Below are 193,702 nucleotides of genomic sequence, written 5' to 3' on the forward strand. Positions count from 1 at the left end.
GGCTGGCGATTCGGGCTGAAACACATCGATCAGGGTGAATGCCTCGATGTCCTTGCCGTTCAGCCTTCCTTCGCGAACGAGCCTTTCGGTCAGCTTGCGCCCTACCATTCCGGCTGCGCCGATAATCGCTACATGCATCTGGTTTCTCCTCCACCGCATCACAAAATTTGACTTGTAAGGTTGTCTGATAACCTTATATGACTGGCTTGAAAACAGTATTTTGAAAAACCGAAAAATTTAAGAGCGGAGACGCCAAAGAAGCGTCACCGCCTGGGTGGAGGCGAGGGGGCAGATGCTCAAGGGTCATGCGCAATCACGCGAAGAGCTGCAGGCTTCTTTGAAGGCTGGTCTTAGCGAGGGGCTGGTTCTGACGGATGCGGCAGAAATGGTCCGCTACTGCCGCGACTGGCATGGCGATGTCTCAAGCAGTGCCGTTGCCGTCATTCGCCCACGTAATGTTGAAGACGTTGCCGCGACCGTGCGGCTCTGCGCAGAGCTTGGCCTCGCCATTGTCCCCCAGGGCGGCAATACCGGTCTCGTTCTTGGTGGCGTGCCCGATGCGCCGGATCACCAGATCGTTCTCAGCCTTGAGCGCATGAATGCCATTCGCGCCATCGATACGGATGATTTTTCCGCCGTGGTGGAGGCTGGCTGCATCCTGTCGGAATTCAAGGATGCGGTGCAGGAAAAGGGCATGTTCTTTCCGCTGTCTCTCGGCGCGCAAGGATCCTGCCGCATCGGCGGCAACGTTTCGACCAATGCCGGCGGCATCAATGTGCTGCGTTATGGCATGACGCGCGAATTGGTGCTCGGTCTCGAAGTTGTTCTTGCGGATGGGACGATCTGGAACGGGCTGTCGACGCTTCGCAAGGACAATCGCGGCATCGATCTCAAGCAGCTTTTCATCGGCGCGGAAGGAACGCTTGGCATCATCACCGCCGTCTCGGTCAAGCTCTATCCCAACCCCGAGCATGTCGAGACCGCGCTTCTCGGATTGAACTCGCTCGATGATGCGATCAAGCTCTATCGCCGCGCCCGTCGTGAGTGCTGCGATCTGATGTCGGCTTTCGAGTTCATGCCGCCGGTCGCCTTCACGCTTGCCATGGAAGCCATTCCGGATCTGAAAATGCCGATCGCCGGCGATTATGCCGCCTATGTGCTGATGGAGATTTCAGGCTCTGGTCTGGTCGATACCAGCGATCTGATGAGCCGCTTTCTCGAAGGTGTGATGGAAGACGGGCTGGTGCTCGATGGCGTCATCGCCTCTTCGCGCGCTCAGGCGCAATCACTCTGGATGTTCCGCGAAGGCATGAATGAGGGCCAGGCGCTGCGCGGTGCCCATATGCGCACCGATATCTCCGTGCCGCTGTCGCGCCTTGCCGAATTCGTTGCAGAAGCGGAGGCGGAATTGGCCAAGGATCTGCCGGAATGCCTGGCGGTATCCTACGGTCATGTGGGAGACGGCAATGTGCATCTCAACGTGCTTCCGCCCAACGGCAGCACGCGTGAGGAGCGGGACCGTGACATCTACAAGGCGAAGGTCATCGTCAACGCCGTGCTAGACCGTTACGCCGGCAGCATCAGTGCCGAGCACGGGATCGGCCGCTTGAAGCGCGGGGATTTCGAAAGCCGTCTCGCGCCCGTCCAGCGGGAGATGATCGAGCGGCTGAAAGCCGCCTTCGATCCGGAGCTTCGCATGAATCCCGGTTGCCAGCTTGCCCTACAAGCGGCTAGCTAGAAGAATGAAAGTGCGCCGTCCTTCGGCGTTCATGTCCACCAGGAGCCATCATGACGCTGGAGTTCAGCCAGATTCACCGCACCGATCATCTTCCTGGCCGGATCGCCGCGGAGATCGCGCGTGAGATCAATGATGGAAAGCTGAAAGCCGGCGACAAGCTGCCGACCGAGCATGCGCTGTCCAAGACGTTCGGCGTCAGCCGTTCGGTCGTGCGCGAAGCCATCGCCCAGCTTCGCAATGAGGGCGCGGTCGAAACACGTCAGGGGGTCGGGGCCTTCGTCAGCGATCCGCGTCATCGCGTATCGATCCGTATCGAGCGCTCCAAGCTGACTGATCCCGACAAATTCCGCGATCTCTTCCAATTGCGTTTGCCGTTGGAGATCGAGGCTGCCGGTCTTGCCGCCGTCAACCGCACGCCGGAACAGTTGAGCCGGCTGGAGGCGGCGCTCAACAATATGCGCAATGCGCCGGATTGGGACAAGGACGGTATTCCTGCCGATCTCGATTTTCATCGCACCTTGGCAGAGGCGACGCAGAACGACTATTTCTCGATGTTTCTCGGCTTTATCGCCGAGCGGATCAGCTCGGCGATAAAGGTCGCCTTTTCACGCGCGGTCTTCGGCGAAATCCTGGAAACGACCATCCAGGAGCATGTGCCGATCTATGAGGCCATTGCTGCGTCCGATGCGGCGGCCGCGCGCGCCGCCATGCGCGCCCATCTGGTGGGTGCCGCGAAACGCTTGAATCTTGAGATGGAAATCTACGAATAGGCCTTTCGCGCCGGCGCGATTGGTCCTGCCCGCCACGGGCTGTGAATTTCCTCAAAAATTCGGCGTCTGGCAGGCTGGACTAAGGCCTTTTCTCATACTAAGAAGATTGACGTATTCAGGTTGTCAGACATCCAGACAATATAATTGCTGTGGAGGCAGTGGTCGGATGGGCTGAAAGTGGGAGGGATCAAGCTTGGTCGAAATCAGGACTGTCGATGCTGCTGCAATTTTGCCGGAAGATCATCGGGATGCGATCCTGATTGGTCGCGTCTGGTCCAAGAGCGAAGACGGCCCATGTCCGGTCCTGTTGAAGGATGGCGTTCTCTACGATCTCTCCAAGCTAGCGCCGACCGTCTCGGAACTGCTCGAAAAGCACGATCTCGTCGATCGTCTCTCCGACACGCTGCAGTTTGCAGCGCTCGGTGCCTTTGAAGCCTTTCTTGATGGCTCCGCCGGACAGTTGCTTTCGCCAAACGATATTCAGGCCGTGAAGGCGGCTGGCGTCACCTTCGCCGACAGCATGCTGGAACGTGTCATCGAAGAACAGGCCAAGGGCGATCCGCAGCGTGCGCAGGACATTCGCGGCCGTCTGGCTCCAGTGCTTGGCGATAGCCTCAAGGGTGTCGAGGCGGGCTCCGAAAAGGCTGCCGAGGTCAAGCGCCTGCTGCAGGAAATGGGCCTCTGGTCGCAATATCTGGAAGTCGGTATCGGCCCTGATGCGGAGATTTTCTCCAAGGCGCAGCCCATGTCATCCGTCGGCTGCGGCTCGCTGATTGGCGTTCATCCCAAGTCGCAGTGGAACAATCCTGAACCGGAAGTGGTGCTTGCCGTCACCTCCGATGGCCGCATCGTCGGCGCGGCCCTTGGCAATGACGTCAACCTGCGCGATTTCGAAGGGCGCTCCGCCCTGCTGCTGAGCAAGGCGAAGGACAACAACGCGTCCTGCTCCATCGGCCCGTTCATCCGTCTTTTCGACGGCAAGTTCACACTGGACGACGTGAAGCAGGCGCAGATTTCGCTGCTCGTTGAAGGCGAAGACGGGTTCACCATGACGGGCGTCAGCCCGATGCAGGCAATCAGCCGCACGCCCGAAAATCTGGTGTCGCAGCTTTTGAACCGCGATCACCAGTATCCGGATGGTGCGGTTTTCTTTCTCGGCACGATGTTTGCTCCGGTCAAGGATCGTCATGGTCCAGGTCTCGGCTTCACCCATGCCAAGGGCGACCGCGTGGAAATCTCAAGCCCGAAATTGGGCAAGCTGATCAACTGGGTGGCCAGCACATCCGATTGTCCGGAATGGACCTTCGGCACGACGGCATTGATGCGCAATCTCGCAAAGCGCGGGCTTCTATAACGTCCGTCGCGGGCGAGCGATCTCGCTGACGCGACACGCATATCCACAGGCTTAAAACGTTGCGCGCGCGCCTCTTTGTGTTCGCGCCGCTTCGGATCATTCTCGGGAGGGGAAAGATGCAGAAAGTCATCAATCTTTTTTACCGCATCCTCGAGACCATTCTCGTCGCGCTTCTTGCAGGCATGGCAATCATGGTCTTCGTCAATGTGGTCATGCGCTACACCATGAATTCCGGCATCAACGTCTCGGAAGAACTGGCGCGCTATTTCTTCGTCTGGATCACCTTCATCGGTGCGGTCGTCACCTTCCGCGAAAACAGCCATATGGGCATCGAAACGCTGGTGATGTTCCTGTCGCGGCGCTGGCGCATTTTCTGCATGATCCTGTCCAACATCATCATTCTTCTGTGCTCGGCGATCTTCTTCTGGGGAACGTGGAAGCAGTCCGCCATCAATGCCAGCATGCATGCGCCGGTCACCGGCCTGTCGATGATCTGGGTCTATGGTGTTGGCATGTTCACCGGCGGAATCATGTTCATCATCGCGCTCGAACGGCTGTACCGGTTTCTGACCGGCAAGGTTCGCGAAGACGAGATTGCCGCCTTTGCCGGTGAAAATCTCACCATCGAACAGCTGTCGGAGCGCTGACACATGACACTTCTCGTTTTTGTCGGCTCGCTTCTCGGCGCCATGGCCATCGGCGTTCCCGTTGCCTTCTCGCTGATGTTCTGCGGCGTCGTGCTGATGTGGTACATGGGCATGTTCAATACGGCGATCATCGCCCAGAACATGATCTCCGGTGCCGATACCTTCACGCTGCTTGCCATTCCCTTCTTCATCCTGGCCGGTGAATTGATGAATTCCGGCGGTCTGTCGCGCCGCATCATCGACTTTGCGATTGCGCTGGTCGGCCATATTCGCGGCGGTCTCGGCATCGTTGCCATCGTCGCCGCCATCATCATGGCGTCGATCTCCGGTTCGGCGGCGGCGGATACCGCCGCACTCGCGGCGATCCTGATCCCGATGATGGCGAAGGCCGGTTACAATATTCCGCGTTCCGGTGGTCTGATCGCGGCAGGTGGCATCATCGCCCCCGTCATTCCGCCGTCGATGGCCTTTATCGTCTTCGGTGTTGCGGCAAACGTGTCGATCACCCAGCTCTTCCTCGCTGGTATCGTGCCCGGCATCCTGATGGGCGCATCCTTGATCATCGCCTGGCTCATTGTCGTGCGCAAGGACAACGTCCAGCCGCTGCCGAAAACGACGGCAAAGGAACGCCTGGTCGCGACGGGCCGTGCGGGATGGGCGCTCGGCATGCCGGTCATCATTCTCGGCGGCATCAAGGCCGGTATCATGACGCCGACGGAAGCCGCCGTCATTGCTGCGGCTTACGCACTCTTTGTCGGCATGGTCATCTACCGCGAATTGAAGCCTGCCGATCTGTGGCATGTGCTGCTTCGGGCTGCCAAGAGCACATCGATCATCATGTTCCTGGTTGCCGCAGCACTTGTTTCTGCCTGGCTGATCACCGCTGCCAATATCCCGGCGGAGGTTGCCGGCTTCATCGAACCGCTGATCGACCGTCCGATGCTCTTGATGGCGGTGATCATGGTGCTGGTCTTCATCGTCGGCACTGCGCTCGATCTGACGCCCACCATCCTGATCCTGACGCCTGTCCTGATGCCGATCGTCAAGCAGGCGGGCATCGATCCGGTCTATTTCGGCGTGCTCTTCATCATCAACAATGCCATCGGCCTCATCACGCCGCCAGTCGGTGTTGTCCTCAATGTGGTTTCGGGTGTCGGGCGCATCCCGCTCGGCAAGGTCACGGTCGGCGTCTGGCCGTTCCTGGTCGCCGAAACCATCGTGCTGGCCCTTCTGGTGATCTTTCCGCAGATCGTCATGGTGCCGCTGCAATATCTACGGTGAGGGGTATCCCTTCACCCGATCACTTTTGCGGTCGTAAAGCCGCATACATCTTGACTGGAAATGCTCAATTCCAAGGGAGGAAACCATGAGAAAGCTACTTCTACTCACGACAGCCATCGCCTTCACCGCCGGTGCCGCCGCACCCGCTTTTGCCGAATACAACAGTCGGATGATCCGCGTGTCGAACGGCATCAACCAGGATCACCCGGTCGGCAACGGCATCAAGGCCATGCAGTCCTGCCTCGACGAGAAGACCGGCGGCAAGCTGAAGATGACCGCATTCTGGGGCGGCGCTCTCGGTGGTGACTTGCAGGCCACCCAGGCTCTGCGTTCTGGCGTTCAGGAAGCGGTCGTCACATCGTCCTCACCACTCGTCGGCCTGATTCCGGCACTCGGCGTGTTCGATCTGCCCTTCCTTTTCTCCAACACGAAGGAAGTCGATGCCGTTCTGGACGGCGAGTTCGGCGACATGATGAACAAGAAGCTGGAAGAGCAGGGCCTCGTCAATCTGGCCTACTGGGAAAACGGCTTCCGCAATCTCTCCAACTCCAAGCGCGCGGTTGACAAGTGGGAAGACTTCTCCGGCTTGAAGGTCCGGGTGATGCAGAACAACATCTTCCTCGACACCTTCCAGAACCTCGGCGCCAATGCAACGCCGATGGCCTTTGGTGAAGTGTTCTCCGCACTTGAGACCAACGCGATCGACGCACAGGAAAACCCCTATGTGACGATCGATACCTCGAAGTTCTACGAAGTGCAGAAGTTCGTCACCGAGACGAACCACGCCTACACGCCGTTCCTCTTCCTCTTCTCCAAGCCGATCTTCGACAGCTACACGCCCGAAGAGCAGACAGCTCTGCGCGAATGCGCGATCGTTGGTCGTGACGAAGAGCGCAAGGTCATCCGCGCGCTTAACCAGAAGTCGCTCGACAAGATCAAGGAAGCTGGTCTCAAGGTGAACGTTCTGTCTGCCGAAGAGCAGGCGCGTATCCGCGAAAAGTCCGCGGTCGTCTACGAAAAGCACAAGGCTGAAATTGGTGCGGATGTCGTTGACGGCATTCAGGCCAAGCTCAAGGAAGTGCGCGCTCAGTAATTTGCGCTAAGATAAATACCGAAACGCCCGGTGACAGATCGTCGCCGGGCGTTTTTGTTTCTCAGGACATGTCAGGCGCTCATAAAGGCCTCAAGCCGCTGCAGGCCTGTTCTGGCGGTTCTCGATCAGATCATCGACGACCGCGGGATCGGCGAGCGTCGAGGTGTCGCCAAGGGCACCGAAATCGTCTTCGGCGATCTTGCGCAGGATGCGGCGCATGATCTTGCCGGAGCGGGTTTTCGGCAGGCCGGGAGCGAACTGGATCTTGTCCGGCGTTGCCACAGGGCCGATCTCATCGCGCACATGCTTGACGAGTTCGGCGCGCAGCGCTTCGTCGCCGGTCTTGCCCGCCATCAACGTCACATAGCAATAGATGCCCTGTCCCTTGATATGGTGCGGATAGCCGACCACGGCCGCCTCCGAAACGGCGCTGTGCGAGACGAGCGCCGATTCCACCTCTGCGGTTCCAAGACGATGGCCGGAGACGTTCAGCACGTCATCGACGCGGCCGGTGATCCAGTAATAGCCATCCTCGTCACGACGGCAGCCATCGCCGGTGAAGTACTTTCCCTTATAGGTGGAGAAGTAGGTCTCGATGAAGCGCTGATGATCGCCATAGACGGTGCGCGCCTGGCCTGGCCAGCTGTCGGTGATGCAAAGATTGCCGTCGGCCGGACCTTCCAGCACCTTGCCCTCGGCATCCACCAGTTCCGGCTTGACGCCGAAGAAGGGGCGGGTGGCCGAGCCGGGCTTCAGATCGGTGGCACCGGGCAGCGGTGAAATCAGAATGCCGCCGGTTTCCGTCTGCCACCATGTGTCGACGATCGGGCTCTTGTCCTCGCCAACGACATGATAATACCACTCCCAGGCTTCCGGGTTGATCGGCTCGCCGACCGTGCCGAGAAGGCGGATGCTGGAACGCTCGGACCGTTTGACGAACTCGTCGCCGGCGCCCATCAACGACCGAAGCGCGGTGGGTGCCGTGTAGAAGATGTTGACCTTGTGCTTATCGATAACTTCCCAGAAACGTCCCTGGTCGGGGAAGTTCGGGACACCTTCGAACATCAGCGTCGTGGCACAGTTGGCAAGCGGTCCATAGACGATATAGGAGTGGCCCGTTACCCAGCCGACATCGGCCGTACACCAGTAGATGTCGCCATCCTTGTAGTCGAAGACATATTCATGCGTCATCGACACATAGACGAGATAGCCGCCAGTCGTGTGCAGCACACCCTTCGGCTTGCCGGTGGAGCCCGATGTATAGAGAATGAAGAGCGGGTCTTCCGCCCTCATCTTCACCGGCTCGCAATGGGGTTTCACGTTTGCGGTTTCCTGGTGGTACCAAAGGTCGCGACCGGGCGCCCAGTTGGTCTTGCCGCCCGTGCGGCGCACGACCAGAACCTTGTTGACGATGACGTGCTGGCGCGCGGCGATATGGATCGCCTTGTCGGTGTTTTCCTTGAGCGGAATGGGCTTGCCGCCACGAACGCCTTCATCGCAGGTGATGACGAAGGTGGACTGGCAGTCGACGATTCGGCCGGCCAGCGCTTCGGGAGAGAAACCGCCAAAGACGACGGAATGGATGGCACCGATGCGGGCGCAGGCGAGCATCGCATAGGCCGCTTCCGGGATCATCGGCATATAGATGGTGACGCGGTCGCCCTTCTTGACGCCGTGCTTTTTCAGCACATTGGCGAGGCGGCAGACGGCGTCATAGAGCTGGTTGTAGGTGATCTTCTTGTCGATATAGGGATTGTCACCTTCCCAGATGATCGCGGTGCGTTCGCCATGCGTCTTCAGGTGGCGGTCGATACAGTTGTAGGAGACGTTGGTCAGGCCGTCCTCGAACCATTTGATCGGCACCTTGCCCTTGAAGGAGGTGTTCTTGACCTTGGTGTATGGCTTGAACCAGTCGATCCGCTTACCGTGCTTGCCCCAGAATTTCTCCGGATCTTCCACGCTGTCCTGATACCATTTCAGATAGCGGTCATTGTCGATCAGAGTGCCGGTTTTGGCCGATTTGAGAACCGGGTAGATCTTCGCAGACATGAACTCCTCCTCATGCAGATTGTCTTTTTAAGTCTGGAGACTCCTGTCCTCCAGTCATGTGTCCAATTCATAACAGGTTGGTGACATCCGGCAATTAGACAAAGGTCATTTGTTTCTCGAACAATTGCAATTCTGATGCAATCCGGTTATAGAGCGGTCATATTCCCGGAAATCAGTGGTTTCATTCCACGCCCGCGACACCGGCGCGGACGCTCAGAAGGATTGTATCTATGGCTCAAACACTGCTCATGCCGAAAGCGACGGCCGTCTGGCTGGTCGACAACACGGCGCTGTCGTTCGATCAGATTGCCACGTTCTGCAAGCTTCATCCGCTTGAGGTCAAGGCAATCGCCGATGGTGAAGCAGCGCAGGGCATCAAAGGTCTCGATCCGATCGCAACAGGTCAGCTTTCCCGCGACGAAATCCAACGCGCCGAAGGCAACCCGAACCACAAGCTGAAGCTTTCCGAGCCGAAGGTTCGCGTTCCAGAATCCAAGCGCCGTGGCCCGCGTTACACGCCGGTGTCCAAGCGTCAGGACCGTCCGAATGCCATTCTCTGGCTGGTGCGCAACCACCCAGAACTGAAGGACGCGCAGATTTCGCGTCTCGTCGGCACCACCAAGTCGACCATCGAGCAGATCCGTGACCGTACCCACTGGAACGCCGCAAACCTGACACCGATGGACCCGGTCACGCTTGGCCTCTGCAGCCAGATCGACCTCGACCTCGAAGTCGAACGCGCATCGCGCGGTCGCCCGCTTCCCACCCAGGAAGAACTGGATGCGACCTTGCAGCCTGCAAGCACCACCGAAAAGCTCGGCTTCAACTATGAGCGCGAAGAAGAAAAAGAAATCGACGCCAACGCCGTTTTCGCCAAGCTCTCCTCGCTCAAGTCTACCCGGAAGGATGAAGACGAGGACGACAACTACTAACAGTCTATCCAATAATCGCCGTTGGCCGCCTGCAAATGGCAATTTCTGTGCTTCCGGTGCTCACGTACTTTAAGTACGCTGCGCTCCGGTTCTCGAAATCACCATTTTCGTCAGACCAACAGCAATTCTTGAACAGACTGTAAGGCGTCTGGTCGGTCCTGATACTGCCCGCATCCAGAATGCACCTATTGAAGCCCCGGTTTGCGCCGGGGCTTTTTGCTTTCTGCCGTTCGAGCAAACTGCACAAAGAAAAACCTCCGCAGCGCAGGGCTGCGGAGGTCAATCTGAAATCATCACGTCTTTTTTGTCTTATGCGTGGTTCATCTGTCGCTGCGGCATGTTGATAGATGGCACACCGGTCTTTTCGTCGTCGTTGACAAGGCCACTTGCTCTGAGCAGCGAGGTGAAGCGGCCACCGCGCAGACTGAGTTCATCGAAGGTACCCTTCTCGATGATCCGGCCATTGTCCATGAACAGCACCAGATCGGCGTCGCGGACAGTCGACAGACGGTGCGCAATGATGAAGGTGGTGCGATCCTTGCGCAGCGCATCGACGGCGTCCTTCACACGCGCTTCGGTTTCCACGTCGAGCGCACTCGTCGCTTCGTCCAGAACCAGGATCGGCGCATTCTTCAGAACCGCACGGGCAATGGCGATACGCTGGCGCTCACCACCGGAGAGACGGTTGCCGCGCTCACCCACCTGCGTCATGTAGCCGTTCAGTCTGCTGTCGATGAAGTCGGTCGCAGCCGCCGCAGTTGCGGCCTGGACGATTTCATCGTCGGTTGCCGAATCGCGACCCAGACGGATGTTGTCGCGGATCGAGCGGTTCAGAAGGCCGGCATCCTGGAACACGGTTGCAATCGAGCTTCTGAGCGACTGGCGCGTCACCGTCGAGATGTCGATGCCGTCCACGAGGATCTGGCCGGAGCTTGGGTCATAAACACGCTGCAATAGATTGATGAGCGTGGTCTTGCCTGCACCCGTCGGACCGACGATAGCCACCGTCTCGCCGGCATTGGCGACGAAGGAGACGTCGTGCACGCCCTGCTTGGTGTTGGCAAAGCCGAAATTGACGTTGCGGAATTCGACCGTGCCTTCGACGTGACCAAGTTCGCGAGCCGAATTCGGTTCTTCACGCTCCTGGACGGAATCTTCCAACTTGAAGAAGTCCTCGAGCTTGGCGCGGGCTTCGAAAATCTGGCTGACGAAGGCGCGCATCTGGTCGAGGCGGCCGATCAGCAGGTTGGCGAAGCCGATAAAGGCAATGACGTCGCCGACACGAAGCTCGCCATTCTTCACCAGGATCGTACCGATGACGAGGATGATCATCATCGACAGCGTCGAGGCCGTGCGGTTCAGCGCGCTGGCGAAAGCCCACCAGTCGAGAACCGGGTACTGGGCGCTCAGCAGGCGCTCGGTGAAGGACTTCAGAGCCTTGGTTTCCGCTTCGATGCGGTTGTAGCTGTGCAGCACCGAGACGTTGCTGATGGAGTCGCTCACATGGGCAAAAACGGTGTGATAGTGCTCCTCGACCGAGGCCTGGCCTTCCTTCGTGCGGTTCATCACCCACTTGCCGATAAACCAGTAGAAAATACCAAGGCCCACCAGCACGAAGCTCAGGCGAACGTCCATCGAGAAGGCAGTCGGGATCAGCAGCGCGACGGCAACGAAAGTTGCCAAATGCGTGCGCATGAATTCGAGCCAGAGGCCGAACAGCGTTTCGCTGGCGCGCAGCAGTGTGTGCAGCGCGTTGGAGGTGCCGCGCTGATGATGCCACGAAAGCGGCATGGAAATGATGCGGCCGAAGGCTTCTGTCAGAAGCGAGGCGCGGCGCCCATGGGCAAGCCGGTCCGCCTCACGCGCCACGGCAACGTAAGCCACTGTATTGAAGAGGCCGAACGCACCCCAAAGAATGAGGATGTTGGTTGGAACGGACCCTGTCGACAGCGCATCGATGATCTTGCCGAACAAAACCGGCTCAGCGATGGTGATTGCCGCAAGAATAACGTTTGCAACAACGACGATCGTGACCCGCCATTTGTTGGTTGCAAGGTAGCGCAGGGCGCGCGTGTAAACTTGAAACAGTGTCAATTTCCAAATCCCGTCTTCATGTCAGTCCTGCCCTTTGGGGCGAAACCCTTACCTTCAACGACAAGGGCGATTGCGGGCTATGCAAGCAGTTGTTTTATCGCTCTTTCTACATGAATGGGCGCTTAACGCCGGGGCTTTTGAAGCGAGACTCGAAAAAAATCGCGTTCTGCACGATCTGAATATTTTGGATTGTCAAATCGGTCTATTTCGCGGAAAAGTTTTAGTGCATGACACGTTGCTTGATTACAAATTTGCCGCGTTCGAACCTGGCTGCTAAGGGGTGCGAAAGACATACCCCCTGCAAGGTTCGTGGTCTTTTTTATTGCCAGGATCTATTTTGAGATGCAGACCCTATTTACGTTCCTGGATACCCATGCAGAGCCAATGGGTCTGGATGAATTTCTCTCTTCTTTCCAGCAGGTTATAAGCCAGTACGGGTTTGACTATTATCGTATTTTCCGACGCGCCGTCCGGCGGGCCGCGGTCAAGGATGTGGTGCTGGCGCAGCAGCAGCCCGAGGGTTGGTCGGCGATTTACGACGCGAAGAAGTATAGGGAGGTCGATCCCATCGAGCGATCGCTCTGTCTGTTGCAAAAGCCGGTGAGGTGGCGGGATGCAGTGTGCCTTCTTCCGCAGGCGACGCATCGCAAACGTGCGGCGAAACTTTTTCAGGATGCGGCTCGGCATGGATTGCGGGAAGGCTATGCTTTTCCAATTCACGGGCGCAACGGCATGCTGGGTGGCGTTGTTATCAGCGGCCTTGGCTGCCATCTGACGGAACGTGAACTGGCGATCTTCGATGCGGTCATGCGTGTCACGTTCTGGCGTGTTGCGGATTTGACCGGACACTCGGAAGATTTGCTTTCCTCTCCGGATCTTTCGGTGGCGCAGCTGACGCGCCGGGAGCGCGATGTGCTGACGCTACTGGCGCTCGGCAACACATCGCCGGAGATCGGCAAGGCCCTTTCGATCACCAGTCATACGGTGGATTGGTACCTCAGCGGTATCCAGCGCAAGCTTGGTGCGCGAAACCGCCAGCATGTCGTGGCGCTTGCGTTTCGCTGCGGCTTGATTGGTTGACGCATTCAGACGCGCGGACCAGAACCGGGATGATGAAAATCGTCCTTTCCAACATGCGGTTTTGCTGCTTAATTCCGCGGTGCAGCATGTTGGAGTGCTCATAAGGTTCTTGGGAGGCCGTTTTGAAGATATCGAAAATTCTCGTTGCCAATCGTTCGGAGATCGCAATCCGCGTATTTCGCGCCGCCAACGAGCTCGGTATAAAAACGGTCGCCATCTGGGCGGAAGAGGACAAGTTGTCCCTCCATCGCTTCAAGGCGGATGAAAGCTACCAGGTCGGACGCGGTCCGCATCTTGCCAAGGATATGGGTCCGATCGAGAGCTATCTGTCGATCGAGGAAGTGATCCGCGTCGCTAAGCTCTCGGGCGCTGACGCCATCCACCCAGGCTATGGCCTGCTGTCGGAAAGCCCTGAATTTGTCGACGCCTGCGATGCCGCCGGCATTACCTTCATCGGCCCGCGCCCGGCAACCATGCGCCAGCTAGGCAACAAGGTGGCCGCCCGCAATCTGGCGATTTCGGTTGGTGTGCCGGTTGTTCCGGCGACCGAGCCTCTGCCAGATGATCTTGCGCAAGTGGAACGCATGGCCGAGGAGATCGGCTACCCGGTGATGCTGAAAGCCTCCTGGGGCGGCGGCGGTCGCGGCATGCGCGCCATTCGCAAAAAGGAAGATCTGGCGCGCGAAGTCACCGAAGCCAAGCGCGAAGCCAAGGCGGCCTTCGGCAAGGACGAAGTCTATCTGGAAAAGCTGGTGGAACGCGCCCGCCACGTGGAAAGCCAGATCCTTGGCGACACGCATGGCAATGTCGTCCATCTCTTCGAGCGTGACTGCTCCATCCAGCGGCGTAACCAGAAGGTGGTTGAGCGCGCGCCAGCGCCCTACCTGTCGGAATCGCAGCGCCAGGAGCTTGCCAATTATTCGCTGAAGATCGCAGCCGCGACGAATTACATCGGCGCCGGCACGGTCGAGTATCTGATGGACGCCGATACCGGCAAGTTCTACTTCATCGAGGTCAATCCGCGCATCCAGGTGGAGCACACGGTAACCGAAGTCGTCACCGGCATCGATATCGTCAAGGCGCAAATCCACATTCTCGAGGGTGCAGCCATCGGCACGCCCGAATCCGGCGTGCCTGAGCAGAAGGACATCCGTCTCAACGGTCACGCGCTTCAGTGCCGCATCACCACGGAAGATCCCGAGCACAATTTCATTCCCGATTACGGTCGCATCACGGCCTATCGTTCGGCCTCGGGCTTCGGCATTCGTCTGGATGGCGGCACGTCCTATAGCGGCGCCGTCATCACCCGCTATTACGATCCGCTGCTCGTCAAGGTTACTGCATGGGCGCCAAAGCCGGATGAGGCGATCAGCCGTATGGACCGCGCGCTGCGCGAATTCCGCATCCGCGGCGTGGCGACCAACCTCACCTTCCTGGAAGCGATCATCGGTCATGAAAGCTTCCGCAACAACACCTACACGACACGCTTCATCGACTCGACGCCGGAGCTCTTCGCCCAGGTAAAGCGTCAGGACCGCGCCACCAAGCTTCTGACCTATCTCGCCGACGTCACCGTCAACGGTCACCCGGAAACCAAGGGTCGCGCCACGCCGTCCGACAAGGCCGTCAAGCCTGTCGTGCCCTATATCGAAGCACCGACGCCGGACGGTACGAAGCAGTTGCTGGACAGTTTGGGTCCGAAGGGTTTTGCCGACTGGATGCGCAACGAAAAGCGCGTCCTCGTCACCGACACCACCATGCGCGATGGTCACCAGTCGCTTCTGGCGACGCGCGTTCGCACCCATGACATCGCCCGCGTGGCAAGCGTCTATGCCAAGGCGCTGCCGCAGCTTCTGTCGCTGGAGTGCTGGGGCGGTGCGACCTTCGACGTCTCCATGCGCTTCCTGACCGAAGACCCGTGGGAGCGTCTGGCGCTGATCCGCGAAGGCGCGCCGAATCTGCTTCTGCAGATGCTTCTGCGCGGCGCCAATGGCGTCGGCTACAAGAACTACCCGGACAACGTCGTCAAATATTTCGTCCGTCAGGCGGCAAAGGGTGGGGTCGATCTCTTCCGCGTCTTCGACTGCCTGAACTGGGTCGAAAACATGCGCGTCTCGATGGATGCGATCGCCGAGGAGAACAAGCTTTGCGAGGCGACGATCTGCTACACGGGCGACCTGCTGAATTCGGCGCGGCCGAAATACGATCTCAAATATTACACCAATCTTGCGGCTGAGCTTGAAAAGGCCGGCGCCCATATCATCGCCGTCAAGGACATGGCGGGTCTTCTGAAGCCTGCCGCCGCGAAGGTTCTGTTCAAGGCCCTGCGTGAAGCAACCGGCCTTCCGATCCATTTCCACACGCATGATACGTCGGGCATTGCTGCCGCCACCGTGCTCGCCGCAGTCGACGCGGGCGTGGATGCCGTGGATGCGGCGATGGATGCCTTCTCCGGCACCACCTCTCAGCCCTGCCTTGGTTCGATCGTCGAGGCGTTGTCCGGTTCGGAACGCGACACCGGTCTCGATGCGGAGTGGATCCGTCGCATCTCCTTCTACTGGGAAGCGGTGCGCAACCAGTATGTGGCCTTCGAAAGCGATCTCAAGGGCCCGGCATCCGAAGTCTATCTGCACGAAATGCCAGGCGGCCAGTTCACCAACCTCAAGGAACAGGCGCGGTCCCTCGGTCTTGAAAGCCGTTGGCATGAGGTGGCGCAGGCCTATGCCGATGCCAACAAGATGTTCGGCGATATCGTCAAGGTCACGCCATCCTCCAAGGTGGTCGGCGACATGGCGCTGATGATGGTCAGCCAGGATCTGACGGTGGCCGATGTCGAAAACCCGGAAAGGGAAGTTTCCTTCCCGGACTCGGTCGTCTCCATGCTCAAGGGCGATCTCGGCCAATCGCCGGGCGGCTGGCCTGAAGCGCTGCAGAAGAAGGCCTTGAAGGGCGAGAAGCCGTATACGGTTCGTCCCGGCTCGCTTCTGGAAGATGCCGACCTCGATGCGGAGCGCAAGGCGATCGAAACCAAGCTGGAGCGTCCGGTCGATGATTTCGAGTTTGCCTCCTATCTGATGTATCCGAAGGTCTTTACCGATTTCGCGCTCGCTTCGGAAACCTACGGGCCGGTCTCGGTGCTGCCGACCCATGCTTACTTCTACGGCATGGAAGACGGCGAGGAGTTGTTTGCCGATATCGAACGCGGCAAGACCCTCGTCATCGTCAACCAGGCGTCTTCGGGTGTCGACGACAAGGGCATGGTCACCATCTTCTTTGAGATCAACGGCCAGCCGCGCCGCATCAAGGTGCCGAACCGTGCCCATGGTGCCAGTGGCTCGGCTGCCCGCCGCAAGGCAGAGCCGGGGAACGCCGCCCATGTCGGCGCGCCGATGCCGGGCGTTATCTCCCGCGTCTTCGCCAATGCCGGCCAGGATGTGAAGGCGGGCGACGTTCTGGTCTCCATCGAAGCGATGAAGATGGAAACGGCACTGCATGCCGAGCGGGACGGCAAAATCGCCGAAGTCCTCGTACGGCCAAGTGACCAGATCGACGCCAAGGATCTGCTGGTCGTCTACGCCGAGTAACGAAGCGACATCAAGTGTTACGAGAATGCCCGCCACCGTGCGGGCATTTCCGCTTGTGGATAAGCCCTTTGGCATATATGCGTGTTTGTGCACGATTTCACATGTTGGTGCCGAATGTCCAAAATCGACCACTTCGTCAGCGAGCGTCAGACGCTGATCTTCGCCGAGTTGCAGAGCAAGGGCCGCGTTCTTGCGCAGGATCTCGCCCAGGCTTTCGATGTCTCGGAAGACACGATCCGGCGCGATCTTCGCGATATGGCAGGGCGTGGCCTTTGCGAGCGCGTCTATGGCGGGGCCCTGATATCCGGTGGCAAGACGGTGCCGCTCAGCCACCGCGTGACGGATATGCAGGACCGCAAGGATGTGCTCGGCCGGGCGGCGGCGGCGTGCATCGCATCGAAAATGACGATCTTTCTCGACGCCGGCTCCACCAATCTTGCCATCGCCCGTCACCTGCCGAAGGGCGCGGGGCTGACCGTCATCACCAATACGCCGGTGATCGCGGCGGAACTGTCCGGCCGCGCCGATCTGGAGCTGATCGTGGTCGGCGGGCGAATTGATCCCGCCGTCGGTGCCGCCATCGATACAATGGCGATCTCTCAGCTGGAGGATATGCGACCCGACCTCTGCATCCTCGGTGTCTGCGGCATGACGGCTGATGGCGGGCTGTCCGCCGATATCTATCAGGACGCGACCTTCAAGCGGCTGGCCTGCAAGGCGAGTGCGAGAACCTTGGCGGCGATCACCACCGAGAAGCTTGGTATGGGCGCGGCCTTCCATGTGGCGGCGCTCAGCCCCGATCTCACCCTTGTTCTGGAAGGCGATGCGGATGAGGCTTTCGTTCGCGATCTCCGGAGACAAAATCTCGACATTCATCTTGCCGGGCGTGACGCCCGTGCCTCATCCCATCCGCATTCACCGAAGGACCAGCTCGCATGACCGGCTCCCCGATGTCCGTCTCCACCGCCCGCACCCCCTATATGACGAAAAACCGCTTCGGCGTCTCTTTGCTGTTCCTGATGAACGGCTTCATGATGGGCTCCTGGGCGCCGATGATTCCCGAATTTGCCAAGCGCCTTTCGCTGAGTGAGGCTGAGCTTGGGCTTGTCATTCTCGTCTTTGGTCTTGGCTCGCTGTCCTGCATGCCGGTTGCCGGTTCGCAGATCGCCCGCATCGGGTCGCGCTCCGTGACGCTCTTCTGCGCCGCCATCTTCGTGCCGACACTGCTTCTCATCACTCTCTCCAACACCGTCTGGGCGGGCGTCATCACTGTCTTTCTTTTCGGCGGTCTGACGGGCGCCATGGATGTGGCGATGAATGCCAATGCCGTTGCGGTGGAGCGCGGCATGCTGCGTGCCATCATGTCGTCATGCCACGCCTTCTGGAGCCTTGGCGGACTGATTGGCGCGGGCCTTGGCGGTCTGCTCATCACCAAGATCGGCATTTATGGCCATGCCGTTGCGCTCACCATCATCGCTGCAGCCCTTCTTGCGGTTGCCTGGCCGCGCGTCATGGTGGATCGTCCGCACCCTGAAGAAGAACGGCCAAAGGGTGGCTTGCCGCTTACACCGCTGCCCTGGATCATCGGCCTCATGGCGCTGTTTTCCATGGTGCCAGAGGGTGCGGTCCTCGATTGGGGGGCGCTCTATCTGCGCAACGAGCTTGGCGCATCGGTTGCCGTTTCGGGCTTTGCTTTCGCGGCCTTCTCGCTGACCATGGCGGTCATGCGCTTTGCGGGCGACCTGGTGCGCGAGCGTCTCGGCGCCGTGCGCACCTTGCAAGTCTGCTCGGCCCTGTCGATCATCGGTCTTCTGATTGCGGGTGCTGCCGGAAACGCCTTCATTGCCATTATCGGCTTTGCCATTGCCGGTATCGGCATCTCCAACATGGTGCCGATTGCTTTTTCCGCTGCCGGCAACATGCCGGGGCTGGCGCCTGGCATCGGCCTCTCCGTTGTGACAACCATGGGCTATTCCGGCATTCTGGTCGCGCCCTCGGCCATTGGCTTCATTGCCGAACATACCGGGCTTGCGACCGTGTTCCTCTTCATTCCGCTTCTGCACGTGGTCGTGCTGCTGCTCTCCAGGCTTGCTCGTCATGCCGACGGGGCTAGCGGTCACTGAGCCACGCCAATCATTCCGGCCGTCCGGAGCGCTTGCAATCGCTAAGGAAGCGCTCTCGTTTTGGGTCGGGTGTGAGACGGGCTCGAATTTCGCCACGATTGCGGTAAAATAAAGCAGGGCGCGCAAAAGTGTGAAGCGGTTTTGCGATAACGCCATGCGAACAAGAAGACCGTAAAGTGTGAGAGCGAAGCGACACGCTTTGACAGTTGACTGCTTCGATGTTGACAAGGCGCCCGCCTTGATCCACCTGAATGATGACCCTCACCGCAGTTGCAGAGACCATGATGAACGCACACGCCGATTACGATCCGAAGCCCCGCCGCGCCTCCGTTGCCGTCGATGTCGGTGGCGTGATCGTCGGTGGCGGTGCGCCGGTCGTGGTGCAATCCATGACCAATACGGACACGGCCGATATCGATGCGACGGTCCAGCAGGTTGCAGCCCTTCATCGCGCGGGCTCGGAGATCGTCCGCATCACCGTGGATCGGGATGAGAGCGCTGCCGCCGTTCCGAAAATCCGCGACCGCCTGTTGCGGCTTGGCATGGATGTGCCGCTCGTCGGTGACTTTCACTATATCGGCCACAAGTTGCTCGCCGATCATCCGGCCTGTGCCGAGGCTCTGGCGAAATACCGCATCAATCCCGGCAATGTCGGCTTCAAGGACAAGAAGGACAAGCAGTTCGGCGACATCATCGAGATGGCGATCCGCTACGACAAGCCGGTGCGCATCGGCGTCAACTGGGGTTCGCTCGATCAGGAACTGCTGACGAGCCTCATGGACAAGAACAAGGATGCCGGTTTTCCGCTATCCGCCCGTCAGGTCACGCGCGAAGCCATCGTCCAGTCGGCGCTGATTTCCGCCGAGCTTGCCGAAGAGATCGGCCTGCCGCGCAACCGTATCATTCTTTCCGCCAAGGTCAGCCAGGTTCAGGATCTGATCGCGGTCTATTCGATGCTGTCGGAGCGCTCCGACCACGCGCTGCATCTCGGCCTTACCGAAGCCGGCATGGGTTCCAAGGGCATCGTCGCCTCGTCGGCTGCCATGGGTTATGTGCTGCAGCAGGGCATTGGCGATACGATCCGGGTGTCGCTGACACCAGAGCCGAATGGCGATCGCACCCGCGAAGTGCAGGTGGCGCAGGAACTGTTGCAGGTCATGGGCTTTCGCCAGTTTATTCCCGTGGTTGCCGCCTGTCCGGGATGCGGGCGCACGACGTCGACCGTCTTCCAGGAACTGGCGCAGAACATCCAGAACGATATTCGCAAGAACATGCCGGTCTGGCGTGAGAAATATCCAGGCGTCGAAGCGCTGAACGTTGCCGTCATGGGCTGCATCGTCAACGGACCGGGCGAAAGCAAGCATGCCGATATCGGCATTTCGCTGCCGGGAACCGGCGAGAGCCCTTCCGCACCCGTCTTTATCGATGGCGAAAAGGCGTTGACCTTGCGCGGTCCGAACATCGCCTCGGACTTCGAGGCGCTTGTCATCGACTATATCGAAAAACGTTTTGGCCAAAAGGACGCGGCGGAGTGAGTCTCGACCGTGAAAATGCCCGAATCGCTGTGTCTTACCTCCCGAAACTCACGGAGCAATGATTTCCAATGATCAAGAAGTTTGCTGTTCTTGCGCTTGCCGCAACTTACCTTTCCGCCTGCACCACGACCGACCCCTACACGGGTGAGCAGAAGGTCTCCAACATGGCGGGCGGTGCAGGGCTTGGCGCGCTGGCCGGTGCGGTTGGCGGTCTGGCGATCGGCGGCGGCAACAAGGGCCGCAACGCGCTGATCGGTGCTGGTATCGGCGCGCTCGCCGGCGGGGCGATCGGCGGCTATATGGACAATCAGGAAGCCGAGCTTCGCCAGCAGTTGCAGGGTACCGGCGTCTCTGTCACGCGCCGTGGCGACAGCATCGTGCTCAACATGCCGTCCAACATCACCTTTGCGACGGACCAGGATCAGGTGATCCCTCCATTCTACCCGACGCTGAATTCGGTCGCGATCGTTCTGAACAAGTTCAACAAGACCTATATCGACGTCAACGGCTTCACCGACTCCACCGGCAGCCTGAACCACAATCAGCTCCTGTCGCAGCGCCGCGCCGCCTCGGTTGCCAACTACCTCGCAAGCCAGGGTGTCGATCAGCGCCGCATGTCCACCATGGGCTTCGGCCCGTCGCAGCCGGTGGCATCCAACGCCACGCCGGATGGCCGCGCCCAGAACCGCCGCGTGGAAGTGCTGATCTCGCCGCTGACACAGAACGGCTAAGACGCAATCGCGCCTATCGAATTTTAGAAAAGGGCTGCTTTGGCGGCCCTTTTTGTTGTCGGGGTGAAGATGTGGGGCAGGCGTGATAGACGCTTACGTCTTCAGCTCTTTCGCTCGGCAATAAAGCGTGCTGCTTCTACGAGGATCTCTGCCTTGTCGCCATAGGGGGCAAGCAGGTTTGCGGCATCGCGCACCTGCTCCTGCAGCTTGGCGCGTGCCCAGTCTTCGCCACGCAGTGCCACGAGCGTGCCTTTGCCGCGGGCAGCATCCTTGCCGGTCGCCTTGCCCATCGTGGCGGCGTCGGAGGTGAGATCGAGGAGATCGTCGGCAAGCTGGAAGGCGAGGCCGATCTTTTCTCCGAAGCTGCGAAGCGTCTGGCGGTGAGAGGCATCGTTTCCGGCAATGATGGCGCCGGCCTCACAGGCAAAGCGCAGCAGCGCACCGGTCTTCATCGCCTGCAATGTCACGATGCCCGGTTCGTCCGGTGCCTGTTTTTCTGCCGCCAGATCGAGCGCCTGACCGCCGGCCATGCCGCCAATGCCTGCGGCGCGTGCCAGTGCGAGCACGAGGGCTGTCTTTTGATCGCCTGTCAGCGGCGTTTCCGGGCTTGCGATGATGTCGAAGGCAAGGGTGAGCAGGCTATCGCCCGCAAGGATCGCGGTCGCCTCGTCGAACTTCTTGTGCACTGTCGGCTGGCCGCGACGCAGGTCGTCATCATCCATGGCGGGAAGATCATCATGCACCAGCGAATAGCAGTGGAGGCATTCGAGTGCGGCGCCCACACGCTGGGCCGCAGCCTCGTTGCCGCCGAGCAGCCGTGCCGTCTCAATCACGAGGAAAGGCCGCAGGCGCTTGCCGCCATTCAGCACGCCATGGCGCATGGCGTCCAGCAGGTTTGCGGGCCGTGCGATCTCGTCGTCGCCGACTGCGCCCGTCAGAAGCTCTGCCAGCAGTTTTTCCGTGCTCGCCGCGTTGTCTCGCAGCCGTGTCTCGAATGTCATGGCGCCGCTTCCTTCCATCTCGCGGCTGTTTGGCATGGGGGAAAAGGGCTGGCAAATGTTTTGTTGAAGGGGTGCGGAACTTCACCATCGTGAGTAGCCTTGATGGTGCGAGCGGAATATGAAAGGCTTGATCTGAACGAGCGGGGACGGGATGTGAGCAGTACGCCGGAAAGCGAGAGGGAGTACGAAGCGCTTCCCGAGGAGGAAAGCAGGCCGAAGTTGGATATCAAGAACCTCGCCAAACGCGTCGGCATGTTCGTGCTGGCGCTGTTGATCCTGCCGTATCTGCTGATCCCTCTCTATGCGCTTCCCTTCATTCGTCCCGTCTCGACGCTGATGCTTGCCGATCTGGTGACCTTCCAGGGCTACGATCGGCAATGGGTGCCGCTGGAGGATATTTCTCCCCGCCTCATCCAGTCGGTGATGATGTCGGAAGACGGCCAGTTCTGTTTCCACCATGGCGTCGACTGGAACCAGATGCAGGATGTCGTCAACGACGCGCTGGAAGGCGAGGCGACACGTGGCGCCAGCACCATTCCTATGCAGACGGCCAAGAACCTGTTTCTGTGGAATGGGCGATCGCTCATCCGCAAGGGAATGGAGCTTCCGCTTGCGCTGGTCTCCGACTTCGTCTGGTCGAAAAAGCGGATGATGGAGATCTATCTCAATATCGCAGAATGGGGACCGGGCATCTACGGCATCGAGGCTGCCGCGCAATACCATTTCAAGGTACCAGCCTCCAAGCTCACCTCCCGCCAGGCTGCACTTCTGGCCGTATCCTTGCCAAACCCGATCGATCGCAATGCCAGCAAGCCCGGCCGCGGCATGCAGCGTCTTGCGGGGTTGATCGAGCGCCGGGCCAGAGGCTCCGGCGCTTATGTGGGCTGCGTGCTGGACTGACCTGCTTCAGCCCTTCGTGAAGATGTAATCCGTTTCCTGCCGCAGCGTTTCGCCGGGGCGAAGGATCGCCTTGGGGAAGCCTTCGTGATTGACGGCGTCCGGCCAGATCTGGGTTTCCAGGCAGAAGCCGGCAAAGGGGCCATAGTGGCGGCCATCGTGGCCGGGAACGGCGGTGTTCAGCTTGAAGCCGGAATAGAACTGCACGCCGGGTTCTGTGGTGTGGACTTCCAGCGAGATGCCGGAGGCCGGTGCGCGCACATGCGCCACCTTGCGCTTGGCCACACGCTCTGCCGAAAGGCAGAAATTGTGGTCGTAAAGCACCTGTTCGCCCTTGTCATCCTTCAGGCTCATCGGCGTCGGCTGGCACAGATCGAACACCGTTCCCGATACAGGGCGAATGTCGCCGGTCGGGATCTGGCGCTCATCGGTCGGCAGATAGTGATCGGCGGCGATTTCGATCTCGTGGTCGAGCGCGGTTTCGGCGCCGTCGAGATTGAAATAGGAATGCTGGCAGACGTTGGCGATGGTCGGCAGATCGGTCGTCGTTTCATAGAGAACCGAAAGAACGCCGCCTTCGCGGATGGTGTAGGTTGCCGTCATCGTGCAGTTGCCGGGATAGCCGGCGCGACCGTTCGGATCGATGATCTGCAGAATGACATGGCTTGGCCCGTGTTCCATGATCAGCCAGTTGCGCTTGCCCGTGCCGTCGCTGCCGCCATGAAGATGGCTGACGCCCTTTTCGTTGAGCTCCAGCTGATAGTCCTTGCCGTCGATCGAGAATGTGCCGCCGCCGATGCGGTTGGCGTTTCGGCCAGGCGTCGCACCAAAGTAGGAAGAGTATTTAGGGTAGTCATCAAAGGCGTCGAAGCCGAGCACCAGCGGCGGCTGATGACCCTCAAGGCGCAGATCCTGAATGACCGCACCCCAGGTCATCACCTTGGCCGTCAGGCCGCCGGCGGAAATCGTCACCCGCTCGACCTTCTCGCCGGTGGCCGTAATGCCGAAATTCTCCCGTGCGCCTGCTTCGCTCATCCCGAATTCTCCCTGTCGCTTGCGATTTGCGCCGGACGTTGCGTCATTTTGGCGTCTGGCGCAACGCCGGAATGTCAAATTCTTGGAGGCTCCTGATCAGCGGGTTGTCGTGCCGATCTCGGCCAGTTCGTAAGGTGTGGTCTGGTAGATCTCGTTGATCCAGTTGCCGAAGAACAGATGGGCATGGCTGCGCCAGCGGTTGAGCGGGGTAAGCGCCGGGTCGTTATGCGGGAAGTAGTCATGCGGCAGCTTGATCGGCACGCCGGAATTCACGTCGCGGAAATATTCGTCTCCCAGCGAGGTGGAGTCATATTCCACGTGGTTGAACATGTAGAGCCGCTTGCCGCGCTTCTCATGCACCAGGCACACGCCCATCTCCTCGGACTCCATCAGGATTTCGAGGTCGGGATGCTTCTCGATATCGGCGCGGCGCACTTCCGTCCAGCGGGACACCGGCACCTGGAAGTCGTCGGAAAAACCATTGAGGTAGATGGAGGCCGGGCAGAGATTGCGGTGGCGATAGACGCCGAAGGCCTTCTCCTTCAATTCGTGCTTCGGCACGCCGTGGAAGTGATAGATCGCCGCCATCGCACCCCAGCAAACATTCAGCGTCGAATGGACATTGGTCTCCGTCCAGTCGAAGATTTTCTGCATTTCGTCCCAATACGTCACGTCTTCATAAGCCAGCGTTTCCACCGGCGCGCCGGTAATGATGAAGCCGTCGAACTTGCGGTGACGCACCTCTTCCCACGTCTCGTAGAAGGAGAGCAGATGTTCTTCCGGCGTGTTCTTGGCGCGGTGTCCGCCGATGCGCACCAGCGACAGCTCCACCTGCAGCGGCGAAGCGCCGACGAGCCGGGCCATCTGGATTTCGGTCTTGATCTTGTTCGGCATGAGATTGAGAAGCCCGATCTGGAGCGGGCGGATATCCTGACGGATCGCCATGGTCTCGGTCATCACCCGCACGCCCTCATTCACGAGGGTTTCGAAGGCGGGCAGCGTATCGGGAATCTTGATGGGCATCGCGAACTCTCACGTCCAAAAACAAAAAAACCGGCAGCGAAATCGCGACCGGTCCTCGGAAATTGCCTGTTTCCTCGACCCTTTAGCGACTTCTTTAAAGTGGCTGCAAGCCGGTCGGCAAATCACCACTGGGGGCTGTCATAATCCCGTCCGGCCGAAAAATCAATATCGCCGCCCTCTGCAGCGTTTCCGCCTTTCCTTGGGACAAGGTTTCGCGATAAGGCAGGGCATGAGATCGGATCATTTCACCATTCTGCTGGGCGGCGATATCGCGGTTACGGATCGCCTGCAAAAGGCGGTCGCCGGATCGCGCGTGATTGCCGCCGATAGCGGTATGAAACATGCTGGGCCGCTCGGGCTCACCCCTGAGCTCTGGGTGGGCGATTTCGATTCCGCCGATGCGGCGCTTGTCGACGAATGGCCGGATGTGCCGCAACAGCCCTTTCCCGCTGCCAAGGGCGAAACGGATGGCGAGATCGCCGTTTCCGAGGCTTTGGCGCGTGGCGCGAAGCTTCTGACGCTGGTCGGCGCGCTTGCCGGCGAACGTTCCGACCATGCGCAGTTTCATTTGCTCTATGCTGTGGCGCTGGCCGAACGCGGGTTTGAGGTGGTGCTGACGTCTGGTGAGGAAGAAGCTTATCCGCTGCTTGCCGGCGCGTTGGCGCTCGATCTGCCGCGCGGCTCGCTGTTTTCGGTTGCCGGTTTTACTGCCCTTTCGGGCCTCGATATCGAGAATGCCCGTTATCCCCTCAATGATTTTGCGCTTGCCTTCGGCTCGTCGCGCACTATGTCCAACGTGGCTGAGGGCGAAATTCGCCTTCGCCTCAAAAGCGGCAAGGCGATCGTGCTTGCCCGTCCCTACGATCTGACCGGAGCCTGATGCCTTGGCACCCCCCATTCTGAAACTCGACGATATCAAGCTGACATTTGGCGTGACGCCACTTCTGGATGGCGCCAACCTGCAGGTGGAGCCGGGCGATCGTATCTGCCTCGTCGGTCGAAACGGGTCGGGCAAATCGACGCTGATGAAGATCGCCGCCGGTCTTGTCGAAGCGCAGTCCGGCGAGGTCTTTCGTCATCCCTCCGCGACAATCCGCTACCTGGAGCAGGCGCCGGATTTTGGCGCCTATGACACCGTGCAGGCCTATGCCGAATCCGGTCTTGGACCCGGCGACGATCCCTATCGGGTCAGCTATCTGCTGGAACATCTGGGTCTGACCGGCCAGGAAAATCCATCGAGCCTTTCCGGTGGCGAAGCGCGTCGTGCGGCACTTGCCCGCGTCATGGCGCCTGAGCCGGACATCCTGATGCTGGACGAGCCGACCAACCATCTGGATCTTCCGACCATCGAATGGCTGGAAAGCGAATTGCAGCAGACGCGAAGCGCGCTTGTGCTCATCTCGCACGACCGTCGCTTCCTGGAGAAGGTTTCGACCGCCACCGTCTGGCTCGATCGCGGCCAGTCGCGTCGTCTCAGCCGTGGCTTTGGCTACTTCGAGGAATGGCGCGACAAGGTGCTGGAAGAGGAAGAACTGGAGCAGCACAAGCTCGGCAAGGCGATCGAGCGCGAAGAGCACTGGATGCGCTATGGCGTGACGGCACGCCGCAAGCGCAACATGCGCCGCGTGGGAGAATTGCGTGACATGCGTGCGGCTTATCGCGGCCACAAGGGTCCGCAGGGCTCCGTGCAGGCAACGGCCGTGGAGGCGCGCGAATCCGGCAAGCTGGTGATCGAGGCCGAGGCCATCACCAAGTCCTATGGCGATCGCACCATCATCGCGCCCTTTTCGCTGCGTGTGCATCGCGGCGATTGCATCGGTCTCGTCGGGCCGAATGGTGCAGGCAAGACCACGCTTCTCAAGATGCTGACCGGTGAGTTGGCGCCCGACAGCGGCACGGTGAAACTCGGCACCAATCTGGAAATCGCGACACTCGATCAGAAGCGCGAGGACCTCAATCCTAACGATACGCTGGCGCATTACCTGACCGATGGCCGGGGCGAGAGCCTGCTGGTCAATGGCGAGCAGAAGCATGTGACCGGCTATATGAAGGACTTTCTGTTCCAGCCGGAACAGGCCCGCACGCCGATCCGCAATCTGTCTGGTGGTGAGCGCGCGCGTCTCATTCTGGCGCGAATCCTGGCAAGACCGACCAACCTTCTCATCCTTGATGAGCCGACGAACGATCTCGATATCGAGACCCTGGATCTGCTTCAGGAAATCGTCGCTGGCTTTTCCGGCACCGTCATTCTCGTCAGCCATGACCGTGACTTCCTCGATCGCACGGTCACGTCGACCATCGCGCCCGCCAACCCGGATGCGCCGGATGGCCGCTGGATCGAATATGCTGGCGGCTATTCCGACATGATGGCGCAGCGCAAGGGCGCGGCCGAAGACAAGAAGCGTTCCGAAAAGCAGGAAAAGGCGAAGGCCTCTGCAAGCGCAGCGACCAGTGCCGAGCCTTCCAAGGCCAAGGGCAAACTCTCCTTCAAGCAGAAGTTTGCGCTGGAAAACCTGCCGAAAGAAATGGAAAAGCTGCAGGACGAGATCGCCAAGCGCGAAGAGCGCATGGCCGATCCGCAGCTCTTCGCCAAGGACCCGGCTGCTTTCAACAAGCTGGCAGACGAAATGGCGAAGCTTCGCGAGAAGCTGGAGGCCATGGAGGAAGAATGGCTTGAGCTTGAGATGCTGCGCGAAGAGATGGAAGGCTAGTCCAAACCATCTTTGACAGGTCGTGAAATATGCGGTTCTCTATCCAAAACGGAGGAGCCCCACCATGCGCATGATCTTCGTCAATCTGCCGGTGAAGAATATCGAGACATCGAAAGCCTTCTTCACCGCGCTCGGCTTCAGCTTCAATCCGGAATATTCCGATGAGCGAACGCTGTGCATGATCGTCGAAAAGAACATCTTCGTCATGCTGCTTCAGGAAGAACGCTTCCGCGATTTCATCAATGGCGAGATCGCCGATGCCAATCGCGGCACGGAGGTGCTGACCTGCCTTTCGGCGTCCAGCCGCGAGGAGATCGACAGCATGCTGAAGACAGCGCTGTCTTGCGGTGGGCGAGAGTGGAAGCCGGTGCAGGATCACGGCTTCATGTATGCCGCAAGCTTTCAGGACCCCGATGGCCATGTCTGGGAACTGGTTTACATGACGGAGCAGGCATAGGCGCGCGGCGTCACGTCTTGCCAATAACCGATTGTGTCATTACATCTTTTCTCGCTCTAACGGGGTGCTTTGTCGAAAAGACAAGGCTGAGAGGCTTTGGCCAACCCGAAGAACCTGATCCGGTTAACACCGGCGGAGGGATTAGACGGCTTCCATCCAGACGCCTATTCCCGTAACCCATTCGAGAAGGTGTCTGATGTATCGTCGTTTTCTGCTGTCCGGCCTCGTCGCCGCATCCTTCCTCCTGCCGAGCCTTGGTGCTGCGCAAGATAAAAAGGTTCTCACCGTCTACACCTATGAAAGCTTCGTTTCCGAATGGGGTCCCGGTCCCAAGGTGAAGGCGGCGTTCGAGAAGACCTGTGATTGCACCGTCAATTTCGTCGGCGTTGCCGATGGTGTGGCGCTGCTCAATCGCCTGAAGCTGGAAGGTGCCAGCTCCAAGGCGGATGTCGTGGTCGGCCTCGATACCAACCTCATTGCCGAAGCCAAGGAAACCGGGCTCTTCGAAGCATCGGGCATCGACGCCTCCGCGGCAAAGGTGCCGGGCGGCTTCAAGGACGATGTCTTCGTTCCCTATGATTACGGCCACTTTGCCGTCGTCTATGACACCCAGACGCTGAAGAACCCGCCAAAAAGCCTGAAGGAACTGGTCGAGGGCGACCCGTCGCAGAAGATCGCCATTCAGGATCCGCGGACGTCGACGCCGGGTCTTGGCCTGCTGCTCTGGGTCAAGTCGGTCTATGGCGACAAGGCGCCGGAAGCCTGGGCAAAGCTCAAGGATCGCGTGCTGACGGTTACGCCGGGCTGGTCGGAGTCCTACGGCCTCTTCACCAAGGGCGAAGTGCCGATGGTGCTTTCGTATACCACGTCGCCCGCCTATCACATGGTGGCCGAACACAGCGAGCGCTATCAGGCCGCAAGCTTCGAGGAAGGCCATTACATTCAGATCGAAGTCGCCGGTCTGTTGAAGAACGCACCGGAGAAGGAGCTTGGCAAGACGTTCCTTTCCTTCATCCTGACGCCTGGCTTCCAGGATGCCATTCCGGAAAACAACTGGATGATGCCGGTCACCACCACGTCGCAGCCGCTGCCGGATGCCTTCAACAAGCTGGTCCAGCCGACAAAGACGTTCCTGATGTCGCCGGAAGAGGTGGCGAAGAACCGCAAGGCCTGGATTGATGAGTGGCTGACCGCGATGAGCGTGAAGTAATCTCACGCGGACCCCGCCCGTGATTGCGCGCAGCGACAGAAGACGGTTCCTGATCAGTGGCATGGCGGCCTTCACCGCCGTGTTGCTCTTCATCGGGCTTGCGGTCGCAGCGCTGCTTTCCTTCGATACACAGGCGGCGTCGAACGCCCTCTTCGATACCTACACGCTGCGCATTCTCCGCTTCACGCTCTGGCAGGCGATACTCTCCACCGTCCTTTCGGTGACGCTCGGCCTACCGGTCGCACTGGCGCTGGCACGCCAGCGGGATTTTCCTGGCCGTGTCTGGATTATCCGTTTGATGGCGGTGCCGATGGGTCTGCCGGTGATCGTCGGCGCGCTTGGGCTGATTGCCATCTGGGGCAGGCAAGGGCTGCTCAATGCAGCACTTCTCTCTGCGGGCGTGGAACAGCCTTTCAGCATCTATGGCCTATCCGGCATTCTCATTGCCCATGTCTTCTTCAACCTGCCGCTTGCCGTGCGCTTCTTCCTGGCGGGGCTGGAAAGAATGCCCGGCGAATATTGGCGCATGAGTGCCGTGCTCGGTATGAATTCCCTCTCCACGTTCCTCTTCATCGAATGGCCGGTGGTACGGAGGCTCGTGCCGGGTGTGGCGGGCCTGATCTTCATGCTCTGCGCCACGAGCTTCACGCTTGTCCTGCTGCTGGGCGGCGGTCCGGCTGCGACGACCATCGAGGTCGCGATCTATCAGGCGCTCCGCTTCGATTTCGATCCGCCACGTGCCATTGCCCTGTCGCTGATGCAGATTGTGATGACCGGCCTGCTTCTGGTGCTGCTCTCGTTTCTGCCGGGCGTGGAAGCGGAGGGTCAGACGCAGGGCGAGAGGGTTCGTCGTTTCGATGCCGCTCGCCCATTGGCGCGTCTTTGGGATGGGCTTGTCATTGTTCTTGCGATGCTGCTGGTCGGGTTGCCCCTCGTTGCCGTCGCGGCCTACGGATTGACTGCCGATCTGTGGCGTCTTTTGAGCGCCGAGATATTTCGACGTGCGGCCATCACCAGTCTGTCGATCGCGCTTTTCTCGGCCACGCTCTCTGTTCTCGTCTCCGTGGCGCTCATCCGGGCGCGCCAGGTGGTTGCGGACAACAATGCACCGGCGTGGGGTGCAAGGCTTCTTGCGGCGACTTTGGGCGGCGGCGCTTCGATGGTGCTTCTGGTGCCACCCGTCGTGCTGGGCAGTGGCTGGTTTCTGCTGTTGCGCCCCTTTGGTGATGTGTCCGTCTTCGCGCCATTCCTCGTGGCGCTCATCAACATGCTGATGGCCTTGCCCTTTGCCATGCGCGTTCTCGAACCCGCCTTTGCCACTCATCAGGCAAGAACCGGCAGACTGGTTGCCAGCCTCGGGCTCACGGGCTTTTCCCGCTTTCGCCTGATCGATCTTCCCGTCCTGTGGAGAGCCTTCGCCATGGCCTTTTCCTTTGCCATGGCACTGTCGCTTGGCGATCTCGGAGCAGTTGCTCTCTTCGGCTCGGAACGCTTCGTCACCTTGCCGTGGCTCGTCTACAGTAATATGGGCAGCTACCGCACCAATGATGCGGCGGGCTATGCCTTCATCCTCGGCGTCATTTGCCTCATCCTTGCAGCAGGTGGCGTGTCGCGCCAATCCGAGAGAGCGAAAGCAGCAGCATGAAAAGCGATCGGGCAAAGGTTACGCTGGAACAGGTCTCGCTGCAGCTTGGACAGCAGCACTTCTTCTTCGACACGTCCGTCAAGGAAGCGAAGGTGACCGCGGTTGTTGGTCCTTCCGGTTCGGGCAAGTCGACGCTTCTCAACCTCGTCGCAGGTTTTGAAAGGCCGACAGGTGGTCGCGTGCTGATCGGGTCTGACGACATGGGTGGACGCGATCCGGCGGCAAGGCCGATCTCGCTGATCTTCCAGGACAACAACCTCTTCGCCCATCTCGATATCGCCACAAATATCGGCCTCGGGATCAGCCCGTCGCTCCGCCTGACACAGGACGACAAGGCAAAAATTGCGTCAGCTCTTGAACGGGTCGGGCTTGCACATTTCGAAAAGCGGCTGCCCTCCAGCATGTCCGGTGGTGAACGCCAGCGTGCAGCACTTGCGCGCGCACTGGTTCGTCAGCGCGCCGTCATGCTGTTGGACGAACCCTTTGCAGCGCTTGATCCCGGCTTGCGCGCCGGAATGGCGGGGCTGTTGAAAGAGCTGCAATCGGAAAACGGCAACACGGTTCTCCTCGTCTCCCATCACCCGGACGACATTCGCCGTCTTGCAGACGCGGTGGTGTTTCTGTCGGATGGCAAGATCCTGTTTCAGGGTGCGACGGAGGCCTTCTTTTCCGCCACAGACATTCCCGAGGTCGGAGCCTTCCTCCAGAAGTAGTGCGGGACCGTGCCACAATTTGGACGCGGCGCAATGTCAATCCTGCAAATAGACAGTGAAGGTGCGTATTTTTTGCACTTGCCAATCAGGCTCAACTATTTGAGACATATATAGAGAACGTCTTTTGTCAGGGTCTTTCCGCAGCATAGATCGTTTTTGGGATCGTTTTGGATGTTCAGGCATTCTGGTGCCTGTGGGGTTTAAGCTGATATTCTGGTCTGCATATAACGGATGATCAGGAACGTTTGGAGCGGACTGGCAGGATGATGACGCGTGTGAAGGCCGTAAATGGCCGCTCCGGTCACGATATGGAAAAGCGGTCGATATCGCGGCGAGGCATCATAAGCCTCGGGGCTGCGGCATTGATGCTGTCTTCATGCCAGTCGCTGTTCAGCCCTGCCTATCAGTCCTCGCTGAAGCCTTCCGACAATCCGCAGACGGTGGAAGAGGTGCAGAAGAACGATCCGCGCGCACAGATGGGTGCGCGTGAGCATCCGCGCATCGTCGCGAGCTATGGCGGCGAATATCACGACGAGAAGACCGAGCGTCTGGTTGCCCGCATCACCGGCGCGCTGACGGCGGTGTCGGAAAATCCGCAGCAGTCCTATCGTATCACCATTCTGAACTCACCGGCCATCAACGCTTTCGCGCTGCCAGGCGGCTATCTCTATGTGACGCGCGGTCTTCTGGCGCTTGCCAACGATGCCTCGGAAGTGGCGGCGGTACTGTCGCACGAAATGGGCCACGTCACAGCCAATCACGGCATCGAGCGTCAACGCCGCGAAGAAGCGGAAGTGATTGCCAGCCGCGTCGTGGCGGAGGTTTTGTCCAGCGATCTCGCCGGAAAACAGGCGCTCGCGCGCGGCAAGCTTCGTCTTGCGGCCTTTTCGCGCCAGCAGGAATTGCAGGCGGACGTAATCGGCGTGCGGATGCTGGGTGAGGCGGGCTACGATCCTTACGCCTCGCCACGCTTCCTCGATTCCATGGCGGCCTATGCGCGCTTTACCTCGGCCGATCCCGATAGCGATCAGAGCCTCGACTTTCTATCGAGCCACCCGAATACGCCGCAGCGTATCGAACTGGCCAAGCGCCATGCGCGTGCCTTCGGCCAGGAAGGCCAAGTCGGCGACAAGGGCCGCGACTGGTTCCTCACCGGCATCGATGGGCTGCTTTATGGCGACAGCCCGCAGGAGGGTTATGTCCGTGGCAACACCTTCTTGCATGGAAATCTCGGCATTCGTTTCGATGTGCCGGAAGGGTTCCAGATCGACAACAAGGTCGAGGCGGTTCTGGCAACCGGCCCCGGTGATATGGCAATCCGCTTCGATGGCGTTGCCGATCCGAAGCAGACCAGCCTGCCCAACTACCTGACCAGCGGCTGGGTGGCCGGCCTGTTGCCGGACACGGTGCGGGAAATACAGGTGAACGGCCTGCCGGCTGCAACGGCGCGCGCCAGCGCCGACAAGTGGGATTTCGATGTCACCGTCATTCGTGTCGGCGATCAGATTTTCCGTTTCCTCACCGCCGTGCCGAAGGGCAGCGCGCAGTTGGAGACGGTCGCGAACCTCCTGCGCTCCAGCTTCCGCAAGATGACGCCTGCGGAAATCTCCGCGCTGAAGCCGCTTCGCGTGCGCGTCGTTACCGTTAAGCCGGGCGAAACGGTCGCTTCGCTTGCCGCACGGATGATGGGCACCGATCGCAAGCTGGAACTCTTCCGCGTCTTAAATGCGCTGAGCACCACCGCCGCGATCGAGCCGGGGCAGCGGGTCAAGATCATTTCGGAATAAGCAGGGCGCTGTCCGACAACGCCCCTCATTTACCCACTTCCGTTCAAACCATCGGAACGTCGAACACTTCGCCAGGACGCATCGGGCGAAAGTTTTCACGCGCGACGTTTTGATCCTTCAGGGCCGCTTCGAGCGCGATGATCGGTGCGTCGATCGCTTCATCGGTCAGTTGCACCGTGCCCCAATGGTGGCCGCAGGCATAAGCGGCGTTGCAAATCTTCATGCCTTCCACCGCCTCCGCCGGATTTTGGTGCTGGCCCTTCATGAACCAGCGCGGCTCATAGGCGCCGAAGGGCAGGTTGGCGAGGCGGAAGCTGCCATGTTTCTTGGCGGCAGCGTGGTAGTTCAGCCCACTGTGAAAGCCGGTGTCGCCGATATGGTAGATCTTGCCGCCGGGCGTCTCGATGACGAAGGCGGCCCAGAGCGCCATGCGCCTGTCGTTCAACCCGCGTGCCGACCAGTGGTGGCAGGGCTCGAAATGGACTTTGACGTCGGGGCTGACGGCAATCGCATCGCCCCAGTCTCCGACCGAAATCTTCGCAGCCTGCACCTTGGTGCGGATGATCGCGTCATTGCCAAGCGGCGTGACGAAAAGCGGCTTGTGCTCGACATGCAGCCGATGCAGCGTTTCGAGATCGAGATGGTCGTAGTGGTTATGGGTGACGAGAACGAGATCGATCGGCGGCAGGTCCTCGAAGCGGATGCCGGGCGGATTGACGCGCTTTGGTCCCACAAAGCTGAACGGACTTGTGCGCTCCGACCAGACCGGATCGACCAGAATATTCAGCCCCGCCGTCTGAATGAGGAACGAGGCGTGGCCAACAAAGGTGACGCGCAGATCTTTTCCTTCGACGCGGGCGTCTGGTTTCGCGGTCGGATAGGGGCTTGGATAGTTCTCCGGCCACTGAGCTCTCTGGCCGTTGAAGCGCCATTTCATCAGGTCGCTAAAACCATTCGGCTGCTCCCCATTGGGATTGAAGAACCGCGTGCCGTCAAAATGATCGGAGGCAGGGCCCTTATAATAAGCGCTGGCATAGGAACGGCTGGCAAAAATGCCGCCGCTTGCAAGCAGCAGGCCACCAATGGCGGAGAGGCGAAAGAAGTTTCGACGGTTCATAATATTAGCTATAGGAAGTGCACCGGTAAACAACAAGCGTCTGACCCGTAGAAGAAGCGCCTCGAAGTCGACAAATTGACGGCGCTTCGGCCAAAACTGCGGACTTGCCTTGACTTTGGCGCGCATTTCCTGTTTATCCCGCCGCATCAGCTGGCAGTTTCAAGACTCCAAGCCACCGACCGGGACCCGTCAAGGTATAAAGAGATCCCGGAGGTCAACACCCGACAGCGCGACGCGCCCTCGGGTGCTTTTTGGCTTTGCCCATTTCCGGGCGTCTTGTTTTTGCCGGCAAAAGCACCGACGTTTCGGGAAACCGAAACGAAGAAGGATGAAACGATGTTTGAAAACCTCCAGGACCGCCTTGGCTCCATTTTGAATGGACTGACCGGCCGTGGCTCGCTTTCGGAAGCCGATGTTTCCGCAGCGCTGCGTGAGGTTCGCCGTGCGCTTCTGGAAGCGGACGTGGCGCTGGAAGTCGTTCGTACCTTCACCGAAAAGGTGCGTGAAAAGGCGGTTGGCGCTTCTGTCCTGAAATCCATCAAGCCCGGCCAGATGGTCGTCAAGATCGTCCATGACGAGCTAGTCGAAATGCTGGGTTCGGAAGGTGTTTCGGTCGATCTGCATGCGCCGGCACCCGTCGTCATCATGATGGTGGGTCTGCAGGGTTCGGGTAAGACCACCACCACCGGCAAGATTGCCAAGCGTCTGACGGATCGCGAGAAGAAGAAGGTGCTGATGGCATCTCTCGACACGCGCCGCCCCGCCGCCCAGGAACAGCTGCGCCAGCTCGGCGTGCAGACCGGCATCGACACGCTGCCGATCGTTGCCGGCCAGTCGCCGACCGATATCGCCTCGCGCGCGGTCCAGGCGGCCAAGCTTGGCGGCCATGATGTCGTGATCCTCGATACCGCCGGTCGTACCCACATCGACGAGCCGTTGATGCTGGAAATGGCCGATATCAAGAAGAAGGCCAATCCGCACGAAATCCTGCTGGTTGCCGACAGCCTGACCGGTCAGGACGCCGTCAATCTGGCGCGCAATTTCGATGAACGTGTCGGCATCACCGGCCTCGTTCTGACCCGTATGGACGGCGATGGCCGCGGCGGTGCAGCGCTTTCCATGCGTGCCGTTACCGGCAAGCCGATCAAGCTCATCGGTACCGGCGAGCGGATGAACGAACTGGATGAGTTTCATCCACGCCGTATCGCAGACCGCATTCTCGGCATGGGCGATATCGTTTCGCTGGTCGAAAAGGCCGCGGAAAATATCGATGCGGAAAAAGCCCGCGCCATGGCCGAGAAGATGGCCAAGGGCAAGTTCGACCTCAACGATCTGGCCGACCAGCTGCGCCAAATGCAGAAGATGGGCGGCATGGGCGGCATCATGGGTCTGATGCCCGGCATGGCCGGCATGAAGGACAAGATGGCGTCTGCCGGTTTGAACGACAAGATGTTCGACCGTCAGCTGGCGATCATCTCGTCGATGACCAAGGCTGAGCGCGCCAACCCGGATATTCTCAAACACAGCCGCAAGAAGCGCATTGCTGCCGGTTCCGGCACGGATGCTGCCGAAATCAACAAGTTGCTCAAGATGCATCGAGGCATGGCCGACATGATGAAAGCCATGGGCGGCAAGGGCAAGGGCGGCATCATGAAGCAGATGATGGGCGGTCTGGCCGGCAAGATGGGTCTCGGCGGCATGGGCGGCATGCCTGATCTCGCCAACATGGACCCCAAGCAGCTTGAAGCGCTGCAGAAGCAGGCGGAAGCCGCAGGTCTTGGCAAGCCGGGCGCTCTGCCTCCGGGTCTTGGCGGCCTTCCAGGCGGATTGCCAGGTCTCGGTGGCAGCAAGCTGCCGGGTCTCGGCGGTCTTCCGGGTCTTCCCGGTTTTGGCAAGAAGAAGTGAGGCCATCGGTGACCACGACAGACGTCAAAGAAAAGCTCGCTGAATACCGCCAGTCCATCGACAATGTCGATGCCGCACTGGTGCACATGCTGGCCGAACGCTTCCGCTGTACCAAGGCGGTGGGCGTGTTGAAGGCCACCTACGATTTGCCGCCGGCAGACCCGGCGCGCGAAGAATACCAGATCGAACGCCTGCGCCGCCTGGCCAAGGATGCCAATCTGGATCCGGATTTCGCCGAGAAGTTCTTGAACTTCATCATCAAGGAAGTCATCCGGCATCATGAAGCAATTGCCGCTGAACACAACGGCACAGAAAAGACCGCCTGACCGGCGGGCAAGCCATTATAAGGAGAACTCACATGGCACTGAAAATTCGTCTCGCACGCGGTGGTTCCAAGAAGCGCCCGTACTACCAGATCGTTGTCGCTGACGCCCGCAGCCCGCGCGACGGCCGCTTCCTCGAGAAGGTCGGTTCCTGGAACCCGATGCTTCCGAAGGACAACGCCGACCGCATCCAGATCAATGGCGACCTCGTCAAGGAATGGATCGCAAAGGGTGCACAGCCGACCGACCGCGTTCTGCGCTTCCTCGCTGAAGCCGGCATTGCGACGCGCGACGCGCGCAGCAACCCTGAAAAGGCAAAGCCAGGCAAGAAGGCTCTCGAGCGCGTTGCCGAGAAGAAGCAGAAGGCTGAAGACGCCGCTGCTGCTGCCGCTGAAGCTGCTGCTGCAGAGTAAGTTCGGTTTATGCCGATTGATGACGGGTGGTGCGGTTTCCGCGCCGCCCGTTTTCATGTTTAATTCCCATGGGCTTGGCGAGAGATCAGCCAGGCACTAAAAGATACGCGCAAAACGCGATAACGGACGGTTCAATGGCAAAGCTGGAAAACCCCATTCTCATGGCCAAGATTGGCGCAGCTCAAGGCTTGCGCGGCGAGGTGCGGGTCAGCTCCTATACCGACGATCCCATGGCGCTTGGCGATTACGGCAATCTGGTCGCCGCAGACGGGCGCGTGTTTGAAATTCTCGAAGTGCGCCAAGGCAAGAATGTCGTCATCGTGCGCTTCCGTGGCATCAATGACCGCAATGCCGCTGAAGCGCTGAACGGGCTTGAGCTGTTTGTCGATCGCGACAATTTGCCTGACGAGGATCTGGACGAAGACGAGTTCTTCTACACCGATCTCGAAGGTCTCGACGTGGTCGATGCCGAAGGCAAGAGCTATGGTTCGGTCAGTGCCGTCTATGATTTCGGCGCGGGCGACCTGCTTGAACTGAAGGGTGCGGGACGTCGCCCGGCGCTCATCCCCTTTACCGAGGCTGCCGTTCTCGAAATCGATCTGGAAGGCGGAAAGATCCTGATCGATCCCTTTGCCGCCGGACTGATCGACAATCCGGAAGACGGCAAGGACGATCCCGAGCATCCGATTTTCGGCAAGGGCAAGAAGTAAGCCGATGAGCTTCAAGGCAACCGTGCTGACGCTCTACCCGGAAATGTTTCCGGGGCATCTGTCCTATTCTCTGGCTGGCAAGGCGCTGGAGCGCGGCCAGTGGCAGATGGAGCCGGTGCAAATCCGCGACTTTGCCACCGACAAGCATCGCAGTGTCGACGACACCCCAGCAGGTGGCGGTGCCGGCATGGTGCTGAAACCCGATGTGCTGGCAGCGGTCATCGACGCGGTGTCGGAGGGTGACGCCCGTCCGCGGCTGTTGATGAGCCCGCGCGGCAAGCCGCTGACGCAGGAGCGTGTGCGCGAATTGGCCGCGGGAGAGGGTGTCATCATCGTATGCGGTCGCTTCGAAGGCGTGGACCAGCGGGTGATCGATGCGCGTGGCCTCGAAGAGGTCTGCATCGGCGACTATATTCTTTCGGGCGGCGAGCCCGCGGCACTGACGCTTCTCGATGCGGTGGTGCGCATTCTCCCCGGCGTGATGGGCAACGATCTGTCCGGCGTGCATGAAAGTTTTGAAGGCGGATTGCTTGAGCACCCGCATTATACAAGGCCACAGGTCTGGGAGGGGCGCGATATCCCCGCTGTTCTTACCTCCGGCAATCACAAGCTGATCAACAAATGGCGGCATGAGCAGGCGCTTTCCCTGACGAAGGAGCGCCGTCCCGACCTTCTTGCCGACACTCAGGCTGTGAAGAAATAATAGCCAGTCAGCAACAGCCCGACCGTGATCACCAATGCGCGGATGATCCACTGCGGAACGCGGCGGGCGAGATAGACGCCGCAGTAGCCGCCAAGCGCAGACGCCGGGATCATGATCAGCGCCGCATGCCAGGCGACAACACCACCGCCGACGAAGACGATAATGGCGACGGCGGCGATGACGACCGCCAGCAGGTTCTTCAGGGCGTTCAGATGATGATAGGTGCCGCCTGCGGTGAGGCCGAGCACCGCGAGCATCATGATGCCCATGCCGGCACCAAAGAATCCGCCATAGATCGAGGTGAGGAACTGGCCGATCAGGCTCGCGACATTGCTTTTCGGATGCTCCTCACTCCAGCGCGGACGAAGCCAGGGACCGGCGGCAAAGAGCGCCGTTGCGGCAAGCAAGAGCCACGGCACCAGCTGGCGGAAGGACGGATTGTCGAGCGACAGCAACAGCAATGCGCCGCCAGTTGAACCGAGGATGGAGAGGACCGCGAGCAGGACGGCACCCTTCCAGTGGGCACGGATTTCCGGCCAGTAGGCGATCACCGAGGTGACGTAGCCTGGAAACTGAACGATGGAGGAGGTGGCATTGGCCGAGATCGGTGCGATACCCGCCACCGTCATGGCGCCGAAGGTCAGGAAGGTGCCGCCGCCAGCAATGGCATTGACGGCGCCGGACAAAAAGCCGCTGGCGAACAAGAGTAGAATGATTGCAATGGACATGGCCCCTCCCGGCGTTCCATCTCCCATATAAGCAGATGTGCTTTCCGACAATCAGGTGGCGGCCGACAAAATATTGTCATGTAAGGGATGACAAACCGGTGATCTTCCTGTATTGGCCCGCGTGGAACTGGGCTCACGCCCATTAACCGCAAGCAAAGAATGGCGAACCCGCTCCTGCCGCAAGGCATAATTCCAAGGACAGGATCCAAGGAATGATCTCGTTGAGCGCTCTGGCTGTTTCAGAAGAACTCAGAGGTTAACATGACCAACATTATTGCACAGCTGGAAGCCGAACAGGCCGCCAAGATCGAAGCAAAGCGCAAGCTTCCTGAATTTTCTCCTGGTGACACCGTTCGCGTCAACGTGCGCGTTACGGAAGGTAACCGTACCCGCGTACAGGCTTACGAAGGCGTCGTTATCGCTCGCTCCGGCGGCGGTCTCAACGAAAACTTCACCGTTCGCAAGATCTCCTACGGCGAAGGCGTAGAGCGCGTATTCCCGGTTTACTCTCCGCTGGTTGAAGGCGTTGAGATCGTTCGCCGTGGTAAGGTTCGCCGCGCGAAGCTCTACTACCTGCGCGACCGTCGCGGCAAGTCCGCTCGTATCGTTGAAGACACCGGCGTTCGCGCTCGCAAGCTCAACGACGCCGAGCGTCAGGCTGCTGCCGAGGAAAAGGCACGTATCGAAGCTGAAAAGGTTGCAGCAGCACAGGCTCTGGCCGCCGAAAAGGCAGCAGCAGAAGCCGCTGAAGCCAAGGCAGCTGAAGAAGCTGCAGCAGCAAAGGCTGCTGAAGGTGCAGCTGAATAAGCTTTCCCTTTTGGGATTTTCGAAAAGGCGGTCTTCGGGCCGCCTTTTTTGTTTTCTGGCTTTGCTGTGTGCCGCGCCACAGGCATTCTATTGCGAGGTGGGTTTAAGAGACGCGGGGGCATTCTAACCACCACCGCTTTCTTGAAACGCATATCTCTTGCGCGGCGGGTTTAAAGCGTGTCAATTTCCGCCATTGTTTTCAGGAGACCGCCATTGTTCAGACGCTCGTTTTTCATTGCCATCGCCGCAACGCTGCTATCGCCGGTTCTCGCATCGGCCGCCGATCTGCCGGATCTGAAGGGTCGCGAGATCGTCGTGGTGACGGAGAATGCCTATCCGCCGCTGCAATTCGTCGATCCGAAGACGGGCAAGCCGATCGGTTGGGAATATGATGCGATGAACGAGATCGCCAAGCGGCTGAATGCCAAGGTCGAATATCAGAACGCCTCATGGGATGCGATGATTCCAGCTGTCTCCGCCGGACAGTACGACATCGGCATGACCGGCATCAGCATCAAGGACGAGCGCAAGGAGAAGGTGGATTTTTCCAATCCCTACATGCGCTCGGAAATGTTCATGCTCGTGCGCGCAGACGAGACCCGCTTTACCGATGCCAAGAGCTTTGCGGCCTTCGACAAGGGGCTGGTCGGCGCTCAGGCTGGCACAACGCCTTTCTACACGGCCGTTTACGATATTCTCGATGGCAATGAGCAGAACCCGCGCATCAAGCTGATGGAGACCTTCGGTGCCACCGTGCAGGCGCTGCGCACCGGGGATGTCGATCTGGTGCTGACAGATGGCGTTGCCGGCAAGGGCTATGTCGATTCGTCGAATGGCACGCTGAAGCTCATCGGTGGACCACTCGGCGGCGACGATTTCGGCTTCATCTTCAAGAAGGGCTCCGATCTCGTGGCACCGGTCAATGCCGCGATTGCTGCCTTGAAGGCCGATGGCACCTTTGCCGCGCTCGATAAGAAGTGGTTCCTGGACTACAAGCTTGGCGAATAAGCGAGTGGGCCTGTCATCGCCTTGGAGCGTTCCGGCGTGAACCGTCCGCATTCAAAACATGCGACGGATGATTTCCCCTGGTGGCTGGTGGCGCTGGTCGGTATCGGCGCCATTCTTGCCGTGGTGATTGCCGTCAATGGCGTCTATGCCCAGGTCTTTACCACCGTCATCAATGGCATCGGCATGACGATCTTCGTCACGCTGGTGGCCTTCCTTCTCGCCTGCCTCTGGGGTCTGTTGATTGCCCTTCTGGGCATGGCCGATCATATTGTCCTGCGGCAGATTGCGCGTTTCTACATCGAGACGATGCGCGGCATTCCGATCCTGGTGGTGCTGTTCTACATCGCCTTTGCCGGCGCGCCGCTGCTGGTGGATTTCGTCAATTGGCTGATGACGCCGCTGATTGCAGCAGGCTGGATCGAGCCCGTCATCGTGCGCGACTTTTCGCTGATGTGGCGCGCGATCCTGGCGCTGACGCTTTGCTACGGAGCATTCCTCGCCGAAATCTTCCGGGCGGGCATCGAGGCTGTCGATCAAGGTCAGATCGAGGCTGCCAAGGCGCTGGGCCTCAGCCGCTACCAGCGCTTTCGGCTGGTCGTCTTTCCGCAGGCGGTGCGGACGATCTTTCCTCCGCTCTCCAATGACTTCGTTTCGATGGTGAAGGATAGCTCGCTGGTCTCGGTGCTGGGTGTCGCGGATATCACGCAGCTCGGCAAGGTCTATGCGGCCGGCTCCTTCCGCTTCTTCGAGACCTATTCCATCGTCGCTTACGTCTATCTGATCCTGACGCTCGGACTGTCGCTGATCCTGCGGCGCATCGAAAAAGGGATGCGCCGCAAGCAGGGGCGTTGAGGGCCTCAGGCCTTCAAATTCGGCTGTGAGGTGATCTGCCTGGCGATCATGCGTCCGGCGATGATCACGAGCACACCGGCAATCGCCAGGCAGGCCGAGAGGAAGAACATCGGGGCGATGGTGCTTCCCGTTTCATCCCTGATCCAGGGAACGACGTTCTGGGCGACGAAACCGCCGAGATTGCCGACCGAGTTGATCGCGGCCAGACCGGCTGCAGCGCCCGCACCCTTCAGGAATCGACCGGGAAGGCTCCAGAACACCGGCTGTCCGGCAAAGATGCCAGCCGCTGCGATGCAGAGGAAGGCGAACTGCGCGACCGGCGATGTCATCAGAGCAGACATCAGCAAGCAGAAGGCGCCAACGAAGGCAGGCACCACGATATAGGTGATCTTCTTCTCGGAGCGATCGGCAGCCGACGGCACGAGATAGAGGGCAACGGCAACGATCAGCCACGGGATGATGTTGATGAAGCCATTCGCGGTGTTCGACACGCCGAAGCTTTTGACGATGGTCGGCAGCCAGTAGCTGAGGCCATAGGCGGCGAGCGGAAATCCGACATAGCAGAGCGACATGAAGAGGACGCGCGGATTGATCAGCGCGCGGAAACCGTCCTCTGCATGTTCGTCCATGCCGGAATTCTCTGAAGCGATGCGCTTGTTCAGCCAGTCCTTCTCGTCCTGGGACAGGAACGCAGCCGTTTCCGGCTTGTCGTCGAGATAGAAGATGGTGACGATACCCGCAATCACAGCCGGAATGCCGGTTGCGAGGAAAACCCACTCCCAGCCCGCATAGCCCCAGAGACCGTCCAGATCGAGAAGCATGCCGCCAAGTGGCGCGCCGATGGCATTGGCAAGTGCCGAGAAGATCATGAACAGGCCGACCATGCGGCCGCGATAATCGCGCGGGAACCACAGCGTCAGGAGATAGAGGACACCGGGGAAGAAGCCGGCCTCGCAGACACCGAGAAGGAAGCGCAGGATGTAGAACATCGTCGGGCTGGAAGTGTAGGCGAGTGCAATGGTGACAAGCCCCCAAGAAATGATGATGCGGGCGAACCAGAGCCTTGCGCCGAAGCGATTGAGCAGCAGATTGCTCGGCACTTCGAAGATGAAATAGCCGATGAAGAACAGCGACGCGCCGAGGCCGTAGGCATATTCGCTCAGGCCCAGATCGCCGACCATCTGCAGTTTGGCGAAGCTGACATTTTGACGGTCAATATAGGCGATGAGATAGAGAAGCCCGAGAAAGGGCATCAGTCGCCAGGTGATTTTTGAAATAAGTGCTTTTTCAGATACCAAGATGTATCCCTCCCTGTCGGCGGCACGCCGAGGTGCTGCCCGATTTGACGAGACCGGCTCTCACGCGGCTTTCACGGCATCGTGAAAAAGCGGTCCCATTGCCGTGCTAACGCTTAACGCGAGAATTCTATCCCGCACACAACGCCCGGCGTTTCTTTTTGCATTGCACAAAAAGAGAATCCTTAAATACCGGTCGGGCTGTTTTCAATGACAAAGCGCCATGTTGCTGTTGAAAAGCCGATCTGCTATGAGAGAGGCATGGGATCGAAATTCGGATGTCTCGCGCCAAACATTTTCGTGCTGCAGGATCACAAGCGTCTGCCGGCACGATTTTTCGCGCGTATTTCCGGCGCGTTCAATGGTCGACTTACGTCCGCCTGATGGCCTGAAAAGGCTGTCGGCCTTTACTCCACGTCCCCACTTTCCTTTTTGACATTCGAATGGATAAAGCCATGAGCGCTCCGCGTACTCTGTATGATAAAATCTGGGATGATCACGTTGTCAACCGCGATCCCGATGGAACCTGTCTTCTCTATATCGACCGTCACCTGGTCCACGAGGTGACGTCGCCGCAAGCTTTCGAGGGTCTGCGTCTGGCCGGTCGCCCGGTTCATTCGCCCACCCGCACGCTGGCCGTCGTCGACCACAACGTTCCGACCACCGCCGACCGTCTGGAAGGCATCAAGAACGAAGAAAGCCGCATTCAGGTGGAAGCACTGGCGCACAACGCCAAGGAATTCGGCCTCGAATATTATTCCGAGCGCGACAAGCGCCAGGGGATCGTTCACATTGTTGGACCGGAGCAGGGTTTCACGCTGCCGGGTATGACGATCGTTTGCGGGGACAGCCACACCTCGACCCACGGGGCTTTCGGCGCCTTGGCGCATGGTATCGGCACGTCCGAAGTCGAGCACGTTCTGGCGACGCAAACGCTGATCCAGAAGAAGGCCAAGAACATGCTGGTGCGTGTCGATGGCAAGATCCCGGACGGCGTGACCGCCAAGGACATCATCCTCGCCATCATCGGCGAGATCGGTACTGCCGGCGGCACGGGCCACGTCATCGAATTTGCCGGCGAGGCGATCCGCTCGCTGTCGATGGAAGGCCGCATGACCGTCTGCAATATGACGATCGAGGGTGGCGCACGCGCTGGCCTGATCGCGCCGGACGAGACGACCTTTGATTACATCAAGGACAAGCCGCGCGCGCCGCAGGGCGAAACGCTGGAGCAGGCGATTGCCTATTGGAAGACGCTGAAATCGGATGAGGGTGCCCATTACGACAAGGTCGTTATCCTGGACGCTGCCAGCCTGCCGCCGATCGTCTCCTGGGGCTCTTCTCCGGAAGATGTCGTTTCGGTTCAGGGCATCGTGCCGAACCCGGACGACATCGCCGATGAGAACAAGCGCAATTCCAAGTGGCGTGCGCTCGACTATATGGGCCTGAAGCCCGGCACCAAGATGACCGATATCGCCATCGACCGCGTCTTCATCGGCTCCTGCACCAATGGCCGCATCGAGGATCTGCGCGCCGCCGCCAAGATCGTCGAAGGTCGCAAGGTCGCACCGACCGTTTCGGCGATGATCGTTCCGGGCTCGGGTCTCGTCAAGGAACAGGCGGAGAAGGAAGGTCTGGACAAGATCTTCCTCGAGGCTGGTTTCGAATGGCGCGAGCCTGGCTGCTCCATGTGCCTGGCGATGAATGACGACCGTCTGGCGCCGGGCGAGCGTTGCGCGTCTACTTCCAACCGCAACTTCGAAGGCCGTCAGGGTTACAAGAGCCGCACACATCTGGTCTCGCCCGCCATGGCGGCGGCCGCCGCGGTTGCCGGCCATTTCGTCGACGTGCGTGAGTGGCAGTAAGTACCCCATTGCTATGAAGAGTTCCGCACCCCTGGATCGCTCCGGGGGTGTTTTGTTTTCAGCTTACAGGCGCAAAGGCTTTTGCCGTAGCCAGACTGGTAATTGCCCTGCAATTCCGCCATATAAGGGCGAATGCGCCCGCACGGGGCGCGCATCTCCAATGGGTGTAGGGACATGACGCAGACGGTCGAATTCGCGAAGATGAACGGGCTTGGCAACAAGATCCTGGTTGTCGATATGCGCGGCCGCAAAGACATGGTCTCGCCGCAAGCGGCCATCGCCCTCAACGCCGATCCGGACACCGCTTTCGACCAGATCATGGCGATCCATGATCCACGCATTGCGGGCACCGATGCCTATATCGACATTCTCAACTGCGATGGTACGAAGGCGCAGGCCTGTGGCAATGGCACACGCTGCGTGGTGCAGGCGCTGGCTGCCGAGACCGGTAAGAAGGCCTTCACCTTTCAGACGGTCGCCGGCATCCTGAATGCCAGCGAGCATCAGGACGGGATGATTTCCGTCGATATGGGTCTGCCGCGTTTCCGCTGGAGCGATATTCCGCTTTCGGAAGAGTTTCACGATACCAGCCGCATCGAATTGCAGATCGGACCCATCGACGATCCCGTGCTGCATTCGCCATCGGTCATCTCCATGGGCAACCCGCATGCTGTCTTCTGGGTGGATCGCGATCCGATGGACTTCGATCTGGAACGGATCGGGCCACTGCTCGAGAGCCATCCGATGTTTCCGGAAAAGGCCAATATCACGCTGGCGCAGGTCATCTCCGACAGCCGGCTTCGCACCCGCACCTTCGAACGCGGCGCTGGACTGACACTTGCCTGCGGGTCGGCGGCTTGCGCTGCCGCCGTCTCGGGCGCTCGGACCGGACGCACCGGTCGTCGCGTCGAGATCGATGTGGCCTCCAGTCCCGTTCGCATTCCGCTTATCATCGAATGGCGCGAAGACAACCACGTCATCATGACCGGTCCTGCCGAGTGGGAGTGGGCCGGGCAGGTCGATCCCGTGACCGGCGCATGGACGCGGGGCTTGGCGACTCAAGAGGTGGGGACTCGAGAGGCGGGCGAGAAGCAGGGCGTCTTATGAGCGGCGTTGAGGTCATAACCTTCGGCTGCCGCCTCAATACCTATGAATCGGAAGTGATGCGGGCTGAGGCCGAAAAGGCGGGGCTCAACAATGCTGTGCTGGTCAATACCTGTGCGGTGACGGGGGAGGCTGTGCGCCAGGCGCGTCAGGCGATCCGCCGGGCGCGGCGCGACAATCCGCATGCGCGCATCATCGTCACCGGTTGCGCTGCCCAGACCGAGAAGCAGACCTTTGCCGCCATGCCGGAAGTCGATGCCGTTCTCGGCAATGAGGAGAAGCTGAAAAGCACCTCCTATCGCGCACTGCCGGATTTCGGCGTTTCGGCGGAAGAGAAGCTGCGCGTCAACGACATCATGAGCGTCAAGGCCACCGCGCCGCAGATGGTCAAGCACATCGATGGGCATGTGCGCGCCTTCATTCAGGTGCAGAATGGCTGCGATCACCGCTGCACCTTCTGCATCATCCCCTATGGACGCGGCAATTCCCGCTCCGTGCCGATGGGTGCGGTGGCGGACCAGGCCCGCAAGCTGACCGAAGGCGGTTATCGCGAAATCGTCCTGACCGGCGTGGATGCCACAAGCTATGGCGCCGATCTGCCGGGTGAGCCCTCGCTCGGTTATCTGGCGAAAACGCTGTTGAAGCAGGTGCCGGATATTCTGCGGCTGAGGCTCTCCTCTATCGACAGCATTGAGGCGGATCGCCACCTGATGGACCTGATCGCCGACGAACCGCGCTTCATGCCGCATCTGCATCTGTCGCTCCAACATGGCGACGACATGATCCTGAAGCGGATGAAGCGCCGGCATCTGCGTGACGATGCCATCCGCTTCTGTCGCGAGGTCCGCTCGCTACGCCCGGATATCGCGTTCGGCGCGGACATGATCGCCGGCTTTCCCACCGAGACCGACGAGATGGCAGAGAATGCCGCCACCCTGGCGGAAGAGTGCGGCATTTCCAGCCTGCATGTCTTTCCCTATAGCCCTCGCCCCGGCACGCCTGCCGCAAGAATGCCGCAACTCGACCGCGCTTTGGTGAAGGAACGGGCGGCAAAGCTGCGCGCGCGTGGGGAGGCGCTGCGCATCGCCCACCTCGAAAACATGGTGGGCAGCGAACAGACGATCCTCGTTGAAAATAACGGTTTTGCCCATACCGACAACTTTACCCTGGTGGCGGCACCCGATCTTGCGCCCCGCACTCTTGCGCGGGTTGTGATTACGGGTCACAACGGTAAGCACTTGAATATGCAATATCTGGCGGCGCAAGCGGCCTGAAGAATCTAGAGACGGAACAGTCATGGCCCTCGGCTTCATCAAAAAAGTCTTTTCGTTCGGCAAGGACAAGGCCGAGACGGATAAGCTGGAAAGCGAAGAGGCCGTTTCTCGCCAGGAGGAGCGTAGCGCCTTCGAAGAGGCGCTAAACGAGGCGGAAGCCCACACGCTGCCCGCCGAAGACCCTGTTCCCGATGTGGAGATGGAAACCGCCGCAGGACCTGCTTCCGACGAGGTCGAGCAGGTGGCTGACGTTGCCGATGCTGACCTCGGCGACGAGCAGGATGAGGAAGACGCGCCGCTTCTGCCAGGGCCTGAACTGGTTGGCGATATCGGCATGGTGCCGCTCTCCCTGCTGGAGGCCGAAGCAGCCGCTGAAGACAGCGTCGATGGTGATGCGCGGGACACGGCGTCTGTCGATGCGCCTCTCAACGAGCATGCGCTGAATGATATTCTGGACGAGGCAGAAGCCGCGAGCGGCATTCCACCTGCTGCTCTGTCTCCTGCCGTTCCGGCAGCTCTTCCAAAGGGCTTTGCGTCGGCTGCGGATCGCGTCGAGCCGGTCGAGGTCGCAGCTGAACTGAAGCTTACCTGGTTCCAGCGCCTGCGTGCCGGCCTTGCGCGCACCTCTTCGCAACTGACGAACCAGATTTCGGCCCTCTTCACCAAGCGCAAGCTCGATGAAGACACGCTGGATGAGCTGGAAGATCTGCTGATCCAGTCCGACCTTGGCGTCGAGACCGCCATGCGCATTACCGGCGCGCTGTCATCGGAGCGCTACGGCAAGGATGTCAGCGGCGAGGATGTCGCAAAGATCATGGCAAGCGAGATCACCAAGGTTCTTCTGCCTGTCGCCAAGCCGCTGGAACTCGATCTGTCGCACAAGCCGCATGTCATTCTGGTGGTTGGCGTCAATGGCACCGGCAAGACCACCACCATCGGCAAGCTTGCGGCAAAACTCTCCGGCTCCGGCCTGAAGGTGATGCTGGCAGCCGGCGATACATTCCGTGCGGCTGCCATCGAGCAGCTGAAGATCTGGGCGGATCGCACCGGATCGGATTTCCTCGGCACCAAGCTTGGCGCCGATGCCGCAGGGCTTGCCTATGATGCCTATGAGCAGGCGCGGGCAAAAAAGAGCGACGTGCTGATCATCGATACGGCGGGCCGTCTGCAGAACAAGACCGAGCTGATGGCCGAGCTGGAAAAGATCGTGCGCGTGCTGGCCAAGCTCGATCCGGAGGCGCCGCATACCGTTCTTCAGACGCTGGATGCGACGACGGGTCAGAACGCCATGAACCAGGTGGAGATTTTCCGCAACGTCGCGGGCGTCTCGGGCCTGATTATGACAAAGTTGGATGGCACGGCGCGCGGCGGTATCCTCGTTGCGATCGCTGCCAAGCATAAGTTGCCGGTCTATTTCATCGGCGTGGGCGAAGGTGTGGACGATCTGGAGCCGTTCGAAGCAGAAGATTTCGCCAAGGCGATTGCGGGAGTTTGAGTATGGATGTTGAGAGCAATCAGCGCGAAAGCGAAAAGATGGTGCGGGAAATCAGCCCGCTCCTGAAGTTCGTTTTAGAACTCGGACCGCTCGTCGTCTTCTTCTTTGCCAACTCCAAGGGCGACTGGCTGGCGGAAAAGCTTCCCGTTCTGCATGAATTCGGCGGTCCGATCTTCATCGCCACCGGCCTCTTCATGATCGCCACCGCGCTCGCGCTCACCGTCTCCTGGATCCTCACCAGAACCCTGCCGATGATGCCGCTGATCTCCGGCCTTGTCGTTCTGGTCTTCGGTGCGCTGACGCTCTATTTGCAGAACGATACTTTCATCAAGATGAAGCCGACCATCGTCAACACGCTGTTCGGCGTCATTCTGCTGGGTGGGTTGTTCTTCGGCCAGTCCTTGCTCGGCTATGTCTTCAACTCTGCCTTCAAGCTGACGGATGAGGGCTGGCGCAAGCTGACGCTCCGCTGGGGCATCTTCTTCCTCTTTCTTGCGGTGCTGAACGAAGTCGTCTGGCGCAACTTCTCCACCGATACCTGGGTTGCCTTCAAGGTGTGGGGCACCATGCCGATCACCATCATCTTCACCATGGCCCAGATGCCGCTCGTCATGCGCCACTCCGTCGAACCCCTGAACAAGGACGACAAATGACCACGACGGTTGTGCCTGCCGACCGCTCGTCTTCGGTCAAGTGGTATTGGGTGGCAGTAGGGCTGCTGCTCGCGCAGATCGTCATTCTCTACATGATGGGCCGCGTTCCAATCTGCGAATGCGGCTATGTGAAGCTGTTCGAACCGGGGGTGAATACGCCCGGTAACTCACAGCACATCGCCGACTGGTACACGCCGTCCCACATCATCCACGGCTTCCTGTTTTACGGGTTTGCCTGGCTTCTCTTCCGCAGCAAGCCCTTGTCGTTTCGGCTGTCTCTCGCCGTTCTGGTCGAAGCGGCCTGGGAACTGCTTGAAAACTCCCCGATCATCATCGATCGCTACCGCAATGCCACCATGGCGCTCGGCTATAGCGGCGACAGCATTCTCAATTCGGCGATGGACACGGTCTTCATGATCGTGGGCTTCTTCTTTGCTGCACGCGTGCCGGTGTGGCTGACCGTTCTGATCGCGATTTTCTTTGAGATTTTCACCGGCTGGTTGATCCGCGACAACCTCACCTTGAATGTCCTGATGCTGGTCTGGCCGGTGGATGCCATCAAGGAATGGCAAAATGCGCTTCCCGGCGCCTGATCTCACGTCATTCTGCAGTAAGGCGGAGGCTTTGTTAAGAAAGGTCCGTTAGAACTGCGGACCTCTCCCTTTCCATGCGCGAAGGCCGACGTCTTGCAGGATAATTTTGCCTATCTGCTGCCCTTCATTATGGTTACATTCGGGTCCGTTTTCCTCGGCTTGCAGGTCATGGGCTTTCGCGCCGGTCGCTACTGGGGTCTCGGCTACATTCTGGGTGCTGTCGGCTTTGCCCTGCCGATGGTTCTGCCGGAGAGTTTTGATCTTGTCGGGGCACTACTGGCCAATTTCGTCTTCCTTGCCGCCTTTGTCCTTTATGGTCACGCTCTTCTCCTCCAGTTTGGAGCGCCGACCTATGTGACGATGCGGCTCGGTGCTGCCGCCGTGGCCTATCTTGCCGTCTGCTTCTTCATCCTGGTTCAGCCAAACCTGCGAAACGAGCTTGCGACATCGGATCTGGCGCTTGCGCTCATTCTTGCCCCGTCCATTTTTCTCGTTCGCCGCAAGATACGAAACCTGATGGACAAGGTTCTGCTGGTCGCTGTCTCGCTGGTGGTCGCAGAGACGTTGATGCGGGTCGGCATATTCCTGTGGTTTACGACCGGCTCCTCGCCGGAAAGCGTGGGTGCCTATTTTACCTCGGATTATTCCTATCTGGCGCAGTTCACCGCCAGCATCTGCGGCTTCCTCATGGCGCTTTCGGTGCTCGGTAGTGCGATAGCCGATGTTATCGAACAGCACCGGCTGGAAGCAGACCACGATCCGCTCACCGGGCTTCTTAATCGGCGGGGTTTCGATCTTTCCGCTCCGGACTTCCGGTTGACGCCACTGCCTTCAGGCGCAGTTCTGATTTGCGATATCGATCACTTCAAGTCGGTCAATGACCGCTTCGGTCATGCCACCGGCGATCGGGTGATCGTCGCGCTTGCATCGCTTCTGAAGGAAACTCTGCCGGCCAGTGCCAAGGTTGCGCGTTTTGGCGGGGAGGAATTCGTCGCCTATGTTCCAGACATGCCGGCCTCGCAGCTTGCGATACTGGCCAATATGGCGCGCAGTGCCTTTGCCGTCCGCAACTGGTCCGAAGGTCCGTTTCCGGTCCATATCACCAGCAGCTTCGGTGTATCCGCCATCGCGCTTGGCGACCACTCCATCCATGATGCGATTTCGCGGGCCGATGGCTTCCTCTACAGGGCGAAGGAAGCGGGCCGAAATCAGGTTGTCCAGGAAGGAATTGCGCTTCTGGGTGTCACGCCTGTTCCAAGCCTCAAAGTGGTTGCCAGCTGACGACTATCACCGCTGCCATCAATCGCCGGCAGCAGCGCTTTCGATTGCCGGGATCAGTTCACGCTCATAGGTCGTCACGTCGATCGGGCCGACCTTCTTGTAGAGGATCGTGCCATCCGGACCGACGAGATAGGTTTCCGGAATGCCGTAGACACCCCAGTCGATCGCCGCCCTGCCATTTGGATCGATGCCGATGGCGGCATAGGGATTGCCGAGTTCGCCAAGAAAGCGCACGGCGTTGTCGGCCTTGTCCTTGTAATTGATGCCGACAATGTTGAGGCGCCTGTCCTTCGACAACTCCTTCAGCATCGGGTGCTCCTGCCTGCAGGGCACGCACCAGGAGGCAAAGACGTTGACCAGCGTCAGCTTGCCGGTAATGGCCGCATCGGTGAGCGCCGGTACATTGGAGCCCTCCAGTGGCGGCAGCGCCAGCGCAGGCGCCTTCGTGCCGATCAGTGCCGAGGGAATGGCGCTGACATCGAGGCCGTTGACGTCCTGCTCATAGAGCATCTTGGCCGCAATCGCGGCGAAGCCACCAAAGACCAGCAGCGGCAGGAGTGCGAGCACGTAGCGCGAGCGACCGCGCGATGCGGAAGGAGAGGCTTGTTTGTCGCTCATGTCGAGGATGCCTCGGTTTTGGCCGGACGGGAGCGGCGGCGGATGCCGAGCGCTTCCAGCTCCTTCAGTTCGCGCTTGCGCGCGCGTCCGTCGAGCCAGACCCAGGCAATCAGCCCCAGGACGATCAGGCCGGTCAGCGCGTAGGACATGCCGATGTAAAAGGCGTGGGTCATGGTGTCACGCTCCCCTTCCGGCAGCACGCGCGGCAAGGCGTCGTTGCGCGGCGATGCGCCGGCGCATGATCTCGTTGCGCATGGCGGCAAGATGAAGCGTGAAGAACAGCAGGGTGAAGCCGACAGCCATGGTCAGCAGCGGCCAGAGGAATTCCGGATCGATGGCCGGGCCATCCATGCGCATCACGCTTGCCGGCTGGTGCAGCGTATTCCACCATTCGACGGAAAACTTGATGATCGGGATGTTGACGAAGCCGACGAGGATCAGAACCGCACTGACGCGCGCCGCCTTTGACGGGTCGTCCATCGCCTTGTTGAAGGCAATCAGGCCGAGATACATCAGAAACAGAATGAAGACGGAAGTCAGGCGCGCATCCCACACCCACCATGTGCCCCACATGGGCTTGCCCCAGAGCGAGCCGGTGATCAGCGCAATCAGCGTAAAGGCAGCACCAATCGGCGCTGCGGATTTATGGCTGACATCGGCCAGCGGATGGCGCCAGACCAGCGTGCCGATGGCAGAGAGCGCCATGACGGTGTAGCACATCATCGAAAGCCAGGCGGCGGGCACATGCACATACATGATGCGTACCGTATTGCCCTGCTGGTAATCGCCGTCCGTTGAGAAGGCGAGATAGAGGCCAGCCAGCAGACAAAGGGCTGAGAGCCCCGCAAGCCACGGCAACAGGCGTGACGACAGCGCCAGAAACCGTGTGGGATTGGCGAGATCGCTGAATTTGGTGATGGCTAGGCTCGTATTGGTCATGGCATCTTTCTGGCCGCGGGCAAGGCCCTTTTACAATGCGGACGAAGCCGCGGCAATTGATCCTTGTCAATCGGCGGAATTGCGCAATGCCAAAGCTGCGAAGAACGGACCGACCACCGATGAAAAGAGCGTGATGGCAATCAGGATCAGGAAGGGCGGCATGAAGGGGGCCGGATCTTCCACCGCGGCATAAGACGCACTGACGCCGAAGATCAGCACGGGGATGGCGAGCGGCAGAACGAGGATCGACACCAGCAGACCACCGCGTGGCAGCGCCACGGCAACCGCCGCACCAACCGCGCCGATGAAGGTAAGGGCCGGCGTTCCGACAAGCAGCGTCAGCATGACGGCGCCAATGGCGACTTCACCCATATTCATGAACAGGCCGAGAAGCGGCGAGGCGACGACCAGCGGCAGGCCGGTTGCGGTCCAGTGCGCCAGGCATTTGATCAGAACCGTCAGCACCAGCGGATTTTCATGCATCAGGATCAGATCGAGAGAGCCGTCGTCGCGTTCTGCCTGGAACAGGCGGTCGAGGCCGAGGAGGGCTGCGAGCAGCGCGCCGATCCAGACGATGGCAGGTCCAATGCGAGACAGGAGATTGAGGTCCGGTCCGACACCGAAGGGGATGACGGCGACGACGGTCATGAAAAAGAGAACGCCGATCAGCGCGCCGCCGCCGGCGCGGATGGAGAGTTTGAGGTCTCGTAGGAAGAGGGCGATCATCGTGGCGTACTCCCTCTTTTGGGAAGTCTGTGCTGGGGCTTTGGTTGCTGACCCCCCTCTGCCCTGCCTGGCATCTCCCCCTCAAGGGGGGAGATCGAATCGCGGCACGGTCTCGCCCCTCTCAGCTCTTGAAGACGGAGCGGAGAGCACGCCTCTTGCAGATCTCCCCCCTTGAGGGGGAGATGCCCGGCAGGGCAGAGGGGGGTACTGTCTGCGACGAAGGTGGTAACGAAAGAGCCCATCAATAAACCTCCTCCACCCCAGCAAACCCCGTCATCCGCAATTCCTGTGCCTCCTCCAACCCCAGCGGCTGGTGGGTTGCGGCAATCACCATTCCGCCCTTGGCAAGATGCGCCTTCACCAATCCGGTGAACATCCGGTCCGCTTCCGCATCCAGCGCCGCCGTCGGTTCATCCAGGATCCAGATCGGCTTCCACGCCACGAGCAGCTTCGCCATGGCGAATCGCCGCTGCTGGCCGGCGGAGAGATAACCGAAGGGCAGGTGGGTGATGCCGGCAAGCCCGACAATGTCCGCGGACTCTTCAATCGATACAGACGGCGTGCCGTTGAAATCACCGAGAAAGCGTTTCCAGAAGGACAGGTTTTCGTAAACCGTCAGTTCCTGCTTCATGGCGTTGCGGTGGCCAAGATAGTGGCTGACTTCGGCGGGACGAGTGCCCTTTTCTATTCCTTCGCCGGCTATCTTTATGGTGCCCGCCTCGGCGGGCAGGAGCCCCGCAAGGACGCGCAGAAGCGTGGATTTGCCCGATCCGTTGGGGCCTGTGAGAACGAGAGCGTCGCCATCCGTTAACTGGAGAGAAACGTTCATGAATATGAAATCTTCGCCCCGTCTGACGCCAAGATTTTCCGCTGTCAGATGCACTGCTCCGCCTCGTTTAAGAATTTCATCATCTCGATCAAAAAAAATCGAAATTAGCCGTTCGTTGGTCTGGCACGTTTTAGCGAAATTATCTATATGGGTCTCAACCACGCCAGCGGCCGGCGTGAACATCACCTAGCGCCGGACCTGAATGTTGCGGAAGCAATTTTCTCGTGCGGACAGCGGAAATGGTCGTACCCGCATCCTGATGTGCATGATAGTGCATAGGTGTCCGCACGCGCGTGTTGGCTATCAGAATGAACGGGGTTTATAACCGTGGCAAAATCTCTCGACAGTTTCAATTGTCGTTCCGTTCTTACCGTCGACGGTAAGGATTATGTCTATTACAGCCTGCCGAAAGCGGAAGCGAACGGCCTTAAGGGCGTCGCCAATCTCCCCTATTCGATGAAGGTTCTCTTGGAGAACCTGTTGCGCAACGAAGACGGCCGTTCGGTTCGCAAGTCCGATATCGAGGCTGTTGCCGAGTGGCTGAACAACAAGGGTCTGAAGGAAGCGGAAATCGCCTACCGTCCTGCCCGCGTTCTGATGCAGGACTTCACCGGCGTTCCTGCCGTCGTTGACCTTGCAGCCATGCGTGATGGCATCAAGGCGCTCGGTGGCGATCCTGAAAAGATCAACCCGCTCGTGCCCGTCGACCTCGTCATCGACCACTCTGTCATCGTCGACGAATTCGGCAATGCCAACGCCTTTGCCCGCAACGTCGAACTGGAATATGAGCGCAACGGCGAGCGTTACCGCTTCCTCAAGTGGGGCCAGCAGGCGTTCAAGAACTTCCGCGTCGTTCCTCCGGGCACCGGCATCTGTCACCAGGTGAACTTCGAATATCTCGGCCAGACCGTCTGGACGAAGGATGAGGATGGCGAGACGATCGCTTATCCGGATACCTGCGTCGGCACCGACAGCCACACGACCATGATCAACGGTCTTGGCGTTCTGGGCTGGGGCGTTGGCGGTATCGAAGCCGAAGCGGCCATGCTCGGCCAGCCGGTTTCCATGCTTCTGCCGGAAGTCATCGGCTTCAAGCTGACGGGCACGCTGAGAGAAGGCGTCACCGCAACCGACCTCGTTCTGACCGTCGTGCAGATGCTGCGCAAGAAGGGCGTCGTTTCCAAGTTCGTCGAATTCTTCGGACCTGGCCTCGACACGCTGCCGGTTGCAGACCGTGCGACCATCGGCAACATGGGCCCGGAATATGGCGCGACCTGCGGCTTCTTCCCGGTCGATACCGCAACCGTCGGCTATCTCGACATGTCCGGCCGTGCGAAGGATCGTATCGCACTCGTCGAAGCCTACTCCAAGGCGCAGGGCATGTGGCGCGACAATGACGGCTCGCAGCTCGTCTTCACCGACACGCTCGAACTCGAACTCGGCGACGTCGTGCCATCCATGGCCGGCCCGAAGCGTCCTGAAGGCCGCCTGCCGCTCGAAACCATTGCACCGAACTTCGCAACGGCTCTCGAAAACGACTACAAGAAGCCAGGCCAGCTCAACACACGTTACGCGGTCGACGGCGAAAGCTACGATCTCGGCCATGGCGATGTTGCCATTGCAGCCATCACGTCTTGCACCAATACCTCCAACCCGTCGGTGCTGATCGCTGCCGGCCTTCTGGCCCGCAACGCGGTTGCCAAGGGTCTGAAGTCCAAGCCTTGGGTCAAGACCTCGCTTGCACCTGGAAGCCAGGTCGTGGCGGAATATCTGGAAAAGGCTGGCCTGCAGAAGGAGCTCGACGCGCTCGGCTTCAACCTCGTCGGCTTCGGCTGCACGACCTGCATCGGCAACTCCGGCCCGCTGCCTGCGCCGATCTCCAAGACCATCAATGACAAGGGTCTGATCACCGCTGGCGTTCTCTCCGGTAACCGTAACTTCGAAGGCCGTATCTCGCCCGACGTTCAGGCGAACTACCTCGCTTCCCCGCCGCTCGTCGTCGCCTATGCGCTGGCCGGTACGGTGCAGAAGGACCTGACCACGGAGCCGCTCGGCGAAGACCAGAACGGCAACCCGGTATACCTGAAGGATATCTGGCCGACCTCTGCGGAAGTCCAGGAATTCATCCAGAAATACGTCACGCGCGAACTGTTCGAAACCAAGTATGCGGACGTGTTCAAGGGCGACGAAAACTGGCAGGCCGTGCAGGTTCCCGATGGCCAGACCTATGCCTGGGACGACAACTCGACTTACGTCCAGAACCCGCCTTACTTTGTCGGCATGGGCAAGAAGGGCACCGGCCTCAAGGACATCAAGGGCGCTCGTGTTCTCGGTCTCTTCGGCGACAAGATCACCACCGACCATATTTCTCCGGCCGGTTCGATCAAGGCAGCGTCTCCTGCCGGTGCATACCTCACCGAAAACGGTGTGGCGGTTGCCGACTTCAACCAGTACGGCACGCGCCGTGGCAACCACGAAGTGATGATGCGCGGCACCTTCGCCAACATCCGCATTCGCAACCACATGCTTGGGCCGAACGGTAAAGAAGGTGGCTACACCATCCACTATCCGTCCAAGGAAGAGATGTCGATTTACGATGCTGCGATGAAGTACAAGGACGAGGGCGTTCCGCTCGTCATCTTCGCCGGCGTCGAATACGGCAACGGTTCTTCGCGTGACTGGGCGGCAAAGGGCACCAACCTGCTCGGCGTCAAGGCTGTGATCGCGCAGTCCTTCGAGCGTATCCACCGCTCCAACCTGGTCGGCATGGGCGTCGTGCCCTTCACCTTCCAGGAAGGCACGACATGGGCAAGCCTTGGCCTGAAGGGTGACGAGACGGTTACGATCGAAGGCCTCGAAGGCGAGATCAAGCCACGCGAAACCAAGATCGCCAAGATCACCTACTCGGACGGCACAGTGAAGGAAATTCCGCTGCTTTGCCGCATCGATACGCTGGACGAAGTGACCTACATGGACAATGGCGGCATTCTGCAGACCGTTCTTCGCGATCTGGCAGCCTGATCCCACAGTCCAAAGACATCGAACGCCGGGAGCAATCCCGGCGTTTTTTTGTGGCCTGCGGGGCAGCATCTTCCGAGGGTCTGATCGGTCCGAAGGAGCGGGTCTTAACCCTTCCCTTTTCGCCTTCAAATGACGCCTGCGAAGCTCACCCCATCGTGACTTCCTCTTGAACAGAGTTCGAGGCTATTTTCCGCCTTGCCACCATACCCGAATTGATTGCATCAATGGTTCGGACCGGCCTTCAGACAAGGGTTCACGCTATGCCGAATATAATTGGCCCGCAGCGAAGCGGCATTTTCAGAAACGGGCTTCGCAGCGTTGGCGTTTCCGTATGCCTGTTCGGTGGGCTTTCTGCGGGTGCAGCCTATGCTCAGGACGGGCTTAAAGGCGTGGTCGAGCTCTTTACCTCGCAGGGCTGCGCCTCCTGCCCGCCGGCAGACGCCAATCTGCGCAAGCTTATCCAGAATGGCGATGTGATCGGACTGTCCTATCATGTGGACTACTGGAATTATCTCGGCTGGACCGACTCGCTGGCGTCGAAGGAAAATACCGAGCGGCAATATGGCTATGCCCGCGCGCTTGGGCGCAACAATGTCTATACGCCGCAGGCGGTCGTGAATGGGCGTGACCATGTGAAGGGTGCTGATATCCAGACGATCTACCGCCGCCTGGACGATTTCAACAAGTCGGGCGAGGGCTTGAACGTGCCGATCAGCACCGAGCGCGTCGGCGATGAGATCGAGATCGATATCGGTGCCGGTCAGGGCAAGGCGGAGGTCGTCGTCGCCTATTTCAACCGCGAGCAGGTCGTCGACGTGCAGAAGGGGGAGAACCAGGGCAAGACCATCTCCTACTGGCACAGCGTCTATGATGTGCAGACGGTCGGCATGTGGGATGGCAAGGCCATGACCGTGAAGCTACCGGCAAGCGTCATGAGCAAGGCGAAGTCCGGCGGCTGCGCCGTACTGCTGCAAAAGATGGATGCGGCTGGCAATCCATCGGCCATCGTCGGCGCGAATGTGCTGATGCAGTCAGAGGGATAAGACGAGATTTTTGGGGATCCCCGCTGGGGGGAGATCCGGCCCGGGCATTGGGGGCTGGGGGTAAAGGGTCAATGCACCGGACCGGGTCATCTTGGTGCCTAGGCATCAATTGACAATCGCACTATTCCATTGAATTCGGGCCATGATTTGTTCGAAATTGGGCATTTGCGCCCGCTTGTTCTGCCTCATTGGTTACCGGAAAAGCCGCTCTTTGCCGGACGACTTTGCGGGCTTGCAATTTCGCCAAGGCGAGGACAGACTGTCGCAGAGATGTCATAAGCAGTCGAGCGAGGTGCCGGATGGCCGATCAGCCGGATTTGCAATACGCGACTTCCCAGACCCGGGAAGGCTCCACCGTCGTTGATCTTCGGGAATACAAGCGAGCCAAGGACCCCTTGCCCGTGACCTTCCACCGCCGGGAACTGGACGCCATTTTGCGCGTCTACGGCCGCATGGTGGGCGAAGGTGAGTGGCGCGACTACGCCATCGACCACATGAAGGAAAAGGCAGTCTTCTCCGTCTTCAAGCGCTCCGGCGAAATGCCGCTCTTCAGGATCGAGAAGAACCCGAAGCTTGCTGCCAAGCAGGGAGCCTACAGCGTCATCAACACCGATGGCCGCATTCTCAAGCGCGGGCATGAGTTGCCCCAGGTGCTGAAGGTGTTCGACAAGGCTTTGAAGCTGATCGACTAGAGTTGTGCGTCCGATGGGACGCAAAAGGGACGCATTACCTTTTTGAATCGACGCATGGTGCTTTCCGGACATCGAGTCCGATCTTCGGGCCGATGTTGTCAGGCGGCAGGGGAGCGATGCTTCCTCGGCCTCATAGGCGGGCATGAAAAAGGCGGCCAGTGGCCGCCTTTCTGTTTGAGCGCTATCGCGATCCTTAGTTGTTCCGGTTGCCCAGGAACTGAAGCAGGAACATGAACAGATTCAGGAAGTCGAGGTAGAGCGTCAGCGCACCCATGATCGCCTTGCGACCGGCCACGAGAACGTCATCACCTTCGAAGTACATTTCCTTGATCTTCTGCGTGTCATAGGCGGTCAGGCCTGCAAAGATCAGAACGCCGATTGCAGAGACTGCAAAGCTAACAGCGCTCGACTCCAACCAAATGTTCACGACCGACGCGATGATCAGGCCGAACAGACCCATGATCAGGAACGAGCCCATGGCGGACAGGTCCTTCTTGGTCGTGTAGCCGTAGAGCGACAGAGCGCCGAAAGAAGCAGCGGTGATGAAGAACGTCTGGACGACGCTAGCTGCGGTGTAGGCCACGAAAATCGACGAAATCGATAGTCCAACCAGGGCAGCGTAGACCCAGAACGTTGCTTGAGCAGCAGAAACGCTCATCTTATGAACGCGGAAGCTTAGGAAGAAGACGAGGGCTAGCGGTGCCAGCATGACGACCCAGCGAAGAGGCGATGCGTAGACCGCAGCGCCGAGCTGGGTCAGCATTGTACCGTTGCTAAGCGTCGCGACGGCCGCCGCAGGATCGGTTGTTACAGCGAGGCTAGCAAAACCGAAGGCAGCAACACCGGTAATCACCAGCGCGAGCGCCATAAGGTTGTAAACCTTCACCATGTAGGAGCGAAGACCTTGGTCGATCATCGCACCAGACTGAGCACGGCCTTGAGCCATACGGTTCTGGTAGTTGTTAAAGTCAGCCATTGTTTCCTCTTTTAGCTCCGAAGTTGCTACGGTGTCGGGATAAGACCACTATGCGGATACTATCCCAGGCGCCGCTGCGGAGCTACAGCAAGCCTACCAGAGAATATGAGGCGATGGCGCAGCCGTTACAAGTGCCAAAAATAACGAAAAAACACCGTATGCGCGAAAAGCGATAACGTTTTTGACATCATTACCAAGAATTAATCGTAAAAGTTAAATCGCGCACAACTTTTCCGTTTTTTAGATTTTCACTTGCATCCAACGGCTTACTCGCCCGCCTGGCGCAGCACCGGTGCAGCCTTCTGGCCGAGGATGCGCCATGTGCCGATCAGCCCGATGCCCACCGTCATCACCAGCGAAACGACAAGCGTGCCAATTGCCACATCGGGCAGGAAGCTGGAGGGCAGCTTCATGATGCGGGCAATCACGAACCATGCGGAGACGCCGCCCGCCAGAAGGGCGAAGGTGGCGGTCGCCACGCCGAGGATCATGTATTCATAGGAGAAGGTGCGGATCAGCATGGAGCGCGTTCCTCCAAGTGTTTTCAGGATCACGGCATCGCGGGTGCGCGCACGGTTGCCCGCCGCCAGCGCGCCTGCCAGCACCAGCACGGATGCAATCAGCGCAACAGCTGCCGCCGCGCGTATCGCGGTTGCTAGCTGACCGACCAGCCGGTCGACGATATCGAGCGCATCTTTGACGCGCACCGTGGTGATCGTCGGATAGGCGTTGGTAACGTTGCGCAGGATCTCGCCTTCCTTGGCGGGTGTCGCCGACGGGTCTGCGAGCGTTGCCAGCCATGCATGCGGTGCGCCCCGGAACGTGTTGGGCGAAAAGACCATGACGAAATTGATCGACATGGACTGCCACTGCACATCGCGCAGATTGGCGATCTTGGCGGTGATGCTGCGGCCAAGGACGTTGACGGTAACCGTATCGCCAATCTTGAGGCCAAGTTCGCCCGCCTCTTCGGCGGCAAACGAGACCAGCGGCTCGCCGCTATACTCCTTGCCCCACCAGGTGCCTTGCGTGAGCTTGGCATTCTCCGGCAGATCTTCCGAATAGGTGATGCCGCGATCGCCGCGCAGAACCCAACGGCCGGATGGCGGCACTTCGATCTTGGTGACGTCCTGGCCGTTCAGCGCCAGGATACGGCCGCGCAGCATGGGAACTTCTGTCAGCGTACCTTCCGGCGCCTCGCGCTTGACGAGGTCGCGGAAGCCATCGCGCTCGCTTCCCTGAACGTCGACGAAGAAGAAGTTCGGCGCTTTCTCCGGTAGCGTCGATGTCAATTCCCGCCGCAGATTGCCGTCGATCAGTGTCAGCGTCACCAGAAGCGTGAGGCCAAGACCAAGCGACAGCACAACGGAAGGCGTCAGCGCGCCGGGGCGGTGGATATTGCCGATGGCGAGCCGAAGGGCTGCGGAGTGAACGCGTGGACTGCGTCTCGCCAGGGCGCGGATGCCCCAGGCGACAAGCCTCAGCACGACGAAGGCGAAGGCGATCGCGCCGAGAAAGACCGAGGCGATGAAGCGATCATCCGCCGTGAAAATGGCAAGGCTCGCAAGCGCTGCAAGAAGGATTGCCGTTGCAGCCAGATACGGCCAGGAAGGAAGCTTCCCTTCATCGAAGCCCTGCTCGCGGAAGAGTGCGGTTGCCGGCACCTCGCGTGCCTGACCGAGCGGCACGATGGCGAAGGCAAGTGTGGTCAACATACCGAAGACGGCGGCAAGCCAGAGTGCCGAAGGGTAGAAGGCAAGCTCCTTCGGTACCGGCAGCACGCCGTCCAGAAAGCGCATGGCAATGAGTGGCGCTATGGCGCCGAACAACAACCCGATCAGAATGCCGACGCAGGCAATGAAACCGATCTGGAACAGATAGGTCATCGTCACCACGCTTGCAGGCGCGCCAAGGCATTTTAGCGAGGCAATCGTGGTGCGCTTGGAATCGAGAAAGGCGCGTACCGCATTGGCGACACCAACGCCGCCGACGATCAGCGCAGTGAGGCCAACGAGCGTCAGGAATTGGGAGAAGCGATTGACGTTTTCGGTGAGCTGCGGCGCTGCCCGATCGCTGGTGCGAATGGACCAGCCGGCGTTGGGAAACTGCTTGTTGGTCGTTTCGATGATCGTCGCGCGTTGCGACGGGTCGGTCAGACGCACCTTGTAGGCATGCTCGACAAGGCTTCCCGTCTGGATCAGGCCGGAGGCGATAAGTGCATCGCGGCTGATGAGCAGGCGGGGCGCGAAGCCGAAACCGTCAGACAGCGTGTCCGGCTCGGTGACGATGGTACCCGTCAGTTTCAGCCTGGCATTGCCAAGAAGCAGTTCGTCGCCGACCTTGATGCCGAGACGCTCAAGCAGCATGGGGGCCGCGACCGCGCCGAAGCTCTCGCCTTGTTTGGCCAGAAGCGCGGGAAGGGGTTGCGCCGGCTCGGCGACGAAATCGCCGTAGAGCGGATAGGCGCCATCGACGGCCTTGACCTCGGCCAGGCTCTGCTGTGAGCCGTCTTCCAGTCGCGCCATGGAGCGCAGCCCGTCGGAGACGGCAACCTCACCGAGGCTATCGATATAAGCGCGCTCTTCAGCACTCGCCTCGCGGTTTCTGAGTTCGAAGCGCACGTCGCCAGCCAGGATCGACTGACCTTCGTCGGCGATAGCGCTGGTGACTGCGCGCGAGACGGAATTGACGGCTGCGATAGCGCCCGTGCCAAGCGCGATACAGGCAAGAAAGATGTAGAACCCACCAAACCCGCCGCGGATTTCCCGGCGTGCCAATCTCAGCGCATTTCGAATGTTGGCGGCAGACGGGATCATGCGCTTGCCGCCTGTCTGGCGGCGGTGGAGCCGGCACTTTCGCCTTCGATCTGGCCGGAACGAACCTTGATCTGGCGGGTGCAGCGGGCGGCAAGAGACGGATCATGGGTGACGAGGATCATCGTCATGCCACGCTCTGCCTGCTTCGAAAACAGCAGATCTGCGATCTGCTTGCCGGTATCGGTATCGAGATTGCCCGTCGGTTCGTCGGCGATCAGCACGGCGGGCGAGGGGGCAAGCGCTCTGGCAATCGCCACGCGCTGCTGCTCGCCTCCAGACAATTGGCCGGGATAATGGTTGAGGCGCTGGCCGAGGCCGACCGCGGTCAGTTCTCGCGTCGCAATGTCGAAAGCATTCGGCACATTGGCAAGTTCAAGCGGAACGGCGACATTCTCAAGCGCCGTCATATTGGCGATCAGGTGAAAGGACTGGAAGACGATCCCGATATTCTTGCCGCGAAAATCCGCCAGCGCGTCTTCGCCAAGCGTATGGAGATGCGTTCCCGCAATTGTGATCTCGCCGCTATCAAGCCTTTCAAGGCCCGCCAGAACCATCAGCAGCGTAGACTTGCCGGAGCCGGAAGGCCCGACAATACCGACGGCTTCGCCCTCTTCAATGGTGAGATCGATGCTCTTCAAAACGTGGACGGAGGCGGCGGCGCTGCCAAGGGTGAGATCCGCTTTCTTCAGCTCGATGGTGCTTTTCGCCACGTTTTTGCGTTCCTATATGATCAAGAGTGCAGAAGCCTTGCTGGCTTCACCAATTAGGAAGGCTGAAATGAATTTTAAAGCCGTTGTCGCTCACTTCGTCGTCATCCTTGGGGCGTTTCTGTCCTCTTCAGCCGCCTGGGCTCAAGATAGACCTTTGCAGATCGTCGGCTTCGGCGACAGCCTGATGGCCGGTTATCAGCTTGCGCCGAACGAAAGCTACGCCGCCCAGCTCGAAGCCGCGCTGAAAGCCAAGGGCGTCAATGCGGTCGTGACCAATGCCGGCGTTTCGGGCGACACGAGTTCTGCCGGCCTTGCGCGCGCCGAATGGTCGGTACCGGATGGGACCGATGGCGTGATCCTGGAGCTTGGCGCCAACGATGCGCTGCGGGGCATTCCGCCTGCCGATACCGAGAAGAACTTGGCGGCCATCATCGAAGGATTTCAGAAGCGCAATATCCCGGTTCTCATGATGGGCATTATCGTGCCGCCAAACATGGGGGGCGACTACGGCAAGGCGTTCAACCCGATCTATGAGCGGCTGGCGCAGAAGTATCAGATCCCGCTCTACCCGTTCTTCCTGGACGGTGTCGTGCTCGATCAAAGCCTGCAACTGGAAGACAGAATGCATCCCAATGCCAAGGGCGTTGCAGTGATGGTGGAGAAGTCTCTGCCAGCCGTCGAGGCCTTTGTTAAGACTATCCGTGAGCAAAAAAAATAAGCACTTGCGCAGCGAAGCTTTGCATGATTCGCTGTCCTTGTTCTGCCAAGAGATTCGGGGAGCTCGCCATGCCGAGACTGTTTACCGCCCTCGAAATTCCGCGCAATGCGGCGATGAGCCTTTCATTGTTGCGCGGTGGTCTACCGGGAGCCCGGTGGATTGACGTGGAGAATTATCACATCACCTTGCGCTTTATCGGCGATATAGACGGACGCACCGCTGACGAAGTGGTCGACCGGCTGGATCGTATCGATCGCGAGGAGTTTCAGATCAACCTGACGGGGATGGGCTCCTTCGGATCGAAGAAGCCACATTCGCTTTGGGCCGGGGTTTCTCCCTCTCCGGAAATGGTCGCTCTCCAGGCAGAAATCGAGCGCATCTGCCAGCGTCTCGGATTACCGCCGGATCCGCGAAAGTTCACGCCGCATGTGACGCTGGCGCGGCTTCGCAATTCCAGGCTCGACGATGTGGTCCATTATCTCTCGGGTCGTGGGGATTTCCGAACCTCCCCCTTCACCGTCGGGCGCTTCGTGCTGATGTCCTCGAAGGAATCGGTTGGCGGCGGGCCTTACATCGTCGAAGAGGCCTTCCCGCTCTATGAAAGCCGTTCAGCTGGCGTCTATGCCGACGCTGGACTGCTTCCGGAGAAGAGCCTGTTCTAACTCTATGATGTCTGAACATGGTATCGGCTGGGCAAACGTCCCGGCCGAGCATCCATTTGCGCGGTTGATCTGACGGTCAAACATGAACCAAAGCGCATGCCCGTCCGTTCAGTTGCATAGAACAGTGTATCAGGGGAAGGGACCATCATGACCTATGCGAAACTTGAAGCGGACGCCGTGCGAACGGCGCTTGAGACGCTGGAAGGCTGGTCTTTGCGCGAAGACGGTCTGGCAATCGTCAAGGCCTACAAGTTTGCCAGTTTTGCCGAAGCCTTCGGTTTCATGGCTGAGTGCGCGCTGGCGGCAGAAAAGCTCAATCACCATCCGGAATGGTCCAATGTCTATTCGCGGGTGAAGATCTGTCTCACCACGCATGATTCCCAAGGGATCACCGAGCGCGATATCCTGCTGGCAAAGGCGATGGAGAAGGCGGCTGCCGGGCGCGGCAATTGAACAGCGGTCTTCATCGCCTATATTATTCGTCATGACCAAAGGAACTACGACCATGGATGACGTCAAGATCGGTGAAATCCTGCTTCCCGGCGATCCCGACACGCAGAAGGAACGCGAGGAGACTGTTCGATCCAAGTTCTGGCCGAAGATGAAGCGGGTGGTTAGCAAGGTACCTTTTGCCAGAGACGCGGCTGCGGCCTATTATTGCGCTGTCGATCCCTCCACGCCGCTTCGAGCCAAGGGTATTCTGCTTGCAGCACTTGGGTATTTCATCATGCCGATCGACGTCGTGCCGGATGTTCTGGCGGTCATCGGCTTTACCGACGATATTGCGGTTTTGACCGCAGCCCTTGCGATGATACGGGCGCATATCAAGATGGAGCATTACGACGCCGCCGATCTTGCGCTGGAAAAGATGCGCGAGGAATAACGGCTCTGTGATGCGCCGTTAGACGCGGTTCCAAATCCCGACAAATTCTTGCCTGAATTGCCGTGTCATACCTTTTGCGTGGCGCTGACTCGCGTCGCTCGAAGCGTGTTTTACATGCGTTGAGGACCTCTGACGCATGCATTTCGGTCAAGGCGTTTTCAGCCTTGGCGCAGCATGTTTCTTGGGGCGCGGGGAGTATCCGAACTGTAACACCGCGATACAATTCTCACCTTTTAATGATGGCGTTGACGGTTTGGTAACCGTTCCTTAGCCAAAATGAAGATGACGGCCTTCACCTCGCACCGGCCCGGCCTAGCCGTTCGGGCAACTGGAAGACAATAAACCCGGCAGGAATTTCAATGTTTGTAAGAAGTGTAGCAACCGCAGCCGCCATTTTGCTGACCAGCGTCAGCATTGCCTCTGCACAGTCGCCCACGCGCATCCAGCAGTTCAACGCTTGGGGTGCCTATTCGTACAAATCGGGTAAAAGTACCGTTTGCTATGTTCTTTCCGTTCCAACCGCCAAGGAGCCGGCAAGTGTCGACCATGGCGATATCTTCTTCATCGTGTCGCAGCGTCCCGGTCAGAACATTTCCTATGAGCCGCAGGCCATGGTGGGCTATCCGCTGAAGGAGGGCTCCAAGGTCAATGTGACGATCGATGCCAAGAACTTCGTGATGTTCACCAAGGACAAGGCGGCCTGGGTCGAAAATGCCGCTGAAGAGCCGGCACTCGTCGCAGCCATGAAGGTTGGCAAGAGCATGACCGTCAAGGCGACCTCCGGTCGCGGCACGGCAACCTCCTATTCCTATTCGCTGTCTGGCATCTCGGCTGCTCTCAAGCAGATCGAAAGCTGCAAGTAAGCAGTTCTAAAAACTAAAGCGTGCCGCGATCTTTCAGATCGCTCCTCACGCTTTAGACTTTCTTCTTCCGCATGTCGGTATCGCAAAACCGGTTTCCACTTTTGCGCGACATGCTTTAAGTCTGATGGCCGGTCCCTGACCGGCCATTTGCGTTTTTGCCGGTTTGATGCTAGATGCGCGCCAACACGAATGCTGGCGACACCATGTGATCGCCGCGCTTTTGGATTTTCTCGACATGCAGATGACGTTCCGCCGTTTCGACTGGTCGGTTTCGCTCGTGCATTGGATGATGGGATAGGACGATGTCCACTTTGGAAGCTACACCCGGTCTTGCAGTCAAGGCGCCTCTGGTCGCCAACAGCGACCTCATGTCGGACAAGCCGTCGCTGATCGGCATGACGCGCGATGAGATGGCGGATGCGCTGACGGAGATCGGCGTGCCGCAAAAGCAGGTCAAGATGCGCGTCAGCCAGTTGTGGAACTGGCTCTATGTGCGCGGCGTCTCCGATTTCGACAACATGACCAATGTCGCCAAGGAGCTTCGCAAGACGCTGAAGGCGAAGTTCACCATCGCGCGGCCGGAAATCGTCGAAGAGCAGATCTCCAATGACGGCACGCGCAAGTGGCTGATGCGCTTTCCTCCCCGGGGCGCCGGTCGCCCGGTGGAAATCGAGACCGTTTATATCCCGGAAGAAGGTCGCGGGACGCTTTGCATCTCCAGCCAGGTCGGCTGTTCGCTCACCTGTTCCTTCTGCCACACCGGCACCCAGCGGCTGGTGCGCAACCTGACGGCGGAAGAAATTCTCTCGCAGCTTCTACTCGCCCGCGATCGTCTGGGTGATTTCCCGGATGGCTCGACACCGGTCGGCGCCTATGTGCCGAGCGAAGGCCGCAAGGTCTCCAACATCGTGATGATGGGCATGGGCGAGCCGCTCTATAATTTCGAGCATGTGAAGACCGCACTCCTGATCGCAACCGATGGCGATGGTCTGTCGCTCTCCAAGCGCCGCGTCACGCTCTCCACCTCCGGTGTCGTGCCGGAAATCTTCCGCACCGGCGACGAAATCGGCGTGATGCTGGCGATCTCCCTGCATGCCGTGCGCGACGAGCTGCGCGACATGCTGGTGCCGATCAACAAGAAGTATCCGCTGAAGGAGCTGATCGACGCCTGCCGCAATTATCCGGGTCTCTCGAATGCGCGCCGCATCACCTTCGAATATGTGATGCTGAAGGACGTCAATGACAGCCTGGAAGATGCCAAGATGCTGACCCAGCTTCTGAAGGGCGTCCCGGCCAAGATCAATCTCATCCCCTTCAACCCATGGCCCGGCACCAACTATCAGTGCTCGGACTGGGCGCAGATCGAGAAGTTCGCCGACTTCATCAATCAGGCCGGCTACGCCTCACCGATCCGCACCCCGCGCGGCCGCGATATTCTGGCAGCCTGCGGCCAGCTGAAGTCGGAATCCGAACGCATGCGCAAGACCGAGCGCCTGGCGTTTGAAGCGATGATGATTGCCAATCATGGTGCTGACGACTGATTTTCCGCTGTCGTCGCCCCGAGGACAGCCTCAGTCTTGAGCCTTTCCGGTAAGGGGCTTGTGGCGACACTCTTTCTGACGTCACCTTTGAATCCAGGTCATCTCCCGCTGCCTCCGGCAGCTTTTACATTATCCGCTGTGTTCCACTTGCGACTGCAGCTTGCTCGGCACCGGGTTTGTCCATAACTCATCCAGCTCAGCAAATACTCGGTTGGCAAAACCGTCTTCCAAGAGGGCAAGTGCGGATGTTGCCACTGGTTCTATGGTAAAACGTTCGGGATAGCCCAGCGCTGAAAGACGTTGAGCGCAGGAGGGATGAGAGGACAGCTCGTCGACCTCCATCGACCATGCGTGCTGCGCATCCTGTGACTTTGGTGATCTCTCCAGGATTGCGCATGCCGACAGAGGCGTAAGCGTCCTGATTGCGTCGGGCTTGAGTACTCATTGCAAGAACACGTCTGTATCTTGATCGCGGAAATTTTGTCTTACGTCAGACGGGTGTTGGCTTTGAGCTTGGCTGCGGGGTATCGGGCTGGCGTGGTATAGACGGCATCCGCGAGAAGAGGATCGGCAGTTGCAATCTATTTTTCGTCGGGCTTATGGACCTCAGCGGCTTTCGATTGAACCTTACCCTCAACCCAATCAAATATTTGATCACTCCGATCTGTCCCACGTGATTGATTTCGGCTTAACCCTTTCTTAAAGAGGGCGGGAAAAGCAAAACAATCGGAGGAATACCCCTATGCGCGCACTTATTCTGGCGCTTGCCGCCGCCACGGCTCTCGTCCTTCCCGCCAAGGCGGAAGACGTCACCGTCGCTGTCACAGCCATTGTCGAGCATCCAGCCCTCGATGCCGCACGTGATGGCGTCAAGGCCGCACTTGCTGAGGCTGGCTACAAGGAAGGCGAAAACCTGAATTTCGTCTACCAGTCCGCGCAGGGCAACCCAGGTACCGCCGCACAGATCGCCCGTCAGTTCGTTGGCGACGCTCCGAACGTCATCGTGCCGATCTCCACGCCTTCGGCTCAGGCCGTCGTTGCCGCAACGCGCGATATTCCAGTCGTCTTCACCGCGGTTTCCGATCCCGTCGGCGCGCAGCTCATCAAGTCGATGGAAAAGCCCGGCCGCAACGTCACTGGTCTTTCTGACGCGCTTCCGGTCAATGAGCATCTGGCTCTGGTCAAGGAAATCGTGCCGTCTGCCAAAACGATCGGCTACATCTACAACTCGGCTGAGGCCAACTCCGTTTCGACGCTCGCTCTGTTGAAGGAAGCAGCGGCAAAGGCGGGTCTCACAGTTGTCGAATCCGTCGCCACCAAGTCCTCCGAGGTCCAGGGCGCGACCCGCGCGTTGGTCGGCAAGGCGGATGTGATCTACGTCCCAACCGACAACACCATCGTCTCCGCCTTCGAAGCGGCAGCCGGTGTTGCGGCTGAAGCGAAGATCCCGCTCTTTGCTGCCGATACGGATTCGGTTGCTCGTGGTGCCATTGCCGCGCTCGGCTTCAACTATTTCGATGTGGGCAAGCAGACGGGCGCTGTCGTTGTGCGTATCCTGAAGGGTGAGAAGCCCGGCGATATTCCAGCGACCACAGCTGTTGGCACCGACCTTGTTCTCAACAAGAAAGCCGCTGAAAAGGTTGGCGTCACGTTCCCCGAGAGCGTTGTGAAGCGCGCCACGAAGGTGATCGAGTAACACCGAACTTTTCGTCTCAAGTCATCCTCGGCCTCGAGCCGAGGATCCAGGTCTTGATGCTCTCATGAATGGTCGGGTCAAGCTCGACGATGACGAAATCAAAGTCTAGGCCTTCATCATTCCCAATCGAGAGTGCCGCTGACAAGCGGCATTCTTGCTCTATCGGCGCGGCGAAACATCCGGTCGAAAAACCCAAGGACTTCTGTCGTGAGCCAAATCGCCTTCTGGGGTGCCGTCGAACTGGGGCTGGTCTTCGCCTTTGTCGCTATCGGCGTTTATCTCGCCTTTCGCGTGCTCGATTTTCCCGATCTGACTGTTGATGGTTCCTTTCCGCTCGGCGCTGCCGTGGCGGCGGTGCTGATCATTGCCGGGCTTAACCCTTGGCTTGCAACAGGTGTGGCGATGATTGCCGGTGCCGGTGCGGGTATGGTCACGGCGCTTTTGAATGTCCGCTTCAAGATCCTCAATCTTCTCGCTTCGATCCTGACGATGATTGCGCTGTTCTCGGTCAATCTGCGCGTCATGGGCAAGCCGAATGTCGCGCTGCTCAATCAGGAAACGGTCATCGAGCCCTTCTATGGTCTTGGCATGTCCGACTATCTAGTGCGGCCGCTCTTCGTCGGCCTGCTGGTGGTCGTTGCCGTCATCCTCGTCTGGCGCTTTCTGGAAAGCGATGCAGGACTTGCCATGCGCGCCACTGGTGCGAATGCCCGCATGGCCCGCGCTCAAGGGGTAAAGACCGGCAACCAGATCTATCTCGGCATGGCGCTTTCCAACGCGCTTGTCGCGCTTGGCGGCGCGCTCTTTGCCCAGACCAATGGTTTTGCCGATGTGACGTCCGGTGTCGGTACCATCGTCGTCGGTCTTGCCGCCGTCATCATCGGTGAAACGCTGTTCGGTTCGCGCGGCATTCTGATTGCCCTGATCGGCTGCGTCTTCGGATCGATCGCCTATCGTCTTGCCATCCAGCTGGCGCTCTCCAGCGATGCGCTTGGGCTTAAGGCATCCGACCTCAATTTCGTCACCGCCGCGCTGGTGGCCGTCGCCCTCATCCTGCCGCGCCTGCGCCGTGGAGGAGCTGCATCATGATTTCGCTTTCCGATATTCAGGTCATCTTCGGCAAGGGAACGCCGCTGCAAAAGCAGGCGCTCTCCAAGCTCAATCTCACGATCGAAAACGGCTCCTTCGTCACCGTTATCGGCTCCAACGGTGCCGGTAAATCGACCCTTCTCGGCGTGCTGGCGGGCGACGTGTTGCCGAGCGCCGGCAAGGTGACGATCAGTGGCGTGGACGTGACGCGCAAGCCGACGGCCAGCCGTGCGGGCCAGGTGGCGCGTGTGTTTCAGGATCCGCTGGCGGGAAGCTGCGGCGCGCTCACCATCGAGGAAAATCTGGCGCTTGCGGCTGCGCGCGGCAAGGTGCGCGGTCTTCTCCCGGCTCTTGGCGGCGGACGGCGTGCCTTCTTCCAGGACCGCATCGCCTCGCTTGGCCTCGGGCTCGAAAACCGTTTGAAGGACCGCATGGATCTTCTCTCCGGCGGACAGCGTCAGGCGGTATCGCTGGTCATGGCAACGCTTGCAGGTTCCGATGTGCTGCTGCTTGACGAGCACACCGCAGCTCTTGACCCCGGCATGGCGGAGTTCGTCATGGAGCTCACCCGCAAGGTGGTGGAGGAGCGCAAGCTCACCACGCTGATGGTGACGCATTCCATGCGCCAGGCGCTGGATTACGGCGACCGCACCATCATGCTGCATGCGGGCGAGGTCGTTCTCGATGTGTCGGGTGAAAGCCGCAAGGGACTGCAGGTGGAGGACCTGATCGAGATGTTCCGCAAGATCCGCGGCCAGACGATCGATGATGACGAGTTGCTGATCGGCTAAGAAAAAAGGCGCCGCAGAGGCGCCTTTTTCGTATCCGCTTGTTACTTCGCTTGCGTCAGGAAAATCTTCACGGCGAAGAGCGAGAAGACACCGGCGATGGTGTAATCCAATCCGCGAAGAACCTTGCGATTGCGCTGCAGCCAGTCGGAGAGCGAGTCTGCGGCAACGACAATCCCGATGCCGATCGGCAGTGCGACGATGATCGACCAGAGACCGAGGAAGATCAGCTTGCCGGTCACGTGCGGGTCGGAGGCTGTGACGAATTGCGGCAGGAAGGTCATGAAGAAGATGATGACCTTTGGATTGAGCAGGTTAACCCACAGCCCGTTGACCAGAGCAGACGTCATCGACGCGCCCGCCTTCTGCTCTTTCGGGCGCTCCATCACGAAGTTTGAGCCGTGGCGGATGGCCTGGATGGCGAGCCAGACGAGATAGGCAGCACCGCCCGTCTTCAGGATCATGAAGGCTGTTGGCGAAGCGACGATCAGCGCTGCCACGCCGAAGGCGACCAGCAGCGTGTGAACGGTAATTCCAAGATTGGTGCCGACCAGCGTCATGAAGCCCGCCTTGCGGCCTTCGCGCAGCGAACGGCTGATCCACAGCGTCATATCCGGGCCGGGCGTCACCGCCAGAATGAGAATGGCGATGGTGAAGGCAATGAGTGTCGGCAGGCTCGGTATGAAGTCCACGAAGGCACCATAAGGCTAAAGCATGTCGCGCAAAAGTGTGCAGCGGTTTTGCGATAACGACATGCGACAAAACAAAGGGCCTAAAGCGAAGGAGCGAATCTGAAAGATCGCGACACGCTTTAGGGTTCAGGTGCCTACTCATAACGCTGTTTGACGAGCCTGCCAATTCCTCTTCACGTTGCGTCAGCCGTTCAAGAACGCCTTAAAGTGCTCGGCATAATCTTTATGCCAGCGCGACAATGGCGGCCGGTTCTGGACGATGTCGTTGGCGGCCCAGAGAATGCGCTTCTCGTCGGTCTTCCGGTCCACCTCGTTATCGGGGCAGAGAATGTAGAAATCGCCCCTGCCAATGCTCTCCAGCATGAAATCGACCGTCTGCTCCGGCGTCCAGGCGCCGTCCGGCTTTTCCGTGCGCTCTCCTGCGGTGAGACCGGTGAAGACGAAGCCGGGGATGAGCAGATGCGCAGAGATCGCGCCCTTGTCGGCATTGCGCAGCTCGTGCTGCAGCGCTTCAGTGAACGCCTTCACGCCCGCTTTCGCGACATTATAGGCGGGATCGCCAGGTGGGGTGGTGATGCCCTGCTTGGAGCCGGTATTGATGATGAGGCCCGGCTCTCCATGGGCGAGCATGCCCGCGCCGAAGACTCGGGTGCCGTTGATGACGCCCATCAGGTTGACGCCGATCACCTTGTCCCAGTTGGCCTGTGGGCCGAAAAGGGCGCTGCCCGGCTGGATGCCGGCATTGTTCATCAGCACATGCACGCGGCCGAAGCGCTGGATGACGGCTCTTTCCAGCGCCTCAAGCTCATCGAGCTTCGAGACGTCGGTCGGGATGGAGGCGATATTCGCCGCGCCATCGGGCACCTCTGCGGCGATCTGACGTTCGGCGGCTCCCAGTTTTTCGCCATCGAGATCGACCAGCACGACGCTCATGCCGAGATGGGCAAACTTGCGTGCCGCGGCAAGCCCGATGCCGGAGGCGGCGCCGGTGACCACGGCTACATTGTCCTGTCGCAATGCGGGGTGAAATGTCGACATTGGTTTCTCCTTCTCCATGGCCGTCTTTTTTAAACGGCGGTGGCGTCCCATGTAACCAAGCGCCTCTCAAGGCGCTTCGAAATCTAGCGTTTTTCTCTCTCAAGTCACGTGACAAGTCATCGGGCGCTCGATGTGTTCCCGGGCAGCGCCCATTTTCATTATCTCTTGCGTGTACCGATAAACTCGCTAAAAGTGCCGCAATCTCAAGGAAAGGCGAGGCTTCACGCGATCGCCGGTTATGCAAATGGATTTCACGAATGGCACTCCCGAAAGACGTTAAGAAAGTCGTTCTCGCCTATTCCGGCGGTCTCGATACCTCGATCATCCTGAAGTGGCTGCAGACCGAACTCGGCGCGGAAGTCGTCACCTTCACCGCCGATCTCGGCCAGGGCGAGGAGCTGGAGCCGGCGCGCAAGAAGGCCGAGATGCTCGGCATCAAGGAAATCTTCATCGAGGATGTCCGCGAGGAATTCGTTCGTGATTTCGTCTTCCCGATGTTCCGCGCCAACGCCGTCTATGAAGGCGTCTATCTGCTCGGCACGTCGATTGCCCGTCCGCTGATTTCCAAGCATCTGATCGAGATTGCCAAGAAGACCGGTGCTGACGCCATTGCTCACGGCGCGACCGGCAAGGGCAACGACCAGGTTCGTTTCGAGCTTTCCGCTTACGCCCTGAACCCCGATATCAAGATCATCGCACCGTGGCGCGACTGGACCTTCAAGAGCCGTACGGATCTCCTGAACTTTGCCGAACAGCACCAGATCCCGGTTGCCAAGGACAAGAAGGGCGAAGCGCCGTTCTCCGTCGATGCCAACCTGCTGCACTCCTCGTCCGAGGGCAAGGTTCTGGAAGACCCGGCGCAGGAAGCCCCGGAATATGTGCATATGCGCACCATTTCCCCGGAAGCCGCACCTGACAAGGCAACCGTCATCAAGGTCGGTTTCCGCAAGGGCGATGCCTGCTCGATCAACGGTGTTGAAATGTCGCCTGCAACCCTTCTGCAGACGCTCAACGATTATGGTCGCGACAATGGCATTGGCCGTCTCGACCTCGTGGAAAACCGCTTCGTCGGCATGAAGAGCCGCGGCGTCTACGAAACCCCCGGCGGCACGATCCTGCTTGCAGCGCACCGCGCCATCGAATCCATCACGCTCGACCGCGGTGCAGCGCACCTCAAGGATGAGCTGATGCCGCGTTACGCCGAGCTGATCTATTACGGCTTCTGGTTCTCGCCGGAGCGCGAAATGCTGCAGGCCCTGATCGACAAGAGCCAGGAGCATGTGGAAGGCGAAGTGACGCTGAAGCTCTACAAGGGCAATGTCATGGTCACCGGTCGCGAGAGCGCAAAGTCGCTCTATTCCGACAAGCTCGTCACCTTCGAAGACGACCAGGGCGCCTACGACCAGAAGGATGCCGCCGGCTTCATCAAGCTCAACGCGCTTCGTCTGCGTACGCTCGCAAAGCGTAACCTCGGCAAGTAATTCTGCGTTTGATGTGAAGATGAAAAGCCCCGTTTTGCGCGGGGCTTTTTATTGCTCCCTGCTCAGCCGTCTGTCCGGTTCTTATCCATCGCCGCGGTGTGGAGGTTCTTCTGCAAGACGGAGAGCAGCGCATGGAAGCGCTCGATGTCTTCCCTGCCCAAACCTTCGGTCGCCTGCGCCATCAGGCCATCCACCTCCTCGCGCACCGATTTCAGCATCTGCGTCGAGCTTTCCGTCAAATAGATGCACTTCGACCGGCGGTCGTCCGGGTTGGGGCGACGCTCCACGAGTGCGAGCGATTCCAGCTTGTCGAGATAGGTACAGACCGTCATCGGTTCGAGACCGATGCGAGCGGCAATGTCCGCCTGCTTGGCACCGTCGATGGCAGCAACGGTCAGCAGCGCGCGGGCCTCGCCGGGCGTCAGCCCAAGGCCTGCATTGGCAATACGCCGTTCGAACACGCTGTTGAGAAAACGGGCGCTGCTATTGAGCAGAAAGGCCAGCGGTTCTCGTTCGGGATTGGATGTCATCAAATGGGTGCTTTTCACTAGAACTATTCTACGTTGTGACAACTTCTGTCTTTCCATGCAATCGGATGGGAGAAGAAAGTGTTCCGCACGCTCCATGTCTTTGACATCCAGGCATCGTGCTTTTGCGGAATCGACGCCGATTTTAGGTCCGTTGCGGTTGCCCTTCTTGCGGTCTGATATTGAAAGCTTGCCGTCAGCATGCCCATATGGCTGACAATCACATCTGCATGAGGACATCACCATGACATCGACGATCGCGCATTATTCCGCTCTGACCGACTGGAACGGGAAAAACGGGCTGCCGCGTTTCGATGCTGTCAAGGATGAGGATTTTGCCGGTGCGTTCGATGCGGCCCTTGCTGCCCATGATGCAGAGATCGATGCCATTGCCGGCAATAGCGAAGCGCCGAGCTTCGGCAATACGGTAATTGCGCTCGAAATCGCTGGTGACGAGTTGTCGCGCGTCTCGGCGCTGTTCTGGAACAAGGCGGGTGCCCACACCAATCCGCAAATCCAGGCGCTGGAGCGCGAGATTGCGCCAAAAATGTCGCGCCACTATTCGCGTATCGGCATGAATGAGGCGCTGTTCAAGCGCATCGATACGCTGTGGGACAAGCGCGAGACGCTGGGACTGACCCATGAGGAACTTCGGGTCCTAGAGCGCCACTGGAAAGGCTTCGTGCGCGCCGGCGCGAAACTGCCGAAGCCGGAGCAGGAGCGTCTGGCCGCCATCAACGAGGAGCTTGCGGGACTTGGCGCGAATTTCGGCCAGAACGTGCTTGCGGATGAAAAGAACTGGAAGCTGCTGCTGTCCTCGGACGAAGAGCTTGCCGGCATTCCGGGCTTCCTGCGCGATGCCATGGCGGGCGCCGCCAAAGAGCATGGCGAGGAGGACAAGTTTGCAGTGACGCTTTCGCGCTCCATCATCGAGCCCTTCCTGACGTTTTCCGAGCGCCGCGATCTGCGTGAGCAGGCCTTCAAAGCCTGGGTGGCGCGTGGCGAAAATGGTGGCGAGACCGACAATCGCGAGATCGTCAGGAAGACACTGGCGCTGCGCGAAGAAAAGGCAAAGCTGCTCGGCTATGACAGTTTCGCGGCCTACAAGCTGGACGACACGATGGCGAAGACGCCGGATGCGGTAAACGGTCTTTTGACCCAGGTCTGGGAAAAGGCCGTGGCGCGCGCAGGCGAAGAGGAAGCCGAGCTTGCCACGGTCATTGCCGACGAGGGCAAGAACCATGAGGTCATGCCCTGGGACTGGCGCCATTATGCGGAGAAGCTGAGAGCAGAGCGCTTCAACTTCTCCGAGACCGAGCTGAAGCCCTATCTGCAGCTGGAAAAGATCATCGAGGCCTGCTTCGACGTGGCGACACGCCTCTTCGGCATCCATGCCGTCGAACTGAAAGACGTCAAGGCCTACCACCCCGATGTCCGCACCTTCGAAATTCGCGACGCCAATGGCGAGTTGAAGGCGATGTTCCTAGGTGACTACTTTGCCCGGCCCTCCAAGCGCTCAGGTGCATGGATGAGCTCCTTCCAGTCGCAGCACAAGCTGCCGCTGAAGAATGGCACGGTCGGTGAACTGCCGATCATCTACAATGTCTGTAACTTCGCCAAGCCATCCGCTGGCAAGCCAGCGCTGCTGTCGCTCGATGATGCACGCACGCTGTTCCACGAGTTCGGCCACGCGCTGCATGGCATGATGTCGAACGTCACCTATCCGTCCGTTTCCGGTACCGGTGTTTCGCGCGACTTCGTTGAACTGCCGTCGCAGCTTTACGAGCACTGGCTGACCGTGCCGGAAATTCTCGAAACCTATGCGCTGCATTACGAAACCGGCGAGCCGATGCCGAAGGCGCTGCTGGACAAGGTGCTGGCGGCCCAGACCTTCAATGCCGGTTTCAACACGGTGGAGTTCACCTCCTCGGCGCTGGTCGATATGGCGTTCCACACCCGTGGCACGGTGGAGGACCCGATGGCGGTGCAGGCAGAGGTGCTGTCTTCGCTCAATATGCCGAAGTCGATAACTATGCGCCACGCAACGCCGCACTTCCAGCACGTGTTTTCCGGTGACGGCTATTCCGCCGGCTACTATTCCTACATGTGGTCGGAAGTCTTGGATGCCGACGCCTTCGAGGCTTTCGAGGAGACGGGCAATCCCTTCGATCCGGAAACGGCGCGCAAGCTTCTCGACAATGTCTATTCCGTCGGCGGCGCGGTCGATCCGGAAGTGACCTACAAGGCCTTCCGCGGCAAGATGCCGAGCCCGGAGGCCATGCTGAAGAAGCGCGGACTGGTCGCTGCGTAACGCATACCGCGCAGACGGGTGAAGACGTCTAGCGACGCCGACACGCGGTCAAAGAAAGAGGGAAGGCGGGAAGAGCGAATCTGAAGGATCGCACCCGCTTTAACCTTGAAAGCGCGCAAAAACCTGTCACACATCTCTGATACGGCGTTTTCGCAAGGGGCTTATGTCACAGGCCCCCCTTTCGCATTTGCAAAAAAAAGGTTATGAGCCCGCCAAACTAAATTGGCGCATCCCATACGATCAGCGCCCCAACCTCAGAGATTTAATCATATGGCCCTTCGCAACATCGCGATCATCGCGCACGTTGACCATGGAAAAACGACACTTGTTGACGAGCTTCTGAAGCAGTCTGGTTCGTTCCGCGACAACCAGCGCGTTGCCGAGCGTGTTATGGATAGCAACGATCTGGAAAAGGAACGCGGCATCACCATTCTCGCCAAGGCGACCTCTGTTGAGTGGAAGGGTGTTCGTATCAACATCGTCGACACCCCCGGCCACGCCGACTTCGGTGGTGAAGTCGAGCGTATCCTTTCGATGGTGGACGGCGCGATCGTTCTGGTCGACAGCTCCGAAGGCCCGATGCCGCAGACGAAATTCGTCGTCTCCAAGGCGCTGAAGGTCGGTCTTCGCCCGATCGTCGCGATCAACAAGATCGACCGTCCGGATGGCCGCCACGAAGAAGTCATCAACGAAGTCTTCGACCTTTTCGCCAATCTCGACGCGACCGACGAGCAGCTGGACTTCCCGATCCTGTATGGCTCCGGTCGTGATGGCTGGATGAACGTCAATCCGGAAGGTCCGAAGGACCAGGGTCTTGCACCGCTGCTTGATCTGGTTCTCGAGCACGTGCCTGAGCCTACGGTCGAAGAAGGTCCGTTCCGCATGATCGGCACGATCCTCGAGGCCAACAACTTCCTCGGCCGTATCATCACCGGCCGTATCGCGTCCGGCTCGATCAAGCCGAACCAGGCCGTCAAGGTTCTGGGCCAGGATGGCAAGACGATCGAAACCGGCCGTATTTCGAAGATCCTCGCCTTCCGTGGTATCGAGCGCACCGCGATCGAAGAAGCCCATGCAGGCGACATCGTCGCTATCGCTGGCCTCTCCAAGGGCACCGTCGCCGACACGTTCTGCGATCCTTCGGTCACTGAAGCCATGACCGCGCAGCCGATCGACCCGCCGACCGTCACCATGTCCTTCATCGTCAATGACAGCCCGCTGGCTGGCACCGAAGGCGACAAGGTCACGAGCCGCGTTATCCGCGACCGTCTGCTCAAGGAAGCCGAAGGCAACGTTGCGCTGAAGATCGAAGAAGCCGAAGGCAAGGACTCGTTCTTCGTGTCCGGCCGTGGCGAATTGCAGCTTGCGGTTCTGATCGAAACCATGCGTCGCGAAGGCTTTGAACTTGCCGTGTCGCGTCCGCGCGTCGTGATGCACAAGGACGAGAACGGCACCCTGCTGGAGCCGATCGAAGAAGTCGTCATCGACGTCGATGAAGAGCACTCCGGTGTCGTCGTTCAGAAGATGTCTGAGCGCAAGGCTGAAATGGCCGAGCTTCGTCCTTCCGGTGGCAACCGCGTTCGTCTGAAGTTCTATGCGCCGACCCGTGGCCTGATCGGCTACCAGTCGGAACTCTTGACCGACACGCGCGGCACGGCGATCATGAACCGCCTGTTCCACGATTATCAGCCCTTCAAGGGTCAGATCGCTGGCCGCGTCAACGGCGTTCTGCTGTCGAACGGTTCGGGCGAAGCTGTCGCTTATGCGATGTTCAACTTGGAAGACCGTGGTCCGATGATCATCGAGCCGGGTGAAAAGGTTTATGCTGGTATGATCATCGGCATTCACACCCGTGACAACGATCTCGAAGTCAACGTGCTGAAGGGCAAGCAGCTCACCAACATCCGCGCCGCCGGCAAGGATGAAGCCGTGAAGCTGACGCCGCCGATCCGGATGACCCTCGACCGCGCTCTGTCCTGGATCCAGGACGATGAGCTGATGGAAGTGACGCCGAAGTCGCTTCGTCTGCGCAAGCTCTACCTCGATCCGAACGATCGCAAGCGCTTCGAAAAGGCCAAGATGGCCGGCTGATCGCCCCGCCATTAACCGTGTTTCCAAGAACCCGGCTTGAGCACGCCTCAAGCCGGGTTTTTCTTTGTCTGCGCGAATCAAGCCCGCTTGTCTCAATGGTAAAAAAAGCGTTAATCTTTGCCCCATCGTCCACATGATTAGGCTGTGGGTAAGCTTCCCGCCGTTAACCTTTATGGCTGGTAAGTTTCCATGGCCGGGGCCAGAATCGCGTTATGAAAACGTTATCCATCGATGTGCGCCGGGCTGAACCGGAAGACGCTGCCGCTATTGCAGAGACGCATCGGCTGTCCTGGGAGCAGGCCTATGCAGGACTTATTCCGCACAAGCCGCTCTGGCAGATGCTGGATCGCCGTGACGAGGACTGGTGGCGCCGCGCCGCCCGTGGTTCCGCCACGCTGCTGGTGGTCGAAGTGGCGGGTGTGGTTGCCGGTTACACGACGCTTGGCCTCAACCGTGCCCGTGGTCTTCCCTATGATGGCGAGATCTACGAGCTTTATCTGCGTCCGGAATATCAGGGCATCGGCCTTGGGACCGTCCTTTTCAAGGAAGGACGCCGCCTGTTGAAGTCTCTCGGCTGCAACGGCGTGGTGGCCTGGTGCCTCGAGGACAGCGATGTCGCCAGCCGCTTCTTCCGCTCGCACGGCGGCAAGGATATTGCCGAAGGCTTGGAAGACTTTGCCGACAAGCAGCTGCGCAAGATCGGTTTTGCCTGGCGCTGACTGTTCTTCAAGCCGCGTGATGTGCGCATTGACGCAAGTATCACGATTGGCCCGACCCCGTTACGCCGCCAGGGCACCTGTTAAGACTTCTCGCCCCTCGTTTCTTGTAACGCTCTCAAACCTTTAAGCTCAGCCCATTCTTGGTTCGACAAAAGCGCAAAGGTTGCGGCAGGCGATGTTGCAAAGCGCTGCCTTTCCCAGTATCGAGGATCAATCTCAACTCACCGAAATAAGGAAAGAGTATGCGTATTGATGCAATCTCCGTCGGCAAGAACCCGCCTGAAGACGTCAATGTGATCGTTGAAGTGCCGGTCGGCGGCCATCCTATCAAGTACGAGATGGACAAGGATGCTGGCGCACTGATCGTCGATCGCTTCCTCTACACGCCGATGACCTATCCGGGCAATTACGGCTTCGTGCCGCACACGCTGTCGGAAGATGGCGACCCGATCGATGTGTTGATCTGCAATACCCGCCCGCTGGTGCCTGGCTGTGTTATCAATGTTCGCCCGATCGGCGTGATGATCATGGAAGACGATGGCGGCAAGGACGAAAAGATCCTCGCGGTTCCGGCTCCCAAACTGACGCAGCGTTACGACAAGGTCAAAAACTACACCGACCTGCCAGACATCACGCTGAAGCAGATCGAGCACTTCTTCGAGCACTACAAGGATCTGGAACCCGGCAAGTGGGTGAAGATGGGCGGCTGGCAGGATGTCGACGTTGCCAAGAAGCTGATCCTCGAAGCCGTCGAACGCTACAAGGCGCAGGGCTGATCTCAGCCCATCACCTTTTCAAGCTTACCTAACAGATCCTCCGGTTCGCCATCGAGCCGGAGGATTTTTTTGCGCGATGTTTCCCCGGACAGGAAACTGATTGATGACTTTGGGATCTTCAGCGTCTTCGACAGAAGCGCAATCAGCGCCTTGTTTGCCTTGCCGTCTTCCGGCACCGAGGTGACGCGGGCCTTGAGATAGGGCAGCCCTTCGGCATCCGTCTCCACCCCATCGATGGCGTCACGACCCCCAGAGGGCGTGAGCCTCACTCTCAGCTCGATCTGCCGACCGACGATCTTCCAGGGCTGGAGCGTCAAATGAAGAGCGAGATCAGGAAAGGTCTGATCGGATTCGCGATGATCATCTGAAGGAAGACAATGCCAAGCAGTACCACGAGCGGCGAAAGATCGATGCCACCCATGTTCGGAAGAACCCGGCGGATGGGGCGCAGAACCGGCTCGGTAGCCTGATACAGGAAGTTGCCGATCGCGTTTACGAACTGATTGGAGGAGTTGATGACATTGAATGCGTAGAGCCATGAGAAAATGGCGCTGGCGATCAAGATCCACCAGTAGATTTGCAACGCCAATAATATGATTGTAATCACCGCGTCGATAATGCCTACCATCAATGTCTCCTATGTTGTTGGCAGACATTTAGACATTACCACATGAGCCGACAAGTACCGTCACACGGAAGTGCGCGTTTAGAAAGTGTGTTGTCTTAGCGGCCTCTTTCCAAGGTGGGTAAAAAGCCGAAGACCAACCTCGGCTTTTGCTGCACCGAAAGCGTGACGGGATCTCTCATGCCAGCTTCCTCCTCTTTGCCACTCCAGCCTGCCGCGCGTCTTCGTCGCAAAACTGCTCTACACCGTCGCTCGACGCGGCTTAGATCGCGTCTGCATCGGCCTCATCATGACCTTCAAGGTGCTTGTGACTAGCCACCTGCTGGCGCTGCAGTACGCGGTCGCGGACGGAGACGCCGAGAAGCTCGGCGATGCGCCAGATGACGTTGTCTTCCATCTCGTTGCGCTCGCCATCTGCGTAGACGATGTCCCAGAGAATGCCGATGAGTTCGACGCGTTCCTGTTCGTTCAGATGGCGGCGGATGTCGGTGGTGAAGCGGTAATAATCCACCGCCTCCTTGCCGGCTTCCTGCCCCGCATCCATCAGCGCATCCAGCTTGCCGGAACTGAGGTCATAATGCTCCTGCAGCAATTCGCGCAGGCGCTCACGCTCCACCTTGGACACCGTTCCGTCCGCTTCCATCACCTGAAAGCAAAGGGCGGCGATGGCGACGCGCAGGTCGTCGGGCGGAAAATCGCGAGACGTGTCGCCACTCGTCAGGCTTTGGAAGAAGGTCTGGATACGGTCGAGCATGGCTCTCCTTGAGCGTTAAAGGCTGCCTTAAAACAGATTGAGGCGGTTTTTTTCGTCCGCGGGGGCAGAGGGTTTCTTCACCCCCGGATCATCCGGCAAACCGCCGAAGAAAGGAACGGCTTCCCCGCTTTTTTCGATCACTGTGGTTTTTGGCGCAACCGTCTTGGATGTCTGGCTCGCCGGGGTCACGGGCTTTGCGGGTTCGGCAAGAGGGGCGCCCTCTGCTTTCTTCACGCCAGGGTCGTCAGGCGCGCCGCCGAAGAAGGGCACGACTTCCTCCGCTTTCGCCGAGGGCGTGACCTTTGCTGGTTCACGCGCTTGGACCTTGGGCTTTTGCGTTTCGACAACGGGATGAACCGTGGTCCTCGTTTCGGCTTTGGACTCAACCTTCGTCTCGACGTGTGGCTTCGGCTCGGTTTTCACCGGCTCTGGCTTTACTGGAACCGGGATTTCGATGATGCGCTCACGAATTTCCGGCTGCGCCACGTCGGGAAGAGAGGCGAGTGCGCTATCGACGCTCACATCTTCCACCGGGCCATCCAGCTGGCCGAAGGGCGCCTTCCATTCAAAGGCATCGAGACGGCCGGAGACCGGCGAGACCGGATGCCATTTTTCCGAAACGATGCCGTCTGCCACCCAGGCCGGGTCGCGCGGCGCGCGCAGCGCCTGCGCCATCCAGTGACGCACACGGCCCTGGTCGCCGGTCTCGGCCTCTTCGATATCAGCCAGCAGCAGGAAGACGCTTTCGCGTGGGGCGATGCGGGCGGCGGCCTGCGCCTTGGCTCTCGCCTTGTCGAAATCCTGCGCAGCCAATGCTGCCTGCGCCACGGCAAAGAGCGATTCGATATTGTTGGGCTTCAGGCTCTCCAGCCGCTCGGCGCGCTTCAGCCGGTCGATCGCCGTATCGCCGCTACGGGCGCGGACATAAAGCTCGGCGATCTGCGGATGCGGCTCAGCCTTCCAGACGGGTTCCAGAATGGCGGCCGCCTTGCGCAGATTGTCTTCGCGGAGATACGACTTGGCCGCGACGAGCGCTGCCGGTACGAGCGCCTTCGACAGTTTCAGCGCGGACTTTGCATCGTCGCGCGCACCCTTCGGGTCGATCTCGAACTTCTCTTCGGCCTTCGCGGTCAGAAGCACGGCCTTCAGGCGCTCGGCTTCGCCACGCTCAATGACATGGGCGGCCTTCTGCTGGTCGAGCAGGCGGATCGCATCGTCCCACTCGCCGCTGCGGCATTTGCTTTCCAGCGTCGCTTGCGCAGCCCAGGGCAGATAGGGTGCGTTTTTCGCCGCATCCTCGGCATATTGCAGAGCTGCCTCATGCGCGCCCTGGCGGCGAGCCTCGATATAGAGGCCGCGAAGACCAAGCTCACGCGTCTCCGGGTCATTTGCCATAGCCTCGAACTTGCGGCGCGCGGCGTCATACTTGCCTTCGATGAGATCCGCCTGGGCTTCCAGCAGATGGATCAGGGGCTCCTGATCGGCGCTGAGCAGACCCTGTGTTCTCGCGGTCATCTTGCGGGCCAGCAGGGCATTGCCAGCACCGGCAGCGATCAGGCCGGTCGACAGTGCCTGATAGCCGCGGTCGCGCTTGCGGGCGCGGAAGTAGCGGCGTGCGGCATGTGGAGAGTTCCACAGCGTGCTGATCATCCACCACAAGATCATAATGGCTGCGATGAGGGCGGCAACCATGGAGGCCGCCACCATCATGCTCATCTGTATCAGCTGCCCCTGCCATTCCAGCGACAGAACGCCCGGACGATCCGCCAGCCATGCGAAGCCGACGGCGATGAGAAGGACGATGACGACGAAGCTAACGATTCTGGTCATGTCTTACCCCTGCTGGCCTGTGCTGCTGACGGCGCGGTTCAATGTGCTGTTGACGAGATCCTCGACCTGAATGCGTGCGTCCAGCGACTTCTTGTATTCGGCCGATGCCGTCTTGGCGGCTTCGGGCAGAGCATCCCATTCAAGGGCCGCACCCTTCAGGTCGCCATTCTGCAGCTTGTCTTCCATGCGGGCGATCTTGGCATCGTCGCCCTCGCCCTCGACATTGCCGACAGGGCGGACCTTGACCAGCGACATGGCGCTGTTGGCCAGCCGGTCGAAAATGCCTTCATTCGGGTCGGTCGGGCGAAGGGCCGTCAGCATCGCGTTGGCGACGTCGGGGAAACGACGCACCAGTTCCGCGCGCGTCGGTACGCCGGTATTGGCGAAGGGGCGCAGCGACTGGATCGCCGGATCGTCCGGCGTGACCTTGGACAGCGTGTCGAGTTCGGTGAGGAAAGGACCGCCACGATCGATCGCCGCCTTGAGTGCTGCCGAGGCAATGGCGCGCGCCACTTCGACATCGTCCCGAGGCTCGTTGATCTTGGTTTCTGCCGCGTCAAGCCGCTGTGTCAGCGACGCGATCTTCTGGTCTTCTGCGGCGCGCTCGGACTGCAAGGTCGAAACCGTGGTCTCAAGCTGGGAGATCTTCGCGCTGGCGTCGCCGCCGGATGCGGTGGAGCTTTCCAGTGCGGCAAGGCGCTGCTCAAGGGCAGACGTGTCAGCGGTCTGTCCTTTTGGTGCTTGCGCGATCTGCTGCTGCAGGCTGGCGACCTGAGACTTCAACGCGGCCAGTTCCGTCGACGAACCGCTATCGGCTGAACTGGACGGCAGGACGCCGGCATATTGCATGCTGCCTGCGGCCAGAAGCGCAATCAGGCCACCGACAATGCCAGCGGCGATCAGGCCGGAATTGCCTTGCGGCTTTGCATCCCGCGATGTCGATGTGGTGGCTGCCGAAGGCTTGCTGGCTGACGATGCGCTGGATGTGGATGACGTGGTCTGCGGCTTGAAGGGTTCGCTCTTTGGAGCGTCCTTCCCAAAGGTGCTCGATGTCGTTTTGGTGCTATCGGCAGCGCTGCTCGATGCAGCAGACGATGTGGTGGTGGAGGCCGCGGCCGCTGTGGCTTTCGGTGGCTCCTGCTTCACGGTCGCGTCCGTCTTCGCTGGGCCTTCGTCTTTGCCGGACGCGTCCTGCGGCTTTCCGACATTCGGCTCAGGCTCGATCGGCGATTTGGTTGGCTGGTCCCAGATCGGTTTCGGATTCTCGGCTTTCGCGCCGTCCGCCACGCCGGTCGCTGGCTTGGCGGGTTCGGGAGTACCCGGTTCCGTCACCGGCTTTGCGTCACTTGCCGCGCTTGTCGCCGTCGTATCCGCAGGCGTCGATGGCTTGGCGGCGCTGACATCCGTCACGTCCTTGGCGTCCAGATCGATCGTGACCGGCTCGGTCTTGGATTTGGAGTGGCGTGGCGGCTTTCCGGATACCATGACAACCTCATTCTAGTCGTGTCTATTCCTCGGTCGCGGTGGCGACGTACCACCTTTCGGGAAGACGGGATCGCATATCGCCACGCCCCAAACCTAGTCAGTGATGGTGGCAAAGGAAAGAGGCGAAAGGGAATTAGGTTCCAGCGCCCCCGTCCAGAAGCTGCAACATTGCGTGTTCGCTTGGCGTGGTGCTTGCACATGCGCGACTGCGATGCGGTGTCGGAACGACGTCCAGAACCTTTTCGCTGATGCAGATGAAGCGGCTGGTGTGCAGAAGGGGCGCCAGATCATGGGCCTGGACAAGGTCAAAGAAGGTTCGTGCCGTCTCGCGGGAATAGAGGAGAACCGCATCCGGCGGAATGTCGAGCATGGCCCGCAAGGCTGGCCTTTCCCACAAGACCGGCTGCATCTCGTAAATCTCGGCGACATCCAGCGTGATGACACTTGCCGCGAGTGTGTTTTCGAAGCCGCCCTCGCGGGGCCATCCTGCAAGATAGAGCACATGCGCAGCAGGGCTCTTCGCTGATGATGCTTGCGTGTCGGGCGCCAGTGTCGTCTTCACGAGACGGGCAAGTGCCACGCCATCTCCCTCACCGGCAATCACGGTCTTAAAGCCGCACTCGCGTGCGGCCTGAGCGGTTGCCGCTCCCACAGCGAAAAGCGGGCGGTGCAGATGGCCGGACAGATCGATGCCGGATGACGTCAGTGCGCGAAGGGCTTCGGCGCTGGTGACGGCGAGAGCGTCGGGTTGGCGCGTCAGCGCCTCTCTTGCGGCTTGCGCCTTGTGCACCGCCTCGGTCAGAGGCAGCAGGATGGGTTCGTGGCCGCGCTCGCGCAACAGCGTCGCCGTCTTCTGCCCCGAACGCATCGGACGGGTCACGACGACGCGCATGGCTCAGGTCCAGCTTTCGAAGAAGCCGGGACCGGCGGCGTGCCGCACCTTTTCGCCGGCCTGGCGGCCGAGCGTTTCGGCATCGGCAAGCGTGCCGGACACCTCGACGGCATGTTCGGTCTGCCCATCGGGTGTGAGGATGACGCCGTGGAAATGCAGGTCCTCCCCATGACAGGTGGCAAGCCCCGCAATCGGCGTGCGACAGGAGCCGTCGAGCGCTGCGAGGAAGGCGCGTTCGCACATCACCGCATCATAGGTCGGCCCGTCATTGATGGCAGAGAGCAGATCCTGAATCCGGCTATCGCCGATGCGACATTCGATGCCGATGGCGCCTTGCGCGGGGGCAGGCGGGAATGCCTTTGGGTCCAGCAGTTCGGTTGGAACGTCGTCCTTGTTCAGCCGCTTGAGCCCGGCAAAGGCAAGCAGGGTGGCATCCGCCTGGCCTTCCGCCAGCTTGCGCAGTCTCGTATCGACCAGACCACGGAAGATGATGACCTCAAGGTCCGGGCGCAGGCGACGGATGAGCGCCTGACGGCGGAGCGAGGCGGAACCGACGATGGCGCCGTGCGGCAGTTCCAGCAGGCGAGGTGCCGTTCTGCCGATAAAGGCATCGCGCACGTCTTCGCGCGGCAGAAAAGCGCGCAGCTCCAATCCGTCGGGCAGCCTGGTTGCCATGTCCTTGGACGAGTGAACGGCAAAGTCGAGATCGCCGGAGAGCAATTGCGCTTCCAGCTCTTCGGTGAACAGGCCCTTGCCGCCAATTTCGGACAGGGGGCGGTCGGTCATGCGGTCGCCCTTGGTCGCGAGCGGCACGATTTCGAACATCTCCGGGGCCAGGTCATGCGCCGCCGCCAGCCGGTCGCGCGTTTCGAACGCCTGCGCCAGTGCCAGCGGGCTACCGCGTGTGCCTATTCGGAAAGGTTTTGTTTGCATCGGCATCTATCCGTTGTTACCGGAGGTGTTCGTACCTAAGTTTCAAAAGCACCGCAATCAACGAACCGGCTGATGACCCCCTTTCTTCGTATCCTCGGCATAGAGACCAGTTGTGACGAAACCGCTGCATCTGTGGTGGTTCGGCATGCCGACGGCCGTGGCGAGATCGTCTCTGACGTCGTTTTGTCGCAGCTGGAAGAACACAGTGCCTATGGTGGCGTGGTACCGGAAATTGCCGCCCGCGCCCATGTGGAAGCCCTCGATACGCTGATCGAGGAAGCGCTCGCCAAGGCGGGCGTGAGGCTGGAGCAAGTTGACGCGATTGCCGCCACCTCTGGGCCTGGTCTCATCGGCGGCCTGATCGTCGGGTTGATGACCGGCAAGGCAATTGCGAAGGCTGCGGGCAAGCCGCTTTATGCCATCAACCATCTGGAAGGTCATGCACTGACGGCGCGGCTGACGGACGGGCTTTCCTTTCCCTATCTGATGCTGCTCGTGTCCGGTGGTCATACCCAGCTCATCTTGGTCCGCGGTGTCGGCCAGTATGAGCGCTGGGGAACGACCATCGACGATGCACTCGGCGAAGCCTTCGACAAGACGGCCAAGCTGCTTGGCCTGCCCTATCCCGGCGGACCGGCAGTCGAGAAGGCGGCGAAGAATGGCAATCCCGATCGCTTCCCCCTGCCACGCCCGATGGTGGGTGAGGCAAGGCTCGATTTCTCCTTTTCCGGTCTGAAGACGGCCGTGCGGCAGGCTGCGACCGCCATCGCCCCGCTCACAGATCAGGACATTGCCGATATCTGCGCCTCCTTCCAGAAGGCGGTATCGCGCACATTGCAGGACCGGATCGGGCGCGGGCTTCAGCGTTTCACCGAAACCTTCCCCTCCGTCGAGGGTGGACCGGCCCTCGTCGTTGCCGGTGGTGTCGCCGCCAATCAGGAGCTGCGCGGCACCTTGCAGGCGCTCTGCGACAAGCACCGCTTCCGCTTCATCGCCCCGCCGTTGTCGCTTTGCACCGATAATGCCGCGATGATCGCATGGGCGGGGCTTGAGCGCATGGCGCAAGGCATGGAGCCGGATAGTCTCGATGTGCAGCCGCGCTCGCGCTGGCCGCTCGATGCTGAGGCTCAGACCCTTGTCGGCTTCGGCAAGCGTGGGGCCAAGGCATGAGCAAGCGCGAAACCATCGTCGTCATCGGTTCCGGTGCGTTCGGCACGGCGATTGCGGTGGTGATTGCGCTGGAAAATCGTCATGAGGTGACGCTGCTCGGTCGCGATCCGTCGCTGATGGCAGACTTGCAGGCCGATGGCGTGCATGAGGCGGCCCTGCCGGGAATCGCGCTTCCCGATGCGCTGAACTATTCCGCCGAACCCGAAGTGCTGCGCAATGCCGGCATCGTGCTTTTTGCCATGCCTTCACAGGCGCAGGCGGATGCGGCGCGCCAATATGGTCCTTACCTGGCTAAGGATGCCGTGGTAATGACCTTGGCGAAGGGGATCGACCGCTCGTCCGGCTTGCTTCTCACACAAGTACTGGAAGAGGAATTGCCGTCGCATCCTGTGGCCGTGCTTTCAGGGCCGGGCTTTGCTGCCGATATTGCCAAGGGGCTGCCGACAGCCATGGCGGTCGCAGCCAGCGATGCCGCACTTGCCGAGCACTTGGCGCAAACCATCTCCGGCCAGACCTTCCGGCTTTACGCCTCCACCGATCGTATTGGCGTGCAGCTTGGTGGTGCGCTGAAGAATGTGCTGGCGATAGCCGCCGGCATCGTTGAAGGGGCAGGGCTGGGTGAATCGGCGCGTGCGGCGCTGATTGCGCGCGGGCTTGCGGAAATGTCGCGGCTTGTCGTTGCAGTCGGCGGGCAGGCAGATACGGTGCGCGGGCTTTCCGGTCTCGGCGATCTCGTCCTGACCGCCACCAGCCACCAGTCGCGCAATCTGCGCTTCGGCATATCGCTGGGGCAGGGGGATGCACCCTCGGCCTTTCATGGCGGGCTGGTGGAGGGCGCCTATGCCGCCTCCGTTGCGTCCCGGCTTGCCGCCGACCACAAGATCGACATGCCCGTTACCGATGCCGTTGCGGCGATCATTGACGGGCGGCTGGACATTCGCACTGCCATGCGACAATTGATGACAAGGCCCATCACCACCGAATAGGGACTGGGCAAAAGAGGAGAAGACAATGCTGTTTGCCTTTATCTGCAAGGACAAGCCCGGCCATCTGAATGTGCGCATGGACACCCGCCCCGCGCATCTGGAGCATCTCAACAAGCTGAATGCCGAAGGCACGCTGAAGATCGCCGGTCCGTTTCTGGATGCGGATGGCAAGCCGAATGGCAGCCTGGTGATCGTCGAAGCCGCCGATATCGATGCTGCGCGTGCCCTTGCCGATGCCGACCCTTACGCCAAGGCGGGTCTTTTCGAAAGCGTCGATGTGAAGCCCTATAATTGGGTCTTCAACAATCCGGCTGCGTAAGGACCAAGCACGACATGGCGAATTACTGGCTTTTCAAATCCGAACCCGACACTTGGTCCTGGGAACAGCAGAAGGCCAAGGGCGAGGCTGGCGAGGAATGGACCGGCGTGCGCAACTACCAGGCGCGCAACAACATGCGGGCGATGAAACTTGGCGACAAGGGCTTCTTCTATCACTCCAATGAGGGGCTGGAAGTCGTCGGCATCGTCGAGGTCTGCGAGTTGTCGAAGCCGGATTCCTCTGCAGAGGGGGATGCGCGCTGGGACTGCGTGCACATCAAGGCGGTCCGCGATGTGCCGAAGCCCGTGACCTTGAAGGCGGTGAAGGCCAATCCGAAGCTTGCCGACATGTCGCTCGTCACCTCTATGCGGCTTTCCGTCCAGCCGGTGACGGAAGAGGAATATCTGGAAGTCTGCCATATGGCAGGCGTCGACAAGCCACCGCGCTCGCCAGACTGATCCAGACCTTGAAGACCGCGCCAGACGACTTCATCCGCGCCAATACGACCATCATGGCACCGCCGCATGTTCCAGAGCTTCGCCTCCATCTGGCAAGCGAAGCGCATGATCTGTGGTTGAAGACGGAAGAAGAACTGCAAGAGACCGGCCTGCCGCCGCCCTTCTGGGCCTTTGCCTGGGCCGGCGGGCAGGGGCTGGCGCGTTATATTCTCGATAATCCCGATATCGTGCGCGGCAAGCGAGTCGTCGATTTCGCCAGCGGTTCCGGCATGGTGGCAATTGCCGCGGCCCTTGCCGGTGCCGCACACGTGCTGGCGGTCGATATCGATCCCTGGGCGAAGAGTGCGGTGATGCTCAATGCTGCGGTCAACGGCGTCACGATCAACGTGATCTCAGAAGATGTCATCGGCAAGGATCTCGACGCCGACGTGTTGCTTGCTGGTGATGTGTTTTACGACAAGGGATTTGCCGATGCGCTCATCCCATGGTTTTCAACCCTCACGTCCAAGGGCGTTGCCGTGCTGGTTGGAGATCCGGGCCGCGCCTATCTCCCCAAGACGAAGCTGACCTCCTGCGCCACCTATCAAGTGCCGGTAACGCGGGCGCTGGAGGATAGCGAAGTCAAGCAGACGACCGTCTGGCGTCTGTCCTGACTTCCGAAATTAAGGACGGATGACGCAGACGCCTGCTTCATAATGGCAGCTGTCATTGAATGTGCGCTGGTTCACGTGGATGATGCGTGGCTCGACGGTGCTTCGACGATAATCATCCGGCAGATAGGCGCCGCCGCCTTGGGCGTAGAAGTAGTTGCCGTTGCCCGCAAACCGCGCCGCCGTCAGTCCGCCCGCATAGGTGCCAATGCCTCTGACATGGGAAGGCAGACCATAGCCACCGACCACGGAGGGCTGTGAGTCGCTGTATCTCTGATAGGAACGCTGGTCGCGGTGATAGTCGTTTGCCGTCGCCAGGGAGGGGGAACCAATGGCGATCAGAAGGGTTGGAATGATCCAGAATGCGGGCTTGAACATGATCTTCTCCATCCAGTTTTTAAGCTTTCCGTTCGATCGGAAAGGCTGCTTTTATTTTACGTTTACGTAAATTAAATCGAATGCTGACGTTTGGAAACGCTCGATATTTTATTTTCGATCCCGAGAATCACGCAGAATTTTCTAGACCACAATCGATTAAATTCAAAACGGTTGCCGATTGTACTTGTCGTGATGCTCTCCTGCGATTAAAGGTCGCGCTTGGTGCAATGCACATTCTTTCGTCATGTGCGTTGTTTGGGGGCGCCCGGCTATCATCGGCGCCAGGAAACGCCGTGAGGTTCATATGGCGAACACGACAAACAATCGGCCTTTGTCGCCGCATCTTCAAATCTACAAGCCAATTCCGACAATGGTTGCGTCGATTGTACACCGTATCACCGGTGGCGCACTCTATTTCGGCACGCTTCTCGTTGCCTGGTGGCTGATTGCGACCGCCTCCGGCGTCGACGCTTATGCCTGGGTACAATGGGCCATGAGTTCGCTGATCGGCAAGCTGGTCCTGATCGGCTATACTTGGGCGCTGGTTCACCACATGCTGGGCGGTCTTCGCCACTTCATGTGGGACCTGGGCCATGGCTTCGACAAGCATTTCACCACCAAGCTCGCCAAGGCGTCCTTCGTCGCGTCGATCTGTCTGACCGCGCTGATCTGGGTTGTCGCCCTGATCGTGCGCTGAGGAGATAACATCATGGATATGCGCACCCCTCTCGGCAAGGTTCGCGGTCTCGGTTCGGCCAAGGAAGGCACCGAGCATTTCTGGCGCCAGCGCGTGACGGCCGTTGCCAACGTGCCGCTTTTGATCTTCTTCGTCGGTTTCCTCGTCATGTATGGCGGCGCACCCTATGAGGTCGTCGTTTCGGCTCTGTCGAACCCGCTTGTCGCGGTGACCATGGGCCTCGTCGTCATTTCCGGCCTCATCCACATGAAGCTCGGCATGCAGGTCATCATCGAGGACTATGTGCATGCGGAAGTTCCGAAGCTGGTTCTTCTGATGCTGAACACCTTCTTCGCGGTGGCCGTCGGCGGTCTCTGTCTCTTCGCCGTTCTGAAAATCGCATTCGCAGGATAATCCGTCATGGCACCGAACAGTTCACCCTCCCAGAACGGCAAGGCCTATACTTACGTCGATCACTCCTATGACGTCATCGTCGTGGGTGCCGGCGGCGCTGGTCTGCGCGCCACGCTCGGCATGGCCGAGCAAGGCTTCAAGACCGCCTGCATCACCAAGGTTTTCCCGACCCGTTCGCACACCGTTGCCGCCCAGGGCGGCATCGCCGCCTCGCTCGTCAACATGACGCCCGACTGTTGGCAGTGGCACCTTTACGACACCGTCAAGGGTTCCGACTGGCTCGGCGACGTGGACGCCATGCAGTATCTCGCCATGGAAGCGCCAAAGGCGGTCTATGAGCTCGAGCATTACGGCGTGCCCTTCTCGCGTAACGCCGAAGGCAAGATCTACCAGCGCCCGTTTGGCGGTCACATGCAGAATTACGGCGAAGGCCCGCCGGTACAGCGCACCTGCGCTGCCGCCGACCGTACCGGCCATGCCATTCTGCACACGCTTTATGGCCAGTCGCTGCGCAACAACGCGGAATTCTTCATCGAGTATTTCGCGCTCGACCTGATCATGTCGGATGACGGCCGCTGCACGGGCGTCGTTGCCTGGAACCTCGACGACGGCACCATTCACCGTTTCTCCGCCAAGATGGTCGTTCTGGCGACCGGCGGCTACGGTCGCGCCTATTTCTCCGCCACCTCCGCGCATACCTGCACGGGCGATGGCGGCGGCATGATTGCGCGTGCCGGCCTTCCGCTTCAGGATATGGAATTCGTTCAGTTCCACCCGACCGGCATTTACGGCGCGGGCTGCCTGATCACCGAAGGCGCGCGCGGCGAAGGCGGCTATCTGGTCAACTCCGAAGGCGAGCGCTTCATGGAGCGTTACGCCCCATCGGCCAAGGACCTGGCATCGCGTGACGTCGTGTCGCGCTGCATGACCATGGAAATCCGCGAAGGCCGTGGCGTTGGCAAGAACAAGGACCACATCTTCCTGCACCTCGATCACCTTGATCCGGCGGTTCTGCATGAGCGTCTTCCGGGCATTTCCGAAAGCGCCAAGATCTTCGCTGGCGTGGACGTGACGCGCGAACCGATCCCGGTTCTGCCGACCGTTCATTACAATATGGGCGGCATTCCGACCAACTATTGGGGCGAAGTGCTGAACGCCGACAGCGAAAACCCTGGTCGCATCGCACCCGGCCTGATGGCTGTAGGCGAAGCGGGCTGCGCCTCGGTTCACGGTGCAAATCGTCTTGGCTCCAACTCGCTGATCGACCTCGTGGTCTTCGGTCGTGCGGCCGCCATCCGCGCCGCCCAGGTCATCAACCGCGAGGAGCCGGTTCCGGCGCTCAACATTGCTGCCTGCGACAAGATCATGGATCGCTTCGACCGCCTGCGCAACGCCAGCGGCAGCACGCCGACGGCCGTGCTTCGCGACAAGATGCAGCGCGCCATGCAGGAAGACGCCGCCGTGTTCCGCACGCAGGAATCGCTTGCCAATGGCTGCGAGCGTCTCTCCGCCATCTGGAAGGAACTTCCCGATGTGAAGGTGACCGATCGCTCGATGGTGTGGAATTCCGATCTGGTGGAAACGCTGGAACTGGAAAACCTGATGGCCAACGCTATCACCACCGTCTACGGCGCGGAAGCCCGCAAGGAAAGCCGCGGCTCGCATGCGCGTGAGGACTATACCGATGGTCCGTTCGCCGGCCGCGACGACGTCAACTGGCGCAAGCACACGCTGGCCTGGGTCAGCGAAGCGGGCGACGTCAAGCTAGACTACCGTCCGGTTCACACCGAACTCATCGCCGATGGCATCGATCCCAAAAAGATCGAGCCAAAAGCACGCGTCTATTGATTTGAGAGGTATTGGACATGGTTGAACTTGCTCTCCCCAAAAACTCTCAGATGACCGAAGGCAAGGTCTGGCCGAAGCCGGCAGGCGCGAAGAATATTCGCGAGTACCGGATCTATCGCTGGAACCCTGACGACGGCCAGAACCCGCGCATCGATACCTATTACATCGATATCGATGATTGCGGCCCGATGGTTCTCGATGCGCTTCTCTACATCAAGAACAAGATCGATCCGACGCTCACACTTCGCCGTTCCTGTCGTGAAGGCATTTGTGGCTCCTGCGCGATGAACATCGACGGCACGAATACGCTTGCCTGCACCAAGGGCATGGAAGAGATCAACGGCACGGTAAAGGTCTATCCTCTGCCGCATATGCCGGTGGTCAAGGACCTGGTGCCGGATCTGTCGAACTTCTACGCGCAGCACCGCTCGATCGAGCCATGGCTGAAGACGGTGTCTCCACCGCCCGCGAAGGAATGGAAGCAGAGCCACGAAGACCGCCAGAAGCTGGATGGTCTTTATGAGTGCATCCTGTGCGCTTGCTGCTCCACCTCCTGTCCCAGCTATTGGTGGAATGGCGACCGTTATCTTGGTCCAGCCGTTCTGCTGCAGGCCTATCGCTGGCTGATCGACAGCCGCGACGAAGCAACGGGTGAGCGTCTCGACAACCTCGAAGACCCTTTCCGTCTGTACCGCTGCCACACCATCATGAACTGCGCGCAAGCCTGCCCCAAGGGTCTGAACCCTGCCAAGGCGATTGCCGAGATCAAGAAGATGATGGTCGAGCGTCGCGTGTGACGGTCGCCTTGTATCTGTAATGTTCGCAAGCCGCGGCCACAGGTCGCGGCTTCTTCATTCGAAAGCGGCAAAGAATTTTCCTAAAATGCCGTCGAAATGGCAATTATCGTTGCCGCGTCTTGCCTTAGCTAAGGCTTTGGTAATAATTCAGCCGCTTTGTGTAACCATGAATTTTCCGAAGCGACGAGAATCGGGAGCTTGAGATGCAAGTTAGATATGTGGTGACGGGCCTTGCGGTCGTTATCGGCCTCGCCGGTTGCCAGCGTACCTCTTACGATTATAGCAGCAATTCGAATGCGGGTCCCGGCTATACGCCGCCGCTTCAGGCGCAGCCTGTTCCATCGGTCCAGTCCGGCGCGCTGCCTCCTCCCGGTGGTTCTTCCCAGTTCCCGACGGCTCCGACGGCAACGCCTCCCGGCAGCGCCACTGTCGCAGCGGGTGCGCCGACGACGGCTCTGGATGTGACCAAGGAATCGATGGTCGGCAACTGGCGTGTGTCCAATGGCGGCGCCAATTGCGATATGTTCCTGACGCTCACCAATCTCGGCAGCGGCTCACGCGGCGGTACGCGCGGTTGCACCGGCGACCTGACAGCCATGGGCTCCTGGGAAGTCTCGGGCAAGATGGTCCAGTTCAAGAACCGTCAAGGCGATACGATCGGTCGCGTCTACAAGACCTCTGATGCCCGTTACGACGGTACGACCAATAACGGCCAGCCTCTGAGCCTCAGCCGATAACAGATCGACGGGGAGCGCGCGTCCGCTGTAAGCGACGTGCGCTTCGCGCGCGGGGTCTTTCTCCATGCAGCGAGTGCCGGACTACAACCATAGTGTCGTTGAGCAACTCAACGCATTGACGGCGTCCGGCGAGTTGAAGGCCGATGCCGCCCAACTCGGCGTTGCAGCCCACCTCGACAGAATCCTCTCCGACCTGAAGCTGCGCAAGCCCGCGAAGAAGAAGAGCGCGCTTGGCTGGATGTTTGCCCGCAAGGCCGCCGCCTCGCCGTCCGTCAGGGGGCTCTATGTCCATGGCAGCGTTGGGCGCGGCAAGACGATGCTGATGGACATGTTCTTCCAGATGGCGCCGGTGGAGAAGAAGCGCCGCTGCCATTTCCATGAATTCATGGCCGATGTGCATAATCGCGTCCACGCCCACCGGCAGAAGCTGAAGAACGGCGAGACCAAACAGGCCGATCCTATTCCGCCGGTCGCCGCGCAATTGCTTGCCGAAGCCGAGCTGCTCTGCTTCGACGAATTCACCGTCACGGACATTGCCGACGCGATGATCCTTGCGCGGCTCTTCACCGAGCTCTTCGCCAATGGCTGTACGCTGGTCACCACTTCCAATGTCGTGCCGGACAATCTCTACAAGGACGGTCTCAATCGCGGTCTTTTCCTGCCCTTCATCGATCTCCTCAAGCAGAATGTCGAAGTCGTTTCGCTCGATAGCCCGATCGATTACCGCATGGAGAAGGTCAAAAGCCTGCCTGTCTATGTGACGCCGCTCGATGGCGCTGCCGATCAGGCGATGGACATGGCCTGGCATCATCTGACTGCAGGTCAGGTCGTTGCCCCGGTGGAGATCGAGATGAAGGGTCGTTCCGTCCTCGTGCCGCGCGCAGCGGGACGGGTGGCGCGCTTCACCTTCCGCGATCTTTGCGAGAAGCCGCTCGGCGCGTCCGATTTTCTGGCCATTGCCGATCGGTTCGATACCGTCTTTATCGATCATATTCCGCTGCTGAGCGCGGACCGCCGCAATGAGACCAAGCGTTTCATCATCCTGATCGACGCGCTTTACGATCACACCGTTCGGCTTTTCGCCTCCGCCGCCGCCATGCCGGAGGACCTTTTAGGCACCAGAAAGGGCACGGAAGGTTTCGAGTTCGATCGCACGGCATCGCGTCTATTTGAGATGCGCAGCGCCGACTATCTCGCACTGCACAACGAAAAGCGTCATGCAGCGTGACGCTTTAATGACATAATATATTACGTTTACGTAAGAATTTTATCATCTAAACGATTGAAAAACCTTGCTCTGAAAGAATCGGTTGCCATTTTTGGCCAATGCGTCTAAGCCGAGTGCGACAATTTCAGCCGCAGTCCGTCTGCGGAAAATTGAGTTGAAGCTTAAGAGGAAGCATTCGATGTCTCGCAAAAAGATTGCACTTATTGGTTCTGGCATGATCGGCGGCACGCTGGCGCATCTCGCCAGCCTGAAGGAATTGGGCGATATCGTCCTCTTCGATATTGCTGACGGTATTCCGCAGGGTAAAGGTCTGGATATTGCCCAGTCCGGCCCGGTCGAAGGCTTCAACGCAAAGCTCACCGGCGCGTCCGATTACGCTGCCATCGAAGGTGCAGACGTTTGCATCGTCACCGCAGGCGTTGCACGTAAGCCCGGCATGAGCCGCGACGATCTTCTCGGCATCAACCTCAAGGTCATGGAACAGGTTGGCGCGGGCATCAAGAAGTACGCCCCCAATGCTTTCGTGATCTGCATCACCAACCCGCTCGACGCCATGGTCTGGGCTCTGCAGAAGTTCTCCGGCCTGCCGAAGAACAAGGTCGTCGGCATGGCCGGCGTTCTCGACAGCGCCCGTTTCCGCCTCTTCCTCTCCGAAGAGTTCAACGTTTCGGTTGAAGACGTCACCGCCTTCGTTCTCGGCGGCCACGGCGACACGATGGTGCCGCTTGCCCGTTACTCCACCGTTGCCGGCATTCCGCTGACCGACCTCGTCAAGCTCGGCTGGGTCTCGGCTGAGCGTCTCGAGCAGATCATCCAGCGCACCCGTGACGGCGGCGCGGAAATCGTTGGTCTCCTGAAGACCGGTTCCGCCTACTACGCACCTGCCGCTTCCGCCATCGAGATGGCCGAATCCTACCTCAAGGACAAGAAGCGCGTTCTGCCTGCTGCCGCCTATCTGTCCGGCCAGTACGGCGTCAACGACATGTATGTCGGCGTGCCGACGGTGATTGGTGCGGGCGGTATCGAGCGCATCATCGAGATCGAACTCAACAAGGACGAGGAAGCAGCCTTCCAGAAGTCCGTCGGTGCCGTTGCCGGTCTTTGCGAAGCCTGCGTCAACATCGCTCCGTCGCTGAAGTAATTGCCTCTCAGGCTGTAAACAGGGAATAACCCATGAATATTCATGAATATCAGGCCAAGGCTCTTCTGAAGGGCTATGGTGCGCCGGTTGCCGAAGGGGTTGCCATCCTCAAGGTCGAAGAAGCCGAAGCTGCCGCCAAGCAGCTTCCCGGCCCGCTCTACGTGGTCAAGAGCCAGATCCACGCTGGTGGCCGCGGCAAGGGCAAGTTCAAGGAACTCGGTCCCGATGCCAAGGGCGGCGTTCGTCTGGCAAAGTCTATCGAGGAAGTCGTTTCCCACGCCAAGGACATGCTCGGCAACACGCTGGTCACCGCCCAGACGGGCGACGCGGGCAAGCAGGTCAACCGTCTCTACATCGAAGACGGCGCAGACATCGCTCGCGAACTCTATTGCTCGCTGCTCGTTGATCGCTCCGTCGGCAAGGTTGCCTTCGTCGTTTCGACCGAAGGCGGCATGGACATCGAAGCTGTCGCGCATGACACGCCTGAGAAAATCCACACGATCGCCATCGATCCGGAAGCCGGCGTGACGGCTGAAGACGTTGCCAAGATTTCCAGCGCGCTCGAACTTGACGGCGTTGCTGCCGAAGACGCCAAGTCGCTCTTCCCGGTTCTCTACAAGGCCTTCGTCGACAAGGACATGGCGCTGCTCGAGATCAACCCGCTGATCGTCATGGAAAATGGCCATCTGCGCGTTCTCGACGCCAAGGTTTCCTTCGATGGCAACGCGCTGTTCCGCCATGACGACATCAAGGCGCTGCGCGACGAGACCGAAGAAGACGCCAAGGAAATCGAAGCCTCCAAGTGGGACCTCGCTTACGTGGCGCTCGACGGCAACATCGGCTGCATGGTCAATGGCGCCGGTCTTGCCATGGCGACGATGGACATCATCAAGCTTTACGGCAAAGAGCCTGCAAACTTCTGCGACGTCGGCGGTGGCGCTGGCAAGGAGAAGGTCGCTGCAGCCTTCAAGATCATCACCGCAGACCCGAAGGTCGAGGGCATCCTCGTCAACATCTTCGGCGGCATCATGAAGTGCGACGTCATCGCTGAAGGCGTTATCGCCGCCGTGAAGGAAGTCGGTCTGAAGGTTCCGCTCGTCGTGCGCCTGGAAGGCACGAATGTCGAACTTGGCAAGAAGATCCTGAACGAATCCGGCCTCGCCATCACGGCTGCCGACGATCTGGACGATGCTGCCAAGAAGATCGTCGCCGCGGTCAACGGCTAATTTTTAAGGATCCTGATTAATGTCCATTCTCGTCAATAAAGACACAAAGATCCTCGTGCAGGGCCTGACCGGCAAGACCGGTACGTTCCACACCGAACAGGCTCTTGCCTATTACGGCACGCAGATGGTCGGCGGTATCCACCCCTCCAAGGGCGGCACCAACTGGACCGGCTCCAAGGGCGAAACCCTGCCGATCTTCGCAACCGTTGCCGAAGCCAAGGAAAAGACCGGTGCAGACGCATCCGTGATCTACGTTCCGCCAGCAGGCGCTGCTGACGCGATCATCGAAGCGATCGACGCCGAGATCCCGTTCATCACCTGCATCACCGAAGGTATTCCGGTTGCAGACATGGTTCGCGTCAAGGCTCGCCTCGACCGTTCCAGCTCGCGCCTGCTCGGCCCGAACTGCCCAGGTATCCTGACGCCGGAAGAATGCAAGATCGGCATCATGCCGGGCTCGATCTTCCGCAAGGGTTCGGTTGGTATCGTCTCGCGCTCCGGCACGCTGACCTATGAAGCCGTGTTCCAGACATCCAACGAAGGCCTCGGCCAGACGACGGCTGTCGGTATCGGTGGCGACCCGGTCAAGGGCACCGAATTCATCGACGTGCTGGAAATGTTCCTCGCAGACGAAGCCACGACCTCGATCATCATGATCGGCGAAATCGGCGGCTCGGCTGAAGAAGATGCAGCCCAGTTCCTGATCGACGAAGCCAAGAAGGGCCGCAAGAAGCCGATGGCTGGCTTCATTGCCGGTCGTACCGCGCCGAAGGGCCGTACCATGGGCCACGCCGGTGCTGTCGTTTCCGGCGGCAAGGGCGACGCAGAATCGAAGATCGCTGCCATGGAAGCAGCGGGCATCAAGGTTTCGCCCTCTCCGGCACGCCTTGGCAAGACGCTGGTCGAAGTCCTCAAGGGCTGAGACTGACACAATCTGGCAGCGGGCAGGGGCTGGAAACGGCGGCCTGCCCGAAGCCGCATGAAGACGGACGCAAGAGCCTGATCACCATGGGTCGACCGGTTTTCGCGTCCGGTATGCAAGACCAAAGACTTTCGAGCGTTTCGGCATGTCCTCTGAGACATGCGGCGATGCTCAAGCGGCAAGAATGCAAGCGACCGGTCGCGAATGGCCATCAACGGGATTGAGGAGGCGGACCATCACGTCCGCGAAAAAACAATGGCAAGGCAAGAAGCCAACGAGCAGTTTCAGATCACGTCGTTTCTCGACGGCGCGAATGCGGCCTATATCGAGCAGCTCTATGCCCGGTACGAAGAGGACCCTTCCTCGGTATCGCCTGAGTGGCAGAGTTTCTTCAAGGGTCTGTCCGACAATCCCGACGATGTGAAGAAGGCCGCCAAGGGCGCCTCCTGGAAGCGCTCCAACTGGCCGATCGCGGCTGGCGGCGAGCTGATTTCCGCACTCGACGGCAACTGGGCGACGGTCGAAAAGGCCATCGAAAGGAAGGTTCAGGCCAAGGCCGAAGCCAAGGGCGCCGAAACCGGCAAGCCCGTCAGCGAAGCCGAAGTGCTGCAGGCGACCCGTGATAGCGTTCGCGCCATCATGATGATCCGCGCCTACCGCATGCGCGGCCACCTGCATGCGAAGCTCGATCCGCTCGGCATTGCCAGCGCTGTCGAGGATTATAACGAGTTGTCGCCGAAGTCCTACGGCTTCGAAGAGAGCGACTACGACCGCAAGATTTTCATCGATAACGTGCTCGGTCTCGAATACGCGACCGTCCGCGAAATGATCGATATTCTGGAGCGCACCTACTGCTCCACCATGGGCGTCGAGTTCATGCACATGTCCAACCCGGATGAGAAGGGCTGGATCCAGGAACGTATCGAAGGTGCCGACAAGGGCGTTGCCTTCACCGCCGAAGGCAAGAAGGCGATCCTGTCGAAGCTCGTCGAAGCCGAAGGCTACGAGCAGTTCCTCGACGTGCGTTTCAAGGGCACCAAGCGTTTCGGTCTGGATGGCGGTGAATCGCTGATCCCGGCGCTGGAACAGATCATCAAGCGCGGCGGCCAGGACGGTCTGGAAGAAGTCGTTCTCGGCATGGCGCACCGTGGCCGTCTGAACGTTCTGACCAACGTCATGGGCAAGCCGCATCGCGCCGTGTTCCACGAGTTCAAGGGTGGCTCCTTCAAGCCTGACGACGTGGAAGGTTCGGGCGACGTGAAGTACCACCTCGGTGCCTCTTCCGACCGCGAGTTCGACGGCAACAAGGTTCACCTGTCGTTGACGGCAAACCCCTCGCACCTGGAAATCGTAAACCCTGTCGTCATGGGCAAGGCGCGCGCCAAGCAGGACCAGCTTGCCAAGATCTGGGATGGCGACACCATTCCGTTGTCCGAGCGCGCCAAGGTTCTGCCGCTGCTCCTGCATGGCGATGCCGCCTTCGCAGGTCAGGGCGTTGTTGCCGAAATTCTCGGACTGTCCGGTCTTCGCGGTCACCGCGTTGCCGGCACCATGCACTTCATCATCAACAACCAGATCGGCTTTACGACGAACCCGGCCTTCTCGCGCTCGTCGCCCTATCCGTCCGACGTTGCCAAGATGATCGAAGCGCCGATCTTCCACGTCAATGGCGACGATCCGGAAGCGGTGGTCTATGCGGCCAAGATCGCGACCGAATATCGCATGAAGTTCCACAAGCCTGTCGTCATCGACATGTTCTGCTACCGCCGCTTCGGCCATAACGAAGGCGATGAGCCAGCGTTCACGCAGCCGAAGATGTACAAGGTCATTCGTGGTCACAAGACCGTTGCCCGCATCTATGCCGACCGCCTCATCGCCGAAGGGCTGATGAACGAAGGCGAATTCGAAAAGATGAAGGCAGACTGGCGCGGCCATCTGGAGCAGGAATTCGAAGCTGGCCAGAGCTACAAGCCGAACAAGGCCGACTGGCTGGACGGTCAGTGGTCGGGTCTGCGCGCCGCCGACAATGCCGATGAGCAGCGTCGTGGCAAGACCGGCGTGCCGATGAAGCAGCTGAAGGAAATCGGCAAGAAGCTGTCGACGATACCGGAAGGCTTCACCGCCCACCGCACGATCCAGCGCTTCATGGAAAACCGCGCGCAGATGGTTGAGACCGGCGAAGGGATCGATTGGGCGATGGCCGAAGCCTTTGCCTTCGGTTCGCTTGCGGTCGACGGCCACAAGATCCGTCTTTCCGGTCAGGATTGCGAACGCGGCACCTTCTCGCAGCGTCACTCGGTTCTCTACGATCAGGAAACCGAAGAGCGTTACATCCCGCTGGCGAACCTGTCGCCGACCCAGGCGCGTTACGAAGTCATCAACTCGATGCTGTCGGAAGAAGCCGTTCTCGGTTTCGAATACGGTTACTCGCTGGCCCGTCCGAATGCGCTGACCCTCTGGGAAGCCCAGTTCGGCGACTTCGCCAACGGTGCGCAGGTGGTGTTCGATCAGTTCATTTCGTCTGGTGAACGCAAGTGGCTTCGCATGTCCGGTCTCGTCTGCCTTCTGCCGCATGGCTATGAAGGTCAGGGTCCGGAGCACTCCTCTGCGCGTCTGGAGCGTTTCCTCCAGCTTTGCGCCGAAGACAACATGCAGGTTGCCAACTGCACCACGCCTGCCAACTACTTCCACATTCTGCGCCGTCAGGTGAAGCGCGACTTCCGCAAGCCGCTGATCATGATGACGCCGAAGTCCCTGCTGCGCCACAAGCGTGCGACCTCGTCTCTGACGGAAATGGCGGGCGAATCCTCCTTCCACCGTCTGCTGTGGGACGATGCGGAAGTCATCAAGGACGGTCCGATCAAGCTGCAGAAGGATTCCAAGATCCGTCGCGTCGTCCTCTGCACCGGCAAGGTTTATTACGACCTTCTGGAAGAGCGCGAAAAGCGTGGTGTGGACGATGTCTACCTGCTGCGCATCGAACAGCTCTATCCGTTCCCGGCCAAGGCGCTCATCAACGAGCTGTCCCGCTTCCGCAATGCGGAGATGGTCTGGTGCCAGGAAGAGCCGAAGAACATGGGCGCGTGGTCCTTCATCGACCCGTATCTCGAATGGGTTCTGGCGCATATCGACGCCAAGTACCAGAAGGTCCGTTACACGGGCCGTCCGGCTGCCGCCTCTCCGGCGACCGGCCTGATGTCCAAGCATCTGGCGCAGCTTGCTGCGTTCCTCGAAGACGCATTGGGAGAGTAATCACTCTCCCGCTTCGACCCTCGCAACAAAGACACCTGAATAACGGAACGATAACATGGCCACTGAAATCCGCGTACCAACACTGGGTGAGTCCGTCAGCGAAGCAACTGTCGGCACCTGGTTCAAGAAAGTCGGCGATACCGTCAAGGCTGACGAGCCGCTGGTCGAACTGGAAACCGACAAGGTTACCGTCGAAGTCCCAGCCCCTGCGTCCGGCGTTCTGACTGAAATCGTCGCCCAGAATGGCGAAACCGTCGGTCTCGACGCGCTGCTCGGCCAGATCGCCGAAGGCGCTGCTGGTGCTTCCACCTCCGCGCCTGCACCGGCTGCCGCTCCAGCTGCACCTGCGCCTGCCGCCGCACCGGCTGCTGCTGCACCTGCCCCTGCTGCTTCCGGTTCTGTTCCGCCAGCGCCTGCTGCCGGAAAGCTTCTGTCCGAAAACAATCTGTCTGCCGATCAGGTCGATGGTTCGGGCAAGCGCGGCCAGGTTCTGAAGGGTGACGTTCTGGCGGCCGTCGCCAAGGGCGTTTCCGGTCCGGCCGCTGCTCCGGCACCGGTCGCTGCACCGCGTCCGGTTTCTGCAGAGCAGGATGCCGTTCGCGAAGAGCGCGTGAAGATGACGCGCCTGCGCCAGACGATCGCTCGTCGCCTCAAGGACGCCCAGAACACCGCTGCCATGCTGACCACCTATAACGAGGTGGACATGAAGGCGGTGATGGACCTGCGTAACCGCTACAAGGACGTGTTTGAGAAGAAGCACGGCGTGAAGCTTGGCTTCATGGGCTTCTTTACCAAGGCCGTGACCCACGCGCTGAAGGAACTGCCTGCGGTCAACGCCGAAATCGACGGCAATGACATCATCTACAAGAACTATTGTCACGTCGGCATGGCTGTCGGCACGGACAAGGGTCTTGTCGTTCCGGTCATCCGCGATGCAGATCAGCTCTCCATCGCCGGCGTCGAAAAGGAACTCGGTCGTCTTGCCAAGGCAGCCCGCGATGGCTCGCTCGGCATGGCCGACATGCAGGGCGGCACCTTCACCATCACCAATGGTGGCGTCTATGGCTCGCTGATGTCCTCGCCGATCCTCAACGCACCGCAGTCCGGTATTCTCGGCATGCACAAGATCCAGGAGCGTCCGGTCGCCATCGGCGGTCAGGTCGTCATCCGTCCGATGATGTATCTGGCACTCTCCTACGATCACCGTATCGTTGACGGCAAGGAAGCCGTAACCTTCCTCGTTCGCGTCAAGGAAAGCCTGGAAGATCCGGAACGTCTGGTTCTCGATCTCTAATCGACTTGCTTTTCGTTTCAGCGGGGTTTCAAGTGAAATCCCGCTGAATTCTCGTCAGGAGCGCCCTTCTTGGAACCGACATTTCTCGCCGCGTCGCCCTTTCTGCCGCTCATTGGCTTGAGCGTTCTGATTCTCGTGGTGCATGTGACGTCGCAGGCGCTGATCGCGACCAAGGAGCTTGGGCGCGAGTGGAATGCCAGTGCTCGCGACGATGATCGCAAGCCCACGGGCAAGCTTGCAGGCCGCGCCGAACGGGCTTCGGCCAATTTCCGCGAGACCTATCCGGCCTTCATCGCCCTTGCCTTCGGTGTGATCATGGCAGGCGATCCGTCCGGCATTGCGCTGATCGGTGCCTGGCTCTGGCTGGTGTGCCGCATCATCTACATTCCACTTTATCTGATGGGCATCCCTTACGTGCGGTCGCTCGTGTGGGTAGGATCGATGATCGGCTTGCTGCTGATGTTCTTCGTTTTGATGTTCTGAGGGCTGGCAAATCATGCACCAGTATCTAATTGAGCTTGCATCCCTGATGGCAATCTTTGCCTTCGCGATCGTCTCTCCCGGTGCGGACCTGGCCATGGTGATGCGCCAGGCCATGGTGCATGGACGTCGCGAAGCCATCATCACCAGCTTCGGCATCGGCACATCCTTGATGTTCCACGTAACCTACACCATCCTCGGTCTTGGCCTGATCATCTCGCAGTCGATCTACCTCTTCAATATCGTCAAGTGGCTCGGCGTCGCCTACCTGATCTATATCGGCATCAAGGCCCTGCGCGCCGGCAAGATGGAGCTTCCAGAGGTTTCGGACAATGCGGTGGCGCATAAGCGCCAATCCGGCCTTAAATCCTTCACGCTCGGCTTTGCCGCCAATGCCTTGAACCCGAAGCCGGTCTTCTTCTTCCTCTCGATCTTCTCGACGGTGGTTCATGCCCACACGCCGGTCATGATCAAGTTCGGCTACGGCATCGTCATGGCAAGCTGCCTGATTGCATGGTTCGTCGGCGTCAGCCTGTTCATGACGACGCCGCGCATGCGTGCGGCCTTTGCGCGCGCCAGCCAGTGGATCGACCGCACCAGCGGCGTGGTCTTCATTTCGCTTGGCATCAAGCTCGCAACCGAAAAAGCAGCCTGACATGCAGTTGCGACACGGCAGGGTAGGCGCTGATGACTGAGGGTCCGGTTCTTCTCGTGACGGGTGGCAGCCGTGGTATTGGTGCGGCCACCGCGCGTCTTGCCGCCAAACGCGGCTGGCGTGTGCTCATCAATTACGCCACCAACGAAGCGGCGGCACAAAGCGTGGCCGATGATATTGCCCGCGATGGCGGCACTGCCCATATCGTGCAGGGCGACACGGGAACGGAAGACGGCATCGCCTCGATCTTTGCCGCACTGGATAGCCGTTTCGGTCGCATCGACGGGCTGGTCAACAATGCCGGCGTCGTCGATCAGACGGCTCGCGTCGAGGAGTTTTCGCGCGAGCGGCTCGACCGGATGTTTGCGATCAACGTCATCGGCAAGATCCGCTGCGCGTCCGAGGCGGTCAAGCGCATGTCCACCAAGCACGGCGGGCGCGGCGGTTCGATCGTCAATATTTCATCGATGGCAGCAGTCCTGGGAAGTGGCGGCCAATATGTCGATTATGCCGCTTCCAAGGGTGCTGTGGATACGTTCACCATCGGGCTGTCGCGGGAAGTTGCAACTGAGGGCATTCGCGTCAACGCGATCCGCCCCGGCATCATCGATACCGACATCCATGCATCGGGTGGGCTGCCGAACCGCGCCAAGGATCTGGCGCCCATCGTGCCCATGCAAAGACCCGGTACTGCTCAGGAGATCGCAGATGCGGTCCTCTACCTCCTTTCGCCCGAGGCGTCCTATGTGACGGGCGCTCTATTGAATGTGAGCGGCGGCAGATAGCTGCCCAACAATGAAGGAAATCAAATGGCTTATGATGTAGTTGTTATCGGTACCGGCCCCGGCGGTTATGTTTGCGCCGTCAAGGCTGCACAGCTCGGTCTCAAGGTTGCTGTGGTCGAAAAGCGCGCGACCTATGGCGGCACCTGCCTGAACGTTGGCTGCATTCCCTCCAAGGCTCTGCTGCATGCCTCTGAAATGTTTGCCCATGTTGCCCATGGCATGGATAGCCTCGGCATCGAAGTGGCGGCACCGACGCTGAACCTCGACAAGATGATGGGGCACAAGGACGGCGTGGTGAAGGCCAATGTCGATGGCGTGGCCTTCCTGTTCAAGAAGAACAAGATCGATGCGTTCCAGGGCACCGGCAAGGTCGTGTCCGCCGGTAAGGTGTCCGTCACCGCCGAAGATGGCTCGGTGCAGGAACTGGAAACCAAGAACATCGTGATTGCCACCGGTTCGGATGTCGCCGGCATTCCAGGCGTTCAGGTCGATCTTGACGAGCAGGTCATCGTCTCCTCGACCGGCGCAATCGCGCTTCCAAAGGTTCCGGAGAAGCTCATCGTCGTCGGCGGCGGTGTCATCGGTCTCGAACTCGGTTCCGTCTGGCAGCGCCTCGGCGCCAAGGTCACCGTCGTCGAGTACCTCGACAACATTCTCGGCAGCATGGATGGCGAGCTTTCCAAGCAGGCGCAGCGCCTGTTTGCCAAGCAGGGCATCGACTTCAAGCTCGGCGCCAAGGTGACGGCGGTCGAAAAGACCGGCACTGGCGCCAAGGTCACGTTCGAGCCGGTCAAGGGCGGCGCAGCTGAAACGCTGGAAGCCGATGTGGTTCTGATCTCCACCGGCCGCAAGCCCTACACCGACGGTCTCGGTCTTGCTGAGTCTGGCGTCGCGCTCGATAGCCGCGGCCGCGTCGAAATCGACGGTCACTACAAGACCAATGTTGCCGGCATCTATGCTATCGGCGACGTGGTCAAGGGCCCGATGCTGGCACACAAGGCGGAAGATGAAGGCGTGGCACTTGCCGAAATCCTCGCCGGCCAGCATGGTCACGTCAATTACGACGTCATTCCGGGCGTGGTTTACACCCAGCCGGAAGTCGCCTCCGTCGGCAAGACCGAAGAGGAACTGAAGGCCGCGGGCATTGCCTACAAGGTTGGCAAGTTTCCCTTCACCGCCAATGGCCGTGCGCGCGCCATGCAGGTCACCGACGGCTTCGTCAAGATCCTCGCCGACAAGGAGACCGATCGCGTTCTCGGTGGCCACATTCTCGGCTTCGGCGCTGGCGAACTGATCCAGGAAATCTCCGTGCTGATGGAATTCAGCGGCTCGTCGGAAGATCTGGGTCGCACCTGCCACGCTCACCCGACCATGTCGGAAGCGGTGAAGGAAGCGGCACTCGCAACCTTCTTCAAGCCGATCCATATGTAATCGCCGGACTCGGTCCCTCGGTTTTTTCAGGCGCCGAACATTACATTTTTGTAAGCTCAAAAGCCGCATCTTGTCCTTCTCGATGCGGCTTTTATTGTGAGTTCCATAAACCTCACAATGGAGCAACCTCATGGGTTCAACGACGGTCACCGGCTACAGCATACCGCAGAAAGCGCTCCATTGGATGATGGCGCTGCTGATCCTCTTCAACCTGATTTTTTCCGATGGCATGGAGCATTGGAACCGGCTGATGCGCCGTGGTGAGCCAATCACGCCGGATGATATTTCGTCGGCCAATATTCATGCCTATGTCGGGATTGCCGTTCTGGTTCTCTGTCTTGTGCGGCTCTGTCTTCGGCTGGTGCAGGGCGTGCCGGAGGCGCCTGCAGACGAGCCGCCGATCGCCAAGCTTGTGGCCAAGGTCACGCACTGGGCTTTCTATGCGATCTTCCTGGCCATGCCTCTGAGCGGCATCGGCAAATATTACTTCGGCAATGATATTGCCGGTGAGCTCCACGGCGGGCCGATCAAGCTCCTGCTCTGGGCGCTCATCGTGCTCCACATTCTTGGCGTGCTGGTCCACCAGTTCTTCTGGCGCACCAATCTGTTGCGGCGCATGGCCTGAGGTGTCTTGAAGGACGAGAGGTTCTCTCCGCAGGGCGTTGCGATCGGGCTGAACTTCTCCTCGCCGTCATCCTCGCCTCAAGGGCGAGGATGACGACCGAGAGGTGTCCGGTCTTTTGGAAGTTACGTAACCTGTCTTCTCCAATCGAAAAGAGCAGGCCGCTCGTTGAGTGGCCTGCCCTCTCGCGCTACGCCCTGATGGCGTGAAGATACTGGAAGTGCCGTTCATATTGCTCGAGCACATCCTGAATGAGTTCGTCCTTCGAGAACTCCATGACGTCATAATTCTGGCCGCCATCGAGAAGGTAGATCTCCGCCCGGTAGTAATAATCGGCGCGTTTGCGGTTGCTCTGGCTTTCGAAGAAGCTGTAGCCCGGGGTTTCGTAACGGCGCATGCGCACACCATAGACGAATTCTTCCGGCTGACCCGGCGCGACCGTCAGCTTCAGCTTGCCGGGTTCTTCCGCAAGCGTGGTGACCAGCGAGCGCTTTTCCAGTTCCGCTGCGACGGCGCGCAGCGCATCGGTGGCCGTCTCACGCATGAAGCGTTCGCCCTCGGCCTTCGAGGGATGGTGGAGAATACCCTGCAACTGGCGCTGCCAGGAAATGGCGTTGCGTGGCCTTAGGTTCTGGATAAGCGCATCCTGGCGCACACCCTCGCGCCGCAACCCTTTCCACAGACCCCAGCACATCAAGAGCATCACGAAGGTGAAGGGAAGCGCACCGGCAATCGAGGCAGTTTGCAGGGCATCGAGGCCGCCGGCGTAAAGCAGGATCGCGCCGATGATGCCCGACGTGATCGCCCAGAAGACGCGACGCGCCACCGGTCCATCTTCGCGTCCACCCGATGTCAGCGTATCGATGACGAGAGCAGAGGAATCCGCGCCGGTGACGAAGAAGAAGACGATCAGCGCCATGGCGAACCAGGACACATAAAGACCGAGTGGGAACTGTTCGAGGAACACGAAGAGCGCCAGTGTCACGTCCTTCGAAACGGCGTCCGACACAGCCGTCGTGGCGCCTGTCAGGTGAAACGCGATCGCGGTATCGCCAAAGACCGTCATCCAGGCGAAACTGAAGCCTGCCGGCACCAGCAGAACGCCAGCGATGAATTCGCGAATGGTGCGGCCGCGCGAAATGCGGGCAATGAACATGCCGACGAAGGGCGACCAGGCGATCCACCAGCCCCAATAGAACAGCGTCCAGCTTCCCAGCCATTTGCTCGGACCTTCGTCCGGCGAATAGGCATACATGTAGAAGGTGCGCATGACGAAATGATCGAGATAGGCGCCGAGGTTCTGGACGAAGGCGCGCATCAGGAAGGTCGTCGGCCCCATGACGAAGACGAAGAGCATCAGCGCCACGGCCATCAGCATGTTGAGGTTCGACAGGAACTTGATGCCCTTGTCGAGACCGGTCGCCACCGAAATGGTCGCCATGGCGGTGATGATGGCGATGAGCGGCAGTTGAACCCAGAAGTTGATTGGCCAGCCGAGAACATGGTTGAAACCGGCATTGACCTGCAACACCCCGAGCCCAAGCGATGTTGCGACACCGAAAAGCGTGCCGATGACGGCGAAGACATCGACGGCATTGCCGATCGGGCCATAGATGCGGTCACCGATCAGCGGGTAGAGAGCGGAGCGCATGGTAAGCGGCAGGCCATGGCGGAAGGAGAAATAGGCCAGCGACAGGCCGATCACGGCATAGACGGCCCAGGCATGCAGACCCCAATGGAAATAGCTGATTTCCATCGCGGTTCTCGCCGCCTCGATCGTTGCGGGATCCCCGGTGGGCGGTGCGGTAAAGTGCTTGATGGGTTCGGCGACACCGAAGAAGACGAGCCCGATGCCCATGCCCGCGGCAAAGAGCATGGAGAACCATGCGCCATAGCTAAAATCCGGCTCCGCATGGTTCGGGCCGAGCTTGATGCGGCCATAGCTTGAGCAGCCGAGATAGAGCATGAAGATCAGAAAGATTGCCACCGACAGCAGGTAGATCCAGCCGAGTTCGGTGACGATCCAGGACTGCACCCCGCTGAAGACGCTGGCGGAGCCTTGCGGCCAGATGACGCCGGCCAGAACGAAGATGGCGGTCAGACCGACCGACCAGAAAAATACGGGTTTGTTGACACCTTCCATCAATCCCACAGGCTTTGTGTCTTCTGAAGCTTGTTCTTCGCCCATGTGTTTTCCCTCTCAATCTACAACTTGAATATGTGCCTGTCAGGCAGGCGCGGATGCCCCACGCGAACCGCGCCCATGCCGCAAATGTATTGCGCGCCAAATAGTTGCGTGTTTCTGTCTGTTTTCGGACATGACTTGCTAATACACGCCAGAGCCGAGCCAGCCGAAGTCGCAGCAGCGTCGGATTGTCGCGTATCCGCGCCTCGGGAAAAGGACCATAGTGCCGCCTGGGGAAACCGAGGTGGAAGGCGAAGCGTTGGTGACGAGAGATTTGAGCAACATATTGCCGGGCGCGGATTGGCGCGATTGCTTTGAGGGGAAGGTGGACGATCTGAGGCCGCACTCGCTCGATGTCGCTCGGCGTCTTCTCGATCATCCGCCGGCTTGGATCAGCGGCTTGATGGCGCTTCGCAACACCATCGTCGCAGTCTTCGGTTTGAAAACGGTAGCGCTGGCGGCAGGCGAGTCAGCCGGTGGGTTTCCTGTCATCTCGTCTTCACCCGAGCGCACGGTGCTTGGTTTCGACGACCGCCATCTGGATTTCAGGATCGTGGTGGATCTGGAAGAGAGGACAGGCGGCGCCTTGGTCCGCGTGACCACCCTGGTGCGACGCAAGAACCTGTTTGGCCGGATGTACCTTCTCGCCGTTGGGCCGTTTCACCGGCGCATCGTGCCAGCGACGATGCGGCCCTTTTGCCGGGATGTTCGTCCCGCTCTGGTCTAGGAGCGGCTTTAAAGTGAGTCGCGATCTTTCAGATCCGCTCCATACGCTTTAAGTCCTTGTTTTGTCGCATGTCGTGATCGCAAAACCGCTGCACACTTTTGCGCGACATGCTTTAGTTCACGCGGGTCAGCGTAAAGCCCTTCTTCCGCAACAATTCGATCACGCCTTCATTGCCGGGCAGGTGAAGTGCGCCGACGGCCATGAACACACCGCCCTGATCGAGATGGCTTTCGGCCCGGTCTGCCATCACGTGGTTGCGGTCGGTGATCAGCCGTTGTTCGAAGGCGGCGTAACCATCGTCGCCCTTGTTGTTCTCGTCCGGATCGATGCTCTTCATCATCGGCGTGATCATGCCGATCTCGCCCTTCAGATAGAGATCGATCATGGTGGCCATGATATCCTGCATCCGGTTGCCCATGCGCAGCATCTCGATCAGCGACTGCACATGGAAGGTCATCGGCAGACCGGACAGGGCGCTCATCTGCTCCACCAGCGTTTCCAGCCCGACGAGCTGCTTGCCCTCCTTCAGCGCATCATTGGCGAGCTTCATGTCGAGGAACTCCGCGCCCTTGGCCTTGCGTGCCAGTTCGCAGGCGGGCAGGGCCACGAAGCTGGAGAGAATCCAGGGCTTCATCTTGATCACCGCATTCAGCGGAATGCCGCGCTCCTTCAGGCCGGTTTCAAGCTTTGCCACATCGTCCGCAGACAGCATGTCGGTGATAGACTTGCCATCGACAAACATGGTGAGGTCAGGCCGGGCAAGAAGCGAGGCGCCGGCCTTCTTCTCGCTGGTGATCTCGTCGGATTCGACGATGACGGTTTTGGCTTTGGCAAAGGCTTCTTTCGCGCCCTTTGGCATATCCACCACGCGGGGATCGGCAAGGTGCATGGTGCCAAGAAGCCAGGACGGGTCCTTGCCATCCTTCTCGATCTTCCAGAGCGTGCCTTCGCCATTTGGGACTTTTTGCGCGTTGGCAACGATGGCCGCGTAGGCCTTGGGATCGGTCTTCTGCATCTCGACCAGGATGTCGCTGCCGCCGCAGGCATCCGCCTGCTGTTCGGCGGCATTGGCGTCCGAGAGGGTCAGAAGCGTCATCAGCAGAATGGAGAGTGCAGCCAGATGCAGTGCGGCGAAGAGCCACAAAAGTGCGTTGCCGAACCGGCCCATCAGTAGCGCTGTCAGGCCTTGCGGCCGCAAGAGAACGGTCATCGAATCACCTCCGTCTGCACCTTATGGCTTATAGGAGCGCGCCTTTGCACGGACGGTTAATGCTCATGGTTTACAAAGCGTTAACAAGGGTTACGCCCTAGGATGGGCCTTGTCGTAGATGTCGAGGAGCCGTGCCGTATCGACACCGGTATAGATCTGCGTCGTCGACAGGCTGGCATGGCCCAGGAGTTCCTGGATGGTGCGAAGATCGCCGCCGCCCGCCAGAAGATGGGTGGCGAAGGAATGGCGCAGGGCATGCGGCGTGGCATTGTCCGGCAGGTTGAAGGCGCCGCGAAGCTTCTGCATTTCGCGCTGGATGATGGCTGGCTGGAGCTTGCCGCCGCGTGCGCCGAGGAAAAGCGGTTCGTCGCTGGCGAGCGCATAGGGGCAGAGCTTGCGATAGGTTTCCACCGCCTCCAGCACGACGGGCAGCAGCGGCACGAGGCGCATCTTCTTGCCTTTACCGATGACGCGCAGACTTCTGGTACCTGCTGGAAAATCGCCGGGCTTGAGATCAAGCGCTTCGGAAATGCGAAGACCACAGCCATAGAGCAGCGCCAGCACCGCGGCGTTGCGCGCTGCGATCCACGGCTCTTCGGCAAGCTGCCCTTCCTGCGTGGTGATCCTGAGCGCCTGACCATCGGTCAAGGGTTTGGGCAGGGACTTTGGTTGCTTGGGTGCGCGCATGGCAGTGGCCCCTGCGGCATTGACGAGCCCGGTCTTTTCCAGAAAGCGCAGGAGAGAGCGCAGGCCTGCGAGGTTTCGGCCAAGCGATCGCGCACCGGTTCCCTCCTTGCGGCGGGCCGCCAGAAAGGCGCGCAGATCGGTGGCGCGGAGATTTTCGATATCCTGGATGCGGGCGGGATGGCCGTTATAGCCGGTCATGAAGATCAGGAACTGGCGCGTATCGCGCTCATAGGCATCGAGCGTGTGCTCTGACAAACGCCGCTCGTCTTCCAGAGCAGCCAGCCACTCCCGACGCTTTTCCAGAAGCTCCGGATCGGCAAAGGTGAGAATTTCGTCCACGTCATACATCCCTTTGTCTTTGGGCATTCATCATAGGCTCACGCGGTCAGTATTTGGTTAAAGGCGCGATAACGCGGTGGGGAGGTCCAATTATGATTTGTGTGAAAACCGTTCCGATTTCCGCAACGATGCTATAGAGGTTCCCTTTTCGTTTCCTAAAGGACAATGTCGCTGCAACCATGGCAGACGATTCGACCGATCTTTTTGGTGCTCTGTTCGGCCCCGCATCCGGCAGCGTGAAGCCCGGCGGTGGCGGGCCAACCATTGCCGTTCCCGTTCTGGTGCCGATGCCGGCGCCCGGGCCCTATAGCTATGGCGTGCCGGACGATATGGTGGTGGAGCCTGGCTCCATCGTGCAGGTGCCGCTTGGGCCCAGACAGGTCATCGGCGTGGTATGGGACAAGAATGACGGACCGCCCGTCGATCCCAAGAAGCTTCGTCCGATCACAAAGACATTCGACTGCCCGCCGCTTCGCGAAGAAATGCGTCGGTTCATTGATTGGGTGGCCTCCTATACGCTGTCACCTCCCGGACTGGTGGCGAAGATGGCATTGCGCGCGCCTGCCGCCTTCGATCCCGAACCGATGATCGAGGGATTGCGGCTGACCGAAGCCCGGCCAGAACGGCTGACCCCTGCACGCGAACGGGTGATCGAGCTTGCCGGCGAGGGCCATGGCTGGACGCGGAGCGGTCTGGCCCATGCGGCGGGCGTCTCCACCAGCGTGGTCGAGGGTCTTGCCAAGCAGGGTGTGTTCGAGACCGTCTTCCTGCCCGCCCCACCGGTGGTGGCGGAGCCTGACCCCGAATATTCGCCAGCGCGACTGGAAGGACCGCAAAGACAGGCGGCCTCCGAAATTCTGGAGGATGTGCGCAAGGGTGGCTTTGCCGTTTCGCTGATCGATGGCGTGACGGGGTCTGGCAAGACGGAAGTCTATTTCGAGGCGGTCGCCGAAACGTTGCGCCAAGGCAAGCAGGTGTTGATCCTGCTGCCGGAAATCGCCCTGACCGCCGCTTTTCTCGACCGGTTTCAGGATCGCTTCGGCTCGCGCCCAGCGGAGTGGCATTCGGATGTCTCGCCGCGCATGCGCGAACGCGTCTGGCGCCAAGCGGTGACGGGTGAGGTGAGGGTGGTTGCGGGTGCGCGTTCGGCGCTCTTCCTGCCATTCGACAATCTCGGCCTCATCATCGTCGATGAAGAGCACGATCCGGCCTACAAGCAGGAAGACCGCGTCTTCTATAATGCGCGCGACATGGCGGTGGTGCGTGCCCGCATTGGCGATTTTCCGATTGTGCTGGTTTCGGCCACGCCTTCGGTGGAAAGCCAGGTCAACGGCAATTCCGGTCGTTACAATACCATTCACCTGCATACGCGTTTTGGCGATGCGGCGATGCCGGATCTGCATCTGGTCGATATGCGCCGCCACCCGCCGGAACGTGGCGGCTTCCTCTCTCCCGTCCTGCTGCGCGGCATTGCCAAGACGATCGAGAAGGGCGAGCAGGCTCTGCTCTTCCTCAATCGACGTGGCTATGCACCCCTGACGCTTTGCCGGGTGTGCGGTCATCGTTTCCAATGCCCGCAGTGCTCAAGCTGGCTGGTGGAGCATCGTTTCCGCAGCCAGCTCCAGTGCCATCAATGCGGCTATAGCGAACCGACGCCGGATCATTGCCCGGAATGCGGGACCTTCGATCATCTCGCCGCCTGCGGTCCGGGCGTGGAGCGCATCGCCGAAGAGGTCGAAAAGCATTTCCCCGAGGCCCGCACCATCGTGCTTTCCTCCGACCTGATGGGCGTGAAGCGCCTGCGCCTGGAATTGGAAGCCATCGTCAAGGGTGAGGCGGATATCGTCATCGGCACGCAGCTCGTTGCCAAGGGCCACAATTTTCCGCTGATGACGCTGGTCGGCATTGTCGATGCCGATCTCGGACTGGCGAATGGCGATCCGCGCGCGGCAGAGCGCACCTTCCAACTTCTGTCGCAGGTGACGGGCCGCGCAGGGCGCACCGGGCGCAAGAGCCATGGCCTGCTGCAGACCTACCAGCCGCAGCACCCGGTGATGCAGGCGATCGTGTCCGGCGATGCGGAGGCGTTTTACGACCGCGAGATCATCGAGCGGGAAAAGGCCATGCTGCCGCCCTTCGGGCGTCTTGCCTCCATCATCGTGTCGGCCGATAGCAGGGCGGAAGCGGAAACCCATGCGCGTGCGCTTCGCGCCTCCGCGCCGCAAGCGGCGGGCATCATGCTGCTCGGTCCGGCCGAAGCGCCGCTGGCACTTATCCGCGGGCGGCACCGTTTCCGGCTTCTGGTGCATGGCAAGCGCAATTCCGACATGCAGTCCTTCCTGCGGGCGATGATTACCAATGGCCCGAAGGAGCGTGGCTCCATCCATGTACAAACCGATATCGATCCGCAAAGCTTCCTGTAACGGGGCAGGACGCAACCATCTTTCGGCATCGTTCCCGTCATGGCATAAGGCGGCCAAGGGATTCGCAATTTGGGGGCGCAATAATGGAGTTTTACTTTCCGACAGAACTCGGTGAGCAGCTGGCTTTTTTCGCAGCGGTCGTGTCGTCGCTGATCGGCCTGGTGGTGATGTTTGCGCCGATGATCACCTTTCGCCTCTTCGGCCTGCAGGTGTCGGGCGAACGTCGTGACGGGCTGGTGCTGATCCGCTCCTGCCTTGCCGGTTTCTATCTCGGTCTTGGCGCGTCGGCGCTGCTTCTCGCCCAGCCGATGGTCTACCTTGCCTTTGGTGGCGCATTCGCGCTTGCCTCTTTCGGCGCGCTGCTCTCCATCCTCTCCGATGGAGGCGCAACGATCCGCAATTCTTTACTTCTGGTTGTGCATGCGGCCTTGGCTGCTCTTCCGCTGATGTATGTCTTCGGACTGGTCTAATGTACGGTTTGAAGCATTTCTTTCCGGTATCAGCGTCACAAGCGCGTCATTGGGAAAATTAAACGGCATTCCCCCTTGCCCAAAAGAAGGTTTCCGCTATTACGCGTGTTGCGAGTCCCGGCGTCCTATGCTAGACGGACCGCGAAATCGAGATAAGGCAGGGGGGAATTCCAGCCTTTTTCGGGGAAATTGAAACGAATTCAAGAATTTGACGAAGCCGATCGCTCGGCTGCGTTTTCTTGGATGAATAGCAGGGAAAAATTGCCCGTGGCAGATACCTCCCATGGAACATCCGGTGTAGCGGAAAGGTATGCGTCTTCGCTTTTCGAGCTTGCCTTGGAAGCGGGTGTTGTTGAGGCAGTCGGTGCCGATCTCGACAGGTTTCAGGCCTTGCTCGATGAAAGCGACGACTTGAAGCGTCTGGTTGTGAGCCCGGTCTTCTCTGCGGAAGATCAGTCGAAGGCCATCTCGGCCATCGCTGAAAAGGCTGGCATTTCCGGTCTTGCTGCCAATTTCCTCGAGGTCGTGGCCAATAACCGCCGCCTGTTTGCCGTTCCCGGCATGATTGCCTCCTACCGTACCACTGCTGCTGCCCATCGCGGCGAAATTGTTGCCGAAGTTACTTCGGCGCATGCGCTCGATGAAGCGCAGGAAACTGAACTGAAAGCGGCGCTCAAGAGTGTGACCGGCAAGGATGTGACGATCGATCTTACGGTTGATCCCTCCCTGCTTGGCGGTCTCATCGTTAAGGTCGGTTCACGCCAGATCGATACGTCTCTTCGCACCAAACTTTCCACCCTTAAGCTTGCACTGAAAGAGGTTGGCTGATGGATATCCGCGCCGCGGAAATTTCCGCAATTCTGAAAGATCAAATCAAAAATTTCGGCAACGAGGCGGAAGTCTCCGAAGTCGGCCAGGTTCTGTCCGTTGGTGACGGTATTGCTCGCGTTTACGGCCTCGACAATGTCCAGGCCGGTGAAATGGTCGAGTTCCCCGGCGGCATTCGCGGCATGGCGCTGAACCTTGAAGCCGACAATGTCGGTGTGGTTATTTTCGGTTCCGACCGTGACATCAAGGAAGGCGACATCGTCAAGCGCACCGGCGCGATCGTTGACGTTCCTGTCGGTCCTGAGCTGCTCGGCCGCGTGGTCGACGCTCTCGGCAACCCGATCGACGGTAAGGGCCCGATCAATGCGACGGAACGCCGCCGCGTCGACGTCAAGGCTCCTGGCATCATTCCGCGCAAGTCGGTTCACGAGCCGATGTCGACCGGCCTCAAGGCTATCGACGCTCTGATCCCGGTTGGCCGTGGCCAGCGCGAGCTCGTCATCGGCGACCGCCAGACCGGCAAGACCGCCATCATTCTCGACACGTTCCTGAACCAGAAGCCGATCCACGACAACGGCCCGGACAACGACAAGCTGTACTGCGTCTACGTCGCCGTCGGCCAGAAGCGTTCCACCGTTGCCCAGTTCGTCAAGGTTCTGGAAGAGCGTGGCGCTCTGCAGTACTCGATCATCATCGCGGCAACCGCATCCGACGCTGCTCCGATGCAGTTCCTGGCTCCGTTTGCCGGTTGCGCCATGGGCGAATACTTCCGTGACAACGGCAAGCATGCCCTGATCGCCTATGACGATCTTTCCAAGCAGGCTGTCGCCTACCGTCAGATGTCGCTTCTTCTGCGTCGTCCTCCGGGCCGCGAAGCTTACCCTGGCGACGTTTTCTATCTGCACTCGCGTCTTCTCGAGCGCGCTGCCAAGATGAGCGACGAAATGGGTTCCGGTTCGCTGACGGCTCTGCCGGTCATCGAAACCCAGGGCAACGACGTTTCCGCCTTCATTCCGACCAACGTGATCTCGATCACCGACGGCCAGATCTTCCTCGAAACCGACCTGTTCTATCAGGGTATCCGTCCGGCTGTTAACGTCGGTCTGTCGGTTTCGCGCGTTGGTTCTGCCGCTCAGATCAAGGCCATGAAGCAGGTTGCCGGCTCGATCAAGGGTGAACTTGCCCAGTATCGTGAAATGGCCGCGTTTGCCCAGTTCGGTTCGGACCTCGATGCCTCCACCCAGCGCCTGCTGAACCGTGGTGCGCGTCTGACCGAGCTTCTGAAGCAGCCGCAGTTCTCTCCGCTCAAGACGGAAGAGCAGGTCGCGGTGATCTTCGCTGGCGTCAATGGCTACCTCGACAAGGTCGCGGTCAACCAGATCGGCAAGTTCGAACAGGGTTTGCTCTCCTACCTTCATTCCGAAGGCAAGGCGATCCTCGACACCATCCGCACGGAAAAGGCTATCAGCGACGATACCAAGGGCAAGCTCAAGGCTGCTCTCGATAACTTCGCCAAGTCTTTCTCCTGATTAGGCTCTGACTGGGACGGATAACGGATGCCTTCACTAAAGGATCTGAAAAACCGCATTGCCTCCGTAAAGGCGACGCAGAAGATAACCAAGGCGATGAAAATGGTCGCCGCGGCGAAGCTTCGGCGCGCCCAGGAAGCTGCGGAGGCCGCCCGCCCTTACTCGCAGCGCATGAGCGCCGTGCTGGCCAACATCGCTCAGGCGGTGGAAGCCGATGTCGCTCCGGCGCTGATGACCGGAACCGGCAAGGACGATGTGCATCTGCTCGTCGTCTGCACGGCCGAGCGCGGTCTTTGCGGCGGTTTCAACTCACAGATTTCCCGCTTTGCCCGCGATCAAGCCCGCAAGCTGATGGCGCAGGGTAAGACGGTCAAGATCATCACGGTCGGCAAGAAGGGCTATGACAGCCTGCGTCGCGAATTCTCGTCCAACATCATCGAGCGCATTGAACTGCGTGACGTGAAGCGGGTGGGCTTTGCCAATGCCGATACGATCGCCAAGAACATCATTGCCCGTTTCAACGCTGGCGAGTTCGATGTCTGCACGCTGATCTATTCGGAGTTCAAGTCCGTGATCAGCCAGATCCCGACCGGCCTCCAGCTGATCCCGGCTGCTGTTCCGACGGTCGAACAGGCAGCGACCAGCAACACGGCGATCTACGAATACGAGCCGGATGCGGCCTCCATTCTGGAAGACCTCATTCCGCGCAACATTTCCGTTCAGGTTTTCCGCGCACTGCTGGAAAACGTGGCTGGCGAAATGGGCGCAAAGATGAGCGCGATGGACAACGCAACCCGCAATGCCGGTGAAATGATCCACAAGTTGACGCTCTCCTACAACCGTCAGCGTCAGGCTCAGATCACCAAGGAACTCATCGAAATCATTTCGGGCGCGGAAGCGCTCTGAGGTAAGGAAAGAGGGTAAGGATAATGGCTCAGGCAGCTACCCCCATTAAGACCGCAGCGACCCAGGGCGCTACCGGCAAGGTTACGCAGGTTATCGGCGCTGTCGTGGACGTTGCGTTCGAAGGCGAACTGCCGGCGATCCTGAACGCGCTCGAAACCGACAACAACGGCAACCGCCTTGTTCTCGAAGTTGCGCAGCACCTTGGCGAAAACGTCGTTCGTACGATCGCGATGGACTCGACCGAAGGTCTGGTTCGTGGCCAGCCGGTGGCTAACACCGGTTCGCCGATTTCGGTTCCGGTTGGTCTTGAGACGCTCGGCCGTATCATGAACGTCATCGGCGAGCCGGTTGACGAAGCTGGTCCGCTGAACACGGCAACCAAGCGCTCTATCCACCAGGAAGCCCCTGCCTACGTCGACCAGTCGACGGAATCGGAAATCCTCGTCACCGGCATCAAGGTCGTCGACCTGCTGGCACCTTACGCAAAGGGCGGCAAGATCGGCCTGTTCGGCGGCGCTGGCGTCGGCAAGACGGTTCTGATCATGGAACTCATCAACAACGTCGCCAAGGCGCATGGCGGTTACTCCGTCTTCGCAGGTGTGGGTGAGCGTACCCGTGAAGGTAACGACCTTTACCACGAAATGATCGAGTCCGGCGTGAACAAGCACGGCGGTGGCGAAGGCTCCAAGGCTGCTCTCGTTTACGGCCAGATGAACGAGCCGCCAGGCGCACGTGCCCGCGTTGCTCTGACCGGTCTGACGATCGCTGAAAACTTCCGTGACGAAGGCCAGGACGTTCTGTTCTTCGTGGACAACATCTTCCGCTTCACGCAGGCTGGCTCGGAAGTGTCCGCTCTGCTCGGCCGTATCCCGTCTGCAGTTGGTTATCAGCCGACGCTTGCCACGGACATGGGCCAGATGCAGGAACGCATTACCACCACGACCAAGGGTTCGATCACCTCGGTTCAGGCCATTTACGTTCCCGCCGACGACTTGACCGACCCGGCACCTGCAACCTCGTTCGCCCACTTGGACGCGACGACGGTTCTGTCGCGCTCGATCGCCGAAAAGGGTATCTATCCGGCTGTTGACCCGCTCGACTCCACGTCGCGCATGCTCGACCCGCTGATCGTTGGCGAAGAGCATTACGAAGTGGCTCGTAAGGTTCAGTCGACCCTGCAGCGCTACAAGGCTCTTCAGGACATCATCGCCATCCTCGGCATGGATGAACTGTCCGAAGAAGACAAACTGTCGGTTGCCCGCGCCCGTAAGATCGAGCGCTTCCTGTCCCAGCCGTTCTTCGTTGCCGAAGTCTTCACCGGTTCTCCGGGCAAGCTCGTGGCTCTCGAAGACACGATCAAGGGCTTCAAGGGTCTCGTCAACGGCGAGTACGACCACCTGCCGGAAGCGGCATTCTACATGGTCGGCTCCATGGACGAAGCTATCGAGAAGGCAAAGAAGCTGGCTGGCGAAGCCGCTTGATGTGATTGAACTGGTGCGCGGTTTTTCGCCGCGCGCCGTTGCCCCCCGCGACATCGTCTCTCGCGCAATCAGAAGAAGTGAATAGCCATGGCCGACACTTTCAAATTCGAACTTGTTTCTCCCGAGCGTTTGCTGGTTTCCGAAACGGTCAGCGAAGTCGTGATTCCGGCGACGGAAGGCGAAATGACGGTTCTGGCGAACCACGCACCGGTCATGACGACGATCAAGCCCGGCATCGTCACGCTGAAGACGGCATCTGGCGAATCCCACAAATATGTGGTGTTCGGCGGCTTTGCCGACATTCTGCCGACCGGCTGCACGCTGCTTGCAGAATCGGCCGTTTCGGCTGACGACATGAGCCCGGACGACCTGCAGAAGCGCATCGCAACGGCCCGTTCGGAGATCGAGGAAGGCAACCACCACCACGATCACCTGACGAAGCTGGAAAAGCACCTTTACGAGCTGACGAACCTGCACGAGGTTCTCGTCGCCGCTTGAAAGGACCGGGCGGGGTCGCGCGAGCACTCGTCCACATAGGAAATGAGAAAAAAGCGGTCCTGGTGACCGCTTTTTTTTGTTTTGGGCGCCGCTCACAACGGTGGAAATATCCAGCGCAGTATAGACCGCCATAGGGCGTCAAATGCGACTGTCGACATTGCCCAGCCTACCTCATGCCGGCGACATCACCTAGCTTATGGTCACACTCCATCTGGAGGACAATCAGAGCGCCGTGCGTCCTATTGGACGCACAAAGGATGCTCAATCTTCTTTGATCTACGCATCGTGCTTTCCGAAAATCGATTCCGATTTTCGAGCCATTGCTGTAGGCCCTCAGAACTCCGTCCACTCCGCTGCAACGACGGCTGGTGCCGCTGAACCATAGCGTCGAGCCGGCGCGTGTCTCACAGGGGTCATGACCTCTAGGGCAGGCGCAGCAGCCGAGGCTCCGGTCGCAAAGCCCACATCAAACTGTGTCAGGAGCTGGCGGAGCGTCTCGGCCTCACGTGCAAGCCCATGGCTGGCTGCCGTCGTCTCTTCCACCATGGCGGCGTTCTTCTGCGTGGCCTGGTCCATGAGGTTCACGGCATGGTTGATTTCGCTGAGGCCTGACGCCTGTTCGCGTGCCGCTTCGACAATGGCCGCCACGTTGGTGTCGATCAACTCGACCTGGGATGCGATATCCTTCAGGGCCTCGCCCGTTTCGCCCACCAGCCCCACACCGCGCGCCACATGCGCGCCCGACGCATTGATCAGTTGCCTGATCTCCTTGGCGGCTGCGGCGGAGCGCTGAGCAAGATCGCGCACCTCCTGCGCCACGACAGCAAAGCCTTTGCCGGACTCGCCTGCGCGTGCCGCCTCCACGCCAGCATTCAGCGCCAGAAGGTTTGTCTGAAAGGCGATACTGTCGATGACGGTGATGATGTTGGTGATTTCGCCGGCGGAATGGGAGATGGCGTCCATGGCGGCGATGGCGCGGTGAACGATCTCGCCGGAGCGCTCGGCGTTCGCCTTCGTCGCGCTGACGAGGCGGCCCGCTTCATCGGCCCGCTGGCTGGCGTCCGCGCCCGTGGTGGTGATCTCCTCGAGCGCTGCGGCGCTCTCCTCCAGAGAGGCTGCCTGCTGCTCTGTGCGCTGCGCAAGCTGGTCTGCGGCAACCCGGATCTCTGCCGAGCCGGAGGCGATGATTTCCGAGTTCTGTGCCACGGTCTGCATCGTGAGCCGCAGCTTCTCGATGACCTCGTTGAAGTCGCTTCTGAGCTTCTCCATGCTCGGCACGAATGGGGTGTCGAGCCTCTGGCGCAGATTGCCTTCAGCGAGTGCGCGCAGTGCCAGGCCAAGCGTCGAGATCGCGCTCATGCGTGGTGTCACGTCGGTGGCAAATTTCACCACCTTCACCACTGCGCCCCTGTCGTCGAGGATGGGGTTATAGGCCGCCTGGATCCAGACCTCTTTGCCATCTTTGCCAAATCGGACGAACTCGTCGGAGATGAATTCACCGGAGGCCAGCCGTCGCCAGAAATCGCGATAGGCCTCCGACGTGGCATAGGCTTGCTCGCAGAACATGCGGTGATGACGGCCTTGGATATCGTGGAGATCGTAGCCCAGAGTCCGACAGAAATTCTCGTTGGCGGTGATGATGTCGCCTGCTGGCGTGAATTCGATGACCGCCTGGGAGCGGGAGATCGCCTCCAGCTTGCTGTTGTCCTCTTTTGCCTTCAGCTTCTTCTGCGTGATGTCGCTGGCGATCTTCACGACCTTGTAGGGCTTGTTGCCGCGAAAGACGGGGTTGTAGGACGCCTCGATCCAGATTTCTCGCCCGTCTTTGCGCAGTCGCTTGAACTCGCCGGTCTTGAAGGAACCTGACGCGAGTGCGCTCCAGAAGTCACGGTAATCTGGGGAGTTGACAAAGTCCTGATCACAAAAGATCCGGTGGTGCTTTCCCACAATGTCGGACAGTTCATAGCCCAGTGCAGCACAGAAATTCGCGTTTGCATCCAGCACATTGCCGTGCAGATCGAATTCGATCACGGCTTGCGATGCGGAGAATGCCTTCAAAACATTGGTCTTGTCTGCGCTCTTTACCAGCCAAAACATTTTCTTCTCCAGGACAGCCGAAATGTTGTGGTCGTGCTCCTGGTTAACTGAGCACAAGAACGCCCGTTACTTGCGCATCGGCCGGATCGATTATGCGCTCGTCTGAGTGTATTAGAGCAAATTAATATTAAAAGTTTCTTTCTTAGCGCGAGCGCAATAATGACGTGTAGAAAATACTCTTCGGTGGTGCGGTGATGGCTTCAGTGGTCAGCGGGATCTTTCCGGTGTCTCGCTCCGCAAGGCCTCCAGGGAAAAGCAAAAAGCCGCGCGGAGGTGTCCGCACGGCTTTGATGATTGGTCTTAAAGATGAGGCGCTGATCAGGCGGCCAGTTCATCCATATCGGTTCCCTTGAACATCTTGGCGAGGTTCAGGAAGCAGATCATGCCATGTTCGTTGGCAATGATGCCTTCGGAGAAGGACTTGTCAAAGGAGGCGGAGACTTCCGGAACTGGCTGAACCTGGCTCGCCGGGATGGTCAGAATGTCGGAGACGCGGTCGACCAGCATGCCGATGACCATGTTATGCACTTCGGCAACGACGATGGCGCTGCGCTCATTGGCAACCGTGCTCGTCATGCCAAGCTTGTAGGCAAGGTCGATGATCGGAATGACCGAGCCGCGCAGGTTCATGACGCCGATCACATCCGGTGGCGCATGCGGGATAGGCGTGGACGGTGCCCAGCCGCGGATTTCGCGGATCGTGGTCGTCTTGACGCAGAATTCCTGATCGTGAAGACGAAACGCTATGATTTCGAGGGTTTCGCCGCCGAAGTTTGTCGAGTTGATCATTGCCATCAGAATTCTTCCCAATCCTTTTGTGTCGGAGCCAGAGCCAGAGAACCGGATGTCGCGTAGACCGCGGGTTTCGGCTTCCTCTCCGGAGCGCGCGCAACGGGCGTTCTTTGTTCCAGCTTCACTGGTTGATTCGTAACAGAAGAATGTTTCTCAAATCTAAATTGCGCGAGAAGTTCGTGCAGGACATGCGCTTCATGCGCGAGGCCGTGGCTGGAGGCGGTCGTCTGCTCCACCATCGCGGCATTTTGCTGGGTGTTGGTGTCCATGGCTTCAACCGCGTGGTTGATTTCCTTGATGCCATTGGCCTGGTCATGCGCCGTCTCGACGATCGCCGCGACATTGGTGTCGATCTCCGCCACCTGGCCGACGATCTTGCTCAGCGCGTTGCCGGTCTCGCCGACGAGATCGACGCCTTCCTTTACCTGCGACGCGGAGGTGTTGATCAGCGTCTTGATCTCTTTTGCCGCATTGGCCGAGCGCTGCGCCAGTTCACGTACTTCCTGCGCCACGACCGCAAAGCCCTTGCCCGCTTCCCCGGCGCGTGCCGCTTCGACACCGGCGTTCAGTGCAAGCAGGTTGGTCTGGAAGGCAATGTCGTCGATGACGCCGATGATGTTGCCGATTTCATTCGAGGATTGCGAGATGCGGCCCATGGCATCGATTGCCTTGCCGACGATGAGGCCGGACTGTTCCGCATCGGCCTTGGTATTGGCAACGAGGCGGCCTGATTCTTCGGCACGTTCGGCGTTTTGCGCCACGGTGCGGGTGATCTCGTGCAATGCCGCAGAGGTTTGTTCAAGTGCCGCCGCCTGCTGTTCAGTGCGCCGCGCAAGGTTGTCGGTGGCGTCGCTGATTTCACGCGCACCCATGGTAATGCTGCTGGTGCTTTTCGCCACATCGCGCATGGCGCCTTGAAGCTTTTCCAGCGAGGCGTTGAGATCGTGGCGGACTTTTTCCAGCGTGGGGGTAAAGGGCACGGAGATCGTGCCTGTCAGGTCACCATTCGACAATGCCGTCAGGCTGGCGGCAAGATCGTCCACAGCCACAACGCGATCGGTCACGTCGGTCGCATATTTGACGATCTTGAACACCTTGCCGTTCTCATCGAAGATCGGATTGTAGGATGCCTGGATCCAGATCGGCTTGCCGCTTTTGCTTAAGCGCTTGTACTCGGCTGCGGTAAATGTGCCGCCAGCCAGAGTCCTCCAGAATTCGTTGTAGGACGGATCGTTGCGGACGCTGTCTTCGCAGAAAATGCGGTGATGCTTTCCCTGAATTTCTTCAAGTTTGTAGCCGACGGCATCGAGGAAATTCTGGTTCGCTGTGATGATGTTGCCGGTCGGGGTGAATTCGATGATGGCCTGCACACGCGAAATCGCCTCCAGCTTCCCGGCATCTTCGGACGCTTTCCGCTTCGTTTCGGTGATGACGGTTGCAAGCTTGACGACGCTCTTGACGCTACCGCCGGCCATGACCGGATTGTAGGAGGCCTCGATCCAGACTTCGTGTCCGCCATTGGCGATCCGCTTATACTGACGCTTGTCGAAACGGCCAGCCGCGAGATTTTTCCAGAACTGCCTGTAATCATCGCTGTTTGCGTAGGACGGTTCGCAGAACATGCTGTGGTGCTTGCCGATCACCTGATCGGCCGTGTAACCCATCGCGGTGCAGAAATTCTCATTCGCAGACAGGATTTTTCCCGAAGTATCAAATTCGATAATCGCCAAAGAACGACCAAGAGCGGCTAGAACCGCCTTGGCATGGGTTCCAGGAAGAGAAAGCATTCAGTGAACTCCATCACTCACGGTTCAACCGCAAGGTCACACCACTATTGCGTTGCGTGCAGACAAGAGCCTTAAGCGCAACCGGCGCGGATGGTTCAGGGCAACAACAATTGTTTTAGCCCATCAAATTTAAGAATCTCTGAATTTCAAAAAGTTTGACTATTCTCTTAACGTTACCACCTTAAATCTCATGGTTCACGCATAAGTTGATCAATATTCTTTCTCGTAGAAGATGCCGGCGGCGCCTTCTCCATCTGCGCCCGCGGAACCGCGCAGTTTCACGCCCCGGCCGACATCGAGATTGATGATCGCCTTGGCGCCGGAATCGCCGCTCTGCTCCAGCTCGAGATAGGTTCTGTCATTGATATATTTGCCGGCGGAGACACGCGCGCGCCCCTCGGCGTCGGTGGAGATATCAAGATCGTCAATGCCGAGATTGCTGCGCAGGCTGTCGAACAGGGAGGTGGAGCGACCGCCGGCCAGCTGACTTGCCGCATCCGCAAGCCGTGCAATCTGCAAGGGCGAGAGTTTCGACATGGACTGGCCGAAGATCAGCTGCGCCATGATCTCGTCCTGCGGCAGCGCGGGAGAGGAGCTGAAGGCAAAGGACGGATCGTTGGCATTGCCGCTGACGGTGACCGTTACGGTGTTGGAGCCTACGGTGGAATCGGCAGACATATTGAGAACGGGGATCAGGCCGCCGCCGAACGTGATGTCGCCATTGGTGAAATCGAGTCGACGGGTCAGAATTTCCAACCGGCCGCGGCGCATGGTGAAACCGCCAGAGACCTGTGGGTTCGCCGCCGTGCCGCGCACCGTCAGATTGCCGTTCAGCTCGGCGTCGACACCACGACCGCGCACGAAGATGCCACTTGGCGCATTGATCTGAAGATCGAGACCAATGGAGGAGGAGGTGCCGTCGCCACCCTGGTCGGCCCGCAGTTCCGCATCCTGGCGCCGGACCGCAGGAGGTGCGTTCTTGTGCTTGATGTCGATTTCCGTCAGCGAGGCCGGCAGGCGCTCAGGGATGGTGATGGCGCTCTTATCCAGCGTGATCGTTCCGGCCAGCATGGGCGAGGTCAGCACCGGCCCCTTCAACGTCACTGTGCCGCTGGCCTGGGTGGAGAACAGCGTACCGTCCACGTATGTGGCGCGGTTCAGCGTGAGGCTGAGATCGGCCGGGAAACCAGCGCCGGGATTGATGCCGATGGTGCCGGAGCCCGAGAGCGTTCCACCGCCTGACATGGCGCCGGTGAGCCGCGAAATGGTGGCGACATCGCGGTTGAAGCTGATCGTCGCGGCTATATTGTTGATGGTCAGATTGCGCCGAACATCGGTCACGCGGGCGCCGTCCGTGGTGATCGTGCCCGTTACCGAGGGTGCGGTTGCGGTACCTTCGATGCGAATATCGACAGCGGCGGAGCCGTTGACAACGAAGCCCTGGGCGGATGTCTGGGCTGCGAGCGCGGCAAAGGGAATATTGCCCTTGAAGCTCATGGCAAGCGGCCGGTCACCAGCAAGGCCGAGGGTGCCGCCACCGGACAGCGCCAGGCCGCCGCCTGCGGAAAGCGTCGTATCAAGCCGCACCGTCTGTCCCGCATAACGGCCATTCGCCTTGATGCCCAAGGGACCAAGGCCTGCGGCGCGCGTCTGGGCCACGGCTGCGTCCGACCAGGTCAGATCGTAATCGACAGCCGGATCGGTCGCTGCCCCTTTTGCCACGACCGTGCCGGAAATGGTGCCTGCCGCATCGAGCCCTGGCGAAAAGGCATTGGCAAGATTGGCGGGCAGCGCGCGGATGGCAACGTTGAGATCGAGCGTCGACCCAGCCGTCCCGTTGACATCGACACGCCCGTTGCCTGTCTGGATGGTGAGACCGGCGATACGGGCAGCGCCGTTTTCGATGGCGATCACAGTGGGGGCGGCAAGCCGCACCGGAATCCCGCGCGGCGTTGCCGAGAAGGCGTCCACGGAGACTGTCATTGGCGAGGCACCGGTGTTTGCCCGACCCTTGAGCACAAGCGGCGCATTGTCATAACGACCGTTCAGATCGAATGTGGTGGCGTTGGCCGCATGATCGATATCAAGCGTGATCCCGGAGAGGACCGCAGCACCCGCATCGATCTTGTCCGCCTTTACATTGCCGTTGATGGCGAGCGCCAGAAGATCGTCCACCTTCAGATCGGCCACCAGTCCGGCAATCGTCGTGGTGCCCTGCCGTAATGTGTTGCCGCTGGCGCGAATGGTGGCGGCAATCTTGTCATTGGTATTGCTGATGGCGACATCGCCCTTCAGGTCACCGCTTGCCTGCTGGGCGGCGAGCGCTGCCAGCAGTGAGATATCGGGAAAATCGAAGAAAAGGTCGCCGGATGGCAGGAATTGCGGCGTCAGTTGCAGCTTGCCGGTCAAGACATTCGGGCCGACCTTGACGTTCAGCTCCGGAATGGCCGTGCCTTCACCCGTCTGCACAAGCGCGGCAGAGGCATCGATCGGCTGGTTGTCGAGCGTACCGGTCGCCTGGAACTTGGCTTGCGGGGCTGCGACATCCGCCTTGCCGCTGGCGGAAACCTTGAGCGATTGCAGTGAGCGTCCGGCCAATGTTGCACGGGTGGCTGAGAGATTGGCGGTGAAATCCGCCGCATTGATCGGGCCGTTTGCCTCTAGCGAAAAGTCAAGCGACCCTTGCGCCTGCGGTGACAGCTTCTGCAGCGAGGGCAGGCGGCCGGAGAGTTTTGCACCGATCGTGCCATTGTCGAGGGTCACATCGCCATTGGCTTCAAGCGTGCTCGACTTCACCACAAGGTTTTCAAGGCTGGTCGCGCCGCCGATGAGGCTGTTGACATAGCCGTCAATCGCAATCGTTCCGTCGAATTTCTCAGACAGACCAGTCGGCAGTACCGACGGCAGCACGAAGAGGCGCAGGTTCGATGAGACGCGGCCTTCGGTGAGATCGTAGGAGCCACTTGCCGTGCCGCCGATGCTGGCGCTTTCCAGTGTGGCGCCTTCAAAGGCGATGGATTGCGGTGAGACGCGCAAGGGCGCGCTGAGCTTCAACGGTGCCTTGATGGCGCGCTCCAGATCGGGCGCGGTCAGCGCCGACTGATCGACGGCAAGCAGCGTGCGGATCGTACCGGTGCGGCTGGCGACATTCAGATCGTCGCTGGTTGCGGTCAGCTTCACACCCTGAAGCGTGCCTTGCGGCGCGGTGAGCGAGCGCAGCGACACGACCGTGTTCAATCTGGCCGCATCGGCATTGCCGCGCAGGCTGAGATCGATGCCATCGACCAGCGCCTGGACTTCATCCTGCCCGAGCGGCAGGCGCACATCGACGGGGCCGTTGGTGCCGATCAGATTGGCGGTCAGATCGTTCTGGCCTTGCGGATCGATGCTGCCGGAGGCCGTCAGGATCAGAGCGCCGGTTTCCAGATTGCCGCTTTCGACGCTGATGCGTCCTTCTGGCGAAATTGATGTGGCAAGGTCGATCTTGGTCTCTCCGGTAAAGAGCTGGCGCATCAGTGGCGGAAGCAGCCGATCCGGCTCCCCGCCGCCCCGCAGCGTGATCCGGCGCGTTCCATCGGATGCCAGGCTATGACGGCCATCAAGCGTTAGGACCTGGTTTCCGCCAACGGAGCCGACGAGCTTGCCCGTCCAGTCCGACAGCGGTCCATCGCCATTGAGGTCGATGGAGACGGCGGGAGCGCCGGGAAGACGCAGCAGATTGGCGAGCAGACCGCCTTCCGGTTCGTTCAACAGCGCCTTGAGTTTCAGCACGTTCTCGCCCGGAACATAGGCGAAGTCGGCGTCGATCGAAGCGCGCTGTTCATCCTTGCGGGTGACGGAGAGGGAGGCTGTGATCGTATCGGATGCGGCATAGCCATGGCCGGATGCGCTGAGCGAGAACGGACGGCCGGCAAGCTTTTGGCCGAGTTCGATATTCGGCAGGGAGAGATCGTCAATGGCCACTTCGACAGGCAGGGTAAAGCTGCCGGAACTCTGATCGGCCGGTTCCGTCGATGGAAGAGGGAGACGATCGACGGTGATAGTGGCGGCTGTCAGCTTCTCGGCATGGAATTTACCGGTCAGGAGATCGAGCGGCGACCAGTCGAGCTCGACGCCGTTGAGCTTGGCGTAGGGGCCATCCCGATCGGCAATCGTCACCGTGTCCAGCCGCAGCCTGCCGCTCAATAGGCCTTCCGGCGGCGAAATGGTGATCGTCCGATCCTTGCTGGAGGCAAGCCGTGAGACTTCGTCTGCTACGAAACGTGCGCCGAAGGGGCTCAAGCCCAGGAAAAGAACCACCACCGCAAGAAGGGCGACAGCCCCGAGCGCGATATAGGCGAACCACTTCAGCAATCGAATCAGGATGGTCATGAAGGATAATCTACACTTCGCTTCGTCGTCGTGACAGATGTGGACATTGTGCCTTTGAGAGGCCAAGCCCGGCGTGGTTGGCTGTACCTTCTTCAGCTTCAGAAGGCTTGTCCGATACCGGCGTAGATGCCGAAGCTGCTGCCGTTTGGATATTTCTCCAGCGGCATGGCGACATCAAGACGCAAGGGTCCAAAAGGTGTCTGATAGCGAAGGCCAATGCCGGCGCCAGCACGGATATCGGAAAAATCCGGGGTGATCTCGGGGGAGACGATGCCCGCGTCGACGAAGGGCACGATGCCGATGGTCTCGGTCACCTTGATGCGTGCCTCCAGCGATGTGACGATATAGGAGCGTCCGCCGGTCGCTTCGCCATTGGCCGCATAGGGCGAGATTTCCTGGTAACTGTAACCGCGCACCGAGCCGCCACCGCCCGCAAAGAAGCGGCGTGTGGTGGGAATGTCTTCCAACGAGCCGCCGCCAACCAGCACGCCGCCTGCAAGCTTGCCCGCCAGCACCACCTGATCATCCGAGCCGAGGCCGAGATAGCCGGTGGTCGAGCCTTCGAGTGAGCTGAAGATCGTGCCGTTCAAGGCTTCATAGCTTGGCGTGGCCGCAATTGAAGCGCGGAAGCCCTGCGTCGGGTTGAGCTTGTCATTGCGCTTGTCGCGGACAAATTCCAGGGGGACCGAAGTCGTCAGATACTGGTTTTCACCGAACGCATCCTCGGTGTTTTCCCACTCGACTTCGAGACCGGCAGATGCGGTGTCGTAGTCGTTGAAATCATAGGCAAAGCCGGCATAGGCCGTGACCGTCTGGGCGTCGTAGCTGTCCGGATGCTCGGTCTTGGCCTTCAGGCTCGCGGTGAAGGTGGTCTCAGGCGTGAAGATCCCGGGCTTCACGAAGGTGATGCCGGCGGAATAATCCATGTCCTGAACGGTGGACGCTTCCCCAAGGCGCGTGACGGCACCTTCGATGCGGAGCGACTCGGCTTTTCCAAAGAGGTTCCGGTGGCCCCAATAGCCCTGCAAGCCAGCGCCTTCGGTGGTTGAATACTGCGCGCCGACGCCGAAATAGCGGAACTTGCCTTCCGAGACTTCAATGGTCAGCGGCAATGTTCCGTTCGGGGCCAGCGTGTTGGCTTCCTTGATGGAGATGCTGGAAAAGACACCGAGCTTGCGCAGGCGGTCGGAGGCCTTGCGCAGTCTTTCCGGCGAGTAGGGCTCGCCGCTGTTCAAGCGCGAGTATCGGCGGATGAAGTCGGCATCAACGGCCCGGTCGCCTTTGACCGTCACATCCCCCGTTGCGGCGATGGGGCCGGCTTCTGCCACCATGGTCAGATCGACTGTGTTGTTGGCGTGGTTGGCGACGGCCTCGCGCTTGGTCAGCTTGGCAAAGGGCCGGCTTTCGGATTTCAGATCTTCAATCAGCTTGTTGCCGGCGCGAATGATGGCAAGGGAGCCCGCGTCTCCGCCGGTCACGAGACCATATTCAGCAGGGGTGTGCCCGCCCACTTCACCCTCAAATCGTACGGTGCCGAGCGTGAAGACCGGTCCCGGCGTCACATCGATAACGATCGGCACAGGCCCAGAGGTGTTGAAGGTCGGAACGGGCGGAATGGAATCGATATCCTGCCCGGCAATGGTGATCTTGACGATGCCGCCATAGCGCGCGTTCTCATAAAGGGCCGCAACCAGCCTATCGCGATCGTCCTTGGCGCGGATCAAAAGCCCAAGATCGCCCGATGCCGGCTTGTCCGGCTCTGCGACCAGAAGAGAACTCTTTTCCAGACTGTCGCGCAGCTTGCTGTCGGCACCCGGCGTGTTGAGGGTCACGGTAAATTTGACGGGATTGAGAACTTCATTCTCTTTGTCGTCGTCGGATCCCCACAGCTGGATGCCGAAGATCTTCAACGCGAAGGCCTCGCGCACGAAACCCGGAGAACAGGTAACGGCTGCCGCCACCGCCAATGCAGTGCCTGCCCTCCAGTACGCAATACTCTTCCGTTGGTCAGTCCGCTTGTTTGGCATACGCTGCTTTATGGTTGAGCATTTATTATTGCTCCCGCCCGTTTATCCTTCGTTAAAGCGCGTGGCGATCCAAAACAAATCGCGCGCTCCGCCTCCCGTTCGTCGCAGTCCTGCGGCGCAGACAACGGCTTTGCCGTTTTACGCTGGTTGCTGATACCCTTAAATTTAATCATAAATCAGAGACAGGGGGCACCCCAAAAACGGTCACATGCATGTGGAAACAAAAAAGCCCCGGTTTTTGCCGGGGCTTCTGATGCAATTGTGCCACGCCTTAGCGGCAACGTGCCGTGTAACGCTGACCGTACTGGTCGCGATAGTAGCAATAGCCCGGCTCAGACGCGCGACCGATAAGGTAGCCCGTCGCGCCACCAATCAGACCGCCGACTGCCGCGCCGCGCACGTTACCGGTAATAGCGCCACCAGCCAGCGCACCGATCACTGCGCCGCCACCAGTGGTCTTTTCAGTCTGCGTGCAGCTTGCGAGCGCCAGACCCATAACAGCAAAAACAACAGCCTTCTTCATGAACTCTCTCCACGTTACATTTGAGCTCGATGGCTCTCGGTAGGCGTCCCAATACATCTGCGGCGACTGCTACCTCCGACCGCTGCAGATATCTAACAAGTCGAGTGTTACTGTGGAAGCCCCCATTTAAGGCTGCGCTCCCCTGGTCAATCGATTGTGCCCTACTCAACGGCGCGTCGATGAAAAGGTTCCAAATTTTTTAGCAGTTTGACATGAATCAAGTTTGTCATTCCTTTAGAGTCTTATAAGAATATTGGAACGGTTCAAAAGTGGAGGCGAATTGACGCAGCGATGCAATATCGGCGTCAAGGGGGTTGACGGTTCAAGGAGGTGGACCGAAAACGCTTGCACGTATTCTGGAGCATGGAATGGACTTCGAGGCATATTTCAAGACCGAACTGGATGGCTTGCATTCGGAAGGCCGCTACCGCGTTTTTGCCGACCTCGAGCGGCAACAGGGACATTTTCCGAAGGCAACCCGTTACACCGCCGATGGTGAAAAGCGCGACGTCACGGTCTGGTGCTCCAACGACTATCTCGGCATGGGTCAGAACCCCAAGGTGATCGAGGCGATGAAAGCCGCGATCGATCACTGTGGCGCGGGTGCGGGAGGCACCCGGAATATCTCTGGCACCAGCCATTATCACGTCAAACTCGAGCGCGAACTTGCCGATCTGCACGGCAAGGAATCGGCGTTGATCTTCACCTCCGGTTACATCTCCAACTGGGCGACGCTTGGTACGCTTGGTCAGAAGATCCCTGGCCTGATCATCTTCTCGGACGCGCTGAACCATGCCTCGATGATCGAAGGCATTCGTTACGGCCGTTGCGAGAAGGTCATCTGGAAGCACAACGATCTCGAAGATCTGGAAGCCAAGCTGAAGGCCGCCGATCCGGCAGCACCGAAGCTGATCGCCTTCGAATCGGTCTATTCCATGGATGGCGATATTTCGCCGATCAAGGAGATCTGCGATCTCGCCGACAGGTACGGCGCCATGACCTATCTTGATGAAGTGCATGCGGTCGGCATGTATGGCCCGCGCGGTGGCGGCATCGCCGAGCGCGAAGGCCTGATGGACCGCCTGACGATCATCGAAGGTACACTCGGCAAGGCTTTCGGTGTGATGGGCGGCTATATTGCAGCGTCGGAAGCGCTCTGCGACTTCATCCGTTCTTTCGCCTCCGGTTTCATCTTCACCACGGCGCTTCCGCCGTCCCTGGCAGCCGGTGCCGTGGCTTCGATCCAGCACCTGAAGGCCAGCCCCTTCGAGCGCGCCCGTCATCAGGAGCGCGTGCGCACGCTGCGTTCCATGCTGGACGCGAGCGGTATTCCGCATATGGCAAACCCCAGCCACATCGTTCCGGTGATGGTGGGTGATGCCGCCAAGTGCAAATGGATTTCCGATATCCTGCTCGATGACCATGGCGTCTATGTGCAGCCGATCAATTATCCGACCGTGCCGCGCAAGACGGAGCGTCTGCGCATCACGCCGACCCCGCTTCACACCAATGCGGATCTCGAAGGTCTGGTCGGTGCGCTTCATCAGCTGTGGTCGCGTTGCGCGCTGGCGCGGGCTGTTGCCTGATCGTCACCTCATCTGTCTGAAAAGGGGCGCAGCTTGCCGGCTGCGCCCCTTTTTAAATTTTAGTGCTCAAGCATCTCCCGGACGATCTCCTTGCCCGACAGGGACGACGGGTAGTAGGTCGGCCAATTGGTCAGTTCCTTCAGCACCGTGGCGCGGTCATCACCCCAGTAGAGGTGGTAGTGGCCAGCCTTTTGCGGCGCGATGGTGTGGTCGCTGAACTGGATGTATTGTGGTGCTGATGCATCGCCGCCGGTCTTCTTGAAGATGTAGCGAACGCCGCGATTTCCCTTCTTGTAGGTCAGGATCTCATAGCCGTCGCTGGCATACTTGCCTTCTGTGGCCTCGCCGTCCCGATAGAAGGTCACGTCGTCGCCCTTGATGGTGATGCGGTTGACGTCGGTCTTGTAGCCGACATCATATTCCTCACGAAACGCCTTGGCGCTCTTCTTGCCGTGCTCGGCCTTGTGCTGCATCACCGGATCGAGCGTGCCATCCACGAGATAGGGATAGACCGACTGCCAATCGCCTTCCCAATCGGAGAGCGGGCGCTCCTTCACGGCGCTGTCCTCGAAGTAGCCCTTATAGACGTCGCTGGAGCCGTGCGAGTGCCCGTGGGAATGGTTATGGGCGTGGTTGTGGCTTTCGGACTTTGCCGGCGCTGATTTCTCCTGTGCCACGGCGGCAGTGGACAGAAGCAGCAACGCGCTGACGGAGAGGGCGAGGGCTTGCGTGAGTTTCATCGTGTTTCCTCATTTGTGATGTAATAACGTAACAAGACGCGACATAACGAGAAAGCTGGGGCGTGGCAAGTCGGGATCGACATTTTACGCACAGCTATGCGCCCGATGGCGTCCACCGGGTTGTCGTCCTGTCGATCACTGTGAGGAGAGGCCCTACGCGGCCTTCTGCTTCTGCCGGATCACATCCTCGGCATAAGCGCGGGCTTGCGCGTCGGCGGCCAGAATGGCTTCGATCGTATCGGCTGGCCTGCCATCATTCATCCGCTCCATGACGGATTCGACCGTATCGGCCATGTGCAAGAAGCCGATCTTGCCATCGACGAAGGCGTGAAAGGCGGTTTCCTCTGCGGCGTTCAATACAGCACCCTGCACGCCGCCGCGTTGCAGCGCCAGACGCGCGAGCCTGATCGAGGGGAAACGGTCCTCGTCCGGTGCCTCGAAATCCAGCCGTGCCAGCTTGGCAAAATCCAATCGCTCGACATCGAGCGTGCCGCGGCCGGGATAGGTCAGGGCATAGGCGATCGCCGTGCGCATATCCGGGCAGCCGAGCTGGGCGATGACCGAACCGTCGGTATAGGCCACCATGGAATGAATGATGGATTGCGGATGGACGATCACTTCGATCTGCGAGGGCTCAAGGTCGAAAAGATATTTCGCCTCGATCATTTCCAGCGCCTTGTTGAACATGGAGGCACTGCCAATCGAGACTTTCAAGCCCATGGACCAGTTGGGATGGGCGCGCGCGATCTCGGCGGTGACGCCATCCATCTGCTCGCGGCTCCAGGTGCGGAACGGGCCGCCGGATGCGGTGAGGACGATGCGCTCCACCTTGTCGCGGTTCTGAGGCTCCAGGCACTGGAAGATGGCGCTGTGTTCGCTATCGACCGGAATCAGCGTGCCGCTGCCCTCGCGCATGGTGGAGATGAAGACATCGCCGCCGGTGACGAGGCACTCTTTGTTGGCGAGTGCGATATTGGCACCGCGACGCGCGGCTGTGAGCGTCGGTTCAAGCCCGGGTGTGCCGGCAATCGCCGCCATGACCCAATCGGCCTCCAGGCTTGCGGCTTCCTGCAAGCCGCTTTTGCCCGATGCGACGGCAATGCCGCTTCCGGCCAGTGCGTCTTTCAGTTCGGCATATTTTTCGTCATCGGCGGTGACGGCGAGCTTCACGCCAAGTTCGCGCGCCTGTTCAGCCAGCAACGCCACATTACCTGCCCCTGTCAGCCCCAATATCTCGAAGCGATCGCGTCCGCCAAGCTGGCGGATGACATCCAGCGTGTTCGTTCCAATTGAGCCGGTGGCGCCGAGGACGGTCAGTTTTTCAGGCGGGTTGCTGCCCTTTTGGCGTGTCATGTGAAATCCGGCTTTGGTGGAAACTGTTACCTCATGGCTCTACAAGCGAAACCGGGGCAGAACAAGGTCAAAGCCTGTCAGCGATTTTTCGCCACTATTGCGTCCTCTTCCTCACCGATGACATCTGCGTGCGTCGCTTGCCAATAATGGTGTGAGCATGCAGGTTGTGTGGCTTGATGCGACGCGCCCTGACGCATTGGATACGGCATTGATAAATAGAGGATTTTCATGAAGCGATTTTTGATCTCCAGCGGCTGGATTTTCGTCATCACCCTGTTGCTGGTGCTTGTTTTCATTCCCTTCGATCCGCGCATCTCGGAGCGGGCGCAGGCGCTTCCCGGCTCAATCGTCGGCTTCAACGAGGCGATCACCGATTTTGGCACCTTTCGCTGGATGCTCTACAGCACCGGGCTCTTTGCCATCCTTGCCTATATTGCCGCGCGCTTTTTCCTGGCGAGCCCCTATTCGGGGAGGCTGCGCACCGCATGGCGGCTCTTTGCCTATTTCTTCCTGACGATCGGCAGCGCCAGCATCTTCGTGCATCTTTTGAAATTCCTGATTGGTCGTGGACGTCCCGAACTCTATGCCGAGATCGGCGCCTACAGCCTGACGCCATTTACCGGCGACAATCTCTATGAGAGCTTTCCCTCCGGCCATTCCACGGCGGCGGGTGCCTTCTTCGGCGCCTTTGCCATGCTGATCCCGCGCTTTCGCTATGTGTTCATGGCGCTGGCGCTCGTCATCGGCGTTTCGCGGGTGATCGTCGGGGCGCATTATCCAAGCGATGTGGCGGCGGGCCTTCTGCTCGGCATCTGGACGGCCATGCTCTTCGCCTTTATCTTCGCGCGCAAGGAATGGTTGTTCCGTTTGATCAAGGGCTGGCCCTATCCGAAGAACACGCCGCTTCCGCCTGCCGATCAGGCATGATGACACAGGACATTGCCATGCCAAGCGACGACCACGACGACGCCCAGGCGATAGAGACCACGGTTGCCATCGTCGGCGGTGGGCCGGCGGGCATGATGCTCGGTCTGCTTCTGGCGCGGGCGGGGATCGATGTCACCGTCATCGAAAAGCATGGCGATTTTCTGCGCGATTTTCGCGGCGATACGATCCACCCCTCGACGATTGCACTCATCGAGCAACTGGGTTTTGCCCAGGAATTTCTGGCGCTGCCGCATACCAAGGCGGAGAAGCTGCATGCGGATGTTGGCGGTCACAAGCGCACCATCGCGGATTTCTCCTGGCTGCCGGTCAAACACAAGTTCATCGCCTTCATGCCGCAATGGGATTTTTTGAACTTTCTCGCTGGCAAGGCCGGACAGTTCGAGAGCTTCCGCCTGTTGCACAATGCGGCTGTCAGCGACCTTATCGAGACCAAGGGGAAGGTGAGCGGCCTCAAGCTCTCCACGCCCTCCGGCGTCCTTACCGTGAAGGCCGATCTGGTCGTTGGTGCCGATGGCCGCAATTCCACGGTGCGCGACAAGGCCGGGCTGCATGTCGAGCGCTTCGGCGTTCCGACGGAAGTTCTGTGGATGCGGCTTTCGAAACAGCCGGGCGATCCCAACGAGACCATGGGCCATGCCGGCCCGCAGCAGGGCTTCGTGCTGATCGATCGTGGAGACTACTGGCAATGCGGCTATGTGGTGCGCCGCGGCGTCTATTCCGAGATCAGCGAGAAAGGCATCGAAGCTTTCCGCACGCGCGTCGCCGAGGTCTGCCCGCTGCCCGCCGATCGGCTGCAGGAGATCAAGAGCTTCGACGATGTGTATCTTCTCACCGTCCGCATCGACCGGCTGACGCAATGGTGGAAGCCCGGCTTGATCTGCATCGGCGACGCCGCGCACGCCATGTCGCCGATTGGCGGTGTGGGCGTCAATCTCGCCATTCAGGATGCGGTGGCGGCGGCCAATATTCTGGTGCCGGCTCTGCGTGACAAAGGCTCAATCTCCGACGACGATCTGGCTGCGATCGAACAGCGCCGGACTTTTCCCACTAAGGCAACCCAAAAGCTGCAATTGATGATGCGCAGCAAGAACCGCAAGGATCACGAGGCGGCCCCCAAGGCCAAAGGCCCGCCCGCCTTCGTGCGCGCCATCATGCGCTTTCCGCTTCTCGCCCATCTGGCTGGCCGTTTGATCGGACTTGGGTTTCGGCGGGAAAAGATCAACTATTAAGCGGGCTGTCGGGCGTGGGGGTGCCTTGGAGACACCACACGTTTCCGGCTGATTCGGCCTTCAACACAGTGCGAAAACCTCTCCGCCGTCATCCTCGGCCTTGTGCCGAGGATCCACGAAATAAGGCCACAAACGCTTCAAAAATATGGATCCTCGGGTCAAGCCCGAGGATGACGAGGTGGATGGATTTATCCCCCATATGAACGTTGTGCGGAAGACGCCTTCTGAGCTCAGGTGGACGGGTACATGGCCGTTGCTACAAGGGTCGAAACCCTACGCGTCATCCATCTGATGCTCAGCATAGAGCCTACGCAGAACGCGCGCCGTGCCGTTGGCGCCATCGAGATCAAGGCTGATCTCGCCGGGCTCCGGTAGAGCCAAGGCTGCGCGGATGGCCTCTGCCATGGTCTGCGGCGAGATGGCGTTTTCTTCCAGCACCTGGGCAAGGCCAAGCTTTTCCAGACGCGAGGCGCGGGCGCCCTGTTCGGTTTCGCCGCCCGCAGCGAAGGGGATGAGCAGCGAACGGCACTTGGCCTGCAGGATATCGCAGACGGTGTTATAGCCGGCTTGCGAGATAGAGAGCTTTGCACCAGAGAGAAGGCTGGCGAAATCCTTGCGGAAGCGGAAGATGGAAATAGTCTCGCCGGCTTGAGCCGAAATCGCATCGAAATCCGCCTGCGGCATGTTGGGGCCGGTGATCAGGCACCAGGATTTCAGTTCGGGGATGTGTGGTGCGGCGGCAAGCGCTGCTTTCAGAAGCGCGCCGCCCACGGCGCCGCCGCCTGCGGAGACCACCACGTCGAAACGCTCCTGCGGCGGCTGTGGTTTTGCCGGTGCGACGAGGCCGGTATAGACGATGCGCTGGCTGATCTGTTCGGCAAGCGGAAAGGTCTCTTCCAGCCGCACGAAGTTTGGATCGCCATGGACGAGCACCGTGTCGAAGTGTTTCTTGACGAGATCGATGGTCTCTTCGTCGCGGCCGGGCTTGGCACGCTCCTGCAGAATATCGCGCAGCGACGTCATCACCAGCGGGCGCTTGATGCTTTTCTCGATGGCGGAGAGTAGCGGCAGCAGTTCGAAACGCACCTGTCTGCGGCCAAAGGGAAAGGCCTCGATGATGACGATATCCGGCATGGCGCCTTGATAGGCTCCCAGCAGCATGCTGGTACGATTATCCTTGAAGGCATCGTCCACCGGCGCGCCATTGGCATCGACGAGGCCTGCAAAATTGCCATCGGCCACCGCCACCGGCGGCAGTTCGACATGGCGAATGCCTTCGCCCGGAAAGCCCGGAACCGGCGTTCCGCCTGTCACCATCGTCACGTCGAAGCCATCGGCGACCAGTGCATGGGCCACGCGGCTGGCGCGGGCGATATGGCCGATGCCGAGCAGATGCTGGACATAGAAGAACACGCGAGGGGCTTGTGTAGCGTCGGTAGCAGTGGTCACGGGGTCTTCTCCCATTCCTGTTCGAAGAGATTTTTGAGGTCGGTGATGCTGGTGCGATGATCGAAGGCGGTGCGCACGCGGTGTTCGGCGGCTTGGCCCAGCTTCGCTCTCAGCGCGGGATCGGAGATGGCGCGCGCCAGCGCTTTGGAGAAGGCGGCTTCGTTTTCCGGTTCTGTCAGCAGGCCGTTTTCGCCATCGACGAAGAATTCCGGAATGCCCGAAATATTGGTGGAGACGCAGGTCAGCGCCTGGCTGGAGGCTTCCACGAGAACATTCGGCAGGCCGTCGCGGTCGCCATCGGCGGTGATGCGGCAGGCGAGCGCGAAGAGATCGGCCTTGCGATAGTGCTCCAGCACCTGTTTCTGATCCATCGCGCCCGTCCAGGTGATCCTGTCGGCGATACCCAGTTCCTCGGCGAGCGCTTTCAGCGTCGCCAGTTCGTCGCCGCCACCAATATGGGTGAAGCGCCAGTGCAGAGACTGTGGCAGGGCGGCAAGCGCCTTCAGCAGAATGTCGATGCCCTTCTTCTTCACCGCGCGGCCAACGCCCAGGATCTGCACCGGATCGGCGGGGTGTGAGCCATCGCGTGGCGGGCGGGTACCCTCCATCGGTGGAAAGCGCGTGAGGTCGAGGCCGTGATAGCTTAAATGCACCGTGGCTGGAGTGGGCGACAGCGCCTGCAGATGGCGATAGCCGCTGGCGGTGCAGGTTACGGCCCAACGGGCGCTGCCGAGCTTGTAGGAGAGATCGGCATCCGTCGAGGTCCAGATATCCTTGGCATGGGCCGAGATCGTCCACGGAATGCCGGTGATCAGATGCGTATAGGCGGCAACGGAAGCGGGCGTGTGGATGAAGTGGACGTGCAGCCAGCCGGCATCCCGCGGCCATTCATGGGAGAGCACCGCCGCCTGACCGAATCGGCGGAAGCGGTTGCGGGAAAAGTCGTGGCGGAGATCATGGAGGAATTGCCGCAGCGCCTTGCCGAAGCCAGGCTTCCTGCGGCAAGCCCATAGCGCTTTCAGCACCCGCAGCGGTTCCTCATGCAGATATTCCGGCAGGTAGGTGACGGGCGCGCGAATTTCGTCATGCACCGGGTGGCGCTTCTTGTCGGTGGGGCGGCGCATGGAGACGAGGTCGAGTTCGAGCCCGGCTCTTTCCAGTCCCAAGAGTTCCTGTGCGATGAATGTCTCGGAGAGGCGCGGATAGCCTTTCAGCAGCACCACGATTTTCTTTTTTGCGGTCACGTCGTCGTGCCTTCTTTTCTTTGGCGCAATCACCCTTGGCGCAATGCCGGCGAATGTGAGGGGCGCAACATCACCAGACGTTTCGCGGACATGCTGCTGCCCGCCTCAGGCGGTGGCGGAGATGACGTTTGGCGTATCATCCGGTTGCAGCCATTCGGCGACGCGCCGCGAGATGTTCTCCAAGCCGTCGAGCTTCATGTTGCGGCCATTGGCAGAAGGTGGCGGGCGCTTCAACAACGCCTTCAGCGCCTTTGCCATCAGTTCGGGATTTTCCGCTTCCTCGGGCGAGAGCATGTCGAACAAGCCAAGCTCAGACGCGCGGCTGGCGCGGATCAATTGCTCCTCACGCGGCACGATCCGCGGCACTACCAGTGCCGGCTTGTCGAAGGAGAGGATTTCGCAAACGGTGTTGTAGCCGCCCATCGACACCACGCCCTGCGCCCCGGCAACCAGATCTTCCATGCGGTTATCGAAGTCGATGATTTCCATCTGCGGAATATCGGCAACGTTTGCTGCAAACTTCTGCCGCTGTTCGGTCGGCATGTAAGGCCCGAGCACCACCAGCGCCTTCTGGGTGAGGGTTCGATCGAACTTGTAGGCGCGGATCACGTCGTCGATCAGCTCGCTGCCATCGCCACCGCCACCGGTCGTCACCAGAATATAGTCCTCCTCATGCCGGTTGGGGTTATCGCCCCGCGTCTTGGAGCGTTGCAGGAAGCCGACGAATTCGGTCTTCTCGCGAACCCCGGGGGGCACCTCGAGGCCGGACAGCGGATCATGGAAATCCGGCGGGCCATAGACCCAGACATGATCATAGAAGCGCTCGATCTTGTTCAGCACATCGTTGCGCTTCCACTCGGCTTCGAGCAGCTGCGGCGCATCCATCACGTCGCGCAGGCCGATGACCAGCTTGGTGCCGCGAGATTTCAGATAGGTGAGGGTTTCTTCCACTTCGCCGCGCAGCCCCATCGGCTCCTTGTCGACGATGAAGATATCCGGCTGAAAGCTCTCGGCGGTGTGGTAGATGATCGAGCGGCGCATCTTCAGCGTTTCCTGAAGATCGATATGCTGGTCGAGCGAGGTGTATTCGCCGTTTCTGAGCTTGATGACGCTTGGGATCTTCACGAAGTCGACGCGCGCGCGATAATCGAAGGCGCCTGCAATGGTGGCGCCGGAGATGATCAGGACATTCAGGCCGCGATAATCCTCCACCAGTGCATGGGCAATGGTGCGGCATCGACGCAAATGTCCAAGCCCGAAGGAATCGTGGCTGTACATCAGAATGCGTGCATCGTTTAAACGAACTGTCACGAGCAGAACCTCTTCTTACCGCCTGGGCGCGCGGTGAGTGTCTTTATGCGGAAGGCGCAGAAGCGCCTTGTCTTGTCGCATGCCGTGGTCGCAAAACCGCCAAGCATGCTTGCAGTGAACCCCGTCATTTAAACGGGTCTGCTGCATCACGTAGTCCATCGCCAAGGAAATTAAAGGCGAGCACGACGAGGACGACTGGAAGAATCGGGATTAGGAGCCAGGGATACAAGGCAATCACGCTGACGCTTCGCGCTTCCGTGAGCAGAATGCCCCAACTTGTGATCGGCGGACGAAGGCCAAGCCCCAAGAAGCTCAGTGCCGTTTCGCCGAGGATCATGCCTGGGATGGTGAGCGTGGCGGACGCAATCAGGTGCGACATGAAGCCGGGGATCAGATGGCGGCCGATGATGCGGCTGGTGCTGGCGCCCATCAGCTGGGCGGAGAGCACATAATCCTCCTCGCGCAGTGCCAGAAGTTTGGAGCGCACGGCGCGCGCAAGCCCCGTCCAGTCCAGGAGGCCAAGGATGACGGTGATGCCGAGATAGACGAGGATCGGGCTCCAGGTGACCGGCATGATGGCGGCGAGCGCCAACCAGAGCGGAATGCTGGGGATCGATTGCAGCACCTCGATGATGCGCTGGACGATGAGGTCGAAAACGCCGCCGCGATAGCCTGCGAGGCCCCCGATCACGATGCCGAGGACGAAGCTCATGGCGACGCCGAAAAGGCCGATGGTCAGCGATATGCGCGCACCATAGATGATGCGCGACAGCACGTCGCGGCCAAGCCGGTCTGTGCCCAGCAGGAACATCTGTCCGTCCTTGGCGGGGCAGACGAGGTGGATGTTGGAATCGAACAGCCCCCAGAAGGTGTAGCCGTCGCCACGGCAGAAGAAGCGGAGTTTCTGCACATCCGTCGGCACATCGGAATAGACGCGGCGCAGATTGTCCATGTCGAGGCTCATGGTGCGGCCATAGACGAAGGGGCCGACGAACTCGCCGTCATGGAAGAGATGAATGCTCTGCGGCGGAGCGTAGATGTTCTCCACGTCGCGCGTGTGCAGATTATAGGGTGCCAGAAACTCGCAGATGAAGATCGAGAGATAGGCCAGCAGCAGGAAGACGCCGGAATAAAGCGCGAGCTTATGCTGCTTGAACTGCCACCACATCAGCTTCCACTGCGATGCCCGGCCGACCATGGCGAGTGCTGTGGTGGAGGGCTCCACCAGATAGGGATCGAAGGGAGCGGTGGACACGTAATGCGCCAGCGGCTCGCCGGGCTTTGGAATGGATGAAGTCATTTGACGCTCCCACCTCCCAATCGAATGCGAGGATCGAGAATGGCGAGCGCAATATCGGAGATCAGCACGCCGATGACGGTGAGGAAGGCGAGGAACATCAGGAAGGAGCCGGCGAGATACATGTCCTGGCTCTGCAGCGCGCGGATCAGCATCGGACCGGTGGTTTCCAGCGAAAGCACCACAGCGGTGATTTCAGCACCCGAAATGATGGCTGGCAGGATGGAGCCGATATCCGAGATGAAGAAGTTCAGCGCCATGCGCAGCGGATATTTGGTCAGCACCTTGAAGGGGTGAAGCCCCTTGGCGCGCGCCGTCACCACATATTGCTTCTGCAATTCATCCAAAAGGTTGGCGCGAAGGCGCCGGATCATGCCCGCCGTTCCTGCCGTGCTGATGATGAGAACGGGAATCCATAGGTGTTCGAGGATCGACTTGAACTTGTCCCAGCTCATCGGCTGGTTCAGATATTCGCGGTCCATCAGATGGCCGATGGAGGTACCGAACCAGATATTGGCAAAATACATCAGGATCAGCGCCAGCATGAAATTGGGAATGGCGATACCCAGCAGGCCGAGAAAGGTCAGGCCGTAATCGCCCCAGCTATATTTATGCGTGGCGGAATAGATGCCGATGGGAAAGGCGACGATCCAGGTGACGATGATGGTGACGAAGGACACCAGAACCGTCAGCCACAGGCGCTCGCCCACAACTTCGCTGACGGGCAACTGGTATTCGAAGGAATAGCCGAAATCGCCGACCAGCATGCCAGTCGCCCATCTGAAGTAGCGAATGGGGGCCGGTTGATCGAAGCCATAGCGGCTGCGCAGCTCCTCGATTTCGGCCATATTGGCCGTCTCGCCCATGGCGCGCATTTCCGCGACATAGCTTTCGAAGTAATCGCCCGGCGGCAATTCGATGATGGTGAAGACCAGCATCGAGATCAGGATCAGCGTCGGGATCATGAAAAGGATGCGCCCGATAATATATCTGAGCATGTCAGGCGCTCCCGTCGTACCAGAAGGTGTCTGGCATGTAGATGCCGAGATAGGCGGTCGGCTCGAAGCCGAAAAGCGCCTTTTCCGGCACGTTCTTCAGCCGGGCTCTGTGAACGATCGGCTGAAGCGCGCCGTTCACCGTGCCGATGGAGAAGACCTGTTGCGTGTAGATCGACAGCATTTCCAGCCAGATCGCCTTGCGCTCCTCAAAGGTGACGCTGCGGCGCCATTTCTTGAAGAGGTCAAGCAGCTGGATGGCCTCCGGCAGATCCGGCGGTTTGCCTTCGCGCCCGCCGGAGAGATAATGGATGCCCCAGACCGGCCATTGCAGCTGGTCGTCGCCGGTGGGTGCAAGCCCGGAGGGCAGCATGTCGGCGTTGGGAATGGCATTGTCCATGCCGAACCAGACAGACATCAGCACCTCGCCGCCCATGGCACGCTTGCGAAAGACGTCGCGCTGCGTCGGGCGGCTGGACAGCGAAATGCCGACCTTGCGCCAGTGATCGGTGATCAGCTCCAGCACATCGGTTTCCAGCGTGCTTTCGCCAGCCGTTTCGACAATCACATGGGCGGGCCTGCCATCGGGCAGAATGCGAATGCCGCGATCGTTGCGCTCCGTCAGCCCCATCTCGTCCAGAAGCCGGTTGGCAAGCTCGGGATCGAACTGCGCCCAGGCGGTCGCAAATTCCGGGCGGAAGAGCGGGCTTTCCGGCAGCACGGTGTCGGCGCTTTCTTTGGCAAGGCCGTAGAAGCAGACCATGTTGATCTCGTGCCGGTCGATCGCCACCGAAAGAGCGCGGCGCATGCGCACATCGCGAAACAGGGTGCGCCAGGTGTCGTCGGCGCAGTTCAGGTTCGGCAGCAGGCAGACCCGCGATCCCTGGCTGCGCTTCCACAGATTGACCTTCAGCGGGTAGCGGGCCTCGGCATCCTTCAGGAAGGTGTAGTCGTTGAAATCGAGGTTCATGAACTGCAGGTCGCTATCGCCCGACGCCGTCTTGGCGGCGATGATTTCCGACGATGTGACGTTCAGCAGGTAGCGATCGATATAGGGAAGCTGGCGGCCATTCTCGTCGACTCGGTGGTAATAGGGGTTGCGCTCGAAGATGAACTGCTCGGCCGGCGGCGCGGTGATCACGCGCCAGGCATCGAGTGTCGGCAGGTCGGGATTTTCCGGGCGCAACTGGCGCGACATCTTGATGTGCAGGCTGCTCCAGTCGTCCGCCTTGTTCTTCTTCATCAGCTTGGCCAGCTTTTCCGGCGTCTGATATTTGACGTGGAACTGCTTCATATAGGCGGCGGGCAGGAAGACGCGGGCGGGTGACGCACCGGCAAGCTTCGCCAGGAAATCCGGGTTCGGGCCTTCCCAGGTGTAGCGCACCGTCAGCGGATCGACGGCCTCGACCAGAGGCGGCTTGCCATAGACAAGCAGCTCGATCGGCGGGCCGCCCTTGTGGATTTCCAGGTTGAGCGCCACGTCTTCCCAGAAATAGCGGAAATCCTCGGCGGTGAAATCGCTGCCATCGGACCATTTGTGACCTTCGCGCAGTTTCAGCGTGAAGATGCGCTCCTCATCCACCGTGTAGGATTCCAGGATGTCGGGGATGAAGTTCAGCTTCTCATCGTAACCCACGAGCCGCGCGTAAGAGTCGATCGGCATCAGGCGAATGTCGCGCTGGCCGCCGATCAGCATGCGGATACTGCCGCCTTGCTGGCCGGGCTCGCGGCCCATGGCCTTCAGATTGATGACGCGCGGATTTTTCGGCAGGCGCTGATCGAGTGGCGGCAGCTCGCCCTTGTCGCGCTTTTCCTTGAAGAAATCGGCATCGATATAGGTGGCAGCAGAGGCCTTCCAGGGTGCGAAGACCGAGGCGAGCAGGGCAAGGGTGGTGCGGCGCGTGATCAAGACCGTAGCTCCCGAACATCCGCATTGGCATTGGCAAGCACGAGGTGTCCGCCGCCGAGATCGGCTGTTATCATCTGTCCGTTATCGTCATCGCGGAACTGCTTGCCCCAGTCGAATTTACCGGTGGCGCTGATCTTGCCGATGGTCTTGAAATCCAGCGGCCGGTCGAGATCGGGGAAGGGGACGGCGGCCAGCAGCGATTTCGTATAGGGATGGATCGGATTGCGCATTAGCGTTTCGCGTGGCGCCAGCTCCACGATCTTGCCTTCGCACATCACCGCCACGCGGTCTGCCATGTAATCGACGACGGCGAGATTGTGGGAAATGAAGAGATAGGTGAGCCCCAGATCCTTCTGCAAATCCTTCAGCAGATTGAGGATTTGCGCCTGCACCGACACGTCGAGCGCGGAGACGGGCTCGTCGCAGATCAGCAGTTCGGGCCCGAGCATCAGCGCACGCGCAATACCGATGCGCTGGCGCTGGCCGCCGGAGAAGCTGTGCGGATAGCGGTTCAGCGCATTGTCGCCAAGGCCGATGGCACGCAGCAGGTTCTTGACGCGCTCCTGCCGGTATTTCGAGTCACCGCGACCGTGAATTTCCAGCGGTTCGCTGAGGATATTGCCGACCGTCATGCGTGGCGACAGCGAGGAGACGGGGTCCTGAAAGACCATCTGGATGCGGGTGCGCAATTCGCGCAGGTCGTCATCCCTGGCATTGAGCACATCGATATCGCCGTTCTTGCTGTGAAAGATGATCTCGCCGTCTTCCGGCCTGACAGCGCGCATCAGGATTTTGCTGACCGTAGTCTTGCCGCTGCCGCTTTCGCCCACAAGGCCCAGACATTCACCGCGCATGATATCGAAGCTGACGCCATCCACCGCCTTGGTGGCATTGGCACTGCCGGAGGTGAACCAGGTGGATTTGCGGGTGGTATAGGTCTTGGAGATGTTCTTGACGCTGAGCAGCACGCCCGGCGCCTTGTCGACATTCGCCGTCTTCTTGCCGATCAGGCTTTCCTTGTCGATCGTGACATCACGCAGCGCCTTCAGCCGCTCGCCAGGCTTCATGTCGAAATGCGGCACGGCTGCCATCAGACCCTTGAGATAAGGGTGCGACGGCGCACGGAAGATGTCGTCCACCGTGCCGGCCTCCATGATCTCGCCCTGGTAGATGACGGCGACTTCATCGGCAATATTGGCGACGACGCCGAGATCGTGGGTGATGAGCAGCATGCTCATATTGAGCCGGCTCTGCAGGTCGCGCAAAAGCTTGAGGATCTGCGCCTGGATCGTCACATCGAGTGCGGTGGTCGGCTCGTCGGCAATCAGCAGCGCCGGACGACAGATCAGCGCCATGGCGATCATTGCGCGCTGGCGCATGCCGCCGGAGAGCTCGAAGGGGTACATCTGGCAGATCTTGGCCGGATTGGAAAAGCCGACGAGATCGAGAGTCTCTTCCATCTTTTCCTGCCGCTCCTTCGGTGTCAGAACCGAGTGGATGCGCAGCGCCTCGTCGATCTGGTTGCCGATGGTGTGGAGCGGCGAAAACGACGTCATCGGCTCCTGAAAGATCAGGCCGATGCGGTTGCCGCGAATGGCGCGCAGGGGCTTGCCGTCGGGCTCCAATTGCAGAAGGTCGATAGGACGTTCATCGGGCTTCAGCGGATCGGAAAAGAGAACGCGGCCGTTGACCCTTGCGGTGCGCGGCTGGATGCCCATGATCGTCTGGCCGATGACGGATTTTCCCGAGCCGGATTCGCCCACAAGTGCGGTGACTTTTCCAGGCAGAATGCGAAGGCTTGCGCCCCGGACCGCCTCGATCTGTCCGCCCATGATGGAAAAAGAGACTTGCAGATTTTCGATGCGAAGCAAGTCTGCGCCTGCACTCATGCCATAGGTTCCCTTGCCGTCTTGTTGGATGCCTGTAGCATTATCACGCGGCGCTTGACATTCACGTTATCGCACACTCCAGGTTCTGTCCATGCTCTTGAAACCATGAAAATTTCCGGCTTTCTGCCTGATCTTGGGGTTGCGAGAAAACCTCTATTCCGAAGATATGTCGGGGATATTAAAGCTGCGGAGCGACCATGCCAGCCAAAGCCACTTTCGATGAAACGCTTGCAGACATCCGCCGGTTGCTGGCCCAGAAAGATTTCGCGTCTGTGCAGGATCGCCTGGCGCGTCTTTCGGCAGAGGACGATCAGCATCTCATGGGTGAGATCACCGCACTTGGCCTGCCGCGCCGCCTGCATTCGGCCTATCTGCGGCTTGCCAAGGCCAAGGGCGATGCAGTTGCCAAAGCCGGCTATCAATTTCTCCTGGTGCCTCCGCCCGAGATATTTGCGCCCTATGGTCGTTTCTCCGCAAATGAAAGACGAGCGATTGCGCAGAAGAACCGTGAGGCGGTGCCAAGGCTGATCCACCAGATCTGGATCGGTACGAAAGATGTGCCGCCCGCAACCGCTGCCTGGCGCAAACATGCGGAGGCCAATGGCTATGTCTATCGCCTGTGGCGGGAGGCCGATCTTGAGGCGGAGGGCATCGATGCCGATCCGATCTTCCGGCGAATGCTGGAGGATGGGGATTATCCTGGTGCTGTGGATGTGGCGCGCTATTTCATCCTGTCGCGCGTGGGCGGCATCTATCTCGATTGCGATTTCTATCCAGCGCGCGACGACATGAGTTTCGGCGATATCCTTCCCATGGTCGGTCTCACCGCCTTTGCCGAGGAAACGCCGCGGCTGACGGGGCAGGGAAGCGTGTTGCTCGCCAATTCCTTCATCGCCACACCGCCCGGCCATCCCGTCTTCGAGCGCATCTTGCAGGCTCTGCCGGAGATTGCCGAGCGCCTGCCGCGCGCGCCCGCATGGTGGGGCACGGGCCCGCTGATCTTTAGCGTGGTGGCGCGTGCGGGATCGGTGACGTTGGCGGGTGCCGATTTCGTGGCGGCGTTGCTGGCAGACCGGGCGGATTTCAGTGCGGTGGAAGAGGCGCGTGCCGAAGCCAGGGCCAAGGGCGATGGGCTGCTGATCGCCTGGAAATCATGGTGAGGGCTGGGGTAGTTCCGTCAGTTCAGCATCACGCTCTGCAGCGGCTTTCGCGGCCGCAGCCATCTGCTCTTTGCGCTTCTCGTCTTCGGCGCGTTTCAGCTTGCCCTGATCGTAATGCCATTTGACCGAATAATACATGCCGATGCCGACGACGAGCAGCTTCAGCGGCAGCATTACGATCGGGAAATACTCGAACCATTCCATGTGTGTCACACTTTCCAAACAGAGCCTACAGCATCGGCCCGAAAATCGGATTCGGTTTTCGGAAAGCACGATGCGTAGACTCAAAAATTAAAGCGTCCTTTGTGCGCCCATAGGGCGCACGGCGCTTTAGTGGCTTTCTGACCGTGTGCTTACGCCTGCGCGGACCGACTTGATATTCGACATTTTGTCGCGTGGCATCAGGCCGCCGAGCCGGCCTCTTTGACCAGCGCTCCGGCGCTGCGCCAGCGGCAGCCGGGGTGGTTGGCCGTCAGCGCAAACAGCCGGTCAAGAAAGGCCCATGCCGTCTCGTCATGATCGAGATGATGGGTGAGAATGCCGGTGGTTCGTGCGCCTTGTTCGGCCGCCACCATGCGCTCGGCAGTTTCGGCAAAGAGCAGATCGTGATCCTTGCCGCCTCTCGTTCCGCGCCAGTCGATGATATCGACATGGGTGTTCAAGAGAAAAAGAGGAGCGGTCTTTTCCGGTCCATAGACCGACAGCGCCCGGTAGCCGATGGCGGGCAGGCCTTCGACGATGTCCGGATCGATCCGGTTCCATGGCGGCACCAGCAACGGCACGAAGCGATTTGGATAAAGGGTCTGCAGCTTTTCAAAGCCGGCACGCAATTCGCCAAGCACGGTGTCCTTCGGGCGATGAAGCCCAAGCTCCCGCTTCTTCTCCTCCGGTCCGGCATGATTTTGATGTGCCCAGCCATGCACCGCGACATCGATCTTGTCGGCGCTGTCCAGCCGACGTGCCAAGGCATCGCCGGTGGGCTCCGGAATGACAGCCAGCGTCATCGGCACGGCATAGCGGTCGGAGAGCGTCAGCAGGCGGTCAAGCGCTGGCGTCGGCACCGTCGCATCGTCGTCGCGCAGCCAGAGGTCGGCGGCAACGCCGCGGCTCATAAAGCTGTCGAGTGTGTCCAGAAGTCTCTTTTCCGTCATGGTGCGTTTCCTCTGGCGTCTTGCAGAATTCGGTCGAGCGTCGATGCCGCCTTGCGCAGTGAACGCTCCTCGATGACGAATGCCCGCGCATTTTCTGCCATGGCCCGTCTCTTTTCCCGATCGGTCAGCAGGTCTTTCATGGCATCCGCATAGCTCTGCGTCTCTCCGGGCTGTGTCAGAATGCCGGTTTTTCCATCGATCACCACTTCCGGCACGCCTGCGATGCGCTCGGCGATCACCGGCAGACCAGCGGCCTGCGCTTCCAGATAGGCGAGCCCATAGGCCTCGCCATGGCCGGGCCAGAGATAGAGCGAGGCGCAGGACAGGATTTCGGCGATCTGCTGTGGGGTCTTCTCGCCATGCCAGACGAGGCGATGCGGTGCGGTCGCCTGGAAGAGCTGCTGCACAGCCTTACGTTCTGGTCCGTCGCCGATGATATCCAGCGTCCAGTCGAGATCGGGCGGCAGGCGTGTCAAAGCCGCCGATAGCGCCTCATAGCTGCTGAGCTTGTCGCCCGCGCGCATCATCGCCACCGTCGCCATTCGCCCGGCTTGCGGTGCCAGGGTCTTTGCTTCGAACAGAGAGGTGTCGAGGAAGGGTGGAAGCATCTGCAGGCGCGTCGCCGGATTGGCCTTTCGCAGGCCGTCGCGGTCGCGATGGGTGAAGCAGATATTGACCGCAGCAAGGCTCAGATCCTCCAGCAGCGTTGCCTGAACCTGCGCCCAGCCAGACGCATTGCGCTTGGGGGAGTAGGAGGCCTCCGCCGTCACATAGGGGATGGCATAGGAGCGGCTGAGATGCGGTCCCAGACGATCGAGCGCCTTGTAATAGGGATGGTAGCAAAACCAGAGATCGGGCGCGCCATGGCTCTTCCAGAGCGCCGAGATGCGCTGCCGTTCCTGCTCCGCGTCACGCGCCAGCGCATCCGCCTCTTCGCCACTGGGCTCGCGCATGAAGGACCGCAGTTCCGAGACCACTTCGACCTCGTGGCCGGCGCGCCGCATGGCCTGCATCAGCAGCCTTGCCATCAGCCTGTCGCCGGAGGGGACCGGGTGGTGCGGAGACTTCATCGGGCAGTAGAATGCGATCTTCATGGCTACCAGTCATGCGTTTTCGGCTGACGCTTCGTCAACTGTAATTTAGACCGTCGCAGCCTTGACACCATGGGTCTTCTTGCCCAACTGAAAGGCCAGGTTTTCCTCGCGCGCAGGACGCAAAACGCTTTGACCTCTTCTCCAAATGCACAGCGACTTCTCGACCTCATTCAATCGAAAGATGCGCGGGCGGGTGTCATCGGGCTTGGCTATGTGGGCCTGCCGCTTGCCATGACGATCGCCACATCCGGCTTCAAGGTGACGGGTTTCGATATCGATCCGGGCAAGATCAAGGCCGTCGAGGCGCGCAAGAGCTATATCGAGGCGGTGCCGGATGACATTCTGGCAAGCACCTGTGATAACGGCACTTTCGAAGCCACCAGCGATTTCTCCAAGCTTGGCGACTGCGACGTGATTGCGATCTGCGTTCCGACCCCGCTCACCAAGTATCGCGATCCCGATCTCTCCTATGTGGAGAACACCTGCCGAGAGATTGCCGAAACGCTTCGCCCCGGCCAGCTCGTGGTGCTGGAATCGACCACCTATCCCGGCACGACCGATGGCATCGTCAAGACCATCCTGGAAAAGACCGGGTTGAAGTCGACCGAAGATTTCTTCCTCGGATTTTCGCCCGAGCGCGAAGACCCCGGCAACCGTGACTTCCACACCTCCACCATTCCGAAGGTGGTGGCGGGCGACGGGCCGGATGCGGCGGAACTGATGACGGCTTTCTACGGCTCCGTGGTCAAGACCGTCATTCCCGTCTCCACCACGGCGACGGCCGAAGCGGTCAAGATCACCGAGAACGTCTTCCGTGCGGTCAATATCGCGCTCGTCAACGAGTTGAAGGTCGTCTACGAGGCGATGGGCATCGATATCTGGGAAGTTGTGGATGCGGCCAAGACCAAGCCCTTCGGCTACATGCCCTTCTATCCCGGCCCCGGTCTTGGCGGCCACTGTATTCCGATCGATCCCTTCTACCTGACCTGGAAGTCCAAGGAGTACGAACTCCCCACCCGCTTCATCGAACTCGCCGGCCAGATCAACACGGCCATGCCACGCCATGTCGTCGGGCGGCTGGCGGAAGCGCTGGACGTCCATCAGGGCAAGGCGCTCAGCCGCTCCAAGGTGCTGGTGCTGGGGCTGGCTTACAAGAAGAACGTGCCGGATATCCGCGAAAGCCCGTCCTTGAAGCTGATCGAGCTCATTCTCGAGCGCGGCGGCAATGTCGCCTTCCATGACCCTTATGTGGCGGAAATCCCCAAGACGCGCGAATATAGCGAGCTGATGGGCATGAAGTCTGTCGCCTGGACCAAGGACAGCATTGGCAGCTTCGACGCGGTACTGGTTGCGACCGACCACGACAACATCGATTACCAGCAGCTTGCCGACTGGTCGCCGCTGATCATCGATACGCGCAACGCCTTTGCCCGTCGCGGCATCAGCGCAAGCCACATCCTCAAGGCCTGATCGGATACCCCTTCACATGAGCAGACTGGACAGCTTCATCCGCCGCCTCAGCGCCCAGCGAGACATCTTGAACCATGTGCATGGCGATCTCGATCTGCCAGCCGAAGGTCCGATCATGGAAATCGGGCTTGGCAATGGACGCACCTTCAACCATCTGCGCGAGCTGTTTCCCGATCGCCGCATCGTCGCCTTCGACCGCGCCATGGGCGCACATGCCTCCTCCGTGCCGGAAGAGGGCAATCTGGTGCTGGGCGAAATCGACCAGACGGCGAAGGAGTGGGTGGGCATCGGTGCGGCCCTCGTTCATGCCGATATCGGCACCGGCTATGACGAGAAGGATGCGGTGACGCTCACATGGCTGCCGCAGATCGTTTCGGGCACGCTGGCCAAGGGCGGCATTGCCATCAGCGGCCTGCCGCTGAAGGAGCCTAGCCTCGATCCGCTGTCGGTGCCGGACACAGTGCCGACGGATCGGTATTTTCTGTATCGCAAGATTTGAGGCTTTTACGACAGAAGCCCACGGGCTTCTTCCTCGGAGATCAGAAAGACCTTCATCTCCGAGCTGCGCCCGCGAATGGGAATGGTGCGGCTTCGAAGTCCGTCACGCTTGTGCCCGGACTGGACCATCACCGGTTCCGAGACGACGATGGAGGTGTCGAATTCCTTTGCGGCCGTCTCCAGGCGGCTTGCGACATTGACCGTATCGCCGATCGCCGTCAGCGTCTTTGCCGCGCCATAGCCCATGATGCCGACAATCGACGGGCCGGCATGAATACCGATGGCGATGCGCAGACGCACGGCAAACTGCTGCTCCAGTTCTTCATTCAGCTTCTCGACATTGCGCAGGATCAGGCAGGCGGCCTTCAGTGCATCGGCCGAGGCGGTTTCCCGGTTGCCGTCCAGACCGAACAGCGCCATGGCGCCATCGCCGATAAATTTGTCGATGCGCCCGCCTGCCTGCTCCACCGATTGGCTGACGACGGTGAAATAGCGGTTCAGCAGAAACACCATGTCATAGGGCAGGCGCGATTCTGACAGGGCGGTGAAGTTTCTGAGATCGCAGAAAAGAACCGCAATCTCCTCCTCGCGACCGGGGCGGATCGGCTCGTTATTGGCCGGTGCATCATCCTGCTGGCGGGCGGCAAGAAGCAGCGCCACCTTGACGCGACCGGTCGGACGAAGCTGGCAACCGAGTCTCACATCGGAATCGGCATGAATACGCTGCAGGGTGGCGCGCTCGATATCGCCCGGCTCCGGCAGGGGAGCCTCCGATTCCAGGATCTTGACGCGGCAGGTGGAACAGCGCCCCTTGCCGCCGCAGGCGGAGAAGTGGGAAATGCCTTCGAGCCGGCTTGCCTCCAGAATGCTGAAACCCGCCGGCGCGCGCAGCGCATGGCCGTCTTCATACAGGATTTCGAAGCCGCGCGATCTCTGCCGCCAGCCTCTTATGGCGCGCGCGGAAAATGTCAGGATGACGGCTGCGCCAAAGGCAAGCCGTATCCCGAAGGTGATATGCGAGATCGTCGCCTGGCGCTCCGGCGACCGTGGCGAAGGGGCGGGCGGCGGGTCTGAGGGCGAGCGCATCCCCGCCTCGGAATGGGGATGATCGGCCGGAAGGTCCATCTCCATCTGCCGCCCGGCATCGCTGAAACCCAGCAACGCCATGATTGGCAGCAGAACCGCAAACATTAGGAGATACGGCGCCACCTGCCGGTACCAGCTTCGGTAGCGCAGCCAGAAATAGACGCCGAGACAGCCATGCGCCCAGATAAGCACCAGCGCAATGCTCTGGCGAAGGCCGAGATAGGGGGACATGATCCAGAACCGGCGGATGACGACGTCATAGCCCTCATCGATGCCAAAGAGCATGCGGGAGAACCGGATGCCGGCGGCGTGATCGATGATGAGGAAGGGGATAGCCAGGCCAAGCAGGATTTGCAGCGCCTCGCGCCACGGCATCTGCAGCGATCGCAGCAGGTAGATGGAGCGCAGCACGAGGAAGAGGTGAACGACGACCGAGCCGTAGAAGATGACGCTGCTGATCGGGTTCAGCCAGAGGAGACTGAACCAGCCTCTGCCATATTCAGCCGTATCGATGGAAATCAGTGCAAGCGCGTGGTTGAAGAGGTGACAGGCGACAAAGGCCAACATGACGAGACCTGAGAGCAATCGCGCTCGCCGCAAAGAGGTCTCTGTCACGTATTGCGCCAATCCCGACCTCAAATCTCGTTCAATACAAATGAATATTCAAATAATCGTCGTCTGTCGCGGTCCGCAGTAGCACGCTTTGTCGTGACCTGCCGATACACCGGCTGTCTTTGCCTGCTCAAGACGAATCCTGAGCCTCACGGAGATAATGTTTTTTAGTCTTATTCGAGGCAGCCGCCGGTCTAAAGCATGGTCCACGCAAAACTGTGAAGCGGTTTTGCGACAAAGACATGCGATACAACAAAGACCTAAAGCTCGATCGTCTGCCCGTCATAGGCTGCAAAGGCGCCAGCAAATTCCTTCTTCGCATCCTGGTCGATCTGGTCGAGTTCATCATCCGTGCGGAAGGGGGCGTGGTGAATGAAGCCGACCGATTTTGCGTTGGCATGTTTGGCAAGCTTGATCCCCTGCTGCCAGGAGGAGTGGCCGTACCCCTTGTAAAGCTCCATTTCCGCGTCGGTGAAGCTCGCGTCATAGAGAAAGAGATCGACATCGTCGATCAGTTTCAGCACCGCCTTGTCGAGCTTGCCCGGCTCATGCTCGGTATCGGTGATGATGGCAAGGCTCTTGCCCTGCCAGTCGATGCGGTAGCCGATGGCGTTGCCCGGATGGGTGAGCATACCGGTGCGGATCGACAGGTCCGGATGGACCGAGAGCGTGTCTTCGGCGGTAAAATCGCGGGTATCGATATGGGCGCAGCAAATGTCGAGTGGTGCGGGAAACCAGGGCGGGCTCATGAATTCGCGCAGCATGTCGCGGGTGGTCTTCTGGCCTGCCAGATGGCCGGACCAGATGCGAACGTCGTTCTCGCGCTTGAAGAATGGTTTGAAATAGGGGAAGCCGACAATGTGGTCGTAGTGGCAATGGGAGAAGAACATGTCGACGCTGCCGGCACCTTCGGCCCTCAGCGCCAGACCGGCCGGATGAAGACCAGAGCCTGCGTCAAAGAGCAGGATATGCTCGCCGCATCGAACCTCGATGCAGATCGTGTTGCCGCCATATTTGTGGAATTTTTCTCCCGATACAGGAAGCGTCCCTCTCGCTCCCCAGATCTTGACCCGGAATTCCTGTCTATTGCCCCGACGGTCTCCGTCGGAATTCAACGCCATCATACACCCCAACCTGCCACGGCAACCCGTCTCAACGCTTCCTCCGTAGGGTCCCGTTTTCTCTTCGCCAACAACTGGCGCGTGCCTACTCCACGCAGCATTTCAGTTTTATGACTGCAGCACCACTTTTATTTTTTCCTTAAAGCGCCGCAGTCTGGAAGAATATATTATCAAACGCTTGAATGCGCGCGAGCCTTGCTCAGTTCCGTCGTCGTCTGCGTCAGACGCTCGGCCAGAACACGCATGACCTTGATGGTGATCTCGGGGAAGTCCGACATCAGCTTGAAGAATTGCTCCTTGCCGATGCGCAGCGCCTCCACCGGCGTCGAGGCTTTCACGGTCGCGGTTCTGACACTGTCGCAGAGAATGGCGATCTCGCCGACGATGGCGTTGCCGCTCATTTCCGTCAGCTTGATCTGGCCCGACGGAGAGTCGATCAGAACATCGACCTTGCCGGTCAGAAGCACATAGGCACTATCGCCAATATCGCCCTGCCGGAACAGCTCGTCTCCTGCAAGATAGGAAACGCGGTCCGAAGCAAAAGCAAGCAACTTGAGTTTCGACGGTTCCATCTCGCTAAAGAAGGGAACGCGTTTCAGCATCTGAATTTCATCTTTGAAAAGCATAGCCTTGTCCTGGTTCGTGTTCCTGTCGGGCGCCTGCAATGTATCAGGCCGCGATCATTTCCTTGAATGTACCGTTTTCTTGCATAAGAGTCTCGTATGATCCGTCTGCGACAATTGTACCGTGGTTAACAACGATAACCCTATCGAACATCTTGGAAAGCGACGGGTTCGACAAGACCCACAAGACTGCCGGATTTGCGCCATCTCTCCTTAAGAAGGCGATGACGTTGTCGACGATCTCCTGCTGCAGGCGATGATCGAGGCCCGGTAGCGGACGGTTGAGCACATAGTAATCCGAGCGGCGCATCAAGGCGCGCGCGAGATTGAGCTTCTGGCGCTGCAATGGGCCAAGCCGCTTGCCGCCGGCACCGAGGTTGAATTCGAGACCTACGGCCAGAACGCGCTCGTAAACGCCCTGCTTGCGCATGGCATCGGCGACGATCCGGGTGATGCGGCGCGAGGCATCGGTGTAACGATGGCTGACCTTGCCGAAGAGGATGTTGTCGAGCAGGCTGGTGGAGGCGGCATATTGATCCGGATCGTAGGGCTCGATCACGTCGCGAAGGTCTCCCGGCAGGTTCTCGTGGAACATGTGGCGCACTTCGACGATGCGGTTCATCACCTCCGGCGTCAACAGACCGAAACGCTGTCTTGGTTCGACGTAGAAGAAGCTGAGGCGGATCATGGCGCGGCGGTCGGCCTCGCTCGCATCGTCATACTGCTTGCCTTGCAGGCGCTGCAGCATCTGCTGATAGTTCGGAATGTCTTCCGCCGTCATGAAGCTTAGCTGCTGAAACAGCGGATGATCCGGCGGCAGGTCGGAGAAGATTTCGACGATGTTCTCGGCGATCGTATAACCCATGTCGAAGAGCGTTTTGGAAAGGCCCGTTCCGCGCATGAGCGACAGGAAATACTTGCTTTCGATGATCTTGCTGCTGCCGGTCTGGGCGTCGCGCATGGTTCCGAAGAGAATGTTCTCGCCCACTGTCGCCTCGGTGTTGTAGCTGTCCGGCTCGAAGGGGACGATGAGGCCGGAGAGGTTCTCGCGTTCCAGTTCGCTGCGCAGCGTCCGGCGCAATTCGACGATGCGGGCTGCCAGATGCAGGTCGCTCATTGGATCGATGGAGGAGCGGAGCGCAAATTCGAGAATGTCTGGCGAAAGCTGAACAGTGTCCAAAACGGCGAGCATGGATTTGAGAAATTGCTCCGGATCCTCGCGGCCTGCCGGGCTCGACTCGTAATCGATCCAGTCGCCGTTGAGATCCATGTCCGGGTTCTCTGCAAGCTTGGCCTCGCGGACTTCCCATTTTCGGTGCTCGAGTTCAGTCCCTTCATACTGCTTGGGTTTGAGGGGCGCATGCTTCAATCCGTAGAGAAGATTGTCCTTCAGGCTTGCGTGGAAGAAGTAGCTGTCGGCCGAGACGTATGAAATGCGCCGTCCGGTGACTGATTCGGGCAGATCGTGGAAATCGGTGTCGCCAATGGAAATCTTGCCCGATGTTGGCCAGAGCGTGCGTCCCAGGGCATCGGCCAGCGCCTCGGCACCGGCGCTGCCGACGATCGCGACGGTTTCGCCGGGGTTGATGGTGAGCGTTGCCTGATCGAGCAGCCGCGTGCCGCTATCATCATCCAGCGACAGCGCCGAAATGACGATCGGGCCGGTGATTGCGGCTGCTGCCGCCGGCGCCAGATCCTGGATCTTCGGGTCGATCATGCTTGGGGAATCGAACTGTTCGAAGACCTGTTCGTACTTCACCTGCACGTCCTGGCGGGCCTGATCCCAGTCGATCAGCTCTTTCAACGGGCCGGGCAGTTCCTTGTAGGCGTTGATGACGGCAACCAGCTGACCGACGTCCAGACTGCCGCGCAGCGTCAGATAACCGCCCACCGCGTAGAAGAAGAACGGCGTCAGCTGCGCCAGGAAGTTGTTGATGAATTTGACCAGGAACTTCCACTGATAAAGGTCGTAGCGGATCTTGAAGATCTGACCGAGGCGCTGGCCGGCATCGGCGCGTTCGAAGTTCGATGTGTCATAGGCATGGATCGTGCCGATGCCATCGACCATTTCGCCGATGCGACCGGCAAGCTCGCGCGCGGTCAGCTGTCTCTGACGGCCAAGATCGATCAGGCGGCGGCGCATTTTCGGGATGATGCCGACCTGGATGGCGGCCATGAAGGCGGCAATCATGCCGAGCCAGAAATTCTGCACCAGAATGAAGAAGAGCGCCGACAGTGCCTGGCCGCCAAGCAGCGCCGGCTGGACGAAGGCGTCACCGGTAAAGCCGCCGAGCGGCTCCACCTCGTCCTTGATCATGCTGGAGATTTCCGCGCCCTTGACGCGCTTGAAATGCGTGGGCGGAAAGCGCAGGACCCGGTCGATCAACTGGAAGCGGATGCGGCGCAGCAGCCGCTCGCCCAGCCGGCCCTTGTAGGTGTTGATGTAATATTTGAAGAGGCCGTTGACGATGACGAGCGCCAGGAAGGTGAGGCTGAGCCCCATCAGCGTCGCCATGCGGTTCAGCTCGATGCCCGGAAACAGCGTGACGGTGCCGTAATAGGGTATACTCAGCGTCAGATGCATGAACAGCTGGGTGGCGTTGGCGCCTTCGAAGCCATCGCCCTGGATCGGGCCGTTGACGATCTGCTTGGGCAGATCGAAGGCCAGGAAGTAGGGGATCATCGACAGCGCCACGATCAGCAGAATGAAAAGCTGCTGATTCCTGGTGTGCGTCCAGATGTAACGCGTCAGACTTTTTTCCATCGAGGACTTCTATGCCGTGCCGGATAAAGTGGAAGGTAATGGATGTTCATGCGCGCGTCAAAGCGGCTCCGGAGGGGTAAGGGAGCGCTTAAACGGGTAAGGGATATGGTGGTTCACCTACCAGTGAAACAAGTCGCTTCACTACAACATTGGCCGGAAAACCGAAACATTTTTTATCAATACCGAAAATGCTGACGTTGCCCAAGCGACCGGATCTCGCCATGGGGCTCGGCGGGTGCATTCTCGCCTGCGATCAGCTCGATGGTCCTGGCCTCTCCAGGCGCCAGATGAAACCAGTCATCGGCCGGGCGGAAACCTTCGGCGCTGACCGTGATCGACTGCGCGAACCGGTCCGTGCTCACCGTCATGAACCAGCGGCCGTCCTTCTGCTCGGTCGTCGCCGTCAGCGTCGCAGGATGCATGGCGGCGGCGCGGCCGCGCGGAAAATGGAAGGCGTCGGCAATCAGCTCTCCTGTCACGGCGTCCTTCAGGCTGGCGACGGTCACATCATGGGCAGGCGGGCCAAATCGATAGGCATAGGTGGTATCGAAAAAGGCGCCGAAACAATCCGTGGCGGCAAGGCTTGCTTTGGATCGCGACGCAAGTTCGAGCTGCTTCTGGCCTCGAACGACAGGCTGCAGGCCATCACGCAGGCAGGTAAGTTCGACAATGAGGCTGCGCGTTTCAGCCGTTTCGTTGACGAGATGGACGGCAAGCCCGTTGGTGCCTTCGTCCGTCAGGATCAACTGCACAGGGCGAAAGGCGCGTTTCAGCCCATACCAGGCCGACTTCGGCTCGCCGGTCGAATCGATCACGCCCCAGCCGGCACCGGGCACGAGGTCTTGAAGGGTCAGCACCATGGCGCCCTGGCAGGAGGAGCCGTTGCGCCGCCATTCGCCATAGGTCGTTTCCATCACCTCGGCAACTGCGGCACGCGAAAGGTCGAGATAGCGCTCGCCATCCTCGCGCCGTGTCCGCGACGGGTCGAGACCATAGAGGATATTCAGATAATGATCGCGCACATCCTCGAAATCCCAGGAGGCGCCGCGATCGCGCGGCACGCGGGATTTCCACACCGGATGATGAACGGCGGGAACGGGCAGGTGCCGATCAAGCGTCTTCTGCTGCGGCACATTGGCGAAGGCGAGGCACTCGCCGGCAAAGCGCACATCGGCGCGCCGGGCATCGTCCAGCGGGCGGCAATAGGCGCCCACGCCGTAGTAGTGGCCGACCTTCTCGTCGGTGAAGAAGGGCTGCGCGCCGCCGAAGGGTGAGTTCGGGACATAGGCGATGTCGGAGCGACGCGCTTTGATGAAGCGCGGCAATATCTCCTCGGTCAGCGGACCTTTCCAGAAGCTCTCGCCGAGGCCCAGCATCGCGCCCTGCTGGTACATTTCGCTGCCCCCGCAGATGACGGTCAGCGAGGGAGAGAGCGCCGCATTCGCCAGAAGGTCCGCCGTTTCCTTCTCGATATGGGCGACAAAGCCTTCATCTTTCGCCGGGTAATCGAAATTGGCGAGCATCATGTCCTGCCAGACCATCAGGCCGAGTTCATCGCAAAGGCTAAAAAAGTCTCTGGTCTCATAGGCCATGGTTCCGCCAATGCGGATCATGTTCATGCCCGCCTCTGCGGCAAGGTGCAGCCAGGGTGCGTAATCCTCTTTGGCGCCGGGAAGCCGGACGATATCGGCGTTGGACCAGACGGCACCCCGGCAGAAGATGGCGACGCCATTGATCGTCAGACCAAAGCCTTTCCCATCCGCACCGTGATCGATCTCGATGCGGCGGAAGCCGGTTTTGCCCAGCGTGTGCGTCTTGCCGTCGATGCGAAGGTGAACCTCGTGCAGCGTCGGCGTGCCACGGGTGGCGGGCCACCAGGGCTCTATGGCCGGAAGCCGCAGCTCGGCTGAGAAGAGAGCGTCTGAAACGGACTCAAGCGTCTGCCAGCGACCCCCACAACCGATCTCGATAACGGACGAGGACCGCGCTTCAACGCTGACACGGAGGATGCCAACGCCATCTTCTGTCAATTCGGTGGCGAAGGAGGTGAGGTCGAAATCCGCGTCGCCGTCACGCACCAGCCGGATCGGTCGCCATGGTCCTGCGGCGTGGATCTCCGGGCACCAGCCGGGCATGTAGCCCAACGCCGTCGTGCGGATCAGCCGAAGCGCCTGCGTCGACATCATCTGCGGACGCCAGCGGGCGCGGGGGCCGGTCTTTTCCAGATGGGGTTTCAGGGCGCGAAAGCAGATCGCCAGCTCATCCGTGCCGGAAAGCGTGACGCCAACCTCAAGCGCCTCGAACATGCTAGATGCGTGCGCGATAGGCTCGTCGTTCAGATAGATGTCGGCGATGGTCGCAAGGCCATCGAAATGCAGCGTCGCGCTTTGCAGGGCAGCGGTTTCGAGCGTCAGTCGGTACCAGGCATCGAGATGGTTGAGCGGTTGTGGGTCGAAGCGGTCGAAGCTACCAGCCTTCTCCAGCGCCTCGGCGACGGTGCCGGGAACCGGTGCTGCAAGGCTTTCCGAATTTGCCGGGATGTCGGATGGGCGCTCATAGGCACTGGCTTGCGTCAATGTCAGCGTCCAACCCTCCGTCAGCCACTGGCCGGAGAGGGCGTCATGTCGAAAGCTCGCGCTCACGCGGCCTCGCTGGCGGTGTCGAGATGGGAATTGAGCTTCGCCATCAGCGCGTCCCAGGCGTCAGCCGCGGGATTAAGAGCGGTGGCGAGCGGCTCGAATTTGCGACGCGCCACGGCGCGTGCCAGCTGGAACTGCACCGTCTTTGCCACTTCGGCGATCTTCAGCGCCTCGGCGGCTGCGTCATCGAAAGCCTGTGGTCCGGCAAGCCATTGCAGGTGGCTGGCGGCGAGTTCGAAATTGGCGCCGAGCTGGCGTAGTGTGTTGAAGGCGTATTTGTGGAAGAAGCCGAAGGGCCGGTCGGCAACCTTTTCCACCTGTGCCGGGAAGACCTGCGAGAATGCCCGGATGGGATTGTCCGCCGGTCGTCTGGAAAAATGCTGAACCAGCAGGCGCTTTGCAACTGCGCGGCGGCGTTCTTCGGGGACTGGCTTTTCCGGAAACTTGGCGAATTCCGCATAGGGCAGGAAGGGCGGTTCGCCCTCTTTCAAGTGGTGCTGGAACACGCCGGCATAGTCTTCGCCTTCCAGCGCGAAGTAGCCGGCATTGTGGAAATAGTCGAGCTTGAGACTGGCGCGATCGATGCGGTTGATGGCAATCGTCGTCTTGCCGTGATCGTTTCGGTAGCCGACCCCATGGGTATCCGGCAGGTAGAAGCTGTCCACCTCGATCAGGGAAATGCGGCCGCGCTTCAGCTGCGTTTCGATATGGGTTTCGACATCGTCGAAGATCGCAAGCTCGGTCGAGCGGATGCCATAGAGCGCTTCGAGGTCTTCGAGCGGCATCTTGAAGAAGGTGAAGTGGTCGCCCTCGAAGTCCTGCGTCAGGGTAAAGCCGAACATGGCTTCGGGCGGCAGGCCGCACGAGGCCACAAGCTCGATCCACAAATCGACAAAGCAATTGGTTTCCGGCCACATCCTGTCGGATGCGTGGAGCAGGTGAGGGACATGGCTCTCAGGGCTCAGGGCCGCAAAAATTGCCGTCATGCGTACCTCTTAGGCCTCAGTTCCAAAGCGTGTCGCGAACCGACTGCGGCCATTGATCGACATCCAGCCCGTGCTTGGCAAGGAGGGCGAGCGCCAGTCGCTCCAGGCCGAAGCCGACGCAGGCGGTGTGGGCGACAGAGCCGTCTGCGAGATTGAGACCCCATTTCGCGCCGAAGGCATCCTGGTGGTAGTTGAAGCTCATGCAGGCGGTCAGGTTGGCCGTCGACGTGACCGGGATCAGCAGTTCGAACTTCAGGTTCTGGTCGCGCTGGTTGTTGGCCAGCATACGGCCTGCGCGTCCGAAGAAGGGATCGTTGGCGATATCGAGCTTCACGTCGAGGCCGATGCCTTCCATCATTGCCACGCCGCGATCCATCCACAGCTGGCGGAAATCGGTGACGTCGCTTTCGGTGCCCATGCGGACATATTCGCGCATGCGGAAGAGCTGCTGGCGCGCCGGGTCCTTGGAAGGCTCATGGCGGAAGCAGTAGGACTGGATGTCGTAGAGACCGCCGCCATCGGGCAGATTGCCGCGCTTGGCGATGGTCGGATAGAGCGGATAGCAGGCGGCCGGTGTGAGCACGATATCGGTGATCTTCTGGTCTTTTGCCCAGTCGTCGCCGCCCTCATCCATTGTCTTCAACAGGTTGACGTGGTCGAGCTCGCAGCCGCAGAAGGAATGGACGGTACCGGCGAGCTGCGGGAAGCTCTTCATGTAGCCGCTTTTTTCGAAATAGGCGCGGTTGATGCCGGGTGGAAAGCGGATCGCTTCGGCCTTATCGCCGGCACCCACTTTGCTGACCAGGCTTTCGAGGCCGGTGATCACGTCTTCGAACTGACCGCTTCGGCCATAGAGCCCGTCGACGCCGGTATCGATGAGCAAACCCTTGTCGAAGAGCCTGTCGAGGAAAGATGTTTGTGCGTCCATGGTCCTACCTCAGAAGGCTCGTATCCTGCTTTTGAACCAGCAGGAGATTGGCGGAATTGCTCAGGATTCTGTCATTAGAAATCATCAGCCGGGCAGAATGCGCGTCACGCAGATGGCGGCCAAGGCTATAGGGCGTGCCGTTCTTGTAGCCCATGATGCCGCAGATCAGCATGGCATGGTCGATGATTTCCAGAATGGTCTCGGACGAGCAGATCTTGACGTTGTTCATGGCAATGGCAAAGCCCATCGACATCAGCTTGTCCGGGTCGGCTCTGGTCTCGTCATAGGCCTTGATGCCGGCAATCACGTTGGACTTGACGATCTGCAGCTTGTTCGACACTTCGGCCAGTCGCAGTGCGCCGGGCGGTGCTGATCCTGGCGATTTGCGGGCGGCGGCGCGTACGAAGCTTTGCGCCCGCGCTACCGCGTCGGACGCGATGCCGTACCACACGCCGCTCCACAGAAGATGCGAGGTGGCGAGCATGGATTGCGCTGCAATTTCGGCAAAAGGCTTGGGGAAAATCTGTTCGGCCGGCGCCTCGCCCTTGAACAGGAAACCGTCGGAGCAGGTGCCGCGCATGCCAAGCGTATCCCAGACATGGGTGCGCTCCAGGCTATACTGGTCCTTCAAAAACACCGTCATCACCTGATCGGAGGGAGCGGCATCCTTGTTGCTGCGCGAGGTGATGAGAATGGCATCGGCTTCGCTGCCATAGGAAATGACGGTCGCGTCCTTTTCCAGGCGGCAGATGTCACCATCCACTTCGATGGCGCAGATGGAATTGCGAAGATTGCCGCCAATGCCGCCTTCGGTGGTGGCGGAGGCCAGCAGCAATTGTTCGTTTGCCAGGCGGCGCATGAAGGCGCTGTGCCATTGGCTTTCTTCGCCGTGCTCCACCAGGCTCGAGGCCTTGATGTGGTGCATGGCGTAGATCATTGCGGTGGCCGAACAGGCCTGGCCGAGAATGGAGCAGATATCGGCAAGCTCCAGCATGGTGGCGCCTTCGCCGCCCATGTGAACCGGAACCTGGATGCCGAGCAGCTTTTCCTCGCGAAGCGCGTCGACGGCCTCTTTCGGGAAGCGGCCTTCGGTATCCACCGCATCGGCATGTTTTGCGGCAATTGCCGCCACCCGCGCCGCCCGGGCGCTCAGTGCTTCACGGTGAGGCGCGACGGCGAGGTTCATCAGGCAGCCTCTTTCCCGTCGAGAATGGCTTTGACCGTGGTTTCGATGGCGGCGATGCTGGCAAAGGATTTGCGGTTCAGCATGCTGTCGGGAAACTCGATGTCGAAGGCCTCTTCCAGGCCCAGCATCAGCTGCACGGAGGCGAAGGAGGACAGGCCCGCGGCATAAAGATCGGCATCGTCGGCAAGCGTGTCGACGGAAACGGGAAGCTGACCGAATTTTGCCAGCACGTCACGGATAGTAGAATTCATCCCAAGTATCTCCCTTTAACTGGAGGCATTATCGCGTAACTTCTGAGTTACATTTAAAAACATAACATTGTCATAAGTGGTGCGGTTAATTTCCGGTGACATTGCTTGGCGCCCAACGCAATTGTGGTTTCACCACCGCCCTCTTTTGGCGCAACCAGCTGCCAGCTTGACAATCGGCGCCATGAGGTTTTTGATTGCGGCATTCACCAGGGGGGTCCCGGCAAGGGGCTGAGATACTGCTAGAGCGCGCAGTGACCCGTTGAACCTGATCCAGTTCATACTGGCGTAGGGACGGTGCAAACGCGGGCATTCTGGCAGAACCGGCTTAACGCCGGGGAACCGTCATCTTTCCTATCCCGCGCTTTTCGTCTTCATGCTCGAACTGGGTCTCCACTGTTTTGCTTTGGAGCCTCACGATGAACATTGCCGCTAAAAATCTTACCCCAACCGTTACCACCGGTCCGTTGCCCGCCTCCACCAAGGTGCACAAGCCGGGCGTTCTTCACCCGCATATCCGCGTGCCGATGCGCGAAATTGCGGTCCATCCCACCGCCGGCGAGCCGCCGGTGACCGTCTATGATGCCTCCGGTCCCTATACCGATCCGACACATCTTGTGAACATCGATGCCGGTCTGCCGCGTCATCGCCAGGAATGGGTTCTGGCGCGTGGCGATGTCGAAGCCTATGAGGGCCGGCATGTGAAGCCGGAAGACAATGGCTTTGCCACCGGCGAGCGACTGACGCCGGAATTTCCCGTGCGCAACCAGCCGCTGCGCGCCAAGGCGGGCAAAGCCGTCACCCAGCTGGCCTATGCGCGGGCGGGCATCATCACGCCGGAGATGGAGTATATCGCCATCCGCGAAAACCTCGGACGCGAGGCGGCGCAGGAGAAGCTTGTGCGCGATGGCGAAAGCTTCGGCGCGCATATTCCAGATCATGTGACGCCGGAATTCGTCCGCCAGGAAGTGGCTTCTGGTCGCGCCATCATCCCCTCCAACATCAACCATCCGGAAGCCGAGCCGATGATCATCGGGCGGAATTTTCTGGTGAAGATCAACGCCAATATCGGCAATTCCGCCGTCACCTCCTCCATGGCGGAAGAGGTGGAGAAGATGGTCTGGGCCACGCGCTGGGGTGCCGATACGGTGATGGATCTCTCCACCGGGCGCAACATTCACAATATCCGCGAATGGATCATCCGCAATTCGCCGGTGCCGATCGGCACGGTGCCGCTTTACCAGGCGCTGGAGAAGGTCAACGGCATTGCCGAGGATCTGACCTGGGAGGTGTTTCGCGATACGCTGATCGAGCAGGCCGAGCAGGGCGTGGATTATTTCACCATCCATGCCGGCGTCCGCCTGCATTACATTCCGTTGACCGTCAATCGCGTCACCGGCATCGTCTCGCGCGGCGGGTCGATCATGGCCAAGTGGTGTCTGCATCACCACAAGGAAAGCTTCCTCTACGAGCATTTCGACGAGATCTGCGACATTTGTCGCGCCTACGACGTGTCGTTTTCACTGGGGGATGGCCTGCGCCCGGGCTCGATTGCCGACGCCAACGATGCCGCGCAATTTGCCGAGCTGGAGACGCTGGGCGAGTTGACGCAGATCGCCTGGGCCAAGGATTGCCAGGTGATGATCGAAGGCCCCGGCCATGTGCCGATGCACAAGATCAAGGAAAACATGGACAAGCAGTTGAAGACCTGCGGCGAGGCGCCCTTCTACACGCTTGGACCGCTGACGACCGATATCGCACCCGGTTACGACCACATCACGTCGGGCATCGGTGCGGCGATGATCGGCTGGTTCGGCACGGCGATGCTCTGCTATGTCACGCCGAAGGAGCATCTGGGCCTGCCCGATCGCAACGACGTGAAGGTCGGGGTCATCACCTACAAGATCGCGGCGCACGCCGCCGATCTCGCCAAGGGGCATCCGGCGGCGCAGTTGCGGGACGATGCGTTGTCTCGCGCCCGCTTCGAATTCCGTTGGGAAGACCAGTTCAACCTGTCGCTCGATCCGGAAACGGCACGCTCCTATCACGATGAGACGCTGCCGAAGGAAGCGCACAAGGTCGCGCATTTCTGCTCCATGTGCGGGCCGAAATTCTGCTCCATGCGCATTTCCCATGATATCCGCGCCGAAGCCCAGAAGGAGGGGCTGGAGGCGATGGCGGAAAAATTCCGTCAGGGTGGCGATCTCTACATGCCGCTGGAAAAGCCCGTGGCCGGTGAATGAGATGCGCATCCTGATCAAAGGCGCAGGCGTTGCCGGTCTGACGGCTGCTCTTGAGCTGACGCGGCGCGGATGTGCGGTGACGGTGTTCGATACCGCGCCGCAGATCGGCCACGGCGCATCCTGGTTTGCCGGCGGCATGCTGGCGCCCTGGTGCGAAAGGGAGAGCGCCGAGCAGGCGGTGCTCGATCTCGGCCAAACTGCACTCGACTGGTGGGAGGAGGCCGCACCCGGCCTCGTCACACGCCATGGCACCCTGGTGGTCGCACCCGCACGGGACAAGGCGGAACTCACCCGCTTTGCCTCCCGCACCAGCGGCTACCGGCTGGTGGATGAGGATGAGATTGCAGCACTCGAGCCGGACCTTGCCGGGCGTTTTCGCCATGGGCTGTTCTTCGAGGGCGAGGGCCATCTTGACCCGAGACTGGCGATGGCGGCGCTGCACCAGCGTCTTGTGGCAAGCGGCGTCGCCTTCCATCTGGGCGGAGGGCCACCCGATGAAGGCGGCTTCGATCGCATCGTCGATTGCACCGGCCATGCGCGGGTCGGATCGCTCTCAGGACTTCGGGGCGTGCGCGGTGAAATGCTCTATCTCGCCACGCATGAGGTTTCGCTGTCGCGCCCGGTACGGCTCCTCCATCCGCGCATTCCGCTCTACATCGTCCCGCGTGAGCCGGGGCGCTTCATGGTGGGCGCGACGATGATCGAGACGGAGGAGGCGGGGCCGATTTCTGCCCGCTCGATGATGGAGTTCCTGAACGCCGCTTACGCGCTGCATCCGTCCTTTGGCGAGGCGCAGATCATCGAAACCGGAACCGGCATCAGGCCTGCCTTTCCTGACAATCTTCCGCGCATCGTTGAGGATGGCAAGAGGCTCTCAATCAATGGCGCGCACCGGCACGGCTTCCTGCTTTCGCCAGCCATGGCGCGGCAGGCTGCCGACATTTTAGACCACAAGGAGGTATCCCATGCGGATTCACGTCAACGGCGAAGTGCATGATCTTTCCGCCACCACGCTGTCTGAACTGCTCTCGGCGCTCGATTACGAGGGCGACTGGCTAGCCACAGCCGTCAATGGCGATCTCGTGCATGCGCAGGATCGCCCGCAGTTTCACTTAAAGGATTCCGACCGGATCGAAATCCTTTCCCCGATGCAGGGAGGATGAACCATGTTTCGATTGTATGATCGCGATGTCAGCTCACGGCTGCTGCTGGGTACTGCGCGCTATCCGTCGCCCGCCGTTCTGGCGGATGCCGTTCGCGCCAGCAGGACCGACATTCTGACCATTTCGCTGCGGCGTGAAACGGCAGGCGGCAAAAAGGGCGGGCAGTTCTTCGAGATGATCCGCGAACTCGACCGCCTCATCCTGCCCAATACGGCGGGCTGCCATACCGCCAAGGAAGCGGTGCTGACGGCAAAGATGGCGAGGGAGGTGTTCAAGACCAACTGGATCAAGCTGGAGGTGATCGGCCATCACGACACACTCCAGCCGGATGTCTTCGCGCTGGTGGAGGCGGCGCGAATTCTCGCAGACGAGGGTTTCGAGGTTTTCCCCTATACGACCGACGATCTGGTGGTCGCGGAAAGACTGATCGATGCGGGCTGCAAGGTGCTGATGCCCTGGTGCGCACCGATCGGCAGCGCCATGGGGCCCCTGAACCTCGCCGCGCTCAAATCCATGCGGGCGCATTTTCCCGATGTGCCGATGATCGTCGACGCCGGCCTTGGCCGCCCCTCGCATGCGGCAACGGTGATGGAGCTTGGCTATGATGCAGTGCTGCTCAACACGGCCGTCGCCGGTGCCGGCAACCCGGTGATCATGGCGGGCGCCTTTGCGAAAGCCGTGACGGCAGGGCGTGAGGCCTATCTTTCCGGCATGCTCGAGCCCCGCGACATGGCGGTGCCGTCGACGCCGGTGATCGGGACGGCGGTGTTTTCGTGAGGCTATTTTTAGGGTGAGCGCATTCCCCGTCCTCCCGGACTTGATCCACTGCTGTCCGGTTTGAATGTCTGGTCTGGATTTGCCGCCCCCCCTCTGCCCTGCCGGGCATCTCCCCCTCAAGGGGGGAGATCGGCCAGGGGCTATCTTCGCATGTCCTATCTCCCCCTCAAGGGGCGAGACGGTGCAACGGTTCGATCTCCCCCCTTGAGGGGGAGATGTCCGGCAGGACAGAGGGGGGTGCGGTCCGTCTCGCCGGACACTGAAAGAGCCGAAGAGTGGTGACGGCGGGGATATCCTCCTTCCCTCATTCCTGTGCTTGTCACAGGAATCTAGCAGTCGCGCGTCTGCGCGACGAGAAAGGCCCTTTCAAACCAAAGACTTGGTCTGACTGGATTCCTGTGACAAGCACAGGAATGAGGGTGGGTGAGGCTGACCCCCGGCAACAGTGACTATCCTGCAATTGACAACACATCCTCACAGCGGGATACCGGCACGACAACAAAAGGAATGCCGCCCTTGCATAATCTGCTGACCGATATTGACGGTGTTGCGGTGGGCCATGCCACCGATCTTACGCTCGGCTCCGGCGTGACGGCCATCGTTTTCGATGAACCGGCGATTGCCTCCGGCTCGGTTCTGGGTGGCGCGCCGGGTGGGCGCGATACGGCGCTTCTTGATCCATCCATGACGGTGGAGGCGGTGGATGCCTTTGTGCTTTCCGGCGGATCGGCCTTTGGGCTCGATGCAGCGGGTGGGGTGCAGGCGGGGTTGCGCCAAGCCGGGCGCGGTTTTCCGGTGGGCAATACCCGCGTGCCGATCGTGCCGCAGGCGATCCTGATGGATCTCTTGAATGGCGGCAACAAGGATTGGGGGCTGCATTCGCCCTATCGCGACATGGGGTACGAGGCGTTCAAGGCTGCCACGCGGGAACCCTTTGCGCTCGGCACCGTGGGCGCTGGAACGGGTGCCACGACCGCGACCGTGAAAGGCGGGCTGGGCTCTGCCAGTGCCAAGACCTCCACCGGTATCACGATTGCCGCGATCGTCGCGGTCAATGCCCTGGGCTCGGCAACGGTTGGCACGACGAAAAACTTCTGGTCTGCCCCCTTCGAACGCAATGGCGAATTTGGCGGGCTTGGCTTACCAGCACAGTTCACTGAGGCCGATACGGCGCTGCGCATCAAGGGCGTGACGCTGACGGCCACAACTATTGGCGCGGTGGTCACGGATGCGGTGATCACCAAGGCGCAGGCGCATCGGCTTTCGATTATGGCGCATGACGGGCTTGCGCGCGCCGTGCTGCCTTCGCATCTGTCCAGCGATGGCGACACGATGTTTGCCGCAGCGACGGGCAAAAAAGCGCTCACGCAGCCCACGGATTTTGCCGAACTTTGCCATCTCGCCACGCTGGTCATGGCGCGTGCCATTGCCCGCGGCGTGTTCGAGGCGAGCGCGCTTCCGCATGAGGGCGCGCAACCATCCTGGCGGGATCGCTTCGGAGCCGCGCAGCCATGAGCGACACGCCATCGCGCCCGCCTCTCAAACTCGTGCTGCGGGTGGATTTTCCGCCTAACGAGCGGCTTGGACGCGGCAAGATCGAGCTGATGGAGCATATCGCCGCCACCGGCTCCATCTCTGCGGCCGGACGCGCCATGGACATGTCCTATCGCCGTGCCTGGCTGCTGGTGGATGCGCTGAACCACATGTTCAAAGAGCCAGTGATCGAATCGCAGCGCGGCGGCAAGCAGGGTGGCGGTGCGGGGCTGACGCCTTTTGGCGAAGAGCTGCTGGCGCGCTTTCGCGGCATGGAAGCGCGGATGCGCGAGACGCTGCAGGCCGATCTCGACTGGCTGGACGCCAACCGCGCAGCCGACGATCGCAAGGCTCAGGATGCGCCCTCTCAATAGGGCCCATTCAATAAGGGTCAAGTGCCGCCGATTTGACAATGGCGAAGACCGGGCTTCCGGCTTTGAGCGACAGCCGCTCGATGGAAAGGCTCGTTACCCGCGACTGGATGAGGGTGCCGCTGCACGCCACCTGCACCAGCGCCATCCCATCGCCAAGCGCCATGCCTGTCACGTGGCCTTCGACAATGTTGAGCGCGCTCAAACCCTCCGGTCGCACCGTTGCCAGCATCACGTCTCGTGCCGGAATATGCACGCGCACCGCCCTGCCGGGCTCTGCGGTTTGCGCGGGCACCTGAAGTGCGGTTTGACCCAGCCGAACGGTCGCGAGCCGGTGGGCGGCATCGAAGGCCTCCACCGTGCCGGAGAGAATGCTGCCTGCTTCGCGCCGCTCCAGATAGGTGCTGAAGGCGGGCTGGGAGAGGATGTCCGAGGCCGGGCCAGCGGCATCGATCCGGCCATCCTTCATCACCACCACATGGTCTGCCAGGCGCGAAACTTCGCTGACCGAGTGGCTGACATAAAGGATCGGGATGGTCGTCTCGTCGCGCAGCCGCTCCAGATAGGGGATGATCTCGGCCTTGCGCGCCTCATCTAGGGCGGCCAGCGGCTCGTCCATCAACAGCAGGCGGGGGGAGGAGAGGAGCGCTCGGCCAATCGCCACACGCTGCTTTTCGCCACCGGAGAGCTTTTCCGGCCGCCGCTGCAACAGCGCGCCGATGCCGAGCATCTCAATGACGCGTAAGGAGGCGGCCGCATCCGCACTGGCACCAGAAAACCAGCGGCCATAATGCAGGTTCTGCTCCACGCTCAAATGCGGAAAAAGCCTCGCTTCCTGAAACACATAGCCGAAGCGCCTTTTATGCGCGGGCGTGAAGATGCGTTTTTGCCGATCGGCCAGCACCGTGCCATCCAGTTCGATCCGCCCTTCATCCGGCTTCGTCAGCCCGGCAATGATGCGCATCACCGAGGTCTTGCCGGAGCCGGAGCGACCGAAAAGCGCGGTCACGCCTTTGTCTGCGGTAAAGGCTGCATCCAGGGTGAAGCTGCCCAGCCTGTGGCGGGCGGAGAAGGACAGCGTCATTGCCCGGCCACCCTTCTGCTGACCAAGCGGGCGAGAAATTCCGATGCCAGCAGCGCCACCATGGAAATAACGATCGCCACCAGCGTCAGGCGCATGGCACCCGCATCCCCGCCCGGCACCTGGGTGAGACTATAGATCGCGGCAGAGAGGGTTTGCGTTTCGCCGGGAATGTTGGAGACGAAGGTGATGGTCGCGCCAAACTCGCCCATCGCCTTGGCAAAGGCGAGGATCATGCCGGCAATGATGCCGGGAAGGGTGAGCGGCAGCGTCACCGTCAGGAACACCCAGAGCGGGCTTGCCCCCAGCGTTCCCGCCGCTTCCTCCAGCTTGCGATCCACCGCCTCGATCGACAGGCGGATGGAGCGCACCATCAGTGGAAAGGCCATGATGGCGCAGGCAAGGGCCGCACCCGTCCAGCGGAAGGAAAAGACGATGCCGAAATGCTGATCGAGAAACGCGCCGATCACCCCCTTGCGGCCAAAAAGGATCAAAAGCAGAAAGCCGGTGACGACCGGCGGCAGGATCAGCGGCAGGTGCACGATGCCGTTCAGCAGCGACTTGCCGAAGAACCGCCCACGCGCCAGCGCCAGCGCAATCAGAATGCCAAAGGGAAGGCTTGCCAGCATGGCAACGGTCGAGACCCACAGGCTCAACCGTATCGCCGTCCATTCTTCCGCACTCAGCGATAACCAGTCCAAACTGCCATTCCTGTTTTTAAAGCGCGTCACGATCTTTCAGAGTCGCTCCTTACGCTTTAGGTCTTTGTTTTGTCGCATGTCGTTGTCGCAAAACCGCTGCACACTTTTGCGGACATGCTTTAGGCGCCGGGGCGCGCAACACCGCCCCCCACTTTTGCGACACGGGCGCTTCCGATCCGACCGCCTATCGTTCTTGCAAACCGCTGAGCAACTTTGCGCGATTTGCTTTAAGGATTTGTTCCGATACCCGTTCTGAAGCATGGTTCACGCAAGACTGTGCAGCGGTTTTGCAATCATGACATGCGACAAAACAAGGACCTGGAGCTTAGGCAGCGAATCTGAAAGATCACGACACGCTTCTAGCCAAAGACGAGCAGCGTTTCCACGCAAACGCGATCAGAGCCGACGCGATGATGCGGCTCTGACAGCCCGTCGCGCCGTTTCGGACCATGCGCCTCTCCCTTACTTCAGAACCGTAAAGCCCTGGGCCCCGAAGAAGGGTGCTGCCTTGGCCGATTTCAGAAATTCCAAATAGGCCGCCGCTGCCGGGCTTTTGGCATCCTTCAGCATCGCGACGGGATAGATGATCGGCGGATGCGAATCTTCCGGAAAGGTGCCGACGATCTTCACGCCGGGATCAGCCGCCGCATCCGTCTGGTAGACGATGCCATAGGGCGCTTCCCCGCGCGAGACCAGAAGCAGCGCTGCGCGCACACTTTCCGCCCCCGCCACCTTGGCGGAAACCGCGGACCAGACCCCAAGTTTCTCCAGCGCCGCCTTGCCATATTTGCCCGCCGGCACGGAATCCACCGCCCCCATGGCAAGCTTGCCATTGCCGACGAGAGCCGAAAGATCAAACCCCGGCTTGATCTCCACCGGCTTTGCACTTGCCGCAGGCGCAACCAGAACGAGGCGGTTGCCCAGAAGATTGCTCCGCGTGTCTTGCCTGATCAGCCCCTTGCCCGCCAGATAATCCATCCAGGCCAGATCCGCCGAGATGAAAACATCCGCCGGCGCACCCGCCTCCACCTGCTTCGCCAGCGCCGAACTCGCTGCATAGGACACCACCACCTCATCGCCGCTCTCCTTGGCGAACTCGGCATTCGCCGCATCCAGCGCATTCTTCATGCTGGCCGCAGCAAAGACGGTGACCTTCTCGGCGGCCAGTGCCGGCGAGGAAAGGACGGGTGCCGCGAGGCACCCGGCGGCGATGGCCCATGCGGCGGTTTTCAGAATGATGCGGCGGTGGAGTGTCATGGCGGCCCTCGAGCGAAATATCTGATTGGATATATCGGTGGTAATGGATGAGGGTTATGTTTGCAAGGATATAGCGATGTGTTCGGAGCAGCGGAGGGATGGGCATGGCATATCGTGCCACGTGCTTTGTCCCTCATTGCAACAGATTCGACTCTCCCGCGGGAATCAGTTATAAATTTAACCCAACAGGTAAAATTGGTTCACGAAATGAGTTGCAAATTTTCTCAGCTGTGAGAATATCGGCTCAGGGAGTTATCGTTCACCCTGTACCGACGAGAAGGAACACAAGATGCTAACCGAACTCGGAAAGGAACTGCGCAGAATTCGTATAGATCACGACGAGAAGATGATTGAGATGGCTGGCAAACTCAATAAGTCGGCTGCCTTCATTTCCTCAATCGAGACTGGGAAAAAATCTCCTCCGTCCGGTTTCGAGGAAGCTGTCATCAAGGTTTACCAACTTGCGGCTGAGGCGGCCAACAAAATTAGAATAGCCGCTGATCGTTCAAGGAAAGCGTTTATTTTAGAGCCGAATAATGCTCTGGGCAGAGACACTGCCGGTCTTATGGCTCGCCGATTAAACGATCTCTCATCGTCTGATCTGGAGGAAATCCGACTTATCTTAAATAGAGGAAAGGTAAATGAGTAGTCAGAACTTTGTCGTGCCGCCTCGATCATGGGATTCAATTGGGACAATTGCAGACGGTTTTCGGCGCAATCTTGGCCTTGAGAACACCCCATATATGCCAGTGATCGATATTTTGGAGAAGGTACTCGATAACCAGCTGAACTTTGTTCGGCTTGAGATAGGAGAGGACCGAGATATGTCAGGAGCCGAGGGGCTAACTGATCCAAATGGCGAATTCATCATCATTCATGAGGATGTGTACGACGCCGCCGTGAAAGGTGATGGTCGAGCTCGCTTCACCGTCGCCCATGAGATCGGGCATCTATTCCTACATACCGGTATTCCATTAGCGCGCGCCGTAAACGACGGATCGATCAAGGCCTTCCTGATGAGCGAACCACAAGCGAACCAATTCGCGGCAGAGTTCCTGATGCCTAGACACCTCATGCCTAAAGACATCAGCCGCTCCGAAATATGTACCAAATTCGGAGTTTCTGACGAAGCAGCCAGGAACCGCATTAAGTTTCTTAGAGGTAAGGGCTTGATGTGAAAAAGAGACTTGGTTGCTGCCAAGTCTCTCTCTCGATAATTTCCAACTCGGGCTTGCAAAGGGGCTAGCCGAGCGGAAGCCGAAACACAAGCTTGTGCTACGGAGTGTCGCAATTCCAAATAGTAGCGAACAAAGCTTGTGTCAAGGTAAACAGCGCCCCTTAGGAGCTGGTGATGGCTGCAGGAACTGTTTTGCCCCCACCGCCTCCGGGTCAGAAGTACATCTTCCGCCCGTGGCGGAAGTGCCCCAAGACCGGTAAGGTTTTGTGGGCTCGTGCTTATGGCCTCAAGGCTTGGCCCATTCTCGTTTCTAACTGAGAATGAACAAGATCTGGGGGGATAGGTTTCCTATCCCCTCTATCTCGTTTCATTTTATGACCTAAACGGCAAACTGTATCATGCGCATCATGCGTTCGAAGGCGCGCATTAGACCCCGGTGGATGATGTGAGTTAGACTGCGCGCGCAGTGTTGCGTCGAAACTTTCAACAGCATGAGATTCTAAAACCTCTCCCCCGCAAAATGCGCCACCTGCGCCCCCGCCTCATAATAGGCCTCCTTCAGCGTCCTGAAACTCTGCGCCTTGGGCTCTGAGACCGGCAGCGGCAGGTCGCTTTCGCTGATCTCGCCGGCCACATGGGCGGCCAGTGTTTTGCCGAAGGTGGTGCCCGGCGCGATGCCGCGGCCGTTGTAGCCGCAGAAGCCCACGACGTTTTTGGCGAAGCGGTGGAAGCGGGGGACGGCGTTGTCGGTCATGCCGATCTGGCCGTACCATTCGCATTCGAACTCCACATCGCCAAGCTGCGGGAAGAGGCGTTTGAGCGAGCGTTTTGCCCAGGCGCGGTGGACGCTAGCACCCGTGTTGCGCAGTGCGCCCACACTGCCAAAGACGAGGCGGCCGGCCTTGTCCATGCGGAAGGAGGAGAGGATTTCCTTGGTGTCCCAGCAGCCTTCGCGGCCGGGCAGAACGGACTTGGCGAGATTATCGCCCAGTGGCCGGGTGGCGAAGTTGAAATAGGGGAGGTAGACCTGCTCCTCGCGGATGATCTTCCACGGCCCCTGGCTATAGGCCTCCGTGGCCACGATGATCCAGCCTGCCGAAACGGAGCCGCGATCGGTGCGCACCGTCCAGCCTTCGCCATTCGCTTCCGTCGCATGCACCGGGCTTGCCGTGTGGATGATGGCGCCTGCCTTCAGTGCGGCGTTGGCCAGTCCGCGCACATAGGCAAGCGGCTGCAGCGTTCCGGCGCGTTCATCGAGAAGTGCGCCTGTGTATCCGTTCGTGCCGACCCGTCTTGCGGTTTCCTCGCCGCTCAGGATGCGCACCGGCGCGCCGCGGGCGGCCCACTGGTCGCAGCGCTCGCGAATCTCGGTCAGCCCCGCTTCGCCGACGGCGCAATGCAGCGTGCCGTTCTTTTCCAGCTCGCAGGCAATCTCGTACTTCTCGATGATCTCGCGCACCAGGAAGGGCGCGTTGCCCAGAAGATTCAGCAGGCGATCGCCATAGACCGGGCCCAGCACATTGGGCAGTTCCTTCGGCATCACCCACATGCCGCCATTAATGAGGCCGACATTTCGGCCAGCGCCCCCAAAGCCGATCTCCTTGCCTTCCAGCACGATGCATTTGATGCCGCGCTCTGCCAGATGAAGAGCTGCCGAAAGGCCGGTGAAGCCGCCGCCCACAATCACCACATCCGTTGTCACATCCCCTTCCAGCGCGCGCGTTTGCGGCGGTGGCGGAGCGGTCTTTTCCCAAAGGCCATGCGAGCGGGGATCGTTATACATCGGGGGCATCCACAATCATGAGGCAGCGTTGCCGGGCAGGCGATCGGGCGCCGTGAAGTGCCCTTTGGCAAAACTCTAACGCGGCGCATCCGCGCTGACCATCGACATATCGTCATCAATTCATGCAGGGCGGGAATAGCACCAAACGAAGTAGAGAATGACTTCTAGTGTCTCCCCCAAGCCCAAACTTGGGGGAGACAAGCTCGTACAGTCGTTATTGCGGACAGACAGGCAAGGACAAGAGATTGTTTGGCTCTAAATCATCCGACTGAGTTTTAATGTATTCGCGGCCATTTCGCTTCGCGACTATGACCCAGACGGAGTTTCCTCGTTGGTCGACTGTCCAAAAACTGTGACCGTTATTAATCAAACTGATTACAGCGTCGACAGTCCCGTACCACCCTCCAGCGTCAGGCCCGCCAACTCCTTGCATCCGGCGGTCTCTGTCGGCGTTATCGGGCCTATGGCAAGTGATTTGATATGTAGTCATCAAATTCCTCTTTGGTTTCACCAAAGAGCGGCTTGACGGATTTACCCCGAAGAGTGATCCTTTATTCATCCCATGATCGAGCCGCCTTTGGCTTGGTTGCAGTGGCGGCGGCGCGGCCTCCGGCAAGAGAATCAGCGCTGCCGTCACCAATGTTCCCGGAATGTTCATATTCACGCAAGTGGTTGCTGCCGATGATTCACTGGAATCATAGGTTGTCCTTGTAGTGTTACCGGAGTGCGCAGGCTTGAAAGAGCCTTCCTCCTCGGCCAATAGTGGCCCATCCATGCGTCGGCGGCTGTCTGCCGCTCGCAGCGCTCACATCAGCCTTTTGGCGAGGAAGACCAGTCATGAAGCCCATCTTCGTTCAGCTCCAATGCGCACCCGGCAAGACCTATGAGGTTGCGGACGCCATCTACAAGACCGAACTGGTTTCGGAGCTTTATTCCACCAGCGGCGAATATGATCTGCTGTTGAAGATCTATCTGGAGCCGGAGCACGATGTGGGCAAATTCATCAACGACAATATCGTCAATATTCCGGGCATCGTGCGCTCGCTGACGACGCTGACCTTTACGGCGTTTTGAGACGGGTTAGGTTGTCGGAGTTTTCGGGACTCGAAGTTCTGCGAAGCACAGCATGGGCGCGTTTGGTTTCCGAGCCTTTTAACGCCTCTTAAGCGTCTTGGAATTAGGGGCGGAACAGTCCTGCGACCTAGGGCAAAACCTCTCGGTCGTCATCCTCGGGCTTGACCCGAGGATCCATCACCCCACCCGTAAACGCTTGAAGCTGTGGATCCTCGGGTCAAGCCCGAGGATGACGGCAGGAGAGGTTGAACCTCACCATAGCCTCGTGCGGAGGTGGACGTGTCGCTGCTTAGGGTGGAGGAAGTGGCTGACGAGCTTATTCGGCGTCGTGTGCCGTGACTCAAAGCGTGACGCGATCTTTCAGATTCGCTCCGTACGCTTTAAGTCCTTGTTTCGTCGCATGTCGTTGCCGCAAAACCGGTGACCACTTTTGCGCGACATGCTTTAAAAATGACTGGCTCAAAATCAAAAGGCGATGCCAGTTCAAACGGGCATCGCCTTTATCGTTTTTGCATGGTGGTTGGGTCGCAGGCGCAGGAACCGCTCAAACCAGTGCCGCGACGTTGCGATTGCGGACAAGGTTGCGGATGGCGGTGCGCACGTCTTCGGCGCTGTCGAAGCGCTGCTCGTCCAGATCATGGACATGGAACTTGACCGCGATGAACTTCAGCCGGTTGTTGTCCGGTACGACGATACCCACGGGTTCGCCAGCGAATTCAATGACTTGCTTTTGCATACTATATACTCCCGCTGTGGCTTGGCTACACAGCATTTTGTCGAATTGAATGAATTGAAAATTTGGGGGGACTTAAAAAGTCACCACATTCGACAGCAGCGGGAACACGTGGATTTGTGCCCGGCATTCGAGATCCGATGACCCAGGAGCGCGGCAATACGCGTATATTTCGACATGACACTCTCCTCTGCTCGTGTTGATCCGGAATACCGAAGAATCACTCTCCAGTTGAATCACTGATATCCCGGAATTGCCTCGGAATCAATGATTATCAATATAGGTAGAATATTTTTCTTTATGATGACAGGACGGGGGCGGAAATGTGAAATTTTTGTTTATCCGGCTTGGTTGTGCCAAAGCGCCGGAAACACCGCAGATTTCGTCCCGAACTTAATCTGCCGAGGGCGGGTAGAGGTGATCGTTCCCGTTGAAATCGGAGACCGCGTAACAACCCTCGGCCTGTTTCGTCGCCGCATTCTGACCGATGACGGCTTTTCCATGGCCGCCTGGAATATCCAGCACGTAGGTGGGCTGGCAAAGACCCGACACATGACCGCGCAGGGCCGACACGATCCGCTGGCCTTCTTCGATGCTCAGCCGAAAGTGGCTGGTGCCGGGGGCGAGGTCGGGGTGATGCAGGTAATAGGGCTTGATGCGGTTTTCGACGAAGCTGCGCATCAGCTCTGCCAGCACGGCCGGATCGTCATTGATGCCCTTCAGCAGCACCGTCTGGCTGACCATGGCAATGCCGGCATCCACCAGTCTTGCGCAGGCGGCGCACGCTTCGTGCGTCATCTCGCGCGGATGGTTGGAATGCAGCGCCACATAGGTCGTCTTGCCGCTGGCCTTGAGTGCGGCAATCAGATCGGCATCGATCTTCTGCGGATCGACCACCGGCACGCGGGTGTGGAAGCGCACGATCTTCACATGCGGAATGGCGCTCAAGCCTTCCATGATCGTTTGCAGACGGCGGGGTGAGAGGACCAGCGGATCGCCGCCGGTGAGGATAACTTCCCAGATCTCCGGGCGGGAGGAGATATAGTCGAAGGCGACGGTAAGCTCTTCCGGGCTCATCATGCCATTGCCCTGCGGGCCGACCATTTCACGGCGGAAGCAGAAGCGGCAATAGACTGGGCAGACATGTACGGCCTTCAACAGCACCCGGTCGGGATAGCGATGGACGATGCCCGGCACGGGACTATGGGCCTCGTCGCCGATCGGATCGGCGCGTTCCTCGTTCGTCTGATAAAGCTCGGCCTCATCCGGGATAAACTGCAGGCCGATCGGGTCTTGTGGATCGGCTGGATCGATCAGCCTGGCCACGCTTGCCGTCAGCGCCACGGCATAACGTTCCGCCACCGGACGCACCCGCTCCAGTGCCGCCTGGTCGATGAGGCCTGCGTCGTGAAGATCGTCAGCCGATTTCAGCGCGCGTGTCGTCATGATCCATAGACCGCGACAGGCGCCCACATGACGAGGTCAATTCTCGGCGCGCCGGTTGCCAGCATCACCAGCCGGTCGAAACCAAGCGCGATGCCGCTGGCTGGCGGCATGATGGTCAGCGCTGCCAGAAGCTCTTCATCGATCGGGTAGGTCTCGCCATAGATGCGGCTCTTTTCCTGCATCTCGATCTCGAATCGGCGACGCTGCTCTTCGGCATCGGTCAACTCGCCAAAGGCATTGGCAAGCTCCACGCCGCAGGCGTAAAGCTCGAAGCGTTCGGCCACGCGAGCATCGCGCGGCGAGCGCCGGGCAAGGGCTGCTTCGCTGACCGGATATTCGTCCAGGATCGTTGCGCGGCCGAAGCCAAGTTCAGGCTCGACCTTCTCGACGATGATGCGGCTGAAGATATCGGCCCAGCTATCATCCTCCGCCGTGCGGATGCCGGAGGCCTTTGCCAGCCGGTCCAGATGATCGCGGTCGTTCTCGCCATTGGCCGACACTGTTGCCAGTAGGTCGATTGATGCATAGCGCTGGAAGGCCTCGGCGACGCTGAGCCGCTCGGGCGCGAGAAACGGGTCCATCTCGCCGCCGCGATAGGCAAAGCGCCTGGTCTTTGCCGTTTCGGCGGCCAGCGCCAGAAGATCGGCGCTATCGGCCATCAGGCTCTCATAGGTCTCGCCTGCGCGGTACCATTCCAGCATGGTGAATTCGGGGTGGTGCAGCGGCCCGCGCTCGCGGTTGCGATAGACATGGGCAAAGCAGGCAATGCGCGTTTCACCGGCGGCCAGCAGTTTCTTGCAGGCAAATTCCGGCGATGTGTGCAGGTAAAGGGGCGCGTTCTCGCCACTCGTGGTAATGCCGGTCGTGGCAAAAGCATGCAGATGCGCCTCGTTGCCGGGCGAAATCTGCAAAGTGGCGGTATCAACCTCGATGAAATCGCGATCGGCAAAGAAGTCGCGGAAGGCGCGCTGGATGGCGTTGCGACCCATCAGAAAGGGGCGGCGGTCCATATGGACGTCCGGCTGCCACCAGGATGAGGTTGTGTCTGCGCGCGTGCTCATCTGCCCGTCTGTCCGCTGTCTCTCTTGACCAAGGTGCGTGGCAACGCTGCCTAATCCACCGGTTGAATGTCTGTTTCAGCGCCACCCGTTTGAAAACCATATGACAGTTTTCGCTTCGCGTGTCTGAAAGGCTGGCAATTCTCCCGGAATTAAGGTAGTTGCGCCCCAGAAAACAGACAAAACGTCCATCGGGTCAGTGCAGCCGCGCCGTCCTTACGACGCATTTCATTGAGTTACAAGGAAATCATATGGTCAAGGTCATCGCCTCATCCGTCCGCAAGGGCAATGTTCTCGAAGTCGAGGGGAAGCTCTACGTCGTGCTCACGGCCAATAACTTCCACCCCGGCAAGGGCACGCCCGTGACCCAGGTGGACATGCGCCGCATCGTCGACGGCGTGAAGGTATCCGAGCGCTGGCGCACGACCGAGCAGGTCGAGCGCGCTTTCGTCGAAGACCTGAACTTCCAGTTCCTCTATGAGGATGGCGAAGGCTTCCACTTCATGAACCCGGAAAACTACGACCAGGTGGTCGTCGATGCCGAGACCATGGGCGACCAGAAGGCCTACCTTCAGGAAGGCATGACCTGCGTTCTCTCCATCCACGAAGGCCTGCCGCTCGCCATCGAGCTGCCGCGCCACGTGACGCTCGAAATCGTCGAGACCGAGCCGGTCGTCAAGGGCCAGACGGCATCCTCTTCCTACAAGCCGGCGATCCTCTCCAACGGCATCCGCGTCATGGTCCCGCCGCATATCGACGCCGGTGTGCGCGTCGTCGTTGCCACGGAAGACAACTCCTACGTCGAGCGCGCCAAGAACTAAGCGCGATCGGACGTTTTTGATTGAGAAGCCTCGGAGCGATCCGGGGCTTTTTTTGTTTTTTGGGGAAAGGTTTTCTCTTTCCGTGACCCCACTTCGGCTCATTCGGTCGCCCGCTGAGACGTACCGCACCCCCCCTCTGTCCTGCCGGACATCTCCCCCTCAAGGGGGGAGATCGAACTGGTGCACCGTCTTGCCCCAAACTGCGGTGAGCGGTGAGATGTGAAATGCAAAGAGTGCCCGTTGCCGATCTCCCCCCCCTTGAGGGGGAGATGCCCGGCAGGGCAGAGGGGGGTGAGCCGCAAAGGCTTCGCCAGCCAGCGCTGCTGAAGCACACACTACCTCGTGACCTGAGCCCCCGCACAAACAAAAATCCCGCAGCCAGGGCCGCGGGATTTCAAAAACACCGGTATGGTGAGGTCCTTACATGCCCTTCGGCACGTTGGACGCCACCTTGACGGCTGCAACCGAGTTTGGCGATCCCACGGCATAGCCGCCACCGAGTGCGACGCTGAGCGCCACGTAGTCCTGCGCGGCCTGCTGAACGGCGGTTGCGAGGTTTGCCTGGGCGTCGGAGACGTTGCGCTGTGCGTCGAGAACGTCGAGCAGCGAGGAGGCGCCGTCGCGGTAGCTGGCGGTCGCAAGCGAGAGGGCTTCCTTGTAGGAATCGACCGTCTTGCGGTAGGCGTTGACCGTCTGCTGGTCGCGGTTGAGCGCCGTCAGGGCGTTTTCGACTTCTTCCACCGCGCTTAGCACGGTCGACTTCCAGGCGAGGTACTGTTCGCGGGCAACCGACTTCTGGATGTCGACGCCTGCGCGCAGGGCACCGCCGTCGAGGATCGGCAGCGTGATGGTCGGACCGAAGCCCCAGCCATTGGACGTGCCGCGTGCGCCACCGCTGATGCGGGTGTAGCTTGGCGTGATCGAGCCGCTCAGCGTAATGCTTGGGAAGAGCTGCGCTTCGGCAACACCGATATTGGCAACGGCTGCGGCCAGCTGACGCTCGGCTGCGCGGATGTCCGGACGGTTGCGGATCAGATCCGCAGGAATACCGGTGCGCGGAACGGCGCGGGCAACAGGCTGGCGTGCGCCGCGCTGCAGTTCGACGACCAGCGAATCAGCCGGCATGCCAAGCAGGGTGGCGATGCGGTGTGCTGCGCGGCGGTAGTTGGTCTCAAGCGTCGGCATCTGCGCCAGCGTCGAGTTGACCAGACCTTCGGACTGGACGACATCGAGACGCGAGGCAGCACCGGCTTCCAGCTGCAGCTTGGTCAGATCCAGCGTCTCGCGGCGCGACCCGAGGTTCTGGCGGGCAATCGCAAGACGCTCCTGGTAGTAGCGCACGTCGATATAGGCAGAGGCTACCGAGGAGATCAGCGTCAGGCGCTGAACGTCAGCCGTTGCATAAGCGGCATCAAGCGAGGCGGCAGCGCTTTCCTTTTCGCGGCGGTAACGACCGAAGAGGTCAAGCAGCCATGACACGTTGAAGGCGTTGCTGGTGGTGTTGCTGACCCGTTCATTGGTGCTCGGGAAGCTGCCTTTGCTGCCGGAGGTTTCATGACGGAAGGTCGAGCCGAGCTGTGGGAGCGAACCAGCGCCCGCTACTGTGATGTTCGATTCGGCCTGGTTGATGCGCTCGATCGCCTGCAGAACGGTCAGGTTCTGCGACAGGCCGGTCGAAACATAGCCGTTCAGGCGGCTGTCATTGAATGCGGTCCACCATGCGACCGTGGCAATGTCGCCATTGCTGGTCTTGCTGCCTTCGGAGAACTTGGCTGGCAATTGGGTTTCCGGCGCCTTGTGGTCAGGGCCGACAACGCAGCCTGAAAGCAGGAGCAGCGTCAGAGGAATGGTCGCACGAAGTGACAGCATATGGTTATCCCGGTTTGTGTAGCGCACTGGGCGCTCCTCAGTCGAAGCGAGCGTCGCGTTGCTGTTTGCTGAAGGAGGTGCAGCTTTCGAATCTGCCATACTTCTATCAGCCTCGATTTGCATTGCTAGCATATTTCAACGGTTGTTAACGTTTAGAAAGCCGCCTGATAATGACGAAGAAGGACGGTACGAAGAAAATTCCGAGCAGTGTTGCAGAAAGCATACCACCCAATACCCCAATACCGATCGCATTCTGCGCCGCGGAGCCTGCGCCGCTTGCAATGGCGAGCGGCACGACGCCCAGAATGAAGGCGAGCGATGTCATGATAATGGGGCGAAGGCGAAGCTTTGCCGCTTCCAAGGTTGCCTCGAGCAAGCTCAATCCATGTTCCTGCCTCTCCTTTGCAAACTCGACAATGAGGATGGCGTTCTTGGCTGCAAGACCGATCGTGGTCAGCAGTCCCACCTTGAAATAGACGTCGTTGGACTGGCCGAAGAAATGCGCGGCGGTGACCGCACCCAGAACACCCACCGGCACGGCCAGAATGACCGAGAAGGGGATCGACCAGCTTTCGTAAAGGGCTGCCAGGCAGAGGAAGACGATCAGGACCGACAGCGCATAAAGCAGCGGCGCCTGCGAACCCGACAGGCGTTCCTGGTAGGAAATGCCCTGCCAGGCCACGGTGTAGCCACCGGGCAAGCTGGCCGTCAGCCGTTCCATCTCGTTCATCGCATCACCGGAGGCAACGCCTGGGCCTGCTGCGCCATCGAGCGAAATGGCGCTCGTGCCGTTGAAGCGCGCAAGGGTCGGTGCGGCATTCTGCCAACTGATTGTGCTGAAGGAGGAGAAGGGCACCATCTCGCCACTGGCATTGCGGGCATACCAGTGCTTCAGATCGTCCGGCTGCATGCGATAGGGCGCGTCACCCTGCACATAGACCGGCTTCAATTCGCCATTCAGCGTGAAGTCGTTGACATCGCGACCAGCAAAGATCGTCGAGAGCATCAGGTTGACCGAGGCGAGATCGACGCCCATCGCGCCCATCTTCTCCTTGTCGAGATCGATCTTCATCTGCGATTCGGCATCGCGGCTGTTGGAGCGCAGCGAGCTAATATTCGGATTGCCGTTGGCAAGCTGGATCAATTCCTTCGAAGCGTTGGTCAGTGCGGTCGTGCCGTTACGGCCGCTATCCACCAGATACATGGAGAAGCCGCTGGAGGTGCCGAGACCCTGGATCGCGGGAGGAAGAAGCGGGAAGACCTGCGCATCGCGGAAGGACAGGAACGTGCCCATGGCGCGCTGCACGATGGCTGCGGCATGTGCTTCCGGTGCGGTGCGCTCCGTGAAGTCCTTGAGCTTGGTGAAGACCATGGCGTTGTTCTGGCCGGAGCCGCCGAAGCTGAAGCCCAGCACGCCGAAGACGGATTCGACATTGGCGGCTTCCTTCTCGCGGAAGTAGCTTTCCACCTGCTTCACCACCTCGTTGGTGCGCTCCGTCGTGGCGCCTGTCGGCAGCTGCACGATGGTTAGCAGTACGCCCTGGTCTTCCTGCGGCAGGAAGGAGCTTGGAAGGCGGGTAAAGAACCAGGCGCAACCGCCAACCACGATGAGGAACAGAATGGTGACGCGAACCGGGCGCTTCAGCAGATGGCCGATGCTGCCGACATAGCCATCGGTGGTGCGGCCGAAATTGCGGTTGAACCAGGCCGCCGGGCCACGTTCCTTCTTGGCATGGACCGGCTTCAACATTGTGGCGCAGAGCGCCGGCGTCAGCACGATGGCGACGACGGCAGAGAGCAGCATTGCCGAAACGATGGTGATGGAGAACTGACGGTAGATGATGCCTGTCGAGCCGCCGAAGAAGGCCATGGGAATGAAGACGGCTGTCAACACAAGCGCGATGCCGATGATCGCACCGGTGATTTCGCCCATCGACTTTTCCGTCGCCTCGACCGGAGAAAGACCTTCCTCCGACATGATGCGCTCGACGTTTTCGACGACGACGATCGCGTCATCCACCAGAAGACCGATGGCAAGCACCATGGCGAACATGGTGAGCGTATTGATCGAATAGCCGGTCAGTGCCAGCACGCCGAAGGTGCCGAGCAGAACCACGGGCACGGCGATCATCGGAATGAAGGTGGCGCGCAGGTTCTGCAGGAAGACGAGCAGAACGACGAAGACCAGCACGATGGCTTCGATCAGCGTGTGGACGACCTTTTCGATCGAGAGCTTGACGAAGGGTGTGGTGTCATAGGGATATTCGATCACCACGCCTTCCGGCAGCGAGCCTGCGACGCTCGTCAGCGCATCCTTGACGCGGGCTGCAGTATCGAGCGCGTTCGCGCCAGTCGCAAGGTTCACCGCGAAGCCTGCGGACGGGCGACCGTTGGAGCGGGAATCCCCGCCATAGCTTTCCTGGCCGATTTCCACGCGCGCCACATCGCTGAGGCGAACCGTGGCACCGTCCTTTTCGACCTTAAGGATGATGGATTCGAAATCGGAAACCGTGGTCAGCTGGCTTTGCGCCGTGACAGTGACGTTCAGCTGCTGGCCCTTGACCGCGGGCTGTGCGCCGAGCGAACCGACCGAGACCTGGGTGTTCTGGCTTTCGATCGCGCTCGTCACGTCGGCGGTCGTCAACTGATACTTGTTCAGCTTGTAGGGATCGAGCCACACACGCATGGCGTATTCGGAGCCGAAGACGTTGATGCTGCCAACACCTTCCAGGCGCTTGATCTGGTCTTCGACGCGGGTGGAAAAGACGTCGCCCAGATTGGCCGAGGTCCGCTTGCCGTCGGTGGAGATCAGCGCGCCGACCATCAGGATCGACGAGGTGGAGCGGCTGACTTCGATGCCCTGCTGCTGCACCACATCGGGAAGCTGCGACTGAACGAGCTGAAGCTTGTTCTGCACCTGGACCTGGGCAATATCCGGCATGATGCTGGTGCCGAAGGTGAGTGTGACGGTCGCGCTGCCGGTGGAGGACGTCGACGTCATATAGGTGAGATCGTCGAGGCCGGTCATTCCGTCTTCGATGATGGTCGTCACCGATTTTTCCACGGTCTCCGCACTCGCACCATTATAGGAGGCGCTGATGCGCACCGTCGTCGGGGCGATATCCGGATATTGCGAAATCGACAGGGTGAAGATCGCCAAGACGCCGCCAAGCATGATGACGATGGCAATGACCCAGGCAAAGACAGGGCGCTTGATAAAGAAATGAGCCATCTGGACTGCGCCTTATGTGAATTGAACAGTTGAGCCGGACATGGGGGTCATGCCGACTTACTTGGCAGGCGCAGCAGGTTGAGCCTGCTTTTGCGGAACCACGATACCGCGATCGTCGATGGTCGCTTCGACAGGCGCAATCGTCGCGCCATCGGTGATCCACTGGAAGCCGTCGACGATCAGCTTATCGCCGTCCTTGACGTTTTCCGTCACCAGCCACGCATTGCCGGACTGACGGCTGGTGGGGAAGGTGCGGGTTTCCACCTTGTTCTCCGCGCCGACGAACTTTGCGGTCAGCTCGCCATTGGCATTTCGCGTTGCCGCTCTCTGGGGAATAAGGAAGCCCTTTTCCTTACCGATGGCGAGCGTGGCGCGCACATACATGCCTGGCAGAATGAGGTCGTTCGGATTGTCGAAAAGCGCGCGGATGGAAAAGGTGCCGGTGGTTTCGCTGACTGCCTTGTCGGACATGTCGATCTTGCCGTCCTGCTTGTATTCCGTGCCGTCTTCCAGCGTCAGATGGATGCCGGCCTTTTTCTCGCCGCTGCCGATAGTGCCGGCTGCGATCGCATCGCGCAGGCGCAGCAGATTTGCGCTCGATTCGATCAGGTCGATATAGATGGGGTCGATGCGGCGAAGCGTCGTCAGCGCCGTCGTCTGGTTGGCGGTCACCACATTGCCGACGGTGACATTGGTGAAGGAGACGATGCCGTCAAATGGCGCGCGCACCTTGGTCAGGTCGAGATTGATCTGCGCCGTCTCAAGCGCTGCGCGTGCCTGCGCCACATCGGCCTGCGCCTGGGCAAGCGTCGTTCGGGCATTTTCCAATTCAATCTGCGTCGCACCGCTGTTGACGAGGCGCTCGTAGCGGACGAAGTTCGCCTGTGCGGCTGGAATGCTCGCTTCCGCCTTGGCAAGGGTCGCCTTGGCCTGCGCGACTTCCGCCCCATAGGTATCGTCATCGATCTGATAGAGAACGGTGCCCTGCTTGACCTCGCTGCCTTCCTTATAGGGAATCTCGCGAATGATACCGGACACGCGCGGGCGGATATCGGCGCTCTGATAGGCGCTGGCACGACCGGGCAGTACGGTGGTCAGCGGGCTTTCGCTCTCCTTCAGGGTGATGACGCTGACGGGCGAGGGCGGGCGCTTTGCCTGCTGGGCGCCGGCATCCTTGCCATCGCCGCTGTCGCTGCAGCCCGAAAGGACGCCTGTCATGAGAACCGTTGCTAGAAGGGCTTGAAGGCGTCGGGTCATCAATTTTCTCATATTGGAGTATGAAGGAATAGGGCTGCGGTCGATCGATCTTTTAAAAAAACGTCAGCCGCTCGTGTCGTGCAAAGCGGCATTTTACTTCATCTCGTTCAAAGGCCTGGACGACGCGCATATACCGTCAAATCAGGGCAAGACTGAAAATGCTGGAAGTGACGTAAATTTAAAACCGTCACTTTTCAAGAGTGTATTTCAGCGAACGGTCAATCAGCATAACCACATCCTCGCACCGTGTTGCCAAAATGCCAACATCTTCGCGGGAAATCAGCAAAGGATGCAGCACGCAGGACAGAACGGTCAATGCGAGCCCGGCTTCCTTGATTGGGTCTGCCGCGCGGTAGACACCCTGTTCGATGCCATCGCCGATAATGGTGGCGAATTGCTGCGTCAGCACCTGATGGTAATGGGCGCCGCAGGAGAGCTCGCGCTTCGAGGTCTGCAGGAAGACGTCGATCATATAGGGATTGTCGGTCAGGTCGTTGCGATGGTTTTGCATCAGCGTGCGAACCAGCGTCAGCATCCGATCGTGCGGGGTGTGGGTATCGTCGAGAAGATGCATCTTCTCTTTGAACACACCGATGCGTTGGAGCATGATGGCATCGACCAAGGCGATCTTGGAATGAAAGTGCTTGAACACGTTGGCCGGTGACATGCCAAGTGCCGCGGCGATATCGGCGATGGCGACGGCCGAGAAGCCCCGCTCACGGAACAGCCGGTCGGTCATTGCCAGAATATCGCGGCGGGTTTCCTCGCCGGAACGCCGCGGGCGGGTGGCTTTCTTCACCACCGCCTCGCTGATCTTTTTCGAATTGCTATCGGCAACCTTGGTCACAGTCAGGCTCCGGGGAAATAGGGCTCCAGGTTCCGTCTCACTCTGTCGAGCGGTGATGCCTCTTCGTTATTGGGCTTGAAGGTCTGCCCGGTAATGCGCTCATAGGCCTCCATATAGACACGAGACGTTTGCAGAACCAGTTCCTCCGGGATTTGCGGAATCTCATCCTTATAGGGATCGCAGCGCTCGGCAACCCAGGCGCGGACGAAATCCTTGTCGAAGCTGACCGGGCGTGCGCCGGTCTCGAAGGCGTGCTGATAGCTGTCTGCCATCCAGTAGCGGCTGCTATCGGGCGTGTGGATCTCGTCGGCCAGAATGATCGTGCCGTTTTCGTCGGTGCCAAACTCATACTTTGTGTCGACCAGAATGAGGCCGCGTTTTGCCGCAACTTCCTGGCCGCGCTTGAAGAGCGCCAGCGCATAGGTGGAGAGCGTCTGCCACTGCTCGTCGGTCAGAAGCTTCTTCTCGACGATTTCGGCTGGCGTCAGCGGCTCGTCATGTCCGCCATCGAATTCCTTGCTGGTGGGCGTGATGATCGGCTCTGGCAGTTCCTGGTTGTCTTTCATACCGTCGGGGAAGGTCACGCCATACATGCTGCGCTCACCCTTCTTATAGAGAGTGAGGATGGAGGTGCCGGTCGTGCCTGCCAGATAACCGCGAACGACGATCTCGACGGGCAGGATGGTGAGCCGCTTGCCGATGACGACATTGGGGTCGGGATAGGAGACGACGTGGTTGGGGCAGATGTCCTTGGTTTCTTCGAACCAGTAATGCGCGGTTTCGGTCAGCACCTGTCCCTTATAGGGAATACAGGTGAGGATACGGTCGAAAGCACTCAGCCTGTCGGTAGAGATGATGATCCGGTTGCCGTCCGGAAGATCGTAATTCTCGCGGACCTTGCCACGATAATAGTTGGGGAGTTCAGGGATGACGGCTTCTTTCAGGATACGCACGGGCTTTCCTATCTCTGCAAATATCGCTGGACCGGCCATAGTCGATGGCGCGACGGTAAAACAACCCTATCCGATGTTGCG

At 59.8% G+C, this 193,702-nt stretch carries 169 protein-coding genes and 3 riboswitches (1 of these 172 running past the window's edge); of the genes, 98 read left to right on the plus strand and 71 right to left on the minus strand.

Features of this window, described 5'->3' with window-relative positions:
* On the minus strand, positions 1 to 138 hold the 5' end (the start) of the coding sequence (gene denD / locus AC07U5_RS01700) for a D-erythronate dehydrogenase (RefSeq protein ID WP_494722123.1). It extends 849 nt beyond the left edge of the window; only the first 138 of its 987 coding nucleotides appear in the window; the start codon lies at positions 136 to 138; its stop codon lies off the left edge, out of view.
* Between the two features lie 154 nt (positions 139 to 292).
* Between denD and AC07U5_RS01705 the strand changes: the two genes are divergently transcribed.
* The 6 genes from AC07U5_RS01705 (at position 293) to AC07U5_RS01730 (ending at position 6,883) form a co-directional block, all read left to right on the plus strand.
* Positions 293 to 1,738 (plus strand): FAD-binding oxidoreductase, encoded by a 1,446-nt coding sequence (locus AC07U5_RS01705; protein WP_494722124.1) that lies wholly within the window; start codon positions 293 to 295, stop codon positions 1,736 to 1,738.
* A gap of 50 nt (positions 1,739 to 1,788) precedes the next feature.
* Positions 1,789 to 2,508 (plus strand): FadR/GntR family transcriptional regulator, encoded by a 720-nt coding sequence (locus tag AC07U5_RS01710; RefSeq protein WP_062424780.1) that lies wholly within the window; start codon positions 1,789 to 1,791, stop codon positions 2,506 to 2,508.
* A gap of 193 nt (positions 2,509 to 2,701) precedes the next feature.
* Positions 2,702 to 3,862, plus strand: a complete 1,161-nt coding sequence (locus AC07U5_RS01715; protein WP_494722125.1) for a fumarylacetoacetate hydrolase family protein — start codon at positions 2,702 to 2,704, stop codon at positions 3,860 to 3,862.
* Positions 3,863 to 3,978: 116 nt separating this feature from the next.
* Positions 3,979 to 4,509, plus strand: coding sequence for a TRAP transporter small permease (locus AC07U5_RS01720; RefSeq protein WP_062424782.1), 531 nt, complete (start codon positions 3,979 to 3,981; stop codon positions 4,507 to 4,509).
* Between the two features lie 3 nt (positions 4,510 to 4,512).
* The gene (locus tag AC07U5_RS01725; protein WP_062424783.1) at positions 4,513 to 5,790 is read left to right on the plus strand and encodes a TRAP transporter large permease; all 1,278 of its coding nucleotides are present in this window, start codon (positions 4,513 to 4,515) and stop codon (positions 5,788 to 5,790) included.
* An 85-nt stretch (positions 5,791 to 5,875) separates the two neighbouring features.
* Positions 5,876 to 6,883, plus strand: coding sequence for a TRAP transporter substrate-binding protein (locus AC07U5_RS01730; RefSeq protein ID WP_494722126.1), 1,008 nt, complete (start codon positions 5,876 to 5,878; stop codon positions 6,881 to 6,883).
* Between the two features lie 90 nt (positions 6,884 to 6,973).
* Here the strand turns inward: AC07U5_RS01730 and acs are convergent, their stop codons facing one another.
* Complete coding sequence (acs, locus tag AC07U5_RS01735) at positions 6,974 to 8,932, minus strand: acetate--CoA ligase (RefSeq protein ID WP_427928346.1); 1,959 nt, start codon at positions 8,930 to 8,932, stop codon at positions 6,974 to 6,976.
* A 230-nt stretch (positions 8,933 to 9,162) separates the two neighbouring features.
* Here acs and AC07U5_RS01740 point away from each other — a divergent pair, with 230 nt between their 5' ends.
* A complete protein-coding gene (locus AC07U5_RS01740; RefSeq protein WP_062424786.1) occupies positions 9,163 to 9,864 on the plus strand; it encodes a DUF1013 domain-containing protein in 702 nt (233 codons plus the stop codon).
* A gap of 309 nt (positions 9,865 to 10,173) precedes the next feature.
* Here AC07U5_RS01740 and AC07U5_RS01745 read toward each other — a convergent pair whose 3' ends face one another.
* Positions 10,174 to 11,958 (minus strand): glucan ABC transporter ATP-binding protein/ permease, encoded by a 1,785-nt coding sequence (locus tag AC07U5_RS01745; protein WP_062424787.1) that lies wholly within the window; start codon positions 11,956 to 11,958, stop codon positions 10,174 to 10,176.
* A 342-nt stretch (positions 11,959 to 12,300) separates the two neighbouring features.
* On the opposite strand from AC07U5_RS01745, the gene AC07U5_RS01750 reads away from it, so the two are divergent.
* The 6 genes from AC07U5_RS01750 (at position 12,301) to AC07U5_RS01775 (ending at position 21,011) form a co-directional block, all read left to right on the plus strand.
* On the plus strand, positions 12,301 to 13,038 hold the full coding sequence (locus AC07U5_RS01750; protein WP_144622692.1) for a helix-turn-helix transcriptional regulator: 738 nt from the start codon (positions 12,301 to 12,303) through the stop codon (positions 13,036 to 13,038).
* A gap of 122 nt (positions 13,039 to 13,160) precedes the next feature.
* Positions 13,161 to 16,622 (plus strand): pyruvate carboxylase, encoded by a 3,462-nt coding sequence (gene pyc / locus AC07U5_RS01755; RefSeq protein WP_062424789.1) that lies wholly within the window; start codon positions 13,161 to 13,163, stop codon positions 16,620 to 16,622.
* A 114-nt stretch (positions 16,623 to 16,736) separates the two neighbouring features.
* Entirely contained in the window at positions 16,737 to 17,561 is an 825-nt protein-coding gene (locus AC07U5_RS01760; RefSeq protein WP_494722127.1) for a DeoR/GlpR family DNA-binding transcription regulator, read from the plus strand.
* Complete coding sequence (locus AC07U5_RS01765; RefSeq protein WP_494722128.1) at positions 17,558 to 18,745, plus strand: MFS transporter; 1,188 nt, start codon at positions 17,558 to 17,560, stop codon at positions 18,743 to 18,745. Before AC07U5_RS01760 ends, AC07U5_RS01765 begins: the two co-directional genes overlap by 4 nt.
* A gap of 284 nt (positions 18,746 to 19,029) precedes the next feature.
* Positions 19,030 to 20,280 (plus strand): flavodoxin-dependent (E)-4-hydroxy-3-methylbut-2-enyl-diphosphate synthase, encoded by a 1,251-nt coding sequence (gene ispG, locus AC07U5_RS01770; protein ID WP_062424814.1) that lies wholly within the window; start codon positions 19,030 to 19,032, stop codon positions 20,278 to 20,280.
* A gap of 68 nt (positions 20,281 to 20,348) precedes the next feature.
* Positions 20,349 to 21,011 (plus strand): YiaD family glycine zipper/OmpA-like lipoprotein, encoded by a 663-nt coding sequence (locus AC07U5_RS01775; RefSeq protein ID WP_062424792.1) that lies wholly within the window; start codon positions 20,349 to 20,351, stop codon positions 21,009 to 21,011.
* 101 nt (positions 21,012 to 21,112) lie between these two features.
* Here AC07U5_RS01775 and AC07U5_RS01780 read toward each other — a convergent pair whose 3' ends face one another.
* Positions 21,113 to 22,012, minus strand: coding sequence for a polyprenyl synthetase family protein (locus AC07U5_RS01780; protein ID WP_494722129.1), 900 nt, complete (start codon positions 22,010 to 22,012; stop codon positions 21,113 to 21,115).
* A 252-nt stretch (positions 22,013 to 22,264) separates the two neighbouring features.
* Here AC07U5_RS01780 and mtgA point away from each other — a divergent pair, with 252 nt between their 5' ends.
* A complete protein-coding gene (gene mtgA / locus AC07U5_RS01785; RefSeq protein ID WP_236769768.1) occupies positions 22,265 to 22,912 on the plus strand; it encodes a monofunctional biosynthetic peptidoglycan transglycosylase in 648 nt (215 codons plus the stop codon).
* Positions 22,913 to 22,918: 6 nt separating this feature from the next.
* On the opposite strand, the gene AC07U5_RS01790 is transcribed toward mtgA, so the two are convergent.
* Entirely contained in the window at positions 22,919 to 23,944 is a 1,026-nt protein-coding gene (locus AC07U5_RS01790; protein ID WP_494722130.1) for an aldose epimerase family protein, read from the minus strand.
* 96 nt (positions 23,945 to 24,040) lie between these two features.
* Positions 24,041 to 24,967 (minus strand): homoserine O-acetyltransferase MetA, encoded by a 927-nt coding sequence (gene metA, locus AC07U5_RS01795; protein WP_112519386.1) that lies wholly within the window; start codon positions 24,965 to 24,967, stop codon positions 24,041 to 24,043.
* A 62-nt stretch (positions 24,968 to 25,029) separates the two neighbouring features.
* Positions 25,030 to 25,106, minus strand: a riboswitch (SAM riboswitch).
* A 90-nt stretch (positions 25,107 to 25,196) separates the two neighbouring features.
* Between metA and AC07U5_RS01800 the strand changes: the two genes are divergently transcribed.
* The 7 genes from AC07U5_RS01800 (at position 25,197) to AC07U5_RS01830 (ending at position 33,490) form a co-directional block, all read left to right on the plus strand.
* Entirely contained in the window at positions 25,197 to 25,847 is a 651-nt protein-coding gene (locus AC07U5_RS01800; RefSeq protein WP_494722131.1) for a thiamine diphosphokinase, read from the plus strand.
* A 4-nt stretch (positions 25,848 to 25,851) separates the two neighbouring features.
* Positions 25,852 to 27,678 carry an ABC-F family ATP-binding cassette domain-containing protein gene (locus tag AC07U5_RS01805; RefSeq protein WP_494722132.1) on the plus strand — a complete coding sequence of 609 codons (1,827 nt, stop codon included), beginning with the start codon at positions 25,852 to 25,854 and terminating at the stop codon, positions 27,676 to 27,678.
* A gap of 64 nt (positions 27,679 to 27,742) precedes the next feature.
* Positions 27,743 to 28,135 (plus strand): VOC family protein, encoded by a 393-nt coding sequence (locus AC07U5_RS01810; protein WP_494722133.1) that lies wholly within the window; start codon positions 27,743 to 27,745, stop codon positions 28,133 to 28,135.
* A gap of 50 nt (positions 28,136 to 28,185) precedes the next feature.
* A riboswitch (TPP riboswitch) is annotated at positions 28,186 to 28,293 on the plus strand.
* 38 nt (positions 28,294 to 28,331) lie between these two features.
* Positions 28,332 to 29,345 (plus strand): thiamine ABC transporter substrate binding subunit, encoded by a 1,014-nt coding sequence (gene thiB / locus AC07U5_RS01815; RefSeq protein ID WP_494722134.1) that lies wholly within the window; start codon positions 28,332 to 28,334, stop codon positions 29,343 to 29,345.
* A 19-nt stretch (positions 29,346 to 29,364) separates the two neighbouring features.
* On the plus strand, positions 29,365 to 30,990 hold the full coding sequence (gene thiP / locus AC07U5_RS01820) for a thiamine/thiamine pyrophosphate ABC transporter permease ThiP (protein ID WP_343109088.1): 1,626 nt from the start codon (positions 29,365 to 29,367) through the stop codon (positions 30,988 to 30,990).
* Complete coding sequence (locus tag AC07U5_RS01825; RefSeq protein WP_343109089.1) at positions 30,987 to 31,703, plus strand: thiamine ABC transporter ATP-binding protein; 717 nt, start codon at positions 30,987 to 30,989, stop codon at positions 31,701 to 31,703. The genes thiP and AC07U5_RS01825 overlap by 4 nt, the downstream gene beginning before the upstream one ends.
* Positions 31,704 to 32,011: 308 nt before the next feature.
* Positions 32,012 to 33,490 carry a M48 family metalloprotease gene (locus tag AC07U5_RS01830; RefSeq protein WP_062424969.1) on the plus strand — a complete coding sequence of 493 codons (1,479 nt, stop codon included), beginning with the start codon at positions 32,012 to 32,014 and terminating at the stop codon, positions 33,488 to 33,490.
* Positions 33,491 to 33,533: 43 nt separating this feature from the next.
* Here the strand turns inward: AC07U5_RS01830 and AC07U5_RS01835 are convergent, their stop codons facing one another.
* Positions 33,534 to 34,607, minus strand: a complete 1,074-nt coding sequence (locus AC07U5_RS01835; RefSeq protein WP_313592874.1) for an MBL fold metallo-hydrolase — start codon at positions 34,605 to 34,607, stop codon at positions 33,534 to 33,536.
* Positions 34,608 to 34,943: 336 nt separating this feature from the next.
* On the opposite strand from AC07U5_RS01835, the gene ffh reads away from it, so the two are divergent.
* The 5 genes from ffh (at position 34,944) to trmD (ending at position 38,661) form a co-directional block, all read left to right on the plus strand.
* Complete coding sequence (gene ffh / locus AC07U5_RS01840; protein WP_062424946.1) at positions 34,944 to 36,512, plus strand: signal recognition particle protein; 1,569 nt, start codon at positions 34,944 to 34,946, stop codon at positions 36,510 to 36,512.
* Between the two features lie 8 nt (positions 36,513 to 36,520).
* Positions 36,521 to 36,838, plus strand: a complete 318-nt coding sequence (locus AC07U5_RS01845; RefSeq protein WP_062444677.1) for a chorismate mutase — start codon at positions 36,521 to 36,523, stop codon at positions 36,836 to 36,838.
* Between the two features lie 32 nt (positions 36,839 to 36,870).
* Positions 36,871 to 37,248, plus strand: a complete 378-nt coding sequence (gene rpsP, locus AC07U5_RS01850) for a 30S ribosomal protein S16 (protein ID WP_062424945.1) — start codon at positions 36,871 to 36,873, stop codon at positions 37,246 to 37,248.
* Positions 37,249 to 37,382: 134 nt separating this feature from the next.
* Positions 37,383 to 37,958 (plus strand): ribosome maturation factor RimM, encoded by a 576-nt coding sequence (rimM, locus tag AC07U5_RS01855; RefSeq protein ID WP_062424944.1) that lies wholly within the window; start codon positions 37,383 to 37,385, stop codon positions 37,956 to 37,958.
* 4 nt (positions 37,959 to 37,962) lie between these two features.
* Entirely contained in the window at positions 37,963 to 38,661 is a 699-nt protein-coding gene (gene trmD / locus AC07U5_RS01860) for a tRNA (guanosine(37)-N1)-methyltransferase TrmD (protein WP_494722135.1), read from the plus strand.
* Here the strand turns inward: trmD and AC07U5_RS01865 are convergent.
* Positions 38,643 to 39,389 carry a sulfite exporter TauE/SafE family protein gene (locus tag AC07U5_RS01865; RefSeq protein ID WP_443277230.1) on the minus strand — a complete coding sequence of 249 codons (747 nt, stop codon included), beginning with the start codon at positions 39,387 to 39,389 and terminating at the stop codon, positions 38,643 to 38,645. The genes trmD and AC07U5_RS01865 overlap by 19 nt on opposite strands.
* A 261-nt stretch (positions 39,390 to 39,650) precedes the next feature.
* Between AC07U5_RS01865 and rplS the strand changes: the two genes are divergently transcribed.
* The 3 genes from rplS to AC07U5_RS01880 all read left to right on the plus strand — a co-directional run bounded on the left by rplS (position 39,651) and on the right by AC07U5_RS01880 (position 42,056).
* On the plus strand, positions 39,651 to 40,196 hold the full coding sequence (rplS, locus tag AC07U5_RS01870; protein ID WP_027673599.1) for a 50S ribosomal protein L19: 546 nt from the start codon (positions 39,651 to 39,653) through the stop codon (positions 40,194 to 40,196).
* A 213-nt stretch (positions 40,197 to 40,409) separates the two neighbouring features.
* The gene (locus AC07U5_RS01875; protein ID WP_296080908.1) at positions 40,410 to 41,204 is read left to right on the plus strand and encodes a transporter substrate-binding domain-containing protein; all 795 of its coding nucleotides are present in this window, start codon (positions 40,410 to 40,412) and stop codon (positions 41,202 to 41,204) included.
* A 36-nt stretch (positions 41,205 to 41,240) separates the two neighbouring features.
* Positions 41,241 to 42,056, plus strand: coding sequence for an amino acid ABC transporter permease (locus AC07U5_RS01880; RefSeq protein WP_494722136.1), 816 nt, complete (start codon positions 41,241 to 41,243; stop codon positions 42,054 to 42,056).
* Positions 42,057 to 42,061: 5 nt separating this feature from the next.
* Here the strand turns inward: AC07U5_RS01880 and AC07U5_RS01885 are convergent, their stop codons facing one another.
* Positions 42,062 to 43,354, minus strand: coding sequence for an MFS transporter (locus AC07U5_RS01885; RefSeq protein ID WP_112954545.1), 1,293 nt, complete (start codon positions 43,352 to 43,354; stop codon positions 42,062 to 42,064).
* 452 nt (positions 43,355 to 43,806) lie between these two features.
* Here AC07U5_RS01885 and leuC point away from each other — a divergent pair, with 452 nt between their 5' ends.
* The 7 genes from leuC (at position 43,807) to AC07U5_RS01920 (ending at position 51,616) form a co-directional block, all read left to right on the plus strand.
* Positions 43,807 to 45,216: a 3-isopropylmalate dehydratase large subunit gene (leuC, locus tag AC07U5_RS01890; RefSeq protein WP_494722137.1), complete on the plus strand. Its 1,410-nt coding sequence runs from the start codon at positions 43,807 to 43,809 to the stop codon at positions 45,214 to 45,216.
* 174 nt (positions 45,217 to 45,390) lie between these two features.
* Positions 45,391 to 46,323 (plus strand): diaminopimelate epimerase, encoded by a 933-nt coding sequence (gene dapF, locus AC07U5_RS01895; protein WP_494722138.1) that lies wholly within the window; start codon positions 45,391 to 45,393, stop codon positions 46,321 to 46,323.
* The gene (mtaB, locus tag AC07U5_RS01900) at positions 46,320 to 47,594 is read left to right on the plus strand and encodes a tRNA (N(6)-L-threonylcarbamoyladenosine(37)-C(2))-methylthiotransferase MtaB (RefSeq protein WP_494722139.1); all 1,275 of its coding nucleotides are present in this window, start codon (positions 46,320 to 46,322) and stop codon (positions 47,592 to 47,594) included. The genes dapF and mtaB overlap by 4 nt, the downstream gene beginning before the upstream one ends.
* 22 nt (positions 47,595 to 47,616) lie before the next feature.
* Positions 47,617 to 49,089 carry a signal recognition particle-docking protein FtsY gene (gene ftsY / locus AC07U5_RS01905; protein ID WP_494722140.1) on the plus strand — a complete coding sequence of 491 codons (1,473 nt, stop codon included), beginning with the start codon at positions 47,617 to 47,619 and terminating at the stop codon, positions 49,087 to 49,089.
* A gap of 2 nt (positions 49,090 to 49,091) precedes the next feature.
* Entirely contained in the window at positions 49,092 to 49,742 is a 651-nt protein-coding gene (locus tag AC07U5_RS01910) for a septation protein A (protein WP_062424934.1), read from the plus strand.
* A complete protein-coding gene (locus AC07U5_RS01915; protein WP_494722141.1) occupies positions 49,739 to 50,335 on the plus strand; it encodes a DUF2585 domain-containing protein in 597 nt (198 codons plus the stop codon). The genes AC07U5_RS01910 and AC07U5_RS01915 overlap by 4 nt, the downstream gene beginning before the upstream one ends.
* A 93-nt stretch (positions 50,336 to 50,428) precedes the next feature.
* Positions 50,429 to 51,616 carry a GGDEF domain-containing protein gene (locus AC07U5_RS01920; protein ID WP_494722142.1) on the plus strand — a complete coding sequence of 396 codons (1,188 nt, stop codon included), beginning with the start codon at positions 50,429 to 50,431 and terminating at the stop codon, positions 51,614 to 51,616.
* 18 nt (positions 51,617 to 51,634) lie between these two features.
* Here AC07U5_RS01920 and AC07U5_RS01925 read toward each other — a convergent pair whose 3' ends face one another.
* The 5 genes from AC07U5_RS01925 to ccmA form a co-directional block, all read right to left on the minus strand.
* Positions 51,635 to 52,234: a DsbE family thiol:disulfide interchange protein gene (locus tag AC07U5_RS01925; RefSeq protein ID WP_494722143.1), complete on the minus strand. Its 600-nt coding sequence runs from the start codon at positions 52,232 to 52,234 to the stop codon at positions 51,635 to 51,637.
* Entirely contained in the window at positions 52,231 to 52,407 is a 177-nt protein-coding gene (gene ccmD / locus AC07U5_RS01930) for a heme exporter protein CcmD (RefSeq protein WP_494722144.1), read from the minus strand. Before ccmD ends, AC07U5_RS01925 begins: the two co-directional genes overlap by 4 nt.
* A 4-nt stretch (positions 52,408 to 52,411) precedes the next feature.
* On the minus strand, positions 52,412 to 53,173 hold the full coding sequence (locus AC07U5_RS01935; protein WP_062424930.1) for a heme ABC transporter permease: 762 nt from the start codon (positions 53,171 to 53,173) through the stop codon (positions 52,412 to 52,414).
* 66 nt (positions 53,174 to 53,239) lie between these two features.
* Positions 53,240 to 53,899 (minus strand): heme exporter protein CcmB, encoded by a 660-nt coding sequence (gene ccmB / locus AC07U5_RS01940; protein WP_494722145.1) that lies wholly within the window; start codon positions 53,897 to 53,899, stop codon positions 53,240 to 53,242.
* 241 nt (positions 53,900 to 54,140) lie between these two features.
* Positions 54,141 to 54,782 carry a heme ABC exporter ATP-binding protein CcmA gene (gene ccmA, locus AC07U5_RS01945; protein ID WP_494723240.1) on the minus strand — a complete coding sequence of 214 codons (642 nt, stop codon included), beginning with the start codon at positions 54,780 to 54,782 and terminating at the stop codon, positions 54,141 to 54,143.
* 273 nt (positions 54,783 to 55,055) lie between these two features.
* Here ccmA and acnA point away from each other — a divergent pair, with 273 nt between their 5' ends.
* From acnA to AC07U5_RS01960, 3 genes are all read left to right on the plus strand, one after another.
* A complete protein-coding gene (gene acnA, locus AC07U5_RS01950) occupies positions 55,056 to 57,749 on the plus strand; it encodes an aconitate hydratase AcnA (RefSeq protein WP_062597382.1) in 2,694 nt (897 codons plus the stop codon).
* A gap of 260 nt (positions 57,750 to 58,009) precedes the next feature.
* Positions 58,010 to 58,792 carry a DUF1223 domain-containing protein gene (locus AC07U5_RS01955; RefSeq protein WP_494722146.1) on the plus strand — a complete coding sequence of 261 codons (783 nt, stop codon included), beginning with the start codon at positions 58,010 to 58,012 and terminating at the stop codon, positions 58,790 to 58,792.
* A gap of 299 nt (positions 58,793 to 59,091) precedes the next feature.
* Entirely contained in the window at positions 59,092 to 59,484 is a 393-nt protein-coding gene (locus AC07U5_RS01960; RefSeq protein ID WP_062424926.1) for a DUF2794 domain-containing protein, read from the plus strand.
* Between the two features lie 193 nt (positions 59,485 to 59,677).
* Here the strand turns inward: AC07U5_RS01960 and AC07U5_RS01965 are convergent, their stop codons facing one another.
* The 3 genes from AC07U5_RS01965 to AC07U5_RS01975 all read right to left on the minus strand — a co-directional run bounded on the left by AC07U5_RS01965 (position 59,678) and on the right by AC07U5_RS01975 (position 63,986).
* A complete protein-coding gene (locus AC07U5_RS01965) occupies positions 59,678 to 60,460 on the minus strand; it encodes a Bax inhibitor-1/YccA family protein (RefSeq protein ID WP_062597381.1) in 783 nt (260 codons plus the stop codon).
* A 266-nt stretch (positions 60,461 to 60,726) separates the two neighbouring features.
* Positions 60,727 to 63,276, minus strand: a complete 2,550-nt coding sequence (locus AC07U5_RS01970) for an ABC transporter permease (RefSeq protein WP_494722147.1) — start codon at positions 63,274 to 63,276, stop codon at positions 60,727 to 60,729.
* Positions 63,273 to 63,986, minus strand: coding sequence for an ABC transporter ATP-binding protein (locus AC07U5_RS01975; protein ID WP_062597379.1), 714 nt, complete (start codon positions 63,984 to 63,986; stop codon positions 63,273 to 63,275). Before AC07U5_RS01975 ends, AC07U5_RS01970 begins: the two co-directional genes overlap by 4 nt.
* 67 nt (positions 63,987 to 64,053) lie before the next feature.
* Between AC07U5_RS01975 and AC07U5_RS01980 the strand changes: the two genes are divergently transcribed.
* From AC07U5_RS01980 to AC07U5_RS02020, 9 genes are all read left to right on the plus strand, one after another.
* Entirely contained in the window at positions 64,054 to 64,704 is a 651-nt protein-coding gene (locus AC07U5_RS01980; RefSeq protein ID WP_494722148.1) for an arylesterase, read from the plus strand.
* Between the two features lie 68 nt (positions 64,705 to 64,772).
* On the plus strand, positions 64,773 to 65,366 hold the full coding sequence (thpR, locus tag AC07U5_RS01985) for an RNA 2',3'-cyclic phosphodiesterase (protein WP_062424921.1): 594 nt from the start codon (positions 64,773 to 64,775) through the stop codon (positions 65,364 to 65,366).
* A 147-nt stretch (positions 65,367 to 65,513) separates the two neighbouring features.
* Positions 65,514 to 65,819 (plus strand): 4a-hydroxytetrahydrobiopterin dehydratase, encoded by a 306-nt coding sequence (locus AC07U5_RS01990; protein ID WP_112359229.1) that lies wholly within the window; start codon positions 65,514 to 65,516, stop codon positions 65,817 to 65,819.
* 52 nt (positions 65,820 to 65,871) lie between these two features.
* The gene (locus AC07U5_RS01995) at positions 65,872 to 66,249 is read left to right on the plus strand and encodes a YkvA family protein (RefSeq protein ID WP_062424919.1); all 378 of its coding nucleotides are present in this window, start codon (positions 65,872 to 65,874) and stop codon (positions 66,247 to 66,249) included.
* 359 nt (positions 66,250 to 66,608) lie between these two features.
* Entirely contained in the window at positions 66,609 to 67,112 is a 504-nt protein-coding gene (locus tag AC07U5_RS02000) for an invasion associated locus B family protein (RefSeq protein ID WP_062424918.1), read from the plus strand.
* 368 nt (positions 67,113 to 67,480) lie between these two features.
* Positions 67,481 to 68,653, plus strand: a complete 1,173-nt coding sequence (gene rlmN / locus AC07U5_RS02005) for a dual-specificity RNA methyltransferase RlmN (RefSeq protein ID WP_494723241.1) — start codon at positions 67,481 to 67,483, stop codon at positions 68,651 to 68,653.
* A 742-nt stretch (positions 68,654 to 69,395) separates the two neighbouring features.
* Positions 69,396 to 70,349, plus strand: a complete 954-nt coding sequence (locus AC07U5_RS02010; protein WP_494722149.1) for an ABC transporter substrate-binding protein — start codon at positions 69,396 to 69,398, stop codon at positions 70,347 to 70,349.
* Between the two features lie 207 nt (positions 70,350 to 70,556).
* On the plus strand, positions 70,557 to 71,438 hold the full coding sequence (locus AC07U5_RS02015; RefSeq protein ID WP_062444666.1) for an ABC transporter permease: 882 nt from the start codon (positions 70,557 to 70,559) through the stop codon (positions 71,436 to 71,438).
* The gene (locus AC07U5_RS02020; RefSeq protein ID WP_062444386.1) at positions 71,435 to 72,229 is read left to right on the plus strand and encodes an ABC transporter ATP-binding protein; all 795 of its coding nucleotides are present in this window, start codon (positions 71,435 to 71,437) and stop codon (positions 72,227 to 72,229) included. Before AC07U5_RS02015 ends, AC07U5_RS02020 begins: the two co-directional genes overlap by 4 nt.
* Positions 72,230 to 72,270: 41 nt before the next feature.
* On the opposite strand, the gene AC07U5_RS02025 is transcribed toward AC07U5_RS02020, so the two are convergent.
* Both AC07U5_RS02025 and AC07U5_RS02030 read right to left on the minus strand, forming a co-directional pair.
* Positions 72,271 to 72,918, minus strand: coding sequence for a LysE family translocator (locus tag AC07U5_RS02025; protein ID WP_062444384.1), 648 nt, complete (start codon positions 72,916 to 72,918; stop codon positions 72,271 to 72,273).
* 183 nt (positions 72,919 to 73,101) lie between these two features.
* Positions 73,102 to 73,956 (minus strand): SDR family NAD(P)-dependent oxidoreductase, encoded by an 855-nt coding sequence (locus AC07U5_RS02030; RefSeq protein ID WP_494722150.1) that lies wholly within the window; start codon positions 73,954 to 73,956, stop codon positions 73,102 to 73,104.
* A 257-nt stretch (positions 73,957 to 74,213) separates the two neighbouring features.
* On the opposite strand from AC07U5_RS02030, the gene AC07U5_RS02035 reads away from it, so the two are divergent.
* Positions 74,214 to 75,437 (plus strand): argininosuccinate synthase, encoded by a 1,224-nt coding sequence (locus AC07U5_RS02035; protein ID WP_062444382.1) that lies wholly within the window; start codon positions 74,214 to 74,216, stop codon positions 75,435 to 75,437.
* Positions 75,438 to 75,499: 62 nt separating this feature from the next.
* Here AC07U5_RS02035 and AC07U5_RS02040 read toward each other — a convergent pair whose 3' ends face one another.
* A complete protein-coding gene (locus tag AC07U5_RS02040) occupies positions 75,500 to 75,967 on the minus strand; it encodes a MarR family winged helix-turn-helix transcriptional regulator (RefSeq protein ID WP_313060107.1) in 468 nt (155 codons plus the stop codon).
* Positions 75,968 to 76,208: 241 nt separating this feature from the next.
* Here AC07U5_RS02040 and AC07U5_RS02045 point away from each other — a divergent pair, with 241 nt between their 5' ends.
* From AC07U5_RS02045 to ppa, 4 genes are all read left to right on the plus strand, one after another.
* Positions 76,209 to 78,275, plus strand: coding sequence for a M3 family metallopeptidase (locus AC07U5_RS02045; protein WP_494722151.1), 2,067 nt, complete (start codon positions 76,209 to 76,211; stop codon positions 78,273 to 78,275).
* Positions 78,276 to 78,545: 270 nt separating this feature from the next.
* Positions 78,546 to 80,366, plus strand: coding sequence for a translational GTPase TypA (gene typA, locus AC07U5_RS02050; protein WP_062424909.1), 1,821 nt, complete (start codon positions 78,546 to 78,548; stop codon positions 80,364 to 80,366).
* Positions 80,367 to 80,578: 212 nt separating this feature from the next.
* The gene (locus AC07U5_RS02055; protein ID WP_494722152.1) at positions 80,579 to 81,085 is read left to right on the plus strand and encodes a GNAT family N-acetyltransferase; all 507 of its coding nucleotides are present in this window, start codon (positions 80,579 to 80,581) and stop codon (positions 81,083 to 81,085) included.
* A 242-nt stretch (positions 81,086 to 81,327) separates the two neighbouring features.
* Positions 81,328 to 81,861 carry an inorganic diphosphatase gene (gene ppa / locus AC07U5_RS02060; protein WP_062424907.1) on the plus strand — a complete coding sequence of 178 codons (534 nt, stop codon included), beginning with the start codon at positions 81,328 to 81,330 and terminating at the stop codon, positions 81,859 to 81,861.
* 2 nt (positions 81,862 to 81,863) lie between these two features.
* On the opposite strand, the gene AC07U5_RS02065 is transcribed toward ppa, so the two are convergent.
* The 7 genes from AC07U5_RS02065 to hemC all read right to left on the minus strand — a co-directional run bounded on the left by AC07U5_RS02065 (position 81,864) and on the right by hemC (position 88,380).
* The gene (locus AC07U5_RS02065; protein ID WP_494722153.1) at positions 81,864 to 82,178 is read right to left on the minus strand and encodes a DUF167 domain-containing protein; all 315 of its coding nucleotides are present in this window, start codon (positions 82,176 to 82,178) and stop codon (positions 81,864 to 81,866) included.
* Complete coding sequence (locus AC07U5_RS02070; RefSeq protein ID WP_062444372.1) at positions 82,175 to 82,489, minus strand: YggT family protein; 315 nt, start codon at positions 82,487 to 82,489, stop codon at positions 82,175 to 82,177. The genes AC07U5_RS02065 and AC07U5_RS02070 overlap by 4 nt, the downstream gene beginning before the upstream one ends.
* Positions 82,490 to 82,748: 259 nt before the next feature.
* Complete coding sequence (locus tag AC07U5_RS02075; RefSeq protein WP_062424904.1) at positions 82,749 to 83,240, minus strand: tellurite resistance TerB family protein; 492 nt, start codon at positions 83,238 to 83,240, stop codon at positions 82,749 to 82,751.
* Positions 83,241 to 83,267: 27 nt separating this feature from the next.
* Positions 83,268 to 85,070, minus strand: a complete 1,803-nt coding sequence (locus AC07U5_RS02080; RefSeq protein WP_494722154.1) for a heme biosynthesis protein HemY — start codon at positions 85,068 to 85,070, stop codon at positions 83,268 to 83,270.
* 3 nt (positions 85,071 to 85,073) lie between these two features.
* Positions 85,074 to 86,555 carry a COG4223 family protein gene (locus AC07U5_RS02085; protein ID WP_494722155.1) on the minus strand — a complete coding sequence of 494 codons (1,482 nt, stop codon included), beginning with the start codon at positions 86,553 to 86,555 and terminating at the stop codon, positions 85,074 to 85,076.
* A 133-nt stretch (positions 86,556 to 86,688) separates the two neighbouring features.
* Entirely contained in the window at positions 86,689 to 87,447 is a 759-nt protein-coding gene (locus AC07U5_RS02090; RefSeq protein ID WP_494722156.1) for a uroporphyrinogen-III synthase, read from the minus strand.
* 3 nt (positions 87,448 to 87,450) lie between these two features.
* Positions 87,451 to 88,380, minus strand: a complete 930-nt coding sequence (gene hemC / locus AC07U5_RS02095; RefSeq protein ID WP_113326823.1) for a hydroxymethylbilane synthase — start codon at positions 88,378 to 88,380, stop codon at positions 87,451 to 87,453.
* Between the two features lie 72 nt (positions 88,381 to 88,452).
* On the opposite strand from hemC, the gene tsaD reads away from it, so the two are divergent.
* Genes tsaD through AC07U5_RS02120 form a run of 5 tightly spaced genes read left to right on the plus strand, consistent with a single transcriptional unit; the run spans position 88,453 to position 91,966 of the window.
* Positions 88,453 to 89,550, plus strand: a complete 1,098-nt coding sequence (tsaD, locus tag AC07U5_RS02100) for a tRNA (adenosine(37)-N6)-threonylcarbamoyltransferase complex transferase subunit TsaD (protein WP_494722157.1) — start codon at positions 88,453 to 88,455, stop codon at positions 89,548 to 89,550.
* Positions 89,547 to 90,536 (plus strand): NAD(P)H-dependent glycerol-3-phosphate dehydrogenase, encoded by a 990-nt coding sequence (locus AC07U5_RS02105; protein WP_494722158.1) that lies wholly within the window; start codon positions 89,547 to 89,549, stop codon positions 90,534 to 90,536. Before tsaD ends, AC07U5_RS02105 begins: the two co-directional genes overlap by 4 nt.
* Before the next feature lie 25 nt (positions 90,537 to 90,561).
* Positions 90,562 to 90,855 carry a YciI-like protein gene (locus AC07U5_RS02110; protein WP_062424898.1) on the plus strand — a complete coding sequence of 98 codons (294 nt, stop codon included), beginning with the start codon at positions 90,562 to 90,564 and terminating at the stop codon, positions 90,853 to 90,855.
* Positions 90,856 to 90,869: 14 nt separating this feature from the next.
* Positions 90,870 to 91,313, plus strand: coding sequence for an EVE domain-containing protein (locus AC07U5_RS02115; RefSeq protein WP_062424897.1), 444 nt, complete (start codon positions 90,870 to 90,872; stop codon positions 91,311 to 91,313).
* An 8-nt stretch (positions 91,314 to 91,321) separates the two neighbouring features.
* On the plus strand, positions 91,322 to 91,966 hold the full coding sequence (locus AC07U5_RS02120; protein ID WP_494722159.1) for a class I SAM-dependent methyltransferase: 645 nt from the start codon (positions 91,322 to 91,324) through the stop codon (positions 91,964 to 91,966).
* 9 nt (positions 91,967 to 91,975) lie between these two features.
* On the opposite strand, the gene AC07U5_RS02125 is transcribed toward AC07U5_RS02120, so the two are convergent.
* Entirely contained in the window at positions 91,976 to 92,341 is a 366-nt protein-coding gene (locus AC07U5_RS02125; protein ID WP_494722160.1) for a hypothetical protein, read from the minus strand.
* Between the two features lie 304 nt (positions 92,342 to 92,645).
* On the opposite strand from AC07U5_RS02125, the gene sdhC reads away from it, so the two are divergent.
* The 16 genes from sdhC to AC07U5_RS02205 all read left to right on the plus strand — a co-directional run bounded on the left by sdhC (position 92,646) and on the right by AC07U5_RS02205 (position 109,852).
* Entirely contained in the window at positions 92,646 to 93,038 is a 393-nt protein-coding gene (sdhC, locus tag AC07U5_RS02130) for a succinate dehydrogenase, cytochrome b556 subunit (RefSeq protein WP_062424894.1), read from the plus strand.
* A 12-nt stretch (positions 93,039 to 93,050) separates the two neighbouring features.
* The gene (sdhD, locus tag AC07U5_RS02135) at positions 93,051 to 93,431 is read left to right on the plus strand and encodes a succinate dehydrogenase, hydrophobic membrane anchor protein (protein WP_062424893.1); all 381 of its coding nucleotides are present in this window, start codon (positions 93,051 to 93,053) and stop codon (positions 93,429 to 93,431) included.
* Positions 93,432 to 93,437: 6 nt separating this feature from the next.
* Entirely contained in the window at positions 93,438 to 95,279 is a 1,842-nt protein-coding gene (gene sdhA, locus AC07U5_RS02140) for a succinate dehydrogenase flavoprotein subunit (protein WP_062424892.1), read from the plus strand.
* Between the two features lie 17 nt (positions 95,280 to 95,296).
* On the plus strand, positions 95,297 to 96,076 hold the full coding sequence (locus AC07U5_RS02145) for a succinate dehydrogenase iron-sulfur subunit (RefSeq protein WP_062424891.1): 780 nt from the start codon (positions 95,297 to 95,299) through the stop codon (positions 96,074 to 96,076).
* A 203-nt stretch (positions 96,077 to 96,279) separates the two neighbouring features.
* Positions 96,280 to 96,813: a protease inhibitor Inh/omp19 family protein gene (locus AC07U5_RS02150; RefSeq protein ID WP_062424890.1), complete on the plus strand. Its 534-nt coding sequence runs from the start codon at positions 96,280 to 96,282 to the stop codon at positions 96,811 to 96,813.
* Between the two features lie 64 nt (positions 96,814 to 96,877).
* Positions 96,878 to 98,041: a cell division protein ZapE gene (gene zapE, locus AC07U5_RS02155; protein WP_494722161.1), complete on the plus strand. Its 1,164-nt coding sequence runs from the start codon at positions 96,878 to 96,880 to the stop codon at positions 98,039 to 98,041.
* 178 nt (positions 98,042 to 98,219) lie between these two features.
* On the plus strand, positions 98,220 to 99,182 hold the full coding sequence (gene mdh / locus AC07U5_RS02160; protein ID WP_062424888.1) for a malate dehydrogenase: 963 nt from the start codon (positions 98,220 to 98,222) through the stop codon (positions 99,180 to 99,182).
* A gap of 32 nt (positions 99,183 to 99,214) precedes the next feature.
* Positions 99,215 to 100,408 (plus strand): ADP-forming succinate--CoA ligase subunit beta, encoded by a 1,194-nt coding sequence (gene sucC, locus AC07U5_RS02165; RefSeq protein WP_062424887.1) that lies wholly within the window; start codon positions 99,215 to 99,217, stop codon positions 100,406 to 100,408.
* Positions 100,409 to 100,427: 19 nt separating this feature from the next.
* Entirely contained in the window at positions 100,428 to 101,330 is a 903-nt protein-coding gene (sucD, locus tag AC07U5_RS02170; protein ID WP_062424886.1) for a succinate--CoA ligase subunit alpha, read from the plus strand.
* Positions 101,331 to 101,585: 255 nt separating this feature from the next.
* Positions 101,586 to 104,582, plus strand: a complete 2,997-nt coding sequence (locus AC07U5_RS02175) for a 2-oxoglutarate dehydrogenase E1 component (protein WP_494722162.1) — start codon at positions 101,586 to 101,588, stop codon at positions 104,580 to 104,582.
* Between the two features lie 55 nt (positions 104,583 to 104,637).
* Complete coding sequence (gene odhB, locus AC07U5_RS02180; protein ID WP_494722163.1) at positions 104,638 to 105,876, plus strand: 2-oxoglutarate dehydrogenase complex dihydrolipoyllysine-residue succinyltransferase; 1,239 nt, start codon at positions 104,638 to 104,640, stop codon at positions 105,874 to 105,876.
* Positions 105,877 to 105,945: 69 nt separating this feature from the next.
* The gene (locus AC07U5_RS02185) at positions 105,946 to 106,359 is read left to right on the plus strand and encodes an MAPEG family protein (RefSeq protein ID WP_494722164.1); all 414 of its coding nucleotides are present in this window, start codon (positions 105,946 to 105,948) and stop codon (positions 106,357 to 106,359) included.
* Positions 106,360 to 106,372: 13 nt separating this feature from the next.
* Entirely contained in the window at positions 106,373 to 107,011 is a 639-nt protein-coding gene (locus AC07U5_RS02190) for a LysE family translocator (RefSeq protein ID WP_494722165.1), read from the plus strand.
* A gap of 32 nt (positions 107,012 to 107,043) precedes the next feature.
* Positions 107,044 to 107,796 (plus strand): SDR family oxidoreductase, encoded by a 753-nt coding sequence (locus AC07U5_RS02195; RefSeq protein ID WP_494722166.1) that lies wholly within the window; start codon positions 107,044 to 107,046, stop codon positions 107,794 to 107,796.
* 24 nt (positions 107,797 to 107,820) lie between these two features.
* On the plus strand, positions 107,821 to 109,227 hold the full coding sequence (gene lpdA, locus AC07U5_RS02200) for a dihydrolipoyl dehydrogenase (protein ID WP_062424881.1): 1,407 nt from the start codon (positions 107,821 to 107,823) through the stop codon (positions 109,225 to 109,227).
* A 130-nt stretch (positions 109,228 to 109,357) separates the two neighbouring features.
* Positions 109,358 to 109,852 (plus strand): cytochrome b, encoded by a 495-nt coding sequence (locus AC07U5_RS02205; RefSeq protein ID WP_333630327.1) that lies wholly within the window; start codon positions 109,358 to 109,360, stop codon positions 109,850 to 109,852.
* Between the two features lie 187 nt (positions 109,853 to 110,039).
* Here AC07U5_RS02205 and AC07U5_RS02210 read toward each other — a convergent pair whose 3' ends face one another.
* Entirely contained in the window at positions 110,040 to 112,037 is a 1,998-nt protein-coding gene (locus AC07U5_RS02210; RefSeq protein WP_494722167.1) for a BCCT family transporter, read from the minus strand.
* Between the two features lie 259 nt (positions 112,038 to 112,296).
* On the opposite strand from AC07U5_RS02210, the gene AC07U5_RS02215 reads away from it, so the two are divergent.
* A complete protein-coding gene (locus AC07U5_RS02215) occupies positions 112,297 to 112,761 on the plus strand; it encodes a DUF2867 domain-containing protein (protein ID WP_494722168.1) in 465 nt (154 codons plus the stop codon).
* A gap of 112 nt (positions 112,762 to 112,873) precedes the next feature.
* Here the strand turns inward: AC07U5_RS02215 and AC07U5_RS02220 are convergent, their stop codons facing one another.
* Both AC07U5_RS02220 and AC07U5_RS02225 read right to left on the minus strand, forming a co-directional pair.
* A complete protein-coding gene (locus AC07U5_RS02220; RefSeq protein ID WP_494722169.1) occupies positions 112,874 to 113,971 on the minus strand; it encodes a TraB/GumN family protein in 1,098 nt (365 codons plus the stop codon).
* Positions 113,972 to 114,061: 90 nt separating this feature from the next.
* Entirely contained in the window at positions 114,062 to 115,006 is a 945-nt protein-coding gene (locus tag AC07U5_RS02225; protein ID WP_494723242.1) for a tyrosine recombinase XerC, read from the minus strand.
* 170 nt (positions 115,007 to 115,176) lie between these two features.
* On the opposite strand from AC07U5_RS02225, the gene AC07U5_RS02230 reads away from it, so the two are divergent.
* The 7 genes from AC07U5_RS02230 (at position 115,177) to AC07U5_RS02260 (ending at position 123,132) form a co-directional block, all read left to right on the plus strand.
* Positions 115,177 to 117,420 (plus strand): primosomal protein N', encoded by a 2,244-nt coding sequence (locus AC07U5_RS02230; protein WP_494722170.1) that lies wholly within the window; start codon positions 115,177 to 115,179, stop codon positions 117,418 to 117,420.
* Between the two features lie 83 nt (positions 117,421 to 117,503).
* Positions 117,504 to 117,890 carry an AGROH133_08824 family phage infection protein gene (locus AC07U5_RS02235; RefSeq protein ID WP_112519437.1) on the plus strand — a complete coding sequence of 129 codons (387 nt, stop codon included), beginning with the start codon at positions 117,504 to 117,506 and terminating at the stop codon, positions 117,888 to 117,890.
* Positions 117,891 to 118,151: 261 nt separating this feature from the next.
* A complete protein-coding gene (locus AC07U5_RS02240; protein ID WP_494722171.1) occupies positions 118,152 to 118,718 on the plus strand; it encodes a F0F1 ATP synthase subunit delta in 567 nt (188 codons plus the stop codon).
* Positions 118,718 to 120,247: a F0F1 ATP synthase subunit alpha gene (atpA, locus tag AC07U5_RS02245; protein ID WP_062424873.1), complete on the plus strand. Its 1,530-nt coding sequence runs from the start codon at positions 118,718 to 118,720 to the stop codon at positions 120,245 to 120,247. Before AC07U5_RS02240 ends, atpA begins: the two co-directional genes overlap by 1 nt.
* A 27-nt stretch (positions 120,248 to 120,274) precedes the next feature.
* Positions 120,275 to 121,153: a F0F1 ATP synthase subunit gamma gene (locus AC07U5_RS02250; RefSeq protein ID WP_062424872.1), complete on the plus strand. Its 879-nt coding sequence runs from the start codon at positions 120,275 to 120,277 to the stop codon at positions 121,151 to 121,153.
* A 23-nt stretch (positions 121,154 to 121,176) separates the two neighbouring features.
* A complete protein-coding gene (atpD, locus tag AC07U5_RS02255; RefSeq protein ID WP_062424871.1) occupies positions 121,177 to 122,634 on the plus strand; it encodes a F0F1 ATP synthase subunit beta in 1,458 nt (485 codons plus the stop codon).
* An 87-nt stretch (positions 122,635 to 122,721) separates the two neighbouring features.
* On the plus strand, positions 122,722 to 123,132 hold the full coding sequence (locus AC07U5_RS02260) for a F0F1 ATP synthase subunit epsilon (RefSeq protein WP_112359251.1): 411 nt from the start codon (positions 122,722 to 122,724) through the stop codon (positions 123,130 to 123,132).
* A 333-nt stretch (positions 123,133 to 123,465) separates the two neighbouring features.
* Here the strand turns inward: AC07U5_RS02260 and AC07U5_RS02265 are convergent, their stop codons facing one another.
* The 6 genes from AC07U5_RS02265 to AC07U5_RS02290 all read right to left on the minus strand — a co-directional run bounded on the left by AC07U5_RS02265 (position 123,466) and on the right by AC07U5_RS02290 (position 134,729).
* Positions 123,466 to 125,229 (minus strand): methyl-accepting chemotaxis protein, encoded by a 1,764-nt coding sequence (locus AC07U5_RS02265; protein WP_494722172.1) that lies wholly within the window; start codon positions 125,227 to 125,229, stop codon positions 123,466 to 123,468.
* 318 nt (positions 125,230 to 125,547) lie between these two features.
* A complete protein-coding gene (locus AC07U5_RS02270; RefSeq protein WP_062424868.1) occupies positions 125,548 to 126,024 on the minus strand; it encodes a chemotaxis protein CheW in 477 nt (158 codons plus the stop codon).
* Positions 126,024 to 127,808, minus strand: coding sequence for a methyl-accepting chemotaxis protein (locus AC07U5_RS02275; protein WP_494722173.1), 1,785 nt, complete (start codon positions 127,806 to 127,808; stop codon positions 126,024 to 126,026). Before AC07U5_RS02275 ends, AC07U5_RS02270 begins: the two co-directional genes overlap by 1 nt.
* Positions 127,809 to 128,018: 210 nt before the next feature.
* Entirely contained in the window at positions 128,019 to 132,179 is a 4,161-nt protein-coding gene (locus AC07U5_RS02280) for a translocation/assembly module TamB domain-containing protein (protein ID WP_494722174.1), read from the minus strand.
* A gap of 98 nt (positions 132,180 to 132,277) precedes the next feature.
* Positions 132,278 to 134,206 (minus strand): autotransporter assembly complex protein TamA, encoded by a 1,929-nt coding sequence (locus tag AC07U5_RS02285; protein ID WP_494722175.1) that lies wholly within the window; start codon positions 134,204 to 134,206, stop codon positions 132,278 to 132,280.
* Positions 134,207 to 134,477: 271 nt separating this feature from the next.
* Positions 134,478 to 134,729, minus strand: coding sequence for a YMGG-like glycine zipper-containing protein (locus AC07U5_RS02290; protein ID WP_062424864.1), 252 nt, complete (start codon positions 134,727 to 134,729; stop codon positions 134,478 to 134,480).
* Between the two features lie 368 nt (positions 134,730 to 135,097).
* Here AC07U5_RS02290 and hemA point away from each other — a divergent pair, with 368 nt between their 5' ends.
* Positions 135,098 to 136,315, plus strand: coding sequence for a 5-aminolevulinate synthase (gene hemA, locus AC07U5_RS02295; protein WP_144622598.1), 1,218 nt, complete (start codon positions 135,098 to 135,100; stop codon positions 136,313 to 136,315).
* 59 nt (positions 136,316 to 136,374) lie between these two features.
* Here hemA and AC07U5_RS02300 read toward each other — a convergent pair whose 3' ends face one another.
* On the minus strand, positions 136,375 to 137,055 hold the full coding sequence (locus tag AC07U5_RS02300; RefSeq protein ID WP_494722176.1) for a metal-binding protein ZinT: 681 nt from the start codon (positions 137,053 to 137,055) through the stop codon (positions 136,375 to 136,377).
* Positions 137,056 to 137,208: 153 nt separating this feature from the next.
* Complete coding sequence (gene dxr, locus AC07U5_RS02305) at positions 137,209 to 138,408, minus strand: 1-deoxy-D-xylulose-5-phosphate reductoisomerase (RefSeq protein ID WP_494722177.1); 1,200 nt, start codon at positions 138,406 to 138,408, stop codon at positions 137,209 to 137,211.
* A 228-nt stretch (positions 138,409 to 138,636) separates the two neighbouring features.
* On the opposite strand from dxr, the gene AC07U5_RS02310 reads away from it, so the two are divergent.
* Both AC07U5_RS02310 and AC07U5_RS02315 read left to right on the plus strand, forming a co-directional pair.
* On the plus strand, positions 138,637 to 139,335 hold the full coding sequence (locus AC07U5_RS02310) for a phosphatase PAP2 family protein (RefSeq protein ID WP_494722178.1): 699 nt from the start codon (positions 138,637 to 138,639) through the stop codon (positions 139,333 to 139,335).
* A complete protein-coding gene (locus tag AC07U5_RS02315) occupies positions 139,335 to 140,585 on the plus strand; it encodes an FAD-dependent oxidoreductase (RefSeq protein WP_494722179.1) in 1,251 nt (416 codons plus the stop codon). Before AC07U5_RS02310 ends, AC07U5_RS02315 begins: the two co-directional genes overlap by 1 nt.
* A 273-nt stretch (positions 140,586 to 140,858) precedes the next feature.
* Here the strand turns inward: AC07U5_RS02315 and AC07U5_RS02320 are convergent, their stop codons facing one another.
* The 7 genes from AC07U5_RS02320 to AC07U5_RS02350 all read right to left on the minus strand — a co-directional run bounded on the left by AC07U5_RS02320 (position 140,859) and on the right by AC07U5_RS02350 (position 150,679).
* A complete protein-coding gene (locus AC07U5_RS02320; RefSeq protein ID WP_494722180.1) occupies positions 140,859 to 142,034 on the minus strand; it encodes a glycosyltransferase family protein in 1,176 nt (391 codons plus the stop codon).
* Positions 142,031 to 143,278 (minus strand): glycosyltransferase, encoded by a 1,248-nt coding sequence (locus AC07U5_RS02325; RefSeq protein ID WP_494722181.1) that lies wholly within the window; start codon positions 143,276 to 143,278, stop codon positions 142,031 to 142,033. Before AC07U5_RS02325 ends, AC07U5_RS02320 begins: the two co-directional genes overlap by 4 nt.
* A 105-nt stretch (positions 143,279 to 143,383) precedes the next feature.
* Positions 143,384 to 144,589 carry a glycosyltransferase family protein gene (locus AC07U5_RS02330; protein ID WP_062424857.1) on the minus strand — a complete coding sequence of 402 codons (1,206 nt, stop codon included), beginning with the start codon at positions 144,587 to 144,589 and terminating at the stop codon, positions 143,384 to 143,386.
* Positions 144,590 to 144,713: 124 nt separating this feature from the next.
* Positions 144,714 to 145,889, minus strand: coding sequence for an ABC transporter permease (locus tag AC07U5_RS02335; protein WP_144622590.1), 1,176 nt, complete (start codon positions 145,887 to 145,889; stop codon positions 144,714 to 144,716).
* Positions 145,886 to 146,884 (minus strand): ABC transporter permease, encoded by a 999-nt coding sequence (locus AC07U5_RS02340; RefSeq protein WP_062444318.1) that lies wholly within the window; start codon positions 146,882 to 146,884, stop codon positions 145,886 to 145,888. The genes AC07U5_RS02335 and AC07U5_RS02340 overlap by 4 nt, the downstream gene beginning before the upstream one ends.
* Position 146,885: 1 nt before the next feature.
* The gene (locus tag AC07U5_RS02345) at positions 146,886 to 148,790 is read right to left on the minus strand and encodes an ABC transporter substrate-binding protein (protein ID WP_494722182.1); all 1,905 of its coding nucleotides are present in this window, start codon (positions 148,788 to 148,790) and stop codon (positions 146,886 to 146,888) included.
* A complete protein-coding gene (locus tag AC07U5_RS02350; protein ID WP_062532295.1) occupies positions 148,787 to 150,679 on the minus strand; it encodes an ABC transporter ATP-binding protein in 1,893 nt (630 codons plus the stop codon). Before AC07U5_RS02350 ends, AC07U5_RS02345 begins: the two co-directional genes overlap by 4 nt.
* Positions 150,680 to 150,876: 197 nt before the next feature.
* Between AC07U5_RS02350 and AC07U5_RS02355 the strand changes: the two genes are divergently transcribed.
* Entirely contained in the window at positions 150,877 to 151,839 is a 963-nt protein-coding gene (locus tag AC07U5_RS02355; RefSeq protein WP_494722183.1) for a glycosyltransferase family 32 protein, read from the plus strand.
* Here AC07U5_RS02355 and AC07U5_RS02360 read toward each other — a convergent pair.
* The 3 genes from AC07U5_RS02360 to AC07U5_RS02370 all read right to left on the minus strand — a co-directional run bounded on the left by AC07U5_RS02360 (position 151,831) and on the right by AC07U5_RS02370 (position 154,084).
* Entirely contained in the window at positions 151,831 to 152,043 is a 213-nt protein-coding gene (locus AC07U5_RS02360; RefSeq protein WP_062444311.1) for a hypothetical protein, read from the minus strand. The two genes, AC07U5_RS02355 and AC07U5_RS02360, sit on opposite strands and share 9 nt — an antisense overlap.
* 197 nt (positions 152,044 to 152,240) lie before the next feature.
* Complete coding sequence (locus tag AC07U5_RS02365) at positions 152,241 to 152,990, minus strand: polysaccharide deacetylase family protein (protein WP_494722184.1); 750 nt, start codon at positions 152,988 to 152,990, stop codon at positions 152,241 to 152,243.
* Complete coding sequence (locus AC07U5_RS02370) at positions 152,987 to 154,084, minus strand: glycosyltransferase family 4 protein (RefSeq protein ID WP_494722185.1); 1,098 nt, start codon at positions 154,082 to 154,084, stop codon at positions 152,987 to 152,989. The genes AC07U5_RS02365 and AC07U5_RS02370 overlap by 4 nt, the downstream gene beginning before the upstream one ends.
* A 69-nt stretch (positions 154,085 to 154,153) precedes the next feature.
* Between AC07U5_RS02370 and AC07U5_RS02375 the strand changes: the two genes are divergently transcribed.
* Together AC07U5_RS02375 and AC07U5_RS02380 are read left to right on the plus strand one after the other, a co-directional pair.
* Complete coding sequence (locus AC07U5_RS02375) at positions 154,154 to 155,554, plus strand: nucleotide sugar dehydrogenase (RefSeq protein ID WP_494722186.1); 1,401 nt, start codon at positions 154,154 to 154,156, stop codon at positions 155,552 to 155,554.
* Between the two features lie 16 nt (positions 155,555 to 155,570).
* Complete coding sequence (locus AC07U5_RS02380; protein ID WP_494722187.1) at positions 155,571 to 156,053, plus strand: class I SAM-dependent methyltransferase; 483 nt, start codon at positions 155,571 to 155,573, stop codon at positions 156,051 to 156,053.
* A gap of 5 nt (positions 156,054 to 156,058) precedes the next feature.
* On the opposite strand, the gene AC07U5_RS02385 is transcribed toward AC07U5_RS02380, so the two are convergent.
* From AC07U5_RS02385 to AC07U5_RS02425, 9 genes are all read right to left on the minus strand, one after another.
* Positions 156,059 to 157,765, minus strand: coding sequence for an adenylate/guanylate cyclase domain-containing protein (locus AC07U5_RS02385; protein WP_494722188.1), 1,707 nt, complete (start codon positions 157,763 to 157,765; stop codon positions 156,059 to 156,061).
* Positions 157,766 to 158,010: 245 nt separating this feature from the next.
* On the minus strand, positions 158,011 to 158,871 hold the full coding sequence (locus AC07U5_RS02390; protein WP_116494330.1) for an MBL fold metallo-hydrolase: 861 nt from the start codon (positions 158,869 to 158,871) through the stop codon (positions 158,011 to 158,013).
* Between the two features lie 170 nt (positions 158,872 to 159,041).
* Positions 159,042 to 159,497: a cyclic nucleotide-binding domain-containing protein gene (locus tag AC07U5_RS02395; protein WP_062424841.1), complete on the minus strand. Its 456-nt coding sequence runs from the start codon at positions 159,495 to 159,497 to the stop codon at positions 159,042 to 159,044.
* Between the two features lie 43 nt (positions 159,498 to 159,540).
* The gene (locus AC07U5_RS02400; RefSeq protein WP_494722189.1) at positions 159,541 to 162,258 is read right to left on the minus strand and encodes an ABC transporter transmembrane domain-containing protein; all 2,718 of its coding nucleotides are present in this window, start codon (positions 162,256 to 162,258) and stop codon (positions 159,541 to 159,543) included.
* 176 nt (positions 162,259 to 162,434) lie between these two features.
* Complete coding sequence (locus AC07U5_RS02405; protein WP_494722190.1) at positions 162,435 to 164,900, minus strand: glycosyl hydrolase 2 galactose-binding domain-containing protein; 2,466 nt, start codon at positions 164,898 to 164,900, stop codon at positions 162,435 to 162,437.
* Positions 164,897 to 165,883 carry a DUF1839 family protein gene (locus AC07U5_RS02410; RefSeq protein ID WP_494722191.1) on the minus strand — a complete coding sequence of 329 codons (987 nt, stop codon included), beginning with the start codon at positions 165,881 to 165,883 and terminating at the stop codon, positions 164,897 to 164,899. The genes AC07U5_RS02405 and AC07U5_RS02410 overlap by 4 nt, the downstream gene beginning before the upstream one ends.
* A gap of 16 nt (positions 165,884 to 165,899) precedes the next feature.
* Complete coding sequence (locus tag AC07U5_RS02415) at positions 165,900 to 166,811, minus strand: amino acid--[acyl-carrier-protein] ligase (protein ID WP_448746555.1); 912 nt, start codon at positions 166,809 to 166,811, stop codon at positions 165,900 to 165,902.
* A gap of 4 nt (positions 166,812 to 166,815) precedes the next feature.
* On the minus strand, positions 166,816 to 167,997 hold the full coding sequence (locus tag AC07U5_RS02420) for an acyl-CoA dehydrogenase family protein (RefSeq protein WP_130976823.1): 1,182 nt from the start codon (positions 167,995 to 167,997) through the stop codon (positions 166,816 to 166,818).
* Complete coding sequence (locus AC07U5_RS02425; protein ID WP_062424835.1) at positions 167,997 to 168,248, minus strand: acyl carrier protein; 252 nt, start codon at positions 168,246 to 168,248, stop codon at positions 167,997 to 167,999. Before AC07U5_RS02425 ends, AC07U5_RS02420 begins: the two co-directional genes overlap by 1 nt.
* Before the next feature lie 198 nt (positions 168,249 to 168,446).
* A riboswitch (TPP riboswitch) is annotated at positions 168,447 to 168,558 on the plus strand.
* Between the two features lie 106 nt (positions 168,559 to 168,664).
* On the opposite strand from AC07U5_RS02425, the gene thiC reads away from it, so the two are divergent.
* From thiC to AC07U5_RS02455, 6 genes are all read left to right on the plus strand, one after another.
* Entirely contained in the window at positions 168,665 to 170,488 is a 1,824-nt protein-coding gene (thiC, locus tag AC07U5_RS02430) for a phosphomethylpyrimidine synthase ThiC (protein ID WP_494722192.1), read from the plus strand.
* Position 170,489: 1 nt separating this feature from the next.
* A complete protein-coding gene (gene thiO / locus AC07U5_RS02435; RefSeq protein ID WP_494722193.1) occupies positions 170,490 to 171,485 on the plus strand; it encodes a glycine oxidase ThiO in 996 nt (331 codons plus the stop codon).
* On the plus strand, positions 171,454 to 171,651 hold the full coding sequence (gene thiS / locus AC07U5_RS02440; protein WP_494722194.1) for a sulfur carrier protein ThiS: 198 nt from the start codon (positions 171,454 to 171,456) through the stop codon (positions 171,649 to 171,651). Before thiO ends, thiS begins: the two co-directional genes overlap by 32 nt.
* A gap of 3 nt (positions 171,652 to 171,654) precedes the next feature.
* Positions 171,655 to 172,428 carry a thiazole synthase gene (locus tag AC07U5_RS02445; protein WP_111848408.1) on the plus strand — a complete coding sequence of 258 codons (774 nt, stop codon included), beginning with the start codon at positions 171,655 to 171,657 and terminating at the stop codon, positions 172,426 to 172,428.
* A gap of 507 nt (positions 172,429 to 172,935) precedes the next feature.
* On the plus strand, positions 172,936 to 173,943 hold the full coding sequence (locus AC07U5_RS02450) for a P1 family peptidase (protein ID WP_494723243.1): 1,008 nt from the start codon (positions 172,936 to 172,938) through the stop codon (positions 173,941 to 173,943).
* Positions 173,940 to 174,335: a winged helix-turn-helix domain-containing protein gene (locus AC07U5_RS02455; protein ID WP_494722195.1), complete on the plus strand. Its 396-nt coding sequence runs from the start codon at positions 173,940 to 173,942 to the stop codon at positions 174,333 to 174,335. The genes AC07U5_RS02450 and AC07U5_RS02455 overlap by 4 nt, the downstream gene beginning before the upstream one ends.
* Before the next feature lie 7 nt (positions 174,336 to 174,342).
* On the opposite strand, the gene modC is transcribed toward AC07U5_RS02455, so the two are convergent.
* The 3 genes from modC to modA form a co-directional block, all read right to left on the minus strand.
* The gene (gene modC, locus AC07U5_RS02460; protein WP_494722196.1) at positions 174,343 to 175,416 is read right to left on the minus strand and encodes a molybdenum ABC transporter ATP-binding protein; all 1,074 of its coding nucleotides are present in this window, start codon (positions 175,414 to 175,416) and stop codon (positions 174,343 to 174,345) included.
* Entirely contained in the window at positions 175,413 to 176,114 is a 702-nt protein-coding gene (modB, locus tag AC07U5_RS02465) for a molybdate ABC transporter permease subunit (RefSeq protein WP_494722197.1), read from the minus strand. The genes modC and modB overlap by 4 nt, the downstream gene beginning before the upstream one ends.
* A gap of 462 nt (positions 176,115 to 176,576) precedes the next feature.
* Positions 176,577 to 177,371 carry a molybdate ABC transporter substrate-binding protein gene (gene modA, locus AC07U5_RS02470; protein ID WP_494722198.1) on the minus strand — a complete coding sequence of 265 codons (795 nt, stop codon included), beginning with the start codon at positions 177,369 to 177,371 and terminating at the stop codon, positions 176,577 to 176,579.
* A 289-nt stretch (positions 177,372 to 177,660) separates the two neighbouring features.
* Between modA and AC07U5_RS02475 the strand changes: the two genes are divergently transcribed.
* Complete coding sequence (locus AC07U5_RS02475; protein ID WP_494722199.1) at positions 177,661 to 178,020, plus strand: XRE family transcriptional regulator; 360 nt, start codon at positions 177,661 to 177,663, stop codon at positions 178,018 to 178,020.
* Positions 178,013 to 178,549: an ImmA/IrrE family metallo-endopeptidase gene (locus tag AC07U5_RS02480; protein WP_494722200.1), complete on the plus strand. Its 537-nt coding sequence runs from the start codon at positions 178,013 to 178,015 to the stop codon at positions 178,547 to 178,549. Before AC07U5_RS02475 ends, AC07U5_RS02480 begins: the two co-directional genes overlap by 8 nt.
* A 498-nt stretch (positions 178,550 to 179,047) precedes the next feature.
* Here AC07U5_RS02480 and AC07U5_RS02485 read toward each other — a convergent pair whose 3' ends face one another.
* Both AC07U5_RS02485 and AC07U5_RS02490 read right to left on the minus strand, forming a co-directional pair.
* On the minus strand, positions 179,048 to 180,331 hold the full coding sequence (locus tag AC07U5_RS02485; RefSeq protein WP_494722201.1) for an NAD(P)/FAD-dependent oxidoreductase: 1,284 nt from the start codon (positions 180,329 to 180,331) through the stop codon (positions 179,048 to 179,050).
* 214 nt (positions 180,332 to 180,545) lie between these two features.
* Entirely contained in the window at positions 180,546 to 181,106 is a 561-nt protein-coding gene (locus AC07U5_RS02490; RefSeq protein ID WP_494722202.1) for a DUF3892 domain-containing protein, read from the minus strand.
* A 62-nt stretch (positions 181,107 to 181,168) separates the two neighbouring features.
* Between AC07U5_RS02490 and AC07U5_RS02495 the strand changes: the two genes are divergently transcribed.
* On the plus strand, positions 181,169 to 181,405 hold the full coding sequence (locus tag AC07U5_RS02495) for an Lrp/AsnC family transcriptional regulator (RefSeq protein WP_062424823.1): 237 nt from the start codon (positions 181,169 to 181,171) through the stop codon (positions 181,403 to 181,405).
* A 544-nt stretch (positions 181,406 to 181,949) separates the two neighbouring features.
* Here AC07U5_RS02495 and AC07U5_RS02500 read toward each other — a convergent pair.
* The 3 genes from AC07U5_RS02500 to epmA all read right to left on the minus strand — a co-directional run bounded on the left by AC07U5_RS02500 (position 181,950) and on the right by epmA (position 184,645).
* Positions 181,950 to 182,141: a hypothetical protein gene (locus AC07U5_RS02500; protein WP_062424822.1), complete on the minus strand. Its 192-nt coding sequence runs from the start codon at positions 182,139 to 182,141 to the stop codon at positions 181,950 to 181,952.
* 390 nt (positions 182,142 to 182,531) lie between these two features.
* Positions 182,532 to 183,584 carry a lysine-2,3-aminomutase-like protein gene (locus tag AC07U5_RS02505; RefSeq protein WP_494722203.1) on the minus strand — a complete coding sequence of 351 codons (1,053 nt, stop codon included), beginning with the start codon at positions 183,582 to 183,584 and terminating at the stop codon, positions 182,532 to 182,534.
* Positions 183,581 to 184,645, minus strand: a complete 1,065-nt coding sequence (epmA, locus tag AC07U5_RS02510; RefSeq protein ID WP_494722204.1) for an EF-P lysine aminoacylase EpmA — start codon at positions 184,643 to 184,645, stop codon at positions 183,581 to 183,583. The genes AC07U5_RS02505 and epmA overlap by 4 nt, the downstream gene beginning before the upstream one ends.
* Positions 184,646 to 184,893: 248 nt before the next feature.
* Between epmA and efp the strand changes: the two genes are divergently transcribed.
* Positions 184,894 to 185,463: an elongation factor P gene (gene efp / locus AC07U5_RS02515; protein ID WP_062424820.1), complete on the plus strand. Its 570-nt coding sequence runs from the start codon at positions 184,894 to 184,896 to the stop codon at positions 185,461 to 185,463.
* A 420-nt stretch (positions 185,464 to 185,883) separates the two neighbouring features.
* On the opposite strand, the gene AC07U5_RS02520 is transcribed toward efp, so the two are convergent.
* The 5 genes from AC07U5_RS02520 to AC07U5_RS02540 all read right to left on the minus strand — a co-directional run bounded on the left by AC07U5_RS02520 (position 185,884) and on the right by AC07U5_RS02540 (position 193,621).
* A complete protein-coding gene (locus AC07U5_RS02520) occupies positions 185,884 to 187,332 on the minus strand; it encodes an efflux transporter outer membrane subunit (RefSeq protein WP_111851104.1) in 1,449 nt (482 codons plus the stop codon).
* A 145-nt stretch (positions 187,333 to 187,477) separates the two neighbouring features.
* Entirely contained in the window at positions 187,478 to 190,564 is a 3,087-nt protein-coding gene (locus AC07U5_RS02525) for an efflux RND transporter permease subunit (RefSeq protein WP_062424818.1), read from the minus strand.
* 57 nt (positions 190,565 to 190,621) lie between these two features.
* Complete coding sequence (locus AC07U5_RS02530) at positions 190,622 to 191,821, minus strand: efflux RND transporter periplasmic adaptor subunit (RefSeq protein WP_062444253.1); 1,200 nt, start codon at positions 191,819 to 191,821, stop codon at positions 190,622 to 190,624.
* A 187-nt stretch (positions 191,822 to 192,008) separates the two neighbouring features.
* On the minus strand, positions 192,009 to 192,668 hold the full coding sequence (locus tag AC07U5_RS02535; RefSeq protein ID WP_494722205.1) for a TetR family transcriptional regulator: 660 nt from the start codon (positions 192,666 to 192,668) through the stop codon (positions 192,009 to 192,011).
* A 2-nt stretch (positions 192,669 to 192,670) separates the two neighbouring features.
* Complete coding sequence (locus tag AC07U5_RS02540) at positions 192,671 to 193,621, minus strand: phosphoribosylaminoimidazolesuccinocarboxamide synthase (protein ID WP_494722206.1); 951 nt, start codon at positions 193,619 to 193,621, stop codon at positions 192,671 to 192,673.
* Between the last annotated feature and the right edge of the window lie 81 nt (positions 193,622 to 193,702).

The organism is Agrobacterium sp. GW821-FHT02D03 (assembly GCF_059421725.1).

Coding starts and splice junctions, on each gene's coding strand:
- AC07U5_RS01730 (WP_494722126.1), top strand. CDS start 5,876: ATGAGAAAGCTACTTCTACTCACGACAGCCATCGCCTTCACCGCCGGT.
- AC07U5_RS01750 (WP_144622692.1), top strand. CDS start 12,301: ATGCAGACCCTATTTACGTTCCTGGATACCCATGCAGAGCCAATGGGT.
- ppa (WP_062424907.1), top strand. CDS start 81,328: ATGCGTATTGATGCAATCTCCGTCGGCAAGAACCCGCCTGAAGACGTC.
- modC (WP_494722196.1), bottom strand. CDS start 175,416: ATGACGCTGTCCTTCTCCGCCCGCCACAGGCTGGGCAGCTTCACCCTG.
- AC07U5_RS02205 (WP_333630327.1), top strand. CDS start 109,358: ATGGGTTCAACGACGGTCACCGGCTACAGCATACCGCAGAAAGCGCTC.
- AC07U5_RS02315 (WP_494722179.1), top strand. CDS start 139,335: ATGACACAGGACATTGCCATGCCAAGCGACGACCACGACGACGCCCAG.
- mdh (WP_062424888.1), top strand. CDS start 98,220: ATGTCTCGCAAAAAGATTGCACTTATTGGTTCTGGCATGATCGGCGGC.
- AC07U5_RS02340 (WP_062444318.1), bottom strand. CDS start 146,884: ATGCTCAGATATATTATCGGGCGCATCCTTTTCATGATCCCGACGCTG.
- hemA (WP_144622598.1), top strand. CDS start 135,098: ATGGACTTCGAGGCATATTTCAAGACCGAACTGGATGGCTTGCATTCG.
- AC07U5_RS02415 (WP_448746555.1), bottom strand. CDS start 166,811: ATGGACGCACAAACATCTTTCCTCGACAGGCTCTTCGACAAGGGTTTG.
- AC07U5_RS01710 (WP_062424780.1), top strand. CDS start 1,789: ATGACGCTGGAGTTCAGCCAGATTCACCGCACCGATCATCTTCCTGGC.
- AC07U5_RS01935 (WP_062424930.1), bottom strand. CDS start 53,173: ATGACCAATACGAGCCTAGCCATCACCAAATTCAGCGATCTCGCCAAT.
- AC07U5_RS02500 (WP_062424822.1), bottom strand. CDS start 182,141: ATGCAAAAGCAAGTCATTGAATTCGCTGGCGAACCCGTGGGTATCGTC.
- AC07U5_RS02270 (WP_062424868.1), bottom strand. CDS start 126,024: ATGGCAATGATCAACTCGACAAACTTCGGCGGCGAAACCCTCGAAATC.
- AC07U5_RS02370 (WP_494722185.1), bottom strand. CDS start 154,084: ATGAAGATCGCATTCTACTGCCCGATGAAGTCTCCGCACCACCCGGTC.
- AC07U5_RS02280 (WP_494722174.1), bottom strand. CDS start 132,179: ATGACCATCCTGATTCGATTGCTGAAGTGGTTCGCCTATATCGCGCTC.
- AC07U5_RS02455 (WP_494722195.1), top strand. CDS start 173,940: ATGAGCGACACGCCATCGCGCCCGCCTCTCAAACTCGTGCTGCGGGTG.
- AC07U5_RS01925 (WP_494722143.1), bottom strand. CDS start 52,234: ATGAGCGACAAACAAGCCTCTCCTTCCGCATCGCGCGGTCGCTCGCGC.
- rpsP (WP_062424945.1), top strand. CDS start 36,871: ATGGCACTGAAAATTCGTCTCGCACGCGGTGGTTCCAAGAAGCGCCCG.
- AC07U5_RS01800 (WP_494722131.1), top strand. CDS start 25,197: ATGAGATCGGATCATTTCACCATTCTGCTGGGCGGCGATATCGCGGTT.
- AC07U5_RS01720 (WP_062424782.1), top strand. CDS start 3,979: ATGCAGAAAGTCATCAATCTTTTTTACCGCATCCTCGAGACCATTCTC.
- AC07U5_RS01825 (WP_343109089.1), top strand. CDS start 30,987: ATGAAAAGCGATCGGGCAAAGGTTACGCTGGAACAGGTCTCGCTGCAG.
- AC07U5_RS01775 (WP_062424792.1), top strand. CDS start 20,349: ATGATCAAGAAGTTTGCTGTTCTTGCGCTTGCCGCAACTTACCTTTCC.
- AC07U5_RS01915 (WP_494722141.1), top strand. CDS start 49,739: ATGACCACGACGGTTGTGCCTGCCGACCGCTCGTCTTCGGTCAAGTGG.
- dxr (WP_494722177.1), bottom strand. CDS start 138,408: ATGACACGCCAAAAGGGCAGCAACCCGCCTGAAAAACTGACCGTCCTC.
- AC07U5_RS02365 (WP_494722184.1), bottom strand. CDS start 152,990: ATGACGGAAAAGAGACTTCTGGACACACTCGACAGCTTTATGAGCCGC.
- acs (WP_427928346.1), bottom strand. CDS start 8,932: ATGTCTGCGAAGATCTACCCGGTTCTCAAATCGGCCAAAACCGGCACT.
- ccmD (WP_494722144.1), bottom strand. CDS start 52,407: ATGACCCACGCCTTTTACATCGGCATGTCCTACGCGCTGACCGGCCTG.
- sdhA (WP_062424892.1), top strand. CDS start 93,438: ATGGCACCGAACAGTTCACCCTCCCAGAACGGCAAGGCCTATACTTAC.
- AC07U5_RS02195 (WP_494722166.1), top strand. CDS start 107,044: ATGACTGAGGGTCCGGTTCTTCTCGTGACGGGTGGCAGCCGTGGTATT.
- AC07U5_RS02380 (WP_494722187.1), top strand. CDS start 155,571: ATGAGCAGACTGGACAGCTTCATCCGCCGCCTCAGCGCCCAGCGAGAC.
- AC07U5_RS01980 (WP_494722148.1), top strand. CDS start 64,054: ATGAATTTTAAAGCCGTTGTCGCTCACTTCGTCGTCATCCTTGGGGCG.
- lpdA (WP_062424881.1), top strand. CDS start 107,821: ATGGCTTATGATGTAGTTGTTATCGGTACCGGCCCCGGCGGTTATGTT.
- AC07U5_RS01990 (WP_112359229.1), top strand. CDS start 65,514: ATGACCTATGCGAAACTTGAAGCGGACGCCGTGCGAACGGCGCTTGAG.
- AC07U5_RS02410 (WP_494722191.1), bottom strand. CDS start 165,883: ATGACGGCAATTTTTGCGGCCCTGAGCCCTGAGAGCCATGTCCCTCAC.
- AC07U5_RS02035 (WP_062444382.1), top strand. CDS start 74,214: ATGGCACTCCCGAAAGACGTTAAGAAAGTCGTTCTCGCCTATTCCGGC.
- ispG (WP_062424814.1), top strand. CDS start 19,030: ATGAACGCACACGCCGATTACGATCCGAAGCCCCGCCGCGCCTCCGTT.
- AC07U5_RS02360 (WP_062444311.1), bottom strand. CDS start 152,043: ATGGAATGGTTCGAGTATTTCCCGATCGTAATGCTGCCGCTGAAGCTG.
- AC07U5_RS02055 (WP_494722152.1), top strand. CDS start 80,579: ATGAAAACGTTATCCATCGATGTGCGCCGGGCTGAACCGGAAGACGCT.
- AC07U5_RS02110 (WP_062424898.1), top strand. CDS start 90,562: ATGCTGTTTGCCTTTATCTGCAAGGACAAGCCCGGCCATCTGAATGTG.
- AC07U5_RS02175 (WP_494722162.1), top strand. CDS start 101,586: ATGGCAAGGCAAGAAGCCAACGAGCAGTTTCAGATCACGTCGTTTCTC.
- AC07U5_RS02210 (WP_494722167.1), bottom strand. CDS start 112,037: ATGGGCGAAGAACAAGCTTCAGAAGACACAAAGCCTGTGGGATTGATG.
- typA (WP_062424909.1), top strand. CDS start 78,546: ATGGCCCTTCGCAACATCGCGATCATCGCGCACGTTGACCATGGAAAA.
- AC07U5_RS02230 (WP_494722170.1), top strand. CDS start 115,177: ATGGCAGACGATTCGACCGATCTTTTTGGTGCTCTGTTCGGCCCCGCA.
- atpA (WP_062424873.1), top strand. CDS start 118,718: ATGGATATCCGCGCCGCGGAAATTTCCGCAATTCTGAAAGATCAAATC.
- AC07U5_RS02080 (WP_494722154.1), bottom strand. CDS start 85,070: ATGACCAGAATCGTTAGCTTCGTCGTCATCGTCCTTCTCATCGCCGTC.
- AC07U5_RS02355 (WP_494722183.1), top strand. CDS start 150,877: ATGCCAGCCAAAGCCACTTTCGATGAAACGCTTGCAGACATCCGCCGG.
- modA (WP_494722198.1), bottom strand. CDS start 177,371: ATGACACTCCACCGCCGCATCATTCTGAAAACCGCCGCATGGGCCATC.
- ftsY (WP_494722140.1), top strand. CDS start 47,617: ATGGCCCTCGGCTTCATCAAAAAAGTCTTTTCGTTCGGCAAGGACAAG.
- rplS (WP_027673599.1), top strand. CDS start 39,651: ATGACCAACATTATTGCACAGCTGGAAGCCGAACAGGCCGCCAAGATC.
- dapF (WP_494722138.1), top strand. CDS start 45,391: ATGACGCAGACGGTCGAATTCGCGAAGATGAACGGGCTTGGCAACAAG.
- tsaD (WP_494722157.1), top strand. CDS start 88,453: ATGACCCCCTTTCTTCGTATCCTCGGCATAGAGACCAGTTGTGACGAA.
- AC07U5_RS01705 (WP_494722124.1), top strand. CDS start 293: ATGCTCAAGGGTCATGCGCAATCACGCGAAGAGCTGCAGGCTTCTTTG.
- odhB (WP_494722163.1), top strand. CDS start 104,638: ATGGCCACTGAAATCCGCGTACCAACACTGGGTGAGTCCGTCAGCGAA.
- AC07U5_RS02505 (WP_494722203.1), bottom strand. CDS start 183,584: ATGACGACACGCGCGCTGAAATCGGCTGACGATCTTCACGACGCAGGC.
- AC07U5_RS01765 (WP_494722128.1), top strand. CDS start 17,558: ATGACCGGCTCCCCGATGTCCGTCTCCACCGCCCGCACCCCCTATATG.
- AC07U5_RS02225 (WP_494723242.1), bottom strand. CDS start 115,006: ATGTATGACGTGGACGAAATTCTCACCTTTGCCGATCCGGAGCTTCTG.
- AC07U5_RS02400 (WP_494722189.1), bottom strand. CDS start 162,258: ATGGAAAAAAGTCTGACGCGTTACATCTGGACGCACACCAGGAATCAG.
- AC07U5_RS02220 (WP_494722169.1), bottom strand. CDS start 113,971: ATGACCGTTCTCTTGCGGCCGCAAGGCCTGACAGCGCTACTGATGGGC.
- ffh (WP_062424946.1), top strand. CDS start 34,944: ATGTTTGAAAACCTCCAGGACCGCCTTGGCTCCATTTTGAATGGACTG.
- epmA (WP_494722204.1), bottom strand. CDS start 184,645: ATGAGCACGCGCGCAGACACAACCTCATCCTGGTGGCAGCCGGACGTC.
- AC07U5_RS02475 (WP_494722199.1), top strand. CDS start 177,661: ATGCTAACCGAACTCGGAAAGGAACTGCGCAGAATTCGTATAGATCAC.
- AC07U5_RS01970 (WP_494722147.1), bottom strand. CDS start 63,276: ATGATCCCGTCTGCCGCCAACATTCGAAATGCGCTGAGATTGGCACGC.
- AC07U5_RS02395 (WP_062424841.1), bottom strand. CDS start 159,497: ATGCTTTTCAAAGATGAAATTCAGATGCTGAAACGCGTTCCCTTCTTT.
- AC07U5_RS02520 (WP_111851104.1), bottom strand. CDS start 187,332: ATGCTGTCACTTCGTGCGACCATTCCTCTGACGCTGCTCCTGCTTTCA.
- metA (WP_112519386.1), bottom strand. CDS start 24,967: ATGCCCATCAAGATTCCCGATACGCTGCCCGCCTTCGAAACCCTCGTG.
- AC07U5_RS02145 (WP_062424891.1), top strand. CDS start 95,297: ATGGTTGAACTTGCTCTCCCCAAAAACTCTCAGATGACCGAAGGCAAG.
- AC07U5_RS02300 (WP_494722176.1), bottom strand. CDS start 137,055: ATGAAACTCACGCAAGCCCTCGCCCTCTCCGTCAGCGCGTTGCTGCTT.
- AC07U5_RS02390 (WP_116494330.1), bottom strand. CDS start 158,871: ATGGCGTTGAATTCCGACGGAGACCGTCGGGGCAATAGACAGGAATTC.
- AC07U5_RS02045 (WP_494722151.1), top strand. CDS start 76,209: ATGACATCGACGATCGCGCATTATTCCGCTCTGACCGACTGGAACGGG.
- mtgA (WP_236769768.1), top strand. CDS start 22,265: ATGTTCGTGCTGGCGCTGTTGATCCTGCCGTATCTGCTGATCCCTCTC.
- AC07U5_RS01830 (WP_062424969.1), top strand. CDS start 32,012: ATGGAAAAGCGGTCGATATCGCGGCGAGGCATCATAAGCCTCGGGGCT.
- AC07U5_RS02125 (WP_494722160.1), bottom strand. CDS start 92,341: ATGTTCAAGCCCGCATTCTGGATCATTCCAACCCTTCTGATCGCCATT.
- AC07U5_RS02285 (WP_494722175.1), bottom strand. CDS start 134,206: ATGCCAAACAAGCGGACTGACCAACGGAAGAGTATTGCGTACTGGAGG.
- zapE (WP_494722161.1), top strand. CDS start 96,878: ATGCAGCGAGTGCCGGACTACAACCATAGTGTCGTTGAGCAACTCAAC.
- AC07U5_RS02495 (WP_062424823.1), top strand. CDS start 181,169: ATGAAGCCCATCTTCGTTCAGCTCCAATGCGCACCCGGCAAGACCTAT.
- thiB (WP_494722134.1), top strand. CDS start 28,332: ATGTATCGTCGTTTTCTGCTGTCCGGCCTCGTCGCCGCATCCTTCCTC.
- AC07U5_RS01865 (WP_443277230.1), bottom strand. CDS start 39,389: ATGTCCATTGCAATCATTCTACTCTTGTTCGCCAGCGGCTTTTTGTCC.
- efp (WP_062424820.1), top strand. CDS start 184,894: ATGGTCAAGGTCATCGCCTCATCCGTCCGCAAGGGCAATGTTCTCGAA.
- AC07U5_RS02190 (WP_494722165.1), top strand. CDS start 106,373: ATGCACCAGTATCTAATTGAGCTTGCATCCCTGATGGCAATCTTTGCC.
- AC07U5_RS02445 (WP_111848408.1), top strand. CDS start 171,655: ATGTTTCGATTGTATGATCGCGATGTCAGCTCACGGCTGCTGCTGGGT.
- rimM (WP_062424944.1), top strand. CDS start 37,383: ATGGCAAAGCTGGAAAACCCCATTCTCATGGCCAAGATTGGCGCAGCT.
- hemC (WP_113326823.1), bottom strand. CDS start 88,380: ATGCAAACAAAACCTTTCCGAATAGGCACACGCGGTAGCCCGCTGGCA.
- AC07U5_RS02290 (WP_062424864.1), bottom strand. CDS start 134,729: ATGAAGAAGGCTGTTGTTTTTGCTGTTATGGGTCTGGCGCTCGCAAGC.
- AC07U5_RS02375 (WP_494722186.1), top strand. CDS start 154,154: ATGGGTCTTCTTGCCCAACTGAAAGGCCAGGTTTTCCTCGCGCGCAGG.
- trmD (WP_494722135.1), top strand. CDS start 37,963: ATGAGCTTCAAGGCAACCGTGCTGACGCTCTACCCGGAAATGTTTCCG.
- ccmB (WP_494722145.1), bottom strand. CDS start 53,899: ATGATCGCCCTCTTCCTACGAGACCTCAAACTCTCCATCCGCGCCGGC.
- atpD (WP_062424871.1), top strand. CDS start 121,177: ATGGCTCAGGCAGCTACCCCCATTAAGACCGCAGCGACCCAGGGCGCT.
- AC07U5_RS02010 (WP_494722149.1), top strand. CDS start 69,396: ATGCGCGCACTTATTCTGGCGCTTGCCGCCGCCACGGCTCTCGTCCTT.
- AC07U5_RS01835 (WP_313592874.1), bottom strand. CDS start 34,607: ATGAACCGTCGAAACTTCTTTCGCCTCTCCGCCATTGGTGGCCTGCTG.
- AC07U5_RS02525 (WP_062424818.1), bottom strand. CDS start 190,564: ATGGCTCATTTCTTTATCAAGCGCCCTGTCTTTGCCTGGGTCATTGCC.
- AC07U5_RS01790 (WP_494722130.1), bottom strand. CDS start 23,944: ATGAGCGAAGCAGGCGCACGGGAGAATTTCGGCATTACGGCCACCGGC.
- AC07U5_RS02480 (WP_494722200.1), top strand. CDS start 178,013: ATGAGTAGTCAGAACTTTGTCGTGCCGCCTCGATCATGGGATTCAATT.
- AC07U5_RS02420 (WP_130976823.1), bottom strand. CDS start 167,997: ATGAACCTCGCCGTCGCGCCTCACCGTGAAGCACTGAGCGCCCGGGCG.
- AC07U5_RS02530 (WP_062444253.1), bottom strand. CDS start 191,821: ATGACCCGACGCCTTCAAGCCCTTCTAGCAACGGTTCTCATGACAGGC.
- AC07U5_RS02485 (WP_494722201.1), bottom strand. CDS start 180,331: ATGTATAACGATCCCCGCTCGCATGGCCTTTGGGAAAAGACCGCTCCG.
- AC07U5_RS02265 (WP_494722172.1), bottom strand. CDS start 125,229: ATGTTTTGGCTGGTAAAGAGCGCAGACAAGACCAATGTTTTGAAGGCA.
- AC07U5_RS01910 (WP_062424934.1), top strand. CDS start 49,092: ATGGATGTTGAGAGCAATCAGCGCGAAAGCGAAAAGATGGTGCGGGAA.
- AC07U5_RS02085 (WP_494722155.1), bottom strand. CDS start 86,555: ATGGTATCCGGAAAGCCGCCACGCCACTCCAAATCCAAGACCGAGCCG.
- AC07U5_RS01780 (WP_494722129.1), bottom strand. CDS start 22,012: ATGACATTCGAGACACGGCTGCGAGACAACGCGGCGAGCACGGAAAAA.
- sucD (WP_062424886.1), top strand. CDS start 100,428: ATGTCCATTCTCGTCAATAAAGACACAAAGATCCTCGTGCAGGGCCTG.
- sdhC (WP_062424894.1), top strand. CDS start 92,646: ATGGCGAACACGACAAACAATCGGCCTTTGTCGCCGCATCTTCAAATC.
- AC07U5_RS02250 (WP_062424872.1), top strand. CDS start 120,275: ATGCCTTCACTAAAGGATCTGAAAAACCGCATTGCCTCCGTAAAGGCG.
- AC07U5_RS01960 (WP_062424926.1), top strand. CDS start 59,092: ATGGCCGATCAGCCGGATTTGCAATACGCGACTTCCCAGACCCGGGAA.
- AC07U5_RS02070 (WP_062444372.1), bottom strand. CDS start 82,489: ATGGTAGGCATTATCGACGCGGTGATTACAATCATATTATTGGCGTTG.
- AC07U5_RS02000 (WP_062424918.1), top strand. CDS start 66,609: ATGTTTGTAAGAAGTGTAGCAACCGCAGCCGCCATTTTGCTGACCAGC.
- AC07U5_RS02105 (WP_494722158.1), top strand. CDS start 89,547: ATGAGCAAGCGCGAAACCATCGTCGTCATCGGTTCCGGTGCGTTCGGC.
- AC07U5_RS02075 (WP_062424904.1), bottom strand. CDS start 83,240: ATGCTCGACCGTATCCAGACCTTCTTCCAAAGCCTGACGAGTGGCGAC.
- AC07U5_RS01740 (WP_062424786.1), top strand. CDS start 9,163: ATGGCTCAAACACTGCTCATGCCGAAAGCGACGGCCGTCTGGCTGGTC.
- AC07U5_RS01760 (WP_494722127.1), top strand. CDS start 16,737: ATGTCCAAAATCGACCACTTCGTCAGCGAGCGTCAGACGCTGATCTTC.
- thiO (WP_494722193.1), top strand. CDS start 170,490: ATGCGCATCCTGATCAAAGGCGCAGGCGTTGCCGGTCTGACGGCTGCT.
- AC07U5_RS02030 (WP_494722150.1), bottom strand. CDS start 73,956: ATGTCGACATTTCACCCCGCATTGCGACAGGACAATGTAGCCGTGGTC.
- sucC (WP_062424887.1), top strand. CDS start 99,215: ATGAATATTCATGAATATCAGGCCAAGGCTCTTCTGAAGGGCTATGGT.
- AC07U5_RS01725 (WP_062424783.1), top strand. CDS start 4,513: ATGACACTTCTCGTTTTTGTCGGCTCGCTTCTCGGCGCCATGGCCATC.
- AC07U5_RS02150 (WP_062424890.1), top strand. CDS start 96,280: ATGCAAGTTAGATATGTGGTGACGGGCCTTGCGGTCGTTATCGGCCTC.
- AC07U5_RS02275 (WP_494722173.1), bottom strand. CDS start 127,808: ATGCTTTCTCTTCCTGGAACCCATGCCAAGGCGGTTCTAGCCGCTCTT.
- sdhD (WP_062424893.1), top strand. CDS start 93,051: ATGGATATGCGCACCCCTCTCGGCAAGGTTCGCGGTCTCGGTTCGGCC.
- AC07U5_RS02235 (WP_112519437.1), top strand. CDS start 117,504: ATGGAGTTTTACTTTCCGACAGAACTCGGTGAGCAGCTGGCTTTTTTC.
- AC07U5_RS01810 (WP_494722133.1), top strand. CDS start 27,743: ATGCGCATGATCTTCGTCAATCTGCCGGTGAAGAATATCGAGACATCG.
- AC07U5_RS02040 (WP_313060107.1), bottom strand. CDS start 75,967: ATGACATCCAATCCCGAACGAGAACCGCTGGCCTTTCTGCTCAATAGC.
- thpR (WP_062424921.1), top strand. CDS start 64,773: ATGCCGAGACTGTTTACCGCCCTCGAAATTCCGCGCAATGCGGCGATG.
- rlmN (WP_494723241.1), top strand. CDS start 67,481: ATGTCGGACAAGCCGTCGCTGATCGGCATGACGCGCGATGAGATGGCG.
- AC07U5_RS02260 (WP_112359251.1), top strand. CDS start 122,722: ATGGCCGACACTTTCAAATTCGAACTTGTTTCTCCCGAGCGTTTGCTG.
- AC07U5_RS02490 (WP_494722202.1), bottom strand. CDS start 181,106: ATGGATGGGCCACTATTGGCCGAGGAGGAAGGCTCTTTCAAGCCTGCG.
- AC07U5_RS02425 (WP_062424835.1), bottom strand. CDS start 168,248: ATGAATTCTACTATCCGTGACGTGCTGGCAAAATTCGGTCAGCTTCCC.
- thiC (WP_494722192.1), top strand. CDS start 168,665: ATGAACATTGCCGCTAAAAATCTTACCCCAACCGTTACCACCGGTCCG.
- AC07U5_RS02310 (WP_494722178.1), top strand. CDS start 138,637: ATGAAGCGATTTTTGATCTCCAGCGGCTGGATTTTCGTCATCACCCTG.
- AC07U5_RS02450 (WP_494723243.1), top strand. CDS start 172,936: ATGCCGCCCTTGCATAATCTGCTGACCGATATTGACGGTGTTGCGGTG.
- AC07U5_RS01965 (WP_062597381.1), bottom strand. CDS start 60,460: ATGGCTGACTTTAACAACTACCAGAACCGTATGGCTCAAGGCCGTGCT.
- mtaB (WP_494722139.1), top strand. CDS start 46,320: ATGAGCGGCGTTGAGGTCATAACCTTCGGCTGCCGCCTCAATACCTAT.
- leuC (WP_494722137.1), top strand. CDS start 43,807: ATGAGCGCTCCGCGTACTCTGTATGATAAAATCTGGGATGATCACGTT.
- AC07U5_RS02335 (WP_144622590.1), bottom strand. CDS start 145,889: ATGACTTCATCCATTCCAAAGCCCGGCGAGCCGCTGGCGCATTACGTG.
- thiS (WP_494722194.1), top strand. CDS start 171,454: ATGCGGATTCACGTCAACGGCGAAGTGCATGATCTTTCCGCCACCACG.
- AC07U5_RS02115 (WP_062424897.1), top strand. CDS start 90,870: ATGGCGAATTACTGGCTTTTCAAATCCGAACCCGACACTTGGTCCTGG.
- AC07U5_RS02020 (WP_062444386.1), top strand. CDS start 71,435: ATGATTTCGCTTTCCGATATTCAGGTCATCTTCGGCAAGGGAACGCCG.
- AC07U5_RS01955 (WP_494722146.1), top strand. CDS start 58,010: ATGCCGAATATAATTGGCCCGCAGCGAAGCGGCATTTTCAGAAACGGG.
- AC07U5_RS02090 (WP_494722156.1), bottom strand. CDS start 87,447: ATGCGCGTCGTCGTGACCCGTCCGATGCGTTCGGGGCAGAAGACGGCG.
- AC07U5_RS02350 (WP_062532295.1), bottom strand. CDS start 150,679: ATGAGTGCAGGCGCAGACTTGCTTCGCATCGAAAATCTGCAAGTCTCT.
- AC07U5_RS01995 (WP_062424919.1), top strand. CDS start 65,872: ATGGATGACGTCAAGATCGGTGAAATCCTGCTTCCCGGCGATCCCGAC.